At 64.5% G+C, this 227,301-nt stretch carries 201 protein-coding genes and 1 pseudogene (1 of these 202 cut by a window edge); 74 read left to right on the top strand and 128 right to left on the bottom strand.

The annotated features are described in order from the left end of the window. Positions 1-340: the beginning of an MFS transporter gene (locus ACOZ9V_RS01525; RefSeq protein ID WP_219922300.1), read on the bottom strand. The gene continues 1,124 nt to the left of window position 1, outside the view; only the first 340 of its 1,464 coding nucleotides appear in the window; it begins with the start codon at positions 338-340; its stop codon lies off the left edge, out of view. 113 nt (positions 341-453) lie between these two features. Between ACOZ9V_RS01525 and ACOZ9V_RS01520 the strand changes: the two genes are divergently transcribed. Next, positions 454-924, top strand: coding sequence for a MaoC/PaaZ C-terminal domain-containing protein (locus tag ACOZ9V_RS01520; RefSeq protein ID WP_181271407.1), 471 nt, complete (start codon positions 454-456; stop codon positions 922-924). Positions 925-943: 19 nt separating this feature from the next. Here the strand turns inward: ACOZ9V_RS01520 and ACOZ9V_RS01515 are convergent, their stop codons facing one another. From ACOZ9V_RS01515 to ACOZ9V_RS01505, 3 genes are read right to left on the bottom strand one after another with little or no spacing between them, the layout of a single operon-like run. After that, positions 944-2,092, bottom strand: a complete 1,149-nt coding sequence (locus ACOZ9V_RS01515) for an acyl-CoA dehydrogenase family protein (protein WP_139469507.1) — start codon at positions 2,090-2,092, stop codon at positions 944-946. A gap of 35 nt (positions 2,093-2,127) precedes the next feature. Then, positions 2,128-3,879: a FumA C-terminus/TtdB family hydratase beta subunit gene (locus tag ACOZ9V_RS01510; protein WP_181271408.1), complete on the bottom strand. Its 1,752-nt coding sequence runs from the start codon at positions 3,877-3,879 to the stop codon at positions 2,128-2,130. 5 nt (positions 3,880-3,884) lie between these two features. Continuing rightward, positions 3,885-5,126: a CaiB/BaiF CoA transferase family protein gene (locus ACOZ9V_RS01505; RefSeq protein WP_181271409.1), complete on the bottom strand. Its 1,242-nt coding sequence runs from the start codon at positions 5,124-5,126 to the stop codon at positions 3,885-3,887. 146 nt (positions 5,127-5,272) lie between these two features. Here ACOZ9V_RS01505 and ACOZ9V_RS01500 point away from each other — a divergent pair, with 146 nt between their 5' ends. From ACOZ9V_RS01500 to ACOZ9V_RS01470, 7 genes are all read left to right on the top strand, one after another. Further along, positions 5,273-5,971 (top strand): GntR family transcriptional regulator, encoded by a 699-nt coding sequence (locus ACOZ9V_RS01500; protein WP_139469509.1) that lies wholly within the window; start codon positions 5,273-5,275, stop codon positions 5,969-5,971. A gap of 234 nt (positions 5,972-6,205) precedes the next feature. Beyond that, positions 6,206-7,240 (top strand): DctP family TRAP transporter solute-binding subunit, encoded by a 1,035-nt coding sequence (locus tag ACOZ9V_RS01495; protein ID WP_181271410.1) that lies wholly within the window; start codon positions 6,206-6,208, stop codon positions 7,238-7,240. Continuing rightward, positions 7,240-7,884, top strand: coding sequence for a TRAP transporter small permease (locus tag ACOZ9V_RS01490; RefSeq protein ID WP_172172685.1), 645 nt, complete (start codon positions 7,240-7,242; stop codon positions 7,882-7,884). The genes ACOZ9V_RS01495 and ACOZ9V_RS01490 overlap by 1 nt, the downstream gene beginning before the upstream one ends. Continuing rightward, positions 7,884-9,167, top strand: a complete 1,284-nt coding sequence (locus ACOZ9V_RS01485; protein WP_139469512.1) for a TRAP transporter large permease — start codon at positions 7,884-7,886, stop codon at positions 9,165-9,167. Before ACOZ9V_RS01490 ends, ACOZ9V_RS01485 begins: the two co-directional genes overlap by 1 nt. A gap of 159 nt (positions 9,168-9,326) precedes the next feature. Then, positions 9,327-10,124 (top strand): hypothetical protein, encoded by a 798-nt coding sequence (locus ACOZ9V_RS01480; RefSeq protein ID WP_434593007.1) that lies wholly within the window; start codon positions 9,327-9,329, stop codon positions 10,122-10,124. Positions 10,125-10,184: 60 nt separating this feature from the next. Further along, positions 10,185-10,610, top strand: a complete 426-nt coding sequence (locus ACOZ9V_RS01475; RefSeq protein WP_139469514.1) for a MerR family transcriptional regulator — start codon at positions 10,185-10,187, stop codon at positions 10,608-10,610. Next, positions 10,607-11,635, top strand: a complete 1,029-nt coding sequence (locus tag ACOZ9V_RS01470; protein WP_434593003.1) for an aldo/keto reductase — start codon at positions 10,607-10,609, stop codon at positions 11,633-11,635. Before ACOZ9V_RS01475 ends, ACOZ9V_RS01470 begins: the two co-directional genes overlap by 4 nt. Positions 11,636-11,776: 141 nt before the next feature. Here the strand turns inward: ACOZ9V_RS01470 and ACOZ9V_RS01465 are convergent, their stop codons facing one another. Continuing rightward, positions 11,777-13,084 carry an Nramp family divalent metal transporter gene (locus ACOZ9V_RS01465; RefSeq protein ID WP_139469516.1) on the bottom strand — a complete coding sequence of 436 codons (1,308 nt, stop codon included), beginning with the start codon at positions 13,082-13,084 and terminating at the stop codon, positions 11,777-11,779. A gap of 235 nt (positions 13,085-13,319) precedes the next feature. Between ACOZ9V_RS01465 and arr the strand changes: the two genes are divergently transcribed. Next, positions 13,320-13,733, top strand: a complete 414-nt coding sequence (gene arr, locus ACOZ9V_RS01460) for an NAD(+)--rifampin ADP-ribosyltransferase (RefSeq protein ID WP_139469517.1) — start codon at positions 13,320-13,322, stop codon at positions 13,731-13,733. Between the two features lie 44 nt (positions 13,734-13,777). Here arr and ACOZ9V_RS01455 read toward each other — a convergent pair whose 3' ends face one another. The 6 genes from ACOZ9V_RS01455 to ACOZ9V_RS01430 all read right to left on the bottom strand — a co-directional run bounded on the left by ACOZ9V_RS01455 (position 13,778) and on the right by ACOZ9V_RS01430 (position 20,137). Beyond that, positions 13,778-14,248, bottom strand: a complete 471-nt coding sequence (locus ACOZ9V_RS01455; protein WP_139469518.1) for a carboxymuconolactone decarboxylase family protein — start codon at positions 14,246-14,248, stop codon at positions 13,778-13,780. An 8-nt stretch (positions 14,249-14,256) separates the two neighbouring features. Further along, complete coding sequence (locus ACOZ9V_RS01450) at positions 14,257-14,631, bottom strand: GNAT family N-acetyltransferase (protein ID WP_181271412.1); 375 nt, start codon at positions 14,629-14,631, stop codon at positions 14,257-14,259. A 107-nt stretch (positions 14,632-14,738) separates the two neighbouring features. After that, on the bottom strand, positions 14,739-15,794 hold the full coding sequence (locus ACOZ9V_RS01445; protein WP_181271413.1) for a pirin family protein: 1,056 nt from the start codon (positions 15,792-15,794) through the stop codon (positions 14,739-14,741). A gap of 65 nt (positions 15,795-15,859) precedes the next feature. Then, positions 15,860-16,321, bottom strand: a complete 462-nt coding sequence (locus tag ACOZ9V_RS01440; RefSeq protein WP_139906619.1) for a MarR family winged helix-turn-helix transcriptional regulator — start codon at positions 16,319-16,321, stop codon at positions 15,860-15,862. Between the two features lie 306 nt (positions 16,322-16,627). Next, a complete protein-coding gene (locus ACOZ9V_RS01435; protein WP_434592996.1) occupies positions 16,628-18,976 on the bottom strand; it encodes an MMPL family transporter in 2,349 nt (782 codons plus the stop codon). Between the two features lie 9 nt (positions 18,977-18,985). Next, on the bottom strand, positions 18,986-20,137 hold the full coding sequence (locus ACOZ9V_RS01430; protein WP_181271415.1) for a PucR family transcriptional regulator: 1,152 nt from the start codon (positions 20,135-20,137) through the stop codon (positions 18,986-18,988). A 224-nt stretch (positions 20,138-20,361) separates the two neighbouring features. Between ACOZ9V_RS01430 and ACOZ9V_RS01425 the strand changes: the two genes are divergently transcribed. The 3 genes from ACOZ9V_RS01425 (at position 20,362) to ACOZ9V_RS01415 (ending at position 25,472) form a co-directional block, all read left to right on the top strand. Beyond that, complete coding sequence (locus tag ACOZ9V_RS01425; protein WP_434592993.1) at positions 20,362-22,446, top strand: hydantoinase/oxoprolinase family protein; 2,085 nt, start codon at positions 20,362-20,364, stop codon at positions 22,444-22,446. Positions 22,447-22,456: 10 nt separating this feature from the next. Continuing rightward, positions 22,457-24,430, top strand: a complete 1,974-nt coding sequence (locus ACOZ9V_RS01420) for a hydantoinase B/oxoprolinase family protein (protein ID WP_434592990.1) — start codon at positions 22,457-22,459, stop codon at positions 24,428-24,430. Positions 24,431-24,551: 121 nt separating this feature from the next. Further along, positions 24,552-25,472 carry a carbon-nitrogen hydrolase family protein gene (locus tag ACOZ9V_RS01415; protein WP_181271418.1) on the top strand — a complete coding sequence of 307 codons (921 nt, stop codon included), beginning with the start codon at positions 24,552-24,554 and terminating at the stop codon, positions 25,470-25,472. Between the two features lie 195 nt (positions 25,473-25,667). On the opposite strand, the gene ACOZ9V_RS01410 is transcribed toward ACOZ9V_RS01415, so the two are convergent. Then, positions 25,668-27,173, bottom strand: a complete 1,506-nt coding sequence (locus ACOZ9V_RS01410) for a PepSY-associated TM helix domain-containing protein (protein ID WP_181271419.1) — start codon at positions 27,171-27,173, stop codon at positions 25,668-25,670. A gap of 188 nt (positions 27,174-27,361) precedes the next feature. Then, positions 27,362-28,081, bottom strand: a complete 720-nt coding sequence (locus ACOZ9V_RS01405; RefSeq protein ID WP_139906612.1) for a hypothetical protein — start codon at positions 28,079-28,081, stop codon at positions 27,362-27,364. Between the two features lie 96 nt (positions 28,082-28,177). On the opposite strand from ACOZ9V_RS01405, the gene ACOZ9V_RS01400 reads away from it, so the two are divergent. After that, positions 28,178-28,630: a hypothetical protein gene (locus ACOZ9V_RS01400; protein ID WP_139906611.1), complete on the top strand. Its 453-nt coding sequence runs from the start codon at positions 28,178-28,180 to the stop codon at positions 28,628-28,630. A gap of 1 nt (position 28,631) precedes the next feature. Beyond that, positions 28,632-29,054 (top strand): helix-turn-helix transcriptional regulator, encoded by a 423-nt coding sequence (locus ACOZ9V_RS01395; RefSeq protein WP_434592985.1) that lies wholly within the window; start codon positions 28,632-28,634, stop codon positions 29,052-29,054. An 85-nt stretch (positions 29,055-29,139) separates the two neighbouring features. Here ACOZ9V_RS01395 and ACOZ9V_RS01390 read toward each other — a convergent pair whose 3' ends face one another. The 8 genes from ACOZ9V_RS01390 to ACOZ9V_RS01355 form a co-directional block, all read right to left on the bottom strand. Further along, positions 29,140-29,670, bottom strand: a complete 531-nt coding sequence (locus ACOZ9V_RS01390) for a GNAT family N-acetyltransferase (RefSeq protein ID WP_434592982.1) — start codon at positions 29,668-29,670, stop codon at positions 29,140-29,142. 348 nt (positions 29,671-30,018) lie between these two features. Next, on the bottom strand, positions 30,019-31,059 hold the full coding sequence (locus ACOZ9V_RS01385; protein WP_434592979.1) for a phosphotransferase: 1,041 nt from the start codon (positions 31,057-31,059) through the stop codon (positions 30,019-30,021). Further along, positions 31,052-32,326 carry an aspartate aminotransferase family protein gene (locus ACOZ9V_RS01380; protein ID WP_434592976.1) on the bottom strand — a complete coding sequence of 425 codons (1,275 nt, stop codon included), beginning with the start codon at positions 32,324-32,326 and terminating at the stop codon, positions 31,052-31,054. The genes ACOZ9V_RS01385 and ACOZ9V_RS01380 overlap by 8 nt, the downstream gene beginning before the upstream one ends. After that, positions 32,323-33,714, bottom strand: a complete 1,392-nt coding sequence (locus tag ACOZ9V_RS01375) for a purine-cytosine permease family protein (RefSeq protein WP_434592973.1) — start codon at positions 33,712-33,714, stop codon at positions 32,323-32,325. The genes ACOZ9V_RS01380 and ACOZ9V_RS01375 overlap by 4 nt, the downstream gene beginning before the upstream one ends. Positions 33,715-33,739: 25 nt before the next feature. Next, entirely contained in the window at positions 33,740-35,533 is a 1,794-nt protein-coding gene (locus ACOZ9V_RS01370) for a hydantoinase B/oxoprolinase family protein (RefSeq protein ID WP_434592971.1), read from the bottom strand. Positions 35,534-35,545: 12 nt separating this feature from the next. Further along, complete coding sequence (locus tag ACOZ9V_RS01365) at positions 35,546-37,633, bottom strand: hydantoinase/oxoprolinase family protein (RefSeq protein WP_434592968.1); 2,088 nt, start codon at positions 37,631-37,633, stop codon at positions 35,546-35,548. Between the two features lie 163 nt (positions 37,634-37,796). Then, positions 37,797-38,810 carry a LacI family DNA-binding transcriptional regulator gene (locus ACOZ9V_RS01360; protein WP_434592966.1) on the bottom strand — a complete coding sequence of 338 codons (1,014 nt, stop codon included), beginning with the start codon at positions 38,808-38,810 and terminating at the stop codon, positions 37,797-37,799. A gap of 131 nt (positions 38,811-38,941) precedes the next feature. Further along, on the bottom strand, positions 38,942-39,808 hold the full coding sequence (locus tag ACOZ9V_RS01355; protein ID WP_434592964.1) for an aldo/keto reductase: 867 nt from the start codon (positions 39,806-39,808) through the stop codon (positions 38,942-38,944). A gap of 218 nt (positions 39,809-40,026) precedes the next feature. On the opposite strand from ACOZ9V_RS01355, the gene ACOZ9V_RS01350 reads away from it, so the two are divergent. Then, the gene (locus ACOZ9V_RS01350) at positions 40,027-40,767 is read left to right on the top strand and encodes a hypothetical protein (protein ID WP_434592961.1); all 741 of its coding nucleotides are present in this window, start codon (positions 40,027-40,029) and stop codon (positions 40,765-40,767) included. A 24-nt stretch (positions 40,768-40,791) separates the two neighbouring features. Here the strand turns inward: ACOZ9V_RS01350 and ACOZ9V_RS01345 are convergent, their stop codons facing one another. Genes ACOZ9V_RS01345 through ACOZ9V_RS01335 form a run of 3 tightly spaced genes read right to left on the bottom strand, consistent with a single transcriptional unit; the run spans position 40,792 to position 43,636 of the window. Continuing rightward, positions 40,792-41,187, bottom strand: coding sequence for an MmcQ/YjbR family DNA-binding protein (locus ACOZ9V_RS01345; RefSeq protein WP_434592958.1), 396 nt, complete (start codon positions 41,185-41,187; stop codon positions 40,792-40,794). 39 nt (positions 41,188-41,226) lie between these two features. Next, positions 41,227-42,168: a phosphoglycerate dehydrogenase gene (locus ACOZ9V_RS01340; RefSeq protein WP_434592955.1), complete on the bottom strand. Its 942-nt coding sequence runs from the start codon at positions 42,166-42,168 to the stop codon at positions 41,227-41,229. A gap of 22 nt (positions 42,169-42,190) precedes the next feature. Then, entirely contained in the window at positions 42,191-43,636 is a 1,446-nt protein-coding gene (locus ACOZ9V_RS01335; RefSeq protein ID WP_434592952.1) for a dihydrolipoyl dehydrogenase family protein, read from the bottom strand. 136 nt (positions 43,637-43,772) lie between these two features. Here ACOZ9V_RS01335 and ACOZ9V_RS01330 point away from each other — a divergent pair, with 136 nt between their 5' ends. The 3 genes from ACOZ9V_RS01330 (at position 43,773) to ACOZ9V_RS01320 (ending at position 47,974) form a co-directional block, all read left to right on the top strand. After that, on the top strand, positions 43,773-44,651 hold the full coding sequence (locus ACOZ9V_RS01330; RefSeq protein WP_181271049.1) for a LysR family transcriptional regulator: 879 nt from the start codon (positions 43,773-43,775) through the stop codon (positions 44,649-44,651). Between the two features lie 106 nt (positions 44,652-44,757). Beyond that, positions 44,758-45,705 carry a 5-dehydro-4-deoxyglucarate dehydratase gene (gene kdgD, locus ACOZ9V_RS01325; RefSeq protein WP_181271050.1) on the top strand — a complete coding sequence of 316 codons (948 nt, stop codon included), beginning with the start codon at positions 44,758-44,760 and terminating at the stop codon, positions 45,703-45,705. A gap of 109 nt (positions 45,706-45,814) precedes the next feature. Next, the gene (locus ACOZ9V_RS01320) at positions 45,815-47,974 is read left to right on the top strand and encodes an aldehyde dehydrogenase family protein (RefSeq protein WP_181271051.1); all 2,160 of its coding nucleotides are present in this window, start codon (positions 45,815-45,817) and stop codon (positions 47,972-47,974) included. 222 nt (positions 47,975-48,196) lie between these two features. On the opposite strand, the gene ACOZ9V_RS01315 is transcribed toward ACOZ9V_RS01320, so the two are convergent. The 4 genes from ACOZ9V_RS01315 to ACOZ9V_RS01300 form a co-directional block, all read right to left on the bottom strand. Further along, positions 48,197-49,846 carry a M24 family metallopeptidase gene (locus tag ACOZ9V_RS01315; RefSeq protein WP_181271052.1) on the bottom strand — a complete coding sequence of 550 codons (1,650 nt, stop codon included), beginning with the start codon at positions 49,844-49,846 and terminating at the stop codon, positions 48,197-48,199. A gap of 119 nt (positions 49,847-49,965) precedes the next feature. Next, complete coding sequence (locus ACOZ9V_RS01310) at positions 49,966-50,745, bottom strand: ABC transporter ATP-binding protein (RefSeq protein ID WP_139467842.1); 780 nt, start codon at positions 50,743-50,745, stop codon at positions 49,966-49,968. 13 nt (positions 50,746-50,758) lie between these two features. Beyond that, entirely contained in the window at positions 50,759-51,787 is a 1,029-nt protein-coding gene (locus ACOZ9V_RS01305) for an ABC transporter substrate-binding protein (RefSeq protein ID WP_181271053.1), read from the bottom strand. An 11-nt stretch (positions 51,788-51,798) separates the two neighbouring features. Next, the gene (locus ACOZ9V_RS01300) at positions 51,799-52,647 is read right to left on the bottom strand and encodes an ABC transporter permease (protein ID WP_181271054.1); all 849 of its coding nucleotides are present in this window, start codon (positions 52,645-52,647) and stop codon (positions 51,799-51,801) included. Between the two features lie 612 nt (positions 52,648-53,259). Here ACOZ9V_RS01300 and ACOZ9V_RS01295 point away from each other — a divergent pair. Continuing rightward, entirely contained in the window at positions 53,260-54,336 is a 1,077-nt protein-coding gene (locus ACOZ9V_RS01295) for an IS110 family transposase (RefSeq protein WP_434589899.1), read from the top strand. A 55-nt stretch (positions 54,337-54,391) separates the two neighbouring features. Here ACOZ9V_RS01295 and ACOZ9V_RS01290 read toward each other — a convergent pair whose 3' ends face one another. The 4 genes from ACOZ9V_RS01290 to ACOZ9V_RS01275 all read right to left on the bottom strand — a co-directional run bounded on the left by ACOZ9V_RS01290 (position 54,392) and on the right by ACOZ9V_RS01275 (position 58,212). Next, the gene (locus ACOZ9V_RS01290; protein WP_181271055.1) at positions 54,392-55,150 is read right to left on the bottom strand and encodes an HpcH/HpaI aldolase family protein; all 759 of its coding nucleotides are present in this window, start codon (positions 55,148-55,150) and stop codon (positions 54,392-54,394) included. A gap of 176 nt (positions 55,151-55,326) precedes the next feature. Then, the gene (locus ACOZ9V_RS01285) at positions 55,327-55,887 is read right to left on the bottom strand and encodes a dihydrofolate reductase family protein (RefSeq protein ID WP_434592944.1); all 561 of its coding nucleotides are present in this window, start codon (positions 55,885-55,887) and stop codon (positions 55,327-55,329) included. A gap of 127 nt (positions 55,888-56,014) precedes the next feature. After that, complete coding sequence (locus ACOZ9V_RS01280) at positions 56,015-57,637, bottom strand: GMC family oxidoreductase (protein WP_181271057.1); 1,623 nt, start codon at positions 57,635-57,637, stop codon at positions 56,015-56,017. Continuing rightward, the gene (locus ACOZ9V_RS01275; RefSeq protein WP_181271058.1) at positions 57,637-58,212 is read right to left on the bottom strand and encodes a hypothetical protein; all 576 of its coding nucleotides are present in this window, start codon (positions 58,210-58,212) and stop codon (positions 57,637-57,639) included. Before ACOZ9V_RS01275 ends, ACOZ9V_RS01280 begins: the two co-directional genes overlap by 1 nt. A gap of 112 nt (positions 58,213-58,324) precedes the next feature. On the opposite strand from ACOZ9V_RS01275, the gene ACOZ9V_RS01270 reads away from it, so the two are divergent. The 3 genes from ACOZ9V_RS01270 (at position 58,325) to ACOZ9V_RS01260 (ending at position 60,520) form a co-directional block, all read left to right on the top strand. Then, positions 58,325-59,152, top strand: coding sequence for an IclR family transcriptional regulator (locus tag ACOZ9V_RS01270; RefSeq protein WP_172172749.1), 828 nt, complete (start codon positions 58,325-58,327; stop codon positions 59,150-59,152). A 170-nt stretch (positions 59,153-59,322) separates the two neighbouring features. Further along, positions 59,323-60,108 (top strand): acetoin reductase, encoded by a 786-nt coding sequence (locus ACOZ9V_RS01265; RefSeq protein ID WP_181271059.1) that lies wholly within the window; start codon positions 59,323-59,325, stop codon positions 60,106-60,108. An 82-nt stretch (positions 60,109-60,190) separates the two neighbouring features. Further along, entirely contained in the window at positions 60,191-60,520 is a 330-nt protein-coding gene (locus tag ACOZ9V_RS01260) for a putative quinol monooxygenase (RefSeq protein ID WP_139467834.1), read from the top strand. A 183-nt stretch (positions 60,521-60,703) separates the two neighbouring features. Here ACOZ9V_RS01260 and ACOZ9V_RS01255 read toward each other — a convergent pair whose 3' ends face one another. Further along, positions 60,704-61,204: an NADPH-dependent FMN reductase gene (locus ACOZ9V_RS01255; protein ID WP_181271060.1), complete on the bottom strand. Its 501-nt coding sequence runs from the start codon at positions 61,202-61,204 to the stop codon at positions 60,704-60,706. A gap of 340 nt (positions 61,205-61,544) precedes the next feature. Here ACOZ9V_RS01255 and ACOZ9V_RS01250 point away from each other — a divergent pair, with 340 nt between their 5' ends. The 8 genes from ACOZ9V_RS01250 to ACOZ9V_RS01215 all read left to right on the top strand — a co-directional run bounded on the left by ACOZ9V_RS01250 (position 61,545) and on the right by ACOZ9V_RS01215 (position 70,549). Further along, on the top strand, positions 61,545-63,038 hold the full coding sequence (locus ACOZ9V_RS01250; protein WP_434592938.1) for an amidase: 1,494 nt from the start codon (positions 61,545-61,547) through the stop codon (positions 63,036-63,038). Between the two features lie 55 nt (positions 63,039-63,093). Then, entirely contained in the window at positions 63,094-64,434 is a 1,341-nt protein-coding gene (locus ACOZ9V_RS01245) for an MFS transporter (RefSeq protein WP_180345554.1), read from the top strand. 68 nt (positions 64,435-64,502) lie between these two features. Then, positions 64,503-65,030 (top strand): MaoC family dehydratase, encoded by a 528-nt coding sequence (locus ACOZ9V_RS01240; protein ID WP_139467830.1) that lies wholly within the window; start codon positions 64,503-64,505, stop codon positions 65,028-65,030. Positions 65,031-65,107: 77 nt separating this feature from the next. Further along, positions 65,108-66,268: a CaiB/BaiF CoA transferase family protein gene (locus ACOZ9V_RS01235; protein WP_139467829.1), complete on the top strand. Its 1,161-nt coding sequence runs from the start codon at positions 65,108-65,110 to the stop codon at positions 66,266-66,268. A gap of 4 nt (positions 66,269-66,272) precedes the next feature. Then, complete coding sequence (locus ACOZ9V_RS01230) at positions 66,273-67,427, top strand: acyl-CoA dehydrogenase family protein (protein WP_139467828.1); 1,155 nt, start codon at positions 66,273-66,275, stop codon at positions 67,425-67,427. Between the two features lie 14 nt (positions 67,428-67,441). Then, complete coding sequence (locus tag ACOZ9V_RS01225) at positions 67,442-68,815, top strand: MmgE/PrpD family protein (protein WP_139467827.1); 1,374 nt, start codon at positions 67,442-67,444, stop codon at positions 68,813-68,815. After that, complete coding sequence (locus tag ACOZ9V_RS01220; protein ID WP_434592932.1) at positions 68,808-69,665, top strand: HpcH/HpaI aldolase/citrate lyase family protein; 858 nt, start codon at positions 68,808-68,810, stop codon at positions 69,663-69,665. Before ACOZ9V_RS01225 ends, ACOZ9V_RS01220 begins: the two co-directional genes overlap by 8 nt. A 194-nt stretch (positions 69,666-69,859) precedes the next feature. After that, positions 69,860-70,549 carry a FadR/GntR family transcriptional regulator gene (locus tag ACOZ9V_RS01215; RefSeq protein ID WP_139467825.1) on the top strand — a complete coding sequence of 230 codons (690 nt, stop codon included), beginning with the start codon at positions 69,860-69,862 and terminating at the stop codon, positions 70,547-70,549. A gap of 64 nt (positions 70,550-70,613) precedes the next feature. Here ACOZ9V_RS01215 and ACOZ9V_RS01210 read toward each other — a convergent pair whose 3' ends face one another. Then, the gene (locus ACOZ9V_RS01210) at positions 70,614-72,452 is read right to left on the bottom strand and encodes a hydantoinase B/oxoprolinase family protein (protein WP_139467824.1); all 1,839 of its coding nucleotides are present in this window, start codon (positions 72,450-72,452) and stop codon (positions 70,614-70,616) included. After that, the gene (locus ACOZ9V_RS01205; RefSeq protein WP_139467823.1) at positions 72,449-74,530 is read right to left on the bottom strand and encodes a hydantoinase/oxoprolinase family protein; all 2,082 of its coding nucleotides are present in this window, start codon (positions 74,528-74,530) and stop codon (positions 72,449-72,451) included. The genes ACOZ9V_RS01210 and ACOZ9V_RS01205 overlap by 4 nt, the downstream gene beginning before the upstream one ends. A gap of 464 nt (positions 74,531-74,994) precedes the next feature. Between ACOZ9V_RS01205 and ACOZ9V_RS01200 the strand changes: the two genes are divergently transcribed. After that, the gene (locus ACOZ9V_RS01200; RefSeq protein WP_181271065.1) at positions 74,995-75,669 is read left to right on the top strand and encodes an SRPBCC family protein; all 675 of its coding nucleotides are present in this window, start codon (positions 74,995-74,997) and stop codon (positions 75,667-75,669) included. A gap of 52 nt (positions 75,670-75,721) precedes the next feature. On the opposite strand, the gene ACOZ9V_RS01195 is transcribed toward ACOZ9V_RS01200, so the two are convergent. The 11 genes from ACOZ9V_RS01195 to ACOZ9V_RS01145 all read right to left on the bottom strand — a co-directional run bounded on the left by ACOZ9V_RS01195 (position 75,722) and on the right by ACOZ9V_RS01145 (position 86,322). Continuing rightward, positions 75,722-76,420, bottom strand: a complete 699-nt coding sequence (locus ACOZ9V_RS01195) for a helix-turn-helix domain-containing protein (RefSeq protein WP_181271066.1) — start codon at positions 76,418-76,420, stop codon at positions 75,722-75,724. Positions 76,421-76,429: 9 nt separating this feature from the next. Next, on the bottom strand, positions 76,430-77,944 hold the full coding sequence (locus ACOZ9V_RS01190; RefSeq protein WP_434592927.1) for a tripartite tricarboxylate transporter permease: 1,515 nt from the start codon (positions 77,942-77,944) through the stop codon (positions 76,430-76,432). Positions 77,945-77,953: 9 nt separating this feature from the next. Beyond that, positions 77,954-78,550, bottom strand: coding sequence for a tripartite tricarboxylate transporter TctB family protein (locus tag ACOZ9V_RS01185; RefSeq protein WP_181271068.1), 597 nt, complete (start codon positions 78,548-78,550; stop codon positions 77,954-77,956). Beyond that, positions 78,547-79,611 carry a tripartite tricarboxylate transporter substrate binding protein gene (locus ACOZ9V_RS01180; protein WP_181271069.1) on the bottom strand — a complete coding sequence of 355 codons (1,065 nt, stop codon included), beginning with the start codon at positions 79,609-79,611 and terminating at the stop codon, positions 78,547-78,549. Before ACOZ9V_RS01180 ends, ACOZ9V_RS01185 begins: the two co-directional genes overlap by 4 nt. Before the next feature lie 69 nt (positions 79,612-79,680). Beyond that, on the bottom strand, positions 79,681-80,895 hold the full coding sequence (locus tag ACOZ9V_RS01175) for a CaiB/BaiF CoA transferase family protein (protein ID WP_181271070.1): 1,215 nt from the start codon (positions 80,893-80,895) through the stop codon (positions 79,681-79,683). A 13-nt stretch (positions 80,896-80,908) separates the two neighbouring features. Further along, positions 80,909-81,856, bottom strand: coding sequence for a hydroxymethylglutaryl-CoA lyase (locus ACOZ9V_RS01170; protein ID WP_181271071.1), 948 nt, complete (start codon positions 81,854-81,856; stop codon positions 80,909-80,911). Positions 81,857-82,012: 156 nt separating this feature from the next. Continuing rightward, on the bottom strand, positions 82,013-82,573 hold the full coding sequence (locus tag ACOZ9V_RS01165) for a dihydrofolate reductase family protein (protein ID WP_181271072.1): 561 nt from the start codon (positions 82,571-82,573) through the stop codon (positions 82,013-82,015). A gap of 38 nt (positions 82,574-82,611) precedes the next feature. Continuing rightward, positions 82,612-83,079, bottom strand: a complete 468-nt coding sequence (locus ACOZ9V_RS01160; protein ID WP_180345552.1) for an acetyltransferase — start codon at positions 83,077-83,079, stop codon at positions 82,612-82,614. Between the two features lies 1 nt (position 83,080). Beyond that, entirely contained in the window at positions 83,081-84,388 is a 1,308-nt protein-coding gene (locus tag ACOZ9V_RS01155) for a CaiB/BaiF CoA transferase family protein (protein ID WP_181271073.1), read from the bottom strand. A gap of 136 nt (positions 84,389-84,524) precedes the next feature. Further along, on the bottom strand, positions 84,525-85,973 hold the full coding sequence (locus tag ACOZ9V_RS01150; protein WP_181271074.1) for a sodium:solute symporter family protein: 1,449 nt from the start codon (positions 85,971-85,973) through the stop codon (positions 84,525-84,527). Between the two features lies 1 nt (position 85,974). Continuing rightward, positions 85,975-86,322 (bottom strand): hypothetical protein, encoded by a 348-nt coding sequence (locus ACOZ9V_RS01145; RefSeq protein WP_181271075.1) that lies wholly within the window; start codon positions 86,320-86,322, stop codon positions 85,975-85,977. Positions 86,323-86,602: 280 nt separating this feature from the next. On the opposite strand from ACOZ9V_RS01145, the gene ACOZ9V_RS01140 reads away from it, so the two are divergent. Next, positions 86,603-87,004, top strand: a complete 402-nt coding sequence (locus ACOZ9V_RS01140; RefSeq protein ID WP_434592920.1) for a hypothetical protein — start codon at positions 86,603-86,605, stop codon at positions 87,002-87,004. A 91-nt stretch (positions 87,005-87,095) separates the two neighbouring features. Here ACOZ9V_RS01140 and ACOZ9V_RS01135 read toward each other — a convergent pair whose 3' ends face one another. The 7 genes from ACOZ9V_RS01135 to ACOZ9V_RS01105 form a co-directional block, all read right to left on the bottom strand. After that, on the bottom strand, positions 87,096-87,947 hold the full coding sequence (locus ACOZ9V_RS01135; protein WP_434592917.1) for a fumarylacetoacetate hydrolase family protein: 852 nt from the start codon (positions 87,945-87,947) through the stop codon (positions 87,096-87,098). A 307-nt stretch (positions 87,948-88,254) separates the two neighbouring features. Then, positions 88,255-89,079 carry an ABC transporter ATP-binding protein gene (locus tag ACOZ9V_RS01130; protein WP_434592914.1) on the bottom strand — a complete coding sequence of 275 codons (825 nt, stop codon included), beginning with the start codon at positions 89,077-89,079 and terminating at the stop codon, positions 88,255-88,257. Further along, on the bottom strand, positions 89,076-89,894 hold the full coding sequence (locus ACOZ9V_RS01125) for an ABC transporter ATP-binding protein (RefSeq protein WP_434592911.1): 819 nt from the start codon (positions 89,892-89,894) through the stop codon (positions 89,076-89,078). The genes ACOZ9V_RS01130 and ACOZ9V_RS01125 overlap by 4 nt, the downstream gene beginning before the upstream one ends. A gap of 8 nt (positions 89,895-89,902) precedes the next feature. After that, positions 89,903-90,850 carry an ABC transporter permease gene (locus tag ACOZ9V_RS01120; protein WP_248283877.1) on the bottom strand — a complete coding sequence of 316 codons (948 nt, stop codon included), beginning with the start codon at positions 90,848-90,850 and terminating at the stop codon, positions 89,903-89,905. Continuing rightward, positions 90,847-91,797 (bottom strand): ABC transporter permease, encoded by a 951-nt coding sequence (locus ACOZ9V_RS01115; RefSeq protein WP_139467808.1) that lies wholly within the window; start codon positions 91,795-91,797, stop codon positions 90,847-90,849. Before ACOZ9V_RS01115 ends, ACOZ9V_RS01120 begins: the two co-directional genes overlap by 4 nt. Next, entirely contained in the window at positions 91,794-93,440 is a 1,647-nt protein-coding gene (locus ACOZ9V_RS01110) for an ABC transporter substrate-binding protein (RefSeq protein ID WP_434592907.1), read from the bottom strand. The genes ACOZ9V_RS01115 and ACOZ9V_RS01110 overlap by 4 nt, the downstream gene beginning before the upstream one ends. Then, entirely contained in the window at positions 93,437-94,612 is a 1,176-nt protein-coding gene (locus ACOZ9V_RS01105) for a C45 family autoproteolytic acyltransferase/hydolase (RefSeq protein WP_434592904.1), read from the bottom strand. The genes ACOZ9V_RS01110 and ACOZ9V_RS01105 overlap by 4 nt, the downstream gene beginning before the upstream one ends. An 88-nt stretch (positions 94,613-94,700) precedes the next feature. Here ACOZ9V_RS01105 and ACOZ9V_RS01100 point away from each other — a divergent pair, with 88 nt between their 5' ends. Further along, the gene (locus tag ACOZ9V_RS01100) at positions 94,701-95,606 is read left to right on the top strand and encodes a MurR/RpiR family transcriptional regulator (protein WP_434592900.1); all 906 of its coding nucleotides are present in this window, start codon (positions 94,701-94,703) and stop codon (positions 95,604-95,606) included. 61 nt (positions 95,607-95,667) lie between these two features. Here ACOZ9V_RS01100 and ACOZ9V_RS01095 read toward each other — a convergent pair whose 3' ends face one another. Beyond that, positions 95,668-96,585, bottom strand: coding sequence for a universal stress protein (locus ACOZ9V_RS01095; protein ID WP_181271078.1), 918 nt, complete (start codon positions 96,583-96,585; stop codon positions 95,668-95,670). Next, a complete protein-coding gene (locus ACOZ9V_RS01090; RefSeq protein ID WP_139467803.1) occupies positions 96,582-98,042 on the bottom strand; it encodes an APC family permease in 1,461 nt (486 codons plus the stop codon). The genes ACOZ9V_RS01095 and ACOZ9V_RS01090 overlap by 4 nt, the downstream gene beginning before the upstream one ends. 328 nt (positions 98,043-98,370) lie before the next feature. On the opposite strand from ACOZ9V_RS01090, the gene ACOZ9V_RS01085 reads away from it, so the two are divergent. Beyond that, a complete protein-coding gene (locus tag ACOZ9V_RS01085) occupies positions 98,371-98,781 on the top strand; it encodes an ArsR/SmtB family transcription factor (RefSeq protein WP_181271079.1) in 411 nt (136 codons plus the stop codon). Position 98,782: 1 nt separating this feature from the next. Then, entirely contained in the window at positions 98,783-99,280 is a 498-nt protein-coding gene (locus tag ACOZ9V_RS01080) for an SRPBCC family protein (RefSeq protein WP_181271080.1), read from the top strand. 51 nt (positions 99,281-99,331) lie between these two features. On the opposite strand, the gene ACOZ9V_RS01075 is transcribed toward ACOZ9V_RS01080, so the two are convergent. The 3 genes from ACOZ9V_RS01075 to ACOZ9V_RS01065 form a co-directional block, all read right to left on the bottom strand. Further along, a complete protein-coding gene (locus ACOZ9V_RS01075) occupies positions 99,332-99,538 on the bottom strand; it encodes a hypothetical protein (RefSeq protein WP_434592894.1) in 207 nt (68 codons plus the stop codon). A gap of 206 nt (positions 99,539-99,744) precedes the next feature. Continuing rightward, the gene (locus ACOZ9V_RS01070) at positions 99,745-100,425 is read right to left on the bottom strand and encodes a GntR family transcriptional regulator (RefSeq protein ID WP_434592892.1); all 681 of its coding nucleotides are present in this window, start codon (positions 100,423-100,425) and stop codon (positions 99,745-99,747) included. A gap of 2 nt (positions 100,426-100,427) precedes the next feature. Further along, complete coding sequence (locus ACOZ9V_RS01065) at positions 100,428-102,233, bottom strand: gamma-glutamyltransferase family protein (protein ID WP_434592889.1); 1,806 nt, start codon at positions 102,231-102,233, stop codon at positions 100,428-100,430. A 204-nt stretch (positions 102,234-102,437) separates the two neighbouring features. Between ACOZ9V_RS01065 and ACOZ9V_RS01060 the strand changes: the two genes are divergently transcribed. Next, entirely contained in the window at positions 102,438-103,139 is a 702-nt protein-coding gene (locus ACOZ9V_RS01060; RefSeq protein WP_172172853.1) for a YoaK family protein, read from the top strand. Between the two features lie 79 nt (positions 103,140-103,218). On the opposite strand, the gene ACOZ9V_RS01055 is transcribed toward ACOZ9V_RS01060, so the two are convergent. Both ACOZ9V_RS01055 and ACOZ9V_RS01050 read right to left on the bottom strand, forming a co-directional pair. Then, a complete protein-coding gene (locus tag ACOZ9V_RS01055) occupies positions 103,219-104,514 on the bottom strand; it encodes an MFS transporter (protein ID WP_434592886.1) in 1,296 nt (431 codons plus the stop codon). Positions 104,515-104,593: 79 nt separating this feature from the next. Further along, positions 104,594-106,057, bottom strand: coding sequence for a M20/M25/M40 family metallo-hydrolase (locus tag ACOZ9V_RS01050; RefSeq protein ID WP_434592883.1), 1,464 nt, complete (start codon positions 106,055-106,057; stop codon positions 104,594-104,596). Positions 106,058-106,195: 138 nt separating this feature from the next. Here ACOZ9V_RS01050 and ACOZ9V_RS01045 point away from each other — a divergent pair, with 138 nt between their 5' ends. After that, positions 106,196-107,095, top strand: coding sequence for a LysR family transcriptional regulator (locus ACOZ9V_RS01045; protein ID WP_139906565.1), 900 nt, complete (start codon positions 106,196-106,198; stop codon positions 107,093-107,095). Positions 107,096-107,144: 49 nt separating this feature from the next. Here ACOZ9V_RS01045 and soxR read toward each other — a convergent pair whose 3' ends face one another. Continuing rightward, entirely contained in the window at positions 107,145-107,612 is a 468-nt protein-coding gene (soxR, locus tag ACOZ9V_RS01040; protein ID WP_139467793.1) for a redox-sensitive transcriptional activator SoxR, read from the bottom strand. Between the two features lie 71 nt (positions 107,613-107,683). Between soxR and ACOZ9V_RS01035 the strand changes: the two genes are divergently transcribed. Together ACOZ9V_RS01035 and ACOZ9V_RS01030 are read left to right on the top strand one after the other, a co-directional pair. Then, complete coding sequence (locus ACOZ9V_RS01035) at positions 107,684-109,153, top strand: MFS transporter (protein WP_139467792.1); 1,470 nt, start codon at positions 107,684-107,686, stop codon at positions 109,151-109,153. 63 nt (positions 109,154-109,216) lie between these two features. Continuing rightward, a complete protein-coding gene (locus ACOZ9V_RS01030; RefSeq protein WP_139467791.1) occupies positions 109,217-110,173 on the top strand; it encodes a PCC domain-containing protein in 957 nt (318 codons plus the stop codon). 104 nt (positions 110,174-110,277) lie between these two features. Here ACOZ9V_RS01030 and ACOZ9V_RS01025 read toward each other — a convergent pair whose 3' ends face one another. The 11 genes from ACOZ9V_RS01025 to ACOZ9V_RS00975 all read right to left on the bottom strand — a co-directional run bounded on the left by ACOZ9V_RS01025 (position 110,278) and on the right by ACOZ9V_RS00975 (position 121,905). Further along, positions 110,278-111,045: an SDR family NAD(P)-dependent oxidoreductase gene (locus tag ACOZ9V_RS01025; protein ID WP_139467790.1), complete on the bottom strand. Its 768-nt coding sequence runs from the start codon at positions 111,043-111,045 to the stop codon at positions 110,278-110,280. 71 nt (positions 111,046-111,116) lie between these two features. Then, complete coding sequence (locus ACOZ9V_RS01020; RefSeq protein ID WP_434592877.1) at positions 111,117-112,661, bottom strand: TRAP transporter large permease; 1,545 nt, start codon at positions 112,659-112,661, stop codon at positions 111,117-111,119. Further along, positions 112,658-113,212, bottom strand: coding sequence for a TRAP transporter small permease (locus ACOZ9V_RS01015; protein WP_181271090.1), 555 nt, complete (start codon positions 113,210-113,212; stop codon positions 112,658-112,660). The genes ACOZ9V_RS01020 and ACOZ9V_RS01015 overlap by 4 nt, the downstream gene beginning before the upstream one ends. A gap of 1 nt (position 113,213) precedes the next feature. Further along, complete coding sequence (locus tag ACOZ9V_RS01010) at positions 113,214-114,254, bottom strand: DctP family TRAP transporter solute-binding subunit (RefSeq protein WP_258233287.1); 1,041 nt, start codon at positions 114,252-114,254, stop codon at positions 113,214-113,216. Positions 114,255-114,335: 81 nt separating this feature from the next. Next, positions 114,336-115,241, bottom strand: coding sequence for an SDR family NAD(P)-dependent oxidoreductase (locus ACOZ9V_RS01005; RefSeq protein WP_219922262.1), 906 nt, complete (start codon positions 115,239-115,241; stop codon positions 114,336-114,338). Next, a complete protein-coding gene (locus ACOZ9V_RS01000) occupies positions 115,238-116,878 on the bottom strand; it encodes an AMP-binding protein (RefSeq protein WP_434592871.1) in 1,641 nt (546 codons plus the stop codon). Before ACOZ9V_RS01000 ends, ACOZ9V_RS01005 begins: the two co-directional genes overlap by 4 nt. Continuing rightward, complete coding sequence (locus tag ACOZ9V_RS00995; protein ID WP_434592868.1) at positions 116,878-118,041, bottom strand: thiolase domain-containing protein; 1,164 nt, start codon at positions 118,039-118,041, stop codon at positions 116,878-116,880. The genes ACOZ9V_RS01000 and ACOZ9V_RS00995 overlap by 1 nt, the downstream gene beginning before the upstream one ends. A 155-nt stretch (positions 118,042-118,196) precedes the next feature. After that, positions 118,197-119,033, bottom strand: coding sequence for an alpha/beta fold hydrolase (locus ACOZ9V_RS00990; RefSeq protein WP_434592865.1), 837 nt, complete (start codon positions 119,031-119,033; stop codon positions 118,197-118,199). A gap of 304 nt (positions 119,034-119,337) precedes the next feature. Beyond that, positions 119,338-119,679, bottom strand: a complete 342-nt coding sequence (locus ACOZ9V_RS00985; protein ID WP_434592862.1) for a DUF1330 domain-containing protein — start codon at positions 119,677-119,679, stop codon at positions 119,338-119,340. A 4-nt stretch (positions 119,680-119,683) separates the two neighbouring features. Beyond that, a complete protein-coding gene (locus ACOZ9V_RS00980; RefSeq protein WP_434595458.1) occupies positions 119,684-120,967 on the bottom strand; it encodes an MFS transporter in 1,284 nt (427 codons plus the stop codon). Beyond that, on the bottom strand, positions 120,967-121,905 hold the full coding sequence (locus tag ACOZ9V_RS00975) for a hypothetical protein (protein ID WP_434592859.1): 939 nt from the start codon (positions 121,903-121,905) through the stop codon (positions 120,967-120,969). The genes ACOZ9V_RS00980 and ACOZ9V_RS00975 overlap by 1 nt, the downstream gene beginning before the upstream one ends. 173 nt (positions 121,906-122,078) lie before the next feature. Here ACOZ9V_RS00975 and ACOZ9V_RS00970 point away from each other — a divergent pair, with 173 nt between their 5' ends. Further along, entirely contained in the window at positions 122,079-122,672 is a 594-nt protein-coding gene (locus tag ACOZ9V_RS00970; RefSeq protein WP_139467781.1) for a TetR/AcrR family transcriptional regulator, read from the top strand. Between the two features lie 136 nt (positions 122,673-122,808). On the opposite strand, the gene ACOZ9V_RS00965 is transcribed toward ACOZ9V_RS00970, so the two are convergent. From ACOZ9V_RS00965 to ACOZ9V_RS00950, 4 genes are all read right to left on the bottom strand, one after another. Continuing rightward, positions 122,809-125,373 carry a GcvT family protein gene (locus tag ACOZ9V_RS00965; RefSeq protein ID WP_434592856.1) on the bottom strand — a complete coding sequence of 855 codons (2,565 nt, stop codon included), beginning with the start codon at positions 125,371-125,373 and terminating at the stop codon, positions 122,809-122,811. A 62-nt stretch (positions 125,374-125,435) separates the two neighbouring features. Then, complete coding sequence (locus tag ACOZ9V_RS00960; protein ID WP_434592853.1) at positions 125,436-126,788, bottom strand: MFS transporter; 1,353 nt, start codon at positions 126,786-126,788, stop codon at positions 125,436-125,438. Positions 126,789-126,835: 47 nt separating this feature from the next. Beyond that, positions 126,836-128,350 (bottom strand): flavin reductase family protein, encoded by a 1,515-nt coding sequence (locus ACOZ9V_RS00955; protein WP_434592850.1) that lies wholly within the window; start codon positions 128,348-128,350, stop codon positions 126,836-126,838. Next, entirely contained in the window at positions 128,347-129,567 is a 1,221-nt protein-coding gene (locus ACOZ9V_RS00950) for an aromatic ring-hydroxylating oxygenase subunit alpha (protein ID WP_229664036.1), read from the bottom strand. The genes ACOZ9V_RS00955 and ACOZ9V_RS00950 overlap by 4 nt, the downstream gene beginning before the upstream one ends. Before the next feature lie 262 nt (positions 129,568-129,829). On the opposite strand from ACOZ9V_RS00950, the gene ACOZ9V_RS00945 reads away from it, so the two are divergent. The 3 genes from ACOZ9V_RS00945 (at position 129,830) to ACOZ9V_RS00935 (ending at position 133,141) form a co-directional block, all read left to right on the top strand. Continuing rightward, complete coding sequence (locus ACOZ9V_RS00945; protein ID WP_376905075.1) at positions 129,830-130,762, top strand: LysR family transcriptional regulator; 933 nt, start codon at positions 129,830-129,832, stop codon at positions 130,760-130,762. 171 nt (positions 130,763-130,933) lie between these two features. Next, a complete protein-coding gene (gene fdhA, locus ACOZ9V_RS00940; RefSeq protein WP_434592846.1) occupies positions 130,934-132,148 on the top strand; it encodes a formaldehyde dehydrogenase, glutathione-independent in 1,215 nt (404 codons plus the stop codon). Between the two features lie 312 nt (positions 132,149-132,460). After that, complete coding sequence (locus ACOZ9V_RS00935) at positions 132,461-133,141, top strand: GntR family transcriptional regulator (RefSeq protein WP_172172886.1); 681 nt, start codon at positions 132,461-132,463, stop codon at positions 133,139-133,141. A gap of 124 nt (positions 133,142-133,265) precedes the next feature. Here ACOZ9V_RS00935 and ACOZ9V_RS00930 read toward each other — a convergent pair whose 3' ends face one another. The 6 genes from ACOZ9V_RS00930 to ACOZ9V_RS00905 all read right to left on the bottom strand — a co-directional run bounded on the left by ACOZ9V_RS00930 (position 133,266) and on the right by ACOZ9V_RS00905 (position 138,112). Continuing rightward, a complete protein-coding gene (locus tag ACOZ9V_RS00930) occupies positions 133,266-134,312 on the bottom strand; it encodes an LLM class flavin-dependent oxidoreductase (protein WP_434592843.1) in 1,047 nt (348 codons plus the stop codon). 75 nt (positions 134,313-134,387) lie between these two features. After that, entirely contained in the window at positions 134,388-134,609 is a 222-nt protein-coding gene (locus ACOZ9V_RS00925) for a tautomerase family protein (protein WP_434592840.1), read from the bottom strand. A gap of 4 nt (positions 134,610-134,613) precedes the next feature. Next, complete coding sequence (locus ACOZ9V_RS00920; protein ID WP_259358149.1) at positions 134,614-136,095, bottom strand: aldehyde dehydrogenase; 1,482 nt, start codon at positions 136,093-136,095, stop codon at positions 134,614-134,616. After that, entirely contained in the window at positions 136,095-136,838 is a 744-nt protein-coding gene (locus ACOZ9V_RS00915) for an alpha/beta fold hydrolase (protein ID WP_172172890.1), read from the bottom strand. The genes ACOZ9V_RS00920 and ACOZ9V_RS00915 overlap by 1 nt, the downstream gene beginning before the upstream one ends. Before the next feature lie 15 nt (positions 136,839-136,853). Beyond that, a complete protein-coding gene (locus ACOZ9V_RS00910; protein WP_181271102.1) occupies positions 136,854-137,405 on the bottom strand; it encodes an amino acid synthesis family protein in 552 nt (183 codons plus the stop codon). Then, a complete protein-coding gene (locus tag ACOZ9V_RS00905) occupies positions 137,402-138,112 on the bottom strand; it encodes an amino acid synthesis family protein (protein ID WP_139467768.1) in 711 nt (236 codons plus the stop codon). Before ACOZ9V_RS00905 ends, ACOZ9V_RS00910 begins: the two co-directional genes overlap by 4 nt. A gap of 142 nt (positions 138,113-138,254) precedes the next feature. On the opposite strand from ACOZ9V_RS00905, the gene ACOZ9V_RS00900 reads away from it, so the two are divergent. Both ACOZ9V_RS00900 and ACOZ9V_RS00895 read left to right on the top strand, forming a co-directional pair. Continuing rightward, entirely contained in the window at positions 138,255-139,217 is a 963-nt protein-coding gene (locus ACOZ9V_RS00900) for a flavin reductase (RefSeq protein ID WP_139467767.1), read from the top strand. A 74-nt stretch (positions 139,218-139,291) separates the two neighbouring features. Continuing rightward, positions 139,292-141,034, top strand: a complete 1,743-nt coding sequence (locus ACOZ9V_RS00895) for a BCCT family transporter (protein WP_434592834.1) — start codon at positions 139,292-139,294, stop codon at positions 141,032-141,034. Between the two features lie 115 nt (positions 141,035-141,149). On the opposite strand, the gene ACOZ9V_RS00890 is transcribed toward ACOZ9V_RS00895, so the two are convergent. Then, positions 141,150-142,349: a M20 metallopeptidase family protein gene (locus ACOZ9V_RS00890; protein ID WP_434592832.1), complete on the bottom strand. Its 1,200-nt coding sequence runs from the start codon at positions 142,347-142,349 to the stop codon at positions 141,150-141,152. A 159-nt stretch (positions 142,350-142,508) separates the two neighbouring features. Between ACOZ9V_RS00890 and ACOZ9V_RS00885 the strand changes: the two genes are divergently transcribed. Further along, positions 142,509-143,066 (top strand): dihydrofolate reductase family protein, encoded by a 558-nt coding sequence (locus ACOZ9V_RS00885; protein WP_434592826.1) that lies wholly within the window; start codon positions 142,509-142,511, stop codon positions 143,064-143,066. Between the two features lie 56 nt (positions 143,067-143,122). Here the strand turns inward: ACOZ9V_RS00885 and ACOZ9V_RS00880 are convergent, their stop codons facing one another. After that, positions 143,123-143,458: a winged helix-turn-helix transcriptional regulator gene (locus ACOZ9V_RS00880; RefSeq protein WP_180987771.1), complete on the bottom strand. Its 336-nt coding sequence runs from the start codon at positions 143,456-143,458 to the stop codon at positions 143,123-143,125. 67 nt (positions 143,459-143,525) lie between these two features. Here ACOZ9V_RS00880 and ACOZ9V_RS00875 point away from each other — a divergent pair, with 67 nt between their 5' ends. Together ACOZ9V_RS00875 and ACOZ9V_RS00870 are read left to right on the top strand one after the other, a co-directional pair. Further along, complete coding sequence (locus tag ACOZ9V_RS00875; protein WP_434592822.1) at positions 143,526-144,308, top strand: NAD(P)H-dependent oxidoreductase; 783 nt, start codon at positions 143,526-143,528, stop codon at positions 144,306-144,308. Between the two features lie 64 nt (positions 144,309-144,372). Continuing rightward, positions 144,373-145,548: an epoxide hydrolase family protein gene (locus tag ACOZ9V_RS00870; protein WP_434592819.1), complete on the top strand. Its 1,176-nt coding sequence runs from the start codon at positions 144,373-144,375 to the stop codon at positions 145,546-145,548. Here ACOZ9V_RS00870 and ACOZ9V_RS00865 read toward each other — a convergent pair. Then, complete coding sequence (locus ACOZ9V_RS00865; protein ID WP_139906545.1) at positions 145,529-145,885, bottom strand: VOC family protein; 357 nt, start codon at positions 145,883-145,885, stop codon at positions 145,529-145,531. The genes ACOZ9V_RS00870 and ACOZ9V_RS00865 overlap by 20 nt on opposite strands. A 248-nt stretch (positions 145,886-146,133) precedes the next feature. On the opposite strand from ACOZ9V_RS00865, the gene ACOZ9V_RS00860 reads away from it, so the two are divergent. From ACOZ9V_RS00860 to ACOZ9V_RS00840, 5 genes are all read left to right on the top strand, one after another. Then, positions 146,134-146,919, top strand: a complete 786-nt coding sequence (locus ACOZ9V_RS00860; protein WP_434592815.1) for a SurA N-terminal domain-containing protein — start codon at positions 146,134-146,136, stop codon at positions 146,917-146,919. 204 nt (positions 146,920-147,123) lie between these two features. After that, positions 147,124-148,494, top strand: coding sequence for an L-lactate MFS transporter (locus ACOZ9V_RS00855; RefSeq protein ID WP_139467760.1), 1,371 nt, complete (start codon positions 147,124-147,126; stop codon positions 148,492-148,494). Positions 148,495-148,509: 15 nt separating this feature from the next. Further along, the gene (locus ACOZ9V_RS00850) at positions 148,510-148,680 is read left to right on the top strand and encodes a hypothetical protein (RefSeq protein ID WP_172172908.1); all 171 of its coding nucleotides are present in this window, start codon (positions 148,510-148,512) and stop codon (positions 148,678-148,680) included. Positions 148,681-148,946: 266 nt separating this feature from the next. Beyond that, positions 148,947-150,323, top strand: a complete 1,377-nt coding sequence (locus ACOZ9V_RS00845) for a S1C family serine protease (RefSeq protein WP_434592810.1) — start codon at positions 148,947-148,949, stop codon at positions 150,321-150,323. Between the two features lie 45 nt (positions 150,324-150,368). Continuing rightward, positions 150,369-151,118, top strand: a complete 750-nt coding sequence (locus tag ACOZ9V_RS00840; RefSeq protein ID WP_434592807.1) for a TVP38/TMEM64 family protein — start codon at positions 150,369-150,371, stop codon at positions 151,116-151,118. Here the strand turns inward: ACOZ9V_RS00840 and ACOZ9V_RS00835 are convergent. The 9 genes from ACOZ9V_RS00835 to paaA form a co-directional block, all read right to left on the bottom strand. Further along, complete coding sequence (locus ACOZ9V_RS00835) at positions 151,115-151,891, bottom strand: enoyl-CoA hydratase/isomerase family protein (protein WP_434592804.1); 777 nt, start codon at positions 151,889-151,891, stop codon at positions 151,115-151,117. The two genes, ACOZ9V_RS00840 and ACOZ9V_RS00835, sit on opposite strands and share 4 nt — an antisense overlap. A 64-nt stretch (positions 151,892-151,955) precedes the next feature. Continuing rightward, positions 151,956-152,825 carry a 3-hydroxyacyl-CoA dehydrogenase family protein gene (locus ACOZ9V_RS00830; protein ID WP_434592801.1) on the bottom strand — a complete coding sequence of 290 codons (870 nt, stop codon included), beginning with the start codon at positions 152,823-152,825 and terminating at the stop codon, positions 151,956-151,958. Then, complete coding sequence (locus ACOZ9V_RS00825; protein ID WP_434592798.1) at positions 152,822-153,733, bottom strand: enoyl-CoA hydratase/isomerase family protein; 912 nt, start codon at positions 153,731-153,733, stop codon at positions 152,822-152,824. The genes ACOZ9V_RS00830 and ACOZ9V_RS00825 overlap by 4 nt, the downstream gene beginning before the upstream one ends. Beyond that, positions 153,730-154,893, bottom strand: coding sequence for a thiolase family protein (locus ACOZ9V_RS00820; RefSeq protein ID WP_434592795.1), 1,164 nt, complete (start codon positions 154,891-154,893; stop codon positions 153,730-153,732). Before ACOZ9V_RS00820 ends, ACOZ9V_RS00825 begins: the two co-directional genes overlap by 4 nt. A 91-nt stretch (positions 154,894-154,984) precedes the next feature. Next, positions 154,985-156,103 carry a 1,2-phenylacetyl-CoA epoxidase subunit PaaE gene (gene paaE / locus ACOZ9V_RS00815; RefSeq protein ID WP_434592792.1) on the bottom strand — a complete coding sequence of 373 codons (1,119 nt, stop codon included), beginning with the start codon at positions 156,101-156,103 and terminating at the stop codon, positions 154,985-154,987. Then, positions 156,103-156,648: a 1,2-phenylacetyl-CoA epoxidase subunit PaaD gene (gene paaD, locus ACOZ9V_RS00810; protein ID WP_434595454.1), complete on the bottom strand. Its 546-nt coding sequence runs from the start codon at positions 156,646-156,648 to the stop codon at positions 156,103-156,105. The genes paaE and paaD overlap by 1 nt, the downstream gene beginning before the upstream one ends. 5 nt (positions 156,649-156,653) lie before the next feature. Next, positions 156,654-157,634, bottom strand: a complete 981-nt coding sequence (gene paaC, locus ACOZ9V_RS00805; protein ID WP_434592789.1) for a 1,2-phenylacetyl-CoA epoxidase subunit PaaC — start codon at positions 157,632-157,634, stop codon at positions 156,654-156,656. Between the two features lie 13 nt (positions 157,635-157,647). Continuing rightward, the gene (paaB, locus tag ACOZ9V_RS00800) at positions 157,648-157,989 is read right to left on the bottom strand and encodes a 1,2-phenylacetyl-CoA epoxidase subunit PaaB (RefSeq protein ID WP_434592786.1); all 342 of its coding nucleotides are present in this window, start codon (positions 157,987-157,989) and stop codon (positions 157,648-157,650) included. Next, entirely contained in the window at positions 157,986-159,020 is a 1,035-nt protein-coding gene (gene paaA, locus ACOZ9V_RS00795) for a 1,2-phenylacetyl-CoA epoxidase subunit PaaA (protein WP_434592783.1), read from the bottom strand. Before paaA ends, paaB begins: the two co-directional genes overlap by 4 nt. A 442-nt stretch (positions 159,021-159,462) precedes the next feature. Between paaA and paaI the strand changes: the two genes are divergently transcribed. The 3 genes from paaI to ACOZ9V_RS00780 all read left to right on the top strand — a co-directional run bounded on the left by paaI (position 159,463) and on the right by ACOZ9V_RS00780 (position 162,266). Then, entirely contained in the window at positions 159,463-160,002 is a 540-nt protein-coding gene (gene paaI, locus ACOZ9V_RS00790) for a hydroxyphenylacetyl-CoA thioesterase PaaI (protein ID WP_434592780.1), read from the top strand. Positions 160,003-160,161: 159 nt separating this feature from the next. Further along, positions 160,162-161,457, top strand: coding sequence for a phenylacetate--CoA ligase PaaK (paaK, locus tag ACOZ9V_RS00785; RefSeq protein ID WP_139906535.1), 1,296 nt, complete (start codon positions 160,162-160,164; stop codon positions 161,455-161,457). Between the two features lie 107 nt (positions 161,458-161,564). Next, positions 161,565-162,266 carry a TetR/AcrR family transcriptional regulator gene (locus ACOZ9V_RS00780; protein WP_434592776.1) on the top strand — a complete coding sequence of 234 codons (702 nt, stop codon included), beginning with the start codon at positions 161,565-161,567 and terminating at the stop codon, positions 162,264-162,266. Positions 162,267-162,290: 24 nt separating this feature from the next. Here ACOZ9V_RS00780 and ACOZ9V_RS00775 read toward each other — a convergent pair whose 3' ends face one another. Continuing rightward, positions 162,291-163,034 carry a TetR/AcrR family transcriptional regulator gene (locus tag ACOZ9V_RS00775; RefSeq protein WP_434592773.1) on the bottom strand — a complete coding sequence of 248 codons (744 nt, stop codon included), beginning with the start codon at positions 163,032-163,034 and terminating at the stop codon, positions 162,291-162,293. A 67-nt stretch (positions 163,035-163,101) separates the two neighbouring features. On the opposite strand from ACOZ9V_RS00775, the gene ACOZ9V_RS00770 reads away from it, so the two are divergent. Genes ACOZ9V_RS00770 through ACOZ9V_RS00760 form a run of 3 tightly spaced genes read left to right on the top strand, consistent with a single transcriptional unit; the run spans position 163,102 to position 167,320 of the window. Continuing rightward, complete coding sequence (locus ACOZ9V_RS00770; protein WP_434592770.1) at positions 163,102-164,706, top strand: FAD-dependent oxidoreductase; 1,605 nt, start codon at positions 163,102-163,104, stop codon at positions 164,704-164,706. A 5-nt stretch (positions 164,707-164,711) separates the two neighbouring features. Then, complete coding sequence (locus tag ACOZ9V_RS00765) at positions 164,712-166,358, top strand: FAD-binding oxidoreductase (protein WP_434592768.1); 1,647 nt, start codon at positions 164,712-164,714, stop codon at positions 166,356-166,358. Further along, positions 166,355-167,320 (top strand): diacylglycerol/lipid kinase family protein, encoded by a 966-nt coding sequence (locus ACOZ9V_RS00760; protein WP_434592766.1) that lies wholly within the window; start codon positions 166,355-166,357, stop codon positions 167,318-167,320. Before ACOZ9V_RS00765 ends, ACOZ9V_RS00760 begins: the two co-directional genes overlap by 4 nt. Positions 167,321-167,414: 94 nt before the next feature. Here ACOZ9V_RS00760 and paaZ read toward each other — a convergent pair whose 3' ends face one another. Then, positions 167,415-169,451, bottom strand: coding sequence for a phenylacetic acid degradation bifunctional protein PaaZ (gene paaZ, locus ACOZ9V_RS00755; protein ID WP_434592764.1), 2,037 nt, complete (start codon positions 169,449-169,451; stop codon positions 167,415-167,417). A 354-nt stretch (positions 169,452-169,805) separates the two neighbouring features. Between paaZ and ACOZ9V_RS00750 the strand changes: the two genes are divergently transcribed. Then, positions 169,806-171,170 (top strand): MFS transporter, encoded by a 1,365-nt coding sequence (locus ACOZ9V_RS00750; protein ID WP_420097216.1) that lies wholly within the window; start codon positions 169,806-169,808, stop codon positions 171,168-171,170. A 145-nt stretch (positions 171,171-171,315) separates the two neighbouring features. After that, complete coding sequence (locus ACOZ9V_RS00745; RefSeq protein ID WP_434592762.1) at positions 171,316-172,263, top strand: serine/threonine dehydratase; 948 nt, start codon at positions 171,316-171,318, stop codon at positions 172,261-172,263. A gap of 29 nt (positions 172,264-172,292) precedes the next feature. Here the strand turns inward: ACOZ9V_RS00745 and ACOZ9V_RS00740 are convergent, their stop codons facing one another. The 3 genes from ACOZ9V_RS00740 to ACOZ9V_RS00730 form a co-directional block, all read right to left on the bottom strand. Beyond that, on the bottom strand, positions 172,293-172,484 hold the full coding sequence (locus ACOZ9V_RS00740; protein WP_039211572.1) for a hypothetical protein: 192 nt from the start codon (positions 172,482-172,484) through the stop codon (positions 172,293-172,295). Between the two features lie 82 nt (positions 172,485-172,566). Beyond that, positions 172,567-173,370: an ABC transporter ATP-binding protein gene (locus ACOZ9V_RS00735; RefSeq protein WP_181271120.1), complete on the bottom strand. Its 804-nt coding sequence runs from the start codon at positions 173,368-173,370 to the stop codon at positions 172,567-172,569. A gap of 134 nt (positions 173,371-173,504) precedes the next feature. Further along, on the bottom strand, positions 173,505-175,007 hold the full coding sequence (locus tag ACOZ9V_RS00730) for a long-chain-fatty-acid--CoA ligase (protein WP_181271121.1): 1,503 nt from the start codon (positions 175,005-175,007) through the stop codon (positions 173,505-173,507). Between the two features lie 249 nt (positions 175,008-175,256). On the opposite strand from ACOZ9V_RS00730, the gene ACOZ9V_RS00725 reads away from it, so the two are divergent. After that, positions 175,257-176,495: a PucR family transcriptional regulator gene (locus tag ACOZ9V_RS00725; RefSeq protein ID WP_139467735.1), complete on the top strand. Its 1,239-nt coding sequence runs from the start codon at positions 175,257-175,259 to the stop codon at positions 176,493-176,495. Positions 176,496-176,605: 110 nt separating this feature from the next. Here the strand turns inward: ACOZ9V_RS00725 and ACOZ9V_RS00720 are convergent, their stop codons facing one another. The 3 genes from ACOZ9V_RS00720 to ACOZ9V_RS00710 form a co-directional block, all read right to left on the bottom strand. Next, complete coding sequence (locus tag ACOZ9V_RS00720) at positions 176,606-178,132, bottom strand: aldehyde dehydrogenase family protein (RefSeq protein WP_434592758.1); 1,527 nt, start codon at positions 178,130-178,132, stop codon at positions 176,606-176,608. After that, positions 178,129-179,757 carry a GMC family oxidoreductase gene (locus ACOZ9V_RS00715; protein ID WP_181271124.1) on the bottom strand — a complete coding sequence of 543 codons (1,629 nt, stop codon included), beginning with the start codon at positions 179,755-179,757 and terminating at the stop codon, positions 178,129-178,131. Before ACOZ9V_RS00715 ends, ACOZ9V_RS00720 begins: the two co-directional genes overlap by 4 nt. Positions 179,758-179,985: 228 nt before the next feature. Next, positions 179,986-180,579 (bottom strand): dihydrofolate reductase family protein, encoded by a 594-nt coding sequence (locus tag ACOZ9V_RS00710; protein ID WP_181271125.1) that lies wholly within the window; start codon positions 180,577-180,579, stop codon positions 179,986-179,988. Between the two features lie 114 nt (positions 180,580-180,693). Here ACOZ9V_RS00710 and ACOZ9V_RS00705 point away from each other — a divergent pair, with 114 nt between their 5' ends. Both ACOZ9V_RS00705 and ACOZ9V_RS00700 read left to right on the top strand, forming a co-directional pair. Continuing rightward, on the top strand, positions 180,694-181,617 hold the full coding sequence (locus ACOZ9V_RS00705) for an IclR family transcriptional regulator (RefSeq protein ID WP_139467731.1): 924 nt from the start codon (positions 180,694-180,696) through the stop codon (positions 181,615-181,617). 36 nt (positions 181,618-181,653) lie between these two features. Next, positions 181,654-182,643: an Ldh family oxidoreductase gene (locus ACOZ9V_RS00700; RefSeq protein WP_434592754.1), complete on the top strand. Its 990-nt coding sequence runs from the start codon at positions 181,654-181,656 to the stop codon at positions 182,641-182,643. Between the two features lie 17 nt (positions 182,644-182,660). Here ACOZ9V_RS00700 and dapA read toward each other — a convergent pair whose 3' ends face one another. The 10 genes from dapA to glyA form a co-directional block, all read right to left on the bottom strand. Further along, entirely contained in the window at positions 182,661-183,545 is an 885-nt protein-coding gene (dapA, locus tag ACOZ9V_RS00695; RefSeq protein WP_434592751.1) for a 4-hydroxy-tetrahydrodipicolinate synthase, read from the bottom strand. Beyond that, entirely contained in the window at positions 183,542-185,020 is a 1,479-nt protein-coding gene (locus ACOZ9V_RS00690; RefSeq protein ID WP_434592748.1) for a protoporphyrinogen/coproporphyrinogen oxidase, read from the bottom strand. Before ACOZ9V_RS00690 ends, dapA begins: the two co-directional genes overlap by 4 nt. A 145-nt stretch (positions 185,021-185,165) precedes the next feature. Further along, on the bottom strand, positions 185,166-185,834 hold the full coding sequence (locus ACOZ9V_RS00685) for a GntR family transcriptional regulator (RefSeq protein WP_139467727.1): 669 nt from the start codon (positions 185,832-185,834) through the stop codon (positions 185,166-185,168). A gap of 157 nt (positions 185,835-185,991) precedes the next feature. Further along, complete coding sequence (gene purU / locus ACOZ9V_RS00680; protein ID WP_092009573.1) at positions 185,992-186,846, bottom strand: formyltetrahydrofolate deformylase; 855 nt, start codon at positions 186,844-186,846, stop codon at positions 185,992-185,994. Between the two features lie 57 nt (positions 186,847-186,903). Further along, positions 186,904-188,370: an L-serine ammonia-lyase gene (locus ACOZ9V_RS00675; protein ID WP_434592745.1), complete on the bottom strand. Its 1,467-nt coding sequence runs from the start codon at positions 188,368-188,370 to the stop codon at positions 186,904-186,906. Further along, positions 188,370-189,098: a sarcosine oxidase subunit gamma gene (locus tag ACOZ9V_RS00670; protein WP_259358115.1), complete on the bottom strand. Its 729-nt coding sequence runs from the start codon at positions 189,096-189,098 to the stop codon at positions 188,370-188,372. The genes ACOZ9V_RS00675 and ACOZ9V_RS00670 overlap by 1 nt, the downstream gene beginning before the upstream one ends. Beyond that, the gene (locus tag ACOZ9V_RS00665) at positions 189,091-192,018 is read right to left on the bottom strand and encodes a 2Fe-2S iron-sulfur cluster-binding protein (protein WP_434592741.1); all 2,928 of its coding nucleotides are present in this window, start codon (positions 192,016-192,018) and stop codon (positions 189,091-189,093) included. Before ACOZ9V_RS00665 ends, ACOZ9V_RS00670 begins: the two co-directional genes overlap by 8 nt. Further along, positions 192,015-192,305: a sarcosine oxidase subunit delta gene (locus tag ACOZ9V_RS00660; protein ID WP_139467723.1), complete on the bottom strand. Its 291-nt coding sequence runs from the start codon at positions 192,303-192,305 to the stop codon at positions 192,015-192,017. The genes ACOZ9V_RS00665 and ACOZ9V_RS00660 overlap by 4 nt, the downstream gene beginning before the upstream one ends. A gap of 22 nt (positions 192,306-192,327) precedes the next feature. Continuing rightward, positions 192,328-193,545, bottom strand: a complete 1,218-nt coding sequence (locus ACOZ9V_RS00655) for a sarcosine oxidase subunit beta family protein (protein WP_139467722.1) — start codon at positions 193,543-193,545, stop codon at positions 192,328-192,330. Continuing rightward, positions 193,545-194,936, bottom strand: a complete 1,392-nt coding sequence (glyA, locus tag ACOZ9V_RS00650) for a serine hydroxymethyltransferase (RefSeq protein ID WP_181271136.1) — start codon at positions 194,934-194,936, stop codon at positions 193,545-193,547. Before glyA ends, ACOZ9V_RS00655 begins: the two co-directional genes overlap by 1 nt. Before the next feature lie 136 nt (positions 194,937-195,072). On the opposite strand from glyA, the gene ACOZ9V_RS00645 reads away from it, so the two are divergent. Together ACOZ9V_RS00645 and ACOZ9V_RS00640 are read left to right on the top strand one after the other, a co-directional pair. After that, the gene (locus ACOZ9V_RS00645) at positions 195,073-195,735 is read left to right on the top strand and encodes a GntR family transcriptional regulator (RefSeq protein WP_434592736.1); all 663 of its coding nucleotides are present in this window, start codon (positions 195,073-195,075) and stop codon (positions 195,733-195,735) included. Positions 195,736-195,932: 197 nt separating this feature from the next. After that, positions 195,933-197,054: a YkvI family membrane protein gene (locus ACOZ9V_RS00640; RefSeq protein WP_434592733.1), complete on the top strand. Its 1,122-nt coding sequence runs from the start codon at positions 195,933-195,935 to the stop codon at positions 197,052-197,054. Between the two features lie 115 nt (positions 197,055-197,169). Here ACOZ9V_RS00640 and ACOZ9V_RS00635 read toward each other — a convergent pair whose 3' ends face one another. The 3 genes from ACOZ9V_RS00635 to ACOZ9V_RS00625 are packed head-to-tail and all read right to left on the bottom strand — an operon-like array spanning position 197,170 to position 201,579. Next, the gene (locus ACOZ9V_RS00635; protein ID WP_434592730.1) at positions 197,170-199,812 is read right to left on the bottom strand and encodes a cytochrome b/b6 domain-containing protein; all 2,643 of its coding nucleotides are present in this window, start codon (positions 199,810-199,812) and stop codon (positions 197,170-197,172) included. A gap of 1 nt (position 199,813) precedes the next feature. Then, entirely contained in the window at positions 199,814-200,791 is a 978-nt protein-coding gene (locus ACOZ9V_RS00630) for an electron transfer flavoprotein subunit alpha/FixB family protein (protein ID WP_434592727.1), read from the bottom strand. Positions 200,792-200,802: 11 nt separating this feature from the next. Continuing rightward, a complete protein-coding gene (locus ACOZ9V_RS00625; RefSeq protein ID WP_434592724.1) occupies positions 200,803-201,579 on the bottom strand; it encodes an electron transfer flavoprotein subunit beta/FixA family protein in 777 nt (258 codons plus the stop codon). Positions 201,580-201,998: 419 nt separating this feature from the next. On the opposite strand from ACOZ9V_RS00625, the gene ACOZ9V_RS00620 reads away from it, so the two are divergent. Continuing rightward, the gene (locus tag ACOZ9V_RS00620) at positions 201,999-202,454 is read left to right on the top strand and encodes an Lrp/AsnC family transcriptional regulator (RefSeq protein ID WP_009883814.1); all 456 of its coding nucleotides are present in this window, start codon (positions 201,999-202,001) and stop codon (positions 202,452-202,454) included. A gap of 10 nt (positions 202,455-202,464) precedes the next feature. Here ACOZ9V_RS00620 and ACOZ9V_RS00615 read toward each other — a convergent pair whose 3' ends face one another. The 4 genes from ACOZ9V_RS00615 to ACOZ9V_RS00600 form a co-directional block, all read right to left on the bottom strand. Next, the gene (locus ACOZ9V_RS00615) at positions 202,465-203,478 is read right to left on the bottom strand and encodes an ABC transporter substrate-binding protein (RefSeq protein ID WP_434592719.1); all 1,014 of its coding nucleotides are present in this window, start codon (positions 203,476-203,478) and stop codon (positions 202,465-202,467) included. Between the two features lie 69 nt (positions 203,479-203,547). Further along, complete coding sequence (locus ACOZ9V_RS00610; RefSeq protein ID WP_434592716.1) at positions 203,548-205,440, bottom strand: SIP domain-containing protein; 1,893 nt, start codon at positions 205,438-205,440, stop codon at positions 203,548-203,550. A gap of 222 nt (positions 205,441-205,662) precedes the next feature. Then, on the bottom strand, positions 205,663-207,612 hold the full coding sequence (locus ACOZ9V_RS00605; protein ID WP_434592713.1) for a hypothetical protein: 1,950 nt from the start codon (positions 207,610-207,612) through the stop codon (positions 205,663-205,665). A 172-nt stretch (positions 207,613-207,784) separates the two neighbouring features. Continuing rightward, complete coding sequence (locus ACOZ9V_RS00600) at positions 207,785-208,393, bottom strand: TetR/AcrR family transcriptional regulator (protein WP_229664026.1); 609 nt, start codon at positions 208,391-208,393, stop codon at positions 207,785-207,787. Positions 208,394-208,502: 109 nt separating this feature from the next. On the opposite strand from ACOZ9V_RS00600, the gene ACOZ9V_RS00595 reads away from it, so the two are divergent. Next, the gene (locus ACOZ9V_RS00595) at positions 208,503-209,018 is read left to right on the top strand and encodes a YqeB family protein (RefSeq protein ID WP_181271232.1); all 516 of its coding nucleotides are present in this window, start codon (positions 208,503-208,505) and stop codon (positions 209,016-209,018) included. Positions 209,019-209,523: 505 nt separating this feature from the next. On the opposite strand, the gene ACOZ9V_RS00590 is transcribed toward ACOZ9V_RS00595, so the two are convergent. Beyond that, positions 209,524-210,084, bottom strand: a complete 561-nt coding sequence (locus ACOZ9V_RS00590) for a hypothetical protein (protein ID WP_062860487.1) — start codon at positions 210,082-210,084, stop codon at positions 209,524-209,526. A gap of 658 nt (positions 210,085-210,742) precedes the next feature. Further along, positions 210,743-211,168 (bottom strand): hypothetical protein, encoded by a 426-nt coding sequence (locus tag ACOZ9V_RS00585; protein ID WP_039211600.1) that lies wholly within the window; start codon positions 211,166-211,168, stop codon positions 210,743-210,745. A gap of 288 nt (positions 211,169-211,456) precedes the next feature. Here ACOZ9V_RS00585 and pdhA point away from each other — a divergent pair, with 288 nt between their 5' ends. From pdhA to ACOZ9V_RS00560, 5 genes are all read left to right on the top strand, one after another. After that, the gene (pdhA, locus tag ACOZ9V_RS00580) at positions 211,457-212,578 is read left to right on the top strand and encodes a pyruvate dehydrogenase (acetyl-transferring) E1 component subunit alpha (RefSeq protein ID WP_181271144.1); all 1,122 of its coding nucleotides are present in this window, start codon (positions 211,457-211,459) and stop codon (positions 212,576-212,578) included. Continuing rightward, positions 212,575-213,690: an alpha-ketoacid dehydrogenase subunit beta gene (locus tag ACOZ9V_RS00575; RefSeq protein ID WP_181271145.1), complete on the top strand. Its 1,116-nt coding sequence runs from the start codon at positions 212,575-212,577 to the stop codon at positions 213,688-213,690. Before pdhA ends, ACOZ9V_RS00575 begins: the two co-directional genes overlap by 4 nt. Continuing rightward, positions 213,690-215,192: a dihydrolipoamide acetyltransferase family protein gene (locus tag ACOZ9V_RS00570; RefSeq protein ID WP_434592708.1), complete on the top strand. Its 1,503-nt coding sequence runs from the start codon at positions 213,690-213,692 to the stop codon at positions 215,190-215,192. Before ACOZ9V_RS00575 ends, ACOZ9V_RS00570 begins: the two co-directional genes overlap by 1 nt. Before the next feature lie 237 nt (positions 215,193-215,429). Next, positions 215,430-215,732, top strand: a complete 303-nt coding sequence (locus ACOZ9V_RS00565) for a DUF3311 domain-containing protein (protein ID WP_139467709.1) — start codon at positions 215,430-215,432, stop codon at positions 215,730-215,732. Then, positions 215,729-217,243, top strand: coding sequence for a sodium:solute symporter family protein (locus tag ACOZ9V_RS00560; RefSeq protein ID WP_139467708.1), 1,515 nt, complete (start codon positions 215,729-215,731; stop codon positions 217,241-217,243). Before ACOZ9V_RS00565 ends, ACOZ9V_RS00560 begins: the two co-directional genes overlap by 4 nt. Positions 217,244-217,269: 26 nt before the next feature. Here ACOZ9V_RS00560 and ACOZ9V_RS00555 read toward each other — a convergent pair whose 3' ends face one another. The 3 genes from ACOZ9V_RS00555 to ACOZ9V_RS00545 are packed head-to-tail and all read right to left on the bottom strand — an operon-like array spanning position 217,270 to position 221,497. After that, positions 217,270-218,475, bottom strand: a complete 1,206-nt coding sequence (locus ACOZ9V_RS00555) for an acyl-CoA dehydrogenase family protein (RefSeq protein WP_139467707.1) — start codon at positions 218,473-218,475, stop codon at positions 217,270-217,272. Next, positions 218,472-219,821: a beta-ketoacyl-[acyl-carrier-protein] synthase family protein gene (locus ACOZ9V_RS00550; RefSeq protein WP_248283872.1), complete on the bottom strand. Its 1,350-nt coding sequence runs from the start codon at positions 219,819-219,821 to the stop codon at positions 218,472-218,474. The genes ACOZ9V_RS00555 and ACOZ9V_RS00550 overlap by 4 nt, the downstream gene beginning before the upstream one ends. Before the next feature lie 35 nt (positions 219,822-219,856). Then, the gene (locus ACOZ9V_RS00545; RefSeq protein ID WP_434592703.1) at positions 219,857-221,497 is read right to left on the bottom strand and encodes a class I adenylate-forming enzyme family protein; all 1,641 of its coding nucleotides are present in this window, start codon (positions 221,495-221,497) and stop codon (positions 219,857-219,859) included. A 167-nt stretch (positions 221,498-221,664) separates the two neighbouring features. On the opposite strand from ACOZ9V_RS00545, the pseudogene ACOZ9V_RS00540 reads away from it, so the two are divergent. Continuing rightward, a pseudogene (locus ACOZ9V_RS00540) lies at positions 221,665-222,138 on the top strand (DUF402 domain-containing protein); the annotation flags it as partial. A 248-nt stretch (positions 222,139-222,386) separates the two neighbouring features. Here the strand turns inward: ACOZ9V_RS00540 and ACOZ9V_RS00535 are convergent. The 4 genes from ACOZ9V_RS00535 to ACOZ9V_RS00520 form a co-directional block, all read right to left on the bottom strand. Next, complete coding sequence (locus tag ACOZ9V_RS00535; RefSeq protein ID WP_434592700.1) at positions 222,387-223,874, bottom strand: amino acid permease; 1,488 nt, start codon at positions 223,872-223,874, stop codon at positions 222,387-222,389. 94 nt (positions 223,875-223,968) lie between these two features. Further along, positions 223,969-225,372, bottom strand: coding sequence for an aspartate ammonia-lyase (locus ACOZ9V_RS00530; RefSeq protein ID WP_181271156.1), 1,404 nt, complete (start codon positions 225,370-225,372; stop codon positions 223,969-223,971). Positions 225,373-225,446: 74 nt separating this feature from the next. Next, positions 225,447-226,469 carry an asparaginase gene (locus ACOZ9V_RS00525; RefSeq protein WP_434592696.1) on the bottom strand — a complete coding sequence of 341 codons (1,023 nt, stop codon included), beginning with the start codon at positions 226,467-226,469 and terminating at the stop codon, positions 225,447-225,449. Next, positions 226,466-227,182, bottom strand: coding sequence for a FadR/GntR family transcriptional regulator (locus ACOZ9V_RS00520; protein WP_139909620.1), 717 nt, complete (start codon positions 227,180-227,182; stop codon positions 226,466-226,468). The genes ACOZ9V_RS00525 and ACOZ9V_RS00520 overlap by 4 nt, the downstream gene beginning before the upstream one ends. Positions 227,183-227,301 lie beyond the last annotated feature (119 nt).

The following is a 227,301-nucleotide window of genomic DNA, read 5'->3' as shown; positions in this document are numbered from 1 at the left end:
CGATCATCGAGGCGACGAGCGGTCCCTTGCGGCCGAACTTGTCGCCGAGAGCACCGGCGATGATGCCGCCGACGGGACGGGCGATGAAGCCCACCGCGAGGGTGCCGAACGAGGCGATGGTTCCCAAGGCTCCTTCGAGCGAGGGGAAGAAGACATGGCCGAAGACGAGCGCCGAGGCGGTCGAATAGATGAGGAAGTCGAACCACTCGAGCGCTGTGGCGATGACAGATGCGGCAGCGAGGCGGGTCATCTTGCCTTCGTCGGGTGTTTCGAGTTTGGTCGTGGTCATGCCGGACGTGGTCGCGTCAGGGCCGGTGGGCGAGTTGGGTGCTGATTGCATTATCACTCCTCATTGAGCAGGGAAGAACGTTCGTTCTTGTATGCTGAGTATGACAGAGGCGCTCCACCCAGGCAACAGGCGCCCGATTTCGGCCCCTGACCCAGGAGGACTCCATGCTCGAGAAGCGCACCACTGACAACAGCCTCTACTTCGAGGACCTCGAGGTCGGCCAGGTCTATCGGTCCCCCGCGCGGACGCTGACGGAAGCCGACCTCACAATGTTCTCGATGCTCTCGGGCGACTGGAACCAAGTCCATGCTGATGCCGAATACATGGAGGACCGAGGCGGACGGCTGTTGCACGGCGCCTTGGGAATCGCCGTCCTCACCGGGCTGATGGACCGAGCTGGCTGGTTCGCGCAATCGGCGATCGCCATGACCAGCCTCGACGACTGGAAGTTCCTCACGCCGCTGCGCATCGGAGACACGGTGACCCTCGAGATGGAGATCCTGTCCTGCCGTAAGGTCGCCGCGGGCGACAAGGGCTTCGTCGACCGGCGATTCACTCTGTTCAATCAGCACGGCGAGAAGGCGCAGGAGGGGAGATCCGGATTCCTCATCGAGCTGACACCTTCCACGCCGTGACCAAATAGGCCGATGACCCTCAGGCCTTATTCCGACCGATGAGCTGCTTGGCGATGACGTTCATCTGGATCTCGTTCGTGCCTTCGCCGACGATCATCAGCGGAGCATCACGGTAGTAGCGTTCGACGTCGTATTCGGTGGAGTATCCGTAACCGCCATGGACGCGGATGGCATCGAGGGCCACCTCGGCGGCCATCTCCGAGGCATAGAGCTTCGCCATTCCTGCCTCCATGTCCACACGCGCACCCGAATCATAGGTGCGGGCGGCGTGGAGGACGAGCTGCCGGGCGGCCTCGAGCTTCGTCGCCATCGTGGCGAGCTTGTTGCCCACCGACTGGTGCTTCCAGATCGGCTTGCCCATCGACTCGCGCTCCTGCGAGTACTTCACTGCATCATCGAGGGCGGCCTGCGCAACGCCGAGCGACCGGGACGCGACCTGGATGCGGCCGATCTCGAGGCCCTTCATCATCTGCTTGAACCCGACACCCTCGGCCTCACCCAGCAGCTGCGACTGCGGCTGCCGAAGACCGTCGAAGGACAGCTCGCAGGTCTCGACGCCCTTGTACCCGAGCTTCGACAGATCCTGGGAGACCGTGAAGCCCTCCCCCTTCTCCACGAGGATGATCGAGATGCCCTTGTGACGGGGTTCCGCCTCGGGGTCGGTCTTGCACAGCAGTGCGATGAGGTCGGATTTCCGGGCGTTCGTGATCCACGTCTTCGACCCGTTGATGACGTAGTCGTCACCGTCCTTCGCTGCTGTGGTGCGCATGGCCTGAAGGTCGGAGCCGCCGCCGGGTTCGGTCAGCGCCATCGTCGCTCGCAGCTCACCGGTGGCCATCCGAGGCAGGTACTTATCCTTCTGCTCCTGGGTGCCGTATTCCTGGAGGAGCTTCGCGACGACGGTGTGCCCGCCCATGGCACCGGCCAGGGACATCCACCCGCGAGCGAGCTCCTGAGTGATGAGCGCATAGGCCTCGGTCGAGACCTTGCCCATCCCCCACGGCTCGTCGATGGCGAGCCCGTAGATGCCCATGTCCTTCATCGTCTGTATCCACGCTTCCGGGTATTCGTTGGCGTGCTCGACCTTGTTGACGCTGGGCTTGACCTGCTCGTCGATGAATTCGGCGACCAGGTCGATCATCATCTGCTCTTCATTGCTCACTGCCATGGTGAAATCCTCTGTTCGTTCGTCATTTGGAAAGTTCAGTCCAGTCGGGTGCCGTCACGCACCGTGCGGGTCCGGCCGAGGCCCAGCGTCGGCGGACCGGTGCTGTCGAAGAAGTCATTGCCCTTGTCGTCGGTGATGATGAACGCAGGGAAGTCTTCGACGTGGATCTTCCACACTGCCTCCATCCCGAGCTCCTCCATATCGAGGACCTCGACCGAGGTGATGCAGTCCTGAGCCAGCCGGGCGGCAGGGCCGCCGATCGATCCGAGGTAGAAGCCGCCGAATTCAGCGCAGGAGCTCTTCACCTGCGCGGACCGATTGCCTTTGCCGAGCATGATCATCGATCCGCCGGCCTCCTGGAACTGCCGCACATAGGTGTCCATCCGCGATGAGGTGGTCGGACCGAACGACCCCGAGGGCATTCCCTCGGGTGTCTTCGCCGGTCCCGCATAGTAGATCGGATGGTCTTTGAAATACTCGGGAAGTTCCCCACCGGCATCGAGGCGGTCGCGCAGCTCCGCGTGGACGATGTCGCGGGCGACGACGACCGTTCCCGTCAGCGACACACGGTCTCCGACGGACAGTTCGGACAGCTGTTCCTGCAGACTCGGCATCGGTCGGTCGAGGTCGATGGCGGTGACATTGCCGGATTCGATCTCCTCGACGCGGCCCATCGCGGGCAGGAACCTCGCCGGATCGTGTTCGAGTTCTTCGATGAACACGCCGTCTGCGTTGATGCGGGCGATGATCTGCCGGTCGGCCGAACAGCTCACGGCGATCGCGATCGGCAGGGATCCGTTGTGCCGGGGCAGCCGGACGACGCGGACATCGTGGCAGAAGTACTTGCCGCCGAACTGGGCACCGAAGCCGAGGTTCTGGGTGAGTTCGAAGACGGTCTGCTCGAATTCCCGGTCCCTGAATCCGTGCCCCAATTCGGCGTCTCCGCTTTCCGGCAGGTCGTCGAGGTAGTGGGCACTGGCGAGTTTCGCGGTTTTGAGCGTGAATTCGGCCGACGGCCCGCCGATGACGACGGCCAGATGATAAGGAGGGCAGGCTGCGGTGCCGAGGGTGGAGATCTTCTCGGCGAGGAATTCGAGCATCGCCAACTCGTTGAGTACGGCCTTCGTCTTCTGATAGAGGAAGGACTTGTTCGCACTGCCTCCGCCCTTGGCCATGAACAGCAGCTCATAATCATCGGCGGGGCTCAGCGCCACCTCGATCTGGGCGGGCAGGTTGGTGCCGGTGTTCGATTCCTCGAACAGGCTCGTCGGCGCCAGCTGCGAGTAGCGAAGGTTGAGCTCTTCATAGGCGCGACCGATTCCACGCGACAGATGCCTGGCATCATCGCCGTCGGTGAGCACGTTCGGTCCGCGCTTGGCCGAGACGATCGCCGTGCCTGTGTCCTGACACATCGGCAAAATCTCCCCGGCCGAGACCGCGGCGTTCTGCAGCAGGTCGAGGGCGACGAAGACGTCGTTGTCGCTGGCTTCCGGATCGTCGATGATCGCGCGCAGGCTGGCCAGATGGTCTGTGCGCAGGTAGTGCGAGATCTCCTTGAAGGCGACCTCGGCGAGGTCGGACAGGGTCTCCGGCGCCACCGTAAGGAACGAGCGCGACGTCCCGCCCACCTCGACGGTGGTCGTCTCCACTCCCTCGATGTCGAGCCTGCGCATCCGCGGGCCCTCGCCCTCGGTGGGCAGCAGAGGTGAGTAGGCGAAGTCAGGCTGTCCGTCCTCGACCGCCGAGGCGGCTCGACTGTCCGTCGTGCGTGCTGGTTCGCTGTCCATCGCCTTCAGATCACCCCGTTGTGGCGCAGTTCGCTGATCGCCTCGGCGTCCATTCCCAGCTCGCCGAGGATGGACTCCGAGTTCTGTCCCACCGCCGGGATCGGGTCCATGCGATGGCCCACCCCAGACATCTCGACCGGTGGTGCGAGCATGGAGATCGGACCGGCGGGGGTCTCGACCTCGTGCCAGCGGTGGCGTTCGGTCAGCTGCGGGTGGTCGGCGATCTCGCTCATATCGCGCTGCCTCGAGTGGGCGACCGCGGCTTGTTCGAGGAGGGCGTCGCAGGCTCCGCCGGTGAGGGCGGAGAAGGCTCGCTCGATGATCTCTTGGAGTTCGTGTCGGTGGGCGTAGCGGTGAGCGGCACGGTCGAAGCGTTCGTCGGTGACCATATCGGGACGGTCGAGAACCTGAGTGGCGAAGCGTTCCCATTCGCGTTCGTTCTGGATCGCGAGCATGATCTGAGTGCCATCGCCGCAGGTGAACGCGCCGTAGGGGGCGATGGCGGCGTGGGAGGTGCCGGCTCGGGTGGGACGGGTGCCGCCGTAGCGGGTGAAGTAGAGGGGGTAGCCCATCCATTCGACGAGGGAGTCGAAGAGGCTCGTCAACAGGGTGGCGCCAACACCGGTGCGCTCGCGGTTGTACAGAGCGGTGAGGATGCCTGAGTACGTGTACATTCCCGCGGCGATGTCTGCCGTCGAGATTCCCGTCTTCGCAGGGAACTCCTCTGTTCCGGTCACGGAGACCAGTCCTGCCTCGGCCTGCACAAGTGCATCGTAGGCCTTGGCATCTTTGTACGGCCCGTCCGTTCCGTATCCGGAGATCGAGGCGTGGATCAGCCGAGGGTTGATCGACCGAAGGTCTTCGGCACCGAGGCCGAGTCTCTCTGCCGCGCCGGGGGCGAAATTCTGGATGAAGACATCCGCCGAGGCGATGAGCTCGTGCAGGATCTTAAGTCCGTCGGGGCTCTTCAGGTCGAGCGCCAGGCTCTCCTTGTTGCGGTTGATCCACACGAAATGGCTTGAGAGTCCATTGACCGTCGTGTCGTATCCGCGGGCGAAGTCGCCGACGCCTGGGCGTTCGATCTTGATGACCCGGGCTCCGAGGTCCGCCAGCTGGCGTGAGGCGAAGGGGGCAGCGACTGCCTGCTCGCAGCTGATGACAGTAATGCCGGACAGCGGCAGGTTCGAGGCGGTCGCGTCGTCCTGGCCCGCGGGGCTCGGTACGGACGTCGGTGCAGCAGTGGCCATCGGCCCTCCACGACGAGGTATGAAACGTTGACATCCACATCATACATATCGTCACAGATAATGCATTCTTCGGTCTCAGTTGATGCCCGAGCCTGTAGACTGGGACCACCGAGACATGAAACTGACACCCCAACAGCGGGTGACGCATGAACGAAAGGCATCGGGTGGATCAGGAGTCGGCATCGACCAAACGGGACGTCATCGTCCTCGGCCTGCGCCGAAAGATCCTCTCCCGCGAGCTCGATCGCGGCGAACGACTGCGACAGGATCAGGTCGCCGACTGGTTCAATGCCTCCATCACGCCGGTCCGCGAGGCCCTGCGGATCCTCGAAGCCGAGGGTCTCGTCACCTCCGAAGCTCACCGCGGTGTACGCGTCGCCGGCGTCGACGTCGACCGTCTCAAGTCCCTCTTCGTCACCCGAAAGCTCACCGAGACCTTCGCCATCGCCCGTGCGACCACGCGGATCTCCAGACACGAGCTGCGCCAGGCCGAGCGCCTGCTCGAGGCGCTTGACGAGGCCAGCGCCGACGGTGATTCACTGGGACGCAACACCCGCAACGAGGAGTTCCACTTCTTCTTCTACGACCGCTGCGGAATGCCCGCGCTGCGCGACGACATCGCTGCACGCTGGCGAGCCTTCCCGTGGGACCTCACTCTCGACAGCCCCGAGAGACTCGACCAGGTGCACGCCGAACATCAGTCGATCGTCGACGCTGTCCGCGACGTCGATCCGGACGCGGCGGCGCGCCACCTCGGCGATCACATCACGAACGGCTTCCTCCGCCTGGCCGAGTCGACGACCGGTCAGGCAGTCTCCGACCCCTTCGACTTCGACACGGACTGACGCCCTCGAGGCAGGCCGCGAACTCTCAGTTCAACAAATAATGCATTCTTTTGCCGATCATATTGGAAATCAGCGAAAAGTCCTCTAGGCTCGTGAACGGTCGATCGAGAACCTGACTCGGCACGAACTCTCCGCACGGCAATGACCAGCCGTCGAATTGGCGGGCTCGTCCGTCCGCACACTCCCGATCGGCATCGCCCCTGGCCAACCAGACTGGAGCTGACGATGACGTCAATGAGACGACCGAGGTGGAAGCCGCTCATCGCGGGCCTCTCGATAAGCCTCCTGCTGCTGAGCGGATGCAATCCCGCACGCAGCGGAGACCAACAGAAATTCGAACTGCGCTTCGCCCATGTCACCTCGGTGGGCACACCGAAGGGACTGGCCGCAGACTTCTTCGCCGAACAGGTCGAGAAGAAGTCCGGCGGCCGCATCGAGGTCGAGGTGTTCCCGAACTCGGAACTCTACGGCGATAAGGACGAGATGCAGGCCATCCAGTCCAATGCCGTCCAGGTCTTGGCCCCGGCGAGCGCGAAGTTCACGACGATCGCACCGAGCCTGCAGGTTCTCGACCTGCCGTTCATCTTCGACGACCCCGACGAGATCCCCGAGGTCGCCAGTCCCGATACCGAGATCGGCAAGGCCATCTACGCGAACCCCGATCTCGAGGAGAACGGGCTCAAGGTCCTCGGTCTGTGGGATTCGGGCATGAAGCAGATCCACTCGAACAACAAGACGCTGAAACCCGAAGACATGAGGGGCAAGAAGTACCGCATTCAGCCCTCGGACGTGCTGCGCACCCAGTTCGAGACCTGGGGTGGGATTCCGACTCCGCTTGCGTTCGCCGAGGTCTACAGCGGACTGCAGCAGGGTCTCATCGACGGAGGCGAGAACACCTACTCGAACATCCAGTCGCAGAACATGCACACCGTCCAGAAGTACGTGACCGAACTCGATCACGGCTACATCGGCTACATCCTCACGGTGAACAAGCGCTGGTACGACGAGCTTCCCGACGATCTGCAGACCGCAGTCGACGAGGCTGCCGATGAGGCCAGCGAATTCAACCGCAAGGAAGCTCAGAAGGTCAACGAAGAGTCGAAGCAGACCATCGAGGAATCCGGCGGCACGGAGATCGTCATCCCGAGCAAGGAAGAGCGTCAAGCCTTCAAGGACATGGTCGTGCCGTCCGAATACGAGAAGTACCGCGACGTCATCGGTCCCGAGGTCGTCGACGAGCTCCTCGAACGCAACGAGAAGAGGGGCTGATGATGAAGACCATCGACAAGTACCTCAGTCGGCTCGAGAACTTCCTGGCCGGCGGCTGCCTCATCGCGGCCACCGCCTTGGCGGTCTTCGCCGTGCTTCTGCGCAATATCACCGGTGACGTCCTCTTCTGGTCCGAGGAGGCGGTCATCTACCTCATCATCTTCTCGACGTTCTTCGGCGCGGTGGTCACCCTGCGCCACAACGAGCACGTCGCCGTCGACATCATGCCGGCTCTGCTCAAGGGCAAGGCGAAGAAGTTCTTCGTCGTCCTCGGCGGACTGGCCACTCTGGTCTACGCAGGCTTCATCGCCTACCTGTCGTGGGCGCTCATCACCGAACCGTTCTCGCGGACGACTATCACCCCGGCGCTCAAGCTGCCGCTGTGGGTCGTCGAACTCTCGCTGGCCGTAGGCATGACTCTGTTCTTCATCCGCGCCGTTGAGATGACCATCCGTGCCCTGCGCACTCCTGCGACGGAACTCGACAAGGATGTCCTCGCCGAGGAGGCCGCCGCCGTCGGCATCGACGTCGAAGACATCGCGATCGTCGATGACGGAAGCGACCGCACAAACCGCACGGACGGAGCCAACGGGGGCGACCGCCTCGGCGATGGCGGGACCGACGAGAAGGGAGGCGATCGCTGATGTTCGAAGCCACCATCGTCCTCATCGTCGTCCTCATCGCACTGCTCGTCACCTCGGCGCCGATCGCGGTCGCTTTGGGTCTGACGAGCATCGTCTACTTCTACTACTTCACGCTCATTCCGATGACCCAGGTTTCGGAACGGCTGTTCAATGCGCTTAACTCGTTCCCGCTCATGGCGATCCCGTTCTTCATCCTCGCGGCGAACATCATGTCCCGCGGCGGGATCTCCCGACGGCTGACCGACTTCGGTGCGGCCATGGTCGGGCATCTGCGCGGCGGCATGGCGATCACCACGGTGCTCGCGTGCATGTTCTTCGCCGCGGTCTCCGGGTCCTCACCGGCCACGGTCGTCGCGGTCGGTGCGCTGATGATTCCGGCGATGATCAAGAACGGGTACCCGAAGGAGTTCTCCACGGGACTCGTCGCCACCTCGGGGTCGTTGGGCATCCTCATCCCGCCGTCGATTCCGCTCATCGTCTTCGGCATCGCCACCGAGCAGAACATCGGCGACCTGTTCCTCGCAGGCGTCCTGCCGGGCATCCTCGCCGGCGTGATGCTGTTGGGCATGGCTGTGTTCGTCGCTTGGAAGAAGGGCTACGGTCACGCCGGGGTCGGCTTCCGGATGTCGAACAAGGACAAGTTGAAGGCGTTCCGGGATGCGATTCTCGCTCTTGCGCTGCCGTTCCTCGTCCTCGGCGGAATCTACTCCGGATGGTTCACCCCCACCGAGGCGGCCGCCGTGGCCGTCGCTTATTCGCTGGTCGTGTCGCTGCTCATCTACCGCGAGATCAAGATCTCGCAGCTGTGGGAGGTCACGCTGGCGTCGGTGAAGACCTCGGCGATGGTCATGTTCATCATCGCCAACGGCATTCTCTTCACCTTCGTGCTCGCCAGTGAGCGGATCCCGGGTCAGATCTCGACGACGATCACCGAATGGGACCTGCAGCCGTGGCAGTTCCTCATCCTCGTCAACATCCTGCTGCTGTTCGTCGGCTGTGTGATGGAGACATCCTCGGCGATCCTCATCCTCGCCCCGATCCTGCTGCCGATCGCGATGGAGCTGGGCATCGACCCGATCCACTTCGGCATCATCGTGGTGATGAACCTCGAGATCGGCATGATCACACCGCCGCTCGGCCTCAACCTGTTCGTCGCCTCGGGCATGTCCGGGATGAGCGTGATGGGAGTGGCGAAAGCCGCGATCCCGAGTGCGCTGGTGCTGCTGGCGGCACTCGTACTGGTCACGTTCGTGCCGTTCTTCGCCACAGCGTTCGTGGGGTGACACTTCGGCAGTGATGACCGACCGTTGCGGGGCGGCGTTTGTGAAGTTTCGCTTACGTCGCCCCGTTTCTATTCCTACTACAGACATCAACCAGCATCTGCCGTTCTAGGACACCGAACCGGCTCCGTGTCAGTACCGGACGAAAGAATTTGTCTACGAATGGCAAGCCCGCAAGAGCACCCGGTTATGGATGAGGAAGCGATGATGAAGACTCTTCGGACCAAAATGTTGCAACTGTTCCTCTGGTGCCGCAAAGTTTTCGAAGCCGGCTCTACAAAGTGGTGGCCCGGGCTTGCGCTTATTCTCGTCGGACTCCTTGTATCCGCAATTCTGTACTTGCTCGTCGAGTACGTCTTCGCCCACTCGTTGATTTCAGTCGGTTGGCATGAGGCAATGCCAAAGATCGCATCGGTGTTCACAAGCCCATTGATCGTCACTGGTGCTTATATGCTGATATTCCATTTGCGAGCAAAACATCGGGCCGACCCTCTCTTCATCGTTGTCGGCTCTGCCCGGCTCGGCTATTGGTTGTGGGGGCTGACAACAACGCTGATCTGTGTAGCTGGACCAGCTTTATGGCTCACCGGGGTCAGCCCTATGGCCGGGGCCACAGCCGCTTTCTCGGCCGTGTTCATCACGATCGGAGCCACGCTGGTAGAGCAGCCAAAGCCCGAGATGAAGATCAATTCCCTTCTCCTCTTGAAGCGAGTCGCGAACTGGCAACTTATTTCTGGAAGCGCAGTGATAGCAATGTTGTATGAGTCTCCCAAGCCTCATATGAATCTGTTTACTCAGCTTGGTGACAACAGAGGATTCATGTTCTACCTCATGATGTTGTGGGTGATCGGCGCTGGTGGACTCACTGTTCTACTTGAGCCTCTCAAATACAAGTTGGAAGAGGAAAGAACCTCTGCGCCACCATCTGCCTCTTGGTACAGCAGTTCTCGATATGTTTGATGGATTTGCCTAGTTCGATCCCTTGACTTCGAGTGCACTCAAACCTCTAGCGTTGGCGCTATGCCACCTACTACGGACAGTGCATCGATTCCGATCGAGACCCTATCGATCAGCGAAGTCTGCAACCGACTCGGCATCACAGCACACACTGCGCGGTACTACGAACGCATAGGGCTGCTCCACGTGGGACGTTCACCCTCAGGTCGCCGCGTCTTCGACCAGAGAGCCGTCGACCGGCTCGATTTCCTCGTGCGCATGCGGTCCTCGGGCATGGGCATCTCCGAACTCACCCGCTATGTCGACCTCGTCAACCAGGGCGAGTCGACCACACCTGAACGCCTGCAGATTATGCGCGACCAACGGCAGCGGATCATCGAGCAGATCCGCGACCTCGAACGAGCACTGACCGCCACCGAATACAAGATCGCCGTCTACGGCGGCGCTCCCGACGACACTTCTCATTCTCCGAAAGGACACCACTCATGACCACCACAACCAGCCGCCTCGGCGACCTCGAGGTCTCCCCCATCGGCTTCGGCTGCATGGCCCTGTCCCACGTGTATGGCGGCACCACTGACGACGATGCACGCGCCACACTTGGCAAGGTGGTCGACGCCGGCATCACTCTGCTCGACACTGCCGACGTCTACGGCGAACCTCGCGAGGGCACCACCGGTCCCGCTGGAACGAACGAGGAGATGCTCGCTCCGTTCCTCGCCAGGCGCCGCGATGATGTCCAGCTCGCCACGAAATTCGGCATCACCGGGCTGCGAACGCTCTCCGACGGATCGACGAAACGAACCGACGGACGGCCCGAGTACGCACACGAAGCGTGCGACGCTTCGCTGCGCCGCCTCGGCGTGGATTCGATCGATCTCTACTATCTGCATCGGCCGGATCCCGATGTTCCCATCGAGGACACGGTCGGGGCGATGGCCGAGCTGGTCACGGCCGGCAAGGTCGCGCACATCGGACTGTCCGAGGTCACCGCGGACGAGCTGCGTCGTGCCCATGCGATCCACCCGATCACCGCGGTCCAATCCGAATGGAGCCTGTGGTCGCGTGATGTTGAAGACCACGTTGTGCCCGCCTGCGCGAAGCTCGGGGTCGGGTTCGTCCCGTACAGCCCGCTGGGTCGCGGATTCCTCACCGGAACCCTGACGAAGGACCAGGTGGCAGGCGATGTCCGCGGCGGGACCGCGCGCATGGGTGATGCGTGGGATGCCAACCAGCGGATCGTCTCCATCGTCGCCGAGGTGGCCGACCGTCACGGAGCGACCAATGCTCAGGTGGCGTTGGGTTGGCTCCTTCACCGTGCAGCAGAGATGGGAGTCGGCGCGGTTCCGATTCCGGGCTCCCGCAAGCCCGAACGCAGTCTGGAGAACTTCGGCGCTCTCGACTTGCGGCTCGAGCCTGAAGACATGCGGCGAGTTGATGAGATCCGCACCCTCGTCGAAGGCGGTCGCAACATCGTCGACAACCCGAAGTGGATCAGTTCCGGACGGGAGTGAAGGACACGCGAAACAGCAGCGTATGAATCCCGCAAACGGTAGCGTATAGACTCCGCAAACAGTAGCGTAGCCGATCGTCGGCAACGTCGGATTGCCCGAACATCACCCACCCTGACCTGGTACTTTACCGTTCGTCACGCCTCAACCAATAAAACCCATCACCGACTCCTTGACCTGCAGGGCAGCGAGGAACCCGAACAGGGCCAAGCACACGGCCAGCAGCACGTTCGACCACTTCGTGTTGCGCAGCTGAGCCGGAACGGATGAGCGGTTGAGGATGACGAGCAGCGCCAGGGCGAGCACCGGCAGGATGAACGCGCTGATCGCCGCGTAGACGAGCACGAGGGTGACGGGTTTGCCGAGGCTCATGATGACCAACGTCGCGATCGAAAGGTAGACGAGGACGCCGCGGAACTCGATCGACCTCGCCGACATCTCATTGGCCGGCTCGTCCTGGTGCGGGTACCGACGCAGCACGCGCAGGCAGTCGGCAGTGACGTAGGCAATGCCCGAGAACCCGCCGAGGACACTCGTGTACACCACGGCGAGGAAGCTGATGAGGAACACCAACCGCCCGGTCTCACCGATCCGACCCACCAGGTCATCGGCGATCGCGAACAGCGCATCATTGTCCGCAATAGTGAAGCCCTGCCCGTAGAGGATGAAGGCTCCCACAGCGCTCATCGCCACGGCGAAGATGAAGACGAGTCCATAGCTGATGACGAGGTCAAGGCGGACGACCGGCTTCCAGTCAGGGGTCCGCCACGCCTTCTCGCGGATCCAGAACGAGTAGGCGAGGATGCCGGTCGCTCCCCCGACCCCGCCGATGAGCGACATCACCGTGATGATCGAAGTGTTCGGGAACGTCGGCACGATCGTCTCTGCGGCGACCGCTTGAGCGTCCTGGCCTTGGAACACTGAGATCGCCAGGGCCAGGATGCCGAAGAACATGATGATTCCGAAGCCCATCATGGCCTTTTCGACGATCCCGTAGCGGCCGATGCCGACAAGCACCGCCGCGGACAGCAGCACAACGATCGCGGTCGGCCAGAACGGCAGAACCGGGAAGATCGCCTGCAGAATCGTCGTCGTCACCGCGACGACTCCAGCTCCGAAGAACAGCCCGACGAGCAGCTCCGCGATGAGGAACAGCACGGGGAACGTCCGCCCGCCAAATCGAGTGAGATGGGAGATCAGGGACCGGTCGCCGCTCATCTGCAGCCGCGACACCGCCTCGGAGAGGACGAACTTGAGGATGATGCCGACCGTGAACACCCAGATGAGCGCCAGACCATATTCGGCGCCGGAGTTCATCGTCGTGATCATGTCCGAAGCGCCGACGCTGGCCAGTGCCAACACGATCCCCGGACCGATGAGGCGGAGGCGTCCAGCCCATGATGTCGGCGCCGAGGCGGCGTTCTTCGTCTGCGATGTCGTTTCGGCGGACATTGGCGGGGTGGGCTCCTTCACGTGGGTTCGTCGACGCCGCCGGAATCGTTCGCACGGGCATCGTTCGCTCAGGAGAGTATGGCCGAGGTCGTCACATTCCGGGACGAAAGTCTCACCACCCGGGAAACGCCGCTACCTCAATCCGTTCCGCAACGCTCCGCGTCAACCGCTCAAGGCCCATTCTAGTCGCCGAATCCGAGGCCGATTCGCAGTCTTCGAGCGTATATTCGACGCCATGGCTGACGCACTCGATGAGGGACCCTTCTTCCATGGCACCCGTGCCGAACTCGCTCCCGGAGACCTGCTGACCGCAGGCTTCGCCTCGAACTACCGACCCGAAGTGACGATGAATCACATCTACTTCACGGCCCTGCCCGACGGTGCAGGATTAGCCGCCGAGGTGGCCGCCCTCAACGGCGGACAACCGCACGTCTACGAGGTCGAACCCCTCGGCGACTACGTCGACGACCCGAACGTCACCGACAAGAAGTTCCCCGGCAACCCCACCCGCTCATTCCGCAGCACCGAACCGCTGCGCATCGTCCGCGAGCTCACCGACTGGAAACGCCTGAGCGAGCAGGACCTGCAGATGTGGCGCGAACGCCTCGCCGCCATCCGTGAGGATGACAGCAAAGAGATCATCAACTGACACCGCCGAGGCGGCACAGCGCTGTCCGGTGCGCCCGCGTGGGCTCAGTCCTGCTTGGCTCCGAAGACAGGGTGGTCGCTGGCGATCGAGATGCGGTTGAACGCGTTGATGAGGATCGTCGACCATTCGATCGCAGAGATCTGTTCGGTCGTCAGGTACTGCGCCACCTCAGCGGCGATCGCGTCCCGATCCTCCGTCTTGTCCAGCACGGTCAACGACTCGGCCAGGGTCAGCGCCGCGAATTCCTGATCGGTGAAGATCTCGGCCTCATGCCAGCTCGGCAGCACGTCGAGCTTGAGCTGGGAGACGCCGGCCTTCCTGGCCGCCGGGGCATGGATGCTCAGGCAGGTGCGGCAGCCGTTGATCTGCGAGACCCGCGTATTCACGAGCTCGATGAGCGCATCGTCGAGCCCCGCTTCGCGCGACGCCTTCCGCGAACTCGCGGCCGCCTGGGCCAGCGCCTTGTAGTTCTCGGGGTGGATCTTGTCGATGAATGGTCGACTTGCGTTGCTCATGCCCTCACTCACGCCTGTCGCTTGACGATGTCGATGTCGGCGCCCGTCGCATTGCGGAACTTTCCGCCTTGAGCGATGTAGTCGTCGCCGGTCTCCTTCAGCTTCTTGACGAAGAGCGGGCAGACGGGCACGACGGTCACACCACGCTCACGGGAGTCATCGAGCGCCTCGGCGACGAGGAACTTCGACAGCCCGCGGCCGCCGAACTGCTCGTCGACGACCGTGTGGTGGAAGATGCGTTCGGTCTCCGCGTCGGGTCCGGGCAGGAAGAATGCGCTCCCGGCGACTGTCCCATCGGCCACGGCGACTTCGTAGGCCTGAGTTGATTCGTTCAGCGAGACCGTGACCTCGGCCCCGGTCTTGTCTTCGAATGTCTTCGACATGGTTGACGCTCCTTCTGCTGTGGCGGCTGGGTCTCGGGTTCTACGGTGCCGGCTGACTGACGCGGCGAATTCGGTCGCCGCTGACTAGGACAGAAATCGGCGCGAACTTATTCCGCGGGCCCTCCCTGGACCTGCGGGGGCGGATTCCTCCGCGCTTTGATCGTCACGTCGGGCATCCTCGGCGCGGGGAGCCTGCCCATCCCATCGGCGTTCTGACCGGGCCCGCCCTTGCCGACGTATCCCTCGACGGCGCCGAAGCGATCGCCCTCGGCCTGCCATTCCTCGCGGTACCGGGCGATCTCCTCGTGCGTGCGGCCGATGAAATTCCACCACATGACGATCTCTTCGCCGAAGGGCTCGCCACCGATGAGGATGAGTCGGCCGGGTTCGTCGCCGCGGTTGGCGATGCGCAGCTCCTCGACGCCGGTGCCCGTGTAGCCGATCGCCGCGACCGGAAGATCGACGTTCTCCAGTGCGATATCACCGGAATCGACGAGGAGGCCGTGCTCGAACCGCGGATCGACGGGCAGGTCGATGGTTGCGCCCGGATCGAGGCGGATCTCCGCCCCGAGCAGCGGAGAGTGCGTCTTCACGGGCGACGAACCTTCGCCGAGGCGGCCGAGGAAGACGAGCATCTCCCCGCCGTCAAGCGACACCGGCTCGGGTTCGAAGTGCTCGAATTCGCGTTCGGGCTGGTGGCGAGCGGCATCGGGCAGAGCCAGCCACAGTTGGACGCCGTGCAGGGTCGTCGTGTCGTCGGTCGAGACCTCGGAGTGGCAGATGCCGGCGCCGGCGGTCATGAGGTTGACCTCACCAGGCAGAACGAGGCCCGCGTTGCCGCCGGAGTCGATGTGCTGGATGGCGCCTTCGAACAGCCAGCTGACGGTCTGCAGACCGGTGTGCGGGTGGGGTGCGACGTCCATCCCACCAGTGACGGAGACATCGGCCGGGCCGTAGTGGTCGACGAAGCACCACGGACCGATGAGGGAGCGCTGGCGCTGCGGCAGGGTCCGCCGCACGGTCATCGCGCGGGGCCCGCCCAACGGCACGTCGCGGGAGGAGATGATTTCGACAGGGGAACGTCCCTGCTGATCACAGGCCGGCCCGGGCAGTCCCCCGGCCTTGCAGACGACCCGCTCGGGACGGGTCTCAACGTTGCTCATGGCCACAGCCTAGCCGTCTTCTCACTGGGCGGGGAGGGGCCTACTCTCCCCTGCGGATCGCTCCCCTACCCCACCGGGCAGATCTTGGACACGAGCTGGAAGATCTCCTCCGCCTCGGCGTCCGTGAGACCGGAGAAGGCGGAGATGATGATCTCACCGTTCGTCTCAGCCGCCTCGGCGCAGAGCTTCTGCCCCGCCTCGGTGAGGGCGACGAGCACACCGCGGTGATCCTCCGGGTCGGGCTCCTGGGTCACGAGCCCGCGCCCCTCGAGTTTGCCGAGCAGGCGGCTGAGCGCACTGCGGCTGATCACCAGACTGCGCAGCAGGTCGCGGTGCCTGACCTGCGCCGAGGTCGACGCGTTGATGAGCACATCGAATTCGTTGGCGCTGAGCCCGTGACGGGTCCGAAACTCGTGTTCGAACCGCGTCATGAAGTCCTGATATTTCTCCATCATCAACCGCCAGGCCGCGATCTTGATCGGGCCGTTCTGCCTGATCATGCTGCTGACGGGAGTCGTCTCTTCCATCTGCCCTTCTATCCCTCACGAACTGCCGGCTGACGTGTCGGGCGGCACATTTGTTGCGCCGTCAACAAAATCGTAGTTCAATGGTATACCTGGCCCTGAGTTGTAGGGCCACGTCGACGATCCCCTCGTCGAAGTACCGGAGTATCCCCCACGAACCCCCGGCGATCACGGATGAAAACGGTCTCCCCACGACCCTTCAACACCGGCCGGGGGTATCGTATTGCCTCCCGCCTCTCCGCTCAGACCCAGGGCATCCGCTTTCCGGCCCTGCGGAACCCACCCGCCCAGTCCGGGGACATCCGCGCTTCAATCCCGGGGAATCCGCTTCCGCCACGGCCACCACACGCTGCGCCCGATGTCGTGGACGAGCGCCGGCACGACGAGCGACCGCACAAGGATCGCGTCGAGGATGACGCCGAAGGTGACGATGAAGGCGAGCTGGAAGAGGAACATCACAGGGATGACGGCGAGCGCGGCGAAGGTCGCGGCCAGCACGACTCCCGCCGAAGTGATCACCCCGCCCGTGGAGACGAGTCCCTTGAGCACGCCCGCACGGGTTCCCAAATGCAGTGACTCCTCCCGTACCCTGGACATGAGGAAGATGTTGTAGTCGATGCCGAGCGCGACGAGGAAGACGAACGCGTAGAGCGGCACCGAGGGGTCTGCTCCGGAGAACCCGATGACGTCGTTGAACACGAGAGCGGAGACTCCCAGCGCGGTGCCGAAGGACAGGACGGTCAGCGCCACGAGCAGCAGCGGTGCCAGCAGGGACCGCAGCAGCAGGATGAGCACGATCGTGACCACGACGAGGATGAGCGGGATCGCCAAGGCCCGGTCCGCCTCGGCGGTGGTGTTCGTGTCGAGGTCGACCGCGGATTCCCCGCCGACGAGGGCCTCCCGGTCGATGTCGTGCACAGCCTCGCGGATCTCGGTCACCGCGGTTTCGGCTTCGTCCGAATCCGCGACCGACTTCAGCGTCGCTTCCAACAGGACGTTGCCGTCGACCTCGGTGGGGGCCGGCGTCTCCGGCTGACCGGACCCGCCCGACTGACCGGACGCGTCCGGCCCGGCCCCGCTCGGCATTCCGCGCGGTGGGTCGATCTCCCCGTCCGTGCCGATGGACAGCGTCCCGCTCGGGGAATCGTTGGCGACGACGGTCATCGACTCGACCTCGCCGAGGCGGCCGATCGCCTGTGCCGCATCGCTGAGTTCGTCTTCCGCCACGACGATCTGCGCCGGCGATCCGGAGCCGCCGGGGAAATGCTCAGCGAGGATGTCCTGGCCGTCGCGGGCCTCGGAGTCGCCGAGCACGAAGTCGGACTGCGGGACTCCCTCGGCCTTGAACTGCGAGAGGGCGAGCAGCGGGATGGCGAGGAGGATGACGAGCGTGACCCAGATGCGGCGCGGATGCCGCGCGACCGCCTCGGCGATTCGGGCCCAGATCCCGCGCTTGGGCTTGGCCGTCTCGGCCTGGGGGCGCGGAAGGAAGGGCCAGAACACGGCGCGGCCGATGATCATCAGCGCGGCGGGCAGGAAGGTCAGTGCCGCGAACATCGCCACGACGATGCCGATCGCCGCGACCGGCCCGAGCGCCCTGGTCGAGGCGAGGTCGGTGAGCAGGAGGACGAGGAGCCCGGCGATGACGGTTCCGCCGGAGGCCGCGATCGGTTCGAGCACTCCCTTGAGGGCGCTCAATCCGGCTCTGACTCGGTCGGGTTCGTGGAGAAGCGCGTCGCGGAACCGGGCGACGACGAGGAGGGAGTAGTCCGTGGTGGCGCCGACGACGAGGATGAAGAGGATTCCTTGGACCTGCCCGTTGATCAGGAGGATTCCGGCGTCGGCGAGATGCCAGACGATGAAGATCGAGGCGGCGAGCGCGGCAACCGAGGTGAACAGGACGATGACGGGCAGCAGCGGGGACCGGTAGACGATGATGAGGATGACGAAGACGGCGATGAGCGCGACGAGCAGGAGGATGCCGTCGATGCCGGCGAAGGCTTCGGAGAGGTCAGCGGAGAATCCTGCCGGACCGGTGACGTGGACGTCCGCCGAGGTGGTCGGGGCTTCCGCGGCCTGATCCGGTGTCATGTCGGCGGCAGTCGCGGTCGGGAAGACCTTCCCGACCGCGTCTCTGATGGATTCGACGTCGTCGGAGGTGGTCGTCGAGGAGACCGGGAGGATGAGCTGGAGGGCCTCGCCGTCATCGGACGGGATGGCCGGTGAGGGGTCGGCGGCCAGCAGGTCGTCGTCTTCGAGCGTCTTCGTCAATTCATCGAGCCGGGACCGGTCGTCGTCGGTGACTCCGTCGCTGTTCTCGAGCACGACGATGGCGGGAACGTAATCGAGGTCGCTGAATTTCTCGATCTGGTCCTGGGCGCGAGTGGACTCCGCGGATTCGGGGAGGAACGATGAGCGGTCGTTCGTGGCGACCTCGGAGATCTTGCCGAAGTACGGACCTCCGACACCGGAGATGCCGACCCAGGCGACGAGGAGGACGGCGAAGAGTGCGAGCAGTGCCCCACGGCCGCGGACGGGACCCTTGGGGTGCTGTTTGGGCGCGGCAGCTGTGTCGGCGCCGTTTACGTCGTCACCGGCGGGACCCCCTCGGCGAGGGTCGGGGTTCGGCGGCGTCGAGGTCAGGAGGTGACGGGGCATGGTCTCAGGCTACGCGTGTTCGGCGGAATCGAGACATTGCAGTGCGAGGACGATTTCTGCGGCCGTCCGTGGATCGGTGAGGCGTGCGCCCAATACCTTCTCGATCTGCCCGATTCGGTAACGAACAGTGTTCTCGTGCACATGCAGCCGACCTGCAGCCTCAGAAATGTTGCCGCCGCTTTCCACGTAGGTGCGCAGTGTGGTGGAAGATTCGGGCTTGGCGATTATCGGGTTGAGGAAAGCAGCGACGAGGCGGCGGTCGAATCGTGAACTCATGCGGGCCGCCGCCCATTCGATCGGGCGCATGCGATCGACGAAAGCGAACCTCGACTCCCCCGCCGAGGCAAGCGCCACGTCCGCCGTCTGCAGCATCTCCGGTACCTGACTGAGTGCCGTGAAGAGTCCGGAGACCCCGACTCCGATGAGGCCGAAATCGTCGAGGCTACCCTCGATATCGAAGTCTGCTGTACACAGCGCGGTCCGTTCGACCATCGAACTGACGTGCCCGGAATCCTTTATGACCAGACCGCGCCCCGGGTTCGGGGTCGGTTTCCCATGCCCCGAGTCGGAGGCGTCGATGCGGAGGCGCAGGGCGCGAATCGGCTCGTAGGCTGCAAAGCCGAAGGTCTCGAGGACCCGCCAGAGCGCCGGTTCGCGACCGGGAGAGACACCGGCCTCCAAGTCGCGCAGAACCCGCGACGATTCCTCCCGTCGATTGCTCATCGAAAAGGACTCGAATCCCTCGAAGGCGCGCAGAAGTTTGGACAGAACATCGAGGATCACCTCGGCGGAAGGGTGGGTGGTGCCCGTGCCGCTGCCAGCTCTGCCCTCCCCAGTTCCACTTCTGCGCTCGCTGCCGGCAGTACCGGCCTCTTCGTCATCGGCGTGGACGGCGACGACGATGACATGGGCGCGACTGCGTAGTCGCACTGTCCGAGCGTGCACCTTCCAGCGGCCGATCGCACCGGACGTCGACTCGGCCCAGCCCGCTGGTGTCGCCGGACCGAGGACCTCCTCCTGAGTCCACCGGGCGATGAGGTGGACCGGGGCGGAACCGACGGACCTGACGACTTCGCCGAGTTCGTTGATGACGAGACCTGCGCCCCGACTCATCCGCGCTACCCGGGAGAGCGCCGATTCAAGCGGATCTGCAGAATTCATCGCGCTCAAAAGTTCATCGAAGATCCGCTCTCGCGCTAGGGCGTCTCGGCTCGAATCCATCGGATTTCACCTCTGCTCCCACTCGCCTGCTGCATCATTCCGCGCCGTCGGCACGCCTTTGTGATTCTTACAAATCTAGCCGTCTTTTCCTTCGTCTGCTCCATTGACCGGCCCGATCATCGAAGGCCAGGCTATGAGGGAAACCACAATCAAAGGAGATGACCGTGGCAGATCTACGCGTCGCAGTTGACGTCGGCGGAACATTCACCGACATCTGTGTATTCGACGAATCCACCCAGACGATGCGGGTGACGAAAGTCCCGTCCACCCCGGACAACCCCATGGAAGCTGTCCTCAACGGAGTGAAGCGGGCGAACATCGACCTCAGCCAGGTCGAGCTCTTCTCACATGGCACGACTGTTGCCACCAACGCGCTCATCACTCGCAGATTTCCCAAATCAGCGATGGTGACGACCAAGGGTTTCCGCGATGTCATTGAGATCCGCGATGGCACGAAGGACGATCTGTGGGACGCCTATTCCGATGTATCCGGCCCCTATATTCGTCGCCGTGACCGCTTCGAGGTCACCGAACGCGTCGACTACGCGGGCAACATCGTCACCGAGCTCGACGAAGACGAGGCCAGGAAGCTCGGCCGCCTGCTTAAGAAGCGCGGTGCCGACACCGTGGCCGTCTGCTTCGTCAACTCCTATGCAAACGCCGCGAACGAGATCCGGATGCGCGAGATCCTCTCAGAGGAGCTTCCCGGAGCCAGCATCTCCACCTCGGCCGAGGTGCTGCCGGAGATCTTCGAACACAACCGGTTCAACACGACTGTCGCCAATGCCGTTCTTGGTCCGTTGGTATCCGGCTACGTCGAACAGCTCGACTCCAACCTCACCGAGGACGGCTATGCCGGAGAACTCCTTCTCCTCCATTCGGGCGGTGGATCGATGACCTCGGAGATGGTCAAGCGGTTCCCGGTGCGACTCGCGGCCTCAGGAATCGCCGCCGGCGCGATCGCCGCTCAACACGTGGCCGAGCAGTGCGGTCATGCCAATGCCGTCGGACTCGACATGGGCGGCACTTCGACGGACATCTCACTCATCGCCGACGGCGAACTGCGGGAGACGAACGAATGGGAAGTCGAATACGGCCACCCCATCGTCTTCCCGAGCATCGAAGTACTCACCATCGGCGCCGGCGGCGGCTCTTTGGCTCACATCGACATCGCCGGCTCCCTGCGCAACGGGCCGCAGTCGGCCGGTGCCGCTCCCGGTCCGGTCTGCTATCGCCGCGGCGGCGACCAGCCGACGAACACCGATGCGAACCTCGCCCTCAATCGTCTGGGCACCGACCTCGCCGACGGTGAGATGACGCTGGACCGTGAGAGCGCACGGGCAGCGATCAAGGAGAAGATCGCCGATCCGCTCGGCCTCGATGTCGACTCCGCGGCCGAATCCATCGCCCAGGTGGCCAACGCGAACATGGCAGATGCGGTCCGCCTCGTGTCCATCCGTCGCGGGCTCGACCCCCGGGACTTCGCACTCATCGCCTTCGGCGGTGCCGGTGCACTGCACGGGGCGGACGTCGCTCGCGAACTCAACATCCCCACTGTAATCGTCCCGCCCAGCCCGGGAGTCACCTCGGCGCTGGGGTGCCTCCTCGTCGACATCCAGCACGACCTGTCGCAGATGTTCACCGGCGTCGCGGACTCCGCAGACGGAGAAACGGTCGAACAGCACTTCCGCGAACTCGAACTCGAAGGTCGTGATCGACTGCGGCATGAGAAAGTCGCCGAGGAAGACTCGGTCTTCGAACGTGGTATCTCGATGCGTTACCACGGCCAATGGCGGTCGCTGCAGGTGAAGATGGGCTCCGGCCCGAACGCGCTGCGCGAGGCCGTCCAACTATTCCACGAGGAACACGAGAAACAGTACGCGTTCCGGCAGGACGACACCCCGGTCGAGATCTACCAACTCCACCTCAAGGCACTTGGGAAGACACCGAAGCCGACCTTCAAACCGACCCCTGTCAGCAGCAAAGATCCCGGTGAGCCGCTCGAGGTCCGCGACGTCTACTTCGACGGACAGTGGCATTCGACGCCGGTCTACCAGCGGGAGAACTTGCCCTCGGGTGCTGCGTTCATCGGACCGGCGATCCTCAACCAGATCGACTCGACCACCGTCATCCCGCCGAACTCGTCCGCAGTGATCGATGAGTGGTTCAACATCCGCATCGCACTGACGGCAGAGACAACAGAGCCTGCGCTGTCAGCTGCGAACAATACAACACAGAACGGCCTGTGAGGAGAGACCCATGACCACAGCAACGGAACAGTCGACGTCCACGCTCGACCCGGTGACTTTCGAAGTACTCAAGAACGCTTTCGCAACCAGCGTCGACCTCATGAGCGAACAGATCCTGCGGACCTGCTATTCGTTCGTCATCTATTCACGCGACTTCTCGTCGGCACTTTGTGACCGCGACGGCAACACTGTCATGCAAGGAAGTGCAGACATCGCCGTCCACGTCGGCACCCTGCATTTCCAGTGCAAGGCCGTTATGGAGGAGTTCGGCGACGACATCAACCCAGGTGACGTCTTCCTCATCAACGACCCCTATCGAGGCGGTACCCACTTCAACGACGTCAGCTTCATTCGTCCGATCTTCGCTGATGACGAGATCATCGGCTTCGCGCAGAACAAAGGCCACTGGGCCGATATCGGTGGGTCCGTCCCGGGCTCGTTCGATGTCTCTGCCAGTGAGCACTTCGGTGAGGGTCTGCGCATCACCCCGCTTCGGGTCTGGCACAAGGGCCGGTTCCTCCACGATGTAGCTCAGCTGCTCGTGTCGAATACGCGTGCTCCCGATCAGGCCCTCGGCGATCTCAACGCCCAAGCCGAGGCCACAGCTGTATGCGAACGCGAAGTGCTCCGCCTCGTCGACAAATATTCGAAGGACACGGTCCTCGATGCGATGCAGGAGACGCAGGACTATGTCTGCCGCACCGTGCTCGCCAGCCTCGGCGATCTGCCGAACGGCGAGTGGGAGACGGTCGACTTCCTCGACGGCGATCCGGCTAAGGGCGAGGGGCTGGCTCCGATCCGGGTGAAGCTCACGCTCGATGGGACAGGTATCCACTACGACCTCACGGGATCCGCCGAGGCGGTCTCAACGTTCCTCAATTCCGGCTACGGGACGACCTTCTCTGCGATCTACGCGGGCACGAAGACGTTCTTCCCCGAGGTTCCGCTCAACTCCGGGTTCTACCAGGCGGTGACCGCAGAGATCGGCGAAGAGGGAACCGTCGTCAACGCCGGCTGGCCGCATGCAGTGACCGGGTTCTGTTCGGGCCCGTACGAGAAGGTCATGAACGCGATCTTCGAACTGTGGTCCCACATCATGCCCGAACGCGCGATGGCGTGTGCATTCAACCTCGAGTATCTGCTCGTCGGCGGTCATGATGCCAGGACCGAATCGAGCCCGTACTTCATGTGGTACGACTGGATGGCTGGCGGTTGGGGCGGCCGGTCGACGAAGGACGGTTCATCCGCGACCTCACCGGTATTCGGCACCGGACTCGCCGTGCAGCCGGTCGAGGGACAGGAGCGCTTGACTCCGGTAATCACGACTCAGCACTCGATCAACATCGACTCCGGCGGGCCGGGCAGATTCCGCGGAGGATGTGGAGTGAATAAAGGCGGCATCCTCACAGATGCGACCGGTGCGGTGATGAGCTACTGCTGCGACCGCGGGCGGTCGACGACGTGGGGCATCAATGGCGGACTGCCGTCGATCCCACACGGAGTCTGGCTCAATCCTTCGTCAGAGAACCCGCGCTACTTGGGTGCCACGTTCTCGAATGTAGCCATCAGCCCCGGTGACACGTTCGAACGACCAAGCGCCGGAGGTGGTGGCTTCGGTGACCCGCTGGATCGGCCGACTGTCGAGGTGCTCGAGGACGTCATCGACGGCTATGTCTCCATCGACCGGGCGGCGAAAGACTACGGCGTCGTCATCCGTGAGATCGATGCCGAGCTCGATGAGTACGAGATCGATGAGACCGCGACAGCGACGGAGCGGGAACGGATCCGCTCCGAACGTGCGTCCTGGCTGGAAGCCGACCCCGCCGAGGTGGCCCGCCGTTACCGCGATGGTGAGATCACCGTCCACGACGTCATCCGCCAATACGGCGTCGTGCTCGATTGGGGCACCGGAGAGTTGTTGGAGAAGTCAACGGGACAGTTCCGCGACAGTATGCGGACTCGGTCTGCTTCGCACTGGAGCTGATGACTCGAATCAATCGGGGCGCTCGTCCATTCGAGGCGAACGCCCCGATTGTTTGACCTGAATCACCTCGCGTTCGAGAGTGATAGCAGGAGAATCCACAGAGAAAAGAGGGTCGAGCATCATGAACACAGTGGCAATAGTCCAGGCAGGGTCCGTTCCATTCGATGCCGAAGCGTCGACCGACAAGGCGATCGCCCGGCTGCGGGAGGCCGCCGGCCAGGGGGCCGGGCTCGTCGTGTTCCCCGAAGCGTTCATCGGCGGCTACCCGAAGGGCAGCACGTTCGGTGCTCCCGTGGGAATGCGCACCGGGCAGGGCCGGGCGCAATTCGAACGGTACTTCGACGGAGCAGTCACCGTCGATGGACCGGAAATCACCAAGCTCGCCGAGGCGGCCCGCGAGGTCGGTGCCTTCGTCGTCATCGGCATCATCGAACGGTCCGGCAACACCCTCTATTGCACAGCAGTGATGATCGACCCGAAACTCGGGATCGTCGGCGCACACCGGAAGCTCATGCCCACCGGCACCGAGCGTGTCATCTGGGGATTCGGAGACGGGTCGACTCTCGACACGATGGACACACCTTTCGGCCGAGTGGGCAGCGTCATCTGCTGGGAGAACTACATGCCACTGCTGCGCCAGGCGATGTACGCCAAGGGCGTCTCCGTCTACTGCGCGCCGACGGTCGACGACCGTCCGACCTGGACGGCGACGATGACGCATATCGCCTTGGAGGGCCGCACTCACGTGCTCTCGGCATGCCAGTTCATCACGAAGAGCGAGTTCCCCGACGACCACCCCTTCGACGAGGAACTCCCCTACGGCGAGACCGCGATCCGCGGCGGCAGCGTCATCGTCGCACCCACCGGCGAGGTGCTGGCGGGACCGGTCTATGACGAGGAGACGATCCTCTACGCCGACATCGACCTCGGCGCCAAGACCCGTTCGCACCTCGATTTCGACCCGGTGGGCCACTACTCCCGGCCGGACGTTTTTGAGCTGCGAGTCGACACTCGCGCGAAGAGCTCCGTGACGTTTGAGTGAAGCGGCGGGCGGCCGATCGCGAAGGCCGCTCGACTTCGTCCTTGCCGGCCAATGCATCCGGTCGCATCACTTCTAGGACAGGTCATCGGTTCGCGTCCTGATGACCTGTCCTAGAAGTGATGGCGGATTGCACTTAATGTGATGACGGCATGTACCTGTTGCGGTACCTCCGCTTATCGGCCGGTGCTGTGAGCGTTAGATCCTCATGGACTGCCGCTGGCGACGCCGCTCCCTCAGCCCGAGCAGAACGTCGATGACGACGAACCCGACGAGGCTGATACCAACAAGCGGCAGGAACACACCGATCACGATTGCGGCAGCACCGACCGCAGCCACACCCCACCACGGAGCCCCATTGAGCACACCGCGCGCGGGTGCGCGCCCGAACCGTCTCGCCGGACCGCGCTTCGGCCGACGCTGCCACCACATGACATATCCCCAGATCACCATCGACGCGATGGCGATAGCGAGTGCAACGAGCACGATCTGGTTGGCCAAGCCGAACAGTGTGCCCATGTGCAGGTCGACACCCCAGCGGGCGAGCTTGGCCGCCACACCGTAATCGGAGAAGTCGACCCGGTCGACGGCTTTCATCGTCTCGGGGTCGAAGGCGACCGTGTCGACCTGAGTGGGCCAGCTGCGCTGAATCTCCTGCACCACCCATGCGGATCCGTCTTCCTCGGGCGGCAGGATCTCGACGGACTCGGAGTCGATGCCGACCCCACGAGCCATGGCCAACATCATGTCGAAGTCGGCCGGGTCGATGGCGGAACGAGCAGCGGCAGAGTCGGCCGCCTCGGCGGAGGTTCCATGGTGCGCATGCGCACCGGCGCTCGCTGCACCGGCTGCGTCTTCCGCATCGTTCTGACCGCCGAGTTCCGTCGACACCGCCGGAGTCTCCCAACTCAGCGCGGCACGCAGCTTCGTCACGTTGTCCCCGCCCAGCTGCGACCAGGTGATCCCGGTGGCCGAGAGGAACAGCATCCCGATCGCCGCCCAAATACCCACCGAGGCATGCCAGGAGAACGTGCGTCTCAGCCCCTTGTGCTTCCGGTTCGGTCGCAGCATCGCGGCGGGCTTCTTCGTTTTGCGAGCGCGGAGGATCCAGAGGACGAGACCCGCGGCGGCGACGATTCCCAGCCATGAGGCGGCGAGTTCGCTGTAGATCCGTCCGACGTCGCCGAGGTGGAGGCTCCGGTGCATCTGATCGATCCACGTCCGCAGCGGCAGGGCACCCGAGGTTCCGTAGACGGTGAGGTCTCCGACCACCTCAGCGGTGGCGGGATCGACGAAGATCGCCCGGGATTCGCTCTCGCCGAGGCTGGGATCGGAATACATCACTCGCGTGGTATCGCCCGGCTCGGGGGCCGGCCGCACGGCGGACAGCGTCGAATCGCTGCCTGCGATGACAGTGTTCGCGGCGTCGATCTGGTCCGCCAGTGGCAGAGGGTCGTCGGTGGCGGGGACGCTGAGCTGGTCGGCATAGACCAGCTTCTCGAGCGTCGGGCTGATCGCGTAGGCCGCCCCGGTGAGCGCGGCGATGAGGATGAACGGACCGATGAGGATGCCCGCGTAGAAGTGGAGACGGCGCAGGAGCGGACCGAGCCACGGAATAGGACGGTCGGGGCGGTCGGGGCGGTTACGGTGGCGGGTCGGTTCCGGGCCCGAGCTTTCGGGCACGGTTGATGAAGGTGTGGTCATGATAATGCTTTCTCTCAGGTGCGCTGAGCCGGATCGGGTCGGCCCGATGCCCTCGACGAGCAGATGCGCTCGACGGGCAGTTGCGGTCGGCAGTGGTTGCGCACGACACGCAGTCGCGGCCGACGACCGGATGGGGTCAGCAGTGATCGCACCGGCTCACGGGAGCCGATGCGCGGATGTGATGAGTGTCAGAAAGCAGGCTGGGGTGGCCCTCGCCGCAGCACCGGGGATCGGCACACTCCGAGGCTGCGCGGCAGTTCGGGTTCGAAGCCGATCAGTGACCGCGGCTTCTCGATCTGCGCCCGCAGGAGGACGAGGCGCGGGATGACCGCTCGGATGATGAGGCGGGCGAACTCGCCGAGCATGACCGGAAGTCGCTCGGCCCAATAGATCATCGCGATCGTCACGATCCCGGCAACGCAGTGGGCCAGCAGCATCCCCGGTGACGAGTGCGAATGCATCTGGGCTACTGCGCCCACTGAACCGTCCATGGCAGGCATGACCGTGGAGTCATGGGCCATTTGCATCGCGCCGCCGGGCGTCGAGTGCATCGACGCGTGATGGGCTCCATGCGCCGGCGAGTGGTGAGAGTGCGAGCCGAGGAGCGCGGCGAGTCCGTTGTCGGAGCGCGCCATCGTGTTCGGCGATGCGGAACCGTGCGGAGTGAAGAGGGAGAAGAGGAGGTGAAAGAGGGTCTGGCTGATTCCGACAGAGACCGTCAGCCGAGGCAGCGACATTTGGCGCCCGGCCAAGAGAACGCAGACGAGGGTCGACAGCGCCAGCGGCACGATGACGCCCATCGCAGTCGGAAACGATCCACCGCCGAGGATGTGCGACGTCAGCGCGACAAAGGTCGCGAACGCTGCGGCGAGAGTGCCGCGCAGAGCGCGCCGGTGCCTGACTCTCATCCTCACAGTGCCATTGTCACACAGGTGGAACCCACCCGAATGATCGTGCGGGATCGACCCTTGCGCCAGGCAGTGAACCATAGGTACAGTACCAACATGACTACAGCTCCGCAGACGTCATCGCCCGCCAACGCCCGAACCCTTTTGCTCCCATACACGCTCGGTCTCATCATCGCCATGACCATCGTGCAGATCGTCGTCGCTGCCACCGGCGGCGAGGTCACGATCCTCGCCGGTGGACTCACAGCACTCGTCGCCATCGGAATCGCGGTGTGGCTGTGGCGGAACCTGACCGCGCTCAAACGTGTCCGCTTCGGCGTGATCATCGCCCATGCCATTGCCTTCGTCACCGTCACCACCTCCTTCAATCTGCACGCGATCCTCCGGGTGATGTTCCTCGGCTTCGAAGTCGACGGCGCCGGAGACGCGACCCACACCCTTCTCGAGAGCTCTTGGTTCGGGGCCACGCTCGTGATGAGCGCCCTGTGGGGTCTCGGACTGCTGGTCCACCTCCTCGGCTCAGTCCTCGGCCGCGGCTGGGAGGACTGAGGTGGCGGCACAGTCTCGCGACACCACGAACGAGGCAATCGACATCACGACTACGGCGAATGGCAGCCCGGCCGCAGTCACCCCGGAAGAGCGGGAGTGGCTCGACCACCGCGTCGAGTCCTGGGTCGAGACGTACAAGAAGTCGATGCTCACCCCGATCACGCTCTCCCTCGTCGCGACACATCAGCCGGCCGAGATCTCCACCATCGCCGAGGCGGTCACCGCAGCCACGGGATGGCAGATCACCGAACGCGGCCTCTACCGAACGATCAAACGCCTGCAGGATTCCGGGTTCCTGCAGAGCACGGCGGTCGATGCGCCGCGGACCGGCGCGAAACGCAAGATGCTGTCCCTCACCCCGCTGGGCGCGAGCTACCTCGCAGGAATCCGGGGCCACCTCGTCGAGGTGCCGGAAGAGAGATGACAGTACCGGGCGCTCGGTCTCTACGATGAAAGCACCGGGGTATGAACCAACGGAGACTGCACCTCGAACCTAGACGGTCAAGCGTTCAAGGCCGATCCCGGCGATAGATGACGTGCCACCCGTCGTCGATCGGGTTGTCGGGCTGGATGTGCCCCGCGGCGAACCGTTCATATCCAGCAGCCTCGAGAGCCCTCCACGACGCAGGATTCCCCGCGATCACGGGCACGATGATCGCCGAGGCAGTCGGGCAGTCAGCGAAGCAGAGTTCGGTGAACTCCCGGATCATCCGTGTGCCGAGCCCCTTGCCCATCGCATCGACTTCGCCGATGAAATAGTCGATCGTCAGCGCATCCCGAGGGGCGTCAGCCAACTCGATGAGTTCCCGCTGCTCGTCCGCATAATCCCAGATCGCACTGCGTTGGATGAACCCGACCGGCACCCCGGCGTCCTCGACGATGAAGTCGAATGACGGTTCGGTGCCATCGATGCTGCCGCCGAAGTCTCGTTCGATCGCCTCCGGGGTGGTCTCGTGGTTCCAGAATCGGGCGACGTGAGACGACCCGAGCCACCGCGCGAGCAGCGGAAAGTCACCCCGCGTGGTCCTTCGAAATTCCACGTGTCCTCGCGATCGGCTTCACCCGCCGCTGCGCCGCCTCACATCTCCTCGTGAGTGAGCGGATCCCGGTCCTTCATGCGACCGCGCTCGAGTCCGGAGATCGCGGCCACCTCGGCGGGGGTGCTTTGAGAAACAGTCCTAGCCAGCAATTTCGAGTGCTCCGGGCATTTCAATTTTACGACTACTACGGCGGTGGGCACCCAGCTTGAGGGCAGACTTTAGGGAAGGTACTCCTACCTGAGATAAGCCTGCTAAAGATCACTTTAACGATCTCCGCCAGCGATACGCCCCTTCCCCGAAAACGCTGGCGACCTCCCCGTAGATTCGCTAACGAAGGCAATGGAATTTTCAATAACTCACTACCGGAGGCCCCACCTGGGCGAGATGTTCGATCAGCGGCCAGGTGTGTCGAGACCGGCTCAGGGCGTACTCGTTGTCCTCTGCCGCCTGAGCCCGTGACTGCCATTGAGCCCAATTCATACATAGGCGCATGAGCGCCATCTCACCGACGATGTCGAGCTCGGCCGGCGACAGCTCGAGAACCGACCGGTATCCTTCGACGACAGCGCGAAAGACCCGTTCGGGCTCAGCCTGCCGCAACATGGCGTAGGCTCCCGCGATTGCCAGGTCGGCGACCCTGGGGGCGAATGCGGCGTCGTTGAAGTCGATGACGCCAGCAACTGACTTCCCGGCAGCGTCGACGATGACATTGCCGTCATGGAGGTCGTGATGGATGATCGACCACGGCAGGGCGTCGAGCAGGGGGAGAACAGTCGCGCCGAAACGTCGTGAGATCCCGGCGACGACGTGAGTTCGACTGTCGTCGGGCAGCCCCCTCAATGATTCGTCCACCACCTCCGGTCCACGCTGGATCAGCCAGCGATGACCGGTGATTCCCACCGGCTCGGCAAGCCCTCCGAGCGCACGCGTCAGATGAGCCGAAGCCGCTCCCAGCGAATAGGGCAGATCCAGTCCGGAGAAGGTCCCGTCGGACATGAGCGAACCGTCAATCCAGCGGACGACCCGAGCGATATAAGTGCCTTCGTCTCCCTCGACTGTGATGTGTGTGCGCCCATCCGTGCCCGACAGGAGGTTCGGAGTCAGGAAAGGGATCCGCTTATCATCCTCGGCGGCAGCGAGCAGGCTCGCCTGCCATCGGATCGACGTCGTTCCGACGTCCGCCGTGCTCACCTTAATCAGCCAGGTCCCTCGATCAGGATCGTCGAATCGGACGTTCCGGTCGAACTCTCCCTTGTATATTTTAAGGTTGTGCGGTCGGACCGAGAAGACCTGCTCCACCGCCCGGATTACCTTTCTCAGATCCGTCGGCGGAAATCGGTTCTCGTCTCCGCGAACGCCGAGGGTGTCAAGAACTGGGCGCTCACTCACCGTGGCTCCTTTCGGAGATTTCGAGTTGCTGCAGCGCCACGCCGAACCCGCGGGCAACGCTGTCGAGCTCCTCGTCCGAGATGGTCAACGGGGGCCGGATCTTGACGACATTGGCGCATGGACCGGTGGTACTCACCAAAATGCGCTGTCGGTAAAGCTCCTCGACGATGAGCGAAGCGCGGCGTCGGGCAGAGTTCGAGTCACTGCGATCAAGGAAATCGACACCGAGCATCAGACCGTTGTGCCGAATTCGGGCCGGTACCTCGCTCCCACCGATAATTTCTGCGAGTTGAGCCGCTAGTCTCGCTCCACCGTTCCTAGCGCGTTCGGTCAGCGCTCCGGACTCAAGAGCAGACAGGACGACCCCGGCGGCGGCAGCAGACGCTGCTGTCCCCGCGAATGTGTTGAAGTAACGTTGAGAATCTCCGAAGGCCGCAAAGACGTCTCGGGGGCCAATCACCGCAGACATCGGCATGCCGTTGGCCATCGGCTTGCCGAGGGTGACGAGGTCAGGAACGACATGCAGCTTTTCGAAGCCCCACGCTGATCCGGTGCGACCAAATCCGGACTGCACCTCATCAGCGATGTACATCGCACCCAATTCGTGAATGGCCTCGACCGTCGTCACCAATGAACGCGGTTGCACGATTCCGTCGCTCGTCAACGCCGAGTCCAGAACGACCGCTCCACAAGGGTGTCCACGTCGTTCGAGGAGGGTGCCACTCTGTCGAACAGCTGCGGCGAACTGGGCGTCAAAGTCCGGCTCGTCCCATCCGGGAACATCGATTGCTTCGACGTGCTCGCCGATCTCATTGAGCCCGACCAGACTGGGCGAGATCTCTGCAACAGACCGCGTTGTGCCGTGGTAAGCGTGGCGAGTCACGATTACCCCGTCCCGCCCCACTGCATGTGCCGCGACCCGCAGCGCCAGGTCATTGGCCTCCGAACCGCTGCAAGCGAATACCACCGACTCCAGGCGGTCGGGAAAGACAGAGACCAGCTGGTCAGCGTAGTCAATGACGGGCCGGTCGAGGTATCGCGTATGTGTGTTGGCCCGTAGCAGCTGTCGATTCACCGCTTCAGCGATCTCGATGGATGAATGTCCGATGACGGGCACGTTGTTATACGCGTCTAAATACTCAGTACCTTCCACGTCAGTGATTGTGCAGCCTGACGCCGAATCCACGACCAGCGGTGATGAGTAGAAGGTCCGGTAGGTGCCGCCGAGAACACGCTCTCGGGTCTGTTCCAGGAATTCTTTCGTCAACTTCTCTGAGTCTCCTTCTCCGCGTTAACTTCGCTCCTCCGATAGAACCTGCCGCGTGTCAACATTGCGGCAATGGGCACCACGAGCAACGGCAGCAGACCCGATAAGAACGGAGCCAAAGTGACGCCGAACGGCCCGGCCACCCCGAGGCCGAGTGGGACCCCGACCACGACGGCGATACCCACCGAAATTAGACCGACCGGATTGAACTCGGGAAGTTCCCCCTTCCGGTACGGAGAGTCGTCCTCGGGCACTATCTTGAGGATCCTTCGCACGATGAGCAGGTCGGCAATCACCGTCATCACCCAAGCGAGAAGGAAAATCGCTGCGAACGCCATCACCGACGTGATCCGCCCATACAGATCGGTGAGCATCGCGATGGTGCCGACGACGATGGCGATGACGACCCAGAAGCTGCGGTTCGGTGCCCGGCTAGAGATCCGCTTACCGATCGTAGTCAGGGAGATGGACGAGGAGTAGATGTTGACGACATTGATCCGCAACTGTGTGACGACGACAAAGAGGACGCCCCAGATCCCCATCACGGCGGGGAGATAGATGCCTGGGTCGGCCTCCTTAAACTGCAGGGCCAGCCAAGCACCGAGGAGGGTGCACACCATGAAGACGAGCAGCTGCGAGAGCCCACCCACGAGGAAAGAACCGCGTACTGCCTTCGCCGGATCGATGAGTCTGCCCGTGTCCGCTGATAGGGCGACCTGAGTGGCATAGCCGAGAGACGCGGCCAAGATCTGCAGAACAGGCGGGCCGGCCGAGGTGTCGACATGGTCGGGTGCGAACGACCAAAACTCGACACCGGATCCTCCCTGACCGAGGGCGATGACGACAGTCACAATCATGAATACGATGTAGACGGGCAGGGTCACCCACATGATGATGTTCATCGCTTTCATCCCGTAGATCGTCAATGGCAGGATGAGTGCCGCGAAGATCAGGATGATCGCCCATTTGGGGATCGCCGTGAAGTAGGCGTGGATAGCGTTGACCATGATTCCGCCTTCGAACGCGAAGTACATGATCATTGCCAGAGCGAAGATCAGTGCGACAGGAATTGAGCCGAGATGCCCGAACCCTGAGCTTCGTGACAGCATTTCGGCACCGAGGCCCGTCTTCGATGCCCTGAGGGAGAAGACGACGGCGCATCCTCCGATGAGCAACGTCGATATCACCATACCGATGACCAACGGGACGGTCCCGAACTGCATGACGAGGACCCCTCCCCAGGACAGGAAGATCATCGCGGTCGTCACCCCGAACATCACGCCGAAGATCGACGAGGTCGACCAAGTGCGAAAGGCGACAGGGACCCTTTCATCGGCGTAGTCATTGCGTTCTTGGTTCTTCGTGGTTCTCGCGTCAGCAGATTCCATGATCAGACACCTTCATCCCTACTTCTCAGGCCTCGATGAGGAGGCCAGCCCTCAGCTCGTCGGTGGCGGCCTGGTCGACCTGCAGCGTTCCCGTGGCTCGTTCTCCAGTGAAGACGACGCCATAGAGGTCGCGTGCTGCGGTCAGTGAGACTAGGCCGGACAGCACGTCGGTGCGAACCAGCCCGGGTTCGCGCCGGAGCGGAGAGCCGTACCCTCCGCCTCCGCTGAGTTCGTGAACGAGGTACTCACCGACTCTGAGACTCTCGCTCCCAATCGTCACGGCTTCCCGGTCCGGAGCCGCCGATGACACGATGTACTGCTGCGATGCCGCTCCGTTGTGGCCTTCAGCGACGCCTCGGGGCGGGTTGTCCTTGCCATCGGTTACGTAATAAGCGGTCATCTCTCCTGCAATGGGACCGTATCTGAGGACGGCCCCCGGGGCGCCGCGCCATTGACCGGCACCGCCCGAATCCTGCCGAATCTTGAGTTCGTCGACGAGAATCGGATACTTCTGCTCATCGACCTCGACACTGTCGCGCAACATCAGTCCGTTGGTTACCGAATTCCCGAAGGTGATCCAGCCGTCGTAGCCAGGACTGGCCGCTCCTCCCTGACTGCCGAGGAAGACTTGATTGACATAGTCGCTCTGGGCCCCCGTTCGAGTGTCCTTGCCGGAGATCACTGCGAATCCGGCTCCGATTCCGCACGCGCCCTCGGCCATCCCCTGTTCCGGCCAGCCTTCGGCGATTAGCCGCTGGGTGGTGGCTACGAGCCGTTCGCCGATATTGGTCGTCGCAACCGAAGTGGAGTGTGGAAACGTTGGGCGACCGACGATGCAGTTGTCTCTGATCTTGACCTCGATGCACCGAAAGCTACCGGCGTTGCGCGGGATCGCACCGTCGAGGCAGTTGAGAATTCCCGTCATTGCATTGTTGATTGCACATGTCTCGGATTCGTTGATTCCTCCGGGGAGGCAGTCAATGTTATCCCGCAGATCGACGATGACCTTGCCGGCAGTCGGATCAGCTTCGATCGTGACCGTGAGTTCGACACCTGACGGCGCTAGGTCACCGACCGGGTCGTGGCGCCCCGTGCCAGTCACACGCCCGGGTGCCAACTGACCGATTGCATCGCGCATCAGCTCCTCGGAGTAGTCGAACCAGTCATCGATGAACGTCTTGATGACATCCCTCCCATACTGGTCGCACAGTTCCTTGAGAGCACGCTCGCCGATGCGCGCGGCGCCCACCATCGCCAGATAATCGCCGTGCCATTGGTTGGGCACACGAATCCTCTTCTTGCACATTCGGATGATGTCGTCGATGTCCCGATAGTCTTCCTGCACCTTTGTAGCAGTGAAGATGAGAGCACCTTCCTCATAGACGTCCTCAGCAAAGGGCATATACGTGGTCGGTTTGGAGTTTCCGATATCGGCCTGGTGAGCCTTCGCCAAGGTCGTGAACATGTGCTCGCCGTCGACGAACACCGGCACCATCAGAGTGTGGTCCGCGGCGTGTGTGTTGCCTTCGTATGGGTCGTTGTGCAGGTAGGCGTCGCCTTCCTTCGCGCCCGGGTGGTATCTGTTGAGGGCACGTCCGAGTTCGTCACCGCCGATGACGTGGACCGGCAGTCCTTCGGCGCTGGCCAGAAGTCGGTTGTCTCCAGTGATGATGCTGCAAGAGAAGTCGCGCGCCATATTGAGCACTGCAGACCGACCCGCACGAAGCAGGGTATTTTCCATCTCGCGTACGATTCCATCGAATCGGTTCGAGATCACCGACATGTCGATGACGTCTGTCTGATAGGTGTTACTGGTCATTGCGTCCTCCGATCACAACGTAAGCTGGTAGTTGGACGAGTCACTGCATCTCAGGGACTGCCCCGGGTAGACAACTATTGTCGTCGTCGGCTCGAGGACGATCGCTGGCCCATCCACGCCGCTCTGGGTCGTCACGTCCTGCGGCAGATAGACGGGAACGTCGAGCCAGCCCTCTTTGGCAAAATAGGCCATCTTGCTCCTTCGCGTGTCATCTCCGCACTCGTCCCCTGCAGGAAAACGTCGACTGCCGTCGCCCTTCGGCTTTCCAGAGATTGCCCGAGCGCCCAGCGCGAGGATCTCGATAGCCGAATCCTCCTCACGCACGCCGAAGACTCTCTCGTGCTCGCGATGGAAGACCTCTTCGATCGCAGAAGCCGTGAGTTCACGAACTGCGTTCTCCGAACCGAGTTCGATCATGAGCTCCCATGCCTGCATTGGGTACCGCGCCATCGCGTAGAACTCTGTGGTCTGGTCTGCCGCCTTCTGAGTGGCAGGGTGCAGTCCCCCGAAGAAGGTGTCACTGTCTGCAAGCAGATTCGACACGATGCGTGAATCGATGGAGAAACCCTCCTCCCGCGTCGAGCTGAAGGCCACGGTCTCGAATTCCGACTTCGCGGGAGAATGCAGGGCACCGTAGGCGCTCATCGCCCCGGCGGTTTTGGGGACGAGTACGTTAGTCAGTCCGAGGGAAGCCGCAATGTGTCCTACGTTAAGCCCCGATGCTCCGCCTCCGGCGACCAGCGTCACCTCGCGCAGGTCGATACCGTTCGTGACGGTCTTCTCGCGGATGGCTGTGACGATGTTGTCGACGGAGATGAGCATCGCCCCATAGGCAGCTTCCTCCACTGTGCGACCGAGCGCGTCCGCGATCGGTCGGAAGGCGTCCTCCGCCAGATCTGCGCGCAGTTCGAGCCGCCCGCTGACAAAGTTCGAGGAATCGAGGTAGCCGAGAATGAGCGCTGCGTCGGTGATCGTCGGTTGTGTTCCCCCGCGTCCGTAGCACGCCGGGCCCGGGGCGGATCCAGCGCTTTGCGGACCCACCTTGAGCAGTCCACCGGCGTCGATCCAGACGATGGACCCACCGCCGGCACCGATGCTCTCGATGTCGACCGATCGAGTGCCCGTAATGTCTCCAACCCACTTGCCGCGCAGCCAGGTTTCGGAAGTCTGAGCCACGCGGCCGCCCTGAACCAATGACAGGTCGAAGGTCGTGCCACCCATGTCAGTCACCAAGAGTGTCGATTCTTCGAGTGATCGCTCGGACTCCAGCTTCGCCTCGTGGATAGCAGCGACCGGGGCCATGGATGGACCCGACCCGATCGAATATATCGGTTGCTGGGAGATCCGATTAGCGTCCCAGCCTCCGCCGTAAGCCGTCGAGATGAGCAGGCTGCCCAAGAATCCGGCTTCGCGGAGATCCTCATCGAGGTCGACGAAGAACTGGGACATCGACGGCTTCAACGATGCGTCGATGACCGCCGAGGATGCTCGTCGGTACTCTCTCACGCTCGGATTGACCTCGTGGGATAACGTCCAGGGGACCCCCGGAAGTCGGGATTCTATAAGCTCGGCGATCCGTCGCTCGTGTGCCGGATTCGCCACCGACCACAGCAACGACACAGCGATAGCTTCCACCTCGGCGTGCGCACACTGGTCAAGGGCCTCGAACACGCTGTCTTCATCGAGGGGCCGGTGTACCGCGCCAGTGCTGGTCATTCGCTCATCGACTTCGAACGTCAGATATCGAGGGACATAAGGTTGCCCGTAGTCCATCTTCTTGAATGGGTCGGGCTTGCCGCCTTCTCGAAACAGCAGGACGTCCGGGAAGCCTTTGGTCGTCAATAATGCGGTACGAGCCGTGTTCCTCGTGACCACCAGGTTTGTCGACCTCGTAGTGCCGTAATTCAGTTGCGAGGAATCCCTTATCAGCTCGGAAGTGGAAACTCCGATCGAGTCGGAGATATCCTCCAACGCCTCGGCGATGGCATCGAATGCTCGCTCGTTTGTCGTCAATGCCTTTGACATCAAGACACGACCGTCACCAGTAGCTACGACAACATCAGTGAATGTTCCACCAGTGTCGACGGAAATCTGATACATACAAGTACTCCCATATCGGTGAAAATTGACTACGTAGTCAAACCCGACAGACACAACCACCCAAGTTGAGAGCAATTGAAATCAGATAACCACGACTACGTAGTCATGAGTAATTTGTACCATGAGAGTGATCCGGAACACAATGGCGGCGATGCGGTTTTACTTAGACCTTTAGCTTCCCGACGGACCCTCTATCAATAAGCTCCACGGGAACGAACTCATGGCCTGGTGGCGGCCGTTGCCCATCGATCTCGGCAATTAGCAGGTCGACGGCCTTTTGAATGATGCGGTCATAAGGAATCCGTATAGTGGTCAAATCGTATGCTTTCCACGCAGATGTATCGAAATCATCGAATCCGATGACCCCGATATCATCGGGCACCCGCAGCCCGAGGCTACGGACTGCGTCGATCGCACCGTATGCGCTCCTATCCTCAGTCGCAAAGAACGCGGTAGGCGGATTCGGACCACACAGGAACTCATGGGCAGAGTCCCAGCCGCCGACGTACGTCATTTCATTGCGTCCAATCTGCAAATCGGACACATCGAGCCGCATACTTCTCATGTAGTCAACGAACGCAAGTTCGGTCGAGTAGCCACCGGTCACTCTGGGGGTCGCCCCTATTAACGAAATCCTAGAATGCCCATTGCTCCAGAAGTGGTCCACTGCCAATTGCACACCTTGCCGGTGGTCTGGGTAAACACCGTGATTGACGAGATTTGAAGTTTCAGGATGGCCAGCGCGCAACGCCAGAACAATTGGCTTGCTCACCTCCTCAACGAACCCAGTGAGGTCAGTCGTTCTGTCAGCAGAACAGTAGAGGACGCCGTCAACGGCTGAGAAGATTTCTCTCGAACCATCACGGACACCGCCGCCGGGCGAATCCGACTCAAGTACAACTACCCGATAATTCCGCTTCAGTAACTCATCGTGTGTGATATCGGCCATCAGGGCGAATGCTGGCTGGGTGAGCTTCTCGACGACAAGCGCGATTCGCCGAGTCTTTCCTTGAAGTAGCGAACGCGCAGCATCATTCGGTACATAGTTTAGCGATTTGGCCGCGGCCTTTACCCGAGCGATGAGCTCAGGGCCAACGTTCGGTTCACCACGAAACACCCTCGACACAGTCGATTGAGACGTCCCCGCGGCCAAGGCCACATCTTTGGAATTCGCCATATGAACACCTTACCCAAGCATGCACAACCGCACTTTGGCCATGGCTGAAACCGCACGATGCGAATTGATGCTGTCCGACAGCCGATGTCCTAATCAGCCGAACGACACCGCCATTTCAACGCAAATGGCACTCACATCTCCTCGTGGGTGAGCGGATCCCGGTCCTTCATGCGACCGCGCTCGAGTCCGGAGATCGCCGCCACCTCGGCGGGGGTGAGTTCGAAATCGAAGACATCGGCGTTGAGGGCCTGACGCTCCGGGTTCGCGGATTTCGGGATCGGGATGCTTCCGATCTCGATATGCCAGCGCAGGACCACCTGGGCCGAGGTCACGCCATGGGCGGCGGCCGCCTCGGCGATGGGGGCTTCTTCGAACAATCCCTGGTCACGGTAGAGCGGGGACCAACTCTCGGTCTGCACACCGATGGAGCGGTGGAAGGCCACAAGCTCGGTCTGCGGGAAATACGGGTGGAGCTCGACCTGGTTGACGGCCGGGGTGACGCCGGTCTTCTCAACGAGCTCGGTGAGCATCTCCTCGGTGAAGTTCGAGACGCCGATCGACTTCACCAGACCGCGTCTGCGCAGTTCGATGAGGCCCTCCCAGGTCTCGACGTACTTGCCGACGCTGGGGTTGGGCCAGTGGATGAGGTGGAGGTCGAGGTAGTCGAGACCGAGGCGGGCCAGCGATTCCTCGGTGCTGGCGATGGCCTCGTCGAAGCCGTGATGGCGGCCGGGGATCTTGCTCGTGACGAACAGGTCCTCGCGAGCGACGGAGCAGTCGGCGATGGCCTGACCGACCTCTCGTTCGTTCTCGTAATTCACCGCGGTGTCGAGCAGGCGGTAGCCGACATTATCGACGGCACCCACGATGGCGTCGACCCCCTCGTCGCCCTTCATCGCGTAGATGCCGAGCCCGAGCTGCGGGATCGCACGTCCGTCGTTGAGGTCGAGTGTGGGGATCGGTGAGTTCTGCGCGGGGGTGTTCGCTGGGGTCGTCATGTATTCACCCTATGACCGCCGAGGCCGTGCTGGCCAGAGCATTCGCCTTGAGTTTGAGCAGGGTGTCGTGAGTGAACTCTTCCTGTGAGGTGTCCCGAGGAGGCACTGCCGCGGGGTTTTCACAATGCGGTTTGGGCTAGCGTGGTCGCATGGAGACGAACGCGCGAGCTACGGAGCGGGGATTCCTTCGCCGTATTCGCAGGCTTTCGCGGTGGCGGGTGGCCTTTCTGTTGCCGAGCGCCGGATTGGTGGTCGCCGCGCTGCTCCACGCCGCCCAGTGGGTGACGTCGTGGATTTCAACAGCGGTCGCCCGTACGCAGGGTGCCGCCGATGCCTGTTCCGATCTGGTCGACGACTTCGGCGTCGATCCCGACAGGATCGAACTCATCGACCGCGCACCGTCCGGGTTCGTCTGCCAGGCCCCGACCTACGACGACGGGCACGCGATCATTGAGCACTCCGGGGCCACCTCGGCGCTGTTTATGGTCTCGATGGCACTCGCCGCTCTGAGCGTCGCGGTGCTTCTCAGTGTGCTGATCGCGTTCATGGTGACCCGGTTGCTCGGGCTGTACCGGTCGCCGCTGGCCGAACCGCGTCGAGATCGGTGGCCGCTGCGGCTCATCGGGATCGGGGTCTTCATGCTGCCGGTGATGATGCTCGGCCAGTATTTTCAGTGGTACGCGGCGTCTGATGGTTTTGAGATCTGCCCGGAATCCGTCGGCGGTGACGATGTGCTGGGATTCTCAGTCACGGCTGACTATCTGCCGCCGGCCCTGACCTGCTCCGGCGACACCGTCACCGGTCAGGAGTTCTCGGTGACGCAGTACGGGTTCCCCTTCTACGGGTTCCTTGTAGGAGTGGTCGTCGCCGTTGTGGGACTGGTCCTTCTCATCATTGCGAGGATGCGGCGCCCACGGGTCGAAGCAGACCGGCAGCGTCTGCGGACCGCTCGAGACTGATCGCCGAGCGGGAACATTGAGCGCTCATTCCTGAGCGTCAAGGGCCTTGATCAACCTCACCGAGGCGGTGTTCCGATAGGAATCAATGGTCAGTTCGCGCAGCTCCTCGTCGTCGAGATCGTCGAGTCCGAGTCCGACCCAGCCGGAGGGGCCGAGGTACATGGGAACGAAGGAGTCCGGTCGCTCGAGCACCACCTCGGCGTCCATGGGGTCGAGCAGGACGAGCAGCGCCTGCGGGTGCTGCACCATCTCCCCCGATGCCAGCTTCTCGGTGCCGCCGTAATGAGCGAAGATCTTCTTCGTGAAGAAGGCCGGTCTGCCGTGCGAGATCTTCTCGGCTGATTCGGGCAGGCTGAGCGCGATCGCGCGGACCCGCTCGAGCATCGGATCGTCGTCATCGAACATCTGCGGATGCGCCATGAGTCAACGGTACGCCCCGGCAGGTGGGGATGGGACCCTTCAGACGATGAGTCCGACGGGTTCCTTTCCGTCGAGTACATCGATGACGGCTTGAGCGGCGGCCAACCCGGCGCGTTCACGGGCTTCGACCGTCTGACCGGCCAGGTGCGAGGTGACCCAAACGTTGTCGAATTTCCGCAGCGGGTTGTCCTTCGTCATCGGTTCGGTCTCGAGCACATCGAGGGCGGCACCGGCGATCTGCTTTTTGTTGAGCGCGGCGACGAGGGCGGCCTCGTCGATGAGTGATCCGCGGGCGGTATTGATGAGGAACGCGGTGTCCTTCATCGCAGCGAGTCGGTCGGTGCCGATGATCGGGGTGCCGGTCGCCCGAGCATGGAGGGTGAGGTAGTCGGCGGCCGCGACGACGGTGTCGACGTCGGCGAATTCGATGCTCGGGTCCGCGTTGGTATCAGGGTGGGAGGTGCCGACGATGACTTTCATGCCCAGAGCTGCACCGATTGCGGCGATTGCCTTGCCGCTGGGGCCGTAGCCGATGACGCCGAGCGTCTTGCCGCGCAGTTCCGTGCCTGCGGTGCGCGGCCACTGACCTGCGTTGACGCCGCTGATGACGTCACTGAAGTGTTTGGCGCAGTTGAGCATGAGAGCGAGCGCGAGTTCGGCGACGGCGTGGTGGTTGACGCCGGGGGTGTTGGCCACGCGAATGCCGAACTCTTGGGCCGCGGTGGTTTCGACGGAGTCGTATCCGACTCCGCTGCGGGCGAGGATTCGGAGGTCGGCCGCCTCGGCGAGCGTGTCACGGGTGATCGGTTCGCTCGCAACGATGGCACCGATCGCACCTTTGAGGAGGTTGCGCTGTTCATCCTCGGTGCGTCGACCAGCCGCCGGGGAATACACGGGTTCGAGTCCGTGCTCCCTCAGCAGCCGGTCGACGCTGTCGCCGGGTTCGAGGTAATCGGTGGTGATGACGATGCGACGGCTCATGATGGCGAGCCTATCGCGGCTCTCACTTGAGTGCGCCGAGCACCTCGTTGAGCGCCTCGGTGGCCGAGGGGTGGGTGTAGATCGTGTCGCGCAGCTCGGTCGCGGTGACGTCGTGGCGCATCGCGAGCGCCACGGTATTGATGACCTCCTGCGAGTGCACATGGACGAGGGCCGCGCCGAGGATGAGATCGGTCTTCGCGTCGACGACGAACTTGACGATTCCGCGCGGGTCGCCTTCGATCTTCGCCCGCGGTGCTGCGGCGATATCGGCCTGCAGCTTCGCGCCGACCTTGATCTCATAGCCTTCGTCGCGGGCGGCTTTCTCGGACAGGCCGACGCGGGCGACGGGCGGAGTGAGGAACATTGTGTACGGAACGGAACCGCGATCCTTCGTCGACCGCTTCCCGTCGCCGAGGAGCTGATCGGCGAGGATCCGGTTGTCGTCGAGAGAGATGTAGGTGAACATCGGTCCGCCGTTGACGTCGCCGAACGCGTACACGCCCTCGGCGGAGCTGCGCAGGTACCCATCGGTGACGATGAACCCGCGATCATCGGTGTCGATGCCGGCCTTCTCGAGGCCGAGGTCCGCAGTTGCGGGCTTGCGTCCGACGGCCAGGAGGACCGCCTCGGCGTCGATGGTCTTGGTCTCACCGCTCACCTCATAGGTCACGGTTGCGGCGTCAGCGCCGTCGTTGACTGCAGTGACGGAGGCGTCGTTGACGATGGTGACTCCGTCATCGGCGAGGGCCTGGGCGACCACCTCGGCGACGTCGTCATCTTCGTTCGCGAGCGGGCGGGGTCCGCGGTCGAGGACGGTGACCTGCGAACCGAAGTGCGCGAACATCGATCCGAACTCGAGCCCGATGTAGCCACCGCCGACGATGACGAGGCGACCTGGGAACGGGTCGACGTGCTGCAGGGATTCGGAGTCGTGGATGCGGCCGCCGAGCTGCGCGCCGTCGATGGGTGGGATGTTGGCGACGGATCCGGTGTTGACAACGACGGTGTCGGCGGTGATCGTCATGGTGTCGGCGCCGCCGGTGACGCGGACTTCGCGTTCGCCGGTGAACTCGGCGCGGCCGTTGACCAGCAGCACCGAGTCGAGGTCGGCGAGCATCGAGTGGTTCTTCTTCCGCATTGCACCGGTCAGGGTGTCGCGACGTTTGACGGCTTTGGCGAAGTAGTCGTCGGTGTCGTCATCGGCGCGTTTGTTCTCGGCGTCGTGGACGAGGATCTTCGTGGGGATGCAGGCGATGTTGATGCACGAGCCGCCGATCATCATCTCCGAATGTTCGACGACGGCGACCTTCTTGCCGGCGCGGGACATGGTCCCTGCCAGAGTCTTGCCGCCCTTGCCCCAGCCGATGACGAGGAGGTCGACGTGTTCGGTGTGGTCGGCTCCGGTGGGGGTGGAGGATGGGGTGGTTTCGGTCGAGGTGCCCTGCTGCGTCACTGTCTCTGTGGTCATGCTCTGTCCTCTCGAGTCGGTGTCTGTCACTGTACCCGCCCCTTATTGCTACCCGACGGCTGAAAGCGAGGTGCCGCACGCCCGATACACTGCTGAACAGCACAGGCCGTGGCCCACGAAAGAAAACGAGCGAGCGATGCAGTTCACCTTGGCACAGATCACCGGCTTCATCGCGGTGGCCGAAAACCTTCACTTCGGACGCGCCGCTGAAGAGCTGAATATGACCCAGCCACCGTTGAGCCGGCAGATCCAGAAGCTGGAGAAATCGATCGGTGTCCACCTCTTCGAACGCAACAATCGCACCGTCACACTTACGCCGGCAGGTGAGGCCTTCCTCGCTGAGGCATACGGTCTGCTCGCCTCCGTCGAGCGTGCCCCGCGGCGAGCACAGAAGATCGCCGAGGGCTCCTGGGGTCAGATCACCATCGGGTGCACTGCGGTCTCGACGTTCGGCGTCCTCGGCAGTCTGGTCTCGACCCTGGCAGAACAGCTGCCGGGCATAAGCGTCGAGATCGCCGAGATGGTTACGGCAGAACAGATCAAGGCCTTGTCTGAGGGCAAGATCGACATCGGCCTGGGGCGAGTGGGCCGCATTCCCGAAACCATCGACGCGACCCTGGTCCTGTCTGAGCAGCTCGTACTGGCAGTCCCTTCGGACCATGCGTTCGCCGCACGTGACTCTGTGGACACAAAGGAGATCTCCGGTCAGCGACTGCTCATGCACGATGCCACGAGGGCTCGATACTTCTACGATCTCACCGTTCGCTACATCGATGTCGAAGCCAATGAGGTGGCTCATTCGCTGAGCCAGATCCTGACCATCGTCAATCTCGTCGCTGCTGGTCGCGGCATCGCCGTCGTCTCGGAATCAGCTGCTCGCCTCGGCGTCGACGGTGTCACATATGTGCCGCTCCACGACGCTCCACGCGATGTCGTCGAACTTCATGCGATCTGGAATCCGGAGTCCCGCAACCCGGCACTCAAGGAAGTCCTCGCATTGATTCGCAGAGAATGAAGATAATACCTTCTGGGCATCAATGCATATATAAATAATCTTGGACAGGAATTATTCCTCGTTCTTACAGTGGGATCACTATCCCGACTAACAAGGACGTCATTCCGTGGCCAATTACCAACCTCAAGAACTCGCCGACCATCTCAAGGACGGACTCCTCTCCTTCCCCGCGACAGCATTCAACGCAGACCTGTCCCTCGACGCCGACGCCTATTCCGACCACATCGCCTGGCAGTCGAGCTTCGACGTCGCAGGACTCTTCGCCGCTGGCGGAACCGGCGAGGGATTCAGCCTCACTCCCCCGGAAGCGAAACAGGTCGTGGGCTTGGCAGTTTCAAACTCACGTGCTGAAGTGCCGGTCCTTGCTTCGGCAGGGGGCGCCACTGCACACGCCGTGCAGAATGCGATCGACGCCGAGGAAGCCGGAGCAGAGGGCCTTCTGGCCCTTCCTCCCTACCTCACTGAATGCAGCCAAGACGGCCTCTTCGAGCACGTATCCGCCATCTGCAAAGCAACCAAGATCGGCGTCATCGTCTACAACCGGGCAAATGCGATCTACTCGCCCGAGACCGTTGAACGCCTCGCCGACACCCATGAGAATTTCATCGGCTTCAAGGACGCCCTCGGCAACATCGAGCAGCTGACGAAGGTCTACGCCCGCACCGGCGACCGCCTCTTCTACCTCGGCGGACTTCCGACCGCCGAAGTCTATGCACTGCCATTGCTGCAGCTCGGAATGAGCACCTACTCATCCGCCATGTTCAACTTCGCACCCGAATTCGCCCTCGACTTCTACGATGCGGTGCGCAAACAGGACCGCGCCGCCGTGACAGAGAAGCTCAACTCCTTCGTCCTGCCCTACTCGAAGATCCGCGAACGAGTGGCCGGCTACGGCGTCTCCATCGTCAAGGGCGGCCTCAAAGTCATCGGCCGCGACTGCGGGCCGGTCCGGCCACCCTTGCAGAACCTCACCGAGGCAGACCTGCAGGATCTCGAACAAGTTATGTCCGCTGCCGGCATCCGACTCGACCGCACCGCGTCCGCGGTCGCCTGAACGTTCAGTCCGCCACGAATCCGCGGCTGAGACAGCCACACCCACAGATCGGCGCCGATCGGCTTGAGCCGGTCGGCGCCGACATCGCTATCAGGAATAGAGGTCACTTATGACGACGCAGTTCACTACCGCGACGACCGACTCGGACGTCGACACATCACTTTCCGGCACATCAATTGTGGCCGGCACGAAGACGCCAGGACAGGGGGAGACCAGCCGTGCAATCAATCCGGCGACAGGTGAGACCTTAGATCCCGAATACACGCTGCTCACCGAGGAGCAGGTATCCGCAGCCATCGCCGAGGCCCACGATGCGTTCCCTTCGTACCGCGGCACTTCGCCGGAGATCCGCGCAACCTTTCTCGAGAGAATCGCAGCCAATATCGAGTCTGACGCGCGGCGCATCGTCGACCGGGCCGTTCTGGAGACCGGACTTCCTGCGGGGCGCCTGAATGGCGAGATCACCAGAACCTCCAACCAGCTGCGCCTGTTCGCATCTGTCGTTCGGCTCGGTGACGCCCACGGCGTGCGCATTGATCCCGCGCTCCCGGACCGCGCACCGCTGCCGCGCCCCGATATTCGTCAGCGCAAGGTTCCTCTGGGCCCCGTCGCTGTCTTCGGCGCGAGCAACTTTCCCCTTGCTTTCTCAACCGCAGGCGGTGACACCGCTTCCGCACTTGCTGCCGGATGCCCGGTCATCGTCAAGGCCCATAATGCCCACCCCGGGACCAACGAACTGGTCGGTGCCGCCATCACTCGTGCCGTTCGCGACAGCGGGCTTCACCCGGGCGTCTTTTCACTCGTCTATGGGGCTGGCTCCGAGGTCGGGCAGCAGTTAGCCACGGACCGGCGGATCACGGCCGTAGGATTCACCGGTTCCAGGGCTGCCGGACTGGCATTGTCGGCCGCCACCGCGGCTCGACCCACACCGATCCCTGTCTATGCCGAGATGAGTTCAATCAATCCCGTGTTCGTCCTGCCAGGCGCCATTGCCGATGACGTCGCCGAGGTGGCCCAAGGCTTCTTCGGAGCAGTGACCGGTTCCTCCGGTCAGTTGTGCACCTCCCCTGGAATTCTCTTCGTTCCCAACGGCGACCGTGGAGATGCGCTGACGGCTCGCATTGCTGAGGAATTCAACGCGGCGAAGGGTCAAACGATGCTCACTCCCTCCATAGCCGCAGCCTGGCAGAGTGGAGTCGACCAGCTTTCAGCACAGCCGGGCGTCTCATCTCTGGCTCAGGGGGCGGATGGGGAGACGCTCAACGCGCCCGGGCCCCGCGTGTTCACGACCTCGATCCAGGACTTCGCGTCGAACAAGGAACTGCAGAATGAGATCTTCGGGTCCGCTGCCCTCGTCGTGCGCTATCACTCGACTGATGAGCTGGAGCATGTCGTAGCAGAGCTCGAAGGACAGCTGACTGCGACACTGCAGATGGGTGAACAGGACACCGAGGTGGCCGACGCGCTTGTGCGCGCGCTGGAACTCACCGTCGGACGGATCATCGTCAACGGTTGGCCGACAGGAGTCGATGTCGGCCATGCGATGATCCATGGTGGACCGTTTCCAGCGACGTCAGCTCCGCAGACCACCTCGGTGGGTGCAACTGCGATCGACAGGTTCCTCCGCCCGGTCGCCTACCAGAACGTCCCGCAGGCCATTCTTCATCCGGTCCTCCAGGACGCCAATCCTTGGGCGGTGGCCCGGGTGCTCGATGGTCGATACTCTGCAGCACAGCGTGGCGATGCCTCGGCCGCTACCGACGCAGCTGTCTCGGCGAAATCCTTCGCAGACGGCGTGCGCCACCGTCTCAATGAACTCGGATTCGACCTTCCCGAAGCCAATCCCGCCAGCTACAGCTACGAGACGGTGACCGTCGCCGGCCAGTTGGCCTTCGTGTCCGGGCAGATTGCCAAACAAGGCGGAGAAGTACCGGTCCAGGGAGTCGTCGGTGAGGATCTGAGCATAGAGGACGGAATTGCGGCAGCTCAGCTGTGCGTGGTGAATCTCATTGCCCAGCTGGAGACGAACCTCGGCCTCGACAATGTCGAGGGCATCGCCAAACTCAACGTCTATGTGGCCAGTCCGACAGACTTCAGTAAGCACCCCGTCGTCGCTGAAGGGGCCTCCAAACTCCTTGTCGATGCTCTGGGAGACGCAGGCCGTCATGCACGCACTGCTCTGGGAGTCCCGCGTCTCCCTGCGAACTCACCGGTTGAGATCGAAGCCGTCGTCAAGCTCAAGAGTCCAGGTGAACTCCGCCCCAGCTGATCAGCTGCCAAGCTGACAGCACAAACGCAGAGCGGTCCGGTCGATTCAACGACCGGACCGCTTTCAATTCCCTGCTGACCATAAGGTAACTGCATCTCACTCTTCTGCTGGTTTCAATCTACGCAACGGGGCGGACACTCCCTTGTGGGAATGTCCGCCCCGTTCAACCTGCAAGGAGTTGAGCGTCCTGCGTGAGACACATCGAAGTGGAGAGGTCCCGCCTCAGCGCTTGGAGAGAATATAGGTACGGTCCGACCCGATGAACCAGAGGTCCTCAGTGCCGATCGCCACATTGCCGTACCGCCACGGGATCTCCGCGGCGCCGAAGGAACCGACCTCCAAGACGTGCTTGTAGCCGGGACGCAACTCGTTGGCGAATGACTCCTGCTTGCCCATGAGGTGCCCGACATTGCGCTTCCGGTATTCCGTGTTGAAATCCACGTCTGCACCTAGCATGCCGATCTCGATCATCCTGTCGAGGTGGGGCGCCAAGTAGTCCAATGTCCCCTGATGGACATCCTCGCACACGACTCCGGGACGCAACTGGCCGATGATTCCCTCACGGACCACGTCGAAGAAGAACTCATAGGCCTCTTTGGCACTATCGGTACGCGGAAGCGACCGTGCCATATCGGAGGTCGCCACAGTGATCCCGTCAAAGGTGATCCGCACACCGGCGTCGAGTTGGATGCACTTCGTGTCATCGTTGATCGGGAAATCGACGGGAGGTCCGGGAAACAGCATTCTGTTCGAGGAGTGCAAGTTGGTGAAGTACGGTTCGATCGCAAAAGGAATCACGTTGTCCGTGCGAAATTCGACGATCTTGTCCACATAGCGCGCGTAGATGTCGAGCTCGGTGAACTCAAGCCCCGCCGCCAACGACTCCTCCGCCCATTTCAGAGCCTCTTCGATGGCGAAGACGCTGCACCTGGCAGCAACGATCTGGAACCCGAGGTCTTCGTGGTCACGAATATCGCGCCAGTGACCGAGAGCGGTCGACAACTCATTGAGGACGGCGCCTTCGGCTTCGAGTTCGAGTGCCAGACCGGTTGCGATCCACTCCTCCTCAACGCCGATCTGATTGCCATGAGCCAGTGCCACAGCTGCCGCACCAAGTCCGGCGAAGCGGCCGATCGGAGTGCCGGACACACCGTGCGCGGTCTCCGGGGCGAGAACGTAGAGTTTCTCGTCCTGCGTTGACCAAACCGCCAGTTGATCTTCGCTCTGCTGAGTTCCGACGACCTCGCTGAAGTTCGGCGGAGCGGCGATGATGACGGCGTCGAGACCGCGGTCCTTCGCCATCGACTGCAGCGCCGAATAGCGTGTGTCGGTCTGCGACTGGATCTCCTTGTCCAGTCCGTCAAGATGTTCGACGTCGTCGATGAGCCGCGTCGCAGTCTCCGCTCCGAGCTCACGCCAGCGAGAGAAGCGCTCAAGAACCGCTGCGGTGTCGATCTCATAGGCGACCACCGGAGTCGTCGGCTGCTTGTCGGCGACGACATCGAGGCTCTCCGACAACGTCGAGTAGTGCTTCATGACAACACCGGAGTCGAGACCGACCTGATCCCCTTCTGCGAGCTCCTCAACCAATGTCGAGAGTGATGCTGAGGCTGGTGTATCGGCAACAATTCGGGGATCGATCGTCACCCACGGCGCATAGAATCTCATCCGCTCCTTCGGTACCCCGGCGGACAGGGCGTTTCCCTGCTCCTGCTGGCGAACAAGCAGCACTTCACCGTCAGTCGTGTCGGCGATGATCGGTGCAACCAGAGGGCTCGAATCAAGGCGAATCGCAGAGAACAGAAGGCTCTTCTGGGCATCTAGTCCGAACGAATCTGCCAGACGCGTCTTGTCGGTTGTCAGTTTGATCATTGCGTTTCCAACTCCATATCTTCCTTGAGACGTGTTCGCCTCGTGCGGTGTGCCTTGGGCCGAAGGATCCCTGCCGGCCATCCCTGGCATGTGTTCGTCGGGCCGGAGGGGCGGACCGCTCAGCTGATTCCGGCGGTGACGCCGATGTGGGATTCGATCTCCGCCACGTAGCTGGCGAAGTTCTCTGAGAATTTGTGCTCTTTCGCGCGGGGACGTTCGATGTCCACCTTGACGTCAGCGACGATCCGTCCCGGACGATCACCGACAACGACGACTCGATCTGCCAGCCATACAGCTTCAGAGATGCTGTGGGTGACGAAGAGGACACTGCAGCCCGTGCGGCGCCAGATCCTCTGGATTTCGAAGTTCATCGAATCACGCGTCATCGCGTCGAGTGCGCCGAATGGCTCATCCATGAGGAGAATTTCCGGACGTGAAACCAACGCGCGGCAGATGGCGACGCGTTGCTGCATCCCACCGCTGAGCTCGTAGGAGTACCGGGTCGCTTTCTCTCCAAGTCCGACCATGTGCAGCAGCTCCATGGCGTGGTCCTTGGATTCCGATGTGACGGCGTCACGAAATTCCAAGGGCAGGAGGACATTGTCGAGATTATTCCGCCAGGGCAGGAGGACCGGGCTCTGGAACACCATTCCGATGTCCTTGAGTGCGGCGCTGATCTCACGTCCGCGGATGAGGATTTCGCCTTCAGAGGCTTCCTGCAGACCCGAGATCGTGTTGAGCAGAGTGGTCTTTCCGCTGCCGGACTGGCCGACGATCGAGACGAACTCCCCCGGGTTGACATGGAAGTCGAGTCCCTTGAGGACGACGTTCTCCTGCCCGTCTCGCGAGGTGTAGGTCTTGCCGACGTTGTTGACTGAGATCGCATAGTCAGTGGTCATGGTCGTACTCCATTCACTTTGTGGGTGCCGCAACGTCTTCGTCATGGCGAATCGGGTCGATGTAGTCGTTCGTATAGATGTCATCGACGGTGAGGTCGGTCGAATTCTCGAGACCGAGGAAGTCAGTGGCCACGCTCAGCATCTGCCCAACTCCATCGTCGGTCATCACACCGAACTGGTCGTCTGCCTTTCCGGTGGCCCAGTTCAACTCGCATTGCGACTTGAGCGCATAGGTCACGGTCTCCGGTTCGTACCCTTGAACTTCCTTCGTGAACTCCTCTGCAGTCTGATCCGGGTGGTCGCAGGCCCAGAGAAAGCCCTTCTGCATCGCGCGGTTGAAGCGCTCAATACGCTCGGGATCATTCTTCAGGGCCTCATCCGAGACCACGATGCCATTGCCGTAGAGGTCGATGCCGACGTCAGACCATTTGAGGATGTTCGCCTTCTCACCGAGCGCCATCAGCGCCGGCTCGTCGGAGACGTAGAGCGCGAGGTTCGCATCCCAGCGGTCGGCCAGCAGACCTGGAATCTTCGATTCGCCGGTGGCGTGGACGACGTTGACGTCATCCTGTTTAAGGCCACTGCGTTCGAGCGCGAGCGGCCACATAGCCGTCATGGCACCGGCACCCTCAGTCGCCACCGTCTTGCCCTTCATGTCCTCCCAGGTTTTGATACCCGAACTCTCGAGTGCGATAGTCGCGTACGCTGATCGGGCCTGAAGCAGATTCACCTGCTTAACGTGAGCTCCTTTGCCCTGGCTGAGGATGGTCGCGCCGAAATCGGCCCATCCGGCGTCGACTCTCCCGGTTTCGACGGAAGTCACGGTGTTCGTTGAGCCGGAACCCGGCATCAGCGAGACGTCGAATCCTTCCTCTTCAAAGAACCCCTCGGCCTCAGCTGCGAAGAACGGTGCGTGCTTCGGCAGATAGGCGACGTCGACCATGAGGTTGAAGTCATCGAGTCCGTCCTTTGGCGTGCATCCTGTCAGAGTGACGACAGACAGCAGGAGCGGCGCAACTAGCAGTTTCTTCAAGATGTGCATGGTTCCGCCTCTCACTTCGTGTAGTTCTTCCACGGCAGCAGCTTCTTCGAGATGAGGTCGATGATGAAGAAGAGAAGCAATGCGATCGCCGCAAGCACGATGAATGCTGCGAACATCGAGGGGAGGTCGACCTGAGAGTTCGCGAGAAGAATGACGTATCCGAGTCCCTTGGACCCGGCGATGAACTCACCGACCACGGCCCCGCCGACAGCCAGCGAGATCGAGATCTTAGCTCCCGTGAAGATCGAAGGAAGCGCATAGATGAAATCGATCTTCATCATCTTCTTCAGCTTCGAGGCACGGTTGATGCGTGCAAGGTCCTGCAGCTCGTGCGGCACAGAGTTGAGCCCGTCGAATGTGTTGATGACGAGCGGGAAGAATGCGATGGCCATTGCCACGAAAGCCTTCGACTCGAAGCCGAAGCCGAACCAGACGATGAACAGCGGCGCCAGAGCGACCTTCGGAATCGTGTCGATGGCGATGAGCGCCGGATAGAGGAAGGGACGAAGGAAGGAAGCGTAATAGAGGAGTGCTCCACACAGAACGCCCAATGCTGTGCCGAGCGCAAAGCCTGCGAGACCTTCCTGCAGGGTAGTGAGAGCGTTGACCGCGAAGTATCCCGGGTTCGTGAACAATTCTTCGAACGCCGAAATCGGACCGACAAGCAGATACTTCGGGAAGTCGAAGATGAAGACTGCTAGCTCCCAGATCGCGAACAATCCGACGAGCCCGACAACAGCTTTGATTCCCGCTGTGAATGACTCAGGTTTGAGCCTAGATGCAGTCGGCGGAGCTGCCGGCGCAGGGCCGGGCTCCACAGGTCGAACTGCATCGGTATCGATGCGTGGTGCTGTTGTCATCGGCGATCCCTCCATTGGGTTCTGGTCCATGAGCAGGTGTGCATTGCATTTGTGACGTGGAACAACTGTGATGCGTTCCAGTATTCGCGACTCAACGATGCCTGTCCAAGATTGTTTTCGCATGTTTCGATACCCTGAAGGAATTGCATCGATGAGTTTGTGCAGGCAGGAAAAACTCGAGAGTTGAATTGAGAAACGCCAGGATACTCGGACTTCCCAAGAACATCCTGGCGCACCATGGCAACGTCGCGCGCAACGCGGATCCCCGAACTACCTGACGGCGGCCCAGCAACCTCGCGCTGTGAGTATTGACAGTGGCTGGTCTGGGACTGGCTGGCAGAGTAGGTGTTGGCCTCTCCGTCCAGTGATCGTGACTCCACCTCGCGCTGACTCACACCGTGGTGTCTTGCCCTCGATTTGTCCGATCACATGGATGGTGCGGCCGGCACCAGCTCGGCCCACATCGGTAACTTGATCAGAAGGCTGTCCACCCCCGAAAATCCGGGGGTGTGACTCATCACAGTGTTGTTCCGAAGTGATCTCTAACCCGGACCGGTACCGGCCGCAAGCGGCCACGCAACCCATCGGTCAAACAGGGAGCTTCGAACCGCTATGTCTATTGTCGCGCACTTATACAGTTTCTTCATCGGTGTTGATACACACGCCAGAAACCACGTGTATTCCATCGTCACCAACACCGGAATTCTCGTCGAAACCCGTTCCTTCCCCACCACGTCAGCAGGAATCAAACGAGCCCTCACCTGGGCCGGCAGGCGCACCAGCGGTGACCTCGACACCCTCTGGGTCGTTGAAGGTGCGGCCTCGTACGGTGCGGTGCTGACCGGACACATCGCCGCAGCCGGGTACCCGGTAGTCGAAGCCGGGCGTATGGATGCCAAAGCCCGCCACGGTGTCGGTAAGAGCGACGAGCTTGATTCCCGCCGGATCGCGGCATCTGTATTGCCTCTCGACGCCGATCAACTGCGGTGGCCGCGTCACGGTGAAGGTGTCCGGCAGGCGCTGCGTGTCCTGCTGTCAGCCCGGGACGCGATGAGTACGGAACGGACTCGTGCGATCAACTCTCTGACCGCGCTGGTGCGCACCATCGATCTTGGCATCGATGCCCGCAAGTCATTGAACAGTGACCAGGTCGACGAGATCGCGAAATGGCGAACCCGCAACGAAGACGTCGACTTGTCCACCGCCCGGGAAGAAGCGATCCGTCTGGCCAAACGCGTCCTCGCTTTGAACGATGATCTGCAGACCAACCATGACAGGCTCACCGAGCTTGTTGAAGCCAGTCCGGCCGCACCCTTGCTGGATGAGCCCGGGATCGGCCCATTCAGCGCCGCTGTGTGCTTCACCGCGTGGTCCCACCCGGGGCGGGTGCGGAACGAGGCCGCGTTCGCAGCTCTGGCGGGAGTGAACCCGATACCTGCGTCGTCGGGCAACACGCGCCGGCACCGGTTGAACCGGGGCGGGGATCGGCAGTTGAACCGGGCCCTACACACGGTGATCATGAACCGGATGGTCCATGACGAACGGACCAGGAACTACGTGGCCCGCCACTACGGTGAAGAACCGACGAAGAAATCCAAGAGGGAGATCAAGCGCAACCTCAAACGATATCTAGCGCGCCGGGTCTACAAGATCCTCAACGCGCTAGATACCGTTCCTCAACCCGCTTGACAAGACATAGAAGGATCGAGGTTGCTGAGCCGCCGTCAGGTAGTAATTGGAGAAACTAGGAGCGGGCGGTGGATAGGTCCTCGCGGAAGGCTCGGCCTGCGGCGCCCAAGTCGCCGCATGAGGTGATGAAGCGGAAGCCCTGTTCCCGACGCAACCGAGCCTCCTCGCCGTCGCCGCAGTGGATTCCCGGAACCACCCCGGCGGCATCGGCGGCCGTGCGGATCCGCACGAGCGCCTCGGCGTGGGCCTCGTTGTGCTGCCCCGGCAGCGCGCCGACAGCGAACGCGAGATCGGACGGACCGACGTACACCCCGTCGATTCCCGGCACGGCGCAGATGTCCTCGACCGCGGCCAGACCCTCCTCGTTCTCGATCATGACGAACAGCAGCGGCCGCTCATCCCGAGTGTCCTGCACGGCGCCGTGCATGATCTCGGCTGTCGGTCCCCACGAACGATCCCCGCCCCGCGAGGGATAGTCGAGCGCGGCCACCGCGGCCTGTGCTTCGTCGACCGAGGATACGAGCGGGACGATGATCGCCTCGACTCCGGCGTCGGCGAGCGCCCCGATCTCGGTGAATCGGTTCGCCGCGACCCGCGCCGTTACGAGTGCGTCGCCGCTGGCGCGCACAGCGTCGGACAGTCGCAGCACGTCGGTGGGCCGCACCAGCCCGTGCTGCAGGTCGAGGCAGACATAGTCGAATCCGGCCGCCGACCCGGCCTTCGCCAGCTCCGGACTCGTCGACATCATCCACAGTCCGTTGTAGATCTCCCCCGCGCGCAGGCGGGCCCGATGGTTCTCAATCGCAGCAGTCATGACTGCATCGAATCACGGAATCCCACCGCCCACCAGGGGTGCCCGATATCCGGATGAACCCCGCCGAGGCGGCCCACCCTCGCGTATAGATCATCGATCACTTCGCCGAGGCGGCCCTGAACGTCCGTACCAATGATCGACCCGTACGAAACGTCGCCCCGCCTCGGCGAGGGATTTCACTCGGTAGGGCTGTCCTCGAGGAGGGGCCCGATGACTCGGTGGCGGGAGATGACGAAGGGGGCGCTGTGTCCGACTTCGATGAGTTCGAGGTCGAGGCGGCGCGGCAGGAGCGAGCGCCCCTTGCCGAGGATCACCGGCGCGGTCCAGGTGATGATCTCGTCGAGGAGTCCCTCGTCGGCGAACTGTCCGGCGAGGTCGCCGCCGCCCATCACCCACAGGTCATGGTCGCCCGTGGCGGTGCACATTTCGAAGTAGTGGTCGGAGACCGAGCTCTTCGCGAACCGGATGTCGGGTGTCATCCCGTCCTTCCCGGCTTCGGGCAGGCCGAGCTTCCGGTGGGTCATCACCCACGCGGGAACCTCATAGGGCCACGGCCCGTCGAGATTGCGCAGCACCCATTCGTACGTCGTCGAGCCCATGACGATCGCTCCGACTCCGTCGATGAACCCGTCGTCCGGCGGTTCTTCGGTCTGGCGCAGCAGCCATTCGAGCGAGTCATTCGGGTCGGCGATGAACCCGTCGAGCGTGGTCGCGGTGTAGTAGACGGTACGTGCCACAGGCAGTCTCCTCCTTGATGCGTCTCCCTTTCATCCTATTGGTCCGATGCTCTCTCACAGCAGTTCGGCGTCGATTCCATCCGTTGACAGAACCGACGCCGATCGATGCGACGACATCCTGCCGCCCCTATATCTCCTGAGTCCGCAACGCCTCGGCGATGTACTCGGCCTGCCGGATCGCGAGCGCCACGATCGTGAGTGTCGGATTCGCGGCGGCGCCGGTGGTGAAGACCGATCCGTCGGAGATGAAGAGGTTCTTCACGTCGTGGGTGCGGCCCCATTTGTCGACGACGCCGTCTTCGGGACGTTCGCTCATCCGCGCGGTGCCGAGGTTGTGCGTCGACGGATAGGGCGGAGTGTGGTGGGAGGTCTGCGCTCCGACCGCCTCGTAGACTCTCTGACCTGCGGCGTAGGCGTGTTCGCGCATCGCCAGGTCATTGGCGTGATCGTCATAGTGGACGTTCGGCACGGGCAGACCGTTCGTATCCTTGACCGTCGTATTCAGCGTCACCCGGTTGCTCTCCTGCGGCATGTCCTCACCGACAATCCACATTCCCGCGGTGTTGAGATACCGGTCGAGCAGCGCCGCGAAGTCCGGTCCCCACCCGCCGGGCTCGACGAAGGAGGCCATGAATGCCGGGCCCAGCGAGATCGTCTCCATGTAGTAGCCGCCGGAGAACCCGCGGTCGGGATCATGGATCGACTCGTCGGCGATGACTCCGGCCATCGTCTCCCCGCGATACATCCGCACCGGCTTGTCGAAATGACCCCACACGGTGCCGGTCAGGTGGCGCATATAGTTCCGGCCCACATGACCCGACGAGTTCGCCAACCCATCGGGGAAGGACGGTGTGCCGGAGAGGAGGAGCAGCCTCGGCGTCTCGATCGAGTTGCCGGCCACGCACACGATCTTCGCGGCCTGGCGGTGGAGGTTGCCGTCCTTGTCGAGGTAGAGCACGGCATCGGCCCGGCCGTCGGCATTGTGGGTGATCTGCACGGCCTGGGACTCGGGTCGCAGATCGAGCAGCCCCGTGTCCGCGGCCCGCGGCAGCTCTCTGACCAGGGTCGACCATTTGGATTTGTTCTTATCGCCTTGGAAGTTGAAGCCGTCCTGGATGGAGGCAGGGCGACCGTCGTATTCTTCGGCGTTCGTGGCGTACGGACCGGTGGCGTAGAACTTGTAGCCGACCTCTTTCGCCCCTCCGGCGAAGACCTTGTAGTTGTTGTTCGCCGGCAGCGGCTTCCGGCCGTGGACGTGGGTCGAACCCATCGCCTTCTCGGCCCGGTCGTAGTACGGGGCCATCTCCTCAAGCGTGATCGGCCAGTCGAGGAGGTTGGCGCCGTCGATGCGGCCGTAGACGCTGCGGGCCTTGAACTCATGAGCCTTGAATCGCGGGGTCGCTCCCGACCAGTGGGTCGTCGTGCCGCCCACAGCTTTGACGATCCAGGCCGGCAGGTTCGGGAAATCGCGGGCGATCCGCCACGATCCGGTCGTCGTCCTGGGATCGAGCCAGGCCATCTGGTTGAAGGCTTCCCATTCGTTGTTGACGTAGTCCTCGTTGTGCAGATACGGCCCGGCTTCGAGCACGACGACGGGAATGCCCTTCGCGGTGAGCTCGTAGGCCAGGGTTCCCCCGCCGGCGCCGGAGCCGACGATGACGACGGCCTCTTCGTCCGGGTCGATGCTGAATCCGGTCACGCTGTGTCCAGCCTCGGCGCTGGCACCGCGTCCTATATTCTCAGCGGTCATCACTTCTTCACCTCACCCATCTCGACGCTCTGCGGCGCCGGCTGATTGGTCGAATCGTCACCGGCAGCGCTGCCGCTGCGGACACCCATAACCCCGTCGCCGAGCTCGGGCAGCGGCTCATCCTCGGGGTAGACGATCCGCGGTTCGGGCAGCCAGTCGAGATCATCGAAGCCGCGGTTGATGTAGCCGCCCTTGTCGAACGACGGCCCTTCGTAGCCGAGCGTCTCCCACACCTCGACATCGTCATAGAGGTTGAGCACGGCGGTGCGGCGGACGAAGCCGAAGAACTCGGTGGATTCGACCCGTCGCAGCACCTTGAGCGCGGAGTCATCATCGAGTCCGCAGAAATCACCGTCGGAGAGCTGATCCAACGACAGCAGCCCTTGGATGAGGGCCACCCGGAACCACGTCTCCTCATCGGCGGCGATGAGGATCTTCTCCGCGGTGCGCAAATACGGTCCGTCGGGGAAATCTGCGTGCGGGAATGCCACGCGCAGCACTCGGATGAGGGTCTGCTTCGCCTCGTCCGTCATCTCCATCGCATTCAGCGATGGGTATTTTGCAGGGAATGCCATCGGATGCTCCTTTGCTCCACTCGGCAGGCGGCATCGACGCACGCCCGCCACTGTCCTGACATGAGCAACCTATGTGACCCGCGACACCATGGACTATCCTCATTCTCATCACATGAAAAAGTCGATCGCCGAGGCGATCGCACAGTCAGGAGACCGTGTGTCCAACAGTGCCGTGATCCAACGAACCTTCTCCGTCCTGGAGGCCGTCGCCGCTTCGGGCTGTGCCGCCGCGAAGACCGTGGCCACCCGCCTCGAGATCCCGCTGCCCACCGTCTACCGGCTCCTCAACGAGCTCGCCGATTCCGGGTATCTCGTCTACCTCAAGGACACCAAGCGCTTCGAGCTCGGTCCCAAATGCTTCGAACTCGGACTGTCGTTCCAGCAGCGCCTCGTCGCTCCGCATCCGATCCGGCAGATCACCGATCAGCTCCACCGGTCGCTGGGCACTGCCGCCTACTTCGCGATCTACCGCGGCTCGGACATCATCCTCACCTACTGCTCCGACTGCGAGAAGCATCCGCGGCTGCGGCCTCTGCGCTTCGGTTTCCACGAGGCGGCGCACGCCACCGCTTTCGGCAAGATCCTCCTGGCCGGAATGCCCGAACCGCAGCGCACCGACTACCTCGAGGCGCGCGGAATGCAGGTGCTCACCCCGCAGACGATGATCAGTCGGGAGGCCCTCGACCCCCACCTCGCCGAGGTGGCCACCCGCGGAATCGCCTGGGAGCACGAGGAGTTCCTGCCCCGTCAGACCTGCGCGGCCGTGCCGGTGCGCAACGGCACGGGAATGCAGGTCGGGGCGATGGCGATCAGCACCCCCTCGTCGAAGATGGCGGGTCGCGCGAAGCTGGTCGAGTCGACCCTGCGCGAGCATGCGGGACTGGCGTCGAGCTACCTGCGCGGCGGGTCGGTCACCGTCCCCGTCGCCGAACACGCCTGAGCCCCGAACTCCCGATGGAGACAGCACTCGCGACAGCGACCACCCGCCCCACAACCGGCCACGTTTGACCCCCCAGCTTTATCGCCACATGAGAAGAACCATGTCCTCCGGCTGCCGACTCTGCTGAGAATGATCGTGCTCGCTCATAGTTGAGAACTCAAGGAGGAGAAATGGGCACGAACAACAGCGTCGCAGTGGTGACGGGATCCGCACGGGGAATCGGCCAGGGCATCGCGCAGAGGCTCGGAGCCGATGGCCATCATGTCATCGTGGCTGACCTGCCAAGCATGCAGGACGGGGTGGCGGAGACCGTCACAACGATCGAAAGCGCAGGCGGGAGGGCCACCGTCGCTGAGGTCGACGTCACGGACGAGGATTCGCTGAGCCGCCTCGTCGAGGTCGCCGTGGAAGCGGGAGGAAAACTCGACGTCTTCGTCGCCAACGCCGGAATCGCGCAGGTCGAACCCCTCATCGATTATTCGAAGGCCGATTTCGAGAAGATCGTCGACGTCAATCTCACCGGGGTGTTCCTGTCGTATCAGGCCGCGGCGAAGCAGATGATCGAGCAGGGCAACGGCGGCAAGATCATCGGCGCCGCCTCGATCGTCGCGTTCCGCCCCTTCGCCCTCCTGTCGCCGTATTCGGCGACGAAATGGGCGGTGCGCGGGCTCACCCAGGGCGCGGCAATGGAGTGGGCCAAGCACGGCATCACCGTCAACGCCTACGGGCCCGGCATCGTCGGCACCGCGATGTGGGATCTCATCGATGAGAAGCTCGCCGCCGAGGAGGGACTGGCCAAGGGTGAGGCGATCAAGAAATATGCTGGTGACATCCTCATGGGCCGGGTGTCCGTGCCCGAGGACGTCGCGAACCTCGTGTCGTTCCTCGCCAGCGAGGACTCCGATTACATCACCGGGCAGACCATGCTCGTCGACGGCGGAATGCAGTTCTCGTAACGTTGTCGCTGATAGCAGAAACCGACACCGCCACACCCACATCTCCACCCGAGAGAACAAACACAGAGAGAAGGAAAAAGCCATGATCTTCATCGTCGTGAAGTTCCCCGTCAAGCCCGAAATGGCCGACCAGTGGCCCGAACTCACCCGCGAATTCACCGAGGCGACCCGTGCCGAACCGGGCAACAAATGGTTCGACTGGTCGCGCAGCCTCGATGACCCGAACGAGTATGTCCTCGTCGAAGCCTTCGACGACGATGCCGCCGAAGCGCACGTGAAGTCCGACCACTTCCAGGCCGCGACCGCCGAAGGCGGGCCGATGCACTCCGCGCTGGCAGCGACCCCGAAGATCATCTCCCGTCAGATCGACGGTGACGATTGGGATGCGATGGGCGAGCTGCAGATCGGCTGAACCCCCACCGAGGCACCCGTCCCCGATCGGGGCGACCTCATTCGCCGAGGATGTCGCGCGGGTCCGCTGATGCGTTCAGCGGGCCCGCGCCACGTTCCCGGCACCGGCCAGCTCTCCCGCGTGGTGAAACTGCAATAGCTCGGCCCCTGCACTAAGCCGCTGCAGGTTCACCAAGCTGAAGGCTCACCTCTGCGGCAGGCACGCCTTCTGGCTGTCGACCCATTCGTCGAGCACGTTTGCGCGGTCATCGAATTTTGCGGTCGGGAACGCCAGACCTTTCGTCGGCACGCTGGCGCCGAGTTCGACGAGCAGCGGACGCAGGGTCGTCTCCACCGCGAGCGTGTGCGCCGGGGACCCGATCGTGAAGACCGGGATCGCGGTCAGCCCGTGCAGACCGCCAGCGTCGTACCGGTCGAGGAAGGCTTTGAGCAGTCCGGTGTAGCTGGCCTTATAGGTCGGCGTGGCGATGACGGCGTAGTCGGCGGTGGCCAGACGTTCGGTGAGTGTGTTGAGGCGGTCGGACTTCCATTCGAAGATCTCGTCGGTCACCTCGGCGAGTTCGATGGTTTCGTCGATCTCGGATCCGGTCACCTCGGCGATCTTGGCGGCGAGGTCTTCGGCCACTTGGCGGGTTCGCGAATTCGAGCTCGGGTTGCCGACGACGACGGCGATGCGTGTGGTCATAAGGGGTCCTCTCCCAACAGTTGAGCCGATGAAGGACGGACATTCGCCGCCTTCCATGACAGTCACCCTAACCATGCAGACCAGAGTCCTATTTCGCCACAGTCACAGGGAGTCACAGACGCGTTTCACCGTCACATAGCCACATCGAAGCCCAATTGATCAGATATTAACTAGCCTCAGAGCCAGCTTTAGCTCTAGAAGATTCCTATTGACGTATAAACATCATAGGTTTAAGCTCGATTCTGCCATCAGGAGTTTCCACTCGATCGCCTCGAGTCGCTCCATGGCCGGTGCGCGCAGAGCCGCGCTGCACCGCACATCGCAATGAGAACGGGCTGAAATGAGCACCACCTCTGAGAACCACGATGCGCACCCGGCGGCGCGCATCAGCGGAGCCGTCGACAACCTCCTCGGCTCTGTCGGCAATGACCGTGCAGAATCCCTCGTTGCCGCGAGTGCCACCGAAATAGACCGCTCGTTCACACCACCGTCACCGCCTCACTGGCTCAATCCACCAGGCACTTCAGTCGATTCCTCAGATGTTCACTGGCACAACACCGTCGACGAGTCCCCGAGAACCGGAATCTTCCGCACATACACAGAGTCCACGGTCACTGGCGCACCTGTACTGACAGATGAACTGTCCGGGTTGAGAATCACCCACAAAGACAATATCGGCATCCGCAACTATCCGATCACTGCTGGCAGCCCGGCCTTGTCGGACACGCGAGCAGAGACCACCTCCCCCATACTCCGCTCACTCGAAACGGCAGGAGGAGCGATCATCGGGGCCAACCATATGGCGGAATTCGCGCTGAGTCCCACCGGCCACAACCAATGGTTCGGAGACGGCGTCAATCCCCTCAGCGCTTCCCACCTGTCCGGGGGTTCGTCGAGTGGCTCGGCAATCTCCGTCGCCACCGGCGCCTGCGATCTCTCTCTGGGTACGGACACCGGAGGATCCGTACGGCTTCCAGCTGCCTATTGCGGCCTCGTCGGATACAAACCCACCAATGGCCTCTTCTCCCATTCCGGTCTCATCCCGCTTTCCGGGACTCTTGACACCATCGGTCTGCTGGCCTCCGACACCACGATTGCGCAGCAGGCCTTCGAGGTTCTCGTCTCCGACCCCTCGGTCGTCTATATCGAAGCTCGCAGCCGGCTCGAAACCTGCAATGCCTCAGAGTTCTCCGGCTTCACACACCTGTCCCGGTCTGCCGTCGACAGAGACTGCGAGGACGAGGTCGCCTCCGCATTCGCTAGTGCACTCGACGTCGTCGAGGAGATCGGACTGAGCAATACCAGTGGATTCGGACGTCTGGACGGAAAGGGAGTCGACATCGACGATGCCGAGCTCAACAGAAGGTCCGTCACAGTTGTCAGCGTCGAGGCCGCACGAAACGTCGGCAGCATCCTCGGATGGAACTGGGACCTCCTCGGCGACCAGGTCCTCTCACGCGTGATCCGTGGAACTGCGATTCCCGCGATCGGCTACGCAGATGCTCTCGCCTGCCGTTCGGCCCTGACCTCCGAGTTTCTCGCCACGGCTATGGGAGGTTCGCGGTTCCTCCTCACACCGACGAGCCCGATCCTCGCGCCACAGATGTCGACGTCCAACGCGACAGGTTCCCGTGCTCGCAGCGACTACATGCGAGCCAGCAGGTACACACGCACCATCAACTATCTCGGACTGCCTGCGATCACTGTCCCGCTGCCAACTGCAGGAGGAGGCCTCTCGCCTGCACTTCAGCTCATCGGCCGCCCTTACGACGACCGGGCGCTGCTCGCAGTCGCGGCGACTATTGCAGAGACCTGCAGACAACCACAGAAATGACTGCCCAGAGAATCACCACTATTTCGGTATGAATCCGATGAAAGGCGCGACAAGGATGTCCGTTGACACCACTGCAGAACAAATAGAAATCGGGGCGCGCATGGATGCGCTCACCCCCAACACAGAACACAAGAAGCTCTTCGCCTACATCGGGGCTGGGGCCATGATTGATGCTTACGACATCTATGTCGCGGCCGGTGTCTCGGCGGCACTGGTCTCGACAGGCTTCGCCGGGGTCCACGAGATCGCAGTCTTCATGTCCATGACGTTCTTCGGCATGCTGCTCGGAGCGGCAACTGCCGGCTTCGTCGGGGACAAATTCGGACGACGGATGAGCTATCAGATCAATCTGGCCATCTTCGCCGTCGCTGGGTTCGCCGCCGCACTGGCTCCGAACTTCGAATTCCTCGTCGGCACCCGATTCGTTATGGGTATCGGACTCGGGGCCGAACTCGTCCTCGCCGCTGCCATCCTCGGCGAGTTCATTCCCCCACGTAGTCGCGGGAGGTGGACAGCAGCCCTCGGCATCCTCGTGAATTCGGGTCTGCTCTTCGCCTCGGCGATCGGCGCATTGGTGATCTCGAACTTCGGATGGCGCTGGATGTTCGTCATCGGGGCCGTTCTGGCGGTCATCGTCTGGTTGGCACGCCGGAGGTGCCCGGAATCGCCCCGCTGGCTTGTGGTCAGGGGACGACTGAGCGAGGCTCAGGCGATCGTCGAACGGTTCGAAGCGAAATCGGCGACGACCTTGGAGACCAATCCGCCTGCACCGACCACTGCCACCAACGCCGACGAATCGCCGACAACCTCCAAACGCCCGTTCTGGCAGCTTGCCGTACTCGGAACCGTCCTTGCCGTCGGAGTCAACATGTTCGTCTACGGCTTCATCTCCTGGATGCCGACGTTCTTCGTCGAACAGGGCATCGACGTCTCCCACTCCCTGGCCTATACGACGGCGATGGCTCTCGGCGCACCTGGTGGAGGCCTCGTCTGCCTGCTGCTCATCAATAAGCTCAACCGACGTACGGCAATCGTCGTGTTCTCGATCATCGTCATACCACTCGGCCTGGCCTATGCGGCCGCGCAGTCGATCCTCATGATCGTCGTCATCGGCATTCTGCTCGTTACTGCGATCTACACCCTGGTGACGTTTGTCCTCTACTCCTACATGCCCGAGCTCTATCCGACCCGCTTCCGTCTGCGCGGAACCGGCATTTCATACACCTTCGCTCGCGGCGCGTCGATCGTCGTGCCGTTCGTCATGTCGGGACTGTTCGTGGCATTCGGGATCTTCGGCCCCATCGGCTTCGTCTGCGCCATGGCCGTGTGCATGATCGCCGTCGTCGTTGCGATACCCATCGAAACCCGCGGACGCAGCCTCGAAGAGATCTCCTGATCTCGCCTTGCCCGATGAGACAGCACTCCCCTGACTTTTCAGCCACTGCCCACTAAGAAAGTAGAAACATGACAATCCACGACGCCACCATCGGCCGGTTCTTCGAGGACTACACCGTCGGTGACATCTATCAGCACCCTTTCGGACGCACCATCACCGAGGCGGACAACGTCTGGCTGACCAACCTGACCCTCAATACGAACCAGAACCACTTCAACGAACACTTCGCTTCGCAGAATCCGATCACTGGCGGCAAGGTCATCGTCAACTCCGGTCTCACTGTGGCCATGGTGCTCGGCCTGAGCGTGTTCGACATGAGTCAGAACGCTATCTCGAACCTCGCCTTCACGGACATCAACTTCCGCCACCCCGTCTATGTCGGCGACACGCTCTACGCGGAAAGCGCGTGCACCGAGGCTCGTCGGTCGAAGTCCCGTGACTACGCAGGCATCATCTCGATGACGACTCGCGGCCTCAACCAGGACGGCGTCACCGTGGTCAGCTGGAAGCGCTCGGTCATGATCGCCACGAGAGACAGCGGAATCGGCCAAGGGCATTTCCCCGAGACTGCTGACTCGGTCAGCGACTACAGCTGAGCACCATGATGAACACGCCTTTCCCGCAGCCGCGGACTCCGCATCAAGACAACACAACGAACTCAAGAGGAGACAGGATGCAGCCCCTTGAAGACATCCGAATCATCGCTGTCGAACAGTACGGTGCGGGCCCCTGGGGATCCATGCAACTCGCCGATCTGGGCGCCGATGTCATCAAGATCGAAGACCCGAGCACCGGCGGCGATATCGGACGTTATGTTCCGCCGTTTCGCGAGGGAACCGATTCGCTTTTCTACGAGTCCTTCAACCGAAACAAGCGCAGCATCGCGCTGAGCCTGAGTGATGCAGCCGATCGTGAGATCTTCGACCGCCTCGTTGCCGGTGCCGACGTCGTCTATTCGAATCTCCGCGGCGATGTTCCGGCCAAGCTCGGCATCACCTACGCCGACCTCCAGGACATCAATCCCCAGATCGTGTGCTGCAACCTGTCCGGTTACGGCGGAGGTTCGGCGGCGAAGCGGCCGGGCTACGACTACATGCTGCAATCCGCGGCCGGATGGATGGACATCACGGGCGAGCCCGACGGACCACCCACGAAATCAGGCTTGTCTCTCGTCGACTTCAGCGGCGGACTCGTCGCCGCAATCTCGATGCTCGCGGCGGTCCATGCCGCCCGTCGAGACGGAGTGGGCACCGACTGCGACCTCAGCCTCTTCGACACGGCGGTGTCGATGCTCACCTACGTGGGCAACTGGCATCTCAACGAGGGATTCGAACCGCAGCGGACCCCCAAGTCCTCACATCCGTCGCTCGTCCCGTTCCAGGCGTTCGAGACCAGCGACGGTTGGATGACCGTCGGCTGCGCCAAAGAGAAGTTCTATCTCCGCCTCGCCGAGGTGGTCGGAGACGAAAGGCTGAACGACGACAGGTTCTCGAGCTTCGACAAGCGGATCGAACACCGAGGAGAACTTCTCGACATCCTCGACGAGGCTTTCCTCCAGCGCCCCGCCGATGAGTGGGTCGAGCTGTTGGAAACAGCCGGAGTCCCTGTGGCCAAGGTCAAGAGCGTGGCAGAGGCGCTGCAGGATCCGCTGATCGCCGAACGCGGCCTGGTCTTCGACACCGAACACCATCGGTGGGGAACGATCCGCAATATTGCGACGGCCCCGCGAGTCGGACCTCCGCTGACGAGCAATCGAGCAGCTCCGACGATCGATGAACACCGCGCCGAACTCCTGAAAGAGATCGGCACCACTTTGAACAGCAAAGGAGCCTGAGACCATGTTCGAACTCAGCGAAGAGCAGAACGATTTCAAGACATCGCTGCGGACTTTCGTCGACAAGGAGATCGTCCCCGTCGCCCGAGAGATGGAAGCAGCGGGTGAATACCCGGCCGAAATCATCGACAAGCTCAAAGAAATGGGGCTGTTCGGACTGACCATCCCCGAGGAGCACGACGGTCTGGGCATCGATCCCGTTTCTTTCGGAATCGTCTTCGAGGAGCTTGCCCGTGGCTGGATGGGCATCGCTGGAGTCCTCGGCAGCCACACGATGGCGGCGAAGATGATCGCCGAACACGGCACAGACGAGCAGAAGTCGAAGCACCTCTCTGCTCTCGCTTCGGGAAAGCGGCGTACGGCCCTCGCTCTGACCGAGCCCGATGCCGGAACCGATCTGCAGGGCATCAAGACGACGGCGAAGAAGATCGGTGAAAAGTACGTCATCAACGGGGCCAAGATGTGGATCACGAACGCAAGGCATGCCGATCCGCTGCCGGTTCTCGTGAAGACAGATACCTCGACAACGCCAGCGCACAAGGGCATGAGCATCCTTTTGGTCAGTGCGGACACACCCGGCTTCGAAGTCACCAAGGACATCCCGAAGCTCGGCTACAAGGGCCCCGAGAGTTGTGAGATCGTCTTCGACAACTGCGAAGTGAGCGCCGACGCTCTGCTCGGCGGAGTCGAGGGCCGAGGTATGCAGCAGGTGCTCTCTGCACTGCAATGGGGACGAGTGAATATTGCAGGCCGTTCCGTCGGCATCGCGCAGAGGGCGCTCGAAGAATCAGTCGCCTACGCCCAGGAACGCGAATCCTTCGGTCAGCCCATCTCCCAGTTCCAAGCGATCCAGCTGCGGGTCGGCCGGATGGCAACACGGGTGCAGGCGGCGCGTCAGCTGATGTACTGGTCGGCTCAGTCGCTGCTCAAAGGTCGGGCAGACGGAGAGACCGGTATGGCAAAGGTCTTCTGTTCAGAAGTCGCCCTCGAATCCGCAATCGAAGCCATGTCCATCCACGGCGGCTACGGCTACTCGAAGGAGTATGAGATCGAACGGCTGTATCGCGACGCCCCGCTGATGAGCATCGGCGAAGGCACGAATGACATCCTCAATACCGTGATCGCCAAGTCGATCTTCTCCGGCCGTACCGCGATCTGATTTCAGGAGACCTCATGACCAGCATCTCAGAATCCATTGCCTCTTCAGTCGCTTCGATCAGGCTCGATGACATTCCCGCAGAAGTGCAGTCGCGTGCCCGTCATCTTATGCTCGACTCGGTCGGGGTCGCCCTTGCTGCCAGCAATCAGGATTTCGCGGCAGTCACCTTGGCCGGACTCGCTGAGCTCGACCCTGGTGAGACTCCGGTCATCGGCAGCTCGACCACGCTTTCCAAGACCGGAGCGGCGATCGCGAACGGCCTGATGATCCACGGCCACGACTTCGATGACACGCACATAGCCGCCGTATCGCACGTCAGTGCCTCCTCTCTTGCCGCCGTCATCAGCGCGAGCGCCGCCGACGAATCAATCAGCTTCGGCGACCTCCTGCTCGGCTACATCCTCGCCATCGAGGTGAACTCCCGTCTGGGGATGGCCGTCGACGGACGGTTCCACGACAAAGGATTCCACCCCACGGGTATCCTCGGAGCGTTCGGATCGGCAGTCGGCATCGGAGTCCTGCGCAGCCTTCCGGTCGACAAACTCGTTGACGCTCAGGGCATCGTCGGTTCGTTCTCCTCCGGACTCCTCCAGTTCCTCGATGAGGGAGCCCCTACGAAACGGCTGCACCCGGGTTGGGCGGCCAACGCCGGCCTCCATGCTGTTTCGCTCGCCGCTGCCGGGTACACCGGTCCGACGGAAATCTACGAGGGCCGATTCGGTCTGTATCGGACTCATATCCAGGGCGAAGATGCGCCTGGGCTCGAGGTCTTCGAAACCCTCGGTGAGACATGGGAAGTGGCGAATGTTGCTGTCAAACCGTTCCCCACCTGTCACTTCACCCATTCGTTCATCGATATTGCGCTGCGCCTCCGGCAAGAACCGAACTTCGACTTCGACCGAATCGCGTCGATCTCGGCGAAGATCCATGATGTACCCGGTGCGGTGGTCTGCGAACCGGCTGCGGACAAGCTGCGACCTCGCAGCGAGTACGACGCCAAGTTCAGCCTGCCTTATCTCACAGCTGCGGCTCTGCAGCACGGGCAGATCACGTTCGCCGAACTCGACGAGACGGCTCGCGCCGACGAGTCGGTCCTCAGCGTCGCAGCACGGGTGGATATACAGCACGACCCAGCGAGCCTCTATCCGAAAGCATTCTCCGGAGACCTGGCCATTACACTCGACGACGGCACCACCTTCCACGAGGCGGAGCAGATCAATCGTGGTCACGAATCCCGCCCGTTGACGAACGCCGAGGTGGCTGAGAAGTTCTCCGCCTGCGCATCACCAGTCGTCGGCTCGGTACGAGCAGCAGAGATCGCGGCAACCGTGACAGATGCTCCTGTCGGCCGGCCAGCCGCCGCTGTCATCGGAGATTTCTGTGGTTGACGTCGACAGCGGACCGGGGAGCGTCACCGCCACGAACCCGCCGGAAACAGACGTGTTGGGTCCCGGATGGCTGTTCGTCCCAGCCGACCGACCAGAGCGCTTCGAGAAAGCCGCAGCAGTCAGCGACCAGATGGTCATCGACCTCGAAGACGGAGTTCGCGAAGCCGATAAGGAGAAAGCCCGAAGCCTGCTGCGGCGATCCGAGTCCGTACCGAGGCGGGCTTGTCTGCGCATCAACGGCCTGTCTACTGTGCACGCCGATAGGGACCTCGAACTCGCACGGGAGATGGGCTTCCGTTCGGTCATGGTTCCGATGGCTGAATCACATCAGCCCTTCACTCAGCTAGCTGACTTCAGCGTCGTCGCCCTCGTCGAGACGGCTCGCGGGGTCGTCGAATCCGATCGCATCGCGGCTCACCCCAACGTCAATGCTTTGGCCCTGGGAACGGCAGATCTGCAATTGGATCTGGGAGCGCGCGACACAAAAGGGACCGCTGGTGTGTTCGAGGACCTGCTCGCATTTGCCCGGGCGACACTCCTCTTCGCGGGTCGAGCTCACCACGTTCCCGTCATTGACTCGGTGCATGCCACTGTGGCCGACGATGCGGGGCTGCGACGGGCCGCCACGGTGGCGTCAGCATACGGAATGGACGGCAAACTGGCGATTCACCCGAGACAGATCGAAATCATTCGCGGCGAGTTCGCTCCCAGCGAGTCAGAGGTGGCTTGGGCAGCTGCCGTGGTCTCTGAGGCCGAATCTCGAGCTGCAGGCGCGTTCGTCCTCGATGGCGAGCTCGTCGACGAAGTCATCATCCGCAGGGCGGAAGGAGTTCTCGCCAGGACCCAGTGACCTGAGCACCCGGCGGCAATGCGATCCGACACGGATCTGCGCGAGCTGAGCGGTCCGTGGAAGGGTATCGCACTACCATGGCATCACAGGTGATCGTCTTCGGCTGCAGACCACCGATTCGAATAGCCTGACAAGGAGAGTAGACAGAATGCCTCAGTGCACCCGCCTCAATCGATTGCTGGTCAGGACTTCACATGGTTGAGTCGAAAACCGCCTACGCCGTCGTCGCTGAGAAGATCCGTCGAAACATCCTCGACGGGACTTTTGCCCCCGGCTCTCGGCTGCCCTCAGACGCCGACTTGCGCGAGACCTACGCTGTCGGACAGAGCACCATTCGCGAAGCACTTCGCACCCTGTCGAGCGAACATCTGGTCAAAAGCGTTCGCGGCGTCAATGGGGGCACGTTCGTCACGATTCCGACCGTCGGTCATTTGGGTTCGCAGTTGGAAGTCGGGGTCACTCTCCTGGCCTCTTCGGACTCGATCTCGATCGATGACCTCATGGAGATCCGGCATATCACCGAAGTTCCGGCAGCCGGCTATGCTGCATCGAGACGAACCGACGACGACCTGAATAAGCTGCGTAACTCGGATCCGAGTCTGCGCAGCGAAGAATCGTCGTTCTCCAGCCATTCGACTTTCCATCAGCAGATCGTCGAGGCGGCGCACAACCCCCTGCTCGAAGTCGTGACTATCCCACTGTTCAATGCACTTCAGAACATCGTCGGCGAAGCGAATGCTGCTGCAAACATCGGCACGAGCGTGAGCCACGATCATTCGGCGCTATTCGACGCGATCGTCCGCCGCGACTCTATGGCCGCGATGTCACTCATGCGCCAGCATCTGGATTCCGTCTCTGAGTACTACCGCAGTCGCGGTCTCTGATTCAGCACTAGTGAGGGCCCTCCTACAAGAAGAGGGCCCTCACTGATGCTGAGCATTGCGCAGATCAATTCTCGGCGTTTCGAGTTTGAGAATCTCGAGACCTCAGTGCCGACGTTGCCGCGTCGTCGACGACCCACCGTTCAGTATCGACGACGACACCATAATCACGAGCAGCCTCTTCCGAGGTCAGATACTCATCCCATACATCGTGGAGAACCGCGAAGGGGTCTCTCTTGAAAGGGTCGCCGAATCCGCCTCCTGAGGGCATCCGGATCTCCAAGGTATCTCCTGCGTGAACGACCTCCTGAGTGACCTTCGAATGGAGCACCTCTTCTCGTTCCGTTCCCGGATTGCGAACGAAAGACCCGGAGACTCCGTCAGCGCCGCCCAACACACCCGCAGGCGGATCGCTTCGATTGTCGGCCTCGGACCCGAGGAAGGTGTCTGTCATCATCAGCCAGCGGCGGACACTGCCAATGCCGCCTCTCCATTGTCCCGGTGCCGGAGATTCATCGCGCAGCTCGTATCGTTCGGCGCGCATGGCGTGGTTGAGTTCGAGTTCCTCAATCGGGTTGTTTCTCGTATTCGCCATCAGCGCGTCGACGGCGTCGAGCCCATCTCGGCCGTTGCGACCACCGTACGAACCTTCATTGATCTCGATGTATACCCAGTAGCTCTCTCCATCTTCCGCAACTCCCGAATATGCGATGGCGCAGAGCGCGGACGATGAACCGGCAACCGCCTGGTCCGGCAGAATCGGTGCCAACGCCAAGTTGATCGAGTCGAAGACACGATTGACCTGTGAGAATCGGGCAAAGCACGAAGCAGGGAAGTCTGGGTTGAATATTGTTCCTTCGGGGGCATAGGCCCGGACCGGACGGAAGCAGCCGTCGTTTTGAGGGACGTATTCTGGAGTCGTCTCCTCGTCGAGCAATATCGTTCGGATGGCGCTCACCGCAACCGGCAACACCGAGCCTTCGAAAGGAACGTTGAATGCTGTAGGAACCTGGTCGTTCGAACCGGTGAGATCGATAAGCACTTCGTCGTCTTCGATGTCGACTCGGACTGCCACCTTCAACGGGACTCCACGGTTCTTCCCATCATCGTCGAGGTAGCCGATCGGTGCTTCGTAGCTGCCGTTCGGCAATTCGCGAATCCGGCTCCGGAGCATGTTCTCCGAATAGTCCATCCAGGCTTCGCTCGCGCTCATCACAGTATCGAGGCCATACGTCTCGAGAAGTTCGACGAATCTCTTTTCCCCGATACGAGCGCATGACACGAGCGCCTCGAGGTCGCCGCGGTTCTGCTCCGGCGTTCTGACGTTGTCGAGGATGTGCTGAATGAGCATGTCGTTGCGCACGCCCGCATCGTAGATCTTCATCGAGTCCATCAGCTTGCCCTCTGCCCAGACGTCGACAACGTCCATGCACAGTCCCGGGAAATTACCGCCAATGTCCGATACGTGCCCTGTGCATCCGGCGAATCCAATGTGTTCGTCGTTCCAGAAAATGGGAATGATGATTCCGTAGTCAGGCGAGTGAGCTGCACCGTGGTACGGATGGTTATGGAGAATCACATCGCCGGGACGGTAGCTTCCTGCAAGCCGGCGATTTACTCCCTTGATATAGGCGGGGATCGACCCACAGTGCATCGGTGTCGAGTCCGATTCGCAGAGTTCTCGTCCATAGACATCGAAGATTCCAGCTCCCAAGTCCTCTGATTCTCGGATGAGACTCGAATACGCCATCCGGTAGAGAACCTGGGCCATCTCCTTCGCCATAGAATCGAGGGCACCTCCGATCACTCGCAAGGTGATCGGGTCTACCTCAACCGAGTTCCACGTGCGATGAGGGACTTCAGGTGCCAGTGAGACACCAGTCATCGGCATTGTTGTTTCACTCATTGTGCGCACCTTTCGATGATGATGTGTCCGAGCTCATCGACCGTGGCCCGTTGTCCGATTCCAATAACAGTTGTCGAGTCGAATTGTTCGACAATGGCCGGTCCGTCGAAGACGTTGCCCGCTCGAAGAAGCTCTCGAGAATAGACGTCTGTGTCGACCCACTTCGGACTGCCCGCATCATCCGTCCACATCAGGGTCTGTGCCGTCGCCACCTTCGCAGGAGTAGAGTCGGCATCGCCAACGGCTATCTTCGGAAGCCTGATCTGAGGCACCATTCCGATACCGGTCATCCGAACATTAACCAATTGGACCGGTTTGTCGTCGAACCGCTGCGAGTACATACGCCCGTGCTGCTCGTGGAAAGCTTGAGCGACCTGCTCCACCCAGTCGGCGTCGATCTCTCCGCTGGGTGCCTGGACTCGCAGTTCGTAGCCTTGTCCGACGTATCTGCAGTCGACGCTGCACTCGAGGTCAATGTGCTCATCGGGGATTCCGTCGCCTTTGAGCTGCGCGACGGCCTGGTCGGTCAGGCGGGCGACTTCGCGTGCAAGCAGGTCGATGTCAGCCTGGTCCGACGAGGTCCACACCGTTGTCGGAACTTCGTAGCGTATGTCGGTGGCCAGGAGGCCCACTGCCGAGGTGATCCCGGGGTGCGTTGGCACGATGATCCGCGGAATATCGAGTTGCTTTGCGATATGCCAGGCGAACAGCGGACCGGCGCCGCCTTCTGCGACCAGTGAGAAGTCTCGTGGATCGTAGCCCTTGCGGACCGAGTGCAGACTGATCGCTTCGGTCATTGAATGTGCGAGCACCGTAAAGATGCCCATGGCCGCCTTCTCGGTGCTTTGGCCCAGAGGCTCAGCGATGTGATTCCTCACTGCCTGCTCGGCGAGCTGCGGTCGGACTTCCATGGTTCCGGAGAGAAAGCTCTTCTCGCGCAGCCACCCGAGGACCACCATGGCGTCAGTCGAGGTAGGCTCAGTGCCGCCGCGGTCGAAACAAGCAGGACCCGGCACGGCACCGGCGCTGCGCGGGCCGACACGGAACATGCCTCCTTCGTCTATCGAAGCGATCGAGCCTCCACCCGCCCCGATGGTGTCAACTTCGGCCATCGGAACCATTGCGTGATAGTCGCCGATACGGGTATCGAGCAAGTGTTTCATCCGGAGGCGTCCGTCGGGTGCGACTCCAACGTCGGCTGATGTGCCTCCCACGTCGAGCGTGATGACGCTCGGATAGCCTGAGGCCGCTCCGATTGCGCAGCCTCCGATGAGCCCGGCGACGACACCACTCGTCAGGAGCGAAACCGGGGTTTGGCGAGCACTCCTGGCAGTGACGAGTCCGCCAGCAGAGGTCATGAGGTGGACGTCGTCACTTACGCCCGCAGCACTCGCCTCGTCGACGAGTTTCGAGATGTAGTTCGATGTCTTCGGTCCGACGAAGGCGTTGAGAGCGGTCGTCGAGAATCGCTCGTACTCTCGATACTGGCTGGCAACTTCGCTGGACAGAGAGATGAACGCCTCTGGGAACTCTTCCTCTACGATTTCGCGTGCCCGTTGTTCGTGGGCGGGATTCTTGTAGGCGTGCAGGAACGCGATGGCCACCGCGGCAACTCCACGCTCCCGCAGGAGCCGCGCTTCCTGTCGAACGGCGTCTTCGTCCAGCGAGGTGAGAACGGCTCCGGACGCATCTATGCGTTCGGGCACTGTCCGCCTGTTTCGGCGAGGAACCAATTGCCATTTCTGCCAAGGCAGCTCCTGATAGTTCGAATAGTTCAGAGGACGCTTCTTCCGCGCAATGTGGAGGAGATCTCTGAACCCCTCAGTCGTGATCAGGCCGACATCGTCACCGTTGTGCTCGAGGACGATGTTGGTCGCCACAGTCGTCCCGTGGAAGAACATGTCGATGCTTTCGAGGTCGATCTCCGCTTTGACCTCCAGCGCAGAGATCCCCTTCATCGTGCCGACTGACGGGTCCTCATTGGTCGAAGGTGTCTTATGTACTGTGGTTGTGCCGTCGTCGTCCCATAGGACCAGGTCGGTGAAAGTTCCGCCGACGTCAACTCCAAGTCGTCTCATGGAAGTCCAATCAATGTGTAGGAGGATTTCAGTGATGGCTGACACTGCTCTGTGCGCACCACTGAAGCGAATATACATCAGATATATAGAGGCCGCTAGACCCAATTCTCGACAATATTTCCAGGAATTCACGAGAATACTTACATAAACACCTGATGTTTAAGCGATTGGGATACCCCCTCTAAACCGGATCCAGTTCCACTCCGTTCGACACCGAGGCGGCACTACTGCGCGGCGTCGACGAGTGGCTCACTCCATTCCGTCGTTTCTGGGTCCCGCAATCGGACATGCTGTCAGCCGAGAACGCCCGCGCAAAGGGACAGTGCCGTCTGGCAGAAGCCGAATCAGACACCATTCCACTGCTGCGCATCCTTGGTTACCATGAAGTACGCCGATCTTCGGCGAACCTCCCGCACCTCACCTTCAACCGCCGTCAGATCATCGACGACCTCCGAGGAGCTTCCATGACCACCCCCGACTCCAGTCGCCCCACCGAAGACCAGGTCCTCGCCGCGCAGGCCGACGCCGTCGACCGCGGGCTCAACATCACCGTCGAGGGCGACACCCAGCACACGGTCCAGACGCTGAGCCAGACCTACCCGACCACCGTCTCCGACCTCTGGGAAGCCTGCACCGATCCGGTCCGGCTCGAGCGCTGGTTCGCACCCGTCAGCGGCGACCTCGAACTCGGCGGTCGCTACCAGATCGAAGGCAATGCCTCCGGCACGATCGAGAACTGCGAACCGCCCCACTTCTACTCGCTGACCTGGGAGTTCGCAGGAGGAATCAGCCATGTCGCCATCCGCATCGCCGAGGCAGACGGCGGCGCACGCCTGACCCTCGAGCACTCGCACGCAGGTGAGGCGAACGCCGATTTCTGGGTGCAGTTCGGACCCGGCGCCACCGGGGTCGGGTGGGACATCTCCCTCCTCGGTCTCGCCAACCATCTCGTGGCCGGCACGGGACGCCCGGAAGACGAGAACGAATGGGTCACCTCGGCGCCGGCACAGGAATTCGTCCGCACCTCCAGCACGCGCTGGGGCGAGGCCTCAGCGGCGGCAGGAACACCCGTCGATCAGGCGCGCGCCGCTGCCGAACGCACCACAGGCTTCTACCTAGGCCAGCCTCCGACCGAGTGACCTCTCGTCCGCCGACTGAGCCAACGGCGGAATGGTCCCGCCCATTCCCTGCCTACTCCCCCGCCTGCTTCCGCGCCCCCAGCGCCAGCCGGGCGATATCGCGCAGCACTTCGAGTTCCTCGCTGCCGTCGAGCAGCGCCCGCAGCTCGACGGCGGCCCGGCTGAGCAGGCTGCGATAGGCGCCGGCGACGTTGTCCGGTTCCCGCGTCAGCGGGTAGGACACACAGAGGGCGAACACGATCGCATCGACGGTGAAGGCCACACTCGCCGAGGCGGTCCCGGCCACCCGTGCCTGCTTGGTCGCGTAGAACTCCGCCGGATTTCCCGGCCCGCACAGCGCCAGGGCAGCCGAGCCGCCGTCGACGAGCGGGAGCACCGCACCGACTCCGCGCGAGACGCGCAGCTCATGATCGGCTTCGACGTTGCGCACGCACACACGGTCCTCACCGACGCGGACCCACATCTGCACGGATTCCCCGGTCATCGTCCGCAGATGGTCGAGCACCGAGTTCGTCGTGGCGATATTGCGCCTGCCCGGGAAAGGGCCCAACCGCAGCAGCCCCGAGGAGTCACGGACGATGAACTTGTGCGCCCGCAGGTCGGTCAGCAGCCGATACGTCGTCGACTTCGAATAGCCGAGGCGGCGGCACACCTCCGCAGCCGTCATCGGCGAGTCCTGGAGGACTTCGAGGATGGCCGCACTGCGGTCGATGACTCCGATCTCCGCCGGCACCTGTTCAGAACTCTTCATTCCCACTCCTCACGACACCGTCACATCGGCGAGCAGCTTCCGCCGGGACACCCACCACCGGAAGATGATGGGTCCGATGATGCCTGCCACCATGAGGATGATGATCGACAGCGACACCGGCCTGGTGACCAGGGGTGCGAACGATCCACCGGAGATCTGCAGCATACGCCGGAAGTTGTCCTCGAGCAGCGGCACGATCACGAGCGCCAGGATCGCCGGAGCCATGGGGATGCCGCCCTTCTCCATGAGATAGCCGATGACGCCGAAGATGCCGAGCATCATCAGCCCGAACAGACTGAATTCGATGGCGTAGGCCCCGATGACCACAAGCACGAGGATGGACGAGAAGAGGATCTCCTTGGGCATCTTCAACAGCTTCACGAAGACCCCGACCAGCGGCAGGTTGAGGATGATGAGCGCGATGTTGCCGATGTACATGCTGGCGATGATCGTCCAGATCAGACCGGTCTCGTCCCGGAAGATCAGCGGCCCGGGCTGCAGACCGTACATCGTGAACACGAAGAGCAGCAGCGCCGTCGTCGCCGAACCCGGGATGCCGAGGCTGAACAGCGGAATCATCGCACCACCGACGCCGGCATTGTTCGCCGCTTCGGGGCCGGCCACGCCCTCGATGGCGCCGTGACCGAACTCGTCCTTCCGCTTCGAGATCCGCTTCTCCATGATGTAGGACATGAACGAGGCCAGCGACGGACCGACTCCTGGCAGGATGCCGATGATGAAGCCGACCACGGAACCGCGCGCCCACGGGCCGGCCGACCGCTGCCAGTCTTCCTTCGTCATCCACTTGTCATTCCCGAAGCTCTGGATCTCGTCCTTCGCCCCACGTCCGAGCGCGAGGTTGCGGATCGCCTCGGGGATGGCGAAGAGCGCCATCGCGAAGATCGTGAAGTCGATCCCGTCGGAGAGCAGATCCATGCCGAAGGTCTGCCGGGGCAGTCCGGTCTGGAAGTCGAGTCCGATGAGGCCGACGGCCAGGCCGATGAAGATTGAGATGAGCGCCTTGGCCCGCGAACCCGCCGACATCGTCGACGCGAGCAGCAGGGCCGTGGCCATGAGCAGGAAGTATTCGGTGGCGCCGAAGACGTTCGCGAGTTTGACGAGGACGGGTGAGAGGAACGTCAGTCCGATGATCGCCAGGGTGCCGGCGAGGAACGATCCGATCGCCGCGGTCGCCAGGGCGGCCTTGCCCCGACCTCGGCGGGCCATTTCGTAGCCCTCGATCGCGGTCACCGCGCTGGCGACCTCACCAGGGGTTTTGATGAGCGTAGCGGTGATCGAGCCGCCGTACATCGAACCGTAGTAGATTCCGCACAGCAGGATGAGACCGTGCACCGGCTCCATCCCGAAGGAGACCGGGATGAGGATCGCGATCGCAGAGATGGGTCCGATTCCCGGCAGCACTCCGACGACGGTGCCCAGCAGCACGCCGAGGAGGGCGAAGGCGAGGCTGACCGGCTCGAGTGCCGAGGCGAAGCCGCCTCCCAGATCGATGAGAGTGTCCATGCCCGCCCCCTAACCCAGGATGCCGACCGGCAGGTACACGGCGAGTCCGTAGACGAACGCCGTGTAGACCACGACCGCGAAGAGGACGGAGAAGATGAGGTTGCGAATCCACTTCTCAGGTGCGTAGATGCTGGTCAGCCCCATCAGGAACGCCGCCGTCGACAGCAGGAATCCGACTGGGATGAGGATCGCCAGATAGACGAAGAAGAGCGCGAACTGGAATACGACCTTGCGCACCTGCGGCTCCGGCGGGGCTTCGAGGACGATCCCGCTGACCCCCTCCTGACCGGAGGATCGGTCGGCGGTTTCAAGGGATGATTCCCCCGCCGAGGCGGCCGTACCGTCCCCGTCCCTCGCCGGAGTCGTACGTGCAGTTCCCCCGGACCCGGTCCCCGCCTCGGCGAGGGTGTCCTTCCGGTGCCGGACGGCGGCCTGGCCGGCGAGGAAGAGGCCGAGCACGATGAGTCCGATCCCGACGATGGCGGGGAAGGTGCGCGGGGTGACGATGTTCGCGGTCTCCTGGATGGAGAACGTCGCGATGTAGTACACCGCGCCGATGACGGCGATGGCGCCGCCGGTGATGAGGTCGGTGCGGAAAGCGGTCATTTGCTGTTGCCCAGGTCGGTCTCGTTGACGCCTTCGGCGACCGTCTTCGCCGCGTCGTCGACGTAGGCCTGGGCGTCGTCGCCGGTGTGGAACTCGGTGGCCCACTGGTTGTTCTTCAGCGTCTCCTGCCAGGCGTCGGACTTGCTCACGTCTTCGAGCGCCTTGGCCCAGAAGTCCACGGCTTCCTGCGGCATCTCGGCGGGTCCGTAGACTCCGCGCCAGTTGCCCAAGGTCACGTCGTAGCCGGAGTCCTTCGCGGTGGGCACCGTGTCGAAGGGCGCCGCCAGCGGTTCCTGGGCGAAGGTGACGAGGGGTTCGATGTCGCCGGCTTCGATGACGGAGCGGAATTCGCTCATGCCGGCGATGGCGACCTTCGCGTCCCCGTTGAGCATGGCGGTCGTCTGCTCGCCACCGCCGTCGTAGTTGACGAAGTTGATGTCGGCCGGGTCGACGCCGGCTTCCTTCGCGAACAGGGCGAACGGCAGAGTGTCGTCTCCGGCGGCCGCGACGGTGACCTTCTGCGGGTCGTCCTTGAGCGCCTTGACCAGGGCGTCGAGGTCATTGAAATCCCCGTCCTTCGGCGTCACGACCATGAAGTCCTCGACGTAGAGGGTGGCGATGAGCGTCGTGTCCTCGGGACCGAATTCGCAGAGGTTGCGCGCCTTCATCGTCTGGCTGGCCAGGGAAGTGATGGCGATCTGATCGTCTTTGCCCTTCTCCTGCTGCATCATCGACGTCAGCCACGAGCAGCCGGTGCCGCCGGGCTTGTTCTGCACGGGCAGCGGCGAGGAGACGATGTCTTCCTTCTGCAGCGCCTCGACCAGCGCCCGAGCCGTGGTGTCCCAGCCGGATCCGGGTTCGGCTGGGGCGGTGACCGAGACCGGTCCCTTCGGATAGTCCCCGCCCTCGCCCGGGGGCTGCGCCTTGTTCCCGCAGGCAGCGGCGACGAGGGCGACCGAAGCGAGCACCGCCCCGATCTTCGCCGCGCGCTTGCGGGTACTCGTCGACCCTTCCTTCGCCGAGGCGGCCGTCCGTGTGCGTGTGATCGTCGTTGATCGCATGAGCTGTCCCCTTGTGTGTTCGGTTCTCGATATTCAGTGGTGTGCTTGGTGGTGCCGCTGGCTGAGTTGTCAGTCCAGGCGGTTTTCGTCGGGCTGGGGTCCGTCGACCGGCGGGCCCGTCGGCACTGCGGGGCCGTCCCGGTAATGGCTGTTGTGGCGGCCGGGTTCGGGCACGTCGCTGCGCAGCCCGAGCCGGTTCCCGTCGAAGGTCAGCGGCAGCAGCGGCACATCCACCCTTGCACCTGTCGGCAGCCCGGTGTGGGCGAGCGCTCCGGAGGCCACAAGGTGCGGGTCGTCGGTGAGGTCGGCCGGGGTGTTGACCGGAGCGACGGGCAGGCCGCGCCGGGTGCACTTGTCTTCGATCTCGGCCAGGCTCAGCTGTGACAGTGCCTGCTGGAGCTCGCGATGAATACGGTCGCGCTGGTCGACTCGGCCCTGGTTGGTCAGCATGTCCGGGTCGGCGGCCAGCCCCGTCAGTCCGAATTCGTCGCAGAGGTCGCGCCACTGCCCGTCGGAGACGGCGGCGACGAAGACCTGGTTGTCATCAGCATCGCGGAAGATGTCATAGACGGCCCAGGTTGCTTGCCGGGTCGGCATCGGGCGGGGTGGTTCGCCGCTGATCTGGGATTGAGCCATGTGCGTGCCGACGAGGAAGGCGTTGTTCTCGAACAGTGCGGAGTTGATGAGTTTTCCGCGGCCCGTGGTTTCGCGCACCCGCAGTGCGGACTGGATGCCGATGACTCCGAACATTCCGCCCATGATGTCGTTGACGCTGGCTCCGGCGCGCAGCGGCTGGCCGGGTGGACCGGTCATATACGCCAATCCCCCGAGCATCTGGACGACCTCGTCGAGGGCGGCGCGGTTCCCGTAGGGGCCGGAGAGGAATCCCTTGAGTGAGCAGTAGATGAGTCCGGGGTTGCGGGCCGAGAGCTCCTCGTATCCGAAGCCGATCGATTCCATCTTCCCGACGCGGAAGTTCTCAAGCAGGACATCGGCGGAATCGATGAGGTCGAGGACACGGTCACGGTCGGCCGCCTCGGCGATATCGAGTTGGACGCTGTGCTTATTGCGGTTGAACGCGGGGAACAGCCCGGATCCGGACCCGGGCAGGTAGCGGGTCTTGTCGCCGGCTCCGCGGGGTTCGATCTTGATGACCTCGGCGCCGAGGTCGGCGAGGATCATCCCGCAGCTGGGACCCATGACCATGTGGGAGAACTCGATGACGCGGATGCCTTCGAGCGGCAGCGGTTCGGGGGTCGTTGCCTGGGTCTGTTCGGCGGTCATGTGGGAAGTCATTTCAGACCTTCGCCGAGGCGGCCGCGAACCGGTCGTCGAAGACCGCGGGGGTCGCGGGGATGTCCGACAGGCTCGAAGTCAGGTCGTGTCCGACGGCGGCGATGAGGGGGTCGCGCACCTCGGTGAGCGCCTCGACGTCGACGCCGGTGGCCACGCCCTCGCGGTGGAGGAGGTGGACGAGGTCGTCGGTGCCGATGTTGCCGGCGGCGCCCGGGGCGAAGGGGCAGCCGCCGAGTCCGCCCATGGCCGCGTCGAAGTTCGCGATCCCCAGCTCGAGGGCGGCGATGACGTTGGCCATGCCGAAGTTGTAGGTGTCGTGGAGGTGGAGGTTGACCGGTTTGCCGGGGAAGGCGTCGAGAACCGCCGAGGTGTTGCGGCGGACCAGCGATGGGTTGGCGTTGCCGATGGTGTCGGCCACCCCGACGCCGTGGGCTCCGGCGTCGACGAAGGGACGGAGGACCTCGACGAGGTGGTCAGCCTCGGTGATCCCGTCGAAGGGGCAGATGAAGCTCACGGCGGTCGTGATGTCGAAGCGCAGTCCCCGGTCACGGGCGAAGACGGCGGCGTCCATGAGGCGGTCGGAGGCCTCGGCGATGGAGGCATCGGAATTCGCTTTCGAGTGTCCTTCGGAGGCCGAGAGCACGAGTTTGATGTTCTTCGCCCCGGCGTCGACGGCCCTTTGGGCGCCTTTGAGGTTGAAGACGAGGGTGAAGAACTCGACCCCGTCGGCCTCGTGTGGTGCCAGACGGCGCAGCAGTTCGTCGGTGTCGGCCATCTGCGGGACCTTCTTCGGATTGACGAAGGAGCCGACCTCGATGTGTTTGAGTCCCGAGCCGATGAGTTTCTCGGCCAGGGCAACCTTGACTTCGGTGGGCACGATGGCTTCTTCGATCTGCAGCCCGTCGCGCAGAGTGGTGTCGAGGATATCGACGGAAGTGGGCCGGACCATGGGACTCCTTCACGCAGGCTCCCGCTGAACGGGAAACGATTCGTCGCCGCGCGACCATGCGCGACTCCACTCTCGTTATATAACGCGCTCAGTCCAGGTAACAGACTTTGTTCGGCATATGAGAGGTCGGGGAGAATTGCCTGTGTTCATTCCCGTCTATCGGGACGCTAGGTTCTTCGGCCGGTATGTCTGGATCGCGTGGCCTGCTTCGAGTTCGCTGCGGTCGACGAGCTCCAGGTCGACGACGTCACTCAGACCCGCGAAGAGGTACGGTCCGTGGCCGGCGATGCAGGGGTGGATGACGAATTCGAATTCGTCGATGAGGCCGAGTTCGGCGAGCGCGAGCGGCAACGTCACTCCCCCGACTGCGAGTCCCGTCACGGATTGTTCCTTGAGCTCGCGGACGGCGGTGGCGAGGTCGCCGCGGATGAGTTCGGAGTTCCAGTCGACGCTGTCCAAGGTGCTCGAGACGACGTATTTGCGGGCCGGGCCGATGGCCGCAATGAACGGGTCGAGGTCCTTTTCCGGGGTCGTGTCACCTTCGGGCCGGCGCCAGGCGTCTTCCATCATCTGGTAGGTGATGCGACCGAAGATCAGCCCGTCGGCACGCTTGAGATTGTTCGCATGATGGCGATGGAAATCATCGCTGATGACTCCCACGCGATGATCACAGCAGCCGTCGACGGTGACGTTGATCGAGTACCTCAGCTCGCCCATGGCATAAGAGTAGACCTGGGCGGGCACTGCTGGAAGAGTCAATTCCCGCTGGCGTCGGCATCCCCAGCCAACCTCATGTGCAGGATCGGATAGGGCCGCCCGGCTTCATCGGTCTCACTGCGTCCGATCATTTCGAACCCCTGGTGCCGGTAGAACTCCAGCGCTGAGGTGTTCTGTTCATTGACGTCGACCGTGGTCACATCCTCGTGTTCGATCGCATAGTCAATCAGCGCGGAGCCGATCCCCCGGCCCCGTTCACCAGCGTCGATGAAGAGCATCGCGAGGTCTCCGTCGACGACCCCGCAAAACCCTACGGCTCGGCCGTCCAATTCAGCGACGGTGAGTCTCACGGCCGGAAAGTAGTCCGCAGCCAGATGCTTCTCGATCTCGTCCCGGTCGTCGTCGGACAGAAAATCATGCGTGGCGTCGACAGCGCTGCGCCAGATCGCCACAAGGGCAGGGACGTCAGAGCACCCGGATGCGGGCCGAAGCCTGAGGGCTGTCATATCAGTCCGTGTCTTTGGCGGCACCATCGACGTTCCCCTCCGAGTCGGCACCGAAATCCGCCTCACCGCGTGCGGCCGAGGCGAGGCCCAGCCACGACAGCACCTCGTCGGTGTGTTCGCCCAAGTCGGGCCCGAGGTGGTCGATCGCGATCGATTCACCGCCGATGACCGGAGTGATTCCCGGGAACGCGACGTCCTCCAGGACCTCCTCGCCGGTGGACACGTCGAGGTTCTGGATCATTCCGCGTGCGGCGAGCTGCTCATCGGCGACGAGGTCTTCGGCCGTGTAGATGGGCCCGGCCGGAACACCGACTTCTTCCAGGGCCCCGACGACGTCCTCAACTGAACGCTCGGCGCACCACTCGCCGATCGCCTCATCGAGTTCGTCGCGCCGTTGCCAACGGCCGGCATTCGTCTGCAGGTCGGCATCCTCGGCGAGATCGGGACGGTCGATCGCCGTCATCAGCCGCGGGAAGATGCCGTCCCCGTTGCCGGCGATGACCACGGATTTCCCGCCGGCGCAGAGGTAGCCGTTCGACGGCGCGATGCCCTCCATCCGACCGCCGGTGCGGGTGCGGACCTCGCCGAAAGCGGAGTAGTCGGGAACGAGGGATTCCATCACGGAGAACATCGCCTCATTGAGCGCGACGTCGACGGTCCGCTCCGACAGCGGACCCTTGCCTTCGAAGCCGTGCGCGGATCCGACGACCGCCTCGGCGGCTCCGGCGATCTTCTGCCGCTGTCGGTCGAAGAGCATCATCACGGCGCCGAAGGCCGCCTGCATGCCGGCGATCGAATCGCCGATCGAGATGCCCACGCGCACGGGTGGGCGGTCGGGATCGCCGACGAGTTCGCGGAAGCCCGAGTATCCTTCGGCGACGGCGGCGAATCCGGGGCGGGATGACATCGGTCCGGTCTGGCCGAAGGCGGAGATGCGCACGAAGACGAGGTCGGGGTTGGCGTCCTCGAGCACGTCGGGGCCGAGTCCCCACTTCTCGAGGGTGCCGGGGCGGAAGTTCTCGAGCAGGATGTCGCTGCGGCGGACGAGTTCGAGCACGGCCTCGCGTCCCTCGTCGCTGCGCAGGTCGAGCACGACGGACTTCTTGTTGCGGTTGATCGTGCGGTAGAGCATCGAGGTGTCGCCGGCTTTGAGCCGCCAGTTGCGCAATTCGTCGCCGGTGCCGGGGCGTTCGACTTTGATCACCTCGGCGCCGAAGTCCGCGAGCATCCGCCCGGCGGTGGGTGCGGCGATGTAGTTGCCGAGTTCGAGGACTCGCACACCGGAAAGGGGAAGTCGGTGCGTGCTCATGACGATGCTCCTAGTTGTGCGTGGTTCGGTTCTCCCATGGTGCCAGGTGTCGGCGCCATCGGCGCGGATATCCGCCGTCCGGGCGGTCGGACGGTCCACCTCCCCGAGGCGGTGCTCAGCTGTTCCGCAGCGTGACCTACGCGCGTTGACCGATGGATTCGGTCGAAGTCTCAGCCTGCGACCGACCGACCCCGGCACGCACGGCTTCGCAGACCGCAACGACGAGGATGTTGACGCCGAGGCCGATGATGCCTTCGCTGATCGCCCACGGCAGCGGCAGCCAGAACGTGTAGGAGATGACGACGATCAGCCCCGCCGCGAGACCGGCGATGATCGAGCGAACACTGAGACGACCGCGGAAGAAGAGAGCCGCGGCGATCGCCGGAGCGAGCTGGTCGAGGCCGGAGAAAGTCAGCAGCAGGAGGTTCGCCAGCAGGTCGGGCATGACGATGGCCAGCAGCAGCGACAGGGCAGTGGCGACAACGACGATGATCTGAGTCGCAGTGAACTGATGCCGTTCGGATCTGATCCGGAAGACATTGCGTGAAGCCAGGGTCGAGATGCCGATGAGCAGCGCGGCCGAGGGCACCATCGCCGTGGTGATTCCGGCGACGGCGAGGACTCCGATCACCCAATCGGGGAACATCTGTCCGGACAGGTGGAGCAGAGCCGAGTCGGCATCGGTGTTCCGACCGAGGATGACGACGGCCACGTAGCCGACGATGAGCGGCAGGACGATGAAGGTGTTGTAGATCGGCAGCCACAGGTAGTTCTGACGCAGCACCGCGGAGCTGCGGGCTGCGAGGATCGGCGGCCACATGTGCGGAAGAGTCACGAAGGCCACGCCGATGGCGCTGATCGCCATGTTCGAGATGTACCAGGGGATGCCGTATTCCTCTGTGCCGTGGACGCTCAGGAGGTCGGGCATGGTCGCAGCGACGGTGTCGAAGACGTTCGTGAATCCGCCGGTGAAATGGATGGGGATCGAGATGCACACGACGAAGAGCATGACGAGCATGAGCGCGTCTTTGAAGTACGCGGTCGTGGCCACGCCTCGCAGACCCGACCACAGGACGAAGGCGACGACGAGGATGAAAGCGATGACCATTGACCACACGCCCGTCGTTCGGTTACCGGTGACGAGTTGAACGATGAGGCCGAGTCCGGTGATCTGCAGCTGCAGGTAGGGCAGCAGAAAGATGACTCCGCAGATGCCTGCGATGACTCCGAGGGTGCGCGAGGAGTAGCTGTGTTCGAGGAAGTCGGCCTGTGTCAGGTGCCCGCGTGCTTTGGCCATGCGCCAGATCTTCGGGCCGATGAAGTAGAGGACCAGGTAGCCGAGGGGTACGTAGGGCATCGAGTAGAAGGCGGCGGCGCCTCCCGAGACCACGAGTCCGGCGGTACCGAGGAAGGTGAAGGTGGTGAAGGTTTCGCCGGCCTGAAGCAGCCAGGTCGTGGCCACGCCGAAGCGTCGGCCGCCGACGGTCCACTCGGAGAGGTCGGCATTGGGCTTCTTGCGTCCGATGAAACCGAGGATCGCGACGAGGACGATTCCGCCGAGGGTGACGATCTCGATAGTGCTCATCTCAGCCCTCCCGAGCGTTGTCGGGGTGTGCCTGTACTTCCGGTCGGTCTCCGACTTTGGCCGATTCGAGCCTCTCGGCTTCTTCGAGGGCAAGGTCGTCGAGGTGGCCCTGCCGTTCGAGATCGGGGCGGGTCTTCTCGATGATCAGGAGGATGCCGGTGACGAGGAGGCTGCCGGGTACACAGGTCCACCACAAGATGGTCGGCAGCCCGAGAAACAGATGTGGGCCGTTGAAAATCGGCAGCCATTGGAGGACGAAGGCGGCGATCACCGGAATGAGACAGAGAACCGCCCAGACCGTGACGCGACCTTTCGTCACCCGTCGTGTGTCGGAATCGGGTGTACTCATTGTGCCTCCCGCACTCGTTCGGCCGGTCTGCTCGGCCGGCGGTCCGACCACCATGGTCACGACCACGTCCATCTTCTCTCCACAATCGGTGCTGGACGGTGACGAAATGCCGCTGACAGCAAAGTCGCATTGAAAAGCTGCCTTGGCTGAACATCAGCTGCGGCTTGAGTGAACTTCGTGCAACATTCCTTGAACTCTATTGTCAGCCAGGCTCTGGGTACCGAAGACTGGCAATCGAGTCGCAGACAGCGATGATTCGTCACCGAATGAGGAGTTGGACATGGAATCGAACGATTTCGCAGGCAACAACGACAGCGGTCAGAACGACTTCGGCAATGAGCAGCAGAGCGGTCCCGAGGGACAGCAGCGCGGCTTCGGCGATCAGGGTGGCCAGCAGGGCCAGTCGGGCCAGCAGGAGCAGGGTGGCTTCGGCGGCCAGAATCAGCAGGCCCAGGGCGGCCAGGAACAGGGCGGCTTCGGGGGCGACGACCGCGGTCAGCAGGAGCAGGGCGGCTTCAGCGGCGGCCAGGAACAGTCCGGCGGCTTCGGCGGAGCCAACGACCGCGAACAGGGCGGCCAGCAGGGTCAGTCGGATCAGCAGGAGCAGGGCGGCTTCGGCGGCCGGGATCAGGCCCAGGGTGGCTTCGGTGGCGAGCAGGGCGGCTTCGACGAGAACCGCTGATCTCAGCCCTCACCTGATCCGGCGTCATCGTTGAGACGCCGATCCGCAAACACAAGCGGCGCACCAGACATCGGTGCGCCGCTTCGTGCATTCACTCCGTGACGGTCACGATCTGTCGGTGTCGGCCGAGGCCCTCGAGCTCGATTTCGACGACGTCGCCGTCGACCAGGTACGGGTACTGCCCCGACAGCGCGACGCCCTGCGGTGTGCCGGTGAGGATGACGTCGCCCGGTTCGAAGGCCATCGCCTGGCTGAGCTGGAAGATGATCTCGCCGACGGAGAAGATGAGGTCACTCGTCGACGAATCCTGCCTGGCTTCGCCGTTGACCCAGCTGCGCAGGCGCAGGTTGCCGGGGTCCACCTCGGCGGCGGGGCGGATCCACGGCCCGAGCGGGGTGAACCCGGGCAGATTCTTCCCTTTCGACCACTGGCCCCCGGACTCCTCGATCTGCAGTCGGCGTTCGGACAGATCGTTGCCGAGCACATACCCGGCGACGTGATTGAGTCCTTCCTCCGCCGAGGCGGCCCTGAAGGTCCGTGATCCGATGACCACTCCGAGTTCGACCTCCCAATCAGCTTTCGTCGCATACGGCGGCAGTTCGATCGGATCATTGGGCCCGGCGATGGTCGAGGGCATCTTGAAGAAGATGACGGGTCGCTCGGGAGGTTCGGCTCCGGCCTCACGAGCATGCGCTGCATAGTTCATGCCCACGCACACGATGGCAGAAGGTCGGGTCAGCGGCGCGCCGATGCGCTTCTCATCAGCACCGTGGAGCGGCTTGAGGTCCCCAGCATCAAGCGCGCTTCGGACGCGCCCGATGCCGTCGGCGGCGAAGAAGTCCGGGTCGATGTCATCGGTCAGCGGGCGTAGGTCGAAGCAGACTCCGTCGTGGCGGACTGCCGGAATCTCGTGTCCGATCGGTCCCAGTCGCAGCAGTTCCATGCGGTTCCTCTCTACTAGCTCTCGGCCACGTCGTTGTGACCTGTCGCCAGGCTAGCGAGACTGTCTGCGCTAATTTGGAACTGTTCAAGCATTGCACACCCGTGGTCCTCGCTATTCGACACGCAGGAGCTCACAGATGCGAATTTGAGGTAACCACCGACCAACGACAATCATGTACGCCCCCCCCGTATCAGCGACTATAGGATGGCGTGCGCTACGGTAGCCCCGAGATAGACGGAGTCAATGACCTGTCACTTCACATTCCAGACTGAACTCGATCAATTGCCGGATGCAAAACTGGTGTGTCTCACACAGCAGCCTCGAACTCTCGTCGGAGTCGCGACACCTCTTCCGGCTTCCAATCAGGGCCCGACGGCGTGGACGCGATGAGCAGCCGCGTGTAGGCGTGCTGTGGGTCTCCGAGCACCTGTTCAGTCGGGCCGCGCTCGACGAGCACCCCACGATGGAGCACCATCACCTCATCGCAGATCGACTCGACGACCCCGAGATCGTGACTGACGAACAGAGTCGTCAAACCCATCTCAACCGAAAGCTCACGCAACAGGTCGAGCACCTGCGCCTGCACAGAGACGTCGAGAGCCGATACCGCCTCATCGAGGACCAGCACCTTCGGCTGCACCGCCAGCGCCCTGGCGATCGCTGCCCGCTGGCGCTGCCCGCCGCTGAGTTCGTGCGGTCTGGCAGCAGCGACGCGGCCGTCCAACCGCACTCGGTCGAGCAGATCCGTCGCCGCCTGGCGGCACTCTCTGCCATCTCCGAACCCATGGATGCGCATCGCTCTGATTAGGGACTCGCTGATCATGACTCGAGGGTCGAGCGAACCGCCGGGATCTTGGAACACCATCTGCACGGACCGCGCCCGCGCCAGTCGTTCCGCTCTGCCCCGTGCCCGATGTGATCGCTCGTGACCGTCGATGATGATCGATCCGCCGTCAGCGGCCTCGAGTCCCATGAGGATTCTGGCGATCGTAGACTTCCCGGAGCCCGACTCCCCGACGAGCCCCATCGTCCGCCCCTGCTCCACCGAGAACGACACGGCGTCGCAGGCGGTGACTCCGGTGCCACCGCCCGGTGCTGGGAATGTTTTCGACAGGTCTCTGACTTCGATCATCGCGTTCCTCCAAGAATCGGCGTTGCCTGCAGTAGTCCTCTGGTGTAGGGATCTTCCGCGGTGTCGAAGAGATACCGACCGGCCAGACTCTCCACCACGCGACCGCCGTGCATGACGGCCACCGTGTCGCACATGGAGGCGGCCAGATGCAGGTCGTGGGTGACGAACATAACGGCCAGATTCCTGCTTCGCTGCTGTTCGGCGATGAGTCCGAGCACCTCGGCCTGAGTCGAGACGTCGAGCGCGCTCGTAGCCTCGTCGGCGAGGATGAGGCGAGGGTCGGCCATGAGACCGGCTGCGATGACCACACGCTGGAGCATGCCGCCCGAGAGTTGATGCGGAAACTGACGCAGACAGCGACCGGGGTTGCGGATGCCCACCGCGGTGAGCATGGTCTCCGCCTTGTCCAGCGCCGTGGCGCGGTCAACTCCTCGCACCCGGACGAGACGTTCGCACATCGACGGCCCGATCCGCCGAACCGGATTGAGCGAATTCCGCGGATCCTGCTGAATCAAAGCGACCTGCTCGGCCCGAAGCTTCCGCAGCGCGCCCGGTCTCGCACCGTACACGTCGGTGCCGCAGACCTCGACCGAACCACGCACCCTCGCACTGTCTCCGAGCAGACGCAGGGCTGCGCGGATCGTTGTCGACTTGCCCGATCCGGATTCTCCGACGAGCCCGAGAGTCTCCCCCTGTGGCAGTTCCAGCCCGACTCCGGAGAGCACCTGAGTACTGCTGCCCTCGGCGACATAGTCGACGTCGAGGCCACTGACCTTCAACGCAGCACCGATCATCGACGCGCTCCCCTCACTCATGCTATCGCTCATTTCCGCACCACCAATCTGTCCGCGAGGCGTACCCCGACGATGTTGACTGCCACCACGACAGCAGCAATCGCGATGCCCGGGACGAACGTCGGCAGGAAGTGCCCCTGGATGATCGCGTCCTGTCCCTCCTGCACCATGAGCCCCCACTCGGAACTCGGCGGCTGCGCACCGAAGCCCAGATAGCTGAGCGTAGCCAGACTCATCAAGGTCTCACCGAAGAGGACAACGAGGTAGCCGAGCAGTGCCGGCGCAATGTTGGGCACGATCGCGGTGATCGCGATTCGGACCCCGCCCAGTCCCAAGGTTCGATAGGAGTCGACATAGGGTCGGGCGATCTCCTGCAGAGCCAACGAGCGCGAATACTTGGCAACGACGGGCGCGTAAGCCAGCCCCAGAGCGACGATCGCCGTGATCGGGGAGCTGCCGAACACTGCAATAACGAGCACGACGAAGAGCAGCCCGGGAAATGCGAACATCACGTCGGTCACACGGGCGAGCAGCGCATCGACCCAGCCGCCGCACCAGGCGGAGCAGACACCGATCGACACACCGATGACGGCGGCGATGGCCAGAATCCCCACGGGACCGAACAGGCTCGCCCGAGCGCCGTGGATCGTACGGGCGAAGAGGTCGCGCCCGAGCTGGTCGGTGCCCAGCCAATGTGCGGCGCTCGGATTCGACCACACCGCGGAGAAGTCAACCCGGCTCGGGCTGGTCGGAATGATCAACGAGGCGAAGAGTGCGCCGAAGATCACGAGCACGAGGAACGCCCCGGCAGAGCCGACCAGCACCTTCGACAGGCTCCTGGCCGCCATGAAGCGCGAGAGGGGCCCGCGCAGCCGCGGCGCGTCCGCGATCCCCCGGCGGTCAGCCCGGACCTCACCGCGAGGTGCCTTTGAATCCGGATGGTTCACGCGTTCGGAACTCGTTTCCGTGTGCATCATGCCACCGTCCTTCCGGTCGTGACGCGGGGGTCGATGAGCGGGTGGAGCAGGTCGACGAGAGTTGTCACGACCATATAGGCGATGACCATGATGAGCAGCGTCGCCTGCACCACGGGGAAGTCGTGCGAATTGATCGAATCGACGAGGAGGGAACCGATGCCGGAGAGGCCGAACACCGTTTCTACGGCGACGGTGCCCGCGATCATGCTGGCCACGATGAGCGAGACCATCGTGAGGATCGGTCCCCAGGAGTTGCGCAGGACATGTCCCGTCACCACCGACGCCTCGCCGAGCCCGTAGGCTCGGGCCGCTTCGACGTGGTCGAGCCCGAACTGCTCGATCATCGACTGCCTGGTGACCCTACTGACGATGGCAACGGCACCGATGGCCATGGCCAGTGCCGGCAGAAACAGATGGTGGAGGGTCGAGAGGAACCCGGTCCCTGCCCCGGCGACCGGAAACCATCCCAACCACACGGAAAAGACGGCGACAAAGCCGATTCCGGCGACGAAGGAGGGGACGCTTGCCAACAGCGTCGTTCCGCCGACAACCACCGAATCGATCGCGCGCCCACGCTTCATCGCCGAGGCAACTCCGAGTCCGATGCCGATGATCGCCAACAGCACCGTCGAGATCGCGACCAGAGTCAAACTCGTCGGAACCCGCGAGGCGATGAGCATCGCCACGGGCTGGTGGTAGAGGTACGAGGTGCCGAGATCACCGGTGAACACTCCCGAGAGCCAGTACCAGTACTGGACGAAGAATGGCTGATCCAAGTGATACTGCGCCTCCACCTCGGCAATGCGTTCGGGGGTGATGTTCTCCGGGTTGCCGATGAGGACGGTTACCGGGTCTCCCGGGGCCGCGTGCATAGCCCCGAAGATGATGAATGAGGCGATGAGGATCGTGATGATCGCACTCAGTAAGGTGCGTGCTGCGCCTTTCATTCTCCGGCTCCTTCCGCGGCACCGAGGTCGGCCGCCCAGGGATAGTAGAGGAACGCCGCCGAGGCGGGTGCGCCGGTGACGCCCGCCCCCGTCACAAGGGTCGACGGCGACTCAACGACGGGAATCCAGACCATGGCTTCGTTCCATCTCCTCTGGAGGTCGATCGTCAGCCGGGACCGTTCGGTGTCGTCGGTGGCGCCTTGAGCACGAGCCACGAGGTCGTCGTAGGCCGGGTCGGCGAACCCGGCGTAGTTGACCGAGGCCCCGGAGCCCCCGTTCTTATAGAAGCCGAGCGGGTCGGTTTTCGAGATGTAGTATTCGTCAATCCATAGATCCGCCTCGTCCCGCAGGTCCTCGTCTCCGTAGAAGTCTCCGTACTGACTGGCCGGCACGGTGCGGACCGTCGGTTCGAGCCCGATGGACTCCGCTGCCGAGAGCACGCCGTTGGCGATGACGTTGCGGGTCACATCGGCGCTGGAGGCGATGATGAGATCAGTCGGTGCCCCGTCCGACTTCGCCTCCTCGACGAGGTCGCGAGCAGCCTCCAGGTCGGTGTCCGTCGGTGTCGCAGGCACCTCGCGCAGCTGTTCGGCAGCCGCAGCGAATACATCCGTTTCAAAGCCCCAGGCTCCCGATCCGACCGGCGCCCGACCCGGTTGGGCGAGCCCGCCGAAGGCAGAGGTGTTGATCCCATCCCGCTCGAGGGCGAGGGACAGTGCCCGACGGACCCTCGGATCGGTGCCGGCTCCGCGAGCAGTGGGGATGAGTACCCAGGCGTTCGTGGCCGGTCCCTGCGTCACCGTCAAATCATCGTTGCCAAGCAGCGGGACGGCCGAGGACGCGGCGTCAAGATACGATCCATCGGCCTCCCCGGCCCGCAGCGAGTTCACCACTGCCGAGTCCTCGGCCCACCGGAAAGTGATCGTGTCGCTGAGCGCTGCCCGCTCAGGGTTCCAGTAATCGTCTGCCTTGGTCAGCGTCAGGCTCGTCCCTGCCTTCCAGGCTCCGACTTCGTACGGTCCGCTGCACGCGTCGGACGTGCCCGGTAGTCCGTACTGGTCGCCGTACTCCTCGATGACTGCCCGGTTCCAGACGATTCCGCCGTCACCTCCCAGCGCCTGGAGCAGAATGGCATCGGGCTGTGAGGTCTCGATCGTGACTTCGTGGTCGCCGGAGACCGTCATCCCCACGACATTGCCGTATTCGTCGGATTCGCCCGCGCCTTCGGCCGCGTGACGTTTGAGACTGTAGAGGACGTCGTCGGCGGTGATCGGTGTGCCGTCGTGGAAATGGGCGTCCTCGGTGATCGTGAGCACGAGATGGGTATCATCGGTCCACTTCGCCGAGGTGGCGAGTCCGGGTGCGAGCGAAAGATCCGGCTGGATCTGCATGAGACGTTCGCAGACGTTCGCCAGCACCGTGTCGTCAGCAGTCGAGGCGTCGATGTCGGGATCCAGCACGGAGGGTTCTTCGGCCAGCAGCCAGGTGAGCCCGTCCTTCCCCTTCGCGGCTGCCCCGGTGGTCGCGGAGAAGGGCACCTGCACTTCGGTGTTCGCACCCGGCCCGCAGGCACCGAGGAGGAGCGTCGACGCGAGCGCACCCGCGGTCCAGGCGCGGCGTCGTTGTCGCGTGGTCGTTCTCATTGCGGATCCACCTCCTGCGGATGGGCTCCGGGACCATCAAAGAGATTCCACGGGAGCAGTCGGTAGTCGTTCTCACACGGGGTTCCCTCGGCGATCCGATACTCTCCGGTGCTGAGGTCGACGCAGCTCGACAGCAGCGTCGACCACTGTCGGTAAGCTTCGCGGCGCTCATCGGGATGGGCACAGAGGGAATCGGGGAAGCCCCGGTGATCGGACATCGCCGTGCGCACCGCCAACACTGCCTCTGCGGGAGTCTGCGTCCGGGCAACCTCGGCGAGGCGACTCTGGGCCCGCGGCAGACGCACGAGGGAGTCGGCCGCGATCGGCCGGTAGCGGCCGGCGAGGGCTGCGGGAAGCTCGGCCTGATAATGGTTCGCGTGGACGAGGAGTCCGTGGTCGGGGTAGAGCCACCCGACGCCGTCCGGTGTGGTCTCCAGATCGATGCCGTAGCCGGAGCGATGGCCGAGCAGGGCGTTGCTCGCGATGTGGGGCCGAGTGTTGACAAGGACCTTGACGGCATCGGATATGGAGGCCTGATTGAGGACGAGTCTGCGGATGAAGGTCTGCGGCAGTCCGATGTCGGTGCCGAAACGCCCTCCGAGGCCGTTGGCGTTTAGTGCGATCCCGGCCGAATTCGCCCCGTGCCGACCGATCTGTCCGGCTTCGAGCTGCATAATGACCGTCGGCAGTGGATCCTGGACGACACGCAGGATGAGCGTCTGGTCACGGGTGGAGTGGCGCCAGTCCCAGTTCTGCCCGATGAGCGTGTGCCCGGCCGCACCTGTTGCGTCTCCGGTGAGGAAGAACGAGGTGCACCCGTCCACTGACTCTTCCTCGTGCGCATGGCTCAGTACCGATCGGGGCGATCCGAGGTCGTAGATGAACTCTCCGCGCACGTTGAGCGCAAGGATCTCGTTGGCGCCTTGACCCGCTCCTTCGGCGACTCCGCGCATCTCGGCCAGCAGCTCGGGGCAGACGGAGTCGATGAGCGGGTACCACTGGGCGACATATTCACAGACGGCATCCCAGGACATTCCGACCTGCTTCGAGAACGCCTCCTGGTAATAGGCGATCGCCTCGGCGATGAGGTCGCTCGCCTGCTCACCATACTGCCGCCCGCGCTCGGCCGGTGTGCCGCTGACTTCGATGATGCGCATCGAACCTGTGCTCATCAGAGCCCTCCGGAGATGTCCGGGGTAGCTACCATAGTCATGAATGCCCGCCTTTGGATCAGTTGTTACAGATTGGAGTATCTCTGAAATGAACGATACCGTAAGTGCTGATTCTGTAACAAGTGATACGAAGGGAGATTCCGCTTTGCACATCCTCCGAAGCCGGATCACCGACGCTTGGGAGTCGATGTCGAAGGCGGAGCGAACCGCCTGCAGCTTCCTCCTCAGGTCGACACCTGAACATCTGCTCTACGCCTCTGCGGCGACTTTGGGCAGCGAAAGCGGGACCAGCAATGCGACCATCGTGCGCACGTTCCAGAAGCTCGGCTACTCGGGTCTGTCCGACCTCAAGCGTGAACTCGCCGCCCCATTCACTGATTCCGTGTCACCGGAGGAACGACTCAAACAGAGGATCTCCCACCTCGGCGAGAGCTTCGACGAGTCGACGGCCTCAGTATGGACAGAGGCAGAGGAACTCATCGAACTCGCCCGCGGGACGCTGAGCAGCACCGAGACCTCGCGGAGCGTCGACATCATCGCGCGCGCTCGTCGGAGTTTCGTCTACGGAATCGGGCTCTCCTCAGTCGCCGCACTCCACCTGAGCCTGCGCCTACGCCGAGTTGGACTGGATTCGACACACCTAGTCGACGACGGCTTCCTGCTCGCCGATCAGCTGTTGCCGATAGGGGCGGATGATGTCCTCATCATGTTCGTCCCCGGCCGTCTGACTCCGGTCATCGATAGCATCGTCGAACATGCGCGGGCGCTCGGTTGCCCGATCGTGTTCGTCACCGATGAGCTCGGAGAGTCGATGCGCGACCGCACCGACGCCGTCCTCCAAGTGCCGCGCACACCTACGGGCATCAGCGACGAGAGCTTCATCGCACTCCTCGTCGCCGACATCATCATCCAAGGGATCGCCACTGTGGCCCCCGAGGCCGCACTCGGCGCCTCACATTCACTGAATAGGCTTAGACGCAGACTCGGCTACTGAATAGATTGAGCAACCTATGGCGGCCAGGAGCACCAAGATATCGCCAGAAATCCTCTCCCGCTCACACGGTCTGCTGGCGGATGTAATCGGCCTTCGCTCGACGGGGTACGACGACGATCGGCACCGGAGAGTTCTGCAGGATCCGCATCGCGTGGCTGCCGAGCGAGACTCGCTTGAGTGCACCCAGCCCGGAGGATCCGAGCATCATCACTTCCGGATGCTTCCACTCGACAGCGCCGAGCGCCGCGGCCCAATCGGCGCCGGTTCCCACGACGACGTCCGTCTCACCTGGCTTGATGTGCAGCTGCTCGATCGAGCACAGGATCTTGTCCGTGTCGCGCTGGACGGTCTTCGTCCATTCGTCGATGACGCGTGACTCCATGTCGAAGGGCACGTTCGCCGAGGCGACCACACGCGAACGCGGGGCGAACGAGGCGATGCGGAACGGCACGTCCGACTCCGCCGAAACCATCGCAGCACCAAGAATGAGATCCGCCGAGGTGGACGACCCCGAATACGCGGCAGTGATCCGCTCCAGCCGCGCCCCCGCAGGCGCTTCGAATCCGGCCGGGGCCAGGGCCACCGGCAGCCTGGCGCTGTGCAGCAGACCGTTCGACACCGACCCGAGCGCGATCTTGCCCGGCCTTCCTTCCGACGATGGTCCGACGACGAGGCGATAGGCATCGGTCTTCTCACACATCTCGAGCAGACCGCGCCGCGACGACCGCGCGGAATGGAGGACGCATTCGGACTCGATATCGCTGGGAATGAGCGCACGCGCCTCGTCGAGGGCCGCCTCGGCGACGGTGCGGAACCTGTTCTCGTACTGACTCTCGAAGTGCACGGGTGCCATCGGGAACGCAGCAGAGTCCACGGCGGTTGCGACGATCCGGCGCCGATAGGTGCGGGCGAGGACGATGCCCAGTTCGACGGCTGCGCGGTTGTCCTGACCTGGGGCAAGACCGACGACGATGCTCATTTGGCTCCTCCTGTGGAGTCCGGTCCGGGGGATTCGGGATTGGTGGGTCCCGCCTCGGCGAGCTGCTGGCCGAGGACGGAGGACTTACGGCCGAAGATGAAGTACAGGCCCAGGATAAAGGCGGTCCAGATGATGAAGACGACGATCGTGATGACCTGCAGGCTCGAGATGATCCAGAAGCAGCCGATGATCGAGAGCACCGGCAGGACGGGATAGAACGGGACCTTGAAGCCGCGTTCGAGGTTCGGTTCGCGCACGCGCAGGATGATCACGGCCAGGGAGACGACGACGAAGGCGACGAGGGTGCCGATCGAGGTCATCTCGGCGAGGAAGTTCAACGGGATGAAGCCGGCGAGGACCGCGATGACGGCGGAGACGACGATCGTGCCTTTGACCGGGGTGAGTGTGCGGGGATTGACCTCGCGGAAGAGCTTGGGCATCATTCCGTCGCCGGCCATTGTGAAGAGGATGCGGGACTGGCCGTAGATGGAGACCAGGGTGACGGAGAAGATCGAGATCACCGCGCCGGCGGCCACGACCGTGCCGGGCCACTGCGAGCCGACGATGTTCTCGAGGATCGCCGACAGGCCTGCGGTCTGTCCGTCGAATTTCTCCCACGGCTGGGCGGACAGGGCGGCGACGGCGACGAGGACGTAGACGGAGGTGACGATGATGAGGGCAGCGATGAGAGCTCGGGGCATCGTCTTCTTCGGGTTCTTCGTCTCATCGCCGGCCGTGGCGACAGCGTCCATGCCGACGTAGCTGAAGAAGATCAGACCCGAGCCGGCGACGACTCCGGAGATGCCGAACGGAGCGAAGTCGGCGAAGTTATTCGAGTCCCAGCCGGTGACGCCGACGCAGATGAAGAAGATGAGCACGCCGATCTTGAGGCAGACCATGATCGCATTGACGACGATGGATTCGCCGGTGCCGCGCACCAGGAGGAAGCAGCACATCGCCAGCAGCAGGATGGCAGGCAGGTTGACGATGCCGCCTTCTTCCGGCGCGTAGGCCAGGGCGTGCGGGATCTGGAATCCGAAGAGATTGAACAGCAGCTGGTTGACGTACTGCGACCAGCCGACCGCGACGGCCGCACCGGCGACTCCGTATTCGAGGAGGAGACACGCGGCCACCCCCATCGCCGGCAGTTCGCCGAGGGTCGCGTACGCATAGGAGTAGGAGGAACCGGAGACGGGGACGGATCCGGCGAGCTCGGCGTAGCAGATGACCGCGAGGCCGGCGACGGCGCCGGCGATGACGAATGACCAGATCACGGCGGGTCCCGCCACCGGAACGGACTCGGAGAGGATGAAGAAGATGCCGGTGCCGATGGTTGAGCCGACGCCGACCATCGTCAGCGAGAACAGCCCGATCGTGCGTTTGAGATCGGTCTCGACGTCTTCCTTCTGCCGCGGAACCGGTTTGATCCGGAACAGCTGCTGTCGCAGTGTGGGCATGTTCATCTCCAGACTTCATCGTCTTACTTGCCTGTCGGCGGAGCCCGTCGCGCACCGGTCAGGTGCGCTCGCTGCTCGCCGCTACTGAGACCATACGACAGACTGCGCGGTCCGATTCGGTTTCTACCGGAATTCATCGGTGCGAAATCCGTCGCCTCTCGCCGAGGCGGCCCCGACCCTGCGCACGTCACTGCAGGTGGAGCACGAGATACGCTCCAACGAATACTTTATTCAACTAAATGGTTGACTTACGAGAACTGGCAGACATACCCTTTTATCAACCCATTGGTTGAATGATTGTTTCGATTCAGATTCACAGGAGGCTCAAGTGGCCGATCAGCTGTCCAAGGTCTTCGCCGCTCTGGCCGACCCGACGAGGCGGGACATGGTGGCCAGACTCAGCGTCGCGGACTCGACGGTGAACGAACTCGCCGAACCCTATGACGTCAGCCTGCAGGCCGTATCGAAACATCTCAAGGTGCTCGAGGACTCCGGACTGGTCTCCCGCACCCGTGACGCCCAGCGCAGACCGGTCCACCTCGAAGACAATGTGTTCGATCTGATGACGAAATGGATCGAAAGATACAAGCAGCAGGCAGAGGAACGTTACCAACGCCTCGACGCGGTCCTCGAAGCGATGAACGCGGACGAGGAAGCGAACGACGCGGACTTCAGCGCCGCCTCGGCGGAGGGATCCGAGGACACATCATCCCACAGAAAATCACGCAAAGGAGCATGACATGACCACCACAGACACCGCAGCCGACTATTCGACTCTCAAGCTCGACGTCCCCGAGGGGGTGCAGACCGTCTCGATCACCCGCGATTTCGCCGCCTCACCGGACAAGGTGTTCCGGGCCCACGTCGACCCCGAACTGTTCGTCAAGTGGTGCGGACCGGACTCGATCACGAGCACGATCCGGGAATGGAATGCGACGACCGGCGGGAACTGGAGCTATGTTTCGACCGACGATCGCGGCGAGTACGCGTTCTTCGGCTCGTTCCACGAGGTGCGGGAGAACGAGCGCATCGTCCAGACCTTCACCTTTGAGGGATTCCCGGACGCGGTCAACCTCGAGATCCTCACACTCACGGACCTCGGCGACGGGCGGACACGGCTGATGTCGACCTCGATCTTCGACTCGCTCGAATCCCGCGACGGCATGGTCGCCTCCGGCATGGAGCACGGCATCGTCGAGGGCTACAACAAACTCGACCGCCTCCTCGTCGAGGCCTAATTACTACGTGACGGCGGCTCAGCAACCTGGCGCCAGGTTGCTGAGCCGCCGTCAGGTAGTTGTGGGGCGTTCGGACGACTTGGCGATGTACAGGCACAGCTCGTTGATGCCGATGAGGAAGACACCGGAGCCCAGCAGGGCTGCACCCGGGACCTCGTCCGCGAGGATCAGCAGGCTGATTCCCGCAACGACGAGCGGATAGCTCAATGCTGTCAGCAGCAGGGAGCGACGGGCGGGTTCCTGCAAGTTTCTGATCACCGTTCCAGTTGATGGGCTGGGCTGACTGGACCGTCATCACGTCCGACGAACCTTCAACGGGCGTCGTAACGGTGACGGGACCACTCAACAGTAGCGGGTCTCCGAGTCGATGTATCTCCCACAAAAGGATGAAATTCGCTCTCCAAGGCACCTGACGGCGGCTGAGCAACCTGGCGCCAGGTTGCTGAGCCGCCGTCAGGTAGTAGTTAGGGGCGTTCGGACATGGTGGCGAAGTAGGAATCGCGGCTGCGGCGCACGTGTCGGGCCATTGTCTCGGCGGCTTGCTCGACCTGGCCAGCATCGATGGCAGCGATGATCTCGCGATGCTCCGGCCACGCCTGCGGGCCTCGGCGCATAAGGTTGAGCGAGTACAGCCACTCGATCTTGCCGGAGATCTGACGCAGCAGGCTGATGAACGACCGGCTCCTGCTGAGCTCGGCGACCGCGAAATGGAATCGCATATTCAGCACCGCGAGGTCTTCAAAGCGCTCATCAGCGATGACGGCGTCGCCGGCCTCGAGGATCTCGTTGATCTCTGCGCGGATCTCCGACCACTTCGCATCATGCTCGCCGCCGGCACTGAGCTCGGCGGCCCGGCGGGCGGCGCGCTTCGCGGTCGCCGATTCGAGCACGATGCGGATCTCGAACAGATCCTCGGCATCCTCGGCCGGTGAAGGCGCGACAACCGAACCGCTGAACTTCCGGGACTCGACGAGCCCATCGGCTTCGAGAGTTCGCAGCGCTTCCCGGATCGGAATCCGCGACACTTCGTAGCGTTCGGCCAGGGCGACCTCACGCAGCTTGGTCCCGGGCTCGAGCTTGCCCTTGATGATGTCGGTGCGGATCTGCGCGGCGACATCCAGTGGCGCATCGTGCGAATCAGCCATGGTCATCTCCCCGCCGCATAACCCTGCGCTCCACGCGGATTCGCTCCTGCGCTCAGCCGCCCCGTCGCCGGATCCCGGGTCACGCACGACAGCCGACCGAGCTCCCACTCCCCCGCCCTGGTCACGTCATGACCGCGGTTGATGAGCCCGTTGATGACATCCTCGCCGAGGCGGTCCTCGACGACCGCCCCACCCGGAACCCAGGTGCGCGGCCAGAACGATCCCGCCAACGACGTCGTGTGCAGTGCCGGTGCGTCGATGGCCTCCTGCGCACGGTAGCCGCCGACGAGCATGCGCAGGATCAGCAGCAGCTGCCACTGTTCCTGCTGGTCACCGCCGGGTGAGCCGAGAGCGATGACCGGCTGCCCGTCTCGGGAGATCAAGGTCGGGGTCAATGTCGTGCGCGGACGCTTGCCCGGGCGCAGTGCCGAGGGGGCCGCCTCGTCGAGCCACATCATCTGCAGCCGGGTGCCGAGGCAGAATCCGAGCCCGGGGACGGTCGGCGAGGATTGCAGCCACCCTCCGGACGGGGTCGCCGAGATCATATTGCCCCACCGATCGACGACGTCGAGGTGACAGGTGTCGCCGTTGTTCACGCCGTTCTTCTGTACGGTCGGCTCCCCGACGCCGGCTTTGATCAGCGCTTCTTTGTCATCATCTTCGGGAATGAGCGGGGTGGTGAAGACGGGCGCCGCACCGTCCCGGCCGAGACCGGGCCGGAATTCCGCCGATGCCTGCTCGGTGATGAGTTCTCGTCGGGAGACCGCATAGGAGTCGCTGAGCAGCCAGTCGAGGTCGACGTCGGCATCGCCGTAGTAGGTGTCACGGTCGGCCATGGCCAGCTTCAGCGCTTCGAGGATCGTGTGCGCTCCGCTCTCGGTCGACGGGTCGAGGCGGTCATCGTCGAAGCCCTCGAGGATCTTCAGAGTCTGCAGCAGCACCGGACCTTGACCCCAGGCACCGATCTTCGCGACCTGATATCCGCGGAAGTCGATGGTGACGGGATCTTCGAACCCAGCGTCGAATACGGAAACGTCCTTCAGAGTCATGACTCCGGCGTGGTCGCCTCCGGTCGAGTGTCTGTGCGCGTTGGTGATGAAGTCGGCGATCGCCCGCGCGACGAATCCGGACTTCCACTCCTGACGGGCCGCTCGGATCCGCTCCTCACGTGTCGCAGTGCCGTCACCTACAGCAATGAGTCTGCGCAGCACATCGGCGTAGGCGTGGTTGAACACCAGCTCGCCGGCATCGGGAACTCGGCCTTCGGGCATCCACTGTGCGACCGAGGTCGGCCAGTGCTCAGTGAAGAGTTCGCTGACCTTCGCGATCGTCCCGGCGGTTCGGGCGAGGATCGGATGCCCGTTGTCGGCGTAGTCGATGGCGAAATCGAGGACGTCGGCGAGCTCCCACGTCCCGTGGTGTTCGAGCAGGTTGAGCCACGAGTCGACGGCTCCGGGAACGGCGGCGGCGAGAGCCCCGGAGCCGGGAACCATATCGAGGCCCTCGCCGCTGAAATGCTCGATCGTCGCCGCGGCCGGAGCCGGCCCTTGACCCATCATCACCTGTGGCCGGGAAGGCTCGGCGGCGGTGGCGAAGATCCCGGTCATGTCACCTCCGGGTCCGTTGAGGTGGGGCTCGACGACGTGGAGGACGAAGGCTCCGGCGACGGTGGCGTCGAAGGCGTTCCCGCCGCGTTCGAGCACCGCCTGCGATGTTGCAGTGGCCAACCAGTGCGTCGATGCCGCCATCCCGAAGTGCCCCTCGAGGGTGGGGCGCGTGGTGAATGCTGGGGGCGGTGTAAAGGTCATGAGCGAAGTCCTTCGGCAGTGGTCAGCTGATCGTGGTTCGGCGTGCAAGCCGTGGTCAGCTGTCGATAACGACGATACCCGGACAATTCCGGTTGCCCCTCGATTGCATGCCAACCGTCACCTGATTACAGTTTTGTATACAAATTGCCCCTCATGGCGACATTCCGGCACTGCCGCCGGCTCCACTCGCCCGGAAAGGACACCATGACTCGTCGCCTCGACCTGGCCATGCTCCTGCTGCTGACCTTTTCGACCGGCATGGTCGACGCCATCGGCTACCTCGGCTTCGACAAGGTCTTCACCGGCAATATGACCGGCAACGTCGTCATCCTCGGCATGGGCCTCGCCGGCGCCGACGGCGTTCCTGTCCTCCGCCCCGCCCTCGCCCTCGTGTTCTTCATGGTCGGTGCGGCACTGTCCGGGCGCATCCTCGGCGACATCGGCGAGAACTGGCACCACCGGACGACCGCGATCTTCTCCGGCGTCGCCGTCGGCTGTGCCGCATTATCCGTCTACGTCGCGGTCGTCCCCGACCCCGAGATCGGGCTTGCCGGTACGATCTTCACCTCGGCCCTGTCCGCGCTCATGGGTGCGCAGGCCGCGGCAGCACGGAAGATGAAGATCGCCGACGTCACCACCGTGGTGGTGACCTCGACGATCGTCGGCCTCGCCGCCGATTCGAGCCTGGCCGGCGGTGACAACGTCCGCTGGATCCGCCGAGCCCTCGCCGTCGTCCTCATCCTCATCGGAGCGCTGGCCGGTGCCGCCACGCTCATGCTCAACCAGTGGATCGGCATCGCTCTCGTCGCCGTCATGATCGCCGCCGCAGCCGTGATCGGTCACCTCGGCGAGAAGAAGAGACGAACCCGCGCCGAGGCGGCCGCCGCCGTTCCATCGAACGCCTGAGTTCCGTATCCGCCCAGTCGGGGCCGTGGTCGCAACCGGCCACGGCCCCGATCTCACGGCGGCACCGATACCCTGGGCGTCAGCGCACGCCGAGCTTCTTCCACACCACGAGGATCGCCGCCACGCTCAGCGCTCCGGCAAGCAGCACCCAGTAAGCCGGGGCTTTCGCATCACCGGTGATGCCGATGAGCCAGGCCGCCACCAGCGGGGTCAGTCCTCCGAAGATGGCAACGCCGACGTTGTAGCCCAGAGACAGCCCGGTCCCTCGCACCTCAGTCGGGAAGATATCGCCCATGACGCTGGCCAGCGGCCCGTAATAGGCGGCTTTCAGGATCGAGAAGATGACGACCACGACGATGAGCACCGTCAGCGCATTGGCCGCGACTACCCAGGTGAAGAGAACCCAGGTGAGCACCATGACCGCGAGTGCCGCTGGAATCATGAAGGTCAACCGTCCGACCTTGTCGCAGAAGTAGCCGGCGACCGGTGTGCAGAGGAACAGCACGAGTCCGGACACAAGCGTTGCCCAGAATCCTGCGGAGCTGTTCATACCGAGGTTGTCGACAGCGTAAGTCGGCACATACGTGATGAAGTAGTTGAGGCAGGTCGAGACAGCGATCGCACCGATCGCCAACAGCACCGCGAGTTTGTGATGTCGCAGCACCCCTCCGATTGCTGCTGCTTCCTTGGGCTTCTCAGCTTGGGCAGCGGCAAACTCGGGAGATTCGGGGACATGCCGACGTATGTAGAGTCCGACCGGGCCGACGAGGAGTCCGACGATGAATGGCAGGCGGAAGCCCCAGGTCTCGAGTTGTTCCTGCGTCAGCGTCGTCGTTACGGCCACACCGATGACGGAGGCGAGAATTGTCGACATCGCCTGCGAGGTGAACTGCCAGCTTGCAGCGAACCCTCGGCGATCGGGCAGGTGCTCAACCATGAGCGAGGTCGCCGAACCGAACTCGCCGCCAGCGGCAAACCCCTGAATGAGTCGCGCAAGCAGTATGAGCAGCGGCGCAGCCAGTCCGATGACATGAGCCGGTGGCATGAGCACGATCATCAGGGTGCCTGCGAACATCAGCCAGATCGTCAGCGTCAGTGCCGGTTTGCGTCCCTTCCGGTCAGCAAAGCTGCCGAGCACGATTGCTCCGACCGGGCGGATGAAGAAGGACAAAGCGAAAGTGCCCAAGGCCAGCATCACTGAGACCGCATGACTCTCGGAGGGGAAGAACGCCACGGAGATGTAGACGGAGAAGTACGCATAGACCGAGATGTCGTACCATTCGAGGGCGTTGCCGATCGAGGCCGCGGTGATGACCTTCCACGATTTGACCGGTCTGTTCTCAGCGGTATTCTGCGCTGACAGCTGTTCTGTCATGACTGGGCTCCTTTGCCTGCAGTGTGGTGGTGGGTCGGCTTGGTTGTCGGCGACATGGGGTCTCCGACAGCTGGCGGGATCATTTCGAGGAGAACCAGTCGCCCGGACGCATGTGCATGTCCCAGAACATTCCCGTCATGATCTCCGCACCCTGCTCGAGGATCGATACCAGCGCATGCTCATTCGGTGCGTGCTGGTTGCATCCCGGGTAGGAATGCGGCACCCAGACGGTCGGCAGTCCGAGCACTTCGGCGAAGACATCATTCGGAATGGTTCCCCCGAGGTTCGGCTCGACGGCGACGTCGAGTCCGGTCGTTTCGCGGATCGAGTCCACCGCTGCCGTGACGACTCGTGCTTCCGGGTCCAGACGTGTGGCCGGCATGCAGTGTTCGAGCTCGACCGCGACCCCATGGATCCCTTGTTCTTCGAGGAAGATCCGGACCCGGTTCTCGAAATCGCTGACATCCGTGCCCACGACGTATCGCAGCTGCATGCTCGCCGAGGCGGTGCCGGGGATCGCGTTGACGACCTGAGTCGGGTCGCCCGCATCGAGGGCGAGGACCTCGAGCACATTGAAGGCGAAGACCCGTTCAGCGGGGCTCAGGCCGGGCTCGCCCCAGTCCGGATCGGTCTCCGGCGCACCTTCCTCGACGATGTCAGGCAGCTTCGCCACTGCGTCGAGCACCGAGGCGGGAGGATCTTCAGGGCGCAGCGCAGGGATCCGTATGACGCCGTTGGCATCCACCAGAGCGTTGATCGCGGCGGCGATGACCGTGGCCGGGTTCCGCAGCCGACCGCCCCAGTTGCCCGAGTGGTGGTCGCCGTCGCGCTCGTGGGCGATGAGCCGGAAATTCAGTGCCCCACGGGAGCCGAGGAACAGTGTGGGCACCTCGGCGGCGATCCGTGGACCGTCGGAGGCGAGGAAGAGCTCGGCCGAGAGGTCATCGGCATGTGCGGCCGCAAACGAGCGCAAGCCCTTGGACCCCGCCTCTTCAGCGGTCTCGATGAGGATCGTGATGTTGTAGCCGAGCCTGGCTTCGCCGGTTCCGTGCTCTGCACGGAGGCCGTCGAGCACGGTCTTCAATGCCGCCGTGTTAACGCTGTGCTGGCCTTTGTTGTCGGCAGTGCCGCGGCCATACAGGCGGTCACCGTCACGAGTGAGCACCCAGGGGTCGAGGCCCTCGGCCCACTGCGAATCGTGGGCGAACTGCACATCGGCATGGCCGTAGAGCAGCACCGTGGGCAGCTTCGGGTCCTCGACGCGCTTGGTGATGAGAAGCGGGTGTTCGTCCGATTCCGGATTGTCGTGGATGGTCGAAACGAAATCGAGTTCGTCGAGTTCTGGAACCAGCTCTTCGCTGAGGTAGGCCAGCGCTGCCGGCCCGCCTCCGGGTGCTTGGCTTTCGGTGCGCCGGGCGACTCTGCGGGATAGCCGATCGATGAAGTCTGCGCTGCGGACGAATTCGCCCGCACGCCGGGCAAGATCGGTTCGGGTTTCGGGGGAATCTTCCGCACCCTTGCGGACAGTGTTCTCTGCGTTCATGACTGTCAGCATCGCCCAGCAGACGGCTCGACAACACCCGGATCCGTCCACACCCAGGTGCGTTTCCCGCACCGAGGTGGTGCGTTTGCTGCACCACCGACGTACTCTGGAGTCGCACCCGGCCGAAGGACGACCACGATGACCGATCTCCGCAGTCTCAAGACCCTGCTTGCCGTCGTCGAATACGGGTCGATCCATCTTGCCGCGAGGTCGATCTTCATCTCGCACTCGACAGCGAGCCGTCAGATCAGGAGCCTGGAAGAGCATTACGGCACACAGCTCTTCGAACGGACGAGTGCCGGAGTCAATCCCACAGCACAGTGCCTTGCCGTCGCGGATTTTGCTCGCCGAACCATCGCCGAGTCGGAACTGCTCGCCGACTCGTTCGGGGAGTACTCGGGCGCGGTCGAAACAGTCTCGATCGTGACGAGCACCGGGTTGGGGCAGACCGTGGTTGCCGATGCCATCAACCGACTGATGAGGATGACTGACAGAGTTCAGGTCAGCATCATCGACCGCGGATCGGTCGAAGCTCTGCAGGTGCTACGGAACCGTCGGGCCGACCTGTGCGTGAATTTCTCGGTCTCCAGCCACGAATTCGGAACCTTACCGGGGGTCCGCAAAGTCGCCGAAGTGGAAGCGACGAACTTTGCGATTCTCGACGGACACCATCCGCTGGCTGACCGGTCCAGTCTTTTCATCAGCGATATGACGGACTTTCCTGTCGGAACACTTCCCGCCGGGAACACTGCTCGGATGCGCATCGAGCAGGCAGTCCGGGCCCAGGGGCAGGTCTTCTCCCCGTCACTTGAGGCCACATGTCCAGTTCTCATGCTGCGCTCTCTCGTGGGAACGTCGATGATCGCGATGATGGCCGGTCGAACCATTCCGACGAACCTCAATGCAGTTGGCTGCAAAGCGATTCCGATCGTCGATCCGGATATCGAATCGCGCTACATTCAGGTCCTCGAAGCCGATCCGCGCCGCGAATCCCACGGTCTCGACCTCGTGGTGGAGGCTCTGCAGAACAGTTTGTGAGATGTTCCGGGTTCTTCACATTCTTCTTCTCTTAGAACCGTTCATCCCCTCACTCGGAGGGGAATTCCGGAAGCAGGCGTGGGCCCGAACCGCTCGAGCCGAGCGCGTCATCGGGGTTGAGCACTCGGCAGCTGCGCAGTGAGACGCAGCCGCAGCCGATGCATTCGACGAGTTCGCTCTCCATCCGCTCGATCTCCTTGCGACGGGCTTCCAACTTGCCCCTCCAGCGCTCGCTGATCCGTCGCCAATCGGACTTCCCGGGCATCCGATCGGCAGGGAGATCCTCGAACACCTCGGCCACCTCGGCGAGGGGAATGCCCATCCTCTTCGCCACTTGGATCACCGAAACCCGGCGGAGAACATGACGGGCGTATCGGCGCTGGCCTCCAGCGGTACGGACCGAGGCGATCAGGCCCTGCCGTTCGTAGAAATGCAACGCAGAGACGGCGACTCCGGTTCGTGCAGCCACATCGCCCACGGACAGGATATCGGTCGGCGACGGCTTCTTGTCGCTCATGGACATTCTTTTTCCTCGCTCAGCAGAGACCTATTGACCTCAACTTAAGTTGAGGTTCTAGCGTAATCGATATGAGAGACGAACACGAGAGTGCGATTCCCGAACACCCCTCCGAAGGCGCAACCGCGGATGCCGCCGCAGCGCAGTCGACGGGCGGCTGGCGGGAACTCTTCAGCGCCGAGCATGCAAGCGCCTCCCTCGTCCTCGCCGGCGGCATCGCAGTGTTCGCGATGAACACCTTCGTCACGGCAGCCCTTCTGCCGTCGACGATCGCCGACATCGGCGGGCAGCAGTACTTCGCATGGGTGACCACGGCATTCCTCGTCGCCTCTGTGCTCGCCTCAATGCTCGTCGCCAGAGTGCTCGGTTCGATGGGCGCTGCGTGGTCGTACCTGCTCGCGTTCGGCCTCTTCGCTGTCGGCTCGCTCGGCGCCGCGCTCGCTCCTACCATGGAGCTGCTGGTGATCGCGCGGGTCGTTCAGGGACTCGGCGGAGGTCTGCTCGCCGGGCTCAGCTACTCGGTGATCCGCGATGCCCTGCCGAAGCGCCTTTGGACTCGCGCGACAGGACTGGTCTCGGCGATGTGGGGGCTCGGCACACTTATCGGCCCAGCCGTCGGCGGAGCATTCGCCCAGGTCGGGTACTGGCGCGGGGCCTTCGGTCTGCTGACGCTGATATCGGTTGTGCTCGGCCTTATGGCGCTGCGCAGCCTTCCCCTCGAGGCTTCCGGTCAACGGGACTTCGGCCGCCTTCCGATCCCCTCGCTGTCGCTGCTCGTCCTTGCCTCCGCTGCCTTCAGCATTGCCGCAGTGGTTCACACGGGCTGGCCCACGACGATCGCTCTTGTTGCAGGAGCGGCACTCATCATCACCTTCATCGCCGTCGATCGGACTTCCGCTTCTCCAGTCCTCCCGCACATCACCTACCAGCGCGGCAATCCGCTCAAGTGGATCTACCTCGTCATCGGGATCCTCAGCTCCGCGGCGATGGTGGAGATCTTTCTGCCGAAGTTCGGTCAAGATCTCGTCGGCATGCCGCCACTGTTGGCGGCTGTGTTCGGCGTTAGCATCTCGGTCGGCTGGAGCTTCGTCCAGCTGTTCAGCGCGAGTATCGATGATTCTCGCACCGGCCGGAGGCTCATGACCCTCGGCCCCATCCTTGTGACCGCGGGGCTGGTCATCTACGCCGCGACTCAATTCGTCGACGCGGAGTGGATCGCTTGGGTCTGGGCCGTAAGTCTGGTGCTCGCCGGCTCCGGAATCGGCCTCGCCTTTCCGCACCTCAACGTCGCGGCGATGAGCAGCAGCGATGACCCCGTCGAAGGATCCAAGGCGGCCGCCGGGCTCGGCACCGCCGAGCTCATCAGCAACACGATCGCCTCAGCACTTGTCGGAGTGTTCGTCGCCGTCGGCGGTCCGGGCGCGACCGGTGCGATGACGATGGGTGCCGGCATCGCCGTCCTCGGCGGCATCGGCATCATCGGTACCGTGATGATCATGCGCGGCACCGAGGCGGCCGCCGCCGTTCCGTCAGATGTCTGAGCTCATGTTCCACCACTTGGATCTTCGGCGACACCGGCCCTGGCGCCTGACCATAATCGAGACATGAGCAATGGAGCCGAGACGACAGCACTGCAACAGCCGACCTTCCCGCTGAAGGCACCCGGAACTGCGGTCGTCCACGCGGGTCAGCGACAGAGCCCCCGCATCGTCTCCGTCCCGACCCGCTGCACCGAGCATGTCCTCGAACTGCCGGAGGGCGCGGACCTGTTCGCCTCACTCGAAGCATCCCTGACCGACTTCGCCGTTCCCGGCATCATGGCCGAGTTCGTCTCCGGACAGTTCGGCCATATCGACTATGTTCATCCGGCCTACGGCCCCGACGCCGAGCACCCGATGTCCTTCACTCAAGCATTCACTGTCGACGACCCCAGCCGCCTGCGCCACGCCTCGGCTACGATCGGTTGGCGCGATGACTCCCCCTTCTGCCACGTCCATGCATCGTGGACCAATGCTGACGGCGAAACCAAGGGCGGCCACCTGCTCCCGGGCACCCTGACAGGACCGTTCGGACTGACCATCCGGCTCTTCGCCCTGCCCGATGCCCACCTGATCAGCGACGTCGATCCCGAGACAGGGTTCTCCGCCTTCGCACCGCACCCGGTCACACCGGCACACGCCGCCGCGTCATCATCAACCGCGCCCGATCTCGCCGCGGCGACCCGCCCCGCTGAAGCCGTCGTCACCCGCGTACGTCCCGGTGAGATCCTCGACGAGGCGGTCCTCGCCGTCTGCCGCACCGCTGACTTCGACTCCGCCGAGGTGGTCGCGAGTCTCGGCAGTACGACCGGAGCCGTGTTCACCGATGGCACCGCCCCGTGGCCGGCCGTCGAGTTCACCCATCTGAGCGGCGCCGTGACCGGAGCGCGAAACTCAACTCCACGGATCGCCCTCTCCGGCGAGGTCGTCGACGTCGCCGGAGAGGTCAGCTCCGGCACCCTCAAGCCTCAAGCCAACCCCGTGGCCGTGACCTTCGAACTCTTCGTCCGCCGCACAGCCTGACCGGACACGTCGCCCAGCCAGACAGGTCCGCAGAGACAACGATCCCCGCACCATCCTGAGGATGATGCGGGGATCGTCCGTTCGAGCTCAGAACACTCAAACGCTCACGACATCACGGCCCCGCCGTCGACGCGGAGGATCTGTCCGGTCGTGAACGCGGCACCATCGGTGGCAAGGTAGGCGACCGCCTCGGCGATCTCATCCGGCTGGCCCATCCGATCGAGAGCCTGCCCTGAGGTGTCATAAGTCTGACCGACGGTGAGCGCTGATTCGACCGGCCCCGGTGCCACCGAATTGCAGCGGATGCCCTGGCGTCCGTACTCCTTGGCCACCCATTTCGTCAGGGCGATGATCCCGCCCTTGCTCGCCGCATATGCCGGCCCCGACCGTGCCCCGGCTTCTCCGTCGGAGACCGCTCCGCCGTTGATGCCCGAGATCGATGAGATGTTGATGATCGACCCGCGTCCCGCATCACACATGTGCGGGTGGACGGCGGCCTTGATGAAGTTGAACGTCCCACCCAGGTTGGTTTCGATATCACGCTGCCACTGCTCGGCGGTGATCTCATCGATGCCGATGCGCGCGGCCGTGCCCGCATTGTTCACGAGGATATCGAGACCCCCGAACGTCGAAACGAACGATCCGACCGCAGCGGTCACTTCCTCGGCGTCGCGGACATCGAGCGAGAACGCCGCGAACCGCTGATCCGGGTACTCCGAGGCCAACGTCGCGGCAGCCTCCTCGGCGCCCTTGAGATCGACGATGCCGACCGAAGCGCCTCGCCTGGCCAGCGCCGTGGCGATGGCCAGGCCGATGCCCTGCGCGGCACCGGTGACCAGGGCCGTCTTGTTCGTGAGCAGATACGGTTCCATGTTTCTCCTTCGACAGAGTTGAGTGAGGCGTGAGATCCCCGGCCCAACCGAATGGCCGGGACCTGCCCGAACTACCCGACCCCGAGCAGGTCAGGCAGCCAGTTCGAGATCGCCGGGATGTACGTGATGAGCAGCAGGGCGACGATCGCGCAGACGAGGAACGGCAGGATCCCGCGCACGACCTCCTCGAGTTTGGCTTTCCCGATGCCCGCACCCACATAGAGGTTGAGTCCGACCGGCGGCGTGAACAGGCCGATCGCGAGGTTGACGGTCATGAACACGCCGATCGTCGTCATGTCCACGCCTACACCGATGAGGATCGGCACGAGGATCGGGATGAACAGGTAGAACGCGCTGATCGCGTCGACGAAGGCACCGACGATGAGCAGGATGATCGTGATCGCCGCGAGGATGAGGTACTTGTTGTCCGTCACCCCCAGCACTGCCGTCGAGATCCGGTCGGCCACCCCTTCGACGGTGATGACGTAGGAGAAGAGGCTGGCCACGCCGACGATGAACATGATGACCGCGGTCGAGACCCCGGATTCGAGGAACACCTTCGGCATGTCCTTCCAGGTCAGCTCCCGGTAGACGAACACCCCGACGATGAGCGCGTACACGGATGCGACGGCTCCCGCCTCGGTGGGGGTGAAGACTCCGCCGTAGATCCCGCCGAGGATGATCACCGGAATGAGCAGGCCCGGGATCGCCTTGACCAGTGCGGCCATGATCTCGCCGAACCCGCCCTCGGGGTTGACCGTGACCGTCGGATCCGCCGATCCGACCGACCCGGACCCGACCGACCTCGAAGTCCCGGAAACCCCGGAACTCGCCGAGGCGGCCTTCCCGTTCGCCGTCAGCAGCTGGGTCTTGCTCCCTGCCGCGCTGTCACCCGAACCGCCGTTCCCGGCGGAGTCAGCACCGGCGGAACCGGACGCCGACGTTCCGATCGACGTCGACCCCGTGACCGCCTCGGCGTCGGGCTTCGTTCTCACCGGCAGACCGGCGAGCTCACGCACCCTAGGGACGAACAGGGCGGCGATGAAGAACGCAACGGCCATGATGATGCCGGGCACGATGCCGGCGATGAACAGTCGGGAGATCGAGATCTTGCCGAACTCGGCGGCGACGACGGCGAAGATGATGAACGCGATCGACGGCGGCACGACGATGCCCATCGAACCGGACGCGGCGACGAGGGAGACCGCGTGCTTCTTCTGGTACCCGTTGCGGACGAGTGCGGGGATGAGGATCGCACCGATCGCGGCCACGGTGGCCGGTCCCGATCCGGAGATCGCGGAGAAGAAGAACGCGGAGATGATCGTCACCGCGGCCAGGCCGTGGCGCAGGCGCCCGAAGATGAGGAACGCGAGGTCGACGAGTCGCTGCGAGATGCCCGTGTACTGCATGACGATGCCGGCGAGGATGAAGAACGGGATCGCCAGCAGCGTGCCCGAACTCATCGACGGGAACATCACCGAGGGCACGACGTCGAGGACCTGCACACCGTCGGTGGTCACCAGGGTGACGACGGCGGAGAGGCCGAGGGCGAAGGCGACGGGGATCCCGAGGCCGAGGAAGAGGAAGAAGCTGCCGAAGAGCAGAAGCGCGATCATTTCCGGCCTCCTTCGGAGTCGGTTGAGAATTCGGACGAGTCGATGGTCGGGGCGGCTTCGCTGGCGAGCCGCTCGACGACCGCCTCGGCGGAGGTGTCCTCATGCAGTGCCGTCCGCAGAGCCTGGAGGCTGCGGAAGATTCCGAGCAGACCGGCCAAGGGAATCGACAGAGTGAACAGCCATTGCGGGATCCCCAGCGACGGCGTCGCCCGTCCGCGCAGCCCCTGCGCGATCGTCATCTCGCCGCCCCAGATGAGGAGGACGGCGAGGAAGACGACGATGAGGGTGGTGCCGATGATGAGCAGTGCCCGACGGACACTTCCCTTCGCGTTCTCCACCAGGTAGGTGAACCCGAGATGCGCGCCGAGGCGGATCCCGACGACGGCTCCCATCATCGTGAGCACGACGAGGAGGTTGATGGTGATCTCCTCGGAGAAGGCAAGTGAGGCCTTGAAGATGTAGCGGGAGAGGACGTTGACGAAGGTGACGAGGACGATCACCATGAACGAGGCGATGACGACCCAGTCCTCGAAGAATCTGATGACTCTCATCTCACAGTCCTTTCGGGATGAACGCCTGGGACATGTCTGGCCCCCAGACCTTGCGGTATTCGCTGTAGATCGGACCCAGCTTGGCGCGGAAGGCGTCCTTCTCTTCGTCGCTGAGTTCGTTGATTTCCATGCCGGAGTCGGCGAGTTCGGCGATGAGCTTCTCCTCGCCGTCCCGGTTCTTCTTGATCTGGAAGTCGTTGGCCTCGCCGGCCAGGCGGCTCACGAGCTTCTGGTCCTCCGGAGTCAGTGAGTCATAGAGGTCCTTGTTGATGCCGAGGACGAGCGGGTCGTAGGAGTAGTTCCACAGCGTCAGGTACGGCTGGACCTCCTGCAGATTCGCCGAATAGATGACGTCGATCGGGTTCTCCTGCCCGTCGATTGCACCTTGCTGCAGGGCGGTGAAGACCTCGCCGAAGGGCATCGTCGTCGGGTTCGCGCCGAGTCCGCGGTAGAGGTCGGTGTACATGCCGAAGCCGGGGATGCGGAACTTCATGCCCTTCATGTCTTCGGGCGTGTGGATGGGCCGATGCGTGTTCGTCAGCTGCCGCATTCCGGATTCGCCGAAGCCGAGCAGGTGCACTCCGCGTTCGGCGAGGTAGTCGCCGTAGACGTCCCCGCCTTTTCCGGCGAGCGCCTTCTGACCGTCCTCGACGGAGTCGAAGACGAAGGGGGCGGTGACGGCACCGAAGCGCGGGTCGACGCCGGCGTAGATGATCGGCGAGTTGTAGGAGAAGTCCTTCGCCCCGTCCATGAGCTGTTCGACTCCGGCCGTGGCCTCACCGGCCGACAGCCGTTCGTTGGCGAAGACCTTCATGGTGATCCGTCCGTCGGTCTCCTCGTCGAGGTCCTTCGCGAATTTCTCCGCCGCGAGGTACCACGTCGAGGTCGATCCGGTCGTCACCGTCATCTTCCACCGGTAGCGCTGCTTTCCGTCGTCGGTGGTGCCGAAGTTCGTTCCGCACCCTGCCAGCAGCAGGGCGCACACCATCAGTACGGCGGACCAGACGAGCATGGTCCTCGTCGTCCGTATTCTCGGCACCATTGCCTCCTTGATTTCCGTTATGTCACTGTCGTTGAGTTCAGTGGGGTCAGGCCCTCGCCGAGGCGACCGCCGCCGTCCGCGTCATCGCTTCGGCATCCCCGCGTAATGGGTCAGTCCCCCATCCACGGGGATGAGAGTGGAGTTGATGTAAGCCGATTCGCATGATGCGAGGAACACCGCGAGGTCCGCTACGTCCTCGGGCCGACCCATCTTCCCCGTCGGCGACTGCGCATGCCGAGCGGCGAGCATCTCCTCGACCGAGCCGTAGTGGCCCGAGATCGAGCGGTGGATGAGCGGGGTCTCGATGAGGCCCGGGGCGATCGAGTTCGCGCGGATGCCTTCGGAGGCGTACTGCGCGCCGACGACCTTCGTCAGTTCGATGAGTCCGGCCTTCGACGCCGCATACGCCGGATAGTCATACCCCATGTAGCGCATGCCGCCGACCGAGGACACCGTGATGATCGACCCGTGCCCGGCCGCACGCATATGCGGCAGAGCATGCTTGATCGAGGAGAACGCCCCGGTGAGGTTGATATCGAGGGCACGTCGGAAGCCGTCGGTGTCGAGTTCGTCGACTCCCCCGTTGACGACGATGCCGACGTTGTAGTGGAGCACGGTCGGTCCACCGAGGCGGTCGGCGCAGTGCGCGAACGCCGCGGCCAGGGAGTCTTCGTCGCCGACATCGGCGACAACCGTGGTCAGCTGAGAGTCGAGGTCGACCCCGCCGAGGTGGCCCGGCCCAGTTGTGTCCGCACCGTTCGAGTCGGCCCGGGCGGCCGCCTCGGCGAGGGCCCGCGTCGCTTCGTCAAGCGCCCTCGGGTCACGGTCGACGATGCAGACCTTCGCTCCCTCGCGAAGGAATCCGATCGCCGCAGCGAAGCCGTTGTTCACCTTCCCGTCCGGAGTGCCGCAGCCGATGGCCATGATCGTCGTGCCGACTAACCTACCTGTCGGCACTGACACGGCTGCCGTCTCTGTCGTGTTCATCGTGCGCTGCCCCGTCCTTGGGAGTATTCGGCCTTGAGTTCCTTGCGCGCGAGTTTGCCGTAGGCGGTGACCGGCATGGTCTCGACGAAGTGGATCTCCTTGGGTACCTTGTATTTCGCCAGCCCCGACTTGCACAGCGCGGTCAGCCGTTCGGCCAGGTCCTCCGCATCGGCATCGGCGCCACCGGCACCTTCGTTCCCGGTCGACGGCGCGCGTTCGATGACGGCCACGCCGATCTCGCCCCACTGCGGGTCGGGCACGCCCACGACGACGGCCTGGGCCACCTCGGTGTCGGTGAGGAGGAGCTCCTCGATCTCGCGGGGGTAGACGTTCGAACCGCCGGAGATGTACATATCGGACTTGCGGCCGGTGAGGAAGAGGTACCCGCGTTCGTCGAGGTAGCCGACATCGCCGGTGTGGAAGAGCCCTCCGGCGAAGGATTCGACATTCGCATCGGGGCGGCCAAGGTAGCCGGCGCACACGGTCGGTCCGGCCACACAGACTTCGCCCTGCTCACCGGCGGGCAGCTGCGCGCCGGTCTCGTCGACGATGACGATCTCGACTCCAGTTCGGGCTCGGCCGCAGGTGCCGATGCCGGCGTCGTCGACGGGGATGGCTCCGTGGTCCTCGGGGCGGAGGATCGTGATCGCTCCGGTCACCTCGGCGAGTCCGAAGTACTGGACGAGGCAGGGCCCGAGCCTTTCGAGTGCCTGGGCCTGGTCGGTCGCGAGCATCGGGGCTCCGGCGTAGATGACCCGCTCGAGGGTGTGGTCCTCGGGTCCGCGGCCTTCTGGGTAGCCGGCGGCGATGCGGTTGAGGATGGTCGGGACGGTGAAGGCGTTCGTGATCCCGTAGGCATCGATGGCCGGCCACAGGGACTCCACGCTGGGCTTGCCACCGGGGTGGATGATCGACGGGGTGCCGCCGAAGACCTGACCGAGCATGTGGATGCCCGCACCGTGCGACAGCGGCGCGAGCACGAGGGACGCCCCCGTCTCGTCCTCGTTGGGAAAGAGGTCGCAGCGGTGATTCATCAGCACCGCGCCGAGGTGGCGGTGCGTGAAAGTCGCAGCCTTGGGTCGCCCGGTCGACCCGGAGGTGAAGAAGTACCAGCAGGGATCGTCCTCGTCGACTGCCGAGTCGACGGCTTCTGCCGGTGCGGCTGCCGCCTGCGCCGTGGGCAGGTCCCCGATCCAGAAGACGGGGCCGGTGAAGCCGGTGTCTTTGAGAGCGGTGACGAAGTCGGCGTGGGCGCGGTCGGCGATGACGGCGGCGGGGGCGACTTCGGCGCTGATGCCGAGCAGCTCCTCGGTCGACAGGGCCGCGTTCGGTGGGGCGATGACACCGCCGGAGCGCAGGATGCCCCAGAAGGATTGGATCACCTCGGCGTGGTTGGCCGAGACGAGGAGGACGGTGTCGCGGCGGTCGACTCCACCGGTCTGCAGGGCAGCGGCGAGCGCTTCGGCGCGGGCGTCGAGTTCGGCCCAGGTCCACCGCTGCCCGTGGTCGTCGTCGACGACGGCGAGGCGGTCGGGGATCCGGCGAGCGGTCTGGGTGAGGAAGTGGGAGACGTTGACCCCGCGCCGAGGTGTGGGCGTGAAGTCCTTGGCCGGGGACGTCTGGGAGATGGCGCGCATCAGCGGACGCGCTCGAGCACGGAGGCGAAGTTCGATACGGCGGCACCGCCCATATTGAAGACGCCGGCGAGTTCCGGGGTCTCGATCTGGATGCCGGGCGAGCGACCGGTCAGCTGGGCGGCGGCGAGGGCGTGCATGGACACACCGGTGGCGCCGATGGGGTGGCCCTTGGCTTTGAGTCCGCCGGAGGGGTTGACGGGCAGGCGGCCGCCGACCTCGGTGGCACCGTCGTCGAGCAGGGTGTGGCCTTGCCCGGGGGCGGCGAGTCCGAAGGCTTCGTATTCGAGGAGCTCGGCGATGGTGAAGCAGTCGTGAGTCTCGAGGAAGTCGAGGTCGTCGATGCCGATGCCGGCAGCTGTGAGCGCCTGCTCCATGGCGGCGCGGGCGCCGGCCATCTCGAGCGGGTCGCGTTGGGACAGCGGCAGGACGTCGTTGGCGTTGCCCATGCCTCTCCAGGTCACGGCCTGCGATGCGGAGGCGGCGACATCCTCGGCGGCCAGGACCAGGGCCGCGGCCCCGTCGGAGACCATCGAGCAGTCGGTGCGGCGCAGGGGTTCGGCGACGTACGGGTTCTTCTCGCTCACGGTGTTGCAGAACTCGAAGCCGAGGTCCTTCTGCATGTGTGCCAGAGGATTCTGCGATCCGTTGGCGTGGTTCTTCGCGGCGATCTTGGCCAGCGTCTCCGAGTGGTCGCCGTAGCGGTCGAAGTACTGGCGGGCGATCTCGCCGAAGACTCCGGCGAAGGACTTAAAGTGCTCTTCCTCTTCCCGGAAGCTGGCGCTGAGCAGGACTTCGTTGACGTCGTGGCCTGATGCGTGGGTCATGCGTTCGGCGCCGATGACCAGGGCGGTCTTATGGCGGCCGGCGGCGATGGAGTCGTGGGCTGCGAAGATCGCGGCGGACCCGGTGGCGCAGGCGTTCTCGTGGCGGTGGGCAGGTGTGCGCGCGAGTTCGGGGAACACGGTCCCCGGCAGTGCGGCTTCGAAGCCTTGGCGGGAGAGTCCGTTGTTGAAGACGCCGACGTGGATGACGTCGATGTCGGCCGGTTCCAGTCCCGCCTCGGCGATGGCGTCGCGGGCGACGTCGGCCATCATCTGGGGCAGCGGTGATTCGGATCGTCCGAACTTGCCGTGGGACCAGCCGATGATCGCAGGTGAGGACATGGACACTCCTTCGGGTACCGGGCTCTGCGGAACGAGCACTGTCCTCTCATACTTTCCCGGTCCCACCAGCTGGTCAAAGAAAATCCACCATATGGAACATTGGTGTCGTCTAGCCGAGCTGGTCGCGCAGGGCCTGAGCCGTGGTCCGGTGTGAGTCACTTCGCGACGAGGAACTCCTCAACGACCCCGTTGAACGCCCGTGGGTTCTCCAGGAAGGGAAAATGCGAGTTCGCCTCTTCGACCGGGAACACGTGAATGCGCGCGTCGGGAATTTGTGCGGCAACATAACGTTGCGAATCGGGGTTGACGTGGCTTCCATCGCACCCGAGTACAAGAGTGGGCACATCAATGTGGGGCAAGACGTCTCGCCAGTCCTGAGCGCAATGGTCGAAGAGCAGTGGGACCGCGGCATAGGACGGGAACGATTTGATCTCCTCGGCGACGAAGTTCCATACCTCTGGATCGGGTTCTCCGGAGAACATTCCTCGCACGAAGTCCTCACACACCTGTTCACTGTCAGGTCCGTTGAGCGCACTGCCCAGCTCGAGGAGTCCGTCAACACCGAAGATCGCACCGCATTCGCGTTGTTCGTCCTCAGTCAGCCACGGAACCGCTGCGACGGCAGCTGGCTGGTCGACAGCGACGAAACGTCGAATCCGTCCAGTACCGTACTGATCGATATAACTCCAGGACACGGAGACGCCCATCGACCAGCCGAGAAGGTCTACCTCTTCGAGTCCAAGGTCATCCAGAAGATTGCTGAGATCCTGAGCGAGACGCGCGATCCGGTAGCCGTGGTGAGGCTTTTCAGAGAGTCCGTGACCGCGCTGATCAAGCGTGATGACTCGACGACTCCCCGCCAATCCGGCGAGCTGGTAGCGGAACATTGCCTGAGTTTGGCCCCATCCGTGGAGCATAACCAGGGGAACTCCGTCTCCTCCGCTGTCGCGGTAGGTCAAGTTCACTCCATCGTTGGTGGTGAGAAAAGGCATGGCACGCTCCTTCAGAAAGCACCGGTCCGGTGAACAGGCAGAGCCGACCCGATGAGTCGCCATTGCACGAAACTCGACGCAGAGAAGACCCCTTTGTGACCTCATTTCGACCCTGTCTCGCTATCGTCATCGTTCACGTTCCGCGAGGCAACGAAAATCCACCATATGGAACATTGGTGTCGGCCTTCTAAACACCACCACTGGCGTAGCCGCCGAAAGACGGGCGGAGCGTCGAGAAACGGGCGCGCACACCCGTTTCTCGACGCTCCGTGCGTTTTTCGATAACGCCCCGCCAGCTCGGCGGCTAGCCGAGTTGTTCGCGCAGGGCCTGAGCCGTGGTCCGCGGATCGTAGCCCTCGGCCACTCCCTCGACGATGACGATGTCGGTGTCGATATGGCGCGAACGCAGTGGGGCGATGTCCTGATAGGCCGGTGAGTCCCACCATTCGTGAGCGAGCCGAGCGTCGGGGAAGGCGATCATGACGACGTGTCCCGGCCACCGCCCTTCCATCACCTCGTGGGCGGTGCCGTGGACGAGGAACTGTCCTCCGAAGGGTTCGAAGGTCTCGCCGATCCGGTCGATGTACTCGGCGACCTCGGGGTGCGGCGCGAATTGCTGCAGGTGGGCGATCGCGTAGGCGGTCATGGTGTCACTCTCCTGTGTTCTCTGTGTGCTTCGATGAGTTGCGGTGGTGCGATTGATCTCCGTGGTTCGAGGATTTGCTGCCGTGGGACGCCTCGCCAGCAGGCGGCGTCACATCGGTGTCTCGCGCCCGTCCAGCCGGCGGCGACCGCCGGACGAGTTCCAACAGAAACAGGGCAACCAGCCCGAATCCCGCTGCGGTCAGCGGCAGGACTCCGGGACCCGTCTCGGTGAGCACGGCCCCGCCGACGGCGGCCCCGAATGCGATGCCCAGGTAGGTCCCAGAAGTGTTGAGCGCCAGTGCCTGTCCGGCCAGGGGCCCGGCAAGTCTGTGCAGGCGCATCTGGATCGCGGGTGAGTTCCAGAAGGCCATTCCGCCCCACACTGTCGTGACGATGAGCACGAGCCAGATGGGCACTGGCCGGACTGCCCACATCGCCCACATCGCGACCATGGCGGCGATGATGACGCCGATCCCGAAGAACAGTGCTCGCCCCGGACCCCACCGGTCTGCGACCTGACCGCCGAGCCAGATTCCGGCCATGCCCGCGCACCCGGAGAGCCCGAATGCCACTCCCCGTTCCTCGACTCCGGATCCGGCGGTCGCACTCAGATAGGGCGCCAGGTAGGTGAGGACCATCATCGTCCCCGCCATGAGCAGGCAGTTCGCCGCGAGACTCACGGCGATCGGGGCGCGCGTGAGGCTGCGCAGCTGTTCTGACAGTCGTGGAGAGCGGTCGCCGCGGCCGCTTCCGGGAACAGTGAGGAGGACACCGATGAGCGCGAGCATCCCGGCTACGGCAACGGCCAGAAAGGTCGCCCGCCATCCGAATGCGCCGCCGATCCACGTCCCCAGTGGGACACCGAGCGCGATTGATCCGGTCACCCCAAGGGAGACGGTCGCCAGGTAGCGGCCGGTCTTCTCCGTCGGCGCATGGGACGCAGCGAACGCGAAGATGGCCGGGGTGGCGCTGGCTGTCGCCGCGGCCGCCACCACCCGCAGAACCATCAGCACGGCGAAGGACGAAGTTCCCACCGCGCCGAAATTCGCTAAGGCGAAGATGATGAGCGCGACAAGGAACAGCCGCCGAGGCGGGACCCGGGCGAGCGCGACAGCTGCCACCGGCGCGGCCACGGCTACGGTCGCCGAGAATGCCGTGACGAGCTGACCGGCCCGACCTTCGGTCACCCCGAGGTCGGCTGCGATCTCGGGCAGAATTCCGGCGATGACATAGTCGTCCGTATAGAGGACGAACGAGACTGCGAGCAGGACGAAGAGCCAGGGCGGCATCACGCTGACCGATCCGCACCACCGAGCCGGGGCCGGTCCCGGCTAGACGGCACGTGAGTCCGGCCCAGCCTGCGCAGGTGGGTTCTCAGCACAGCGAGACCGAAGAGGCTGGCGCCCGGAGTCGCGAGGGCAGCGATCCCGACGACCACCGGCGCAATCTCTCCGCCCTGAGCGAGAAGAATCTGCGTCGGCCCTTGGAGAGCCACAACGCAGCACCCGGTCCAGGTCACCAGCCACGCCGCGCGCGGCCATCTCCCGAGATAGCGCGAGAACATCGGACACAGCAGGCAGAGGAACCCCAACAGTGCGGTCATAGCCAACACCATCCGCTGTGCCGGCTGCTCCATTCCCTGGGGCCCGGTGCTTCCCGGTCCCGCAATCGCCCAGAAGGCCATGGCGCAACTGAAGGGCAGGATGCCGAGCGCACCGCAGACGATCATGGTCGGCGACGGTGCCGGGGGCGGAGTGTTCAGAAGATCGCCCCAGCGCCGGATCACATAGGCTCCGACGACGATCGCCATCGCCGCGCCCAGAGCGCAGAATCCTGCGTAGACGAGCCCGAACACCCAGGGATGCATTCCCTGTTCGGCCAGTCGCACCTCTCCTTCGATGAGTGCCTGAATGAGAATGCCCGGCGGCAGTCCCAGCAGTATCGGACCGAGGAGCCCGGCCGCTCCGGCTCCGAGCACGAACACCACAGGTGCCGGAATGCGTCGCGCCCACGGTCGTGTCAGCGCCACCACGAAGGCCACGCCCACCACCATCATCGCGAGAGTGATGGTGTTTCCGATGAGAAAGCGGGGCGCAAGCATTCCTTCGCCTCCGGCCGACGTGGTCGAACCGACCGACGAACCGCTCAGCCACAGGACCTTGAAGACGAGATACGGCAGAACCGCGACGATCGCCGTGATGATGGCGGCGCGCTGCAGCGATGTCACAGGTGCAGGTGCTGATATCCGTGCGTTCGTCACGGCGACTCCCGAATTAGAGGACGTTCTCTAGATGCTAGTCTCTAGTTTGAGGTACGGTGGCTCGACGGTCAACCCTTCGAACGAGAATCCCCGATTCGCCGGACTGATCCGAACACCTGGAGCGAGAGGACGTGACAAGCATGGCGAAACGCGCACTCTATTCGCGGGACGATATTCTCTCGGCGGCCATCAGCGCTGTCGGCCGACGCGGCCATGCCGCCACAGTGGCCGATGTGACGCATGAGCTCGGTGCACCGTCGGGTTCGATCTACCACCGCTTCCCGACTCGGGAGTCGCTGTTCGCTTCTGCCTGGATCCGGTGCGTGCACCGATTCCACGACACGTTTGCAGCGATCACGGATGTCGATGACCCGCTCGAGGCGATCGTCGAGACCGGCCTGCTCATCCCCCGGTTCTGTCGAGAGAATCCCGACGAGGCCCGGACTCTCACCCTCTACCGACACTCAGAATTGCTCGCCGACCCGCCCAAGGGACTGCTCGATGACCTCACAGGACTCAACGATCCCGTGGTCGCTCATATCTCCGAACTCACGCGACGCCGGTTCGGCGAAGTCACCCCTCGCAGCTTGCAGCTCGTCGCCCTGGCCTGCCGAGACACCCCGTATGGCATGGTGCGCGGCTTCATCGGCGGCGAGATCCCCGCCTGGCTCGACCAGCCGATCGCCGCAGGCATCGCCGCGATCGCCTCGTTGGACCCCTCAGCCGACCACTGAGCACTGAACCTTCCCGTCGAGAAACGCATGGAGCGTCGAGACACGGGTGTGCACCCCCGTGTCTCGACGCTCCATGCGTTTCTCGTTGAATTCCGGCGGCGGCTCCTCGCTGAGAATCCGAGTCGCCGCCCCGGCCTCACCCTTTCAGGCGAGTCATCTCCGGGTCGAAGAGCGGCTCGGCGGTGACCGTGGCCGGCAGGCGGCGCCCGAGGTACTCGATCTCCACAGCGTCACCGACCGCCAGAGTGTTCGGCAGCCAGGCGTAGGCGATCGACTTCCCGATCGTGTATCCGTACGCCGCCGAGGTGACGTAGCCGTCCGCGACACCCGATCCGTCCGATCCGTCTGACTTCGCCGAGGCGGCCCCGCCGTCCGCGTCACTCGAGCGTTGCCCGCCGACCACGTACACCGGCTCCTTGCCGAGCACCACGTCAGACGGCACGTCGAGGGTAAGGCAGGTCAGCTTCGTCGTCGCCTCGGCGGCCCTCGACTCCAGCGCGGCCTTGCCGGTGAAGTCGTCGGTCTTCGAGGCCTTCACGGCGAATCCGAGTCCGGCCTGAACCGGTTCGTGTTCGCTGGTCATATCGGTGCCGAAGGACCTGAACCCCTTCTCCAGTCGCATCGAGTTGAAGGCTTCGCGGCCTCCGGCGATGATGCCGAATTCCTCACCGGCTTCCCACAGCACGTCCCACAGTCGCGACCCGAGATCGGCCGAGGTGTAGATCTCCCAGCCGAGTTCGCCGACATAGGACAGGCGCATCGCCGTAACCGGCACACCGCCGAGCACCGCGGGCTTTGTGCGGAAGTACTTGAGTCCGGCGTCGCTGAAGTCCTCATCGGTGACCTTGGCGATGACACCCCGGGCCAGCGGGCCCCAGAGACCAATACAGCAGGTGCCCGGAGTCGTCTCGCGCACGGTCACCCACTTCGACGGGTCGGCGGCCGACTGATGCTTGGCCGCCCGCGAGATGGCCGCGAGGTCGATGTTCGAGTTCGCTCCCACCTGGTAGGTCTCCTCGTCGAGGATCGCGACCGTGATGTCGCTCGTGATGCCGCCGGCTTCGTCGAGCAGCAGCGTGTAGCTGACCGCTCCCGGTTTGCGCAGCATCGACGAGGTGGTCATCCCGTGCAGCAGTTCGCCCGCTCCGGGGCCGGTGACCTCGAAGCGTTTGAGCTGGGTCATGTCGAACATCGCCACCGAGGTGCGCGTCTTCCACGCTTCGGCTGCGGCGATGGGCGAGTGGAACTGATCCGCCCAGGCGTCCCGTTCCGGTGCCGCCCACTCGGCCGGCATCTCCGACAGCAGAGCGGCGTTCGCGTCGAACCAGTGCGGCCGCTCCCAGCCGGAGGTCTCGAGGAAGAACGCACCGAGTTCCTCCTGCTGCCTCCGGAACGGGCTCGAGCGCAGGTCACGCGGGGAGACTCGTGGCTGCAGAGGGTGGATGATGTCGTAGATCTCGACGAAGTTCTGCTGGGAGGTCTCGCTGACGTAGTCCGCTGACGTCTGCACATCCTCGAAGCGGTTGAGATCGATTCCCGACAGATCGGTCTTCGACCGTCCTTCGGCGATGAGCTCGGCCACGGCGCGGGCGATGCCGGCGCCATGGGTCACCCACACTGCCTCGGCGACGAAGAATCCGTCGACCTGTCGGGACTGTCCGACCAGCGAACCACCGTCAGGGGTGAACGAGAAGATGCCATTGAAGCCGCGCTGGATCTGAGTCTGAGCGAGTTCGGGCAGCAGTGTCTTCGTCGCCTCCCATTCGGGGGCGAAGTCGTCCGGGGTGAACTCGAGGCTCGAGGGCATCCGTTCGCTGGTGATCTCGTCGGGTGAGTAGGTCTGCAGCGTGTCGAGGTCGACGGGCATGGGCCGGTGTGCGTAGGAGCCGATGCCGATTCGCTCACCCCATTCGCGGTAGTACAGGTCCTTGTCCTGGTAGCGCAGGATCGGAGCCTGTGCCCCCGCCGGCAACTCGTTCTTCCCGATGAGTGAGGGCACCTCGGTGGTCCAGGCGAACTGGTGGCCCAGCGGCAGCAGCGGGATCGGAGTACCGACCATCTCACCGATCTTGGGTCCCCAGAATCCGGCGCAGGAGACGACGATATCGGCAGGAATCCGGTCATCGCCGCAGATCACAGCGCTGACGCGAGCGCCTGTGGTCTCGATATCGGTCACCGTTGTGCGATCACGGAATTCGACCCCTGCGGCACGGGCACGATCGATGACGAGCTGCGTGCCCTTCGCCGCCAATGCGAGGCCGTCACCCGGGGTGAGCAGACCGCCGTGGACCATGTCCCGGTTGAGCATTGGGAAGAGCTTCGCGCATTCGTCGGCGTCGATGACGTCGGCTTCGACGCCGTAGGAGCGGTTCCATCCGGCTCGACGGTGCAGGTCCTGCAGCCGATCCTCGGTGGTGGCGATCTCGAGGCCTCCGACGGGCAGGAATGATCCGCGCCCGTCGGCGTCCTTGAGCGAGGTGAGCTTCTCGATCGTGTACTGCGCGAATTCGGTCATCGACTTCGACGCGTTCGAGGAGAAGACGAGTCCCGGTGCGTGCGAGGTCGAGCCGCCCGGGATGTTCAGCGGGCCCTGTTCGATGACGAGGGTGTTGGTCCAGCCCAGCTGCGCGAGTTCGTCGGCGAGGTTGGCGCCGACGATGCCGGCTCCGATGATGACGACTCGTGGTGATGAGATCGGCACTGAGTACTCCTTGTTATTGACGGTGGTAGAGGCAGTTGTCGCAGCAGACGCCGGAGCGGAGCTCAGTCGTCCAATGCGGAGTATTTGGTTTCCGGTGCCCAGAAGAGCGAAGCGATGAACCCGACCAGAGGGAAGATCGCCGCGATGAGCAGGGTGCTCGAAACTCCCAGGTGTTCGAGCGTGACCGGGAAGAGGTAGGTGGCTCCGGCAGCACCGACTCGGCTGAATGCCGCGGCGTAGCCGACGCCGGTGCTGCGGAACCGGGTGGTGAACATCTCCGGCGGATAGACGTACTGGATGCTGTTCGACGCCGTGATGATGAGGACGAAAGCGCCGAAGACGATGAGCACGACCACTGACGGCAGCTCGGCCCATCCACCGAGGAAGACGAGCAGGACCACCATGAGCGCGAAGGTCCAATTGACGAACGTGCGTCGGGGCAGCAGCCACAGCAGCCACAATCCCACACCGGCACCGAGGAGCTGGAGCCCGTTCATGAGCAGATCCGTGGAGAATCCGCTGTTGATTCCGAGGTCCTCGAGCACCGGCACGATGAACGTGAAGATCGCGAACAGCGGACCAACCTGGCAGAACCAGAACAGTCCGGAGTAGATCACCGTGCGAACGTCGTTCTCGCGGAAGAAGTCGCGCAGGCGGGTCTTGACGACCTCGGTCGGCGCCGGCGGCAGTCCGTACTGCGGGCCATAGTGGGCGGCGACGATCGCCTGCGCCTCGGTCGTGCGTCCCTGAGCCTGCAGCCACCTCGGCGATTCGGGCAGGGCCATGCGCAGGATGAGCACGACCAGGGCCGGCACCGCACTGCTGGCCAGGAGCATTCGCCACGAATCCGCGTCCCAGACGTGGGCGACGACGAATGCCGAGATGAACCCGATGAACCAGAACGCCGCGATCGACCCGAGCAGGACGCTGCGGTGACGGCGCGGGGTGAATTCGGCCAGCAGAGCGGTGCCGACCGCGTATTCGACGCCGATGAGCAGGCCCAGCAGCAGCCGCATGGCCACGAGGTCCCATGTGCCGACGACGAAGAGCTGGGCCAGCGAGACGACGACGAAGCCGACGAGGTTCCAGAAGAACACCCGCTTGCGTCCATAGCGGTCGGCGATCCGTCCGAAGAACAGGCCGGAGACGAAGATGCCGATGAGCGCGCTCGCCGCAATCAGCCCCTGCCCCAGCGCCGACAGCCCCAGCTCCGCGGCCGCCGGAGCGACGGCACCGCCGATGACGCCGAGGATGTAGCCGTCGATGAAGATCCCACCGAAGGCCGCAACCGCGACGAGGAGCACGAGCCGGTTGAGCGGGGCCTCATCGATCGAGATCCGCCCGGCATCGGTCCGCTGCGCGAAAGCATCACGACGGACCGGCTCGATGCCGTCGATGTCCTTCTGCTGTGTCATGTGGTCTCCTTCGACTCCCCGAACGAATATGGTAGTCAGCGCCCGGTTCAGGCGTCGATGACGAGGTCGGTCTTCGCCGTCGAGCAGCACGGCAGGAACTTCCCCGCGTCGATCTCTCTGGCGCGGATTCCGCCCAGATGGTTCATCTCGACATCGCCGTCGAGCTTGACGACCTTGCAGGATCCGCACATGCCCTCCTGACAGTTCGCGGGGATCTTCACCCCCGCCTTCCGCGCGGCCTGGAGGACCGTTTCGTCCTCCCCGACGCAGACGTTGAGGCCGGTGCGCACAAACGACATCGTGTGCTCACCCTGCCCCACAGTAGGCAGTGCGGCCGGGTCGACGACGGCGATTTCGTCATCGTCGCCCGATCCCCCCGCCGAGGCGGCCGCCTCATCCCCAGCCGGGACCGCGGGCCCAGCGTCGGACTCAGATCCGGGCCCCACCTCGGCGAGGTTCTCATCGGTGACCCCGACGACCTCGATCTCGACCTCGTCCTCGACGGGCACGACCGCCTCGGCGTCGACGGCTTCGGTCGGTGCGCCGACCGCCTCGACCGGTCCGTCGGCGTCGTACTCGGGTTCGTACATGTCGAGCGCGGCCGGCTGGGACTCGAAGTACTCCTCGGTCGTCGCCGCGATCTCCTCGGCGATCTCGCCGGCGATGGCGACTTCCTCGGCGTATTCGGCACGGATCTCACGATCGCCGGAGAAGAATTCCATGAACACCGAGGTGTCGTCGACGCCGACTTCGCGCAGCAGTTCGGTCGCGGAGTTGAGGTACCCCTCCGGGCCGCAGGCGAAGACCTGCCGACCGTTGGCGTCGGGCACGAGCTCCTCGAGCAGTGCAGTCGAGAGCCGTCCCGTGCGTCCCTCCCATTCGTCGCCGCATTCCCGATCGCCGAGGCAGTAGATGACCTTGATCCGGAAATCCACATTCGCGAGGAAGTCGAGTTCCTCGGAGAAGGCAAAGGAGTCGGGGGCGGCTCCGTGGTAGAGGAGGACGACATCGGCCTGGCCGGGCAGCGAATGCACAGTCCTGATCATCGACATCAGCGGGGTGATCCCGGCTCCAGCCGCGAGCAGCAGGAACCGTGCCCGCCGATCGTAATCGGCGAGGTGGAACGCACCGACAGGGCCGAGCATGTCGAGGACGGTGCCGGGACGGAGGTGGTCATGCGCCCAGGGCGACACCCTGCCCTTGGGGTCGCGTTTGATCGTGATCGAGAACGTCCACGGCTCGGTCGGGGCCGAGGAGATCGAATAGCTGCGCGACACCGGCTCGGCATTCGGTCCGTCGATGGGGAAGTCGATGTTGATGTACTGCCCCGACCGGAACGCCAGGGGCGCCCCGTCCATGCGACGGAAGACGAAGACCATCATCCCTCCCGCCTCGGGGATGGTCTCCACACATTCGGCGGCGAATTCCTGCGGGTGCCACGGACCCAGCGCGGTGGCGGCTCCGGCCGGCCCCGAGGCGCTCGAGAGCACGCGGTTCCAGGGCATCTCCAGTCCGCGCACCCGCTGGGCCAGCGGCAGCGCGGGCACAGCGGAGGATCTCATCCGACGTGCTCCCGCATCCGCTGCACGTACCAGTTGATGAAGGCTTCGACCTGGTATTCGCTCTTCATATACGGACCCTGCTCATAGAACGGACTCGCCGCTCCCTGCTGGCAGAGTTCGACGAAGGCCTTGTCCTGCAGGTTGGTCTGCTTCCATGTGTGAGTGAGGGTCTCAAGGTCATAGTCGACGCCTTCGACGGCGTCGTCGGCGACGAGCCAAGTGGTGCGTACGAGGGTCTTCGAGGCACTGATCGGGAATGCCGCGAAGGTGATGACGTGATCGCCGAGGAGGTGGAACCAGGAGTTCGGCTGCAGATGCATCGAGCAGCGGCCGAGGCGGAAGTCCGGCAGATCGCCGAGCAGCTTCTTCGACAGCCGGCGCCCGTCTGCCGAGAAGGACTCCCCCGCTCCGTCGAGCGATTCGCGGGAGATGCGGATGCCGCCGACCCGGGTGTCGAGTTCTTCGACGACTTCATAGGGCAGGCCGTAGCGGCGGCAGCGGTATTCGAGGGAGGCCTGCGCCTGCTGGTTGCGGTCCCAGACGTCTTCGAGGTGGGGCGGGATCGTCTCATCGGTCAGGCCCCAGGTCGGGAACAGCGAGCACGCGAGCTCCGGGTGGCCGTCGCAGTGGTAGCACTCGCGGTTGTTCTCCATCACGAGCTTCCAGTTGCCCTCTTCGACGATGTTCTGCTGATAGGCGACTTTCGTCTTCGCCAGCTCATGAGGGGCGATATAAGGTTCGAAGATCTTCGCGGTCTCGTGGAAGTCCGTCGGCGGCTCTTCGGCCAGGCAGATGAACACGAGTCCGGCGGCGATCTTCCCGTGCGCGCGTTTGAGTGCGTAGCAGGACTTGTCGAAGGTCATCTCCCCCGGCGCCGAGGCGTGGATGAGGTCGCCCTCGGGGGAGTACGTCCACGAGTGGTAGCCGCAGACGAGGTTGCCCGTCGTTCCCTGCGCATCGGTGAGGACTCGTGCCCCGCGGTGGCGGCAGACGTTGTGGAGGACGTTGACGCCGCCGTCGTCGTTGTGCAGGACGATGAGGGAGTACGGACCGTAGTCGAGCGTGACATAGTCACCCGGCTCGGGGATCTCGGCGACGCTGCACGCGAAGACCCAGTGCTGACCGAAGATGGCCTGCATATCGAGATTGAAGAGGTTGGGATCCGTGTAGAACGGAGCTTCGAGCGAGAAGCCTGTCCGACGGGTGTCGAGTCGGATTCGGGTCTCGTCGAGCTTCTCCTCGGTGAACCCCGCAGGGAAGCCCTTCTTCGTCGGTGCCAGGTTAGTAGCTGTCAATGCTCATCTCCCTTGATGTCTGCCTGCAGCGGCCCACCGATGGAAGGGGCGAAATCCTCGGCGGAGACCGCGGAGACCGTGTGCTGCCGGAACGATCTCGACAGTCACACTAGCGAGGAACTCCCTGCAGAAAAAGCGCGAGATTTCGTTACATATCCTGCGGATTCACTGCATAATTGTGCGCATGATCGATCCGCGCCTGACGACACTGCGCACCTTCGCCGCCTGCGGCACCATCGCCGCCACCGCCGAGCTCACCGGCTACTCCGCATCGGCGGTCTCCGGCCAGCTCAGAGAGCTGCAGCAGACCCTGGGCATGACCCTGCTCGTCAAGGACGGCCGCGGCCTGCGATTGACTGCGACGGGGCGCTACCTCGTCCGCCGCTCCGACGAACTGACCGCCGCATGGGAGGACATCCGCGCCGGCGCGCTCGGGGCCGGGGATCAGGCCCCCACTCACTTCGGAATCGGGGGCTTCTCGACCGCATCCTCGAACCTGCTCGCGCCCTTGGCGGCGAACCTGCGGGCTTCACGGCCGAAGGTCCGCGTCCACGTGATCGAGGCGACTCCGACTCGCTGCTTCGAGCTCCTCGTCGCCGAGCGCATCGACCTCGCCGTCATCGTCTCGATGCAGGGCAATGTCCAGGTCGAGGAGGATCCCCGCTTCGAGAGCATCGACCTCCTCGACGATCCCCTCGACGTCATGGTGCCTTCAGGCCACCCTGCGGCGGGCAGGGAGTCGGTGACTCTCAGCGAGCTCGCCGGTGAGGATTGGATCACGGCCGGCCCGGGCTCGCCCTATCATTCGCTCTTCATCGCCGCGTTCACCGCCGCGGGAGTGACGCCGACGGTCGCGCACGAGTCCGCGGAGTGGGAGACGTCGGCGGCCCTGGTCGGCGCCGGGGTCGGAGTGAGCCTGCTGCCGAGGCTGGCCAGCCTCGCCGGAGAGGACAACGTCAGCCGGGTGCGGCTGACGGGCACCGGGAGACTGAGCCGGAAGATCATCGCCGCTGTCCGCGCCGGCAGTCGCAGATCCCCGCTGATCAGGGATTCCCTTCAACATCTGCGCACGACCTCCCAGTACATCCTCTCGACGCGCCTGCGCGAAGACTCCTGAAACGGCACCTCTGCCCGGCCACTGACACGGGGGCTTGACAGAGCTCTCTCACGACGGCGAGACTGCATCTAAGTCTGATGTCAGACTGATATGTCAGAGCTGTCGACGGGCTCTCGTTCGTCGCACTCGCATATCGAATTCCCACGCTTTCGCACCCATGGAGGCTCAACGATGAGCAATAAGGCAATCAGCTATGCAGGTCCCGGGAAGGTCGAGGTAATCGACACCGAGTACCCGGAATTCGTCCTCAAGGACGGGCCTGGAGTCAATCCCGCCAATATCGGCCGCAAGGTCGATCACGGTGTCATCCTCAAGACGGTGGCGACGAACATCTGCGGCTCCGACCAGCACATGGTCCGGGGCCGTACGACTGCCCCGGAGGGTCTCGTGCTCGGACACGAGATCACCGGTGAGGTCGTCGAGGTGGGCCGAGACGTCGAATTCGTCAAGGTCGGCGATCTCGTGTCGGTGCCGTTCAACATCTCGTGCGGTCGCTGCCGCAACTGCAAGGAAGGCAAGACCGGCATCTGCCTCAACGTCAATCCCGATCGTCCGGGCTCGGCCTATGGCTATGTCGATATGGGCGGCTGGGTCGGCGGTCAGGCCGAGTACGTGCTCGTGCCCTATGCCGACTGGAACGTCCTGAAGTTCCCGGACAAGGATCAGGCGATGGAGAAGATCCTCGACCTCACGATGCTCTCCGACATCTTCCCCACCGGGTTCCACGGCGCCGTCAGCGCCGGTGTCGGGGTGGGTTCGACGGTCTACGTCGCAGGTGCGGGTCCGGTCGGAATCGCCGCGGCCACCTCGGCGCTTCTGCTCGGCGCGGCCTGCGTCATCGTCGGCGATCTCAACGAGGATCGACTGGCTCAGGCCCGCGGGTTCGGTTGCGAGACGGTCGACGTGTCCAAGGGCGACCCGAAGGACCAGATCGCGCAGATCCTCGGCGAGCCCGAGGTCGACTGCGGAATCGACGCCGTCGGCTTCGAGGCGCGCGGACACGGCAAGGACGCCAGCCACGAGGCGCCGGCAACGGTGCTCAACTCGCTCGTGGACATCACCCGAGCCGGCGGCAGCCTCGGCATTCCCGGCCTCTACGTCACCGGCGATCCGGGCGCGCCCGATGAGGCGGCGAAGGAAGGGTCGCTGTCGATGCGGTTCGGACTCGGCTTCGCGAAGTCGCATGTGTTCGTGACCGGCCAGTGCCCGGTGATGAAGTACAACCGGGGGCTGATGCAGGCGATCCTGCACGACAAGGTCTCGATCGCGAAGAACGTCAATGCGACCCCGATCCGCCTCGAGGATGCCCCGCAGGGCTACGCCGACTTCGACTCCGGTGTCGCGAAGAAGTTCGTCCTCGACCCGCACGGCCTCATCTCCGCCTGAGGCTCTCAGACCTCACGCTGAGCCCGAGCTTCTCATGGCCGAAAGCCGGGTGAAGCGGTGAGAAGTGGTCGCAATCGGATACTTTCAGGACGACCTCCTGAGTATCCGATTGCGACCACTGTTTTGTGCCCCATGGACCGAAAAGAGAGCACCCAAGTGACGTATCTTGCATGGCAGAATTTGCCACGCAGTCGTGTGTAGATGCACTCGAGCCTAGGTCGCAGCCAAAGAAAACATTGCCGTTGCGGCCAAGCGCGAGGATAGACCACATTCGCCTTGACCCTTTTGATGCATGCAACATAGCATCGGGCTATGCAGAATTCTCCCGATTCCCCGCCACCCACGCTTCTCGAGCGTATCCGGTCGAAGATCACCAGCGGCGAACTGGAACCGGGCAATCCGCTCTCCGAGGTCTCCCTCGCACAGGAGTTCGATGTCAGCCGAACCCCGATCCGAGAGGTCCTCAAGCAGCTCCAGCTCGAGGGCCTCATCGAAATCCGCCCAAAGGTCGGCACCTTCATCCGCGAGCCGAACCGACGCGAGATCGTCGAGCTCTTCCAGCTCAAGGAGGTCCTCGAAGGCCTGGCCGCCGCCCTGATGGCTCGCCGCGGGCCCTGCCCGGAACTCGACCAGCTCGAAGAGATCGTCGCAGCATCAGAGGTGTCGTCGAACGCAGGCGACACAGACACCTACGCTTCGCAGGTTCAGGACTTCCACCAGACCCTCGTCGACGGAGCGGACAACAACAAACTCGTCGAACAGTACTCGCGCCTGATGAATCAGCTCGCTTACTTCAGACTCGTGCGCAAGACTCTCAACCATCCGGGCAGGGCAGTGGACTCGAGCCGAGAGCACCGCCAGATTCTCACGATGATCCAGGACAAGGACCCGTTCGGCGCCGAAACGACGATGCGTGCGCACGTGTTCGCCTCGACCCAGGAACTCCTCGTTCCGCAGACACGCACCACCCTGTCTCTCGAGCGCGACTCCTGACTTCCAGAAAACGGCCGGACCACCTGATGCTGAGCCGTCGCCACCTCTGACGCACGCCAGCGGGGCCGGGAAACTCTGTGTTTCCCGGCCCCGTTGGCGTACGCCGTCAGGCGAACTGGTCACCTCACTGGAAGTTCGGAACCACCTCGTCGATGAAGAGCTGCAGGGACGCCTTCTTCTCATCATGGCTGAGCGCGTTGTCCGACCAGAAGCTGTACTCGTCGTAGCCGAGGTCCTCGTAGTGGCGGATGCGTTCGGTCACCTCCGCCGGGGTGCCGATCATCGCTGACTTGTGCAGCGACTCGAGCTCGAATTCGGGGCGGTCGGCGAAGTTCTCCTCCGGGGTCGGATCGAGGAATCCGTCGATGGGGTCCTTCTTCCCGAAGGCCCACGACGAGAACGTCCGGTAGTACTTGTTCACTCCGGCGGCACCCACCTTCCAACCGTCCGGCTCCTCCGGGGAGTGGACGTAGGTGTGGCGCAGCACCATGATCTCGGGGCGCTTCTCGACCTCCGGGTGAGCGGCGACCGCGGTGTTGAACTTGTTCATCAGGTCTTCGACCTCACGGTCGTCCTTCATCAGCGGCGTGACCTGGACGTTGCAGCCGTTGGCGACGGCGAAGTCGTGAGTCTCGGGGCTGCGGGCGGCCAGCCAGATCGGAGGAGTCGGGTTCTGCACCGGCTTCGGCACGGCCGTCGAGACGGGGAACTGCCAATGCTTGCCCTCATGGGCGTAGTCACCTTGGAGCAGTTCCTTCATCGCCGGAACGAGTTCGCGCAGATATTCGCCGCCGTCGGCTGCCGGCATACCGTCGGCCAAGCGGTTGAACTCGAACTGGTAGGCACCGCGGGCGATGCCGACCTCGGCCCGACCACCGCTGAGCACGTCGAGCAGAGCGACTTCGCCGGCTGCACGCAGCGGATGCCAGAACGGGGCGATGATTGTGCCCGATCCCAGTCGGATCGTCGACGTCTCGGCGGCCAAGTAGGCCAGCTGCGGCATCGGGCTCGGCGAGGATACGTACTCCATCGAATGGTGCTCACCGATCCAGACAGTGCCGAAACCTCCGGCTTCGGCGATCTTGACGAGCTCGACGAGGTTCTTCCAATGCTCTTGAGGGCTGATCGAGTCGTCCCAGCGTTCCATGTGCAGGAAGAGTGAAAAGCGCATGATGGTTCCTTTCCCAGCGGAGGCCTCCGTGCCTCCGACATGTTCTTCAGTGATGTGTGATCGCCGTGGCGGTATTCAGCCGGCGGTCTCCTGAACACCGGCCGCGGCACTCTCGCGTTCGGTGATCGTCGTGTTCGTCCGCGACCAGAGGTCCTTCTCTACTTCGCGGACGATCACGGTGATGTTCTCGTCGGCGGCTCCCGTCGTGGATGCGGCGACTTCATGAACTCCGGCGATGAGGGCGCGCAGCTGTTCGGGAGTGCGCCCTCTCGCGATCGAGATATCGATGAGCGGCATGATCTCACCTTCCCAGCACGAAGGGATCTGCGACCGGCCCTTCGTCGGTGTTGATCCATACGCTCTTGAGCCTGGTGTACTCGTGCATCGACTCGAGACCGTGTTCGACCCCGACCCCGGAGTTCTTGAAACCCTGCCGAGGAGACATCGGCGACATCGCCCGATACATGTTGATCCACACGGTGCCAGCATCGAGTCGCTGCGACATCCGCATCCCGCGGGCGAGGTTCTGCGTCCACACCCCGGCCGCCAGTCCGTATTCGGTGTCGTTGGCCAGCCCGAGGACCTCGTCCTCGGTGTCGAAGGGCATGATCGCGGCGACCGGCCCGAAGATCTCCTCCTGGCAGATGCGCATATCGTTCGTCGTCTCCGTGAGAACGGTCGGTTCGAAGAAGTACCCGGGCAGACCGACATCGGGACGATTGCCCCCGTAGGCGATCTGTCCGCCTTCTTCCTCGCCGAGGCGGACGTATTCCTCGACCTTGTCCCGCTGAGCCGCGAAGGCGAGCGGTCCGAGCTCGGTGTCCTCGGCCATGGGATCGCCGATGACGATCGATGCCGCCCGAGCGGTGACCTTTTCGAGGAGTTCGTCGTAGACCCCGCGCTGGACGAAGACTCGAGACCCGGCGATGCAGGTCTGTCCGGCTGCGGCGAAGATGCCGGCGATGACGCCCATCGCCGCATTGGACACGTTCGCATCGTCGAAGACGATGTTCGGAGACTTTCCACCCAATTCGAGCGTCGATCCGATGAAGCGGCCGGCCGCGGACTTGGCGATGGCCGAACCCGTCCGGGTCGAGCCGGTGAATGAGATCTTCGCCAGCTGCGGTGCGTCGACGAGGGCCTGTCCCGCCTCGGCGCCGAGGCCGGTGACGACGTTGACGGCGCCGGCGGGGAAACCGGCCTCGTCCGCAAGTTCGGCCAGGCGCAGAATCGTTCGCGAGGTGTATTCGCTCGGCTTGATGACCGTCGTGTTGCCCGCCGCCAGCGCCGGTGCGAGCTTCGAGATCGTCAAGGTCATCGGCGAATTCCACGGCGTGATGAGTCCGACGACGCCGAGCGCCTCCCGCTGAGTGAAATTGATGACTTCGGGCGAATTCGTCGGGATCTGCGATCCCTGCACCTTATCGGCCAGTCCCGCATAGTAGTAGAGGTATTCGGGCAGGCCCTGCAGCTGCCCCTTCATCTCGCGCAGGAGCTTGCCGTTGTCCTGACTCTCGAAACGGGCGAGCTCCTCGGCGTTCTGCCCGATGAGGTCGCCGAATCGGCGCAGCAGGTGCCCTCGCTGCGTCGGCGTGGTCCGTTGCCAAGCGGTGGAGTCGAAGGCTCGCTGCGCGGCCTCGACTGCCTGCGCGATATCGGCGCCTGTGCCGCGAGCGAAGCTGTAGAGCGTCTCAAGGGTCGCAGGGTTCGTGCTCTCGAGGTATTCCCCGTCGGCGGGTGCGCGGTGCTCCCCTCCGATGAAATGGTCGAGTCGCGTAGTCATCATCGACTCCCTTCTGTGTGGTTGATCAGGGCGCGGAGGTGATCGGTGAGCACCTCGGGATGGGTGACGGGCAGCATGTGGCGTGCGCCGGAGACGATCGCGACCCGTGTGTCCGGAATCCGGTTCGCGATCCTCTCGCTCATCTCCGGAGTCGATCCCGGGTCGAGTTCGCCGGTGATCGCCAAGGTCGGTGAGCTGATCGCATTCAGCTTCGATTCGAGCTCCCGGTCGCCCGCCGCGAAGACGGCATAGGCGTGGCGGTAGGAATCGGGGTCGTTGGCCAGAAGCACAGGCCGCGTCTCGTCCCGCAGCGTTTCGGAATCTCCCTCATCTTCCGGGAACCATCGGTCGAGTGCTCGTTCCATGCTGCCGCGGAAGTCCGACTCCGCTCCTTCGAGTCGCCCCTGCACTGCAGCAGATTCCTCCTGCGTGCGAGCGCAGACGGAGCTCACGCAGGTGAGGCTGCGCACGCGCGTCGGCTCCTCGATCGCGATCTGCTGGGCGACGAGCGAGCCGAGGGAGAACCCCACGAGGTGCACTTGACCGGCCGGCATCCGTGCGAGCACATCAGATGCCATCGCCGCCAGGTCCGTGGGGCCGGTCAGCGGCGGCTGCGCACCGTGTCCGGGCAGGTCGATCGCCGAGGCGGTCCTGGACAGCAGTGCTTCGACCCGTGACCATACCGTGCGGTCGAGACCGACCCCGTGGAGCAGCACGACCGGGACTTCATCGTCTGTCGGCATCGTCCGTCTCGCTTCCTACTGCTCGGTCGAGAGCGAAGCGAGTCGCTGCTGCGGGCGACCGCCGGTGGAGCCCGCGAGTGCAATGAGGATCTCGCCGGGGTGCGGAGCGTCCGCGACTCTCCACTCGAAGGTCTGGTGGTGAGACCGGATCGTCGCGTCGGTGAAGTGCTTCAGAGGGATGTCGAAGACAGCTCCGGCCTCGCCGCGCTTCTCCACAGCCGGCAGAAGAGTCGAGGCCTGCGCGGCGTCGCGGAAGTGGTTGCCGAACTTGAGGGTGTGGATGAGTGCCGAACCGTGCTCGATCTCTCCCGAGAGTCCGACGATCGCGGCCTTGCCATAGGCCTCGAGCGTGCCGCCCAGAGCCTCCATGACCCGTGGAGCGAGAACAGCGCCGAGTTCGCTCGCCGTCGCGTCGATTCCCGAGCCGAGGTCCTCAACGAAGCCCTGCCCATGCCAAGGGTTCTCGATGACTGCCGCCACGGCAGCCACAGTGATGACGGGGTCCGTTCGCCGTCCGCCTTCGGCCAGGATCTCTTCGGTCACCGTCGTGATCTTGCGAATATTCATTTCGTCAGTCCTTTCAGGATTTCGGTGGTCACAGCACCGTCGGTGCGACGGTCGCCGATGCGGGCGAAGGGCCTCGGCCCCGTTGAGGCCGCCGCAATCACACAGAGTTCGTCAGCCTTCGGAGCATCTGTGAGTCGCAGGTCGATGGTCTGATAGTGGTCTCGCGAGGTGGCGTGGGTCTTGTGCCACATCGGCACCCTGATCGATGCCGAAGGACCCGATCGACCGTCGGCGAAGCAGAGAACAGAAGTGCCTTCAAGCATCTCTCGCATGATATTGCCGAAGTACGGAGTGTGGATGAGAGCCCCAGCGTGCTCAAGTTCTCCATCGACACCGACGACGGCACCCTTGCCGAAGGCCTCGATCGCAGAAGCCGGCCCGAGCGCGTCAAGCAGTCTGTCGGTGAGCACTTTTGCGAGCACCGGTGCAACCTGTTCGGCAGCCGGCGCCAGATCGGCCTGCGTGTCCGTGCCCGCCCAGGGATTGGCGAGCACGGCGATGGCGGCCGCCTGCGTCAACGGGGCATCCGGCGAGGCTCCGCCGTCGGCGATGATCTCTTCACGCTGCACGGTGATCGATCGGACACCTAGACGCCAGGCGAGCTCGTCGAAATCAGCCGGCAGCTCATCGAAATCATTCAATCGATCGAGGCTGGGCTTCTGTGCTCCGAGGCCCGGCTTCTGCAGCCGTGTCGGGGTGGTTGTCATGCGTCCTTCTCTCGAGTTTGTTGCATACAAGGAATCTACTTGCATGCATCGAAGCATGTCAATAGCTCTCTTAGATTGCGCGTTTTACGAGTTTTTCACGATCTATTGACGAATGCATCACACTCTATCTACGCTATCTAGCATGCAACAGATCACGATTGAACAGCTCAAGACAGAAATCCGCGCAGTGTGGCACGAGGCCTGGGACAGCGGGCGCACCGATGCGCTCGATTCGCTCTTCACCGACGACTACCAGCGAGTGTCAGCCAACTCCGGTCGGACCATGACCGCCGAGGAGACGAAGGCCGAGATCAATGAGATCCGCGCCGCCTTCCCCGACCTCACAACGACGATCGACCACATCCTCATCGAAGGCGACCAGGGCGCGATCTACTGGCACTCGGAGGGCACTTTCACCCAGCCGCTCAACGACGTTCCGCCCACAGGACAGCCGGTGACGACGCACGGTTCCAATCTCATCCGCCTCGAAGAGGGCCGGATCGCCCGCGAAGAGGTCACCTGGGATGCCCACGAGCTCCTGGCCGATCTGGGCCTGAAGTCCCTGTCCTCGGCATTCGAGGCTCAACCCGAAGTCGTCACCGATGACCTCTCCGGAGAGCCCTCGGCCGATGCCCTCAAGGCCTTCAACCGTCAGTTCATCACCGGCGTCACCGTCGTCACCACCACAGACGAGGACGGCAAGCCGCGCGGCCTCGCGGTCAACTCCTACAATTCGGTCTCTCTCGACCCGCCGCTCGTGCTCGTCTGCGTACAGAAGACCTCGTCGACGTATCCCGCGCTCTTCCGCTCAACGCACATGGGCATCAACATCATGAGCCGGAATCAGCGGGACACCATCGGCACGTTCGCGTCCAAAGCCGCAGACAAGTTCGCCGAGCTCGACTGGCACAAGGGAGCCAGCGGCTCTCCACTCATCGACGGCTCAGCAGCATCGATCGAAGTCGAGATCAAGGAGCGCTTCCAAGCGCTGACCCACACGGTCTTCATCGGACGTGTCCGCAGTGCCGAGGCGTCCGAGGACGAGCCGATGATCTACAAAGCCGGTCGCTTCTTCGACAGCGAAGATCTCACCTCTCTCAACTGATCTCGCCCCGCCCTGGCGAACTCCGATACCGCCCGAACCCCTCTCCCTACGACACACGAAGAAGTGGAGTCCTGATGTATTCCGAACCCGACCATGACCCCAACGTTGACGATGACAGTGGGGAACGGAGCGGACACCGCCGCGCACAGCTGCCCGGCAGCGGTCTCGACTCTCTGACCGGGCCGAGCCCGGCCGTACGCTATGCCGATTCCATGCGGCACCGACCTGGACGCGTCTTCTGGATCTCGATCCTCGGTGTCGGCACATTCACGTTGTGGGGAGTCCTCTCTCCCGACGGCATGGCTGCGGCGATGACCACTGCCATGGATGCTGTCGCAGCGAAGGTGGGATGGGTCTATCTCGTCCTCACTCTCGGGTGCATCGGCCTCCTCGTCTATCTCGGTTTCGGTCGTTTCGGCCGGGTCCGCCTCGGTGCCGATGATGACCGTCCCGAATACAGCACCTGGGCCTGGCTGACGATGATTCTCTCCGCGGTGATGGGCATCGGCCTCATCAGCTACGGTGTGGCCGAACCGATCACCCACTTCACCACCCCGCCGCATGGGCTCGCCGACCCCGGCACCAACGAAGCCGCCGTACGTGCTCTGCAGTTCTCCTACTTCGACTGGGGACCGCATGCCTGGGCCGTGTTCGGAGTCTTCGGCCTCGCCATCGCTTACTCGACTCACCGGCGCGGCAACACCGGACTGATCTCCCCGATGCTGCGGCCACTGTTCGGCAAGGCAATGGACGGCTGGCTGGGAAATGTCATCGACATCCTCGCCGTCATCGCCACGCTGTTCGGCACGACCACGTCGCTCGGCCTCGGTGCCTCTCAGATCAGCGAGGGCCTCAACCGAGTCTTCGGAATCCCGAACGAGCTCTTCGTTCAGATCATCATCATCCTCGGCATCACGGTGGTCTTCACGCTCTCGGCACTCTCGGGAGTCAACCGCGGGATCAAGTTCCTCAGCCAGACGACCGCCGTGCTCTCGATCTTCCTCGGCCTCTTCGTCCTCATCGTCGGGCCGACCGGGTTCATCGGAAACCTCTTCTTCCGCTCGACGGGTGAGTACCTCAACGACTTCTTCAAGGTCAGCCTGCTCACTCCGCTGGTCTCCGGTGACGTCGAGTGGTACCAGTACTGGACCTACTTCATGATGGCCTGGTGGCTGAGCTGGGGCGCTTTCGTCGGCGTCTTCCTCGCGAAGATCTCGAAGGGGCGGACCGTCCGCGAATTCGTCCTCGGCGTCATGGGCATTCCCAGTCTTGTCTTCTTCGTCTGGTTCACGATCTTCGGAGGCACCGCGATCAAGATCGACATGGACGGTGATGGCGGGATCGGCGCGGCAGCGGCCGAAGATGTGAACTCGGCGTTCTTCGAGACCCTCGAACATCTGCCCTGGGTGGGCCTCACCTCGGTGATCGCGATTCTTCTCGTCGTCCTCTACTTCGTCTCGGGTGCGGATGCGAACACATTCGTGCTCAGCATGCTCACGTCTCGCGGCACGCTCGAGCCGAGCCGATGGGTGCTCGCCGTCTGGGGTGCGCTCACGGGAACATCGGCGATGGTCCTCTTCTTCGCCGGAGGACTCGCGGCACTGCAGCAAGCGGCGATGCTCTCCGCCCTGCCGTTCGCGGTCATCGTGGCGCTGCTCGGCTACTGCATCGTCAAAACGCTGCACGAGGATCAGACGATGGATGCGTACCGCACGGTGCGGCGCCGGGACCTCGAAACTGGCGGGACAGGCACGCGCGGCGATGAGTCCGTTGATATCGATGACACCACCGTCAAGCCGGCACCCGCCGCCGACTGACCCCGCTGGCAGACTCCACCGCCTCAGACGGAATCTCGAACAGTGGTCGCAATCGGATACTTTCAGGACGACCTCCTGAGTATCCGATTGCGACCACTGTTTTGTGCCAGAGGTGTCAGCGCTTCTCCTCATCTTTCAGCCGCGCGAATGCCAAGTGGGCGAGCGCCGCGGCCTGATCGCCGAGCAGACCGTCGTCGAAGACCACCCTGGGTGAGTGGTTCGTCTCGGCGTCCGGGTCGATGCCCTCGGGCGTCGCGCCCAGGAACACGAAGGTACCCGGCACCTTCTGCAAGACGAAGGAGAAGTCCTCCGACCCCATCCGCGGATATTCCATCTCGACGACCCGCTCGGACCCGAATACTGAGCCCAGTCGCTCGAGCACGACCGTCGACTCGGCGGGGTTATTGACGGTCACGGGGAATCCCACTTGGAAGTCCACCTCGGCGGTGCAGCGGTGAGCCCGGGCGATGTTCTCGGCGATCTCCGTCACCCGCTCCTGCAGCAGGGCCACAGACTCGGCGGAGAGGAAGCGGATGGAGGCCGTGAGCTTCGCCGAGTCCGGGATGACGTTGCTGGCCTGCGCAGCTTCGAGCTGAGTGACCGAGACGACGACGGGATCGAAGATGTCGAAGGACCGACCGGTCATCGTATTCAGGGCCAGCACCACCTCGGCGAGCGCCGGCACGGGGTCGCGGGTCGCCTGCGGTTGACTGCTGTGTCCGCCCGCCCCGTGGATGGTCAGGTTGAGGTCGGCGAAGCCGGCCATGAGCGGCCCGCCCTTCGTCGTGAAGCGACCTCGAACGTCGGCTTCGACGTGGATGCCGTAGGCCGCGACGACCGGGACACCGGCGGCTTCGAGCACGCCCTCGGCGATCATCGGCTCGGCCCCGCCTTCGACCTCCTCGGCGGGCTGGAACATGAAGATGATCGATCCGGGGATCTCCTCGCGGTGAGCGGCGAGCAAGCGTGCGGCGCCGACAAGCCCCGCCGTGTGCAGGTCGTGACCGCACGCGTGCATGTTCCCGTTCTCAGAGGCGAAGTCGAGGCCGGTGTCCTCGACGACCGGCAGCGCGTCCATGTCGCCGCGCAGCAGCACCGCGGGCCCGGGTTTCCCGCCCTTGAGGACGGCCACCACCGAGGTGAGCGACTCCCCCGTGGTGATCTCAAGTCCCAGCCCGGCGAGCTCATCGAGCACCGTCCGCTGCGTGAAAGGAAGGTCGAATCCCAGTTCGGGGTTCGCGTGCAGCTTCCGTCGCAGGGAAATGAGATCGCCGAGGTGGCCCTGAGCTTCGGTGCGGAAATCTGGGGTGGTCATGGGGCTCCTCATCGTGTGGGTGGCGTGCGGTTCGGTTCGACCGGTTCCGGTCGGCTGCTGTTACCAATCTATTCCCTCCGGTGGTCAACGCACCCTTGTTGCCGGTCTACACGGGCAAGTAGTGTTGATTACCCACGTCACTCAACGAGGAGACCGAGCGTGCGCATCATCATCACTCAGAACATCACCCTCGACGGTCGTGTCGAGATGCTCGACGACTGGTTCGATCCGCAGGCCCAGGACGAAGAGCTCTCGGCCGAACTCATGCGGCAATCCGCGAACGAGGACGTGCTGCTGCTCGGTCGGCAGACCTTCGAGGACTTCCGCGGCTATTGGCCGAACGCCACCGATGACACCACCGGAGTCGCGGACCACCTCAATCAGGTCGACAAACGCGTCGTGTCTTCGACGTTGACCGAACCGGGCTGGCAGAACACACAGATCATCAGCTCCGATCCGCTGCGCGCGTTCGCTGACCTGCGCGAGGCACCGGGACGCGATGTCATCGTCACCGGCAGCATCACCCTGGCCCACGACCTCATCGCGGAGGGACTCGTCGATGAGTATCGGATGTTCACCTATCCGGTATGGCAGGGTCGCGGACGCGGTTACTTTCACGACGGCGCGCACTCGGCCAGACCGCCGCGCCTCAAGCTCATCGATGCGAAGTCCTTCCCGAGCGGCATCACCTACTCGGCCTACGAGCCGAGCGCCTGAAGCACCATACGGCAGGACCGAGCGCCAGAGCCCGCGGACGGCACTTGCCCCTGTCTTCAGTCCGCGTGAGTGCGTTCGAAGTCCTTGCCCCACTCGTTCATCGCCTCGACGATCGGCTGAAGACTGCGTCCCAGATCGGTCAGTGAGTACTCGACGCGCGGCGGCACTTCCGGATATACAGTGCGCAGAACCAGGCCGTCCTCTTCGAGCTCGCGCAGCTGCCTGGTGAGAGTCTTCGTGTTCGCCAAAGGCACCAGTCGCCCGAGTTCGTTGAATCGGCGAGTTCCCTCGAGCAGATGCTTGATGACAGTGAGCTTCCAGGTGCCGCCGACCGCCGAGACCGCCACCTCGACCGGGCACACCTCCATCGCGCGACGGACCGGCAACCGCATATGCACCTCCATAGGGACAGAAATGTCCGTACTAGACGCTTGTACTCTAAGAGTCCACGATGTAGACATGCAATACGACGACACACGTTCGACAGTCCTCTGGCTGAGCGCCCACCCCGAACCACGCTCGCTCAACGGAAGCTTGCGCACGATCGGAATCGAGCATCTGCGCACACTCGGCCACACCGTCTTCGAATCCGATCTCTATGCCATGGAATGGGACCCGGTGCTTCGCCCTCGCGATGCCGGCATCCCCTCATCGGATCGGTTCCGCATCAGTGCCGACACCCGCACTGCGCACCTCACCGGCGCCCAACCTGACGCGATCGTCCGCGAGCAGGAGAAGCTGCGACGGGCAGATGCGCTCGTCATTCAGTTCCCGCTGTGGTGGTACGGGATGCCGGCAATTCTCAAAGGCTGGTTCGACCGAGTCTTCGTCAGCGGCTTCGCCTTCGGCACCGACGAAAACACGGGACGACGGCTCCGCTTCGAACAGGGCCCATTCACCGGCAAACGCGCATTCGTCATCACCACCCTCGGAGATCGCCCGCACGCCATCGGCCCCCGCGGGAAGTCCGGCGAGCTCAACGAACTCCTCTTCGGCCTCCTGCACGGGACCTTCGCCTACACCGGCATGAGCGTGCTCGAACCGTTCGCCATTCCCAGCGCCGACCGCATCGACGACTTCACACCGATCCGCACCCGCCTCACCGACCGCCTCAGCGAGCTCTTCACTGCCCCGACGATCCCCTACCGGCCGCAGTTCACCGGCGAGTACACACCTGACTGGGAACTCGCGCCCCACCTGTGCCCCGGAGAGCACGGGCTGCGGATCCACACCGTCTGCTGACCGGACGCTCAATACAGATCCGCAGCCCGTCGTACGCCGCACTATCGAAAGGCCCACCGAACCCATGAGCACAAGTGCCGTCGAACCCTTCGACCTCCACCTCCCGCAGTCCGAAATCGATGACCTCAACCGCAGACTCGCCACTGCCCGCCTGCCCGAAGCAGAGACCGTCGCGAGCCAGATACCGGCACCGGGACCTGGCCGGTGGTCCCAGGGTGTCCCGCTCACCGACCTCGTCGACCTCGTGGACTACTGGCGAACCGACTATTCGTGGCGAAACTTCGAGACTCGGCTCAACGAGATCGGCCAGTTCCGCACCGTCATCGACGGACTCGGAATCCACTTCCTCCACCGCCGGTCCTCGCGACCCAACGCAACCCCGTTGGTCCTCACCCATGGGTGGCCCGGCAGCATCGCCGAATACGTCGACGTCATCGACGAACTAGCCGAACCGACCGATCCCGAGGCACCGGCGTTCCACTGCGTCGTTCCCTCACTGCCGGGTTTCGGATTCAGCGACAAGCCGAGCAGCACCGGCTGGTCGACGGAGAAGATCGCCGAAGCCTGGGTGACGCTCATGAGCAGGCTCGGTTACGACCGCTTCGCAGCCTTCGGCGGTGACTGGGGAGGGGTGATCACCACGATCCTCGGCGGACGCTTCCCCGATCACCTCATCGGCATCCACACCACTTATGCACCCGGCATTCCCGGTGCATCACTCGATGAGCTGACAGCAGGCGAGCGCGCATGGGCCGTGGACGCTGAAGACTTCTGGGCCAATCGGGCAGCGTATGCCCATCAGCAGGCCACCCGACCACAGACCATCGGCTACGCCCTCGTCGACTCACCTGTCGGCCAGCTGGCGTGGATCCTCGACAAGTTCGCCGAATGGACGGACACCCGCGACAGCCCCTTCGAAACGATCTCACGGGACCGACTGCTCGACAACGTCTCTCTGTATTGGCTGATGCGCACCGGTGCCTCCTCGGCGCGCATCTACTTCGAAAGCCACGACTCCCTCGACCCCGATCTGCGCGTCGACGTTCCCACGGCTATCACGATGTACCCCTGCGATATCGAAAGGTATCCGCGCGCATTGTCACAGCAGCGCTACCGGCGCATCGTCCGCTGGCAGGCGGCCCCGAAAGGCGGACATTTTCCGTCCCTCGAAGCACCGCACGATTTCCTCGCTGACCTCAGGGCCGGTCTGTCGGCAATCCTCACGCCGTGCCGAACATGACTTTCCGGCCGTCGGGGTCCTCGACCGTGACGACGACATCGTCGACCGCCACGAGCGGAGTGCCCGCGTTCTTGATCCGTTCGAGGAACTCCGCCTGATCCGGGATCCGGAAGTACAGGTGCGTGAGATTCGACTCCGTCACCGGCGGGAACGCATAGTCGGCGAACGCCTCGGCCGAGTGCAGAGCCACCTGCACTCCCCCGGCCTCGACGACGAAGTAGGAGTACTCCTCATCGCCCTCGGTCGTCAGCGGCAGCCCCGCGATCTCGCGATAGAAGGCGGCGGTCGCCTCGGCGTCTGTGCAGGTGAGGAACACTCCGCGAAACGTCGATTCCATGGCCAACTCCCTTCGCTGCGGATGGCACGGACCGTGCTCCGTACGATTCCGGTAGCCGCAGTGTATCCGCCGAGGCGGCCGACCGTCAGTGCCTTAACGACGAATCCGAGACGAACAGAGAACACCCGGGACCTCCCCGATCCTGCCGACCGCAATCGTCCTTACCAAGCGACGTACATACTCCACACATTCTTCGGGGAGTCGGCACTGTTAGCCTGGCAGGCTGAAACCGATGAGCAGGAGTGAATGTGCGAACGAACCGGTGGCTGCTGGGCCTGGCCATGTCCGTATCCGTGGTGGCGTTGGCCGCCTGCGGAAGTCAGGGCGACGAAGCAAAGCCGAAGGAGTCCTCGGCCGCGGCCGAACAGTCCCCCGGCGCCGACTCTGCTCAAGACCAACAGGGCCAGCAGGGCAAACCGAACACGAAGGATATTCCGAAGGTCGTCGCCGAGGTCAACGGTGAGAAGATCCTCAAGGACGACTTCGTTCCCCTCTTCGAAACCCAGTATCAGCAGATGCAGATGCAGGCTCAGCAGTCCGGTCAGCCGGTCGATGAGAAGGGCCTGAAGAAGCAGACGGTCGAGAACCTTGTGAGCACCGAAGTGCTCGTCCAGGAAGCCGACAAGCGCAATATCGACGTCTCGGACAAGGACATCGACAAGGGGCTCAAGGAATCCGCGAAATCGGGACAGATGAGCGAGAAGGACTTCCTCAAAGCCATGAAGGACCAGGGCATGGACGAGGAGAACGTCCGCTCGGAGCTGAAGAACCAGCTGAAGATCGAGGGCCTCGTCGAGGACGAATACGGTGAGTTCGAGGTCAGCGGCGAAGAGATCGGGCAGGCCTACGAACAGGCGAAGTCCCAGCAGGAGCAGATGGCGCAGCAGGGCGGCCAGGGCCAGCAGGAGATGCCGCCGATCGAGGACATGCGTCCCCAGCTCAAGGAACAGGTGAAGAACCAGAAGTCTCAGGAAGCGACGCAGAAATTCGCGAAGAAGCTGCGTAAGCAGGCCGACGTCACGATCCGCCTCTGAGCCCCGAGAGCCACGGACGACATCCCACTTGGCAAGAAATTGCCGCCTTTTCTCAAGAAAATGCTGAGTGTTCCTCGCATTTCTCTTGTGTGGAACTTACTCTGAGGTGGACTCTCCGGTCGGTCAACTGACCGCCGGCCGCACCTGCCGTCCGCTGACCGGTGTCGACGGTGACACGAGTTCCACTGCAGAAAAGGACTTCCCGTGGCTTCCATTCTCACGCGCTCGGCGATCGTCGCGCCGAAGAACTTCAACCGGTGGCTGATCCCACCGGCCGCTCTGGCCATCCACCTGTGCATCGGCCAGGTCTACGCATTCAGCGTCTTCAAGATCCCCTTCATGTCGCACTTCGACGCCGGTGAGGTCTCGATCGGCTGGATCTTCTCGATCGCGATTCTCATGCTCGGCATCTCCTCTGCCGTCTTCGGCCCCTGGGTGGAGAAGAACGGCCCCCGCGCCTCGATGGTTGCCGCCGGAACCTGCTGGGTCGTCGGCTTCTTCATCGCCTCGCTCGGCATCATGACCGGGCAGCTGTGGCTGGTCTACCTCGGCTACGGAGTCATCGGCGGAATCGGTCTGGGCATCGGCTACATCTCCCCGGTCTCGACCCTGATGAAATGGTTCCCTGACCGTCCGGGCCTGGCCACGGGACTGGCCATCATGGGCTTCGGCGGCGGTGCCCTCATCGCCAGCCCGATGTCGAACCAGCTCATGGCCCTCTTCGGCGGCGGCTCCGACCCGGAACACCTCGTCGCCGGTCTGACCCCGACCTTCGTCACCCTCGGCATCGTCTATGCCGTCGTCATCGCCGCCGGTGCCTTCGTCATCCGCGTCCCCCACCCCGAATGGACCCCGAAGGGCTTCGACCCCTCGAAGGTCAAGGCGAAGCCGATGCAGACGAAGGGCAACGTCTCGGTCCGCAATGCCATCCGCACACCGCAGTTCTGGCTGCTGTGGGTCGTCCTGTTCCTCAACGTCACCGCGGGCATCGGCATCCTCGAGAACGCCGCCCCGATGATCCAGTCCTACTTCGGCATCACCGCGGCCGCAGCGGCCGGCTTCGTCGGTCTGCTCTCGATCGGTAATATGGGCGGCCGATTCATCTGGTCGACGACCTCGGACTACCTGGGTCGGAAGAACAACTACATGATGTACCTCGGCGTCGGTGCGATCCTCTACCTCGTCGTCGCCCTCTTCGGCGGCGGCTCGATCTTCCTCTTCGTGCTGGCCACCCTCATCATCATCTCCTTCTACGGCGGCGGCTTCGCCACGATCCCCGCCTACCTCAAGGACCTCTTCGGCGTCTACCAGGTCGGAGCCATCCACGGCGCCCTGCTCACCGCCTGGTCGGCGGCCGGTGTGGCCGGTCCGCTCATCGTCAACTCCGTCGTCGAGGCCGGCGAGGCGGCAGGCAAGGAAGGCCCCGAGCTCTACACTCCGGGAATGTTCATCATGGTCGGTGCACTGGTCATCGGCTTCATCGCCAATGTGCTCGTCCGTCCGGTCAGCGAAAAATACTTCGAACGCGAAGAGGACGTCGCCGCCAAGCAGGCCGCCGCCCTCGAAGAGAACTGAAGGAAGGGTCAGATCATGAACGATTCCACCCCCGTCGCCCACGTCCCCGACTCCGGATCGCCGCAGTCCCCCGTCGGCGGCGCCTACAAGGCCGTCGGCTCCGTCCTCACCGTCGTCGTGGTCGGCGGCCTCCTCTGGGGCCTGTCCCTGACCGTGGTCAAGGCCGTCGCGATCTTCACCGGCTGAGACTCCCTCAGACAGGATCCCCGCCAAGGCGGTTCCCCACCGTCACATCGCCGAGGCTGCCCTGCCGCAGCTGTCACCCCGCCGATCCCCGCGGAGCTGAGTTCAGCTCCGCGGGGATCGGCGCATTCATGCCCCGGTCCGGACCTCCCAGCTCTCGCCTGACGAAGTCGAAGCCCCGCTCCAGCTGCGCCACAGCCTGGCCACAGTGTCCAGGTGCTGAATGGGAGTCATCACGCACTCCCACACAGCAGAGAAAGGCACAGACCATGAACGAGAACAGGCGCACGAGGTCCGGACACACCGACCACAGCCACCCTCGGCGCCGCCTGGCAATGGCGGTCACCGCCGCAGCAGCGGCATTGGCACTGACCGTCGGCACGGCTGCGAGCCTGCCGGCCGTCGCGGCGTCCCACGCCTCCACCATCGCGGCCTCCCAGTCCGCGATCCCCTTCACCGGACAGCCGACAGATCCCGGCCAGGAAGGCGGTCAGTCATCCGGCCCCGGACAGGGCAATGGCGGTCAGGACGGCTCCAACGGCATCACCCCGGGCAACGGCACCGCGCCCGGCGGGAATGCACAGTCGCCGGACACCGGCCAGGGTTCCGACGGCTCGAGTCAGCAAGACGCATCGCCTGCCAGCACCGAGGAATCCACGGGAGTCGTCCTCATCGACACCGAGCTCGGCTATGAGAACGCCGAGGCGGCCGGCACCGGCATCGTGCTGAGCAAGGACGGTCTCGTGCTGACGAACAACCACGTCATCGCCGATTCGACGAAGATCTCCGTCACCGTAGCCACCACCGGCAAGACCTACGAGGCCTCCGTCGTCGGCTCCGATTCGACGGAGGACGTCGCCGTGCTCCAGCTCAAGGGCGCCTCGGACCTGCAGCCGGCCACGGTCGATGACGACTCGGTCACGGTCGGTGACGACGTCACCGCCGTCGGCAATTCCGAGGGACAGGGACAGCTGCAGGCCGCCGACGGCACGGTCACCGACCTCGGCGCCTCCGTCACCACCACCGCTCAGGGCTCCGAGGATTCGGAGACGCTGAACAATATGATCCAGGTCCAGGCCGATATCGTCTCGGGCGATTCGGGTGGGGCCCTGCTCGATGACGAAGGCGAGGTCGTCGGCATGAATACCGCGGCCTCGTCGGGATCGGCCACGGTCACCGGCTTCGCCATCCCGATCGAATCGGCGCTGTCCACGGCCGAGTCGATCATCGACGGCGAGCAGACGAGCACGAACACCCTCGGCTATCCGGCGTTCCTCGGCATCGGGGTCCAACAGGATTCGCAGAACGGGCAGTCGAGCCAGTCGGGCCAGGGCAGCCAGTCGATCCAGCCAGGAGACGGCAGTTCGAACGGCCAGTCAGGTCAGCCAAGCCAGTCGGGCTCGTCGTCTCAGGCCGCAGGAGCTGTCGTCGCCGGGGTCTATGAGGACACCCCCGCCGCTGAGGCGGGACTGACCGCCGGAGACACGATCACCCGGATCGGCTCGACCCAGATCACCGACGGCACCGCACTGTCGGAGGCCATCGCCGAGCACAAGCCCGGTGACACCGTGTCGCTGAGTTGGACGGACGCCAACGGTCAGACACACAGCGCGAAGGTGACTCTGACCGAGGGCCCCGCAGCCTGAGCCGGAGATTGCCCAACCACCCCGGGCGAGACGTAAGATCGGGCCATGCCCGGACACGAAGACGCCTCGCCCGCGGAGTGGTCGCACCGCCCCCGGTCGGGCCATGGGCGCCTCGACTGGCCGACGATCCTGCGCAATATCGCTCTCGCCCTCGTCGTTCTGGCCGGAGTATGGGCGGTCTTCAATGTTCGTCTGCCCTCGGTCGATGTGCTGCAGGCCGATATCGCGGCCGCCGGATTCTGGGGCTTCGCCGTCTTCGTCCTCATCTATATGGCCGTCGCCGCCACCCCGATCCCCGTGACGATCATGGCCACCGCCGGAGGACTCATCTACGGGCTGCCGTTCGGCACCATTCTGTCGATGGTCGGAGTCGTCGCGGGCTGCTGGATCGGCTACTGGATCGCTCGGGCGCTCGGCCGGGACACTGTGCTGCGGCTGCTCGGCTCCCATGCCGAGACGATCGAATCCAAGCTCACCGGCGGCGGCTTCTACGCAGTGTGCGCCCTGCGCCTCATGCCCGGGTTCCCGTATTGGCCGGTCAACTACGGCAGCGGAGCACTGGGCATCGACAACCGCACATTCCTCAGCGCCACCATCATCTCGTCCCTGCCGGGTCAGCTCTCCCTCGTGGCCGTCGGCGCCTTCATCGGGGAGCCGAATGTCCTCAACGGCATCGGCGTGGGCATCTCCTGGGCTTTGGTCATCACGCTGACGATCATCACGATGCGCCGGTGGAAGCGCACCCGAGACGCCGAACACGCACAGGCAGAGACGCCTGAACTTCCTGAGTCTTAGTCGAAGTTCGGCTTTCGACGCTCCTGGAACGCCGTGAACCCTTCGGCGTAGTCCGGGGTCTGCCGCGCCGATTCCTGCAGGGCCGCTTCTTGGGCGAGCACCTCGGCGAGGTTCGGGCGTTCGTCGGCGAGCTTCTGCACGAAGCCCTTCTCCATCGCGAAGGCCTCGGCCGGTCCGGTGACGATCTTCTCCAGCTTCGATTCGACGAAGTCGGTCAGTTCCGCGGCGGGGACCGCACGGGAGACGATCCCGGCGGCGGCCGCCTCGGCGCCGGTCATGAAATCACCGGTGACGATGAGATCCATCGTCCGGTGATAGCCGACCCGGTCGAGGAACACGTGGTGGGCGCCGGAATCGAGCATTGCACCGATTGCGGCGAACGGGGACCCGAACTTCGCATCATCGGCGGCGAAGATGATGTCGGCTGCCGCGGCGACCCCGTACCCGAGCCCGAGTGCAGCACCCTGGACCTGGGCGATCACGGGGATCGGCAGCGCCCGGATCGCCTGGAAGACGGGGGCGAAGATCTCGGCGAGGAAGGCGTGGGCGTCATCCGTCTCGACGTCGATGTTCGCGATGTCGCGACCGGAGCAGAAGACCTTGCCCTCTCCGCGGATGAGGAGCACGCGGACGTTCGGGACCGCCTCGGCGACCTTGGCCACGGCGGCCGCGATATCGCGGAGGTTGTCCGCGTCGAGGGCGTTGCGGGACTCCGGTCCGTCGAGGACGAGCTCGGCGATCGGGCCGCGGTTCTTCAGTTGGATCTCGGTCATGGATGCTCCTTTGCGTGTCCTGTCAGTGTGGTGCGGCCGGTGCCCGTCGGGCGGACGCCCGTGGTCACCAGCTGTAGAAACCCTGCCCGGTCTTGCGGCCGAGTTCACCGGCGGCGACCTTGTCCTTCAGTATCTGCGGGGGTGTGAATCGCTCACCGATCTCCGCTGCGAGGTGCTCGGCGATGCCGAGGCGCACATCGAGGCCGACGATGTCCGTCGTCTTCAGCGGCCCGACCGGATGCCGGTAGCCAAGGGTCATGGCCCGGTCGATGTCCTCCGCGCTGGCGACGCCGTCTTCGACCATCCGCATCGCTTCCAAAGCGAGAGCCACGCCGAGGCGGGAGGAGGCGAATCCGGGCGAGTCCTTCACCGTGATCGCCGTCTTCCCCAGCCCCGTCACCCAGTCCTTGGCGACGTCGACGAGCTTGGGATCGGTGTGGGTGCCGACGACGACCTCGACGAGTTCGGACACGGGCACCGGGTTGAAGAAGTGCAGGCCGATGAGCGCCTGTGGCCGTGGCAGGGCTGCGGCGAGCTCGTCGATCGACAGTGCCGAGGTGTTCGTGCCGATGCTCGCAGCAGGAGCGTGCTTCGCGATGCTCGCAAGCACTTCCTGCTTGAGTTCGACGATCTCGGGCACGGCTTCGACGACGAGGAGAGCCTCGTCGAGCAGGGTGGGGTCGCGGTCGACGACGACGGTTCCGGGCACCTCGATGCCTTTGGACCTTGATTTCTCGACCGAGGCGTCGATGCGTTCCCGGGCTGCGGCCACGGTGTCGTCGGTGTTCTCGATGACGACGACGCGGGCACCGGCGGTGGCAAAGGCATGCGCGATTCCGGCACCCATCCGACCGCCTCCGAAGACGCCGACGACATCGGGGACGCGGGCGGTGGTGGGGGCCGCCTCGGTGGGGGTGTCAGTGGTGTCGCTCATGCGTTGTCGCCTTCTTCTCGGGTGCGCGAATCGCGCTGCTGGTCGATCGCTTCGGTGGTCACGGCCTCGGCGCGGGCACGCTCGGCCGCTTCCTGCTCGGCTGCCTTCTTCGCCTTCTTGGCCTCGCGCTTGGACAGGAACGCATCCATGCGGGCGAACTTCTCCTCGGTTTCGAACAGCACGGCCTGGGCCACATTGTCGATGAGCGGATGCGCTTCACGCGGCGCGTGGAACGCCGATTTGCTCAGCCGCACGGCCACGGGTGCGAAGCTCGCAATCCGATCGGCCAGCGCCTGACCGGCGAGTTCGAGGTCCTCGGGATCGACGACGTCGTTGAGCAGACCGATGGCCTTGGCTTCGTCGGCCTGCAGGGTGCGTCCGGCCAGGAGGATCTCCTTGGCGCGGGGCTCGCCGACGAGTTCGCGCAGACGCCAGGCGGCTCCGGCGGCGGCGAGGATGCCCAGACCGGTCTCCGGGTTGCCGATCTTCGTCGACGGGGTGCCGATGCGGAAATCCGCGGCGAAGGCGAGCTCGGCCCCGCCGCCGAGGGCGAATCCCTCAACGAGCGCGATGACCGGCATCGGCAGCTCCTGGATGCGGGAGAAGATCTTCGAGTTGATCCCGGCCAGGGCATCATCGCGGCGACGATTGCGCAGCTGCGAGATATCGGCACCTGCGGCGAAGACTCCGGAGGTGCCAGTGAGGATCGCGACCTTCGGTTCGGCCTCGAGTTCGGCACACACCGCGTGGAGGGCATCGACCATCGACTGGTCGATGGCGTTGCGGACCTCCGGCCGGTTGAGCCGGATGATCGTGCGGTCGGAATGGCGTTCGATGAGCAGCGGGGAGGCGGAATCGTTCACGCCGGGTGCGCCGTTCGTGTCCCCGCCGGTGCCGCCGGCGCTCACACGCGCTCCAGCAGCAGCGCCGAACCCTGGCCGACGCCCACGCACATGGTCGCCAGTCCCTTCTTCGCCCCGGCCTGCTCCAGGCGGTTGAGCAGGGTCAGAGTGATGCGGGTGCCCGAGCAGCCCAGCGGGTGGCCGAGCGCGATCGCTCCGCCGAAGCCGTTGACGGTCTCCGGGTCGAGGCCGAGGTCGCCCATGCACGCCAGCGACTGGGAGGCGAAGGCCTCATTGAGTTCGACAGCCTCGAGTTCGCCGACCTTCCACCCGGTGCGCTCGAGCACCTTCCGGGTCGCGGGGACGGGTCCGATGCCCATGATCTCCGGGGACACACCGGCATTGGCACCGGCGACGATCCGGGCGCGCGGGCTGAGTCCGTGCTTGTTCGCATAGTCCTCGGACACGAGCACGACGACGGCGGCACCGTCATTGAGCGAGGAGGAATTTCCGGCGGTGATGACGCCCCCGGGTCCGTGGATGGGGCGCAGCTTGCCGAGCTTCTCCAACGTCGAATCGCGCGGACCCTCATCGGCGGTGACTTCTCCGATGGGCAGGATCTCCGGGCCGAAGCTGCCGGCCTTCTGCGCGGCCAGCGCCTTCTGATGGGACTGATAGGCGAATTCGTCGAGGGCTTCACGGCTCAGCTGCCACTTCTCGGCAACGCGTTCGGCCGTCTGCGGCATCGACAGAGTCGTGTCTTCACCGAAAGCGAGGTTCGTGAACCGCCAGCCGATGGAGGTGTCCCAGGTCCGGCCCGGCTTCGACCACGCACGCGAGGGCTTCTCGCTCACCCACGGGGCTCGAGTCATCGATTCGACTCCGCCGGCCACGACCACATCGGCATCTCCCGCGGCGATCATCGCCCGTGCCGTCGTGATCGCGGTCATCCCCGAGGCGCACAGACGGTTGACGGTGAACCCGGGCACGGATTCGGGCAGTCCGGCCAGGAGCACGGCCATGCGCGCGATGTTCCGGTTGTCCTCACCGGCCTGGTTCGCCGAGCCGAGGATCACCTCGTCGATATCGGTCGGGTCGATGCCCGCCCGCTCGACGACGGTCTTCATCGTGGTCGCCACGAGGTCGTCGGGCCGCTGGTCGGCCAGTGCACCCCCGTAGCGTCCGATGGGGGTGCGCAGTCCGTCCAGAATGAATGCCTCGGGCATGGGTCTCCTCGCTGAAGAGTTCGGGTAGGTGACATGGTACGGGCTTGCACCCGTTGGTGTGCGGGCCCGCGCCCACTGGGGATCGGGACGCTCAGGAGTCGAAGTCGACCGTGACCTCGTCGCTGACGGGGAACGTCTGGCAGGTGAGGACGAAGTTCGCTTCGACCTCGGCGTCCTCGAGGGCGTAGTTGCGGACCATGTTGACTTCGCCGCCGCAGATCTTCGCGCGGCAGGTTCCGCAGACGCCGCCCTTGCAGGCGAACGGCAGATCGGACCGGGATTCCTGTGCGGAATCGAGGATGGTCTTGCCCTGCGACATCGCCGAGGTGGAGCGCTTCCCGTCGAGGATGACCGTGACGTCGCTCGTCGCACCTTCGACGACCTTGTCCGCGTGGACGACCTCCGGTGGGGGTTCGTCGACGTAGAACAGCTCGAAGTGGATCCTCTCCTTCGGCACGTCGAATTCGGCGAGGACCTTGCGGGCGTCTTCGAGCATGCCGAAGGGGCCGCACAGCCACACATGGTCCATGCTGCCGATCGGGACGATGGCGGTGAGCAGATCCCGCAGCTTCTCCGCGTCGAGGCGGCCGGAGAAGAGCTCGACATCGCGGGGTTCGCGGGAGAGGACGTGGACGAGGTCGAGCTGTTGGTTGCGGGCGTCCTTGAGGTCGGCGAGCTCCTCGGCGAACATCACGGTGTTCGTGTGCCGGTTGCCGTAGAGCAGGGTCACCGAGGCGGCCGGGTTGGACAGCACGGTCGAGGCGATGGAGAGCATCGGGGTGATTCCCGAACCCGCCGCGATGCACAGGTGCCGGCCGCCGGCGGAGGCGTCGGCGCGGAAGCTGCCCGAGGGCGGCTGCACCTCGATGGTGTCGCCGGCTCGGACCTCGTTGACCAGCCACAGGGAGAAGAGCCCTTCGGGGACTTCGCGGACACCGATACGCGGGGCGGTTCCCGCCGGGGCGCAGATCGAATAGGTGCGGCGGTGCTCCTGGCCGTCGATGATGCGGCGCAGGGTCAGGGACTGTCCGGCGGCGAAGTCGAAGAGTTCGCTGTATTCGGCCGGCACGTCGAAAGTCACTGCGGCCGAATCCTCGGTGAGGTGGTCGACGGACTTCACGGTGAGTGGGTAGAAAGCCGACCGGGAGCGTCCGTCGGCGGGCTCGGTGGCGGGAGCCGCCTCGGCGGTCTGATCGATCGTCTGTGTCATCAGATCTCCTTCACATGGTCGAACGGTTCGAGGCAGTCGTTGCACTGGTACATCGCCTTGCACGCGGTCGCGCCGAACTCGGAGGACAGGCGGACGTTGTCGGATCCGCACAGCACGCAGGTCACGGCGCGGTGGGTGGGCATGAGGGTCAGCGCCACGGGGCCGGTGCGGACTGGGGCGGACCCGGGCGGGGAGATTCCGGCGTCCTTGAGTGCTTGTCTGCCGCGTTCGGTGATCCAGTCGCTCGTCCAGGCGGGTGTCAGGGACACGCGCACCTCGGCGTCGGGGAAGCCGGCCTCGAGGAGTTCGCGCTGCAGGTCATCGCGCATCGTCGCCATCGCCGGGCAGCCCGAATAGGTGGGGGTGATGGTGGTGACGACGTGGCCGTTCTCAATCGTGACGTCGCGCAGAACGCCGAGGTCGAGGAGGGTGAGCATCGGCATCTCGGGGTCGGTCACGCGTTCGGCGGCGGCCCAGGCACGGTCGATCGCCTCGGCGTCGGTGATGTCTGCTGTGCGGGTGTCGGTCGGGTAGGTCTCGAGCATGGCGGTCACCACTGACCCTCCGGGTGCTCCCGGGCGACGACCTGCATCTCGGCGAGCAGCTTCGACAGGGCCTCGGTGTGGAGTCCGTCGCGGCCCTTGCCGCCGTGGACGCCGACCCCGGCCAGACCACCGCGTTCGGGCCGATCGATTCCGGCTGCGGCGAACACCTGGTCGAGGATGACGGATGCCTCGTCGGCCACCGTCGCGGGGTCGACGCCGATTCCGGCCTCGGCCACGGCACTCTCGACCGGGTGGGTCTCGAAGAGCTCGGACCACAGCGGCCACAGGCCGTCCAGCGCGGTGACCAGGCGGGACTTCGATTCCTCGGTGCCGCGGGCCAGGGTCACGACCCAGCGTCCGGCGAAGTCGCGGTGGTAGGACATCTCCTTCACGCCCTTGGCCGCGATGGCCGCGAGCACGGTGTCGCGGCTGTCGGTGAGGCGTTCGAAGATCGACAGGCGCCAGGTGGAGTAGATGAGGATCTTCGCGACCGCCTCGGCGAAGTCGCCATTGGGCACCTCGGCGAGGCGGACATTGCGGAAACCCAAGTCGTCGCGGAAGAACGCGAGACGGTCCTCATCGGGGACCGGGGAGCCTCCGGGGAGTTCAGGGACGAGCTCCGGATCGGCTGCGGCGGCGCGGGCGAGCAGGAGACGAGCCTGCCCGAGGAGATCGAGCGCGATGTTCGCCAGCGCAATGTCCTCTTCGAGGTCAGGGGCGTTCGAGCACCATTCGGAGATCCGCTGGCTGAAGACGAGGGCGTCGTCGCCGAGCATGAGGCAGTACGCGCCGAGGTCCTTGGCGCCGACGCCGTCGGGCACGGTCGTGTCGACGCCGGCCAGGGGGTCTTCGAAGTCGGTGCCGAAGGCCCAGTTCGCGTCGTTGACGAGCAGACCGGAGTACGCGTTGTCGTGGTCGCCGTGATCGACGTTCGTGCCGGCTTCGTCGTGTTCGACGTGGATGGTGGGTTCGTTGTTCGCAGTCATCTCTCGCCCCTTCTCACATATGGGGGACATCGGCGGGGATGTCGTAGAAGGTGGGGTGGCGGTAGACCTTGTCGCCGCTGGGGGCGAACATCGGGTCCTTCTCGTCCGGGCTCGAGGCCGTGACGTCGGAGGCGCGGACGACCCAGATGCTCACGCCTTCGTTGCGTCGGGTGTAGACGTCGCGGGCATGGTGGACGGCCATCTGGTCGTCGGCGGCGTGCAGAGATCCGACGTGGACGTGGTTGAGTCCGCGCTTGCCGCGCACGAAGACCTCGTACAGCGGCCATTCGCCGCGGGTCGAGCCTGCAGCGGATGCGTCCTTCGCCGAGGTGGAGCCGGGGTTGGTCTCGGTCATTTCGCAGTCTCCTCGGGGGTGGTGGTGTCAACTCCGGCGGCGGGGGTGTCCGCGGTTGCGGCCGGGGTGGCGGCCGCCTCGACGGTCTGGTTCTCGGCGTAGGCGAGCGCTGCTTCGCGCACCCACGCTCCTTCGTCCCAGGCGCGCTTGCGGTGGGCGATTCGCTGAGTGTTGCAGGGGCCATTGCCCTTGACGACGTCCCAGAACTCGTCCCAGTTCGGGGTGGAGAAGTCGTAGTGTCCGCGCTCTTCGTTCCATTTGAGGTTCTCGTCGGGGAACGTCACGCCGAGGGCTTCGGCCTGCGGGACGGACATGTCGACGAACTTCTGGCGCAGCTCATCGTTGGTGTGGGTCTTGATGCCCCAGGCCATCGACTGCTCGGTGTTCGGCGAGTTGTCGTCGGGAGGTCCGAACATCATCAGCGCCGGCCACCAGAAGCGGTTGACCGATTCCTGGACCATCTCGCGCTGAGCGTCGGTGCCGCGCATCATCGTCATCAGCAGCTCATAGCCCTGACGCTGGTGGAAGGACTCTTCCTTGCAGATGCGGATCATCGCGCGACCGTAGGGGCCGAAGGAGGTCCGGCACAGCGGCACCTGGTTGCAGATGGCCGCCCCGTCGACGAGCCAACCGATTGTGCCGACATCCGTGTAGGACAGGGTCGGGTAGTTGAAGATCGAGGAGTACTTCTGCTTGCCGGCGACGAGCTTCTCGGTGAGTTCGTTGCGTGTGGCGCCCAGGGTCTCGGCGGCAGAGTAGAGGTAGAGGCCGTGTCCGGCTTCGTCCTGGACCTTCGCCAGCAGGATCGCCTTGCGGCGCAGAGAAGGCGCGCGGGAGATCCAGTTGCCTTCGGGCTGCATGCCGATGATCTCCGAGTGCGCGTGCTGCGCGACCTGGCGGATGAGCGTCTTGCGGTAGGCCTCGGGCATCCAGTCCCGGGGTTCGATCCGATCCTTGGCCTCGATCGTGGCGTCGAACTGTTCCTGCAGCTGCGCCTCGTCGAAGCGGTTGTCGTTCACTTGAGTTGTCATGACCACTCCACCCTTGGATGTGCCCTTGTCAGGACCCGGCTCGGTCAGCGGCTGCCGACCTCCTCATCGGTCCGACCATCGTAAGACCTCTGGCCCGAGGGCATCCATTTACTGACCATTTGTTCTGTATTGTTGCCACCAGTGTCGCACACCCCCGGCCCGGGTGCAATGCCGTGCCGCCCACGCGAAGGAGCCACTCACCCCCGCCGTCCTGCACGTCGCCGAGCTGGTAGTGCGATTCGCAGACGAACACACCCCATCCACACCCCGTGACTTGACACCGGCGACGATCGGAACGATATTTATTGACCAGATGGTCGTTTATTCTCCGACGGGCTGACCGCCCGGGATCACGGGGAACTCTCACCGTCGTCCACACGCAGCGGCGCAGGCACTCCTCGTGCATCGGCGCCTGAACCCGCGACTCGAGGAGGAGCCGACCATGGGACAGCCCACCCACGACACGACGACCGCGGAGTCACAGACCCCGAACACCTCCACCCCCGCCGAGGCGGCTCCCGAGTCCCCCACCGAGGCGGCTCCACAGCCCGAACCCACAGGATCCACCGGGGCAGCCCCACAGACGGAACTCACCGGTGCCGCCGCGATGTTCGCCAACGATCGCGCCTCCCAGCACCTGGGCATCACCGTCGATGACCACGGACCCGGGTGGGCGCAGTGCTCGATGAGGGTCACCGACATCATGACCAACGGCCACGACATCACCCACGGCGGCTACATCTTCCTCTTCGCCGACACCACCTTCGCGATGGCCTGCAACCATCCCGGCTCGATCACCGTCGCCTCCGGCGGAGACATCGACTTCCTCAAACCCACGTACCTCGGTGACGAGCTCGTCGCCCGCGGCCATGAGGTCATCAAGCAGGGCCGCTCGGGCATCTACGACGTCACGGTCACCCGCGGCGACGACATCATCGCCACCTACCGCGGCCGCTCCCGCACGCTGCCCGCTCGCAAGTAGACCCGGCCGACTGCACGACCTCCCGACCCGCGTCCGGCTCCCAGCCGCGCCGGACCACCCCCACCGAACCACCCGTCGACGACCGAACACCGAAGAACGGTGGACCACCTCGGCGGCTTTTGGATCTGACACACAGAAGAGATTCGCAAGGAGACGATGATGACTGAGACCGACCTCGACGCCGGCGAACGGATGAGCCTGGACGAGCTGCGCTCCGACCAGCTGAAGAACCTCAAGACGACGGTGACCTCGGTGTACGAACGGGTGCCGTTCTACCGGAAGGCCTTCGACGACCTCGGCGTGACTCCCGCCGACATCACGAGCCTCGATGACATTGCGAAGCTGCCGTTCACGACCAAGCAGGACCTGCGCGACAACTATCCGTTCGGGCTCTTCGCCGTCCCGCAGGAGCAGGTCGCGCGCATCCACGCCTCCTCGGGAACGACGGGCCTGCCGACCGTCGTCGGGTACACGATGGGCGATCTCGATCGGTGGGGCAGCCTCATCGCGCGGTCCATCCTCGGTGCCGGCGGCAAGCGCGGACAGATGATGCACAACGCCTACGGATACGGCCTGTTCACCGGCGGACTCGGCGTCCACGGGGCGGAGCGTCACGGGTTCACCGTCGTCCCGATCTCCGGCGGTCAGACCCCGCGCCAGGTGCAGCTCATCCAGGATTTCAAGCCGGACATCATCACGGCCACCCCGACCTATCTGCTCACGATCCTCGACGAATTCCACAAGCAGGGCATCGACCCGACTTCGACGAGCCTGAAGACCGCGATCTGCGGCGCCGAGCCGTGGACGGACGAGATGCGCAAGGAGATCGAGAACTCCTTCAACATCGATGCCGTCGACATCTACGGCCTCTCCGAGGTCATGGGACCGGGTGTGGCCTGCGAATCCGCGGTGACGAAGGACGGCCCGACGATCTGGGAGGACCACTTCTACCCGGAGATCGTCGACCCCTTCACCGGCGAGGTGCTGCCCGACGGCGAGGAGGGCGAACTCGTCTTCACCTCACTGACGAAGGAAGCGCTGCCGATCATCCGCTACCGCACGCACGATCTCGCAACGTTGCTGCCGGGCACCGCGCGCCCGAACTTCCGCCGCATCTCGCGCATCACCGGCCGCTCCGATGACCTCATGATCATCCGCGGCGTCAACGTCTACCCCGCGAACGTCGAGACCGTGCTCTTCGAGTTCGCACCCCTGAGCCCCCACTTCCAGCTCATCCTCACCCGCCCGGGTCGGATGGACGAGATGACCGTCGAGGTCGAGGCCCGCGAAGGCGTCGGCGCCGTCGAGCTCGACGGCCTCGACAAGCTCGTGGCCGCCCGCATCAAGGAGCGCCTCGGCGTCTCCTGCGCCATCGACATCAAGATGCCCGGGGACCTGCCGCGCTCGGTCGGCAAGATGAAGCGCATCATCGACCGCCGCGAGGGCGTGCGCTGAGATGAGGCGCAGTGCATGCGCTGAAGCGGCGCTGCGGACGCGTGCCGAGGTGAGTGCTGTGACCTGGATCGCGGCACTCACCGAGGTGGCCGATTAGACTGATGCGCATGCCCGAATCGTCCTCACCTGCGTCGACAGCTCCGGACTCGACGACGTCGTCCGCGGAATCGACGACCGCCGCGTCGACGTCCTCGACGACCCCCGCCGAGGCGACCGCCCCCAAACGCTCGCGCCGCGGCCGTCCCGGCTACGACCGGGAGACCTTGATCAACAAGGCCACAGAGGTCTTCGTCTCCCGCGGCTATGACGGCACGTCGATGGACACGGTCGCCCGTGAGCTCGGCATCACGAAGTCCGCGATCTACCATCACGTGAAGTCGAAGGAAGAGCTGCTGCACCTGGCGATCAGCCGCGGCATCCGCGCCCTCGATTCCGCTGTGGAGACCGAGAGCCTGCGAGAGAACGTCACCGCGCTCGAACGCCTGCAGCTGGCCGTGCGCGCCAGCGTCGTCATCCTCATCGAGTACCACCATTCGGTGACCTTGCTGCTGCGCGTGCGCGGAAACTCACCGCTGGAACGCGAAGCCCTCGAGGCCCGACGCAATATCGATGCGAAGGTCCGCGCTCTCGTCGAGGCCGCCATCGCCGAGGGCGGTCTGCGCTCGGACTTCACCCCCGGTCTCATCACCCGCCTGCTCTTCGGCATGGTCAACTCGATCACCGAGTGGTACCGCCCCAGCTATCCCGTCGACCCCGACACCATCGCCGAGGCGGTCACAACGATGGCTTTCCAAGGCCTGGAGGCCTGAGGGTCGGGTCCTGGCACCCGAGGCTCAGCCTTCCCCGATCGCTCCCGCAGTCAGAACCCAGCCGAGTGTCAATTCGATCTCGGACAGCAGCTCCTGCCTCGGAGGCTGATAGTCGCCGATCACCCAGTCGACGACGATCTGAATACCGGCGCCGACGAGCAGGTCACCGAGCACTCTCCGACGCGTGCCGGTGAGTACGGCGCCCGAGACGGCCACGCAGAGCGCATCGGCGAGTTCGCCGCCGATCACCCGACCGTGCCGACGGTAGAGCTCGTCGATGCGCGCACTGACTCCGAGCACTTCGAAGAGGTGGACTCGCGCGAAGATCGGGTTCGACTGCGCCCAGCCGAGAAACCCGTCCATGAATCCGCGCAGCACCGCCATGGCCTCGGCGCCGGGTGTCGCGGCGATCTCGACACCGGGCGTCGCCGTGGTGTCGGCCCCTGATGCTGTCGTCGACTCGCCGCCCTGCGCCTCCGTCACAGTCTCAGAGCCCCCTGCATCGGCCGCACCACCAGCGAGCACCACGGCCCGCAGATCGGCCACCACCCGCTCGTAGACCTCGACCAGGAGATCCTCCAAGGTGGCAAAGGATTCGTAGAAGTAGCGCTTGTTCAACCCTGCGGAATCGCAGATCGCGCCCACCGTGGCCGCCCGGTATCCCTGAGTCCCGAACAGTTCGATCCCTGCCGCGATGATCTGCTCCCGGCGAGCACTCTCCCGTACCTCCCGGCTGGCTCCCGCGTAGGGGCGTCCTTCTTTAGTCACAGTGTGATCTTGACAACACTGATCGCCGAATGCAAACTGGTACGGCATCGTGCCAGAAAGGGCGGGAATGACCTCCACCAATGCAGACGACGGCCCCACGGCCTCGGCGGGACTCGGCTCCCAAGCCACAGCGAACACCTCGTCCCTCAGCGCCGCTCAGCGCGAACGTGACCTCGCGGCCGCCTCGGCGAATATCTCCGACGTCGTCGTCATCGGCGGTGGGTTCACCGGCGCCGGCGTCGCTTTGGACGCGGCCAGCCGCGGACTCTCTGTCACCCTCGTCGAGCGCGGCGACCTCGCCTCTGGAACGAGCAGCTGGAGCTCGAAACTCGCCCACGGCGGACTGCGCTACCTCGCGAAGGCCGACGTCGGGGTCGCGTGGGAGTCGGCCGTCGAACGCGGCCGGCTGATGAACACCATCGCCCCGCACCTCATCCGGCCGCTGCCGATGATCTTCCCGCTGCATCCGGGGGTCGGTCGCGTCGAGGCGGGCATGACGAACACCGGCTTCCACGCCGGCGACCTCCTGCGGATGCTCGCCCGCACCCCGAAGGAGCTTCTCCCCCATCCCCGTCGCGTCTCGGCCGCCGAAGTCCGGCAGCTCGCCCCGACGACGGCGACCGACGGTCTGCGCGGCGGGTTGCTCAGCTGGGACGGTCAGCTCATCGACGATGCCCGGCTCGTCGTCGTCTTGGCCCGGACCGCCGCCGAACACGGTGCGGGTGTCATCACCTACGCCGAGGCGACCGACATCGAACCCACCCGCGTGCACATCAGGGACCGCCTCACCGGGGATGAGCACACGCTGCGCACCCGACAGATCGTCAATGCAGCCGGCGTCTGGTCGGACACTCTCTCGGACGAGGTCGAACTGGCACCGAGCAAGGGTTCGCACATTCTCGTTCCTGCCGCCCGCCTCGGCGATCCACAGGCCGCGATCACCGCCCCGGTGCCCGGTCATTTCGGCCGATACGTCTTCGCCGTGCCGTGGCCCAACGGTCTGGTCATGATCGGTCTCACCGACGATCCGCACCACGGTCCGATCCCGGACCGTGCCCTTCCCGACGGCGATGAGGAGGCGTTCCTCCTCGACACGATCAACGCCGTTCTCGAAGACAAGCTGACTACTGACGACATCGTCGGCGGCTACGCCGGCTTCCGCCCGCTGATCAAGACAAGCGACACCTCGAGCAGCGCCGACCTCTCCCGCAGACACGCCCTGCTGCGCGACTCGCGGACCGGGGCGCTGACGATCGTCGGGGGCAAGCTCACCGCCTACCGCCGTATGGCCGAAGACGCCGTCGACGACGTCGTCAAGGTCGGCGGACTGCGCGCCGGAGCATGCCGGACGACCGAACTCGGCCTCGTCGGCAAGGGCACACCCGCACCCGGCCTGCCCGATCGCCTCGTCGCCATCTACGGAACCGACGCAGCGAAGGTGGCAGCCTACGGCGATGCCGACCCCTCCCTCAACGAACCCGTACGCGAGGGCATCCCACTGACCGGCGCGGAGGTCCGTTTCGCCGTCGAACACGAACTGGCGCTGACGGTCGAGGACGTCATCGACCGGCGGACCCGGTGGGGACTCGTCGACGCCGACCGCGCTGACCTCTATGACGCTGTGGCCCGGCTCGCTCCGGAACTCACCACCGAATCACGACACGAAGGATGACGACCATGGACAAGCCGCGTATGCGCTGGTGGGGCTGGGGCGAAGACGGCCACGACGGCCCGGTCAAACACGGCGCGAAGGTGATACTGAGCAAACACTGCGGGTGGCCGGCCGGAGTCGACAGGCCGCATGTGGCGCTCGAGGACGTCGAGCTGCCCGAATCAGTCCTGCCGTCCGCAGTCAGGGCCCGTTTCGCCGAGGCGGTGGGCGAGGAATTCGTCCGCGACGATCGCGCCGTCCGCGTCTCCCATGCGGCCGGGCGCAGCCTTCCCGACCTCATCCGACTGCGCAGAGGCGAGCTGGTCACCGCTCCCGATGCGGTGCTCTACCCGGCTTCGAACGCCGAGGTGGACGCTCTCCTCGCGCTGTGCGCCGAGGAATCCGTGGCGGTCGTTCCCTTCGGCGGCGGCACCAGCGTCGTCGGCGGCATCGATGCCGTGCGCGGCGAGTTCGCGGCGGTCGTGAGCATCAGCCTGGCTCGCCTCGACAGGGTCATCGACATCGACGAGGAGTCGCTGACGGCCACCGTCCAGGCCGGAGTCTTCGGACCCGACCTCGAGGAGGCGCTGCAGGCTCGCGGCTTCACGCTGGCCCACTATCCGCAGTCCTTCGAGTTCAGCACCATCGGCGGCTGGGTCGCCACCCGCTCGGCCGGTCAGCAGTCGACTGGGTACGGCCGCATCGATGAGAACGTCTGCGGTCTGCGCTGTTCGACCCCGAACGGTCCCGTCGAACTGCGCACCACCCCGGCGACGGCGGCCGGACCGAATCCGCGCCAGCTGTTCGTCGGCTCCGAGGGAACGCTGGGCATCATCACCGAGGCGACCCTGCGGATCCATCGCGTGCCGAAGGCAGTGCAGGGCGACTCCTGGTTCTTCCCGGACTTCGAATCCGGGGCTGCGGCGCTGCGGGAGATGGAGCAGTCGGGACTGCACCTCGACATCGCCCGTCTCTCGGATGTCAACGAGACCGCGTTCGGTCTCGCGCAGCTCGGCAGCGAGCTGCAGCGCAAGGGCGTTCTCGCGTACCTGCGCGCCCGCGGCCTCGCGACTCCCTGCCTGCTGGTCGTCCGCTACGACGGCACCCCCTCCGATGTTCGTGCGCGTCGCTCCCAGGGTCGTTCGATCGTGCGCAGGCACAAGGGCGTCAACCTCGGCGCGGTTCCGGAGGCCTCGTGGGAGAAGCACCGCTTCTCGACTCCGTACCTGCGGGATCAGCTGCTGCGTGAGGGCATGATCGTCGAGACGATGGAGACCTCGGCCCCGTGGTCGAAGGTGAATGACCTCCACGGCACGATCAGCGCCGGAATCGAGAAAGCGATGGCCGAGCGCGGCACTCCTGCATTCGTGCTCTGCCACGTCTCGCATCTCTACGCCACCGGCTGTTCGCTGTACTACACGGTTTTCGCCAAGCAGGAGGTCGGGGCGGAGATCGCCCAGTGGAAGGCGCTGAAGTCCGCGGCCAGCGACGCCATCATGGCGGGCGGCGGAACGATCACCCATCACCATGCCGTCGGCACCGACCACGCTCCATGGTTACCCGCCGAGACCGGTCAGATGTGGTTGCGGATGCTGCGCGCAGCCAAGGCCGAGGTCGACACGACCGGCATCATGAATCCCGGCAAGCTGATGAACGGACCGGATCGACTGTGAGCGGCATCGAAGACAAGGGCGCCTTCGGCACGGATTCCGCAGACCGGGGCTCTGCACGGCCGGTCGCCGATCCGGCGGTCGTGCCCGTGATCCTCAATCCCACGGCACGGCGCGGAGCGGTGCTCAGACGCATCGATCCGCTCGTCCACGCCTTCGCCGCACACGGCCTCGAGGCGCGGCTCGTGAGAAGCACGAGCGAGGAACATGCGAAGGAACTCGCCGCAGCATTCGCCGCCGAGGGCGCCAAGGTCGTCGGCGCACTCGGCGGTGACGGGATGGCGCGTACAGTCGCCGCCGGCCTCGTCGATACGGACACGGCGCTGGGCGTCATCGCCGGTGGCCGCGGCAATGACCTCATCGGCAAACTCGGCATCCCGAAGCGCGTCGAAGAGGCTGTGGCCACGATCGCCGACGGCCGCGATCGAGTGATCGACGTGCTCGACCTCGATGGCACGATCAGCCTCGGCAACGTCTGTCTCGGCCTCGACTCGACCGTCCAGCGGTATGCGAACTCGGCCAGGGTCGTCCGGGGCCATTGGGTGTACCTGTACGGGATCCTGCGTGCGATCCTGCCGCCGAGGAGCATCGACCTCGAGCTGACTGTCGACGGACAGCGCCTCGACTTCCGGGGCCTGACCGCGGGGTTCGCGAATTCCGGCCGCTACGGGGGCGGGCTCACACTGTCACCCGAGGCGGCGATCGACGACGGACTCATCGACGTCGTCCTCCTCAAGGAGGCATGGCTGCCGAAGCTCGCCGTCGAACTCGTCGCGTTCATGTCCGGCAGGCACGACCGTCACCCGCACATCCATCTCAGCCGGGCTCGCGAGATCCGCATCGACACTCCCGCCGGTGCCGCACCGGTCGAGATCGTCGCCGACGGCGACGCGGTCGCACAGACCCCGGCGACCGTGACGATCCGCCCTTCTTCGCTCAGGGTCCGGGTGCCCCGGACCTCATGAACAACGTCGCCCCGCGCCGAGGATGCACATCCTCCGCGCGGGGCGACTCTTACCTGCCTGTCCGGCCGGCAGGGCCTTCAACCCAACCGAGCCCTCAGTACTCCTTGGCCACCAGGGTGAGCACATCGTAGTTCGCCACGGGTTCGTCGTTCTGGTTGACGACCTGCGCGTCCCAGCGGACCTCACCGTATTCGTCGGTCTCACGCGGGGTGATGCGCTTGGCGGTGAGCGTCACCTTGAGCTTGTCACCTGGGGAGACAGGCGTGATGAAGTTGAGCCCTTCGAGTCCGTAGTTCGCGAGCACCGGGCCCGGGTCCGGCTGGACGAAGAGTCCGGCGGCGAAGGACACGATGAGGTAGCCGTGCGCCACGCGTCCCGGGAAGAACGGGTTCGCGGCGGCCGCCTCCTCGTTCATGTGAGCGTAGAAGGTGTCCCCGGTGAAGTTCGCGAAGTGCTCGATATCGTCGAGCGTGACCTCCCGCCATTCCGAATCGAGCGTGTCACCGATGCGCAGGTCCGCCAGCGACTTCGTGAACGGATGATCGCCGAGGCGGCGCTCCGATCCGTTGACCCATTCCCCGCCGATCGCGGTGAGCATGTCCGGGGAGGCCTGGATCGCGGTGCGCTGCATGAAGTGCTCGACGCCGCGCAGTCCGCCCATCTCCTCACCGCCGCCGGCCCGTCCGGGGCCGCCGTGGATGAGGTTCGGCAGCGGCGAACCGTGGCCGGTCGACTCTTCGGCATCGTCACGGTCGAGGACGAGCACGCGGCCGTGCCATGGGGCGATCTTGCGGACGAATTCGGTGGCGAACTCACGGTCGTGGGTGACGACGGAGCCGACCAGCGAACCGCGACCACGGGCGGCCAGGCGGACGGCATCCTCGGTGTCGGAATAGGCGATGATCGAGGTCACGGGCCCGAAGGCTTCGATATCGTGGACGGCATCGGACCAGGCGTCATCGGCCTGGAGGACGGTGGCCGCGACATAGGCTCCGCCGTGTTCGGCGGCCAGACGATCGGATTCCTCACGGCCGCCGGCGAGCAGATGCGCTCCCCCGGCGATGATCTGGTCGACCGCGTCGAGAACGTCGGTGCGCTGCTTGTCGGAGACCACGGGGCCCAGGCGGGTGGACTTCTCGCGCGGATCTCCGACACCCTGGGTGGAAAGCTTCGCGATGATGGCCTCGCCGACCGCCTCGGCGTGGGCTTCGGGGACGAAGGTGCGGCGGATCGCGGTGCACTTCTGTCCGGCCTTGACGGTCATCTCGGCGACGACGCCGGAGACGAAGAGGTCGAATTCCTCCGTTCCGGGTGCGGCGTCGGGACCGAGCAGAGAGAAGTTGAGTGAGTCCGCCTCGGCGAAGAAGCGGGTGCCGCGCTGGGTCACGCAGTCGAGCGCGGACAGCGTGCGGGCGGTGTTGGCTGAGCCGGTGAACGCGATCGCATCCTGTTCGGCGAGGCGGTCGAAGAGCGGGGTGACGTCACCGGTGACCAGCTGGATCGCACCGGCAGGTAGCAGACCGGATTCGATCATATCCGCGACCACGGCGTGGGTCAGGTGGGCGGTGTCGGTGGCGGGTTTGACGACGACGGGGACGCCGGCGACGAACATCGGTCCGAACTTCTCGAGCATGCCCCAGACGGGGAAGTTGAAGGCGTTGATCTGCAGCGCAAGGCCTTGCCGGGAGGTGAGGATGTGGCGACCGACGAAGGTGCCGTTCTTCGACAGGCGTTCGACTCCGCCGTCGAGGTGGACAGTCGAGTTCGGCATCTGGCGGCGGGCGACGCCGGAGTAGGTGAAGAGTGTGCCGATTCCGCCTTCGATGTCGACGAAGGCGTCGCGCTTGGTGGTGCCGGTGGTGAAGGAGATCTCGTGGTAGTCCTTCGTGCGCTCCATGAGGTAGGTCGCGAGCTTCTTGAGGATCACACCGCGCTGGTGGAAGGTGAGCTTCTGCAGTTCGGCGATGCCGGTGGTCCGGGCGTGGTCAGCGACGGCGGCGAAGTCGACTCCGGCCGAGCTCACCGAGTGCAGGAGCTCCCCCGTGCCGGCGTCGCGGACAGGCCGGGCACCGTCGGCCAAGCCGGGGGTGTGCCAGGTTCCGGCCACATAGGAACTGAGGATTTCGGTCATGCTTTGCTCTCCCTGGTGAAACGACGTCTCCCGGTCCACGGCGGCCGCATTCGGCACCGCTGCCGATTCCTAGACATATACTAACCAATCGGTCGGTAATTGTCATGAGCTGCCTCGCATAAGGCGATCGGACGGAACCGCGGCACATCCTCGGCGCGCTTCGTCGATGTGCGAGTGACACGGGGGTGCATTCTGACCTATGATCGATCTCAATTACTGACCAGACAGTCAGTCGAGGCAGACGTCCATCCGTCCGCCGCCAGACCCGAGGCACCGGCGATCACTCAGAGTAGAGGACCACCGCCTCCGGAGACGGCACCCGGCAAAGTCGCCCAGCAACAGAAGGTTCCGCTCATGTCCGCCACCGCTTCAGGCCCGGTCACTCCGAATCCGGCCACCCCACATACGACCACCCGCGAGGAACGCAAGGTCCTCGCCGGCACCCTCGTCGGCACCACCATCGAGTGGTACGACTTCTTCATCTACGCTCAGGCCGCCGGCCTCGTCCTCTCCGCCCAGTACTTCGGCCCTTTGGCCGCGGACAATCCGGCACTCGGCCAGATCATGGCGTGGGCATCTCTGGGCATCTCGTTCCTCTTCCGACCGCTGGGCGCGATCATCGCCGGCCACCTCGGCGATCGGATCGGACGCAAGAAGATGCTCGTGCTCACGCTCATCCTCATGGGGGCCGCGACCTCGCTCATCGGTCTGCTCCCGAACTACGCGATGATCGGTGTCGGCGCGCCGATCCTGCTCACCCTGTTGCGGATCCTCCAGGGCTTCTCCGCCGGCGGCGAATGGGGTGGGGCCGCGCTGCTGTCGGTCGAGCATGCTCCGATCTCCAAACGCGGCATCTTCGGCGCGTACCCGCAGATCGGCGTGCCGGTCGGCATGATCCTGGCCACCGGCGTGATCTGGGTGCTCACCACGGTCCTCTCCGCCGAACAGTTCGCGAGCTTCGGATGGAGGATCCCGTTCCTCTTCTCAGTCGTCCTCGTCTTCGTCGGCTATTACATCCGCCGGCAGGTCGAAGAGTCCCCGGTCTTCGCCGAGCTCGCCGAGCGCAAGGCCGAATCCTCGGCTCCTTTGGGCACCCTGTTCAAGAAGAACACGAAGGAAGTCGTCCTCTCCGCGCTCATCTTCATCGGCAACAACGCCGTGGGCTACATGATCATCGCGTTCTTCGCCGCTTACGCCTCCCGCCCCATCGCCGAGGGCGGATCGGTTGGCCTCGACCGTGCACCCGTGCTGTTGGCGACTACGCTCGCGAGCTTCGGTTGGCTGGTGTTCACGATGTGGGGCGGTGCGCTGTCGGACAAGCTCGGTCGCGTGCGGACCTTCCAGATCGGATACGTCCTGCTCATCGTCTGGCTCATCCCGACCTTCCTCATGATCGATATGGCGAACATCTGGATGTACGGCATCGGCATCTTCGTCCTCACCGTCGGCATGGGCCTGTCGTATGGCCCGATGTCGGCGATGTATGCGGAGATGTTCCCTGTCGAGGTCCGCTACTCGGGTGTCTCGATCGGCTACGCGCTCGGTGCGATCCTCGGCGGCGCCTTCGCCCCGACCATCGCCGAGACACTGCTCGCCGAGACCGGCTCATCGATCTCGATCGCGATCTACATGATCATCGTGTGCATCATCTCGCTCATCGGCGTCAGCCTCGTCAAGGAGACGAAGGGCAACGACCTCGGCCTGACGAAGCATCACTGAGGCTGCCGCGAACCCCCGGTTCGTCACCTGCACCTCGATTTCCTGGTCGATCCACGGTGATTCCTCCGCCTGAAACGCCGTGGATCGACCCAACAATCCACCGAGGCGGCGCACCCCCTCAGCAGCTCTCGCATAGGCTGATGAGATGACTGAGCTGACGTACTCCGACATCGAAGCCGCCGCTGCACGGATCGCCGGCCGTGTGCGCCCGGTGACCGTGGCCCCGGCCGACGAAGAAGGACACGTCTTCGCCCTCGAGTTCATGCAGCACACCGGCACGTTCAAGGCCCGCGGTGCGCAGAACTTCATCCAGACGCATCTCGCCGAGGGCACCTTCCCCGAGGCGGGAGTGACGATCGCATCGGGCGGCAACGCCGGACTCGCCTGCGCATGGGCGGCACGTGCCGCCGGTGTACCGGCGACCGTGTTCCTGCCGACCACCGCGCCGAGCGTGAAGGTCGAACGACTGCGTTCGTATGGTGCGCACGTGGAGTTGGTCGGTTCCGAATTCGCCGAGGCAGCCGCCGCTTGCCAGGAATTCGTCGACTCATCGGGGGCGTTGGCTTCGCACGCCTACGACCATCCGCTCATCGCCGCCGGCGCGGGCACCTTGATGACCGAGATCCTCGCACAGGTGCCCGATCTCGACACGGTCGTCGTCTCGGTCGGAGGCGGCGGTCTGTTCGCCGGCGTCGCGACGGCCGCGACTCATCACGGGGTGCGCACTGTCGCGGTTGAGCCGGAGACCTGCCGAGCGTTGAATGCAGCGATTGAGGCGGACGAACCAGTCGACGTCACGGTCGATTCGGTGGCGGCAGATTCGCTCGGTGCCAAGCGGGCAACATCCTTGGCGCTGGAGGCGGCACGGTCGGATCTGGTCACCTCGGTGCTGGTCAGCGACGACGCGATCATCGAAGCGCGGCAGCGACTGTGGGACGAACACCGGTTGGCGGTCGAGCATGCGGCGGCGACGGCATTGGCGGGAGTCAGCGGCACCGACAACGAAAAGGAAGCCGGCGGCTATGTGCCGGCCGAGAGAGAAAAGGTCTGCGTCGTCCTTTGCGGAGCGAACACGAGCCTCGGCGATCTCTGATCACGAGGACGGCCGCCTCGGCGCTGATGTCAGCGCGTTCGGTCGCGGTCCTTCGATTTCAGCGAGGCCTTGATGAGGCCGAAGATCGCGAGCGCCACGACGACGGTGATGATGGCCTTGACGAGGAACCACGCGATGGAGAACGCGACGTTGACCACCCACCACGCGATGATGATGGCAATGATCGCGCCGATGATGCTCCACACGGTACTCATCTTCATGCCTCAAGCCTAGGCCCGAGTGCACAGCCGTGCAATGCGCGCGGTGATCGTCCCAGCCGATCCTCAGCACGGACGCAGTTCGTCAGCCGAGCACCGCACCGGACCGAACTGCGCGGGCCGACCAGCGACGGTCGGCGAAACCCACCTCGATCGGGTGGTCGAAGGCGGCAGAGACCTGCTCGGAGGTGAGCACCTCGGCGATGGGGCCCGCCGCGGTCAGCCGACCGCCGGAGATGAGCGCGGCATGCGTCGTGGTCTCGGGAATCTCCTCGAGATGATGGGTGACCAGCAGCGTCGACAACTCCGGCGAGCGCAGCGACAGGGCGTCGATGGTCTCGAGCAGCTGTTCGCGGGCAGCCACGTCGAGGCCCGTGGTCGGTTCGTCGAAGAGCAGCAGCTGAGGGTCGGCGATGAGCGACCGGGCGACGAGCGCACGGCCCCGCTCTCCCTGTGACAGCACCTTCCACCCGGCGTCGGCGCGGGAGCCCAGACCCACCTCGGCGATCTGGGCATCGGCCTTCACGACATCCTCGGGTGAGGGCTCCCACCGCATGGGTCGTTCGACGGTGCCGGTCAGCCCGGTGAGGACGACTTCGCGGACGGTGAGGTTCGACCGCAGCGGATGGCGCGGGTTGACGTGTCCGATGAGGCGGCGCAGGGCCGCGAGTTCGACTCGGCCCATCCGTGATCCGAGGATGTCGACGGTGCCCGAGGTCGGGAACACCTGCGCCGAAGCGAAGCTCAGCAGGGTCGACTTCCCCGCCCCGTTCGGTCCGATGAGCACCCAGTGCTCGCCGGCGGCGATGCGCAGATCGATGCCATGCAGGATCTGCGTCTGCCCACGCCGGAATGTCACATCAGCGATATCGAGGACCGTCTCGGCCACGTCTCACTCACCTCTCAAAATCGACGGCCCCACCGTCCGATGGGGCCGATCCGATTCTAGGTCTCCCCTCGCCGAGGCGGTCGCGGAGTTGGGAGACCGCCGTTCCGCATCGTGGATCCGAGTGCGGCGAAAGCTCAGTTCAGTGCGTCCTCCGGTGCCGAGATCTCGCGGCGGAGGATCTTGCCGGTCGGGCCTTTGGGCAGCTCGTCGACGATCCACACATTGCGCGGGTACTTATATGCGGCAACGCGGTCCTTCGCGAACTCACGCAGCGCTTCGGCGTCGACGCTGCTGCCGGCCTTGAGGGCGACGGCGGCCCCGATCTCCTCACCGAGGTCGTCATTCGCGATGCCGATCACAGCCGCCTCGGCGACGGCTTCGTGCTCGTAGAGCGCTTCCTCGACCTCACGCGGATAGACGTTGTAGCCGCCGCGGATGATGAGGTCCTTCTTCCGGTCGACGATCGTGTAATAGCCGTCCTCGTCCTGCTCGGCGAGGTCGCCGGAGTGGAACCATCCGTCGCGGATGGCCACCTCTGTCGCCTCCGGCCGACCCCAGTACCCCTTCATCACGGGTTCGCCCTTGATGGCGATCTCGCCGATCTCACCGACGGGAACGTCGTTGTCGTCATCGTCGACGAGCTTCATCTCGACTCCGCGCACGGGGACGCCGATGGTGCCGGTCTTGCGTTCCATACCCGGCTGGTTGAAGCAGGCGACCGGGGAGGTCTCGGACAGCCCGTAGCCTTCGAGGATGATGCAGTCGAAGGCGGATTCGAAGTTCTTCATCACCTCGACCGGCATCGCCGATCCCCCGGAGATGCAGGAGCGCAGGCTGGAGACGTCGAAGTTCTCCCGCCCTTCGGCGTTGAGCATGCGCGCGTACATCGTCGGCACACCGATGAAGATGCTGACCTTCGCTTCCTGAATGGTCTCGAGGGCCTCGATCGGGTCGAAGCGCGGGATGAGGGCAAGGCAGGATCCGCTGAGCACAGAGGCATTGAGTCCGCAGGTCAGGCCGAAGCAGTGGAACAGCGGCAGGCAGCCCATGACCATGTCGTCCTCGGTGAGGAAGGTGAGGGTCTCGGCGGTGACGGCCGCGTTCGTCATCATATTGAAGTGGGTGAGTTCCGCGCCCTTCGGCTGTCCGGTGGTGCCCGAGGTGTAGAGGAGCACGACGGTGTCGTCGTCGGCGCGGGACACCACCTCAGGTGTCGGGTCGAAGACGGACAGCTGATCGGCGAAGTCGGCGGGGTCGACGCGCACGCATTCGATGCCGACCGCGGCCGCTGCCTTCCCGGCCTCACCCGCCATATCCTTCCACGCGAAGACGATCTGAGCCCCGGAATCTTCGAGGTAGTACTGCACCTCACGGTCCTTGAGCAGCGGGTTCATCGGCACGACGATCGCGCCGACGGACAGTGCACCGTAGAAGAGGACGGGGAATTCGAGAACGTTGGGCAGGACGAGTCCGACGCGGTCGCCGGGCCCGATTCCCCTGTCCTTGAGCATCGTCGCCACCCGCTGCGCCTGGTCCTGCAGCTGCGCATACGTCAGCACGGAATCGCCGAGGCGGACGGCAGGTCGCTGCCCGTGCCGGCTCGCGGTGGCGGTGAGATTGTCGGCGAGGTTGGTCATGTCTTCCTCCAGGCTTGATTCGTTCGTCGTTGATCGGCTCGGTGCTGGCGCTGGGACCACCACTGGTTGTGGCCCCAGCACAGGAGAAGAGTCGACTGAGCGGACGTGTCCGACTCCCGTTCGGTTCCCGCCGTCCGGCTCTATGGTGCCCACTCTGCCGTTGCCGGCGACCTCGGGCAACAGGATGCGCAACAGAAACACGGGTCATCGATTGTGGTCGGACGACAAGGATGCCCGTAAGCTTCTGCCATGGTCGCCAATCCACTCGTCCTGCGCATCGTCGACCGTGTCCGAGCAACGCTGCCGGCCACGGTCCAACGTTCGGTCAGCCGCACCTGGCGGGAAGTGCCCGCTTATCCGGCCAGCCCGGACAAGAATCTCGCCGAGGATCTCACCGCACACACGTTCACCGTCTTCGAAGCCGCGCTCACCCCCTTGGAGGAGGGCCGCCGCGCCACCGCCGAGGACTTCCCGATCACCGCCTCCCAGGCCCGGCGGCGACTGCGGCAGGGAGTGACCCTGCCGGACTTCCTCACCGGTTTCCGGATCGGGCAGGAGACTCTGTGGGAGGCGATCGTCGATGCCTCGGATTCCGAACAGGAGACCCGCGACGAGGCGCTGCACATCGCCATCCACGTCATGAGCGTCATCGAGGTCGGCAGCTCCGTCGGGGCCGTCGCTTTCCTTGAGACCCAGCAGCTTGAGATGGCTGAGGGCGACCGGGTCCGCCGTGACCTCGTCGACGATCTGCTCTCCGGTCGCCGCTTGGCACCGGGGCCGAGCGCGGACCTCGCCGAGGTGTCCGACCTCCGCCCGGATTCGCGCGTGCTCGTCGCCACGGCCACCTCGCAGACTCCGCTGCGAGATGATCGAGGGATGCGGGAGGTCATCACCGCCCTGCGCTCGGTCTTCGACGTCGGCCGTCGCGGCATCGCCGTGGTCCTCCAGGATCAGATCGTCGGCATCACCCCGGTGACCTCCGACGGCACGACCACCCTGGCCGATCTCGAACGTGTCCACCGGGAGCTGTCCCGCCACGGCACCGACCTGTGCGTGGGCACCTCCACCGTCCACGAGGGGCTCGACCGTGTGCCCGAGGCGTACCGCGAGGCTGTGCTCGCCCAGGAGAGTCTCAACGGTGTGCCGGGAGTGAGGTCGCTGCATGCCCTCACTCCGCTCGACTACCTCGTCACCCTCGACGACGAGGTCGCCCACCGCCTCATCCGCCCCGAACTGCGCCGCTTCGTCGAGGACGATCTCGCCGCCGGCGGTGTCCTCATCGAAACGCTGCTCGAATACGCGGCTTGTGACCTCAACGCCAAACTCGCCGCCGAGCACCTCCATGTCCACGTGAACACCGCGTACTACCGACTCGACACCGCAGCCGACCGCACCGGCCGCAACGTCCGCAGCTTCACCGACCTGCAGGAGACGATCATCGCCATCCGCATGCTCACCGCGCGCGGAAACGTCCCGATCTCGAATTGAACGATCCCCGCGCCGAGGCGGCCCATCCCCGGAACGGGAGAGTCGCCTCGGCGTGGGGATCGATGACCTCACGAACCGACGTCGGATCCTCAGGACCTGACGTCGGATGGTCAGGCCGGAACCGGAACCTCGGCCGGCGCCGGCAGCACGAGAGCGCATCCGTGTTTGGCCCAGTCGGCGTCGAGGCTTTCCTGGACCGCCTTGACCTGGGTGTATTCGGCCAGGGCGTCGGGGCCGAGCTCCCGGCCGATGCCGCTCTGCTTGTACCCGCCGAACGGGTTGAACGGGAAGCCCGCGTGCCAGTCGTTGACCCAGACGGTTCCGGCTTCGATTGAGTTCGCGACAGCGCGGGCACGCTCGGATGAGCCCCAGACTCCGGCGGAGAGCCCGTATTCGCTGTCATTGGCGATCGCGACCGCCTCGGCTTCATCGTCGTAGCCGATGACGACGAGGACCGGACCGAACACCTCCTCGCGGGCGATGCGCATGTCGTTGGTGACATCGGTGAACACGATCGGCGGCACCCAGGCCCCCGTCTCGAACATCTCCCCCTCGGGAAGTGTCCCGCGGTAGGCCAGCGTCGCTCCCTCCTCGGCGGCGATCGCCAGGTACCGTTCGACCCGGGCCTTCTGATCCTGAGAGGCGACCGGGCCCATGTCCGAGGCAGGATCGGTCGGATCGCCGATCGTCACATCGTGCAATCGGGTGATGAGGCGGTCGACGATCTCGTCCTTGCGGGAGTTGGGCACGAGCAGTCGGGTGCCCGATTCGCAGACCTGCCCGGAGTACATGAGGAAGGCGAAGATCGATCCGTCGATCGCGGCGTCGAGGTCCGCGTCATCGAGGATGATGTTCGGGCCCTTGCCGCCGAGTTCGAGGGTCACCTTCTTGAGGTTGTCGGCGGCTGCGCGCTGGACGGACTTGCCGACCTCGGTGGATCCGGTGAAGCCGATCTTGCGGACGTCGGGGTGTTCGGCGAGCCGGGCGCCGACGGTCTCGCCGGGGCCGGTGATGATGTTGAGGACTCCGGGCGGCAGGCCCGCCTCTTCGGCGGACCGGGCGAGTTCGAGCAGGGTCAGCGGAGTGTTCTCGTCGGCTTTGAGCACGAAGGTGTTGCCTGCCGCCAGGGCCGGTCCGAGCTTCCATCCGGCGAGGACGAGGGGGAAGTTGAAGGGCACGATGCCGGCGCAGACGCCGATGGGTTCGCGGCGGATGGTCGCTCGCGCATCGCCGGTGGCCGGTGCCAGCGGATTGTCCTGTTCGGGGGTGAAGCCGCGGGCCATGCCCGCGAAGACTCGCAGGTTCGCCACACCGAGGCCGATGTGGAAGGCGCCGGCGGTGCGCACGGTGACCCCGTTCTCGGCGGTCGCCAGGGCGGACAGCCGCTCGGCCTTGGCCTCCATGCTCGCGGCGATCCGGTCGAGGATGTCCGCGCGCTGGTCAGGCGTCATGTTCCGCCACGTGCCCTCTTCGTGAGCGGCAACGGCAGCGGCGACCGCGGCATCGGCATGCTCGACTCCGCCGAAGGCGACTCGGGCGGCGGTCTGCCCGGTGGCCGGTGACGTGATCGCGTGTTTCTCGGCGGTGTCGATCCATTGGCCGTCGATGAACATTCGGTAGGTGGGGATCTCGGTCATGCCGGAACCTCGTCTTTCTGTGTGATGGGGGTGGCCGCCTCGGTGGCGGTGGTGGGCTTCGCGGTGCGAGTGGCGGTGGTGCGGGATTCGGCGATGAGGTCGGCGGCCTTCTCTCCGATCATGATCGTCGGGGCGTTCGTATTGCCGCGCACGACGGTGGGCATCACCGACGCGTCGGCGACGCGCAGTCCGTCGACGCCGATGACCTTGAGCTCGGGGTCGACGACGTGGCCGATCGAGCAGGTCGAGGTCGGGTGGTAGAGCGTCTGTCCGACCTGCCGGGCGAAGTCGAGCAGCTCCTCGTCGCTGAAGCCCTCGGGGACGATGAAGTCGTCCTTGATGACGGCCTGCATCGCCGGCTGGGAGGCGATGTCCAGCGCGATGCGCAGTCCGGCGAGGATGCTCTGCTTGTCTTCATCGGATCCGAGGTAGTTGTGGAGGATCCGGGGTGCGACCTTCGGGTCGGGCGAGCGCAGGGTGAGCGTTCCGGTGCTCGTGGGTTTGAGGACGCAGGGACCGGCGGCCAGTCCTTGGACCGTCTGGGCGCCCAGCCCTTCCTCGGCGAAGAGGCAGGGGGTGGAGTGGAACTGCACATCGGGACCGTTCAGCCCTTCTCGGGTTTGGAAGAAGCCGCCGGCCTCGCCGATGTTCGAGGTCAGCGGGCCGCGGCCGGCGGTCTGCAGCAGTTCGGCGTTGGCCGGGGAGACGGCGGTCTTGAGCGTTTCGAGGTCGGTCGTGTAGTTGAGCATGACCATGTAGTGGTCCTGCATGCGCTCACCGACAGGCAGGTCGGCGACCTTCTCGATGCCGAAGGCGTCGAGCTGGGCGGCCGGGCCGACGCCGGAGAGCAGGAGGAGGTGGGCGGAGCCGTAGGCGCCGGCCGAGAGCACGACCTCACGGTTCGCACGGATCTGTTCGATCTCGCCGTAGCGTTCGATCTCGACGCCGACGGCACGGCTGCCCTCGATGAGCACCTTGCGGGCGTGGGCGTCGGTGATGACGGTGAGGTTCTTCCGCTCCGCCACGGGGTGGAGGTAGGCGACGGCGGTGCTGCAGCGCATGCCGTCGCGTTGGGTGACTTGGAAGCGGCCGACGCCGAGCTGTTCACCGGAGTTGAAGTCCTCGTTGTGGTCGAATCCGGCTTCGACGGCACCGTCGACCCAGGCGTCGCACAGAGGGTTCATCGACCGGGATTCGGAGACGGTCAGCGGGCCGTCGGCTCCGTGGAAGTCGTCTGCCCCACGCTCATTGGATTCGGCTTTCCGGAAGTAGGGAAGCACGTCGTCATAGGACCAGCCGGTGGCACCGTCGGCGGCCCACTGATCGTAGTCGGCGCGGTTGCCGCGGATGTAGATCATCGCGTTCATCGAGCTCGATCCGCCGAGCATCTTGCCGCGGGGAAGGTAGGCGCGGCGGCGGTGGAGTTCGGGTTCCGGTTCGGTGTCGAGGTCCCAGTCCCACTGGCTCTTGAACAGGGTGCTGAATGCGGCTGGGATGTGGATCTCGTCGGCGGTGTCGGCGGCTCCGGCTTCGATGAGCGCGACCTTGACGTCGGGATCTTCGCTCAGCCGAGCGGCCAGCACACATCCGGCCGATCCTGCGCCTACCACGATGTAGTCGTACATGATGTCCTCACTGTTGCGTCATTGCTTCGGGGTGCAGTTCGAGTGTGGTGCAGGCCACAGTGAGGATGCTTCGTGAGTCGGCCCAGACTTCACGGCGCTCGATTGTGAGTCGACCACAAATGGACCCCGAACTCCGGGCACATTTTCCGGGAAGGTGGATCGTCCCAGGTCAGCTCGCCGAGGCGGCCCTCGACTCGTCGCAGGCGGCAGTGGGGGATCGGTGCGGTGTCAGTCGGCCCGGGTGTGCAGTCTCGGTCGGTAGACGAGTTCGTGAATGCTTCCGTCGAGCAGCGTCGATTCGAGGAGGTCGAGGTCGAAATCCGCGGCTCCGGCGAAGACCGGCTGGGCCCCGGTCTGACCTGTGATGACGGGGTAGACGGTGACTTGGACTCGGTCGACGAGTCCGGCGACCATGAGCGCTCTGTTCATCGACAGAGATCCGTGTGAGCGGATCGGCACATCTGATTCGTCCTTCAGCGCAGCGACCACATCGGCGGCATCGCCACGGGCGATGGTGGCATCGGGCCAATCGAGCGGCTCGTCCAGAGTGGTCGAGACGACTGTGGTCGGGCTCTGTCTCATGGCCGTCACCCAGGGGTCGAGCACATCGGGGAACTCGTCAGCGGCGGCGAGCATGGCGGCGAATTCGCGGAAGGTCGTCGCACCGAGGACCACACGGCAGCCGTCGCTGTAGGTTCGCAGCCGGTGGTCGAGCAGTTCGGGGCCCTGTTTGCCCCAGTAGCCTCCCCAGTCGCCTTCGGGGATGATCGAGGCGAACCCGTCGAGGCTCATGAAGACATCGAAGGTGTAGGTCGCGGACATGGTCGCTCCTGTCAGAACGCGCCCCGAAGTGGGTGCGGTGGTCCAAGTGTGCGCTTCGGCGGCCGCGCGCACCACCCCCGGGCACCGGTTCCGGCGACGGGCCATAATGGAGTCATGCACGATGCCGCCGATTCGAATGAGGACCTCCGCGAGGAATATCGCATCAAGATGCGCGGTCGGCTGCTGCGTCGGTCCGCTTCGTTCAATGTCGCCCACGCCGTCGACAGCCTCGAACCGGGCACCGGCGCTCAGAGCATCCAACGCGCGCTGACCCTGCTCAACCTCGTCGGGCTCATCGCCGGGGAGCGGCGCGAGGGCGCGAGCCTGTCCGAGCTCGCTTCGATAAGCGGCCGCCCGAAGGCCAGCGTCCACCGCATGCTCCAGGCGCTCATCGCTATGGGATACGTCGAACGCCTCGAAGAGGGCGGGTACCGCCTCGGCGTGCAGTCGCAGATCCTCGGCCAGCTGGCCCAGAAATCGGTGGACCCCCTGGTCACGGAGTCAGAGTCGAGTCTGATGCGCTTGGCCGAGCTCAGTCAGGACACCGTGTTCCTCACTCTGCGCACGGGCAGCTATTCGATCTGCGCCCGCCGCGAGGAGGGCTTCGGTGAGATCTTCAACAACGCCCTGTCCGTGGGCGACCGCCACCCGCTGGGCATCGGCGCCGGATCGCTGGCGATCCTCTCCGAGCTCTCCCCCGCCGAGGTGGACGCCCAGTTCGAGGCCAACGCCGAGATCCTCGCCGAGAGGTATCCGAAGGTCTCCGTTCCGCACCTGCGCGACATCATCGATCAGGCCCGCATCGACGGCTTCGTCCACAATCCGGGGCTCTTCGCCAAGGGGTCGTGGGCGGTCGCGGTTCCGCTGCGTATCCGCGGCTCCCGACCGCGTGCGGCCCTGTCGATCGCCTCGATCGCCGACCGTGTCACCGGTTCCCGGGTCGAACGCCTCGTCGCTCTGCTGCGCCGGGAGGCGAAGGCCATCGCCGAGGCGCTGAGCTCCCAATCCGATCTCACTCCGGACTCCGGCGACCTCTGAGACGAGCAGCGGTCGGCGTCCGGTAGCGTGATGGGCATGCCGGAGACTCCTGACGCCGCGACCGTGTCCCTGACGATTCCCGAACTGCGTGACCTGTGCATCGCAGCGATCACCGCGGCCGGCGGATCACCAGCGCTGGCGCAGTCTCTGGCGGGCGCGACAGTGGCGGCCGAGCGACGGGGCAAGACTGCTGTAGGCACGGCGCATCTCGGCGATTATCTCGACGGCCTCGAGGCCGGCCGCATCAACGGGCGGGCGCAGCCGAAGGTGACGAACCAATTGCCCGCCGCACACCACGTCGACGCCGACCGCGGCACCGCGCAGCTCGCCTTCGACGCAGCCTTCGACGACTACGCCTCGTCTGTCGCAACGCTCGGCATCTCCGTCCTCAACATCGCCAACGCCTTCACCGCCGGAGAGCTCGGCCACTTTACGACGCGACTGGCCGAACGAGGCCTGGTGGCGTTTGCCGGGGCCAACTCACCGGCGCTGATGTCGCTGTTCGGCGCACCGGGATCGGCGACCGGAACGAACCCGTTCTCGTTCGCCGTTCCCCATTCCGATGGCCCGCGGATGTTCGATCAGGCGACCAGTGCTACCGCGTGGGTCAACGTCCGCGACGCCGCCGATCGAGGAGAGACGATCCCCGACGGATGGGCACTCGCACCCGGCGGAGCGGCCACGAACGATGCCGAGGCCGCCCTCGCGGGTTCCCTGCTGCCATTCGGCGGGGTCAAGGGCAGCAATGTCGCTCTCATGATCGAACTCCTCGCCGTCCACGGCGGGGGCCGCTTCTCCGTCGACGCACCTGCCTTCGACTCGGGACAGGAGAGTCCGGGCACTGGCCTGTTCATCATCGCGATCGCGGCAGATGCTTTCGACCCTGACTATTCGCAGCGGGTCGCCGAGCATCTTGACCGTCTGCATGCACGGTTCGGCTTCGACTTCGGCCGCAAACGCAGCCTCGAGGTCGTCAAGCTGCCGGAGGAACTCCACTCTGCGCTGATCACTCGCAGCCGTAGTTGAGCGGTCGGTGCCTGTGCTCAGCTGCCGAGGGTGGCCAGTGCCGCTTTGATCCGTTCCCGGGCGTCGGGATCGGTGGCGGCCAGGGGCCGCCTCGGTGAACCGACGGGGACGCCGCGCAGCTCGAGGCCGGTCTTGACCGCCTGGATGAACGGTTCTGAGATCATCGCGTCGATGACCGGGTAGAGCCGCTGCCACTCCTCGCGGGCCCCGTGGAGGTCGCCGTCAGCGATCTTCGTCGACACCGACACGATCTCGGACGGCAGGACGTTCGCGGCCCCCGCGACCATTCCGGCCGCTCCCTCGACGAGGCCGGAGTAGATGTAACTGTCCCAGCCGATGAAGGTGGAGATGACGTCGCTGTGGTGGTGGATGAGCTGAAGTGCCTGTTCCCAGTTCGCGCTCGAGTCCTTGATGAAGCGGATGTTCGCGACATCCTCGGCGAGCTGCCTCACTGTGCCGGGGTCGAGGTTGACGCCGGTGGCGGCCGGGATGTTGTATAGCATGACGTCGATGTCGACGGCCGCGGCCACGGTCTTGATGTAGTCAACGGTCTCGGCCAAGGTCAGAGGCTCGTAGTAAGGAGTGACGATCATGAGGACATCGGCTCCGGCCGCCTGCGCCGCCTGGGAGTGACGGATGGCTTCCCGCGTCGAGGTGGCTCCCGTCTGCGCGACGATCGGCACGCGCCCGGCGGTGCGCTCGATGACGATTTCGAGCATCTGCTGGCGTTCGTCCCCGCTCATCGTGGCGAATTCCGCAGTCGAGCCGCCGACGACGAGGCCGTCGACTCCGCCGTCGATCGAACGGTCGACGACGCGCCCGAGGGCGTCGTAGTCGATGTTCTCCTCGGCGTCGAAGGGGGTGGTCAGTGCGGTGAGGACTCCGCGCAGGGTGGTTGTCATGATGCCTCCGAAGTGATGGTGGTCGATGCTGAGTTGGTGTCCGTCGTCTCCCCCGCCGAGGCGGTCCCCGCCTGATGCTGAGGCGGTTCGTTCTCGTTGGGGTGCTGGACGGGGTGGTGCCGGCGGGTCTGGCGCGCCGTGACGAGAATGTTCGCCGCCTCTTGTGCGGCAGTGAAGCCGGAGCTGATGGCGGTCTCCGTGTACAAGGTGCCCATGTAGTCGCCGGCGAGGAACACCCGCCCGGAAAGCGCGTTGAGTGTCGGCTGAAGTTTGCCGCGACCCGGGAAGCAGTAGGGTGCGCCGGTGCGCCACCGCTGAACCTGGGCCTCTTCGACGATGCCGGCGAACCCGGGCAGGACCTCGTCGAGGTCGCCGATGTAGGTGTCGACGATGTCCTTGTCATCCTGGTCGAGCAGCTTGCGAGCCAAGCTCGCCGGAGAGAAGGTCATGATGCTTCCGCCCGGCTGACGCTCCGATTCCGTGCCGCGGACGATGTTGCCCTGGTTCATCACCACGTTGAACGAGCGCTTCGGCGTGGCGATCCCGTAGGCCCGGTCCCAGGGCTGAGGTTCGGTCTCGTTGGTGAGGAACGCCGCGGACACATAGGGACCGTAGACGATCTGCCCGAGCGCCTCGCGCTTATCCTCCTGCAGGTCGACGGCGATCTTATGGGCCACGGTCGCCGGAGTGGCGAGCACGACGGACAGGGCCTCGATCTCATGGTCGATGTCGTCCTGCCGATAGCGGACGACGACATGGTCCTTCTTATGGACGATCTCGTAGACTTTCGCATCCAGCTGGATGTTCTCCTGCAGCGGAGCCGCGATCGACTCGACGAGGTTGGACGGCCCGCCGCCGATGCTGCGGTTGAGACCCTGCCCGATGTTCCACACGAGGCTGAAGTAGCCGATGCCGGCACCGGCGGCGAGTTCATCGGGGTCGGCTGCCGAACGGGTGATCGTCGGCCGGAACATCGCCTCGGCGTCTTCGGACAGTTCCCCGATATAGTCGGCGAACGAGCGGTCGTTCTCGAAGTCGTAGATCCTCTGCTGACGCATCTCCGAGCTCTCGTTCGGGCGCAGTCGCACGGCGTTGGCGTAGCGGAGGACGTCGGCGGAGACCTTGACCCCGGCCTTGATCATCGATGCGCGGTCCTTCAACGACATCGGGATCCGGAACGGATACGACTGGACGGGTCCGTCAATGAGCAGCTTGCCGTTCATCGACACCGCAGACAGCGATCCGGGGATCTTCGACGAGCGGGTCTGTGTCTCGGTGATAAGGGAATTCGTCGCTGTCTTGCCTCCGGCGAACATGTGTCCGCCCCAGTTGAGGAAATAGCGTCCGCGGTTCTCCGAACGGATCCGACCGCCGACTCGGGAACCCGATTCCAGCAGCGTCACATCCCAATTGCGCAGTCGCCATGCTGCTGACAGTCCGGCGAGTCCGCCGCCGACGATGACGGCATCTTTCATGGGGAGCACCCCCTCTCTACTCTGAGCGTCCGCGCACCTTCACGCAGATCAACTGCACTCAGAATAGGATGTGATCACATTTTTCCGCAAGTGTTTGATCACATCCGATTTCAGGAGTTTCTTCAGGCCCGCACCTGCCGGCCCTTCAAGCGCCCAACCCGGCGCGGATGCGGCGGACGGCGTCGTCGAAGGACTCTTCGGTCACCTCGGCGGCCGCCCCCGGATCGCCGGCGTCGACGGCATCCATGAGTCGACGCTGGTGCTTGAGCAGCGGCGCCTTGGCGTCGGCCGCGATCTCCCGCCTGGCGCCGACGAGTTTGTACGCCCGGCAGCGCAGCCACAGGGTCCGGATCGTCTCAACGAGGACGGGATTGCCCGAGGCAGAATAGATCGTCGCGAGCAGCTCCTCGTCGTGGTCGAGATACTCCGAGGCATCGCCGGAGTCGAGAGCCGCCTCCATCGCCGCGAACTCCTCATCGAGCCGCGCCCGGCCCGCCCCGTCGAGCTTCTGCGCGCCCTGGACCGTCGCTTCGACCTCGAGGATGCGACGCACGGAATAGATCTGCAGCAGCTCCTCGGCGGTGAATTCCTTGACCACGGCCCCGCGGTGCGGGCTGGTCTCGACGAGTCCGACCTCCTCGAGCCGGGCCAGCGACTCCCGCACGGGCATGACGCTCGTACCCAGGGACGCCGCGAGCTGGCGTATCCGCAGTCGATCGCCGCTGCGATATTCGCCGGAGAGAATGCTCGCCTGCAGCGCTTCGAACACCTGGTCGCCGATGCGCGGGCCGATCTCGGTCTGGGTCTCGCTCATAGTCGACAGTCTATCCACGCCGAGGCGGCATGCAGCGGTTTCATGGCCTCCGTCCCCTCGGCACCGTGGATACGCCGACCGCTCAGGTTGCCGTCGACCGCTCGCCGCATACCGCGGTACAGCGACGGCAACCTGAGCGGTCGGCGCGAAAGCGGTTCTAGCGCAGGACGATCGTCCTCTTGCCCGAGAGGAACACACGGCCGTCGCAGTGCCACTTCACGGCGTTGGACAGCGCCTTGCATTCGGCATCGCGGCCGGCGGCCACGAGGTCCTCGGGAGTGAAGGCATGGTCGACCTCGACGAGCTGCTGAGCGATGATCGGACCCTCGTCGAGTTCGCTGTTGACGAAGTGCGCGGTCGCCCCGACGGTCTTGACTCCGCGTTCCCATGCCTGGTGGTAGGGCTTCGCACCCTTGAACGACGGCAGGAACGAGTGGTGGATGTTGATGGCGCGTCCGGTGAGTTCGCGCGCGAGGTCGTCGGAGAGGATCTGCATATAACGGGCGAGCACCACGAGGTCGACCTCGAAGCGGTCGACGAGTTCGAGCAGCTTCGCCTCGGCCTCGGGCTTCGTCTCCTTCGTCACGGGGATCCGGAAGAAGGGAATGTGGTGCCATTCGACGAGCTCACGGTGGTCGGGGTGGTTCGATACGACCGCGGCGATCTCGATCGGCAGCTCGCCGACCCGGGCGCGGAAGAGCAGGTCGTTGAGGCAGTGCTCGAACTTCGAGACCATGATGAGCACCCGCCGCTTCTCCCCCTGCGGCCACAGCTGCCAGGTCGCGCCGAACTCCTCGCCGATCGCTTCGAAGTCGGTCCGCAGAGCCTCGACACCATTGCCGGGCTCGTCGGAGACGCTGAAGTCGATGCGCAGGAACAGCTGCTGAGTCGACTGGTCATCGAACTGTTTGAGTTCCTTGATGTCTCCGCCGTGGGTGAGCAGGGCACCGGTCACGGCATGCGTGATTCCGGGGCGCTCGGCGCATTCGAGAGTGAAGATGTAGTCCTGCATGTCTGTGTCCTTCTGTCCGTGGGGCAAGGTCTGTGTGGTGCGAGGTCGGGATGGTGCTCAGCATTCGACGACGTTGACGGCGAGGCCGCCGCGCGATGTCTCCTTGTACTTCGATTTCATATCGGCTCCAGTCTGCCGCATGGTCTCGATCGCCTGATCGAGGCTCACCCGGTGGGAGCCGTCGCCGTGCATGGCCAACCGGGCCGCATTGATCGCCTTCACCGAGGCGATGGCATTGCGTTCGATGCACGGCACCTGCACGAGCCCGCCGACGGGATCGCAGGTCAGCCCGAGGTTGTGCTCGAGTCCGATCTCCGCGGCGTTCTCCACCTGTTCGGGAGTTCCGCCGAGTACGGCGCACAGGCCTGCGGCAGCCATCGCACAGGCCGATCCGACCTCCCCCTGGCAGCCCACCTCGGCGCCGGAGATCGACGCATTGCGTTTGAAGAGGATCCCGATCGCCCCGGCCGTGAGCAGGAATTGCACGACGGCATCGTCGGCAGCACTCGCACCAGCGGCGGTGCCGGCTCCGTCACCGGAGCTCGCATCCCCGCCAGCCGTCCCGTCGCCGGTGACGAACCGGTCCATGTAATGGAGCACCGCGGGAATGATGCCCGCGGCCCCGTTCGTCGGGGCAGTGACGATCCGCCCGCCCGAGGCGTTCTCCTCGTTGACGGCCAAGGCATAGAGGTTGACCCACTCGAGAGCATCGAGCGAACCCGATGCCCGGTAGTCCGCGTCCTCGAGCTTCGCCCGCAGTTCGGGGGCGCGCCTGCGGACCTTGAGCCCGCCGGGCAGCGTCGTCTCCTCCCGCGTGCACCCGTTGTGCACGCATTCGCGCATCACCGCCCAGATCGCCAAAAGCTTCTCCCGCAGCTGCTCATCACTGCGGGTCACGCGTTCGTTGACGGCCATGAGCTCGGCGATGCTCAGCCCATGCTCGCGGCAGCGGGCGAGGAGTTCATCGGCCGTGGCGAAATCAATCGTCCGACCGACTTCCTGCCCGGCCTGTTCAGACGCCTCGATCGTCTCGGCAGCGTCCTTCTCGGCCGCGAGCTCCTCGGCGGTGACGACGAATCCCCCACCGACCGAGTAGTACTCGCGCTCGATGACCTCATCATCGACCTCGGCGCGGATGAGCATCCCATTGGGATGGCCGGGAAGATTCTTCCGCATGTGCAGGACGAGATCCGTCTCCGGGTCGAATTCGATGACGAGACGCCCGCCGAGGTGGAGCTTGCGTTGGGTCTTCACCTCGGCGACCAGCGGACCCACCTGGTCGGGGTCGAGCGTTTCGGGATCGAAACCGCTCAGACCTACGAGCACCGCCGAATCCGAACCGTGCCCGATGCCGGTCGCGGCCAGCGAACCATAGAGTCCGACCCGGACCCGACGCACCCGGTGCAGGAGACCTTGCCCCTCGAGTTCGTCGACGAATCGCAAGGCTGCACGCATCGGCCCCACCGTGTGCGAGGAGGAGGGGCCGATGCCGATCGAGAACAGATCGAGGACCCCGAGTGCCATCAGCCGACGTCCTCTTCACGCGCCGAGGCTCCGCTGGCATCGACGCTGTCGAGGAACTCCGCCATTCCATCGAGCAGCCAACGGACCGTGAAGTCCGCGAAGCTCGCCCGCGGATAGACGCGGTAGGTGTCCTCACCGCTGTGGTGGAGGATGACCGGCACGGGACCCAGCGCCGTGACGATCGCGGATCCGATGCCGAAGGCGCGAGGGTGGAGATCGGCGCGGCAGCTCTTCTCGAGCACGTCCCGAGCCTTCTCCCCCGTCAGTTCGAGGATCGTCCGGTTGGCCGAGAGATCGACGGCCTGTCCGGGCAGTCCCTCGAGTCCTGCCTCGGCGACGATCGTCTCTCCCGGCTGCTGCTCGCGGGAGACATCGACGGCGAGGAACTCGTCGGGGCTCAGCCACAGCACGTGCTGAGCCGCCGGATCACCGGTGACTTCGCCGACGCTGCGCGGCAGGTTGAGACCGAATGTGTCCTCGAGCGACGTCCACGATGCGGAGTCAGGCTGTGCCCGCAGGCCGATCTGCACCGTGAAGGGCAGTTCGCGCAGGCCGACGCTGCGGCCGCCGGCGGCACTCGCCTCGGACATCAGTCCGGCGAGGTGCGCGGCCGGCGAGACCCGCAGGTCATCGAGTCCGCTCGACCCGGTGCCCGTGTGGGCGGTCTGCGCTTCAGCCGTCGAGGGGGACTCTGCCGTCGCAGGGGTGGAATAGGTGGTGTCAGCCATCGCGGCGGTTTCCTTCCGGATCGTAGAAGACGGGCGAGGTGATCTCGACGTCGACGAGGGTGTCGCCGAAGGGAGACTTGACGATCTCACCTTCGCGGTTGCGGCCGTTCTCGACGAGTGCGAGACCGAACGGCCGGTCGAGGCTCGGCGAGATATACGACGAGGTGACATGCCCGATCATCGGCACCGGTCCGTTCTCCGGTGTGACGGGAGTGCCCGCCGCAATGAGCTGCGCACCTTCGGCCAGCCGGGTGGTGCCGTCGACGGGCAGGACTCCAACGAGATGCTTGCGGTCCTCACGGGCCGTGTCGACCCGGGAGTAGGAGCGTTTGCCGATGAAGTCCTTGACCTTCGACACGATCCACTCCATGCCCGCGTCCTGCGGGGTCACAGTCCCGTCGGTGTCCTGCCCGACGATGATGAAGCCCTTCTCCGCACGCAGCACGTGCATGACCTCGGTGCCGTACGGGGTGATGTCGAACTCGGCACCCGCCTCGGCGACGGCCTCCCACACGGCCAGCCCGTAGAACGTGTCGACGTTGATCTCGAAGGCGAGCTCACCGGAGAACGAGATCCGGCAGATGCGAGCGGGAATGCCGTTCGCCAGGGTGGTCTCACGGAAGCCCATGAACTCGAAGGCCTCGTTCGACACGTCGAGGTTCGGGGCGATCTTGGCGATGACATCGCGCGAGCGGGGTCCGGCGACGGCGACGGTCGACCACTGTTCGGTCACCGAGGTGAAGACGACGTCGAGGTCGGGCCATTCGGTCTGGTGCCATTCCTCGAGCCATTCGAGGACGGTCGCGGCCCCACCGGTCGTCGTCGTCATGTAGTAGCGGTCCTCGGCCACGCGCAGGGTCACACCGTCGTCGAAGACCATTCCGTCGGGCTTGCACATCAGCCCGTACCGGCCCTTGCCGACCCCCAGCTTCTTGAAGCCGTTCGTGTAGATCTGGCCGAGGAATTCCCCGGCGTCCTTCCCGCGGATCTCGATCTTGCCGAGCGTCGAGGCGTCCTGGAAGCCGACGGATTCGCGCACGGCCTTGCCCTCGCGCAGCACCGCCGCCTCCATGTCCTCACCCGGCTTCGGGTAGTACCAGGGGCGCTTCCACTGCCCGACGTCTTCGAACTCGGCACCGTGGGCGACGTGCCAGGGATGGATCGAGGTGACCCGGGCCGGGTCGAAGAGTTCGCCCTTGCGCCGTCCGGCCAGCGCCGCAAAGGGCACCGGTGCGAAGGGGGCGCGGAAGGTCGTGTGCCCGACCTGACCGAGATCGTCGGCCTCCCCCAGCACCGAGGCGATCGCGCCGATCGCGTTGACCGCTGAGGTCTTGCCCTGATCGTTCGCCGTCGAGATCGAGGTGTAGCGCTTGATGTGCTCGACCGAGCGCATGCCCGCGCCCATCGCCCGCTGCACATCGGCGACGGTCTGGTCACGCTGGAAGTCGATGAAGTGCGTGCTCAGGTTCGCGTGATCGTCCTGCGCCGAGGTGACCAGCCACAGCGGACGGGCCGGAGCATAGGCCATCGCCGAGGCTGCGGGCACGGCGAGCGCGGCCGGGAAGCCGGTGCGGTTCGCCGCTTGGTTCCCCGCCTCGGCGCCCTGCCGCAGAGCCGCTTCGAGCGAGTAGTCCCCGGTCACTGCGCCGACGGTGAACTGGTCACGCGCTGAGGTCGTCGGCACGAAGGCAGCGATGTCGACGTTCCAGTGGATCGGACCCTTGCGCTGACCGTGCAGGTGGATGACAGGTGAATGCCCGCCGGAGACGGCGAGCAAGTCGACGGCGATCTCTTCGCTCTCAGCAGCAGCGACGCCGTCGTCGTCGAGTCCGGCGACGCTGACGGCGCTGACCCGTCCGGCGGGTCCTTCACCGGCGGTGCCGGTGACGGCGGAGCCGAGGATGAGACGGGTGCCCGTGGCTGCGGTGACGGATTCAGCGATCGCCGAGGCTGAGGTGCGGGAGTCGATGACCGCAGGGACGGTGATGCCTGCCGCGTGGAGGTCGGTGACGAGGTCATAGGCGGAGTCGTTCGTCGTCGCCACGGCCACGTTCTGCCCGGCGGCCACACCGTAGCGGCCGAGGTAGGTGCGCACGGCCGAGGCGAGCATGATGCCGGGACGGTCATTGTCGGCGAAGACGATCGGACGGTCGTGCGCACCGGTGGCGAGCACGACCTGACCGGCGCGGATGTGCCAGACCTTCTGGCGCACTCCGCGGCCACCGGCAGCGGCGACGGCGTCGGTGCGGTCTTCGAGGGCGACGAAGTAGTTCGAGTCGTAGCTGCCGAAGACGGTGGTGTTCTTCACGTAGGTGAGCTCTTCGTGCTCGGCGAACCCGGCGACGGTGGACTCGACCCAGGCGAGGGCGTCGACGCCGTCGATCGTTTCGGCCGTGGCCGGTCCCGCCGCGAGCAGCGAGCCGCCGGGCAGGGACTGGTCGTCGAGGAGGAGGGTGCGCGCACCGGACTTGCCGGCTTCCCGGGCCGCGGCGAGTCCGGCAGGGCCGGCGCCGACGATGAGAACGTCGGTGTGCACGTGCTTGTGTTCATAGGTCAGTTCGTCCTGGCCGGGGTCGAGGATGCCGAGCCCGGCGAGGTAGTCGGCCTCGAGTCCTTCGGCGATGGCGACGCGGGTGGCGGGCAGCATCGACTCGGAGACGTCTCCGGGGAATCGGGAATGCACGCGGACGAGCGCATTGGACTCCTCGACGCCCGCGCCGAGGATGCCGCGGGCCCGACCCAGATAGGTCGAGTTGCCGCAGTCGATGCGGCCCGCGGCGATGAGCGCGCTGGCGATCGTGTCACCGGCGAAGCCCGAGTAGGTCGCTCCGTCGACCGTGAAGTCGATCGGGCGGGCGGTGTCGATGCCGGTGGCACCGGGCAGACGAGACGCCGAGTGCAGGCGGGTGGTGTTCGTCATCGAACCTCTCCTTGCGTGTCGGGACGGGGCGAGCCGATCGGGTAGATGGCGGTGAAGTCGTAGGTGGCCGTGTCGCGGATGGCGTTGAACCACTTCCGGCAGCCAGCGCTGTGGCTCCACATCTCGGCGTAGGCGCCGCGGCTGTTCTCACGGTAGAAGAGGTACTCGGCCCATTCCCTGTCGGTCAGGGCGTGCGGGTCTTCGGGGTAGGGAACGTGCGCCTGTCCGCCGTAGTGGAATTCGGTTTCGTCGCGTGGCCCGCAGTTCGGGCAGTCGATGAGCAGCATGTCGGTGTCTCTTTCCTTCCGCTCAGTGAGCCACGGCTGCGGCGCCGTGTTCGTCGATGAGGTGACCGGTTTCGAAGCGGTCGAGGGCGAATGGGGCGTTGAGCGGGTGGGGTTCGTCGTTCGCGATGGTGTGTGCGTAGGTGAAGCCCGCCGCGGGGGTGCCCTTGAAGCCGCCGGTGCCCCAGCCGCAGTTGGCGTAGAGTCCTTGGACTTCCGTCTTCGACACGATCGGTGAGGCGTCGAGGGTGACGTCGACGTTGCCACCCCAGGTGCGCAGCACATGGGCGCGGGCGAAGATCGGGAACAGCTCGACCGCGGCGGCCAGCTGCTCCTCGATGACGTGGAAGCCGCCTCGTTGACCGTATCCGTTGTAGGAGTCGACGCCGGCGCCCATGACGAGTTCGCCTTTGTGCGCTTGGGAGACGTAGACGTGGACGTGGTTGGACATGACCACGGTCGGGTGTACGGGTTCGAAGAGTTCGGAGACCAGCGCCTGCAGCGGGTGGGTCTGGATCGGCAGGCGGATCCCGGCCATGTCGGCGAGCACCGAGGAGTCGCCAGCCACGGCAAGAGCGACCTTCTCGGTGGCGATCGGTCCGCGGTTCGTCTGGACGCCGACGACCTGATTGCCGATGCGTTCGATGCCCGTGACTTCGCAGTTCTGGATGATGTCGACGCCCATCTCATCGGCCTTGCGGGCGAAGGCCCAGGCGACGTGGTCGTGCTTGGCGATGCCGGCGCGCGGCTGATAGGTGCCGCCCATCACGGGGTAGCGGAGGTCGTCGCCGATGTTGATGATCGGGCAGACTTCCTTGACTTGGCTTGCATCGAGCCATTCGGCGTCGACGCCGTTGAGCTTGTTCGCGTTCACCCGGCGCTGGGATTCGCGCACGTCCTGAAGAGTGTGGGCGAGGTTGAGCACGCCGCGCTGGGAGAAGAGGAAGTCGTACTCGAGTTCTTCGGGCAGCTGTTCCCAGAGCTTGAGGGACTTCTCGTAGATCGCGGCGGATTCGTCCCACAGGTAGTTCGAGCGGATGATCGTCGTGTTGCGGGCCATGTTGCCCCCGGCAAGCCAGCCTCTCTCAAGAATGGCAATGTTCGTCATTCCGTGGTTCTTCGCCAGGTAGTAGGCGGTGGCGAGTCCGTGTCCGCCGCCGCCGACGATGACGGCTTCGTAGGACTTCTTCGGCTCCGGGTTGCGCCACAGGAAGTCGGGGTGTTCGGGAAGCTGGTCAGCCATCAGCGTGCTCCGATCTCGGTGAGGGTGGGGTACAGGGGGTGGTCGTTCGCCAGTCGGGTGACGCGTTCGCTCAGTTCGGCGATGGTCTCCGGGCTGGCTCCGTTCTCGTCCGTGCCGGCCTTGAGCACCTCGGCGATGATGTCGGCCGCCTCGGCGAATGCTTCGCTGCCGAATCCGCGGCTGGCGAGCGCCGGGGTGCCGATCCGCAGACCGGAGGTGACCATCGGTGGTCGGGGGTCGTCGGGGACGGCGTTGCGGTTGACGGTGATGCCGATCTGAGCGAGCAGATCTTCGGCCTGGGCTCCGTCGAGAGTCGAGTTGCGCAGATCGACGAGGACGAGGTGGACGTCGGTGCCGCCGGTGAGGACGGAGATTCCGCGTTCGGCGACATCGCCGTCGGTCAGGCGGCGGGCGAGTTCGCCGGCCCCGGCCAGGGTCCGCTTCTGCTTGTCAACGAAGGTGTCGGTGGCGGCCAAGCCGAAGGCCACTGCCTTGCCGGCGATGACGTGCTCGAGGGGTCCGCCCTGCTGTCCGGGGAAGACGGCGGAGTTGATCTTCTTCGCGATGTCCGCGTCATTGGTGAGGATGATGCCGCCTCGGGGGCCGCCGAGGGTCTTGTGCGTCGTCGACGACACGACGTGGGCGTGCGGGACCGGTGAGGGGTGGAGTCCGGCGGCGACGAGTCCGGCGAAGTGGGCCATGTCGACCATGAGGTAGGCACCGACCGAGTCGGCGATGCGGCGGAACTCGGCGAAGTCGAGCTGCCGGGTGTAGGCCGACCAGCCTGCGACGATGAGCTTCGGCTGGTGCTCGTGAGCGAGGCGTTCGACCTCGGCCATGTCGACGCGTCCAGTCTCGGCATCGAGACCGTAGGGGACGATCGAGTAGAGGCGGCCGGAGAAGTTGATCTTCATTCCGTGGGTGAGGTGGCCGCCGTGGGCGAGGTTGAGTCCGAGGACGGTGTCGCCGGGACGGATGAGTGCGTGCATGACCGAGGCGTTGGCCTGGGCGCCGGAGTGCGGCTGGACGTTTGCGTACTCGGCACCGAAGAGTGCCTTGACGCGGTCGATGGCGATGCGTTCGATCTCGTCGACGTGTTCGCAGCCGCCGTAGTAGCGGCGGCCCGGGTAGCCCTCGGCGTACTTGTTCGTGAGCACCGACCCTTGAGCTTCCATGACGGCCGAGGCGGTGTGGTTCTCCGAGGCGATCATCTCCAGGCCCTCGCGCTGCCGGGCCAGTTCGGCGTCGATGAATCCGGCGATCTGCGGATCGAGTTCAGCGATCGAGGTGCTCAGTTCGACGGGTTCACGGCTGGGGAAGGTCCCAGCGGAAGCGCTTGTCGGGGCACTGGCCGTGCCGGCTTCGGCAGGATTGGCGAGTTGCTCTGTCATGGATCTCCTTCGACCTGTCGCGATCGGCCTTTCCCAGCTGATCGGCAACTAATATATCAGATGCTTTCCTGTAGTGTAGGCAGAGAATTCCAGCCGATGCAATACGTTTGCCGCAGAGATTATGAAGGGGCTTCTCATGAGCACATCCGCCGACGCGACGTCACCGACGACGTCCTTGGCGAATCGCGCCTATGAGATCCTCCGCCACCGTCTCATCATGCTCGACATCGCTCCTGGCGATCCGATCAACGAGGCGGCCCTCAGCGCCGAGCTCGAGGTCGGCCGCACGCCGATCCGCGAGGCCCTCAAGCGACTCGAACGCGATCATCTCGTGGTGTCCTATCCGCGGCGCGGCACCTTCGCCACGAATGTCGACCTCACCGATCTGTCGACGATCTCCGAGATGCGCGAAGCACTCGAGCCCATCGCCGCCAGGCGCGCGGCCCACAATCTCACACCGGAACGGCGCGCGGATTTCACGGCAGCAATCGCCGACCTCAAGGCACTCGAGTCGACCGACGAGCAGCGCACGCTGATGGAACGCGACCTCGACGTCCACCGCCTCATCTACAGCTCGGTGGACAATCCGCACCTATCGGAGACGCTCATCCGCCTCGATGATCTGGCTACCCGCATCTGGTGCCTCGTCATCCCGGGGATCCCGGATCTCGTCACTCACATCCGCGAGCACATCGATCTGCTCGAGGCGATCCTCGACGGGGACGAACAGACCGTGATCGCCCGCGCCGCCGAGCACGTCCGCGAGTTCGACAAGACCGTCCGCTCCACCTTGCGCTGAGGTCCCACTTCACCCGCTCACAGTCCCAGACCCCGCTGGAAGCCAGCCACCCAGAGCCGCACCAACAACGGCGCCGCCGCTGAACCTCGACTGCCTTTGACGTGATCACATTCACACGCTAACGTGCATGAATGTGATATATCAGTTGTCGACCTGATTCTGTCGACACCTCATTCCCTCAACGACGAAGGACTTCCATGGCTGAGACCTCCACTGCCGCCCATCTGGCCACGACCGAGAAGACCAGCATTCTGCGGGTCACCACCTATGCCGGGGCGATCATCGCGTTCCTCATCGGTTCGGGCTTCGCCACCGGTCAAGAGATCCTCCAGTACTACGCGTCCTATGGATTCTGGGGCGTCTTCGGCACCGGCCTCCTGGTGCTCGTGCTCATCTCCTATGTCGCCGTCGAGCTCTTCCTCACGGGCAGGCGGGAGCAGTTCGAGAGACCCTCACGCGTCTTCTACTACTACGGCGGGAAATACCTCGGCACATTCTTCGACTACTTCTCGATCCTCTTCGTATTCCTCTCGTTCACTGTGATGATCTCCGGCGCCGGCGCGGTCTTCGAGGAGCATTACGGACTGTCGAAGTTCATCGGCGGGATCGCCCTGGCAGCCGTCGTCTGCGCCACCGTATGGTTCGGACTGACCAGCCTCGTCGACGTCATCGGCAAGATCGGCCCGGTCATCGTCGTCGTCGCGATCGCCCTCGGCGTCTATGGAATCATGCGCGACCCCGAAGGCATCTCCACCGGAGTCGACATCCTGCCGAGCCTCGACGTCACTCAGGCGTCGTCGAACTGGTTCCTCTCCGGCCTGTCCTATGTCGGATTCTGCATGCTCTGGCTCGCGGCGTTCCTCGCAGCCCTCGGCAAGACCGTGAAGAACCGCCGCGAGGCCACAGCCGGAGGCTTCGTCGGAGGCATTGCCTTCTCCCTGGCCTGCATGGTCGTCGGACTCGGGCTGCTGGCCAACATCGGCGAGGTCTTCGATGCCGAGATCCCGATGCTCGTCCTCGCCAGCAGTCTCGGACCGTGGGTCGGGGCGCTCATCTCCGTGATGATCCTCGCCGGGATCTACACGACGGCGATTCCGCTGCTGTGGACGGTGTCATCGCGCTTCTTCGACGACAAGACGAAGAAGTTCAAGTACGTGACCATCGCCCTTGCCTTTCTCGGCACGATCATCGGCCTCGTCCTGCCGTTCTCGCAGATGGTCAACATCGTCTACGTCATCAACGGCTACGTCGGCATCGTCCTCCTGGCGCTGATGATCGTCCGCACGATCCGCCACGTGGCCACCCACGGCAGGGTCTGAGCCGGAACATTCCCCTCGCCGAGGCGGCCCGATCCGTCCACGAGAAAGGCCCTGTCGGACTGAATGTCCGACAGGGCCTTTCGCTGTCAATCGCCGCGCGTCTGAGCTGAAAGCGCTACCTGCTCGAGACGCGTCCGAAGAGATTCGCGATCGGAGCGAGCAGCAGCGGCCTGGCGGCGAACCAACCGGCCACGACCACAACCATCGCGATGAGGAACCAGACGAGTCCGGCCCATCCGAGCATTTCGGTTCCCGCGAACATGTAGCCGAGGTTGTGCCGCAGTCCGGTCGTGAACACGAGGAACACGTGGACGAGGATGAAGAACACGAAGAACAGCATCGTCGGGAAGTGGATCGCCCGAGCCAGCGGCGCCGGATAGATCTTGTTCAGCGTTGAAGCGTTCTTCGGCCACCATTCGCTCATCCGCACACCCGTGATCGCAGCCAGCGGGGCGGCGATGAACACGATGATGAAGTACATCAGCTGCTGGAGAGCGTTGTAGTTGACCCATGCATCTTCCATCGGCCATTCCATCGTTCCGTACTGCAGCGCCGCCGACAGCGCGTTGGGGAAAACTTCCCAACTGGTCGGCACGATGCGCGCCCAGTGTCCGGAGACGAAGAGCAGCACGACGAAGACCACACCATTGGCCAGCCACAGCAGATCGAGGGTCGTGTGCAGCCAGAGGTTGATGCTGATCTTCTTCCCACCCTTCTTCGGGGTGTAGAACGCCGGCGGCTTCTGCTGATGACGCACCTGCAGACCCGAACGGATGATGAGCACCATGAAGAAGATGTTGAGGAAGTGCGTCCACCGCACCCAGCCCGGGAAGCCGGGCTCGACGAACTCCGGGATGTGGTATTCGCCCGGGTAGCGTTCGAGGAACTCCGGCACGCCCGGCAGGGTCGTGACACCGCGCGCGGCGAGGATGAGGATCCCGGCCACGACGATGAGTCCGCCGAGTCCCAGTCCGACGAGCTTGGACCACTGTCCCAGCGACTTCGAACCGATCATGACCGGTTCCTTCTTCGCTGCAGGCTTCGCCGAGGCGGTGCTGCCCGAACTCGACGATGTGGCCTTCGCAGCCGGTGCCGTCTTCGCGGCCGGCTTGTCCGCGGTGCGAGCCGCAGCCTTGTCGTCCGACTTCGCTGCGGGCTTGGCCATCGGCTTGCGCTGGGCAGGCTTGTCCGCGGTCTTCGCCGCAGGCTTAGCCATCGGCTTGCGCTGGGCCGGCTTCTTCTCGGCTTCGTCGGATTTCTTCTCCGACGCCGAGGCGGCTCCCGCTGCTGCGGCACCTGCACCGGCAGCGGCTCCCGCACCTGCGGCTGCCGCGCCGGCACCGACACCGCCGATTCCGGTGCGTCGGCCCTGGGGCTTCTTCTCACCGGACTCGTCAGCTGCAGCCGGCTTCGCATCCGGCTTCGTCTCGGCCGGCGCCTGCGCTTCGTCGGCAGATTCGGCACCCGTCGACGTGGCGCCGGCGGCCTTCTCTTCGTCCGGAGCCGAAGCGGCGGCCGAGCCTGTGGCAGGTTTGGCAGCGTGTGCTGGAGCGAAGCCTTCCGGCGGCCAGGGGTCTCCCCCGGCGGTGCGGGGAAGTCCGCGGCGCAACGGTACATCGGAGAGTTCTCCGGAGCCCGAGCCGTTCGCGGCTGCTGCAGCCACACCGGCACCGGCAACGCCAGCACCAGCTGCGGCGGCCGCCGCAGGAGCAGCGGACGAGGATTCAGACGTGGAATCGGCTGACGTTTCAGCCGGAGCGGTTTCGGCAGAGTCGGCCTGTCCTGCGGCTTCCTCCGCAGGGCTCTCGGCAGGAGCGGAAGCGGCCGCTGCCGGTGCAGCGGTGCCGGCGGTGGATCCGCCTGCGGCCTTGGCCCCGGCGGGCGCGAAGCCTTCCGGCGGCCAGGGCTCTCCACCGGCAACACGCGGCAGACCGCGACGCAGTGGAACCTCGGCGGCAGGAGCCGATTCGGCAGCGGGAGCATCGGCGGCGGCAGATTCTGCGGCAGCCGACTCATCGTCCGAACCGGAAGCGGCGACGGCGGCGCCGGCAGCCACACCGGCACCAGCCGTCGCGGCAGCGGCAGCCGGGGCAGCCGAGGACTGTTCGTCCGATTCAGCGGGCGCCGCGTCCTCGGTCGAATCCTCGACAGCGACATCCTCTTCGACTGCAGTCTCTTCCGGAGCCGACGGTTCAGCGGATGCAACGGGAGCAGCTGAGGTACCGGTGGCCTTCACTCCTGCAGGAGCAAGACCTTCCGGCGGCCAGGGCTCTCCGCCCTCGACGCGCGGCAGGCCGCGGCGCAGAGGCACTTCGGCCGCGGGAGCGGCGTCGGCCTCAGGCTCACCGGCAGGAGTCGAGTCAGCCGACTCACCCGCGTCATCGGCACCGGCTGCGGCAACACCCGCAGCACCAGCGGCGACACCGGCAGCGCCGACGCCCGCCGCAACAGCGGCACCCGACGACGATTCGTCAGCCGATTCATCGACCGATTCCTCAGCGGCGTCCTCAATGGAGTCCTCAGTTGGCTCCTCCGCTTCAGCGGAAGCCTCTGCCCCCGTCGATTCCTCAGCCTCGGTCACATCGGACTCGGCCGCCTCGGCGGGGGAACCTTCACCCAGTTCCTCCGTCTCGGCAGTCTCCGGCAGCCACGACGCGCCCTCTTCCAAGGGTTCGCCGATGACGCCCTCCGGGGGCCAGGGGTCTCCGCCTTCGACCCGGGGCAGACCCGAGCGCAGCGAACTGGAATAGGTTGCCATATCAGGACTTGTTCTCGTTCAGTGATTCGATGGCCTGGGGAACGACCTTGAACAGGTCGCCGACGACGCCGAAGTCGGCGATGTCGAAGATCGGAGCTTCGGCGTCCTTGTTGACCGCGACGATGGTCTTCGAGGTCTGCATACCGGCCTTGTGCTGGATCGCGCCGGAGATGCCGAGCGCCACATAGAGCTGCGGGGACACCGACACACCGGTCTGGCCGACCTGGTGCGACTGAGCGATGTAGCCGGCGTCGACGGCCGCACGGGAGGCACCGACGGCAGCGCCGAGCGTGTCGGCGAATTCGCCGACGAGCTCGAAGGACTCCTCCGAACCGACGCCGCGACCACCGGAGACGACCTTCTGCGCGCCGCGCAGCTCTGGACGCGAGGAGGTTTCGACAACGGCTTCGAACGAGTCGATCGCAGCCGAGCGCTTGCCGGAATCGGCGACCTCGAGGGCCTGCGTGTTCGCGGACTGTGCTTCTGCGCGAGCCTCGATCGAGCCCAGGCGCACGGTGACGATGGGGGCACCGAAGGTCGGGGCCGAGGAGGCGGTGTAGCCGCCGCCGTAGACGGAGTGGTTGGCCACGATGCCCTCGGAGTCGCGTTCGAGTCCGGTGGCGTCGACGGACACGGCCGATCCGCTGCGCACGGCGTAGCGACCGGCGATGTCACGACCGTCGAGAGTATTGGGCACAAGCACAGCGTCGGGGGCGGTGAGCTCCGCGGCTGCGGCCACGGCGTCGACGGCCGCGGTGCCGAGGTTGCCCTCGGTGGCTGCGGCGGTCAGGGTCGCCACGGCGCCGAGTTCGGCGGCCTTCTCGGCAGCAGCGTCGGCGCTGCCGGCGGCGAGCACGAGGGCGACGGGCGAGCCGATCTCAGCGGCACCACCGAGCAGTTCGGCGGCCGGCTTCTCCAGCTGGCCTTCGGCATCGGAGGTGAGGACGACGAGAATGGAGTCCTGCGGGAATTCTGACATGACGATTCTCCTTAGGCCAGACGGTTCTTGGTGAGGTATTCGGCGAGTTCGACACCGCCATTGCCTTCGTCGACGACCTTCTCGCCGGCTTCGCGCGGCGGCTTCTCGGCGACGGTGACCATGATCGAGCGGGCCACCGACTGGTCCTCGGCATCGATGTCGAGATCGGACAGGCTGATGACCTCGAAGGGCTTCTTCTTCGCCGCCATGATGCCCTTGAAGTTCGGGAATCGGGCCTCGGGAAGCGCCTCGGTGATGGAGATGACGGCGGGCAGTTCGGCCGAGACCTGCTGCTGGCCGCCTTCGACCGCGCGGGTGCCGGAGACCTTGCCGTCGCCCAGTTCGACGGTCGACAGGCCGGTCACGTGCGGGTAGTCGAGGTGCTCGGCGAGCATCGCCGGCATCATGCCGCCGTTGCCGTCGGTGGAGACGTTGCCGGTCACGACGAGGTCGAACTCACCGCGGCGCAGAGCGGCGGCGAGCACCTCGGCGGTCAGCCCGAGATCCGCACCGGCCAAACCTTCATCGGCCACGTGCACGGCGTTGTCAGCACCCATGGCCAGACCCTTGCGGATCGTCGCGGTCGCGGTATCGGGCGCCATCGAGATGACGGTCACCTCGGTGTCGCCGTCGGAGTCCTTCTGCGTCAGGGCGACCTCGAGGGCACGCTCACCGATCTCATCGAGGACGGCTTCCGAGGCGCCGCGATCGGCGAGCCCGGTTTCCAAGTTCAACTTGCGGTCGCCGTACGTATCCGGGACCTCTTTGACCAACACCGCGATCTTCAAGGATGACTCCTTAGGTTCGTGAAGCAGTTCCAGCTGCGTGAGACTTTCGTCTCATAATCTACAGGTGGCTGATTTCCGTCCGTTGACCGGGTCCGGGTTAGAACCGATCATGTCCATCACCCATGGTACGTGGTAGGCACCACAGATATCTCCGTTACTGTACGAACGATCGACAGAATTTGTCCAGTGCGTCGGACTCCGTAACCTCGTGCACTTCCCCCACCGAGGTGGTCCCCCCTGTCGTCGACGTCTGGACCTCGACGCGTGGCCGCCACTCGCCGAGGCGGGGCCCTAGAATAGGAAACAGACCGACCAGTCCTCCCGGTGCCCATCGCTGCCCCTCCGTGCGAGTGCATCCGAGCAGGCGGGACGCAGAGGTCGCAGGCAAGACGCAGACATCAACGGTGAAGGAGCGCCCCGTGGCATTCGACCTCGACGACATCGACCGCAGCATCATCGCCGCCCTCGTCGAGGACTCGCGCCTGAGCGTGCGCCAGTTGGCCGAACGCGTCCACATCTCCCGCTCCGCCGCGCATAAGCGCTTCACCACCCTCATCGAATCGGGTGCGATCAGGAAATTCACCGCCGAGGTGGACCGCGAAGCTCTCGGCATGACGGTGACCGCGGTCGTCGTCGTCAAGATCGGCGAGCGCCCCTGGCCGCAGGTCCGCGATGACCTGGCAGCCCTGCCCTTCGTCGAGAAGGTCCAAGCCGTCAGCGGGGACATCGACGCCTTGGTGACGGTCAATGCCCCGGACAACACCGCACTGTCGCAGGTGATCCTCCGCCGCATCCACGAAGTCCCGGGCGTCGTGTCCTCTCGCTCACTCCTCATCCTCGATGAGGCCGAGGGCCACAGGCCGGGCGCCGGCTGAGTCGTGCGGTTCAGTCTTTCTGGTATTCGGTGATGGCTTTCTCGGCCAGGTCGAGGCCGTATTCCGCGTCGGCGTATCCGGCGATCGTGGCTTTGCCGATCGGATAGACATGTCCGGCCTGGACAGCCGGGAGGTCTTTGAACACGGCGGAGTCCATGAGCGCCTTCGTCAACGAGTCATAGTCGCCGCGCAGGTCGGAGTTGACGAAGATGATGTCGGCATCGGACAGACTGCGGTCGAGGACTTCCAGCGAGATCTGAGCTTCGGGCTCGACGGTCCCGGACTTATTGCCTCCCTGTTCGGCCTTGCCATACTTCTTCACCATGGCGTCTTCGTCGGCCGACCAATCGAACCCGAGGGGGGACAGAATCGTGCCGAGCATGTTCTCACTGCCCCACAGATATGCCGAGTTCTCCTCGAAGGAGGACACCACTCCGATAGTGGTGCCCTCGGTGGCCTCGGAATGCTTTTCGCCGAGCTGTTTCTGCCGAGCCGTGAATTCTCTGTCGAGTTCGTCGAGCTGATCGGTCTTGTTGACGGCGTCTGCGACTTCCCCGACACGCTGCTGCCAGTTCGCGCGGTCTCCGCCGCGCAGAGTGAACTGGTAGACGGGTGCGATCTCCTCGAGCTGCTCGATCATCTCCGGTTCGAAGATGTTCGGGGACAGGATGAGGTCGGGTTCAGCCTCGGCGAGTTTCTCGAGGTCCGGCTCCTGCTGACTGACTGCGGGGATGCCCTCGAGTTCATCGAGCCACTCCTCGGGCACGGCCGGTTCCTGGTACTCGCCCTGCGCCACGGGAGGCGCGTCGAGATCCATGAGGGTCTCGGTGGCGGCATAGTGCAGTGTCGCGACGGCTTTCGGAGCCGTGGGCACTTCGACCTCCGCGCCGGTCGCGTCGGTGACGGTGCGCGTCTCGGAGGCAGTGCCCGGGTTCGCTTCCTCACTGCCGCCTGCGCATCCGGCGAGGAGAGCGAGGCCGGTGGCTCCGGCGATGGCAGCAGCGGTCAGGCGCGTCAATGTCATACGTTTGTCCTTATTCTTCTTTGATCTGGTGAACGTCCGGGTGAGGCGGCCGGGCCCCGGAGAGGCAGTTCAGGAGCGTGAGGCGATCACGGCCGATCGGAACCGGCCGAACCCCCATCCGATGTCTCTCACCTGCACGTGCGCGGCTCCGAGCCTGTGCAGATCCGTGACGAGCTCGCCGCTGGTCAGCGACGGATTCCCGGTGGTGGCCAGGACCGTGATGAGCTCTTCGGCCTGATGGTCATCGGTCTCGGCATCGTCGGTGAAGGGTTCGACGATCACTACTGTCCGGCTCGCGGCGAGCATCCGGTCCAACAACGAGGTCACCTCTGTCCGCGATCGCCCCGTCAATCCGGCGATCACGAGGGTGCAGTCGACGTCCGGCCAGGGTCGTCGACCGGACAGGCCCTGTGCGCCGGGAGTGTGGATCGTCCGCCCCGAATGCGAGGCCTTCCTCGTCAGGGCGGCGGCCGCCTCGGCGTCGACATCACCGACGACGGCGAGGCCCTCGGCCGTGGCCACGGGTTCGAGGTCGAGGATGAGATCGAGGACATACTGCAGGTGGTCGAGGCTGCGTCGCCGGTGGGCGGAGTCGAGTTCGGAATCAGCGTCGCGCTGGGCATGCCAGGTGGGAGCCTGAATCGTCGAGGCGCGCGAAGCGCGGGAGGCGAACCCGCCTCTGAGCACGTCGACGAGGTCGACGAGGGAGAACAGGTCGAGCAGCGCCGGATCGCTCAGGTCGAGTCCGTCGGAGGCACCGTCGCCGGTGAGAACCGCTCCGGTCGGGGTGTTGCGGTAGATCTCGTCCTCGTGAGATAGGAGTCCGAGTGAGCACATGGCCGTCAGCACCGGGCGCACGCGGTCGGTGTCGAGGCCGAGTTCGGCGGCGATCGCCTCGGCGGTGGCGACTCCGCCGGCGATGAGGTCGTTGATGCCGAAGGTGACGGCTGTCCGAGTGATGATCGCGGGGAGCAGTTCGGTCATTTCGTGGACCTGGTGGAGGACCTCGAGAGTTCCGTCCGGTTCGGCGCTGCCCTTGCCGCCGGCTGCTGCAGAAGGGGCCGAATCATCGGCCGGGGCGGATTCGGCTCCAGATCCCTCGAGCGTGGCCTCGGGCGTGGAGGCGACTGCCGCACTTAGCGCGGCGGGACGAGTCGGCATCTTCCGCCAGTAGCCGACGACCTCGACGTCCTCTTTGGGAAGGCCGATCTCCCGGCGCAGGTAGCGGCGGATGGGGGCGATGGTCAGCGTCTCGCCCGCGCACCAAGCGAAAGTGCGGCCTTCGGGCAGATCGAGATTCTTCACGGCGTCGAACATCAGGCGCGATTCGCCCGGTGCGGTGGATCCGCGGATGAGCCAGTCGATTTCGACATCGGCTTCGGTGGGGATGTCTTGAATGTCGTCGGAGGTGGGCACTTCGACGATGATGTGACCGCGGGTGCCAGCAGGTGCCTCTTCGAGCCAGCGCCCGACAGCGGGCAGCGCCGTCTCGTCGGCAACGAGGAGGTGGAAATCGATGTCGTCGGCCAGCCCGGCGCAGGTCTTCGGTCCGGCGAAGCTGATCCGATCACCGACCGCGACGCCGAAAGCCCAGTCAGAGGCCAGTCCGGAGTCATGGCGCACGATGTCGATGCTGAAGGAGTTCGTCTCGTGGTCGACGCTGCGAACAGTGTAGTCGCGGGCACGGTTGAGCGCTTCCCGATTCCAGTTGAAGCGGAACTCCTCCTGCTCGCCGATATCGAGGGATGAGCCGTCGGGCGGGGGAATGACGAGTTTCACGTGATCGTCGAAACCCTCGGAGCGGAATGCAGGCCGTGCAGCCTCGCCGACCCCACCGGCCGCCAATTGATCGCCTGCCACTGTCAGGCGTCGCATGTTCGGGGTGATGTCGACGATGCCGGTGACTTCCACTTCTCGCAGGATGATCGGCAGCACCTGCAGAGGCCTGGAAGTACGCGGCATGTATTCAGCTCCGAGGGTTCTTGACGTATGAAACAGCGAGAAACAGAGAAGCCGGACCCACAACTTCAAGCAGGTGTGTCAACTGCCTTAGGCAAGACCGATGTTCCCTATATCTCATAGGTGAGCCTAACCTGGGATCGCAGCAGGTGCAACCACTTATTTTCAACACCGGCCAGAGGCCGCCACCTCAGTTCGCTCCGACACCCCTGGTCTCGCCTCGTCTTATTCGCGCGGTCCCGACAGCAGCATGAGCGCGGCACCGGCGACGATGCGCTTGTACACCGGCTCGACTGACAGCGTGTCTCCATCGGCCGTGAGGAGCCCGAGCTCGGTGAGCTCCTGCAGTTCGTCCTCCAAGAGCGTGGAGAGCCGTTCGCTGCGCACCTCGCCGAGGTCGAGTTCGGGGCGTTCCGGTGCCGAGTCGGGAGTGAGGATCTCGATGAGGCGCTGGGCGATCGTGATCGCCGGGGCGCCGTAGTCTTCTCCGGGAACGAGGTTGATCACGTCGAGCAGCCGCTCGTAGATGAAGGCGCCGATGACCGGCAGTGCGGTATCCGCGCTCACCTCGCCCTTCTTCCACTCGTCGGCGGCGTTTCCCGGGCGGACCTTGGTGCCGGAGATCTCGGTGATCTCGGCGCTCTGCATCACGGCCCACATCGCTTCGAGGACGGGCACCTCGTCGGCGCTGCGCGCATAGTTCACACCGTCTTCATAACGGGCGTTCGACGCAACTCCGACGGCTTTGATGCCGAACTTTTCGGCCGCCTCGGCGATATCGGCACGCTTCACCCGCCCCGTACCGGTCAGCGGCCGGGACTCGCCCACCCAGTCGAGGATGCCGACCACGCCCTCGACGAGGCGGTTGTGCGGCAAAGGCTGCGCGAGCTGCTCCTCGCTCAGAGCATTGGCTTCGACGGCGGCCATCAGGGCCGAGGGCAGCGGGTCGGTGCGCATGCTCGCGGCTTCGGCTCGGGCGCGAGCGGCATTCCAGCGTTCGCGATCCTCGTCGGTGTCCATGCGGAAGCGGAGATAGTTGTCGAGAGCTTCGAGGCTGTCGAGGAAGATCACCGTCGAAGGCGATTCGCCATCGGTCTTCGCGGCTTCCTGCTGTCCGTCAACTGCGAAGCTTTCGAGGACGTCGAGGAGGTCGTCGATTCCCTCCGGTTCGTCGATATCTGCGCGGGAGGACACGGCGATGCAGAACAGGAGGTGGGCGATGTCGAAGACCTCTGAGTCCTCATCGACGTCGTCGTAGGTCTCGGCCAGCCAGTCGCGGAAGCGCTGGTAGAGCGGCATCTCGTAGACGGTCTTCTCGACCGCGTCCATTCGTGCATCGATGCCCTGCGGGTCAGCGTGGGGATTCGCCTGTGCACTCGCCTCGGCGCTCGATCCGCCGAGCCACTCCGGCAGGTTCTGTTCTGCATCAGGGCCGTCCTCGGCTTCCTGGGCGTCTTGGATCACGCGGCCGGCGGAGCCGTAGGTGCCTTCAACCGGTTCAGGATAACCGTCGAGTGGCATGAGCTCGTCGACGACGTCCTGCTCCGAGACCTTGTTTCGCTTGGTCAACCGCACGACCGCGGCGGCTACGGCGAGCATGGAGCCCTCGAGGACGGGACGTCCGCTGTTGCTGGCGATGAGGCGGTCGAGGCTGTCGACGACGCGGCCCTTATGTGCCAGGGCCAGGATGTCGCGGGCCACGGCGCGAGACGTCTTCACCGACCACTTCGGTGCCATCACTCCGCCGAGCTTCGGTCCGTGCACGTCTTCGGTGAACCATTCGTCGAGGAGGCCCATCGCCGCCCCGGTCACCTGCGCGACGCTCGGGCTGAAGTCCTGGGGGTCAGAGGGCAGGGAGGCCACAACAGCCTCGGCGGTTTTGATGTCGCCTTCGGCAAAGGCCACGGAGAACGACCGAAGCTTCCCCAGAGCCAGCCCGCGGTGGGCACCGACCGGGGTGAATAGTCGGCGGTTGTATTCCACCTGCGCCTTCTCCATGGCAATGTGCAAGTCGGCTTCGGTGAAGTCCGCATTCGGATCATCGATGTCGATTCCTTCGGCCTTGAGGAACGGCGCCAGCTCCCGCATCATCCGATCGGACGTTCCGGGGTCGTGGCTGATTTTGCCGCCCGCTGCCATTCCGTGGAATTCGGGACCGTCGAAGAAAGTAGACACGCATTGCTCCTGCCGAGGATGAACTGAAGCAATAACGGTAACAAGTCAGACCTCGTCGGCCGCACAACTGCCCCGGCATGGCCCCGCGGCTTCACCGAGATCACATTTCGGGAGTCGGCGGTACCGCACACAGCTCTGCGGGCCCGGTCGGTGTTCACGCCCTGGTCAGCGCTCAGCCCCTTGACGATGCGAGGGTCTTCCGCACCGCTCTGATGGTCAGCTCGAGAGACTGGGCGCGCGCGGTCGGATCGTCGACGCCGACGCTCACGCTGTAGAGGTGTCCGGAGCCGATGGTGAGGTAGACGAACGCCGCCGCCCATCCGATCGGCACTCCTTCATCGATGGACCCGTCCGCCTGCCCTCTCGCAATGACGGCCTCGAGGGGATCATCTTCGTCGCCCGCAGATTCAGCACCCGATCGGGACTCGGCGGCCGCCTCGGCGAAGGTCTCATCGGTGATGATCGGGTTGTCGGCGAAGAGCAGGGTGAGCACATCGGGCAGAGTGAACAGCTCCGCACAGATCCGTTCGAGCGCAGCCAGCCCGGTCCCTTCGCCGGGACGGGCCTTCATGACCGCCTCACCGAATCGCCGGGCCCCGAGCCTCGCCGCCGCGCCAACGAGAGCTTCCCGTTCACCGAAATGTCGGTAAAGAGTGGTGCGGCCGACGCCGATCGACTGCGAGAGCTCGATCATCGACGCTTGCGGGTTCGCGGCAAGGTGGGTCAGTGCCTCGCTGACCAGGGCCTCTCGGCCCAATCGACGCATTCCCTGCACCGGCACAACCCCTCCCTGACTCTGCGAACGATACAGAGCAGTCTACTTGTGGAACACGTGTGTTCCACTTTGGTATCATGGAGTACCGACAACGCCCTCGAGGATCGAGCACGTGATGGATCAGCCCCAGCAGAAGAACGACTCGGCAACCCAGCGGCCCCACGCCCCTGCGACGTTCGCGCTCAGTCGGACCGACGTCGTCGTCATCGGCCTCGTCTGCATCGGCATCGGCGTGGCTCTCGGCTTCTTCCTTCCGGCCCTCGGATCGCTTGCCGCAACATTTCCCATTCCCTTCGGGGACGTCATCGAGAAGCTCAGCCGCTTCGACCAGGCGTGGGTCGTCATCGCCCGACCGATCATCGGCGGAGCACTCGGACTCATCGCCGCCTTCTTCATCGCCGCCTCGACGACTCCCCTGATCGTCGACGAACACGGAATCACCATCGGCCGAGACGACGACCACCCGCTGCGCATCTCCCGCGCCTCGTTCTCGACCGCGTACTTCACCGACGGCAAGCTCGTCGTCGTCACCGAAGGCGGGCATCAGGCCTTCAAGGGCGATGTCGAAGGCAAGAAGGCTGCAATCGCCGAGGCCTTCACCTCCCGCGGCTACCGGTGGGGAGAGATCTGAGGGCCGCGGCGCCGAAGGTTGGGACGGCGTACATCGCCCCGCTCGGAGAGGACTTCTCACCGAGAGCTGATGCGATCGACGGGAGGAAGTAATCCAGAAGTGACGAGCTGGCGAGGGCGATATCGATAAGGCTTTTCAACGTCCTCGATGCCAACCCTGCGGTCGTCGTCCACAACCGCGACAACGAAGATTGCCGAGCCAAGCCGACACCGCTGCTCTCTCGTCGGCACGAATGAGAATCGGCCCCGAAATATTGTTCTCCGAGGCCGATTAACAATGTGGGAACGCAGGCAACCACGCGGCAAGAAACGCAATCTCTCATACACGTCCACATGCTTGCTAGACGCAACGTCCCGGTTTCAGACTTATCCGCGAACCAGGGTAGAGACCCCGAAAGCATCTAGCGCTGAGAACGTTCCCAAATACAACGCGCATAATTCGATGCCGAAAGCTGAATAGTCCATGGCTTCAGCTGTGTTTAGTGTGACAGTTGCGTTTCTTTCTTTTACTGCCGTTTTAGCCCAGTCACTGTAACGGCTTTCGTCAGTTGCACGGCCCGGTTCTTCGGGTGCCAGCCCTGCCACTTTCCTCCATATCGGACTGCACCCTGCTTATTGCCGGTGTGGAACCACTTGATGCTCTTCCACTTCCCGGACAGAGAGCCAGTTCCTTTGAACCCGTAGTAATTAGAGCCCCTCATACAGAAATATCCGCTCGCCGCCGAACACCCAGGGCCGACAATTGATATCTTGTGGGCCGAGATTGTGGTTTCCAGTTTTGCTGCGACGATCTTCCCGTTGTCAGGATCGACCACTACAGTTGCCGGAGCTCCCGACTCGTCAATCTCTTTGACCTTGTCAGGGTCGGTGGTCGCACCGGGTACAAGCTCCAGCGGGTCTGCTTCGGCACCGTCTTTCAGTAGCGAATCAACTCGAGCGTCTTCATCTGCAGGCGAAGACGCTACCGGCTGGATGTCTTCACTCAACACTGCCGATGCTGGTCCCGCGGCGAACGTTGAACCGGCGACCAGGGCAAGCCCACCAACAATTGAGACAAGCTTCTTCATAATTATCCGTTCTATCCAGTGTGGCCGGAGTCCAATCATCGTATTCGACTCGACCCATCTATGTTCGTTCCCTATCTGCGTGTCTGAAGTATTGACACTTGGGGCATAGTCAGCTCTGCAGCTGGCCTTGATCCCCTTTTTGTTTAGTCTTCCGAATCTGGATCGCTACCAGTCTTCCCACCAGCATTCCCACTACAATCCCGACCCATCCGATTACGACCGTCGCTGAGTTGAACTGTGCTCTGCCCAGCGGGATAACCATGTACTGGACAAGTTCGACAGCAAGCGACAGTAACGCTGCAATGGAAGCGGCCCTGACAATGTGGCGGAACCGAAGGAACAGTCCACTAGCTACCCCTAATGGCGCAAAAAGCAACAGGTTCATCGACTGCCAATTGACCGAGAATAGCGCCCCTGGGGCCGGGAACGACCACGCCCAGACTCGGGTCGTCGTCAAACCATCGTTCAATCCCGGCGCGTGCCCTGACGGTGTCACTGTCGCAGCGATCACAACGGACACGCTCGCCATCCAGAAGAACACGATTACTGGATGCTCTCGAAGCCGTCGGCCAACAGGCTTTGCGATTACTGCTGCAACGATCACACCAACTGCCGCGACCGGAAGTGCGTAGGGCAGTGCAGTTAGATATCTAAGCATTTACAGTCCTGTACAGAACGTCGTTCTCGTGTAGTAGTTCTTGCCCGAAATCGTGTCTTTCATCAGAGCACGAGCGCATGGCCGTTTGCTGCTCAACGACGCAGAGCCCGAGAACGTCGCTGTCTTTGTTTGCTTCGACTTCATCTTGTAGGTTCCGGACCACGACACCGGGCCTTGAGCTCCGCCCTTCTTGTTGACCGCCTGGAATCCGAACTTAACCGAAACCCCCGAACCTTTCGTCTTCTTGTACGTGACTTTGGCCTTCGAGACACGGTTGCCATTGGAGTAGACCTGGGCGTTGAGAGAGCCGTTCTGCACGTCGTTATATCCCGCGTTATACCAGGTGTAGCTTGCTGCTTCAGCGTTGGTTGAAACCCCCAGCGTCAGGGCCGCTGCCGCTACCCCTGCAATGAGCATCTTCTTCACATGATTCCTCTCTGCTGGAACTCCGGTAGTTCTCAGCCGGTATAGAGGTTATGTTCATACTCGGCCCCCGCACATCCCCCAAAAAGATGAAATTGCACAAGAAATGTTGATCTACTGCGCTGGACTTGCACGCACGGCTGTGTGAAAGAGCCCTCACCGCCCAGCCAAACGTCCACTCGGCCTGCCGGAACCGGTCCCTTCGTCCCGAGTTCGCGACACGTTTGGCCGCCCGTCCTCACCTGCACGTCAGCCGTGGAATCGTGACTCGGCTCACGCCACCATGGGGCCATGACCATTGACGTTCCCACCACAGGCCGTTCACTGCCCCAGCTGCAGCCGATCAGCTTCATCGGCGCAGATGGCCGGCTCACCGACACTCCGACCGAAGGGCTGCGGATCCCCAGCGATGCCACCCTCACCGGTCTCTACCGGCAGATGGTCCTCGTCCGCCGGTTCGAAGCGCAGGTCACGCACCTGACCAGACAGGGTCGACTCGCGACCTATCCCTCCGCGGCAGGTCAGGAAGCCGCCGAGGTGGGGGCCACCACCGCGCTGGCCCCGAACGATTGGCTCTTCCCCACCTACCGCGACTCGGCCGCGCTGCTGACCCGCGGAGTGCCCGTCGCCGAGATCCTCGCCGCCTTCCGCGGAGACTGGCACTGCGGTTTCGATCCGCACGAGTATCATGCCTCACCTGCGGCGACACCGCTGGCGACGCAGACTCTGCATGCCACCGGATTCGCGATGGCCGCGAAGCTCAAGGGCGAGGATGCAGCGACTCTGACCTTCCTCGGCGACGGCGCCAGCAGCGAAGGCGACACCCACGAGGCATTCAACTTCGCCTCCGTCTGGCAGACGCCGACGGTCTTCGTGCTGCAGAACAACCAGTACGCGATCTCCACTCCCCTGCGGGAGCAGACGAACGCGACGATGCTCGCCGACCGAGCCGCCGGCTACGGAATGCCGGGCCTGCGCGTCGACGGCAATGACGTCGCCGCCGTGTTCGCCGCCGTCTCGACCGCTCTCGAGCGCGGTCGAAACGGGGACGGTCCGACCCTCATCGAGTGCCTCACCTACCGGATGGAGTCGCACACGAACTCCGACGATCCGACGAAGTACCGCGACGCCGAGGAGGTCGAGCACTGGAAGCAGTTCGATCCCATCGACCGTCTGGAGAAGTACCTGCGGTCGACCGGTGCACTCGACGATTCGTCAGTCGCAGAGGTCGCCGAGGCGGCCGAGACTCTGGCCGCGTCCGTCCGCGATGCGATGAACCAAGAGGCCGAGGTCGACCCGCGCGAGCTCTTCGCCCACGTCTACGCGACCCCGCGCACGGGCCTTGCCGAACAGCAGCAGGTCCTCGAGGCCGAACTCGCCGGTGCCGAACTTGCCGCAGCAGGGCAGGCATGAGCGTCGAGACGGGCACCACCCCGACCACGGATCCGACCGCGGTGAACGACGAAACGGGCAGCGCCGCCTCGGCGAACGATGGGGCAAGCACGGCGACCGCGAACGGCACAGCGGCATCGGACGCTGCACCCGCCCCGTCGTCGGTGACGATGACGAAGGCCCTCAACCAGGCGCTGCGGGATTCCCTGGCCGACGACGACACTGTGCTCGTCTTCGGTGAGGATGTCGGCCGCCTCGGCGGGGTCTTCCGGGTCACCGAAGGACTGCGGGCCGAATTCGGGTCGAACCGGGTGTGGGATTCCCCGCTTGCGGAGTCCGGCATCATCGGCACCGCGATCGGCATGGCGATGAACGGCATGCGGCCGGTCGTCGAGATGCAGTTCGACGCCTACGCCTACCCCGCGTTCGAGCAGATCGTGTCCCATGTGGCGAAGATGCGGAACCGGACGAAAGGCCGGGTCAGCCTGCCGATCACGATCCGGATTCCCTATGCCGGCGATATCGGCGGAGTCGAGCACCACTCGGATTCGTCCGAGGCCTATTGGACGTCGACGCCGGGTCTGACCGTCGTCACGCCGTCGAATCCGGCCGATGCGTATTCGCTGCTGCGCGAGTCGATCGCCTCCGATGATCCGGTCGTGTTCATGGAGCCGAAGTCCCGCTACTGGATGAAGGAGACGCTGAGTCTGCCGGTGACGACGGCGCCGATGAATCGGGCGCAGGTCATCCGCGAGGGCACCGACGTCACCCTGCTCGCCTATGGTCCGACGGTGCGGACGGCGCTCGATTCCGCCGAGGCCGGGGCCGAGCACGGACTGTCCATCGAGGTCATCGACCTGCGCACGCTGTCTCCGTTCGATGATGAGACGGTGTCTGAGTCCGTGCGCAAGACCTCGCGCGCGGCGATCATCCACGAGGCCGCGCAGTTCGGCGGATACGGCGCCGAGGTGGCCGCCCGCCTCACCGAACGCAACTTCACTTACCTGTCGGCCCCGATCCTGAGGGTCGCCGGGTTCGATGTGCCCTATCCGTCGCCGAAGCTCGAGGAGTTCTACTTGCCCACCGTCGAACGCGTGCTCGATGCGCTCGAGTCCTGGGATTGGGAGCTGTGATGAGTGCTGATCTGAATACCGGGATGCGCGGGACTGGCACGCGCGAGTTCATCCTTCCCGACCTCGGCGAAGGCCTCACCGAGGCGGAGCTGATCTCCTGGAAGGTCGAGATCGGGGACGAGGTCCACGTCGATCAGATGGTCGTCGAGGTCGAATCCGCGAAGTCAGTCGTCGAACTCCCCTGCCCGTACGCCGGGCGGATCGTCAGCCTTCACGCCGCCGCTGGGGACACCGTCAGTGCAGGCCAGGCCCTGCTCTCTGTCGCCGAGGCGAGCGCGAGCGCAGACGACAGCGCCGGCGAATCGAGTGGCGCGAACCTCATCGGCTACGGTACGTCGGAGCCGAAGACCCGTTCGACGAAGAAGCGCTCGTTCGGCGGCAAGCACACGGCTGTTCCGGACGCGACATCCATCGTGCCCCCGGGTGCCGCCCCAGCCGTCCCGACGGTCATCCCGGATGCTCCCGTGCAGCCGCCGACAGAGGCACAGACTCCCACCGAAGACTCGTCGAAGACCGCCATCGGAGAGTCGGCGACGGCCGCCGGCGAGCAGGTCTCCCCTGTGTCGTCCCCGCTCGTGCGCAAGCTCGCGAAGGATCACGGCATCAACGCCAAGCACCTTCCTGGCACGGGGCCCGGTGGGGTCGTGACCAGGGCCGATGTCCTTGCCGCGGTCGAGTCGGGCGCAGGTATGAGCGTCGAATCCGAGTGCGCTCACGTCCCCGCGGGGACGTCACCAGCTGGCGAACCTCAGTCGATCACGGAACGCAGCGCCACCTCGGCGGGGGCATCTTCCCGCGTCGGGCGGGCGGACCGCGATACCCGCACCCCGATCACGGGGCTGCGGAAGATCGTGTCCGAACGCCTCACGAAGTCGCGGCAGGAAATCCCCGAGGCGACCATCTGGCTCGATGTCGATGCCACCGAGCTGCTGGGCACGAAGCGCGCGCTCGAGGCGCGCACCGGTGAGAGATATTCGCTGCTGTCGCTCGTCGCCCGCTTCGTCGTGGCCGGATTGAAGAAGTATCCGATCATCAACTCGTCGATCGATACGACCGCCGGCGAGATCGTCACCCACGGCGACATCAACCTCGGCCTGGCCGCGCAGACCCCGCGCGGACTCATGGTTCCCGTGGTCCACGGTGCCGGCGAGATGAGCCTGAGGCAGCTGCGCGACTCCGTGTCCGAGACCGTCGGGAAGGCCGCCTCGGGGAGGTTCGATCCGTCGGAGCTGTCCGGCGGCACGTTCACCCTGAACAACTACGGGGTGTTCGGCGTCGACGGTTCGGCCCCGATCATCAACCTCCCCGAGGTGGCCATGCTCGGTCTCGGCAGGATCAAGGACCGCCCATGGGTCGTCGACGGTGAGCTGACCGTACGCAAGGTGATGTACCTGTCCTTCGTCTTCGACCACCGGGCCTGCGACGGTCAGGAGCCGAGCGAGTTCCTCACCTTCGTCGCCGACTGCATCGAGAACCCGATCTCACTGCTCCCCGAACTCTGAGGGCCGGCCCGGTCGAAGCGTCCAGTTCGGAGCCGACACGACGCTCGTTCAAGCGGCAGCGCACTTGTCGATAAGTACACCGTTCGACAAGTGCGAGCCGCCTTGAACGACGCTTCCCGCACTGCATTTCCCCGCTGCGGTTCCACACTTCGGACGACCATTCCGTCTGTGACTCACAGCACTAACCTTGCCGAGTCCGCTCACCGCGGACGCGAACGCAAGGAAACGAGGTTGAGCATGTCACGGAACCCCAGTTCGGTACGTCAGGCGGGGCCGCCTCGGCGGCGGTATTCGCTGATCCTCCTCATCGTCCCCGTGATCCTCTACGTCCTCACCCCGGTCGTGGCGAACTCGGTCGAGCCGCGCATCGCCGGATTGCCGTTCATTCTCGCCTACACGATAGCGGTCACGATTCTCACCTGGTTCTTCGTGTGGATGACCGCTCGCGGCGACCGGTACTACCGGCACGATCTGCCCGAGCACATCCCTTCCGATGTCGCCTTCGGTGAGGACCACGAGATCGAGGAGGCCGGGAAATGAGCACCTCCGCGATCATCGCCTGCATCATCTTCGGCCTCGCCATGCTCGCGACCATCGGCATCGGCATCTGGTCCGGCCGCGGCCGGGAGAAGTCGCTGGACGAATGGTCGGTGTCCGGACGCGGGCTGGGCTTCGTCTTCATCCTGCTGCTCATGGCAGGCGAAACATATACGAGCTTTTCGTTCCTCGGCACGGCCGGTTGGTCCTACTCCTACGGGGTGCCGATCCTCTACCTCATCGGCTACCTGAGCATCGGTCTCGTCGTCGCCTATCTCGTCGGCCCACTGTTCTGGACCTACGCCGCCCGGCACAAGCTCGTCAGTCTCTCCGACATCGTCGAACACCGGTTTCGCTCACGAGGGCTGGCGATCCTCGTGGCTGTCCTCGCAACGATCTTCATCGTTCCCTACATCCAGCTGCAGATCCAGGGCATGGGTGCGGTCGTCAACGCGATGAGCTACGGCGCGATCGACCTCAAGATCGCCGCCATCGTCTCCTTCATCGTCGCCGAGGCGTTCATCCTCTTCTCCGGACTGCGCGGTTCCGCCTGGGTCAGCGTCCTCAAGGACGGACTGGTCATCCTCGCTGTCGCGTTCCTCGCGATCTACGTACCGCTGCACTATTTCGACGGCCTGGCTCCTCTGCTTGACCGCGTCGTGAGTGAGAAATCTCAGTGGCTGACCTTCCCCGGCGCAGGCGATGGCATCTACGGGGGTGCATGGTTCATCTCGACGATCATCCTCAACGGGATCACGATCACCGTGTTCCCCACGTCGATCGCCGGCTATCTGTCGGGCACCTCGGCGAATGCTCTGCGACGCAACTCGATCATTCTGCCGTGGTATCAGCTGCTGCTCCTCGTGCCGATGATGGTCGGTGTGGCTGCACTCTTCGTCGTCCCTGCTCTCAAAGACGCCGACCTGGCCCTGTTCTCCGTGGTCATCGATTCCCTGCCCGCGCCGATCGTCGCGATCATCGGCGTCGCAGGCGCGCTCTCGGCGATCGTGCCGATGAGCGTGTACATGCTCTCGATCGGTTCGATGTGGGGACGGACTGTCTTGGGCGGCGGCTTGGCCGGACCGAAGAACGCCGCTTCGATGACTCCTGAGCAGCTGAACGCACGGGGCCTGCGGCAGAAGACACTGTCCCAGTGGGTGTGCCTGGCCGTCGGCATCATCGCCCTGATCATGAGCCTGCTCATGCCGGATGCGCTCGTCGAGCTCTCCGTGCTCAGCTACGAGGGCCTGGCACAGGTCGTGCCGGCCGCGCTGCTCTCCCTGTACTGGCCGCGCATGAGCAAGCAGGCGGCGGCTGCGGGTCTCATCGTCGGCTCCGTCGTCATGGTCGCCCTCCACTACACGGGACTCGACCCGCTGCTCGGAATCAACGGCGGTCTCTGGGCTGTCGCGGCGAACCTCATCGTGGTCGTGGCGGTCACGCTGGTGAAGCCGGACCCACGGTGGGTGCCCGCAGCTCAGCGGCAGACGCGCACCGAGGCGGCAGCGTTGTAGGCGCGAGCCCTTCGATCAGCGCGACCTCACCCGTCGAGCAGTGCAGCCGCGTACATCGGGCGGGCGGCGTCGGCGCTCGGCGGGTGGAAGAGCCCGGCCGTGGCATCGCGGAAGAGGCGGGAGAGTTCGTGCTTGTTGCCGAACCCGTTGCCGCTCGTGCACATCAGCGCGGTCTCAGCGTTGCGGCGGGCCGCCTCGGCGGACTTGATCCTCGCCCCCACCAGGCGCAACGGCCAACCGGCACCGTGGTCGATGAGGTCATCGAAGTCCCGAGCGTAGGCGTCGATCATCGCCGTCACTGGTATGAAGTCGAGATGCGCATCGGCCAGGCGCGTCCGGGCCTCGGGCACCTCGGCGAAGGTGACGCCGGCCTTCGCGGACTTCCGCTTGTGCAGACCGGCAGCGCCCAGCTCGAGCGCACGGGCCGCTACTCCGGCATAGACGGCGGCGATGAGCAGCTGGAAGTTGCTCGTGATCGCGAAGGTGAGCAGGTCAGGGTGCTTGCCAGCGGGGATGACGCGTGAGACCCGTTCGGGTTTCATCGGCACATGGTCGAGGATCGTCGCCCGCGACTGCGAGGCCCGCATTCCCAGCACATCCCATTCGTCGGAGACCGTGATCCCGGGTGCATCGCGTTCGATGAATCCGTAGACGAGCTGCCCCTCGGCCGGCTCGTCCGCATCGGGGCCGGCGATGCCGTCGTCGTCGGCGGCCACGGCACCGTGGACGATGAGCCTGGTCCACACGGGAGACAGCGAGGTGAAGATCTTCACCCCGGTCAGTTCGTATCCGCCGTCGGCCGTCGACACCGCCTCGGTGTTCGAACCCTGCAGGACCCAGTCGTTCGACGGTTCCGAGATGCCGAAGGCGAAGATCTCACCGGCCATGACCTCGTCGAACACCCAGTTCAGCGAGTCGTCACTGCGGTCGGCCAGCGCCTTGACCACACCGGTGGTCATGAGGTGCATGTTGATCGCCAGAGCCGTTCCGGGCGCCGCCGCTGCCAGCCGCTGCTGAAGTCGGGTGACCTCGAACAGGCTCAGCCCTGGCCCGCCATGCGACTGCGGGACGAACAGCTGAAGATAGCCGAGGTCCCCCAGTTCGGCGAGATCCTCGTCGAAGAATCGGTTCTCCTGGTCATAGACGTCGGCTCGTTCGCGGAATCGTTCGAGCACATCATCAGGCAGGTACTGCGCGGCGAGCTCGCTCACGCGTGTCTCGCGGTCGGTCATCGTCTCTCCTTCGTCGAGGGGTCGTCTGCGTCCGTCGAGGGGTCGGTCGCGCCTGTCGAGGGTGTCGCGGGCTGCGCGCTGCGGCGCAGAATGATCGCGCCGTTGTGCCCGCCGAAGCCGAACGACGTTGACAGCACAGTGTCGACGGCCGCCCCGGCGGGGTTCGGTCCACCGCCCATCTCACGGGCGTGACCTGCGACGATGTCCCAGTCGGGGAACTCGTTGTCGTCGAGGTTGAACGTCGGCGGCAGCGTCTGGTCACGCATCGTCAGGGTCGCGATGATCGCCTCGACGACCCCCGATGCGCCGAGGAGGTGTCCCGTCGTCGATTTCGTGGCCGAGATCGGGATCATCCGTCCAGCCTTCCCCAAGGCCGCATCGAAGGCTGCGAGTTCGGCTCGGTCGCCGGCCGGTGTGCCCGTGGCGTGGGCGTTGACGTGGTCGATATCGCCGGGTTCCAGCCCTGCGTCTCTCACAGCCTGAACCACTGCCGAGGCGGCTCCCCGTCCCTGCGGATGCGGGTTCGTCGGGTGGTGGGCATCGCTGGCGGCGCCGAATCCGGCGAGCTCGGCCAGCTCCGTCGTCCCACGTGAGGCCGCCGAGTCGGCGGATTCGAGGAGGATCGCAGCCGCACCTTGGCTCATGACGAAGCCGTTGCGGGCCCGGTCGAAGGGACGGCTGGCGGCGGTCGGATCGTCCTCGTATCCGGCGGCGAGCGCGCGCATGTTCGAGTTGGAGGCGAGATTGACCGGACCGAGGCAGTCCTCCATGCCGACGACGAGCACGGCGTCGGCGTAGCCGTGGCGGATCCGACGCATCGCCTCGCCGAGTCCGATCGCCCCGGAAGCGCACGTCGCCGAGACTCCCTGACCGGGTCCGCGCAGGTCGAAGCGCTGGCTGATCAGCGCTGCCGCGGAGTCCGGCGCACCGTGGATGGACAGGGTCAGCGGCACCGACCTGGGGCCGTCGGCGTCGAGGCGACGCGTCGCGTCCTGCATGGCGTCGACGGGTCCGGAGCCGGTGGCCGCGATGACTGCCGTACGGTCGCGGTCCCAAGGCAGATCGTCGGCCGCGGACTCGATTCCGCCTGCGCGCACCGCCTGGTCGGCCGCGGCGATGGCCCAATGCTGGACGGGGCTGAGCCGGCGGGCGAGCGCCCGGGGCAGAACCGCCTCGGCGTCGAAGTCCTTGACCTGCCCACCGATCCGCACGGCGAGGTCGTCGAACTGCTCACCTGCGAGGACGTCGATGGCGCTGGTGCCGCTGCGCACAGTCTGCCAGAGGGTTTCGGGATCCTGGCCGCTCGGGGTGATGGCGCCGAGTCCCGTGATGACGACCTCGCGCACGCCATCTGTCCGGTGCCGATTGCTCCGGGATGCGTTCACAGCCGCTGTGCCTTTCCGCTCATGACCAAGTCAACGGTTTCGAGGCGTCGAATCTTCCCACCGACGGTCCGCGGCAGCCGGTCGAGTAAGTAGAACCGTCTTGGCACGAACTGCGGGGCCAGTTCCGCCCGGGCGTGGTCGAGCAGTGCTGCTTTGTCGGGCGCAGTCGATTCGTCATCCCCGGCATGACTCCCCGAACCCAGGGCGCCTGGTTCGATGACGAGGGCGACGATGCTGCCGAGACCGCCGTCGGGCAAGGCGATCGCGCAGACCTCGCCGAGGCGGCCCTGCCCCGACCGCGGATCCGCGCGGTCGAATCCCTCGAAGGCTCGTTCGACCTCGGGCAGGGACACCTTGTGCCCTCCGGTGATCGCGATGTCACCGGCCCGTCCGGCGAGTTGGAGGAGCCCGTTTTCGATCCGTCCCTGGTCACCGACCGTGGCCCAGCCGTCGGGGCGTCGCAGCTGAGCGTCGGTGGTGCCGGTGACATAGCCGTCGGAGCAGGCGGCGGCCCTGATCCAGACCGTGCCGATCTCTCCGTCGGGCAGCCGGGCACCGGATTCGTCGCGGACCTCGACGCCGATGGTGTCGTAGATCGAGATCCAGGTGCCGTCGCCATCACGACTGTCGCCGATGAATCCGATCTCGGCGGCACCGTAGTAGCTGATCAGCCTGGTGTCAGGGAGGACGTCGGCGAGTGCCGAGCGGATGGAAGCGGGCAGGTTCGCTCCTCCGGTGACGACGAGGTCGAGGCCGTGGAAGTTCTCCGGCGTTCGACGGGCCGCCTCGGCGAGAGCCTTGACCACGGCGGGCACAGCGACGACGCGGGTGATAGCTTCGTCGGTGATGCGCGACCCCATGGTGAACGGGTCGAAGTCATCGGCGATGTGGACGCTGCCGCCGGTGGCGAGGCTTTCGATGACGGCATAGAGAGTGAGGCTGTAAGACACGGGGCCAGGCGCCAGGCTGGCCACTCCGGCGAAGGGTTCGAGGTGGGCCGAGGACACAGCCACGTTGTCGCGGTACTGCTGGCGGGTCTTGATGAACGCCTTCGGGTTGCTCGTCGTGCCTGACGAGAAGAGCATGAGGAACGGCTCGGACGCTTCGCGAACGCTCGGCGGTGCGGTGTCGGCGGGGTCGATGGCGTCCTCGCGGGCACGGAAGTCGGTCGCGGTGATGACGGTTCCGGTCCATCCAGCGGCGGCGAGCGCCTCGGCGAGGCGGGTCGAGTCGGAGATGACGAGACCGATTCCGGTGGTCGTGATGACTCCGACCTGGTGGTCGAGCGGCCAGCGGGGGTCGATCGTGGCCGAGACCGCGCGGAAGCCGGCGAGGCCGGCGATGATGCGGGAGGTCTCGAACGCCGAGGTGAGGCTCACTGCCGTGATCGGGATGCCGTGGGTTTCGGGAGCAGGATTCGGCGGGTCGGTCTGGGCACGGTGGAGGGCGTCGACGGCGGCGAACATCGTGGCCGAATCCCGGACGAGCTGCGCATAGGTGAGGGAACGTGGGGCCCGTGTGCCCGCGGCGGGGACGGCGCTCTCATCGGGGGCAGGGCTGCCAGAGTGGCCGCCGACGATGGCCAACTGGTCCGGATCGGTGGCCGCGACCTCGAGGATCCTCGACGTGATGGGCAATTCCGTCCTCCTCGAATTCGTTTCTCACGGGCCCAATTCCGGGCCGGCATGTGCCCGATCCTCGACTGACATCACCAGACCCCGGGCACCGACCCTCAGTATAGGAGCCCGGCGATTCCGCCGACTGCTCACGGCTCACGCTCACCCCGGTCCGGGACAATGAGAGCATGAGCGGAGCAGGGAGCCGGGACGCACGGGCAGACGAACCACGCTGGAGTCGCGGCGACCAGATCCTGTGGACCTACACCAACCCGGCACACCCAGGGCTGTACGACCAACGCCCTGTCACGGTCATCGCCGATGACGAGAACCACCTGGCCGTCTGGCTGGAGTCGGGGACGAGGATGCTTCAGCATGTGCTCGCCGACGGCTCGGGAATCCGCACCGCTGACGGACCCGCCCGCTTCGGTGCCCCACGGGCACAGGGCCTCAAGCGGTGGCAGGGACCGGGCATCGTCGCCGTCTTCCAGCCGGGAGCAGCCTATTCGGTGTGGTTCTTCGAGAACCCGGACTCGGCCCGTCACGATTCCTTCTACGTCAACCTCGAGGAGCCCTTCACCCGCTTCGACAGCGGAATCCTCACCTCCGACCACGTCCTCGACATCGTCGTCGACTCAGATGGCACCTACCGGCTCAAGGACGAGGACGAACTCGAATTCGCGCGCGAAGCCGGAATGTTCTCCGACGAGAAGGTCGCACGCATCCGCGCCGCTGCGGACGCAGCCATCGACGACATCCGCGCTTGGGCCTTCCCCTTCGACTCCGACTATCCGGACTTCCAACCGGACCCCGACTGGCCGATGCCTGACCTCCCCCGCCGAGGCGACCTGGGACTTCGACGCCAGCTGAGCCGCCCCGCGACCGTCACGGCCCAGCCGACCGACCAACCTCACATTTCGAACTCGACGGCCTCCCCCGCCTCGGCGATGGCTCGGATCCGCTTCCGGCAGGCGAACCAGCCGATGACCATGCACACCGAGGCGATGATCGTCACGATCAGGGTCGGCGGGGAATCGGCGAAGACCATGACGAGGATGACAGCGAGGAAGAGCAGCGTCGCATAGCCGGTATAGGGGGCACCGATCATCCGGAAGGAGGGACGTTCGAGCAGTCCGCGGTCGGCCCACCGCTTGAGCCGCATCTGACACAGCACGATCATGCCCCACGTGAGGATGATCCCCACCGAGGAGACACTGAGGACGATCTCGAACGCATCGCTGGGCAACAGGTAGTTGAGCGGCACGCCGAGGAGGGCGACCACTGCCGTGATGACGATCCCGCCGTAGGGCACGCCGCTGCGATTCATCCGCTGCGCGAACTGCGGGGCCGACCCGGCCACCGACATCGACCTGAGGATTCGCCCGGTCGTGTAGAGCCCCGCGTTGAGTGAGGACAGGGCCGCAGTGAGCACAACGAGGTTCATCACGGTGTCCGCGCCCTTGACGCCGATGAAGGAGAAGAAGGTGACGAACGGGCTCTCCCCGTCTACGTAGTCGGTGAAGGGCAGAAGGAGGGCAAGCAGGGTGAGCGATCCGACGTAGAAGACCGCGATGCGCAGGATGACGGAGTTGATGGCCTTGGGCATCACCTTCTCCGGGTGCTCCGTCTCGCCAGCGGCCGTGCCCACGAACTCGATGGAGGCATAGGCGAAGACGACGCCCTGCATGAGGATGATCGCCGGCAGCGCACCGTTGGGGAAGAGTCCGCCGTTGTCGAGGATCATCGACAGTCCGGGATCGTGACCGGCAACGGGTGTGCCGAAGATGAGGAAACCGACCCCGACGACGAGGAAGATGATGAGGGCGGCGACCTTGATGAGCGCGAACCAGAACTCGAGCTCTCCGAAGACCTTGACGGAGATGACGTTGAGTCCGAGCACGAGGACGAGCGCGATGAGCGCCCACGCCCATTGCGGCACGGTCGCGATCCAGGCGACGTAGCGGCCGAAGAAGCCCATATAGAGCGCGGCCGCGGTGATGTCGACGATCGCGGTCGTCGCCCACACCAGCCAATAGAACCACCCGGAGATGAAAGCGGCCTTCTCGCCGAAGAACTCACGGGCGTAAGAGACGAACGACCCGGTGGTCGGGCGGTGCAGGACGAGTTCGCCGAGCGCGCGGAGGATGAGGAACGCGAAGAACCCGCAGACCGCGTAGGACAGCACGATCGAGGGTCCCGCCTCGTGGAGGCGACCGCCCGCACCGAGGAAGAGCCCGGTGCCGATCGCCCCGCCGATGGCGATCATCTGCACCTGGCGCGGGGCCAGGTTCTTCTGATACCCGGAGTCTTCGGCGGTGAGGTTCGGTCGGGTCGGGCCCGAGCTCGGTTCTGCGGGTGCGACGGCGGCGCTGCGGTCGGAGCCGAGATTGTCAATCATGAGTGTCCTCGTTCGTTGAGTACAGACGGTCTTGTCAGAAACAGGCGGTCAGGCGGTCAGGTAGTCGATGGCAGGCGGCCCGGAGCCGGTTCGCTCACACGGTCGTGAGGTTCGCCAGCCGTTCGGGTCGGAGCAGACGTTCGAGTTCGGAGGCGGTCATCAGCCCGTGTTCGAGCACGAGTTCGGCGACGCCGCGGCCGGTCTTCAGCGCCTCCTGGGCGATCATCGTCGCCGCCTGGTAACCGATGGTCGGGTTGAGTGCGGTGACGAGTCCGATGGAGTGTTCGACGGCAGCGCGGGTGAGTTCCGGATTGGCGGTGATGCCTGCGATGCAGCGGGTCGTCAGCGTCCGCGACGCCGATTCGAGGTGGGAGATCGACTTGTGCAGGCTGTGCAGGATGACGGGTTCGAAGGCGTTGAGCTGCAGCTGCCCGGATTCGGCGGCCGCGGTGATCGTGACATCGTTGCCGATGACTTCGAACGCGACCTGGTTGACCACCTCGGGGATGACGGGGTTGATCTTGCCCGGCATGATCGACGATCCCGACTGCACGGCGGGCAGGTTGATCTCGTTGAATCCGGCGCGCGGACCCGAGGACAGCAGCCGCAGATCGTTGCAGATCTTCGAGATCTTCACGGCGATGCGCTTGAGCACCCCGGACAGGTGGACGAAGGATCCGACGTCCTGGGTCGCCTCTACGAGGTCGGGCGCGGTGACCAGGGGCAGCCCGGTCAGCTGCGCGAGATGGTCGCGGACCGCCTCGGCGTATCCGGCTGGTGCGTTGAGTCCGGTGCCGATGGCGGTGGCGCCGAGGTTGATCTCGTGGACCAGCGACTCGGCCTCCCCGAGGCGCTCGCGGTCCTCCCCGATCGTCACAGCGTAGCTGCCGAAGGCCCGGCCGAGTGTCATCGGCACGGCGTCCTGCAGCTGGGTGCGTCCCATCGTGACGATGTCGTGGAATTCGGACGCCTTCACGGCGAACGCGTCCTGAAGTTCCCCGAGGGCGGTGAGCAGCCGTTTGATCGCGAAGATCGTACCGAGCTTGACCGCCGTCGGGTAGGCGTCGTTCGTCGACTGGCTGAGGTTGACGTGGTCGTTCGGGCTGATCCGCGTGTAGGTTCCGCGCGGCTGCCCGATGATCTCGAGCGCCCGGTTCGCGATCACCTCGTTGGCGTTCATATTCGACGAGGTGCCCGCCCCACCTTGGATGACGTCGATCGGGAACTGGTCGTGCAGCTTCCCGTCGATGATCTCCCGGCAGGCCGCGACGATCGCGTCGCGCCGCTGCTCATCGAGGAGACCGAGGTCGTGGTTGGCCCTGGCGGCGGCGAGCTTGACCGCGGCGAGTCCGCGGATGAGGTCGGGGTTGGACTGCAGGGTCTGCGCGGTGATCGGGAAGTTCTCGACCGCCCGCAGCGTATGGATGCCCCAGTAGGCATCGCCCGGGATCTCCCGGTCGCCGAGGAGGTCGTGCTCGATGCGTGTATCCGTGCTCATGGTTCTCGTGTCGCCTTTGTTCGTCGTTGTTGCTGATGCCTGTCGGTGCTGGTGGGTGGTTCGGCTGCGGAGGCTCAGGAGGCGACCGACCGGGTGCGTTCCCACTCGCCGAGGCGGTCCTCGACCTCGCGGGTCACGCGCAGTCCGCCGACTTCCCGTCCTCCGCCGAGGATGGGCGGACTGACGATGTCGCCAGCCTTTTCGGTCGGTGCGGGCAGAGCGGAGAGGATCCGGGTGGCGATCGGCAGCCTGGCCCGATCCGAGCCGTCGGCGATCTTGACGGCGATGCCCATGCCGTCGATCCCGAGCAGCTGAACCGCTTCGGCGCCGTCCTTGGCGATGAGTCCGGGGACGGTGCGCATGAGCGCGGTGACGTCGCGCCCGGCACCGGCGACCATGTCCGGGTGGTCGCGCATGGCGGCGGCGACGCGCGCCGCGCTCGTGCCGGTCGAGACGGTGGACAGGCGAGCGAAAGCGCGGGCCATTCCGGTCAGCGAGATCGCCGGCAACGGTGTTCCACATCCGTCGGTCGACACGGTCGCCGGCGTCTCGCCGGTGAGTTCGGCGATGGTGGCGCCGATGTGCCGCTGCAGAGGGTGGGTGGGATCGAGGTAGCCCACGAGGTCCCAGCCGTTGATCCGGCAGGTCGCGACCATGGCCGCGTGTTTGCCCGAGCAGTTCTGGGCCAAGCGGCTGCGCTGTCCGCCGGCGGCGAGGTGGGCTTCGCGCTCGGGCGCCCCATAGGGAAGGTCGATGACGTTGCCGAGGGCGGTCTCGTCGAGCTCGTACTGATGAAGGATCCGGCGGGCACCGTCGATGTGTTCGGGGGCTCCCGAGTGGCTGGCCGCGGCGAGAGCGAGGAGTTCGGTCGGCAGATCGAGGCCGAGACGCAGCATCGCAAGCAGCTGCAGGGGCTTGAGGGTCGACCGAGGATAGAAGGGCGCATCTATATCACCGGCGGAGGTGAGCGGCCGGCCCTCGGAGTCGACGACCGCGAAGGAACCGTAGTGCACGCCTTCGACGAGATCACCGCGGGTGACCTCGACGAGTGGGACATGGGCGCGGTGGGTCGCGGTGGGGGTGGCTGTGTGGGTCATGGTCTTCCTGGGTTTCGGGCGAGGTCGGTGACGGCGACAGCGACCTGAGCGAGATGTACGGCCATAGCGTCGCGGGCACGGGCGCTGTCGCCGGCTTCGATCGCGCGGACGATCTCCGCATGCTCGACGTCGGAGTCCGGTTGACGGCTGGCGGCGAGGTTGAGGAGCTCGGACTGGGCGGTCAGGGCACCGCGGAGTTCAGCGATGACGCTTTCGAAGACTCGGTTTCCGCTGGCTCGGGCGATGGCGATGTGCAGCTCTCCGTCGAGCTCGACCCAGCCGCGGGGACTCGGCTCGGCGCTCATCGACTGCAGCAGGGCGTGGAGACGGACGAGGTCGGCCTCGGTGCGCCGAGTGGCCGCGAGTTCGGCGGCGGGAACTTCGATATGCGGTCGGGCCTCGTGGAGATCCCGGGAGGAGTAGTCGCCGAGGTGCAGTCCGGTCTCCGGAGCGGAGGCGATGACGAAGGTGCCGCTGCCCGTCTTCGTCTCGGTCAGCCCGAGGGTTGCCAGCGAGCGCAGGGCTTCGCGGATGACGGGACGGCTGACGGCGTATCGGTCGGCGAGCTTCGCTTCGGAGGGAAGGCGGTTGCCGACGGGAAAGGTGCCGTCGGCGATCTCGGCACGCAGACTGCGCACGACACCCTCACCCGCGGACAGTCGTTCTACGGCCGTGCGTCTGGCCGTGGGTTCGGCCGGGCTGTTCGTCCCCATGACCACTCCTCCGGTTCGATCCGATCATTGATCCGGCACACAGCCCACCAGACAAACCTGTCAAGCTGTATGACAGGTTTGAGTGTAATCCCGCTCACCCAACGTGCGTCAACCCATCA

Origin of the sequence: Brevibacterium sp. 1718 (assembly GCF_051131255.1) — a bacterium.
Lineage (GTDB): Bacteria > Actinomycetota > Actinomycetes > Actinomycetales > Brevibacteriaceae > Brevibacterium > Brevibacterium sediminis.
This window is presented reverse-complemented; position numbering and strand designations above follow the sequence as displayed.

Coding starts and splice junctions, on each gene's coding strand:
- ACOZ9V_RS01520 (WP_181271407.1), top strand. CDS start 454: ATGCTCGAGAAGCGCACCACTGACAACAGCCTCTACTTCGAGGACCTC.
- ACOZ9V_RS01515 (WP_139469507.1), bottom strand. CDS start 2,092: ATGGCAGTGAGCAATGAAGAGCAGATGATGATCGACCTGGTCGCCGAA.
- ACOZ9V_RS01510 (WP_181271408.1), bottom strand. CDS start 3,879: ATGGACAGCGAACCAGCACGCACGACGGACAGTCGAGCCGCCTCGGCG.
- ACOZ9V_RS01505 (WP_181271409.1), bottom strand. CDS start 5,126: ATGGCCACTGCTGCACCGACGTCCGTACCGAGCCCCGCGGGCCAGGAC.
- ACOZ9V_RS01500 (WP_139469509.1), top strand. CDS start 5,273: ATGAACGAAAGGCATCGGGTGGATCAGGAGTCGGCATCGACCAAACGG.
- ACOZ9V_RS01495 (WP_181271410.1), top strand. CDS start 6,206: ATGAGACGACCGAGGTGGAAGCCGCTCATCGCGGGCCTCTCGATAAGC.
- ACOZ9V_RS01490 (WP_172172685.1), top strand. CDS start 7,240: ATGATGAAGACCATCGACAAGTACCTCAGTCGGCTCGAGAACTTCCTG.
- ACOZ9V_RS01485 (WP_139469512.1), top strand. CDS start 7,884: ATGTTCGAAGCCACCATCGTCCTCATCGTCGTCCTCATCGCACTGCTC.
- ACOZ9V_RS01480 (WP_434593007.1), top strand. CDS start 9,327: ATGGCAAGCCCGCAAGAGCACCCGGTTATGGATGAGGAAGCGATGATG.
- ACOZ9V_RS01475 (WP_139469514.1), top strand. CDS start 10,185: ATGCCACCTACTACGGACAGTGCATCGATTCCGATCGAGACCCTATCG.
- ACOZ9V_RS01470 (WP_434593003.1), top strand. CDS start 10,607: ATGACCACCACAACCAGCCGCCTCGGCGACCTCGAGGTCTCCCCCATC.
- ACOZ9V_RS01465 (WP_139469516.1), bottom strand. CDS start 13,084: ATGTCCGCCGAAACGACATCGCAGACGAAGAACGCCGCCTCGGCGCCG.
- arr (WP_139469517.1), top strand. CDS start 13,320: ATGGCTGACGCACTCGATGAGGGACCCTTCTTCCATGGCACCCGTGCC.
- ACOZ9V_RS01455 (WP_139469518.1), bottom strand. CDS start 14,248: ATGAGCAACGCAAGTCGACCATTCATCGACAAGATCCACCCCGAGAAC.
- ACOZ9V_RS01450 (WP_181271412.1), bottom strand. CDS start 14,631: ATGTCGAAGACATTCGAAGACAAGACCGGGGCCGAGGTCACGGTCTCG.
- ACOZ9V_RS01445 (WP_181271413.1), bottom strand. CDS start 15,794: ATGAGCAACGTTGAGACCCGTCCCGAGCGGGTCGTCTGCAAGGCCGGG.
- ACOZ9V_RS01440 (WP_139906619.1), bottom strand. CDS start 16,321: ATGGAAGAGACGACTCCCGTCAGCAGCATGATCAGGCAGAACGGCCCG.
- ACOZ9V_RS01435 (WP_434592996.1), bottom strand. CDS start 18,976: ATGCCCCGTCACCTCCTGACCTCGACGCCGCCGAACCCCGACCCTCGC.
- ACOZ9V_RS01430 (WP_181271415.1), bottom strand. CDS start 20,137: ATGAATTCTGCAGATCCGCTTGAATCGGCGCTCTCCCGGGTAGCGCGG.
- ACOZ9V_RS01420 (WP_434592990.1), top strand. CDS start 22,457: ATGACCACAGCAACGGAACAGTCGACGTCCACGCTCGACCCGGTGACT.
- ACOZ9V_RS01415 (WP_181271418.1), top strand. CDS start 24,552: ATGAACACAGTGGCAATAGTCCAGGCAGGGTCCGTTCCATTCGATGCC.
- ACOZ9V_RS01410 (WP_181271419.1), bottom strand. CDS start 27,173: ATGACCACACCTTCATCAACCGTGCCCGAAAGCTCGGGCCCGGAACCG.
- ACOZ9V_RS01405 (WP_139906612.1), bottom strand. CDS start 28,081: ATGAGAGTCAGGCACCGGCGCGCTCTGCGCGGCACTCTCGCCGCAGCG.
- ACOZ9V_RS01400 (WP_139906611.1), top strand. CDS start 28,178: ATGACTACAGCTCCGCAGACGTCATCGCCCGCCAACGCCCGAACCCTT.
- ACOZ9V_RS01375 (WP_434592973.1), bottom strand. CDS start 33,714: ATGGAATCTGCTGACGCGAGAACCACGAAGAACCAAGAACGCAATGAC.
- ACOZ9V_RS01370 (WP_434592971.1), bottom strand. CDS start 35,533: ATGACCAGTAACACCTATCAGACAGACGTCATCGACATGTCGGTGATC.
- ACOZ9V_RS01365 (WP_434592968.1), bottom strand. CDS start 37,633: ATGTATCAGATTTCCGTCGACACTGGTGGAACATTCACTGATGTTGTC.
- ACOZ9V_RS01360 (WP_434592966.1), bottom strand. CDS start 38,810: ATGGCGAATTCCAAAGATGTGGCCTTGGCCGCGGGGACGTCTCAATCG.
- ACOZ9V_RS01355 (WP_434592964.1), bottom strand. CDS start 39,808: ATGACGACCCCAGCGAACACCCCCGCGCAGAACTCACCGATCCCCACA.
- ACOZ9V_RS01345 (WP_434592958.1), bottom strand. CDS start 41,187: ATGGCGCATCCGCAGATGTTCGATGACGACGATCCGATGCTCGAGCGG.
- ACOZ9V_RS01340 (WP_434592955.1), bottom strand. CDS start 42,168: ATGAGCCGTCGCATCGTCATCACCACCGATTACCTCGAACCCGGCGAC.
- ACOZ9V_RS01335 (WP_434592952.1), bottom strand. CDS start 43,636: ATGACCACAGAGACAGTGACGCAGCAGGGCACCTCGACCGAAACCACC.
- ACOZ9V_RS01330 (WP_181271049.1), top strand. CDS start 43,773: ATGCAGTTCACCTTGGCACAGATCACCGGCTTCATCGCGGTGGCCGAA.
- ACOZ9V_RS01320 (WP_181271051.1), top strand. CDS start 45,815: ATGACGACGCAGTTCACTACCGCGACGACCGACTCGGACGTCGACACA.
- ACOZ9V_RS01315 (WP_181271052.1), bottom strand. CDS start 49,846: ATGATCAAACTGACAACCGACAAGACGCGTCTGGCAGATTCGTTCGGA.
- ACOZ9V_RS01310 (WP_139467842.1), bottom strand. CDS start 50,745: ATGACCACTGACTATGCGATCTCAGTCAACAACGTCGGCAAGACCTAC.
- ACOZ9V_RS01305 (WP_181271053.1), bottom strand. CDS start 51,787: ATGCACATCTTGAAGAAACTGCTAGTTGCGCCGCTCCTGCTGTCTGTC.
- ACOZ9V_RS01300 (WP_181271054.1), bottom strand. CDS start 52,647: ATGACAACAGCACCACGCATCGATACCGATGCAGTTCGACCTGTGGAG.
- ACOZ9V_RS01295 (WP_434589899.1), top strand. CDS start 53,260: ATGTCTATTGTCGCGCACTTATACAGTTTCTTCATCGGTGTTGATACA.
- ACOZ9V_RS01290 (WP_181271055.1), bottom strand. CDS start 55,150: ATGACTGCTGCGATTGAGAACCATCGGGCCCGCCTGCGCGCGGGGGAG.
- ACOZ9V_RS01280 (WP_181271057.1), bottom strand. CDS start 57,637: ATGACCGCTGAGAATATAGGACGCGGTGCCAGCGCCGAGGCTGGACAC.
- ACOZ9V_RS01275 (WP_181271058.1), bottom strand. CDS start 58,212: ATGGCATTCCCTGCAAAATACCCATCGCTGAATGCGATGGAGATGACG.
- ACOZ9V_RS01270 (WP_172172749.1), top strand. CDS start 58,325: ATGAAAAAGTCGATCGCCGAGGCGATCGCACAGTCAGGAGACCGTGTG.
- ACOZ9V_RS01265 (WP_181271059.1), top strand. CDS start 59,323: ATGGGCACGAACAACAGCGTCGCAGTGGTGACGGGATCCGCACGGGGA.
- ACOZ9V_RS01260 (WP_139467834.1), top strand. CDS start 60,191: ATGATCTTCATCGTCGTGAAGTTCCCCGTCAAGCCCGAAATGGCCGAC.
- ACOZ9V_RS01255 (WP_181271060.1), bottom strand. CDS start 61,204: ATGACCACACGCATCGCCGTCGTCGTCGGCAACCCGAGCTCGAATTCG.
- ACOZ9V_RS01250 (WP_434592938.1), top strand. CDS start 61,545: ATGAGCACCACCTCTGAGAACCACGATGCGCACCCGGCGGCGCGCATC.
- ACOZ9V_RS01245 (WP_180345554.1), top strand. CDS start 63,094: ATGTCCGTTGACACCACTGCAGAACAAATAGAAATCGGGGCGCGCATG.
- ACOZ9V_RS01240 (WP_139467830.1), top strand. CDS start 64,503: ATGACAATCCACGACGCCACCATCGGCCGGTTCTTCGAGGACTACACC.
- ACOZ9V_RS01235 (WP_139467829.1), top strand. CDS start 65,108: ATGCAGCCCCTTGAAGACATCCGAATCATCGCTGTCGAACAGTACGGT.
- ACOZ9V_RS01230 (WP_139467828.1), top strand. CDS start 66,273: ATGTTCGAACTCAGCGAAGAGCAGAACGATTTCAAGACATCGCTGCGG.
- ACOZ9V_RS01225 (WP_139467827.1), top strand. CDS start 67,442: ATGACCAGCATCTCAGAATCCATTGCCTCTTCAGTCGCTTCGATCAGG.
- ACOZ9V_RS01215 (WP_139467825.1), top strand. CDS start 69,860: ATGGTTGAGTCGAAAACCGCCTACGCCGTCGTCGCTGAGAAGATCCGT.
- ACOZ9V_RS01210 (WP_139467824.1), bottom strand. CDS start 72,452: ATGAGTGAAACAACAATGCCGATGACTGGTGTCTCACTGGCACCTGAA.
- ACOZ9V_RS01205 (WP_139467823.1), bottom strand. CDS start 74,530: ATGAGACGACTTGGAGTTGACGTCGGCGGAACTTTCACCGACCTGGTC.
- ACOZ9V_RS01200 (WP_181271065.1), top strand. CDS start 74,995: ATGACCACCCCCGACTCCAGTCGCCCCACCGAAGACCAGGTCCTCGCC.
- ACOZ9V_RS01195 (WP_181271066.1), bottom strand. CDS start 76,420: ATGAAGAGTTCTGAACAGGTGCCGGCGGAGATCGGAGTCATCGACCGC.
- ACOZ9V_RS01190 (WP_434592927.1), bottom strand. CDS start 77,944: ATGGACACTCTCATCGATCTGGGAGGCGGCTTCGCCTCGGCACTCGAG.
- ACOZ9V_RS01185 (WP_181271068.1), bottom strand. CDS start 78,550: ATGACCGCTTTCCGCACCGACCTCATCACCGGCGGCGCCATCGCCGTC.
- ACOZ9V_RS01180 (WP_181271069.1), bottom strand. CDS start 79,611: ATGCGATCAACGACGATCACACGCACACGGACGGCCGCCTCGGCGAAG.
- ACOZ9V_RS01175 (WP_181271070.1), bottom strand. CDS start 80,895: ATGACCGCCGAACAGACCCAGGCAACGACCCCCGAACCGCTGCCGCTC.
- ACOZ9V_RS01170 (WP_181271071.1), bottom strand. CDS start 81,856: ATGGTCCGGCCCACTTCCGTCGATATCCTCGACACCACTCTGCGCGAC.
- ACOZ9V_RS01165 (WP_181271072.1), bottom strand. CDS start 82,573: ATGGGCGAGCTGAGGTACTCGATCAACGTCACCGTCGACGGCTGCTGT.
- ACOZ9V_RS01160 (WP_180345552.1), bottom strand. CDS start 83,079: ATGACAGCCCTCAGGCTTCGGCCCGCATCCGGGTGCTCTGACGTCCCT.
- ACOZ9V_RS01155 (WP_181271073.1), bottom strand. CDS start 84,388: ATGAGCACGCACCGACTTCCCCTTTCCGGTGTGCGAGTCCTCGAACTC.
- ACOZ9V_RS01150 (WP_181271074.1), bottom strand. CDS start 85,973: ATGAGCACTATCGAGATCGTCACCCTCGGCGGAATCGTCCTCGTCGCG.
- ACOZ9V_RS01145 (WP_181271075.1), bottom strand. CDS start 86,322: ATGAGTACACCCGATTCCGACACACGACGGGTGACGAAAGGTCGCGTC.
- ACOZ9V_RS01140 (WP_434592920.1), top strand. CDS start 86,603: ATGGAATCGAACGATTTCGCAGGCAACAACGACAGCGGTCAGAACGAC.
- ACOZ9V_RS01135 (WP_434592917.1), bottom strand. CDS start 87,947: ATGGAACTGCTGCGACTGGGACCGATCGGACACGAGATTCCGGCAGTC.
- ACOZ9V_RS01130 (WP_434592914.1), bottom strand. CDS start 89,079: ATGATCGAAGTCAGAGACCTGTCGAAAACATTCCCAGCACCGGGCGGT.
- ACOZ9V_RS01125 (WP_434592911.1), bottom strand. CDS start 89,894: ATGAGTGAGGGGAGCGCGTCGATGATCGGTGCTGCGTTGAAGGTCAGT.
- ACOZ9V_RS01120 (WP_248283877.1), bottom strand. CDS start 90,850: ATGATGCACACGGAAACGAGTTCCGAACGCGTGAACCATCCGGATTCA.
- ACOZ9V_RS01115 (WP_139467808.1), bottom strand. CDS start 91,797: ATGAAAGGCGCAGCACGCACCTTACTGAGTGCGATCATCACGATCCTC.
- ACOZ9V_RS01110 (WP_434592907.1), bottom strand. CDS start 93,440: ATGAGAACGACCACGCGACAACGACGCCGCGCCTGGACCGCGGGTGCG.
- ACOZ9V_RS01105 (WP_434592904.1), bottom strand. CDS start 94,612: ATGAGCACAGGTTCGATGCGCATCATCGAAGTCAGCGGCACACCGGCC.
- ACOZ9V_RS01100 (WP_434592900.1), top strand. CDS start 94,701: ATGAACGATACCGTAAGTGCTGATTCTGTAACAAGTGATACGAAGGGA.
- ACOZ9V_RS01095 (WP_181271078.1), bottom strand. CDS start 96,585: ATGAGCATCGTCGTCGGTCTTGCCCCAGGTCAGGACAACCGCGCAGCC.
- ACOZ9V_RS01090 (WP_139467803.1), bottom strand. CDS start 98,042: ATGCCCACACTGCGACAGCAGCTGTTCCGGATCAAACCGGTTCCGCGG.
- ACOZ9V_RS01080 (WP_181271080.1), top strand. CDS start 98,783: ATGACCACCACAGACACCGCAGCCGACTATTCGACTCTCAAGCTCGAC.
- ACOZ9V_RS01070 (WP_434592892.1), bottom strand. CDS start 100,425: ATGGCTGATTCGCACGATGCGCCACTGGATGTCGCCGCGCAGATCCGC.
- ACOZ9V_RS01065 (WP_434592889.1), bottom strand. CDS start 102,233: ATGACCTTTACACCGCCCCCAGCATTCACCACGCGCCCCACCCTCGAG.
- ACOZ9V_RS01060 (WP_172172853.1), top strand. CDS start 102,438: ATGACTCGTCGCCTCGACCTGGCCATGCTCCTGCTGCTGACCTTTTCG.
- ACOZ9V_RS01055 (WP_434592886.1), bottom strand. CDS start 104,514: ATGACAGAACAGCTGTCAGCGCAGAATACCGCTGAGAACAGACCGGTC.
- ACOZ9V_RS01050 (WP_434592883.1), bottom strand. CDS start 106,057: ATGAACGCAGAGAACACTGTCCGCAAGGGTGCGGAAGATTCCCCCGAA.
- ACOZ9V_RS01045 (WP_139906565.1), top strand. CDS start 106,196: ATGACCGATCTCCGCAGTCTCAAGACCCTGCTTGCCGTCGTCGAATAC.
- soxR (WP_139467793.1), bottom strand. CDS start 107,612: ATGAGCGACAAGAAGCCGTCGCCGACCGATATCCTGTCCGTGGGCGAT.
- ACOZ9V_RS01035 (WP_139467792.1), top strand. CDS start 107,684: ATGAGAGACGAACACGAGAGTGCGATTCCCGAACACCCCTCCGAAGGC.
- ACOZ9V_RS01030 (WP_139467791.1), top strand. CDS start 109,217: ATGAGCAATGGAGCCGAGACGACAGCACTGCAACAGCCGACCTTCCCG.
- ACOZ9V_RS01025 (WP_139467790.1), bottom strand. CDS start 111,045: ATGGAACCGTATCTGCTCACGAACAAGACGGCCCTGGTCACCGGTGCC.
- ACOZ9V_RS01020 (WP_434592877.1), bottom strand. CDS start 112,661: ATGATCGCGCTTCTGCTCTTCGGCAGCTTCTTCCTCTTCCTCGGCCTC.
- ACOZ9V_RS01015 (WP_181271090.1), bottom strand. CDS start 113,212: ATGAGAGTCATCAGATTCTTCGAGGACTGGGTCGTCATCGCCTCGTTC.
- ACOZ9V_RS01010 (WP_258233287.1), bottom strand. CDS start 114,254: ATGGTGCCGAGAATACGGACGACGAGGACCATGCTCGTCTGGTCCGCC.
- ACOZ9V_RS01005 (WP_219922262.1), bottom strand. CDS start 115,241: ATGAACACGACAGAGACGGCAGCCGTGTCAGTGCCGACAGGTAGGTTA.
- ACOZ9V_RS01000 (WP_434592871.1), bottom strand. CDS start 116,878: ATGCGCGCCATCTCCCAGACGTCCCCGGCCAAGGACTTCACGCCCACA.
- ACOZ9V_RS00995 (WP_434592868.1), bottom strand. CDS start 118,041: ATGTCCTCACCTGCGATCATCGGCTGGTCCCACGGCAAGTTCGGACGA.
- ACOZ9V_RS00990 (WP_434592865.1), bottom strand. CDS start 119,033: ATGCCTTTTCTCACCACCAACGATGGAGTGAACTTGACCTACCGCGAC.
- ACOZ9V_RS00985 (WP_434592862.1), bottom strand. CDS start 119,679: ATGACCGCCTACGCGATCGCCCACCTGCAGCAATTCGCGCCGCACCCC.
- ACOZ9V_RS00980 (WP_434595458.1), bottom strand. CDS start 120,967: ATGCCGCCCTGGCTCTTCGTCCTGCTCGCAGTCTCGTTCGTCCTCTAT.
- ACOZ9V_RS00970 (WP_139467781.1), top strand. CDS start 122,079: ATGGCGAAACGCGCACTCTATTCGCGGGACGATATTCTCTCGGCGGCC.
- ACOZ9V_RS00960 (WP_434592853.1), bottom strand. CDS start 126,788: ATGACACAGCAGAAGGACATCGACGGCATCGAGCCGGTCCGTCGTGAT.
- ACOZ9V_RS00955 (WP_434592850.1), bottom strand. CDS start 128,350: ATGAGATCCTCCGCTGTGCCCGCGCTGCCGCTGGCCCAGCGGGTGCGC.
- ACOZ9V_RS00945 (WP_376905075.1), top strand. CDS start 129,830: ATGATCGATCCGCGCCTGACGACACTGCGCACCTTCGCCGCCTGCGGC.
- fdhA (WP_434592846.1), top strand. CDS start 130,934: ATGAGCAATAAGGCAATCAGCTATGCAGGTCCCGGGAAGGTCGAGGTA.
- ACOZ9V_RS00935 (WP_172172886.1), top strand. CDS start 132,461: ATGCAGAATTCTCCCGATTCCCCGCCACCCACGCTTCTCGAGCGTATC.
- ACOZ9V_RS00930 (WP_434592843.1), bottom strand. CDS start 134,312: ATGCGCTTTTCACTCTTCCTGCACATGGAACGCTGGGACGACTCGATC.
- ACOZ9V_RS00925 (WP_434592840.1), bottom strand. CDS start 134,609: ATGCCGCTCATCGATATCTCGATCGCGAGAGGGCGCACTCCCGAACAG.
- ACOZ9V_RS00920 (WP_259358149.1), bottom strand. CDS start 136,095: ATGACTACGCGACTCGACCATTTCATCGGAGGGGAGCACCGCGCACCC.
- ACOZ9V_RS00915 (WP_172172890.1), bottom strand. CDS start 136,838: ATGCCGACAGACGATGAAGTCCCGGTCGTGCTGCTCCACGGGGTCGGT.
- ACOZ9V_RS00910 (WP_181271102.1), bottom strand. CDS start 137,405: ATGAATATTCGCAAGATCACGACGGTGACCGAAGAGATCCTGGCCGAA.
- ACOZ9V_RS00905 (WP_139467768.1), bottom strand. CDS start 138,112: ATGACAACCACCCCGACACGGCTGCAGAAGCCGGGCCTCGGAGCACAG.
- ACOZ9V_RS00900 (WP_139467767.1), top strand. CDS start 138,255: ATGCAACAGATCACGATTGAACAGCTCAAGACAGAAATCCGCGCAGTG.
- ACOZ9V_RS00895 (WP_434592834.1), top strand. CDS start 139,292: ATGTATTCCGAACCCGACCATGACCCCAACGTTGACGATGACAGTGGG.
- ACOZ9V_RS00890 (WP_434592832.1), bottom strand. CDS start 142,349: ATGACCACCCCAGATTTCCGCACCGAAGCTCAGGGCCACCTCGGCGAT.
- ACOZ9V_RS00880 (WP_180987771.1), bottom strand. CDS start 143,458: ATGCGGTTGCCGGTCCGTCGCGCGATGGAGGTGTGCCCGGTCGAGGTG.
- ACOZ9V_RS00875 (WP_434592822.1), top strand. CDS start 143,526: ATGCAATACGACGACACACGTTCGACAGTCCTCTGGCTGAGCGCCCAC.
- ACOZ9V_RS00870 (WP_434592819.1), top strand. CDS start 144,373: ATGAGCACAAGTGCCGTCGAACCCTTCGACCTCCACCTCCCGCAGTCC.
- ACOZ9V_RS00865 (WP_139906545.1), bottom strand. CDS start 145,885: ATGGAATCGACGTTTCGCGGAGTGTTCCTCACCTGCACAGACGCCGAG.
- ACOZ9V_RS00850 (WP_172172908.1), top strand. CDS start 148,510: ATGAACGATTCCACCCCCGTCGCCCACGTCCCCGACTCCGGATCGCCG.
- ACOZ9V_RS00845 (WP_434592810.1), top strand. CDS start 148,947: ATGAACGAGAACAGGCGCACGAGGTCCGGACACACCGACCACAGCCAC.
- ACOZ9V_RS00840 (WP_434592807.1), top strand. CDS start 150,369: ATGCCCGGACACGAAGACGCCTCGCCCGCGGAGTGGTCGCACCGCCCC.
- ACOZ9V_RS00835 (WP_434592804.1), bottom strand. CDS start 151,891: ATGACCGAGATCCAACTGAAGAACCGCGGCCCGATCGCCGAGCTCGTC.
- ACOZ9V_RS00830 (WP_434592801.1), bottom strand. CDS start 152,825: ATGAGCGACACCACTGACACCCCCACCGAGGCGGCCCCCACCACCGCC.
- ACOZ9V_RS00820 (WP_434592795.1), bottom strand. CDS start 154,893: ATGCCCGAGGCATTCATTCTGGACGGACTGCGCACCCCCATCGGACGC.
- paaE (WP_434592792.1), bottom strand. CDS start 156,103: ATGACACAGACGATCGATCAGACCGCCGAGGCGGCTCCCGCCACCGAG.
- paaD (WP_434595454.1), bottom strand. CDS start 156,648: ATGCTCGAGACCTACCCGACCGACACCCGCACAGCAGACATCACCGAC.
- paaC (WP_434592789.1), bottom strand. CDS start 157,634: ATGACTGCGAACAACGAACCCACCATCCACGTCGAACACGACGAAGCC.
- paaB (WP_434592786.1), bottom strand. CDS start 157,989: ATGACCGAGACCAACCCCGGCTCCACCTCGGCGAAGGACGCATCCGCT.
- paaA (WP_434592783.1), bottom strand. CDS start 159,020: ATGACAACTCAAGTGAACGACAACCGCTTCGACGAGGCGCAGCTGCAG.
- paaI (WP_434592780.1), top strand. CDS start 159,463: ATGGGACAGCCCACCCACGACACGACGACCGCGGAGTCACAGACCCCG.
- paaK (WP_139906535.1), top strand. CDS start 160,162: ATGACTGAGACCGACCTCGACGCCGGCGAACGGATGAGCCTGGACGAG.
- ACOZ9V_RS00780 (WP_434592776.1), top strand. CDS start 161,565: ATGCCCGAATCGTCCTCACCTGCGTCGACAGCTCCGGACTCGACGACG.
- ACOZ9V_RS00770 (WP_434592770.1), top strand. CDS start 163,102: ATGACCTCCACCAATGCAGACGACGGCCCCACGGCCTCGGCGGGACTC.
- ACOZ9V_RS00765 (WP_434592768.1), top strand. CDS start 164,712: ATGGACAAGCCGCGTATGCGCTGGTGGGGCTGGGGCGAAGACGGCCAC.
- paaZ (WP_434592764.1), bottom strand. CDS start 169,451: ATGACCGAAATCCTCAGTTCCTATGTGGCCGGAACCTGGCACACCCCC.
- ACOZ9V_RS00750 (WP_420097216.1), top strand. CDS start 169,806: ATGTCCGCCACCGCTTCAGGCCCGGTCACTCCGAATCCGGCCACCCCA.
- ACOZ9V_RS00745 (WP_434592762.1), top strand. CDS start 171,316: ATGACTGAGCTGACGTACTCCGACATCGAAGCCGCCGCTGCACGGATC.
- ACOZ9V_RS00740 (WP_039211572.1), bottom strand. CDS start 172,484: ATGAAGATGAGTACCGTGTGGAGCATCATCGGCGCGATCATTGCCATC.
- ACOZ9V_RS00730 (WP_181271121.1), bottom strand. CDS start 175,007: ATGACCAACCTCGCCGACAATCTCACCGCCACCGCGAGCCGGCACGGG.
- ACOZ9V_RS00725 (WP_139467735.1), top strand. CDS start 175,257: ATGGTCGCCAATCCACTCGTCCTGCGCATCGTCGACCGTGTCCGAGCA.
- ACOZ9V_RS00720 (WP_434592758.1), bottom strand. CDS start 178,132: ATGACCGAGATCCCCACCTACCGAATGTTCATCGACGGCCAATGGATC.
- ACOZ9V_RS00715 (WP_181271124.1), bottom strand. CDS start 179,757: ATGTACGACTACATCGTGGTAGGCGCAGGATCGGCCGGATGTGTGCTG.
- ACOZ9V_RS00710 (WP_181271125.1), bottom strand. CDS start 180,579: ATGTCCGCGACCTACACCTTCGATGTCTTCATGAGCCTCGACGGGTTC.
- ACOZ9V_RS00705 (WP_139467731.1), top strand. CDS start 180,694: ATGCACGATGCCGCCGATTCGAATGAGGACCTCCGCGAGGAATATCGC.
- ACOZ9V_RS00700 (WP_434592754.1), top strand. CDS start 181,654: ATGCCGGAGACTCCTGACGCCGCGACCGTGTCCCTGACGATTCCCGAA.
- dapA (WP_434592751.1), bottom strand. CDS start 183,545: ATGACAACCACCCTGCGCGGAGTCCTCACCGCACTGACCACCCCCTTC.
- ACOZ9V_RS00690 (WP_434592748.1), bottom strand. CDS start 185,020: ATGAAAGATGCCGTCATCGTCGGCGGCGGACTCGCCGGACTGTCAGCA.
- ACOZ9V_RS00685 (WP_139467727.1), bottom strand. CDS start 185,834: ATGAGCGAGACCCAGACCGAGATCGGCCCGCGCATCGGCGACCAGGTG.
- purU (WP_092009573.1), bottom strand. CDS start 186,846: ATGCAGGACTACATCTTCACTCTCGAATGCGCCGAGCGCCCCGGAATC.
- ACOZ9V_RS00675 (WP_434592745.1), bottom strand. CDS start 188,370: ATGGCACTCGGGGTCCTCGATCTGTTCTCGATCGGCATCGGCCCCTCC.
- ACOZ9V_RS00670 (WP_259358115.1), bottom strand. CDS start 189,098: ATGGCTGACACCACCTATTCCACCCCTGCGACGGCAGAGTCCCCCTCG.
- ACOZ9V_RS00665 (WP_434592741.1), bottom strand. CDS start 192,018: ATGACGAACACCACCCGCCTGCACTCGGCGTCTCGTCTGCCCGGTGCC.
- ACOZ9V_RS00660 (WP_139467723.1), bottom strand. CDS start 192,305: ATGCTGCTCATCGACTGCCCGAACTGCGGGCCACGCGACGAAACCGAA.
- ACOZ9V_RS00655 (WP_139467722.1), bottom strand. CDS start 193,545: ATGGCTGACCAGCTTCCCGAACACCCCGACTTCCTGTGGCGCAACCCG.
- glyA (WP_181271136.1), bottom strand. CDS start 194,936: ATGACAGAGCAACTCGCCAATCCTGCCGAAGCCGGCACGGCCAGTGCC.
- ACOZ9V_RS00645 (WP_434592736.1), top strand. CDS start 195,073: ATGAGCACATCCGCCGACGCGACGTCACCGACGACGTCCTTGGCGAAT.
- ACOZ9V_RS00640 (WP_434592733.1), top strand. CDS start 195,933: ATGGCTGAGACCTCCACTGCCGCCCATCTGGCCACGACCGAGAAGACC.
- ACOZ9V_RS00635 (WP_434592730.1), bottom strand. CDS start 199,812: ATGGCAACCTATTCCAGTTCGCTGCGCTCGGGTCTGCCCCGGGTCGAA.
- ACOZ9V_RS00630 (WP_434592727.1), bottom strand. CDS start 200,791: ATGTCAGAATTCCCGCAGGACTCCATTCTCGTCGTCCTCACCTCCGAT.
- ACOZ9V_RS00615 (WP_434592719.1), bottom strand. CDS start 203,478: ATGACATTGACGCGCCTGACCGCTGCTGCCATCGCCGGAGCCACCGGC.
- ACOZ9V_RS00610 (WP_434592716.1), bottom strand. CDS start 205,440: ATGCCGCGTACTTCCAGGCCTCTGCAGGTGCTGCCGATCATCCTGCGA.
- ACOZ9V_RS00595 (WP_181271232.1), top strand. CDS start 208,503: ATGGATCAGCCCCAGCAGAAGAACGACTCGGCAACCCAGCGGCCCCAC.
- ACOZ9V_RS00590 (WP_062860487.1), bottom strand. CDS start 210,084: ATGAAGAAGCTTGTCTCAATTGTTGGTGGGCTTGCCCTGGTCGCCGGT.
- pdhA (WP_181271144.1), top strand. CDS start 211,457: ATGACCATTGACGTTCCCACCACAGGCCGTTCACTGCCCCAGCTGCAG.
- ACOZ9V_RS00575 (WP_181271145.1), top strand. CDS start 212,575: ATGAGCGTCGAGACGGGCACCACCCCGACCACGGATCCGACCGCGGTG.
- ACOZ9V_RS00570 (WP_434592708.1), top strand. CDS start 213,690: ATGAGTGCTGATCTGAATACCGGGATGCGCGGGACTGGCACGCGCGAG.
- ACOZ9V_RS00565 (WP_139467709.1), top strand. CDS start 215,430: ATGTCACGGAACCCCAGTTCGGTACGTCAGGCGGGGCCGCCTCGGCGG.
- ACOZ9V_RS00560 (WP_139467708.1), top strand. CDS start 215,729: ATGAGCACCTCCGCGATCATCGCCTGCATCATCTTCGGCCTCGCCATG.
- ACOZ9V_RS00555 (WP_139467707.1), bottom strand. CDS start 218,475: ATGACCGACCGCGAGACACGCGTGAGCGAGCTCGCCGCGCAGTACCTG.
- ACOZ9V_RS00535 (WP_434592700.1), bottom strand. CDS start 223,874: ATGATTGACAATCTCGGCTCCGACCGCAGCGCCGCCGTCGCACCCGCA.
- ACOZ9V_RS00530 (WP_181271156.1), bottom strand. CDS start 225,372: ATGAGCACGGATACACGCATCGAGCACGACCTCCTCGGCGACCGGGAG.
- ACOZ9V_RS00525 (WP_434592696.1), bottom strand. CDS start 226,469: ATGACCCACACAGCCACCCCCACCGCGACCCACCGCGCCCATGTCCCA.
- ACOZ9V_RS00520 (WP_139909620.1), bottom strand. CDS start 227,182: ATGGGGACGAACAGCCCGGCCGAACCCACGGCCAGACGCACGGCCGTA.